General features: G+C 63.2%; 193 protein-coding genes, 2 pseudogenes, 2 riboswitches and 1 other annotated feature (1 of these 198 cut by a window edge). Of the genes and pseudogenes, 132 read left to right on the top strand and 63 right to left on the bottom strand.

The genetic code is table 11. The features are described from left to right. The first annotated feature begins 106 nt into the window (after positions 1 to 106). On the top strand, positions 107 to 1018 hold the full coding sequence (locus BPHYT_RS07070; protein ID WP_012432460.1) for a LysR family transcriptional regulator: 912 nt from the start codon (positions 107 to 109) through the stop codon (positions 1016 to 1018). 10 nt (positions 1019 to 1028) lie between these two features. On the opposite strand, the gene BPHYT_RS07075 is transcribed toward BPHYT_RS07070, so the two are convergent. Together BPHYT_RS07075 and BPHYT_RS07080 are read right to left on the bottom strand one after the other, a co-directional pair. Then, positions 1029 to 1478, bottom strand: a complete 450-nt coding sequence (locus BPHYT_RS07075; protein ID WP_012432461.1) for a VOC family protein — start codon at positions 1476 to 1478, stop codon at positions 1029 to 1031. 32 nt (positions 1479 to 1510) lie between these two features. After that, positions 1511 to 2521 carry a glutathione S-transferase family protein gene (locus BPHYT_RS07080; protein WP_012432462.1) on the bottom strand — a complete coding sequence of 337 codons (1011 nt, stop codon included), beginning with the start codon at positions 2519 to 2521 and terminating at the stop codon, positions 1511 to 1513. Between the two features lie 231 nt (positions 2522 to 2752). On the opposite strand from BPHYT_RS07080, the gene BPHYT_RS07085 reads away from it, so the two are divergent. Both BPHYT_RS07085 and BPHYT_RS07090 read left to right on the top strand, forming a co-directional pair. Next, positions 2753 to 3676 (top strand): LysR family transcriptional regulator, encoded by a 924-nt coding sequence (locus BPHYT_RS07085; protein WP_012432463.1) that lies wholly within the window; start codon positions 2753 to 2755, stop codon positions 3674 to 3676. A gap of 127 nt (positions 3677 to 3803) precedes the next feature. After that, positions 3804 to 4121: a single-stranded DNA-binding protein gene (locus BPHYT_RS07090; RefSeq protein WP_012432464.1), complete on the top strand. Its 318-nt coding sequence runs from the start codon at positions 3804 to 3806 to the stop codon at positions 4119 to 4121. Here the strand turns inward: BPHYT_RS07090 and BPHYT_RS07095 are convergent. Further along, entirely contained in the window at positions 4091 to 5017 is a 927-nt protein-coding gene (locus BPHYT_RS07095; protein WP_012432465.1) for a LysR family transcriptional regulator, read from the bottom strand. The two genes, BPHYT_RS07090 and BPHYT_RS07095, sit on opposite strands and share 31 nt — an antisense overlap. Before the next feature lie 132 nt (positions 5018 to 5149). Here BPHYT_RS07095 and BPHYT_RS07100 point away from each other — a divergent pair, with 132 nt between their 5' ends. The 4 genes from BPHYT_RS07100 (at position 5150) to uvrA (ending at position 15766) form a co-directional block, all read left to right on the top strand. After that, positions 5150 to 6916 carry an acyl-CoA dehydrogenase family protein gene (locus BPHYT_RS07100; RefSeq protein WP_012432466.1) on the top strand — a complete coding sequence of 589 codons (1767 nt, stop codon included), beginning with the start codon at positions 5150 to 5152 and terminating at the stop codon, positions 6914 to 6916. Further along, positions 6913 to 8118, top strand: a complete 1206-nt coding sequence (locus BPHYT_RS07105; protein ID WP_012432467.1) for a CaiB/BaiF CoA transferase family protein — start codon at positions 6913 to 6915, stop codon at positions 8116 to 8118. The genes BPHYT_RS07100 and BPHYT_RS07105 overlap by 4 nt, the downstream gene beginning before the upstream one ends. A gap of 71 nt (positions 8119 to 8189) precedes the next feature. Continuing rightward, on the top strand, positions 8190 to 9503 hold the full coding sequence (locus tag BPHYT_RS07110; RefSeq protein WP_012432468.1) for an MFS transporter: 1314 nt from the start codon (positions 8190 to 8192) through the stop codon (positions 9501 to 9503). 341 nt (positions 9504 to 9844) lie between these two features. Further along, entirely contained in the window at positions 9845 to 15766 is a 5922-nt protein-coding gene (uvrA, locus tag BPHYT_RS07115) for an excinuclease ABC subunit UvrA (RefSeq protein ID WP_049868964.1), read from the top strand. Positions 15767 to 15952: 186 nt separating this feature from the next. On the opposite strand, the gene BPHYT_RS38115 is transcribed toward uvrA, so the two are convergent. Beyond that, positions 15953 to 16276, bottom strand: a complete 324-nt coding sequence (locus tag BPHYT_RS38115; protein WP_148225073.1) for a hypothetical protein — start codon at positions 16274 to 16276, stop codon at positions 15953 to 15955. Between the two features lie 518 nt (positions 16277 to 16794). On the opposite strand from BPHYT_RS38115, the gene BPHYT_RS07120 reads away from it, so the two are divergent. From BPHYT_RS07120 to BPHYT_RS07195, 16 genes are all read left to right on the top strand, one after another. After that, positions 16795 to 17460 carry an energy transducer TonB gene (locus BPHYT_RS07120; RefSeq protein ID WP_167315754.1) on the top strand — a complete coding sequence of 222 codons (666 nt, stop codon included), beginning with the start codon at positions 16795 to 16797 and terminating at the stop codon, positions 17458 to 17460. A 76-nt stretch (positions 17461 to 17536) separates the two neighbouring features. Then, a complete protein-coding gene (locus tag BPHYT_RS07125; RefSeq protein WP_012432472.1) occupies positions 17537 to 18442 on the top strand; it encodes a MotA/TolQ/ExbB proton channel family protein in 906 nt (301 codons plus the stop codon). Positions 18443 to 18454: 12 nt separating this feature from the next. Next, on the top strand, positions 18455 to 18877 hold the full coding sequence (locus BPHYT_RS07130) for an ExbD/TolR family protein (protein ID WP_012432473.1): 423 nt from the start codon (positions 18455 to 18457) through the stop codon (positions 18875 to 18877). 24 nt (positions 18878 to 18901) lie between these two features. Continuing rightward, positions 18902 to 19330: an ExbD/TolR family protein gene (locus tag BPHYT_RS07135; RefSeq protein WP_011487696.1), complete on the top strand. Its 429-nt coding sequence runs from the start codon at positions 18902 to 18904 to the stop codon at positions 19328 to 19330. 9 nt (positions 19331 to 19339) lie between these two features. Beyond that, on the top strand, positions 19340 to 20524 hold the full coding sequence (locus BPHYT_RS07140; protein ID WP_012432474.1) for a tetratricopeptide repeat protein: 1185 nt from the start codon (positions 19340 to 19342) through the stop codon (positions 20522 to 20524). Between the two features lie 297 nt (positions 20525 to 20821). Further along, positions 20822 to 21397, top strand: a complete 576-nt coding sequence (locus BPHYT_RS07145; RefSeq protein WP_012432476.1) for a helix-turn-helix domain-containing protein — start codon at positions 20822 to 20824, stop codon at positions 21395 to 21397. Between the two features lie 304 nt (positions 21398 to 21701). Continuing rightward, positions 21702 to 24446, top strand: coding sequence for a TonB-dependent receptor plug domain-containing protein (locus tag BPHYT_RS07150; protein ID WP_012432477.1), 2745 nt, complete (start codon positions 21702 to 21704; stop codon positions 24444 to 24446). Positions 24447 to 24728: 282 nt separating this feature from the next. After that, positions 24729 to 26684, top strand: a complete 1956-nt coding sequence (locus tag BPHYT_RS07155) for an extracellular solute-binding protein (RefSeq protein WP_012432478.1) — start codon at positions 24729 to 24731, stop codon at positions 26682 to 26684. A gap of 8 nt (positions 26685 to 26692) precedes the next feature. After that, the gene (locus BPHYT_RS07160; RefSeq protein WP_012432479.1) at positions 26693 to 27745 is read left to right on the top strand and encodes a microcin C ABC transporter permease YejB; all 1053 of its coding nucleotides are present in this window, start codon (positions 26693 to 26695) and stop codon (positions 27743 to 27745) included. Then, complete coding sequence (locus tag BPHYT_RS07165; RefSeq protein WP_012432480.1) at positions 27699 to 28814, top strand: ABC transporter permease; 1116 nt, start codon at positions 27699 to 27701, stop codon at positions 28812 to 28814. Before BPHYT_RS07160 ends, BPHYT_RS07165 begins: the two co-directional genes overlap by 47 nt. Next, positions 28811 to 30478, top strand: coding sequence for an ABC transporter ATP-binding protein (locus BPHYT_RS07170; RefSeq protein ID WP_012432481.1), 1668 nt, complete (start codon positions 28811 to 28813; stop codon positions 30476 to 30478). The genes BPHYT_RS07165 and BPHYT_RS07170 overlap by 4 nt, the downstream gene beginning before the upstream one ends. Beyond that, the gene (locus BPHYT_RS07175) at positions 30471 to 31907 is read left to right on the top strand and encodes a TldD/PmbA family protein (protein WP_012432482.1); all 1437 of its coding nucleotides are present in this window, start codon (positions 30471 to 30473) and stop codon (positions 31905 to 31907) included. Before BPHYT_RS07170 ends, BPHYT_RS07175 begins: the two co-directional genes overlap by 8 nt. Next, a complete protein-coding gene (locus tag BPHYT_RS07180; RefSeq protein WP_012432483.1) occupies positions 31907 to 33268 on the top strand; it encodes a TldD/PmbA family protein in 1362 nt (453 codons plus the stop codon). Before BPHYT_RS07175 ends, BPHYT_RS07180 begins: the two co-directional genes overlap by 1 nt. A 4-nt stretch (positions 33269 to 33272) precedes the next feature. After that, a complete protein-coding gene (locus BPHYT_RS07185; RefSeq protein WP_012432484.1) occupies positions 33273 to 33854 on the top strand; it encodes a GNAT family N-acetyltransferase in 582 nt (193 codons plus the stop codon). A 4-nt stretch (positions 33855 to 33858) separates the two neighbouring features. After that, positions 33859 to 34407 (top strand): GNAT family N-acetyltransferase, encoded by a 549-nt coding sequence (locus tag BPHYT_RS07190; RefSeq protein ID WP_012432485.1) that lies wholly within the window; start codon positions 33859 to 33861, stop codon positions 34405 to 34407. Between the two features lie 13 nt (positions 34408 to 34420). Further along, positions 34421 to 37633 (top strand): multidrug efflux RND transporter permease subunit, encoded by a 3213-nt coding sequence (locus tag BPHYT_RS07195; RefSeq protein WP_012432486.1) that lies wholly within the window; start codon positions 34421 to 34423, stop codon positions 37631 to 37633. Between the two features lie 338 nt (positions 37634 to 37971). Here BPHYT_RS07195 and BPHYT_RS38120 read toward each other — a convergent pair whose 3' ends face one another. After that, the gene (locus tag BPHYT_RS38120; RefSeq protein ID WP_148225074.1) at positions 37972 to 38256 is read right to left on the bottom strand and encodes a hypothetical protein; all 285 of its coding nucleotides are present in this window, start codon (positions 38254 to 38256) and stop codon (positions 37972 to 37974) included. A gap of 64 nt (positions 38257 to 38320) precedes the next feature. Here BPHYT_RS38120 and BPHYT_RS07200 point away from each other — a divergent pair, with 64 nt between their 5' ends. Next, the gene (locus BPHYT_RS07200; protein ID WP_012432488.1) at positions 38321 to 39316 is read left to right on the top strand and encodes a GlxA family transcriptional regulator; all 996 of its coding nucleotides are present in this window, start codon (positions 38321 to 38323) and stop codon (positions 39314 to 39316) included. 111 nt (positions 39317 to 39427) lie between these two features. After that, complete coding sequence (gene rfbC / locus BPHYT_RS07205; RefSeq protein WP_012432489.1) at positions 39428 to 39979, top strand: dTDP-4-dehydrorhamnose 3,5-epimerase; 552 nt, start codon at positions 39428 to 39430, stop codon at positions 39977 to 39979. 51 nt (positions 39980 to 40030) lie between these two features. On the opposite strand, the gene BPHYT_RS07210 is transcribed toward rfbC, so the two are convergent. Next, positions 40031 to 40921: an EamA family transporter gene (locus tag BPHYT_RS07210; protein ID WP_012432490.1), complete on the bottom strand. Its 891-nt coding sequence runs from the start codon at positions 40919 to 40921 to the stop codon at positions 40031 to 40033. 107 nt (positions 40922 to 41028) lie between these two features. On the opposite strand from BPHYT_RS07210, the gene BPHYT_RS07215 reads away from it, so the two are divergent. Next, positions 41029 to 41934, top strand: coding sequence for a LysR substrate-binding domain-containing protein (locus tag BPHYT_RS07215; protein WP_012432491.1), 906 nt, complete (start codon positions 41029 to 41031; stop codon positions 41932 to 41934). 105 nt (positions 41935 to 42039) lie between these two features. Continuing rightward, the gene (locus BPHYT_RS07220; RefSeq protein WP_012432492.1) at positions 42040 to 42669 is read left to right on the top strand and encodes a GNAT family N-acetyltransferase; all 630 of its coding nucleotides are present in this window, start codon (positions 42040 to 42042) and stop codon (positions 42667 to 42669) included. 211 nt (positions 42670 to 42880) lie between these two features. On the opposite strand, the gene BPHYT_RS37155 is transcribed toward BPHYT_RS07220, so the two are convergent. Beyond that, positions 42881 to 43042, bottom strand: coding sequence for a DUF1328 domain-containing protein (locus BPHYT_RS37155; protein WP_007182451.1), 162 nt, complete (start codon positions 43040 to 43042; stop codon positions 42881 to 42883). A gap of 202 nt (positions 43043 to 43244) precedes the next feature. Between BPHYT_RS37155 and BPHYT_RS07230 the strand changes: the two genes are divergently transcribed. From BPHYT_RS07230 to BPHYT_RS07280, 11 genes are all read left to right on the top strand, one after another. Then, complete coding sequence (locus BPHYT_RS07230) at positions 43245 to 44222, top strand: LysR substrate-binding domain-containing protein (protein ID WP_012432493.1); 978 nt, start codon at positions 43245 to 43247, stop codon at positions 44220 to 44222. Between the two features lie 109 nt (positions 44223 to 44331). After that, positions 44332 to 45822, top strand: coding sequence for a 2-hydroxymuconic semialdehyde dehydrogenase (locus BPHYT_RS07235; protein WP_012432494.1), 1491 nt, complete (start codon positions 44332 to 44334; stop codon positions 45820 to 45822). Next, positions 45819 to 46640, top strand: coding sequence for a 2-keto-4-pentenoate hydratase (gene mhpD / locus BPHYT_RS07240; RefSeq protein ID WP_012432495.1), 822 nt, complete (start codon positions 45819 to 45821; stop codon positions 46638 to 46640). The genes BPHYT_RS07235 and mhpD overlap by 4 nt, the downstream gene beginning before the upstream one ends. Positions 46641 to 46651: 11 nt before the next feature. Continuing rightward, the gene (locus BPHYT_RS07245; protein ID WP_012432496.1) at positions 46652 to 47596 is read left to right on the top strand and encodes an acetaldehyde dehydrogenase (acetylating); all 945 of its coding nucleotides are present in this window, start codon (positions 46652 to 46654) and stop codon (positions 47594 to 47596) included. 13 nt (positions 47597 to 47609) lie between these two features. Next, positions 47610 to 48653, top strand: a complete 1044-nt coding sequence (gene dmpG, locus BPHYT_RS07250; protein ID WP_012432497.1) for a 4-hydroxy-2-oxovalerate aldolase — start codon at positions 47610 to 47612, stop codon at positions 48651 to 48653. Next, positions 48650 to 49423, top strand: a complete 774-nt coding sequence (locus tag BPHYT_RS07255) for a 2-keto-4-pentenoate hydratase (protein WP_012432498.1) — start codon at positions 48650 to 48652, stop codon at positions 49421 to 49423. The genes dmpG and BPHYT_RS07255 overlap by 4 nt, the downstream gene beginning before the upstream one ends. Further along, positions 49420 to 49851 carry a RidA family protein gene (locus BPHYT_RS07260; protein WP_012432499.1) on the top strand — a complete coding sequence of 144 codons (432 nt, stop codon included), beginning with the start codon at positions 49420 to 49422 and terminating at the stop codon, positions 49849 to 49851. Before BPHYT_RS07255 ends, BPHYT_RS07260 begins: the two co-directional genes overlap by 4 nt. A 30-nt stretch (positions 49852 to 49881) precedes the next feature. After that, complete coding sequence (locus tag BPHYT_RS07265) at positions 49882 to 50406, top strand: 3-hydroxyanthranilate 3,4-dioxygenase (RefSeq protein WP_012432500.1); 525 nt, start codon at positions 49882 to 49884, stop codon at positions 50404 to 50406. Between the two features lie 14 nt (positions 50407 to 50420). Next, positions 50421 to 51443 carry an amidohydrolase family protein gene (locus BPHYT_RS07270; protein ID WP_041758359.1) on the top strand — a complete coding sequence of 341 codons (1023 nt, stop codon included), beginning with the start codon at positions 50421 to 50423 and terminating at the stop codon, positions 51441 to 51443. Positions 51444 to 51510: 67 nt separating this feature from the next. Then, positions 51511 to 52740, top strand: a complete 1230-nt coding sequence (kynU, locus tag BPHYT_RS07275) for a kynureninase (protein ID WP_012432502.1) — start codon at positions 51511 to 51513, stop codon at positions 52738 to 52740. A gap of 115 nt (positions 52741 to 52855) precedes the next feature. Next, positions 52856 to 54256 carry an amino acid permease gene (locus BPHYT_RS07280; protein ID WP_012432503.1) on the top strand — a complete coding sequence of 467 codons (1401 nt, stop codon included), beginning with the start codon at positions 52856 to 52858 and terminating at the stop codon, positions 54254 to 54256. A gap of 297 nt (positions 54257 to 54553) precedes the next feature. Here the strand turns inward: BPHYT_RS07280 and BPHYT_RS07285 are convergent, their stop codons facing one another. The 6 genes from BPHYT_RS07285 to BPHYT_RS07310 form a co-directional block, all read right to left on the bottom strand. Continuing rightward, positions 54554 to 54889, bottom strand: a complete 336-nt coding sequence (locus tag BPHYT_RS07285) for a c-type cytochrome (RefSeq protein WP_012432504.1) — start codon at positions 54887 to 54889, stop codon at positions 54554 to 54556. Positions 54890 to 55009: 120 nt separating this feature from the next. Beyond that, positions 55010 to 56827: an LVIVD repeat-containing protein gene (locus BPHYT_RS07290; RefSeq protein WP_012432505.1), complete on the bottom strand. Its 1818-nt coding sequence runs from the start codon at positions 56825 to 56827 to the stop codon at positions 55010 to 55012. A gap of 19 nt (positions 56828 to 56846) precedes the next feature. Then, a complete protein-coding gene (locus BPHYT_RS07295; RefSeq protein ID WP_012432506.1) occupies positions 56847 to 57887 on the bottom strand; it encodes a porin in 1041 nt (346 codons plus the stop codon). 203 nt (positions 57888 to 58090) lie between these two features. After that, entirely contained in the window at positions 58091 to 59116 is a 1026-nt protein-coding gene (locus BPHYT_RS07300; RefSeq protein ID WP_012432507.1) for a porin, read from the bottom strand. 85 nt (positions 59117 to 59201) lie between these two features. Beyond that, the gene (locus BPHYT_RS07305) at positions 59202 to 60146 is read right to left on the bottom strand and encodes a 2-hydroxyacid dehydrogenase (protein WP_012432508.1); all 945 of its coding nucleotides are present in this window, start codon (positions 60144 to 60146) and stop codon (positions 59202 to 59204) included. Positions 60147 to 60154: 8 nt separating this feature from the next. Continuing rightward, positions 60155 to 60583, bottom strand: coding sequence for a VOC family protein (locus tag BPHYT_RS07310; protein WP_012432509.1), 429 nt, complete (start codon positions 60581 to 60583; stop codon positions 60155 to 60157). A 205-nt stretch (positions 60584 to 60788) separates the two neighbouring features. Between BPHYT_RS07310 and BPHYT_RS07315 the strand changes: the two genes are divergently transcribed. Together BPHYT_RS07315 and BPHYT_RS07320 are read left to right on the top strand one after the other, a co-directional pair. Next, positions 60789 to 61745 carry an alpha/beta hydrolase gene (locus tag BPHYT_RS07315; protein ID WP_012432510.1) on the top strand — a complete coding sequence of 319 codons (957 nt, stop codon included), beginning with the start codon at positions 60789 to 60791 and terminating at the stop codon, positions 61743 to 61745. A 50-nt stretch (positions 61746 to 61795) separates the two neighbouring features. Next, the gene (locus tag BPHYT_RS07320; RefSeq protein ID WP_012432511.1) at positions 61796 to 62743 is read left to right on the top strand and encodes a dihydrodipicolinate synthase family protein; all 948 of its coding nucleotides are present in this window, start codon (positions 61796 to 61798) and stop codon (positions 62741 to 62743) included. A 50-nt stretch (positions 62744 to 62793) separates the two neighbouring features. On the opposite strand, the gene BPHYT_RS07325 is transcribed toward BPHYT_RS07320, so the two are convergent. After that, positions 62794 to 63453: a GntR family transcriptional regulator gene (locus tag BPHYT_RS07325; RefSeq protein ID WP_012432512.1), complete on the bottom strand. Its 660-nt coding sequence runs from the start codon at positions 63451 to 63453 to the stop codon at positions 62794 to 62796. Between the two features lie 276 nt (positions 63454 to 63729). Between BPHYT_RS07325 and BPHYT_RS07330 the strand changes: the two genes are divergently transcribed. From BPHYT_RS07330 to BPHYT_RS07350, 5 genes are all read left to right on the top strand, one after another. Further along, the gene (locus BPHYT_RS07330) at positions 63730 to 64650 is read left to right on the top strand and encodes a fumarylacetoacetate hydrolase family protein (RefSeq protein ID WP_012432513.1); all 921 of its coding nucleotides are present in this window, start codon (positions 63730 to 63732) and stop codon (positions 64648 to 64650) included. A 74-nt stretch (positions 64651 to 64724) separates the two neighbouring features. Then, on the top strand, positions 64725 to 65756 hold the full coding sequence (locus tag BPHYT_RS07335; RefSeq protein ID WP_238535634.1) for an ABC transporter substrate-binding protein: 1032 nt from the start codon (positions 64725 to 64727) through the stop codon (positions 65754 to 65756). Positions 65757 to 65811: 55 nt separating this feature from the next. Further along, positions 65812 to 66417, top strand: coding sequence for a VOC family protein (locus BPHYT_RS07340; protein WP_012432515.1), 606 nt, complete (start codon positions 65812 to 65814; stop codon positions 66415 to 66417). A gap of 12 nt (positions 66418 to 66429) precedes the next feature. Continuing rightward, positions 66430 to 67173 (top strand): ABC transporter permease, encoded by a 744-nt coding sequence (locus BPHYT_RS07345; RefSeq protein WP_012432516.1) that lies wholly within the window; start codon positions 66430 to 66432, stop codon positions 67171 to 67173. Next, positions 67173 to 68024, top strand: a complete 852-nt coding sequence (locus BPHYT_RS07350) for an ABC transporter ATP-binding protein (RefSeq protein ID WP_012432517.1) — start codon at positions 67173 to 67175, stop codon at positions 68022 to 68024. The genes BPHYT_RS07345 and BPHYT_RS07350 overlap by 1 nt, the downstream gene beginning before the upstream one ends. Positions 68025 to 68110: 86 nt before the next feature. Here the strand turns inward: BPHYT_RS07350 and BPHYT_RS07355 are convergent, their stop codons facing one another. After that, positions 68111 to 68983: a spherulation-specific family 4 protein gene (locus BPHYT_RS07355; protein ID WP_012432518.1), complete on the bottom strand. Its 873-nt coding sequence runs from the start codon at positions 68981 to 68983 to the stop codon at positions 68111 to 68113. Positions 68984 to 69037: 54 nt separating this feature from the next. After that, positions 69038 to 69117: riboswitch (cyclic di-GMP riboswitch) on the bottom strand. A 639-nt stretch (positions 69118 to 69756) separates the two neighbouring features. On the opposite strand from BPHYT_RS07355, the gene BPHYT_RS07360 reads away from it, so the two are divergent. The 13 genes from BPHYT_RS07360 (at position 69757) to BPHYT_RS07420 (ending at position 88817) form a co-directional block, all read left to right on the top strand. Beyond that, positions 69757 to 72570 carry a polysaccharide deacetylase family protein gene (locus tag BPHYT_RS07360; RefSeq protein ID WP_041758835.1) on the top strand — a complete coding sequence of 938 codons (2814 nt, stop codon included), beginning with the start codon at positions 69757 to 69759 and terminating at the stop codon, positions 72568 to 72570. Further along, on the top strand, positions 72560 to 76543 hold the full coding sequence (locus BPHYT_RS07365; protein ID WP_012432520.1) for a tetratricopeptide repeat protein: 3984 nt from the start codon (positions 72560 to 72562) through the stop codon (positions 76541 to 76543). The genes BPHYT_RS07360 and BPHYT_RS07365 overlap by 11 nt, the downstream gene beginning before the upstream one ends. Before the next feature lie 37 nt (positions 76544 to 76580). Further along, positions 76581 to 77132 (top strand): hypothetical protein, encoded by a 552-nt coding sequence (locus BPHYT_RS07370; RefSeq protein ID WP_012432521.1) that lies wholly within the window; start codon positions 76581 to 76583, stop codon positions 77130 to 77132. A gap of 90 nt (positions 77133 to 77222) precedes the next feature. Further along, positions 77223 to 78635, top strand: coding sequence for a PelD GGDEF domain-containing protein (locus BPHYT_RS07375; RefSeq protein WP_012432522.1), 1413 nt, complete (start codon positions 77223 to 77225; stop codon positions 78633 to 78635). After that, positions 78628 to 79638: a tetratricopeptide repeat protein gene (locus tag BPHYT_RS07380; RefSeq protein ID WP_012432523.1), complete on the top strand. Its 1011-nt coding sequence runs from the start codon at positions 78628 to 78630 to the stop codon at positions 79636 to 79638. The genes BPHYT_RS07375 and BPHYT_RS07380 overlap by 8 nt, the downstream gene beginning before the upstream one ends. Further along, positions 79635 to 81287, top strand: a complete 1653-nt coding sequence (gene pelF, locus BPHYT_RS07385; RefSeq protein WP_012432524.1) for a GT4 family glycosyltransferase PelF — start codon at positions 79635 to 79637, stop codon at positions 81285 to 81287. Before BPHYT_RS07380 ends, pelF begins: the two co-directional genes overlap by 4 nt. Further along, a complete protein-coding gene (gene pelG, locus BPHYT_RS07390; RefSeq protein ID WP_012432525.1) occupies positions 81287 to 82660 on the top strand; it encodes an exopolysaccharide Pel transporter PelG in 1374 nt (457 codons plus the stop codon). Before pelF ends, pelG begins: the two co-directional genes overlap by 1 nt. 406 nt (positions 82661 to 83066) lie before the next feature. Beyond that, positions 83067 to 83972 (top strand): endo alpha-1,4 polygalactosaminidase, encoded by a 906-nt coding sequence (locus tag BPHYT_RS07395; protein WP_238535635.1) that lies wholly within the window; start codon positions 83067 to 83069, stop codon positions 83970 to 83972. 56 nt (positions 83973 to 84028) lie between these two features. Beyond that, on the top strand, positions 84029 to 84946 hold the full coding sequence (locus BPHYT_RS07400) for an endo alpha-1,4 polygalactosaminidase (RefSeq protein WP_012432527.1): 918 nt from the start codon (positions 84029 to 84031) through the stop codon (positions 84944 to 84946). Between the two features lie 34 nt (positions 84947 to 84980). Further along, positions 84981 to 86003 (top strand): UDP-glucose 4-epimerase GalE, encoded by a 1023-nt coding sequence (gene galE, locus BPHYT_RS07405; protein WP_012432528.1) that lies wholly within the window; start codon positions 84981 to 84983, stop codon positions 86001 to 86003. A 63-nt stretch (positions 86004 to 86066) separates the two neighbouring features. Further along, positions 86067 to 87884, top strand: a complete 1818-nt coding sequence (gene glmS, locus BPHYT_RS07410; protein WP_012432529.1) for a glutamine--fructose-6-phosphate transaminase (isomerizing) — start codon at positions 86067 to 86069, stop codon at positions 87882 to 87884. 391 nt (positions 87885 to 88275) lie between these two features. After that, the gene (locus BPHYT_RS07415) at positions 88276 to 88599 is read left to right on the top strand and encodes a hypothetical protein (protein WP_041758363.1); all 324 of its coding nucleotides are present in this window, start codon (positions 88276 to 88278) and stop codon (positions 88597 to 88599) included. Continuing rightward, the gene (locus tag BPHYT_RS07420) at positions 88599 to 88817 is read left to right on the top strand and encodes a hypothetical protein (RefSeq protein WP_012432531.1); all 219 of its coding nucleotides are present in this window, start codon (positions 88599 to 88601) and stop codon (positions 88815 to 88817) included. The genes BPHYT_RS07415 and BPHYT_RS07420 overlap by 1 nt, the downstream gene beginning before the upstream one ends. A gap of 294 nt (positions 88818 to 89111) precedes the next feature. Here the strand turns inward: BPHYT_RS07420 and BPHYT_RS07425 are convergent, their stop codons facing one another. Next, complete coding sequence (locus BPHYT_RS07425; RefSeq protein WP_012432532.1) at positions 89112 to 89903, bottom strand: alpha/beta fold hydrolase; 792 nt, start codon at positions 89901 to 89903, stop codon at positions 89112 to 89114. 149 nt (positions 89904 to 90052) lie between these two features. Here BPHYT_RS07425 and BPHYT_RS07430 point away from each other — a divergent pair, with 149 nt between their 5' ends. Beyond that, positions 90053 to 91528 (top strand): HD domain-containing phosphohydrolase, encoded by a 1476-nt coding sequence (locus tag BPHYT_RS07430; protein WP_041758837.1) that lies wholly within the window; start codon positions 90053 to 90055, stop codon positions 91526 to 91528. A gap of 105 nt (positions 91529 to 91633) precedes the next feature. Here the strand turns inward: BPHYT_RS07430 and BPHYT_RS07435 are convergent, their stop codons facing one another. Continuing rightward, positions 91634 to 92251 carry a LysE/ArgO family amino acid transporter gene (locus BPHYT_RS07435; RefSeq protein ID WP_012432534.1) on the bottom strand — a complete coding sequence of 206 codons (618 nt, stop codon included), beginning with the start codon at positions 92249 to 92251 and terminating at the stop codon, positions 91634 to 91636. Positions 92252 to 92348: 97 nt separating this feature from the next. On the opposite strand from BPHYT_RS07435, the gene BPHYT_RS07440 reads away from it, so the two are divergent. Beyond that, positions 92349 to 93242, top strand: a complete 894-nt coding sequence (locus tag BPHYT_RS07440) for a LysR family transcriptional regulator ArgP (protein WP_012432535.1) — start codon at positions 92349 to 92351, stop codon at positions 93240 to 93242. A 137-nt stretch (positions 93243 to 93379) separates the two neighbouring features. On the opposite strand, the gene BPHYT_RS07445 is transcribed toward BPHYT_RS07440, so the two are convergent. From BPHYT_RS07445 to BPHYT_RS07465, 5 genes are all read right to left on the bottom strand, one after another. After that, positions 93380 to 94006: a carbonic anhydrase gene (locus BPHYT_RS07445; RefSeq protein WP_012432536.1), complete on the bottom strand. Its 627-nt coding sequence runs from the start codon at positions 94004 to 94006 to the stop codon at positions 93380 to 93382. 282 nt (positions 94007 to 94288) lie between these two features. Then, complete coding sequence (locus BPHYT_RS07450; RefSeq protein WP_012432537.1) at positions 94289 to 95704, bottom strand: heavy metal sensor histidine kinase; 1416 nt, start codon at positions 95702 to 95704, stop codon at positions 94289 to 94291. Next, positions 95701 to 96384 (bottom strand): heavy metal response regulator transcription factor IrlR, encoded by a 684-nt coding sequence (gene irlR, locus BPHYT_RS07455; RefSeq protein WP_012432538.1) that lies wholly within the window; start codon positions 96382 to 96384, stop codon positions 95701 to 95703. The genes BPHYT_RS07450 and irlR overlap by 4 nt, the downstream gene beginning before the upstream one ends. A gap of 23 nt (positions 96385 to 96407) precedes the next feature. Continuing rightward, positions 96408 to 96761 (bottom strand): hypothetical protein, encoded by a 354-nt coding sequence (locus BPHYT_RS07460; protein WP_041758841.1) that lies wholly within the window; start codon positions 96759 to 96761, stop codon positions 96408 to 96410. 441 nt (positions 96762 to 97202) lie between these two features. Then, complete coding sequence (locus BPHYT_RS07465; RefSeq protein WP_012432540.1) at positions 97203 to 98540, bottom strand: NAD(P)/FAD-dependent oxidoreductase; 1338 nt, start codon at positions 98538 to 98540, stop codon at positions 97203 to 97205. 226 nt (positions 98541 to 98766) lie between these two features. Between BPHYT_RS07465 and BPHYT_RS07470 the strand changes: the two genes are divergently transcribed. The 3 genes from BPHYT_RS07470 to BPHYT_RS07480 all read left to right on the top strand — a co-directional run bounded on the left by BPHYT_RS07470 (position 98767) and on the right by BPHYT_RS07480 (position 103074). Continuing rightward, positions 98767 to 99747, top strand: a complete 981-nt coding sequence (locus BPHYT_RS07470) for a LysR family transcriptional regulator (RefSeq protein WP_012432541.1) — start codon at positions 98767 to 98769, stop codon at positions 99745 to 99747. A gap of 280 nt (positions 99748 to 100027) precedes the next feature. Next, complete coding sequence (locus BPHYT_RS07475) at positions 100028 to 101614, top strand: purine-cytosine permease family protein (RefSeq protein ID WP_012432542.1); 1587 nt, start codon at positions 100028 to 100030, stop codon at positions 101612 to 101614. 68 nt (positions 101615 to 101682) lie between these two features. After that, on the top strand, positions 101683 to 103074 hold the full coding sequence (locus tag BPHYT_RS07480; RefSeq protein WP_012432543.1) for an NAD(P)/FAD-dependent oxidoreductase: 1392 nt from the start codon (positions 101683 to 101685) through the stop codon (positions 103072 to 103074). 113 nt (positions 103075 to 103187) lie between these two features. On the opposite strand, the gene BPHYT_RS07485 is transcribed toward BPHYT_RS07480, so the two are convergent. Next, a complete protein-coding gene (locus BPHYT_RS07485; RefSeq protein WP_012432544.1) occupies positions 103188 to 103559 on the bottom strand; it encodes a cupin domain-containing protein in 372 nt (123 codons plus the stop codon). Between the two features lie 213 nt (positions 103560 to 103772). On the opposite strand from BPHYT_RS07485, the gene BPHYT_RS07490 reads away from it, so the two are divergent. Further along, positions 103773 to 105209, top strand: coding sequence for an aldehyde dehydrogenase family protein (locus BPHYT_RS07490; RefSeq protein WP_012432545.1), 1437 nt, complete (start codon positions 103773 to 103775; stop codon positions 105207 to 105209). A 22-nt stretch (positions 105210 to 105231) separates the two neighbouring features. On the opposite strand, the gene BPHYT_RS07495 is transcribed toward BPHYT_RS07490, so the two are convergent. After that, a complete protein-coding gene (locus BPHYT_RS07495) occupies positions 105232 to 106182 on the bottom strand; it encodes a LysR substrate-binding domain-containing protein (protein ID WP_012432546.1) in 951 nt (316 codons plus the stop codon). Between the two features lie 117 nt (positions 106183 to 106299). On the opposite strand from BPHYT_RS07495, the gene BPHYT_RS07500 reads away from it, so the two are divergent. Together BPHYT_RS07500 and BPHYT_RS07505 are read left to right on the top strand one after the other, a co-directional pair. Continuing rightward, a complete protein-coding gene (locus BPHYT_RS07500) occupies positions 106300 to 107472 on the top strand; it encodes a M20 aminoacylase family protein (RefSeq protein WP_012432547.1) in 1173 nt (390 codons plus the stop codon). Positions 107473 to 107539: 67 nt separating this feature from the next. Then, positions 107540 to 108901, top strand: a complete 1362-nt coding sequence (locus tag BPHYT_RS07505) for an MFS transporter (protein ID WP_012432548.1) — start codon at positions 107540 to 107542, stop codon at positions 108899 to 108901. An 826-nt stretch (positions 108902 to 109727) separates the two neighbouring features. Here the strand turns inward: BPHYT_RS07505 and BPHYT_RS07510 are convergent. Then, entirely contained in the window at positions 109728 to 110981 is a 1254-nt protein-coding gene (locus BPHYT_RS07510; protein ID WP_012432549.1) for an MFS transporter, read from the bottom strand. Then, the gene (locus BPHYT_RS07515) at positions 110978 to 111940 is read right to left on the bottom strand and encodes a PRC-barrel domain-containing protein (protein WP_012432550.1); all 963 of its coding nucleotides are present in this window, start codon (positions 111938 to 111940) and stop codon (positions 110978 to 110980) included. The genes BPHYT_RS07510 and BPHYT_RS07515 overlap by 4 nt, the downstream gene beginning before the upstream one ends. Before the next feature lie 453 nt (positions 111941 to 112393). Between BPHYT_RS07515 and BPHYT_RS07520 the strand changes: the two genes are divergently transcribed. The 4 genes from BPHYT_RS07520 (at position 112394) to BPHYT_RS07535 (ending at position 115601) form a co-directional block, all read left to right on the top strand. Further along, entirely contained in the window at positions 112394 to 113776 is a 1383-nt protein-coding gene (locus BPHYT_RS07520; protein ID WP_012432551.1) for an NCS2 family permease, read from the top strand. Positions 113777 to 113902: 126 nt separating this feature from the next. After that, entirely contained in the window at positions 113903 to 114481 is a 579-nt protein-coding gene (locus BPHYT_RS07525; RefSeq protein ID WP_322786744.1) for an ArsR/SmtB family transcription factor, read from the top strand. Then, on the top strand, positions 114478 to 114816 hold the full coding sequence (locus BPHYT_RS07530; RefSeq protein ID WP_238535636.1) for an SRPBCC family protein: 339 nt from the start codon (positions 114478 to 114480) through the stop codon (positions 114814 to 114816). The genes BPHYT_RS07525 and BPHYT_RS07530 overlap by 4 nt, the downstream gene beginning before the upstream one ends. Before the next feature lie 47 nt (positions 114817 to 114863). Further along, positions 114864 to 115601, top strand: a complete 738-nt coding sequence (locus BPHYT_RS07535) for a DUF899 domain-containing protein (protein WP_012432553.1) — start codon at positions 114864 to 114866, stop codon at positions 115599 to 115601. A gap of 100 nt (positions 115602 to 115701) precedes the next feature. On the opposite strand, the gene BPHYT_RS07540 is transcribed toward BPHYT_RS07535, so the two are convergent. Further along, complete coding sequence (locus BPHYT_RS07540; RefSeq protein WP_012432554.1) at positions 115702 to 115884, bottom strand: hypothetical protein; 183 nt, start codon at positions 115882 to 115884, stop codon at positions 115702 to 115704. A 192-nt stretch (positions 115885 to 116076) separates the two neighbouring features. Further along, positions 116077 to 117000, bottom strand: a complete 924-nt coding sequence (locus BPHYT_RS07545; RefSeq protein WP_041758845.1) for an NAD-dependent epimerase/dehydratase family protein — start codon at positions 116998 to 117000, stop codon at positions 116077 to 116079. A 106-nt stretch (positions 117001 to 117106) separates the two neighbouring features. On the opposite strand from BPHYT_RS07545, the gene BPHYT_RS07550 reads away from it, so the two are divergent. The 8 genes from BPHYT_RS07550 to hutG all read left to right on the top strand — a co-directional run bounded on the left by BPHYT_RS07550 (position 117107) and on the right by hutG (position 126642). Next, entirely contained in the window at positions 117107 to 118003 is an 897-nt protein-coding gene (locus BPHYT_RS07550; RefSeq protein ID WP_012432556.1) for a LysR family transcriptional regulator, read from the top strand. A gap of 383 nt (positions 118004 to 118386) precedes the next feature. Beyond that, positions 118387 to 119910: a histidine ammonia-lyase gene (hutH, locus tag BPHYT_RS07555; protein WP_012432557.1), complete on the top strand. Its 1524-nt coding sequence runs from the start codon at positions 118387 to 118389 to the stop codon at positions 119908 to 119910. A gap of 25 nt (positions 119911 to 119935) precedes the next feature. Continuing rightward, the gene (gene hutC / locus BPHYT_RS07560) at positions 119936 to 120631 is read left to right on the top strand and encodes a histidine utilization repressor (RefSeq protein WP_012432558.1); all 696 of its coding nucleotides are present in this window, start codon (positions 119936 to 119938) and stop codon (positions 120629 to 120631) included. Between the two features lie 62 nt (positions 120632 to 120693). Continuing rightward, on the top strand, positions 120694 to 122382 hold the full coding sequence (gene hutU / locus BPHYT_RS07565) for a urocanate hydratase (protein ID WP_012432559.1): 1689 nt from the start codon (positions 120694 to 120696) through the stop codon (positions 122380 to 122382). A gap of 17 nt (positions 122383 to 122399) precedes the next feature. Beyond that, the gene (locus BPHYT_RS07570) at positions 122400 to 123026 is read left to right on the top strand and encodes a HutD/Ves family protein (protein WP_012432560.1); all 627 of its coding nucleotides are present in this window, start codon (positions 122400 to 122402) and stop codon (positions 123024 to 123026) included. A gap of 85 nt (positions 123027 to 123111) precedes the next feature. Continuing rightward, a complete protein-coding gene (gene hutI / locus BPHYT_RS07575) occupies positions 123112 to 124335 on the top strand; it encodes an imidazolonepropionase (RefSeq protein ID WP_012432561.1) in 1224 nt (407 codons plus the stop codon). 8 nt (positions 124336 to 124343) lie between these two features. Continuing rightward, positions 124344 to 125750: a formimidoylglutamate deiminase gene (locus BPHYT_RS07580; protein ID WP_012432562.1), complete on the top strand. Its 1407-nt coding sequence runs from the start codon at positions 124344 to 124346 to the stop codon at positions 125748 to 125750. Positions 125751 to 125826: 76 nt separating this feature from the next. Next, entirely contained in the window at positions 125827 to 126642 is an 816-nt protein-coding gene (gene hutG, locus BPHYT_RS07585) for an N-formylglutamate deformylase (protein ID WP_012432563.1), read from the top strand. A gap of 259 nt (positions 126643 to 126901) precedes the next feature. Here the strand turns inward: hutG and BPHYT_RS38595 are convergent, their stop codons facing one another. Further along, positions 126902 to 127039 (bottom strand): hypothetical protein, encoded by a 138-nt coding sequence (locus BPHYT_RS38595; protein ID WP_166799235.1) that lies wholly within the window; start codon positions 127037 to 127039, stop codon positions 126902 to 126904. A 333-nt stretch (positions 127040 to 127372) separates the two neighbouring features. On the opposite strand from BPHYT_RS38595, the gene BPHYT_RS07590 reads away from it, so the two are divergent. After that, positions 127373 to 128038, top strand: a complete 666-nt coding sequence (locus BPHYT_RS07590) for a hypothetical protein (protein WP_012432564.1) — start codon at positions 127373 to 127375, stop codon at positions 128036 to 128038. 139 nt (positions 128039 to 128177) lie between these two features. After that, complete coding sequence (locus BPHYT_RS07595) at positions 128178 to 130091, top strand: DUF3857 domain-containing transglutaminase family protein (RefSeq protein WP_012432565.1); 1914 nt, start codon at positions 128178 to 128180, stop codon at positions 130089 to 130091. Between the two features lie 61 nt (positions 130092 to 130152). On the opposite strand, the gene BPHYT_RS07600 is transcribed toward BPHYT_RS07595, so the two are convergent. The 5 genes from BPHYT_RS07600 to glgC all read right to left on the bottom strand — a co-directional run bounded on the left by BPHYT_RS07600 (position 130153) and on the right by glgC (position 136505). Next, positions 130153 to 131304 carry a branched-chain amino acid ABC transporter substrate-binding protein gene (locus tag BPHYT_RS07600; RefSeq protein WP_012432566.1) on the bottom strand — a complete coding sequence of 384 codons (1152 nt, stop codon included), beginning with the start codon at positions 131302 to 131304 and terminating at the stop codon, positions 130153 to 130155. A 585-nt stretch (positions 131305 to 131889) separates the two neighbouring features. Then, complete coding sequence (locus tag BPHYT_RS07605) at positions 131890 to 132351, bottom strand: hypothetical protein (protein WP_012432567.1); 462 nt, start codon at positions 132349 to 132351, stop codon at positions 131890 to 131892. A 217-nt stretch (positions 132352 to 132568) separates the two neighbouring features. After that, the gene (gene pdxY, locus BPHYT_RS07610) at positions 132569 to 133435 is read right to left on the bottom strand and encodes a pyridoxal kinase PdxY (RefSeq protein WP_041758368.1); all 867 of its coding nucleotides are present in this window, start codon (positions 133433 to 133435) and stop codon (positions 132569 to 132571) included. Positions 133436 to 133718: 283 nt separating this feature from the next. After that, entirely contained in the window at positions 133719 to 135179 is a 1461-nt protein-coding gene (gene glgA / locus BPHYT_RS07615; RefSeq protein WP_012432569.1) for a glycogen synthase GlgA, read from the bottom strand. Between the two features lie 63 nt (positions 135180 to 135242). Then, the gene (gene glgC / locus BPHYT_RS07620; protein WP_012432570.1) at positions 135243 to 136505 is read right to left on the bottom strand and encodes a glucose-1-phosphate adenylyltransferase; all 1263 of its coding nucleotides are present in this window, start codon (positions 136503 to 136505) and stop codon (positions 135243 to 135245) included. Between the two features lie 406 nt (positions 136506 to 136911). Here glgC and BPHYT_RS07625 point away from each other — a divergent pair, with 406 nt between their 5' ends. Further along, positions 136912 to 138027, top strand: coding sequence for an alpha/beta fold hydrolase (locus tag BPHYT_RS07625; RefSeq protein WP_041758369.1), 1116 nt, complete (start codon positions 136912 to 136914; stop codon positions 138025 to 138027). Positions 138028 to 138115: 88 nt separating this feature from the next. Here BPHYT_RS07625 and BPHYT_RS07630 read toward each other — a convergent pair whose 3' ends face one another. Next, positions 138116 to 139111: an LLM class flavin-dependent oxidoreductase gene (locus BPHYT_RS07630; RefSeq protein ID WP_012432572.1), complete on the bottom strand. Its 996-nt coding sequence runs from the start codon at positions 139109 to 139111 to the stop codon at positions 138116 to 138118. 316 nt (positions 139112 to 139427) lie between these two features. Here BPHYT_RS07630 and BPHYT_RS07635 point away from each other — a divergent pair, with 316 nt between their 5' ends. The 4 genes from BPHYT_RS07635 to BPHYT_RS07650 all read left to right on the top strand — a co-directional run bounded on the left by BPHYT_RS07635 (position 139428) and on the right by BPHYT_RS07650 (position 143678). Continuing rightward, on the top strand, positions 139428 to 140507 hold the full coding sequence (locus BPHYT_RS07635) for an LLM class flavin-dependent oxidoreductase (RefSeq protein WP_012432573.1): 1080 nt from the start codon (positions 139428 to 139430) through the stop codon (positions 140505 to 140507). Positions 140508 to 140518: 11 nt separating this feature from the next. After that, a complete protein-coding gene (locus tag BPHYT_RS07640; RefSeq protein ID WP_012432574.1) occupies positions 140519 to 141343 on the top strand; it encodes a class II aldolase/adducin family protein in 825 nt (274 codons plus the stop codon). Positions 141344 to 141471: 128 nt separating this feature from the next. Beyond that, positions 141472 to 142080 carry a cysteine dioxygenase family protein gene (locus tag BPHYT_RS07645; RefSeq protein ID WP_012432575.1) on the top strand — a complete coding sequence of 203 codons (609 nt, stop codon included), beginning with the start codon at positions 141472 to 141474 and terminating at the stop codon, positions 142078 to 142080. After that, positions 142077 to 143678 (top strand): rhodanese-related sulfurtransferase, encoded by a 1602-nt coding sequence (locus BPHYT_RS07650; RefSeq protein WP_012432576.1) that lies wholly within the window; start codon positions 142077 to 142079, stop codon positions 143676 to 143678. The genes BPHYT_RS07645 and BPHYT_RS07650 overlap by 4 nt, the downstream gene beginning before the upstream one ends. A 5-nt stretch (positions 143679 to 143683) precedes the next feature. On the opposite strand, the gene BPHYT_RS07655 is transcribed toward BPHYT_RS07650, so the two are convergent. Then, on the bottom strand, positions 143684 to 144595 hold the full coding sequence (locus BPHYT_RS07655) for a LysR family transcriptional regulator (protein ID WP_012432577.1): 912 nt from the start codon (positions 144593 to 144595) through the stop codon (positions 143684 to 143686). Positions 144596 to 144780: 185 nt separating this feature from the next. Between BPHYT_RS07655 and BPHYT_RS07660 the strand changes: the two genes are divergently transcribed. From BPHYT_RS07660 to astE, 13 genes are all read left to right on the top strand, one after another. Continuing rightward, positions 144781 to 145767, top strand: a complete 987-nt coding sequence (locus BPHYT_RS07660; RefSeq protein WP_041758851.1) for an ABC transporter substrate-binding protein — start codon at positions 144781 to 144783, stop codon at positions 145765 to 145767. 560 nt (positions 145768 to 146327) lie between these two features. Further along, entirely contained in the window at positions 146328 to 146879 is a 552-nt protein-coding gene (locus BPHYT_RS07665) for a hypothetical protein (protein ID WP_012432579.1), read from the top strand. Positions 146880 to 146907: 28 nt separating this feature from the next. Further along, positions 146908 to 147861, top strand: coding sequence for a patatin-like phospholipase family protein (locus BPHYT_RS07670; protein WP_012432580.1), 954 nt, complete (start codon positions 146908 to 146910; stop codon positions 147859 to 147861). 269 nt (positions 147862 to 148130) lie between these two features. Next, a complete protein-coding gene (locus BPHYT_RS07675; RefSeq protein WP_012432581.1) occupies positions 148131 to 148820 on the top strand; it encodes an ABC transporter permease in 690 nt (229 codons plus the stop codon). A gap of 4 nt (positions 148821 to 148824) precedes the next feature. Then, entirely contained in the window at positions 148825 to 149538 is a 714-nt protein-coding gene (locus BPHYT_RS07680) for an ABC transporter permease (RefSeq protein ID WP_012432582.1), read from the top strand. Positions 149539 to 149619: 81 nt separating this feature from the next. Continuing rightward, positions 149620 to 150411, top strand: a complete 792-nt coding sequence (locus BPHYT_RS07685; protein ID WP_012432583.1) for an ABC transporter ATP-binding protein — start codon at positions 149620 to 149622, stop codon at positions 150409 to 150411. 25 nt (positions 150412 to 150436) lie between these two features. Next, a complete protein-coding gene (locus BPHYT_RS07690; protein ID WP_012432584.1) occupies positions 150437 to 151486 on the top strand; it encodes a GlxA family transcriptional regulator in 1050 nt (349 codons plus the stop codon). Between the two features lie 141 nt (positions 151487 to 151627). Next, the gene (locus BPHYT_RS07695; RefSeq protein WP_012432585.1) at positions 151628 to 152863 is read left to right on the top strand and encodes an aspartate aminotransferase family protein; all 1236 of its coding nucleotides are present in this window, start codon (positions 151628 to 151630) and stop codon (positions 152861 to 152863) included. A 41-nt stretch (positions 152864 to 152904) separates the two neighbouring features. Then, positions 152905 to 153963, top strand: a complete 1059-nt coding sequence (gene aruF / locus BPHYT_RS07700; protein WP_012432586.1) for an arginine/ornithine succinyltransferase subunit alpha — start codon at positions 152905 to 152907, stop codon at positions 153961 to 153963. After that, complete coding sequence (gene astA, locus BPHYT_RS07705; protein ID WP_012432587.1) at positions 153960 to 155000, top strand: arginine N-succinyltransferase; 1041 nt, start codon at positions 153960 to 153962, stop codon at positions 154998 to 155000. Before aruF ends, astA begins: the two co-directional genes overlap by 4 nt. A 2-nt stretch (positions 155001 to 155002) precedes the next feature. Further along, positions 155003 to 156466: a succinylglutamate-semialdehyde dehydrogenase gene (gene astD / locus BPHYT_RS07710; RefSeq protein WP_012432588.1), complete on the top strand. Its 1464-nt coding sequence runs from the start codon at positions 155003 to 155005 to the stop codon at positions 156464 to 156466. 9 nt (positions 156467 to 156475) lie between these two features. Next, positions 156476 to 157816: an N-succinylarginine dihydrolase gene (gene astB / locus BPHYT_RS07715; protein WP_012432589.1), complete on the top strand. Its 1341-nt coding sequence runs from the start codon at positions 156476 to 156478 to the stop codon at positions 157814 to 157816. Continuing rightward, positions 157800 to 158852 (top strand): succinylglutamate desuccinylase, encoded by a 1053-nt coding sequence (gene astE, locus BPHYT_RS07720; RefSeq protein ID WP_238535638.1) that lies wholly within the window; start codon positions 157800 to 157802, stop codon positions 158850 to 158852. Before astB ends, astE begins: the two co-directional genes overlap by 17 nt. Positions 158853 to 158919: 67 nt before the next feature. Here astE and gstA read toward each other — a convergent pair whose 3' ends face one another. Further along, on the bottom strand, positions 158920 to 159540 hold the full coding sequence (gstA, locus tag BPHYT_RS07725; protein ID WP_012432591.1) for a glutathione transferase GstA: 621 nt from the start codon (positions 159538 to 159540) through the stop codon (positions 158920 to 158922). A gap of 126 nt (positions 159541 to 159666) precedes the next feature. Here gstA and BPHYT_RS07730 point away from each other — a divergent pair, with 126 nt between their 5' ends. Together BPHYT_RS07730 and BPHYT_RS07735 are read left to right on the top strand one after the other, a co-directional pair. Continuing rightward, positions 159667 to 160575 (top strand): LysR family transcriptional regulator, encoded by a 909-nt coding sequence (locus BPHYT_RS07730; protein ID WP_012432592.1) that lies wholly within the window; start codon positions 159667 to 159669, stop codon positions 160573 to 160575. A gap of 246 nt (positions 160576 to 160821) precedes the next feature. After that, positions 160822 to 161616, top strand: a complete 795-nt coding sequence (locus tag BPHYT_RS07735; RefSeq protein WP_012432593.1) for an ABC transporter substrate-binding protein — start codon at positions 160822 to 160824, stop codon at positions 161614 to 161616. A gap of 94 nt (positions 161617 to 161710) precedes the next feature. On the opposite strand, the gene BPHYT_RS07740 is transcribed toward BPHYT_RS07735, so the two are convergent. Further along, on the bottom strand, positions 161711 to 162469 hold the full coding sequence (locus BPHYT_RS07740; RefSeq protein ID WP_012432594.1) for an acetoacetate decarboxylase: 759 nt from the start codon (positions 162467 to 162469) through the stop codon (positions 161711 to 161713). Positions 162470 to 162732: 263 nt separating this feature from the next. Between BPHYT_RS07740 and BPHYT_RS07745 the strand changes: the two genes are divergently transcribed. Beyond that, positions 162733 to 164115 (top strand): EAL and HDOD domain-containing protein, encoded by a 1383-nt coding sequence (locus BPHYT_RS07745; protein WP_012432595.1) that lies wholly within the window; start codon positions 162733 to 162735, stop codon positions 164113 to 164115. A gap of 136 nt (positions 164116 to 164251) precedes the next feature. On the opposite strand, the gene BPHYT_RS07750 is transcribed toward BPHYT_RS07745, so the two are convergent. Together BPHYT_RS07750 and BPHYT_RS07755 are read right to left on the bottom strand one after the other, a co-directional pair. Beyond that, entirely contained in the window at positions 164252 to 165709 is a 1458-nt protein-coding gene (locus tag BPHYT_RS07750) for an HDOD domain-containing protein (protein WP_012432596.1), read from the bottom strand. Between the two features lie 103 nt (positions 165710 to 165812). Next, positions 165813 to 167627 (bottom strand): putative bifunctional diguanylate cyclase/phosphodiesterase, encoded by a 1815-nt coding sequence (locus BPHYT_RS07755; RefSeq protein WP_012432597.1) that lies wholly within the window; start codon positions 167625 to 167627, stop codon positions 165813 to 165815. Here BPHYT_RS07755 and BPHYT_RS38600 point away from each other — a divergent pair. From BPHYT_RS38600 to BPHYT_RS07770, 4 genes are all read left to right on the top strand, one after another. Beyond that, a complete protein-coding gene (locus BPHYT_RS38600; protein ID WP_167315737.1) occupies positions 167575 to 167826 on the top strand; it encodes a hypothetical protein in 252 nt (83 codons plus the stop codon). The two genes, BPHYT_RS07755 and BPHYT_RS38600, sit on opposite strands and share 53 nt — an antisense overlap. 101 nt (positions 167827 to 167927) lie before the next feature. Further along, a complete protein-coding gene (locus BPHYT_RS07760) occupies positions 167928 to 169265 on the top strand; it encodes an EAL and HDOD domain-containing protein (protein WP_012432598.1) in 1338 nt (445 codons plus the stop codon). A gap of 199 nt (positions 169266 to 169464) precedes the next feature. Next, entirely contained in the window at positions 169465 to 170028 is a 564-nt protein-coding gene (locus BPHYT_RS07765; protein ID WP_012432599.1) for a peroxiredoxin, read from the top strand. A 118-nt stretch (positions 170029 to 170146) separates the two neighbouring features. After that, on the top strand, positions 170147 to 170611 hold the full coding sequence (locus BPHYT_RS07770; RefSeq protein ID WP_012432600.1) for a hypothetical protein: 465 nt from the start codon (positions 170147 to 170149) through the stop codon (positions 170609 to 170611). A 385-nt stretch (positions 170612 to 170996) separates the two neighbouring features. Here BPHYT_RS07770 and BPHYT_RS07775 read toward each other — a convergent pair whose 3' ends face one another. The 5 genes from BPHYT_RS07775 to BPHYT_RS07795 form a co-directional block, all read right to left on the bottom strand. Beyond that, the gene (locus BPHYT_RS07775; RefSeq protein WP_407669186.1) at positions 170997 to 172268 is read right to left on the bottom strand and encodes an IS256 family transposase; all 1272 of its coding nucleotides are present in this window, start codon (positions 172266 to 172268) and stop codon (positions 170997 to 170999) included. A gap of 82 nt (positions 172269 to 172350) precedes the next feature. Continuing rightward, positions 172351 to 175674, bottom strand: coding sequence for an efflux RND transporter permease subunit (locus BPHYT_RS07780; protein ID WP_012432601.1), 3324 nt, complete (start codon positions 175672 to 175674; stop codon positions 172351 to 172353). Positions 175675 to 175677: 3 nt separating this feature from the next. Beyond that, positions 175678 to 178812 carry an MdtB/MuxB family multidrug efflux RND transporter permease subunit gene (locus BPHYT_RS07785; RefSeq protein WP_012432602.1) on the bottom strand — a complete coding sequence of 1045 codons (3135 nt, stop codon included), beginning with the start codon at positions 178810 to 178812 and terminating at the stop codon, positions 175678 to 175680. An 18-nt stretch (positions 178813 to 178830) separates the two neighbouring features. Next, the gene (locus BPHYT_RS07790) at positions 178831 to 180240 is read right to left on the bottom strand and encodes an MdtA/MuxA family multidrug efflux RND transporter periplasmic adaptor subunit (RefSeq protein WP_041758854.1); all 1410 of its coding nucleotides are present in this window, start codon (positions 180238 to 180240) and stop codon (positions 178831 to 178833) included. A 367-nt stretch (positions 180241 to 180607) separates the two neighbouring features. Beyond that, entirely contained in the window at positions 180608 to 181444 is an 837-nt protein-coding gene (locus BPHYT_RS07795; protein ID WP_041758372.1) for an IclR family transcriptional regulator, read from the bottom strand. 525 nt (positions 181445 to 181969) lie between these two features. Between BPHYT_RS07795 and BPHYT_RS07805 the strand changes: the two genes are divergently transcribed. Continuing rightward, positions 181970 to 183105 (top strand): IS3 family transposase gene (locus BPHYT_RS07805; RefSeq protein ID WP_238535650.1). Its coding sequence is split into 2 segments (ribosomal slippage): positions 181970 to 182228 and positions 182228 to 183105, totalling 1137 coding nucleotides; the frame shifts between segments, so codons are not numbered across the junction. Between the two features lie 53 nt (positions 183106 to 183158). Next, positions 183159 to 183284: a sequence feature (AL1L pseudoknot), on the bottom strand. On the opposite strand, the pseudogene BPHYT_RS07810 reads toward BPHYT_RS07805, so the two are convergent. After that, positions 183196 to 183463, bottom strand: a pseudogene (locus BPHYT_RS07810) (IS3 family transposase); the annotation flags it as partial. (Overlaps the previous feature by 89 nt.) 408 nt (positions 183464 to 183871) lie before the next feature. Here BPHYT_RS07810 and BPHYT_RS07815 point away from each other — a divergent pair. The 5 genes and pseudogenes from BPHYT_RS07815 to BPHYT_RS07830 all read left to right on the top strand — a co-directional run bounded on the left by BPHYT_RS07815 (position 183872) and on the right by BPHYT_RS07830 (position 186961). Beyond that, the gene (locus tag BPHYT_RS07815; RefSeq protein WP_012432606.1) at positions 183872 to 184243 is read left to right on the top strand and encodes a phosphonate transporter; all 372 of its coding nucleotides are present in this window, start codon (positions 183872 to 183874) and stop codon (positions 184241 to 184243) included. 2 nt (positions 184244 to 184245) lie between these two features. Next, entirely contained in the window at positions 184246 to 185580 is a 1335-nt protein-coding gene (locus tag BPHYT_RS07820) for a sensor domain-containing diguanylate cyclase (RefSeq protein WP_012432607.1), read from the top strand. A 66-nt stretch (positions 185581 to 185646) separates the two neighbouring features. Beyond that, the gene (locus BPHYT_RS07825) at positions 185647 to 186438 is read left to right on the top strand and encodes an EAL domain-containing protein (protein ID WP_012432608.1); all 792 of its coding nucleotides are present in this window, start codon (positions 185647 to 185649) and stop codon (positions 186436 to 186438) included. An 83-nt stretch (positions 186439 to 186521) separates the two neighbouring features. Beyond that, positions 186522 to 186653: pseudogene (locus tag BPHYT_RS38920) on the top strand (IS5/IS1182 family transposase); the annotation flags it as partial. 35 nt (positions 186654 to 186688) lie between these two features. Then, positions 186689 to 186961 (top strand): hypothetical protein, encoded by a 273-nt coding sequence (locus BPHYT_RS07830; protein WP_012432609.1) that lies wholly within the window; start codon positions 186689 to 186691, stop codon positions 186959 to 186961. Between the two features lie 71 nt (positions 186962 to 187032). On the opposite strand, the gene catC is transcribed toward BPHYT_RS07830, so the two are convergent. From catC to BPHYT_RS07845, 3 genes are all read right to left on the bottom strand, one after another. After that, positions 187033 to 187335 carry a muconolactone Delta-isomerase gene (gene catC / locus BPHYT_RS07835; RefSeq protein ID WP_012432610.1) on the bottom strand — a complete coding sequence of 101 codons (303 nt, stop codon included), beginning with the start codon at positions 187333 to 187335 and terminating at the stop codon, positions 187033 to 187035. A gap of 93 nt (positions 187336 to 187428) precedes the next feature. Then, positions 187429 to 188556, bottom strand: coding sequence for a muconate/chloromuconate family cycloisomerase (locus BPHYT_RS07840; RefSeq protein WP_012432611.1), 1128 nt, complete (start codon positions 188554 to 188556; stop codon positions 187429 to 187431). A gap of 105 nt (positions 188557 to 188661) precedes the next feature. Next, a complete protein-coding gene (locus BPHYT_RS07845; protein WP_012432612.1) occupies positions 188662 to 189585 on the bottom strand; it encodes a LysR family transcriptional regulator in 924 nt (307 codons plus the stop codon). A 174-nt stretch (positions 189586 to 189759) separates the two neighbouring features. Between BPHYT_RS07845 and catA the strand changes: the two genes are divergently transcribed. The 5 genes from catA to benD all read left to right on the top strand — a co-directional run bounded on the left by catA (position 189760) and on the right by benD (position 194485). Continuing rightward, positions 189760 to 190695 carry a catechol 1,2-dioxygenase gene (catA, locus tag BPHYT_RS07850; RefSeq protein ID WP_012432613.1) on the top strand — a complete coding sequence of 312 codons (936 nt, stop codon included), beginning with the start codon at positions 189760 to 189762 and terminating at the stop codon, positions 190693 to 190695. Between the two features lie 112 nt (positions 190696 to 190807). Beyond that, entirely contained in the window at positions 190808 to 192166 is a 1359-nt protein-coding gene (locus BPHYT_RS07855; protein ID WP_012432614.1) for a Rieske 2Fe-2S domain-containing protein, read from the top strand. Continuing rightward, positions 192163 to 192651, top strand: coding sequence for a benzoate 1,2-dioxygenase small subunit (gene benB / locus BPHYT_RS07860; RefSeq protein ID WP_012432615.1), 489 nt, complete (start codon positions 192163 to 192165; stop codon positions 192649 to 192651). Before BPHYT_RS07855 ends, benB begins: the two co-directional genes overlap by 4 nt. Positions 192652 to 192689: 38 nt before the next feature. Then, entirely contained in the window at positions 192690 to 193712 is a 1023-nt protein-coding gene (gene benC / locus BPHYT_RS07865) for a benzoate 1,2-dioxygenase electron transfer component BenC (protein ID WP_012432616.1), read from the top strand. Next, positions 193709 to 194485 (top strand): benzoate diol dehydrogenase BenD, encoded by a 777-nt coding sequence (benD, locus tag BPHYT_RS07870; protein ID WP_012432617.1) that lies wholly within the window; start codon positions 193709 to 193711, stop codon positions 194483 to 194485. The genes benC and benD overlap by 4 nt, the downstream gene beginning before the upstream one ends. 96 nt (positions 194486 to 194581) lie before the next feature. On the opposite strand, the gene BPHYT_RS07875 is transcribed toward benD, so the two are convergent. Continuing rightward, positions 194582 to 196573 carry an acyl CoA:acetate/3-ketoacid CoA transferase gene (locus tag BPHYT_RS07875; RefSeq protein WP_012432618.1) on the bottom strand — a complete coding sequence of 664 codons (1992 nt, stop codon included), beginning with the start codon at positions 196571 to 196573 and terminating at the stop codon, positions 194582 to 194584. A 463-nt stretch (positions 196574 to 197036) separates the two neighbouring features. On the opposite strand from BPHYT_RS07875, the gene BPHYT_RS07880 reads away from it, so the two are divergent. After that, positions 197037 to 197363 carry a hypothetical protein gene (locus BPHYT_RS07880; RefSeq protein ID WP_238535639.1) on the top strand — a complete coding sequence of 109 codons (327 nt, stop codon included), beginning with the start codon at positions 197037 to 197039 and terminating at the stop codon, positions 197361 to 197363. Positions 197364 to 197564: 201 nt separating this feature from the next. On the opposite strand, the gene BPHYT_RS07885 is transcribed toward BPHYT_RS07880, so the two are convergent. Next, positions 197565 to 197849 (bottom strand): hypothetical protein, encoded by a 285-nt coding sequence (locus tag BPHYT_RS07885; protein WP_012432620.1) that lies wholly within the window; start codon positions 197847 to 197849, stop codon positions 197565 to 197567. Positions 197850 to 198761: 912 nt separating this feature from the next. Next, positions 198762 to 198980 carry a hypothetical protein gene (locus BPHYT_RS07890; RefSeq protein WP_012432621.1) on the bottom strand — a complete coding sequence of 73 codons (219 nt, stop codon included), beginning with the start codon at positions 198978 to 198980 and terminating at the stop codon, positions 198762 to 198764. A gap of 379 nt (positions 198981 to 199359) precedes the next feature. Here BPHYT_RS07890 and BPHYT_RS07895 point away from each other — a divergent pair, with 379 nt between their 5' ends. Both BPHYT_RS07895 and BPHYT_RS07900 read left to right on the top strand, forming a co-directional pair. After that, positions 199360 to 199641 carry a hypothetical protein gene (locus tag BPHYT_RS07895; RefSeq protein ID WP_041758376.1) on the top strand — a complete coding sequence of 94 codons (282 nt, stop codon included), beginning with the start codon at positions 199360 to 199362 and terminating at the stop codon, positions 199639 to 199641. Positions 199642 to 199794: 153 nt separating this feature from the next. Beyond that, complete coding sequence (locus BPHYT_RS07900; protein WP_012432622.1) at positions 199795 to 200439, top strand: lysozyme inhibitor LprI family protein; 645 nt, start codon at positions 199795 to 199797, stop codon at positions 200437 to 200439. A gap of 549 nt (positions 200440 to 200988) precedes the next feature. Here the strand turns inward: BPHYT_RS07900 and crcB are convergent. Together crcB and BPHYT_RS07910 are read right to left on the bottom strand one after the other, a co-directional pair. Continuing rightward, on the bottom strand, positions 200989 to 201369 hold the full coding sequence (gene crcB / locus BPHYT_RS07905) for a fluoride efflux transporter CrcB (RefSeq protein ID WP_012432623.1): 381 nt from the start codon (positions 201367 to 201369) through the stop codon (positions 200989 to 200991). Between the two features lie 78 nt (positions 201370 to 201447). Continuing rightward, positions 201448 to 201509: riboswitch (Fluoride riboswitch) on the bottom strand. Between the two features lie 257 nt (positions 201510 to 201766). After that, the gene (locus tag BPHYT_RS07910) at positions 201767 to 202954 is read right to left on the bottom strand and encodes an ammonium transporter (protein WP_012432624.1); all 1188 of its coding nucleotides are present in this window, start codon (positions 202952 to 202954) and stop codon (positions 201767 to 201769) included. Positions 202955 to 203357: 403 nt separating this feature from the next. On the opposite strand from BPHYT_RS07910, the gene BPHYT_RS07915 reads away from it, so the two are divergent. After that, positions 203358 to 205106 (top strand): sensor histidine kinase, encoded by a 1749-nt coding sequence (locus BPHYT_RS07915; RefSeq protein WP_012432625.1) that lies wholly within the window; start codon positions 203358 to 203360, stop codon positions 205104 to 205106. Positions 205107 to 205109: 3 nt separating this feature from the next. On the opposite strand, the gene BPHYT_RS07920 is transcribed toward BPHYT_RS07915, so the two are convergent. Continuing rightward, the gene (locus tag BPHYT_RS07920; RefSeq protein ID WP_012432626.1) at positions 205110 to 205433 is read right to left on the bottom strand and encodes a hypothetical protein; all 324 of its coding nucleotides are present in this window, start codon (positions 205431 to 205433) and stop codon (positions 205110 to 205112) included. Positions 205434 to 205575: 142 nt separating this feature from the next. Then, positions 205576 to 206157 carry a DJ-1/PfpI family protein gene (locus tag BPHYT_RS07925; RefSeq protein ID WP_012432627.1) on the bottom strand — a complete coding sequence of 194 codons (582 nt, stop codon included), beginning with the start codon at positions 206155 to 206157 and terminating at the stop codon, positions 205576 to 205578. Positions 206158 to 206460: 303 nt separating this feature from the next. Here BPHYT_RS07925 and BPHYT_RS07930 point away from each other — a divergent pair, with 303 nt between their 5' ends. The 4 genes from BPHYT_RS07930 to BPHYT_RS07945 all read left to right on the top strand — a co-directional run bounded on the left by BPHYT_RS07930 (position 206461) and on the right by BPHYT_RS07945 (position 211078). Then, positions 206461 to 206934, top strand: coding sequence for a hypothetical protein (locus BPHYT_RS07930; protein ID WP_012432628.1), 474 nt, complete (start codon positions 206461 to 206463; stop codon positions 206932 to 206934). 87 nt (positions 206935 to 207021) lie between these two features. Continuing rightward, positions 207022 to 207477, top strand: coding sequence for an Rrf2 family transcriptional regulator (locus BPHYT_RS07935; protein ID WP_012432629.1), 456 nt, complete (start codon positions 207022 to 207024; stop codon positions 207475 to 207477). A 144-nt stretch (positions 207478 to 207621) separates the two neighbouring features. Further along, entirely contained in the window at positions 207622 to 208269 is a 648-nt protein-coding gene (locus BPHYT_RS07940; protein WP_012432630.1) for an NAD(P)-dependent oxidoreductase, read from the top strand. Positions 208270 to 208447: 178 nt separating this feature from the next. Beyond that, positions 208448 to 211078, top strand: a complete 2631-nt coding sequence (locus BPHYT_RS07945) for a mechanosensitive ion channel family protein (protein WP_012432631.1) — start codon at positions 208448 to 208450, stop codon at positions 211076 to 211078. A 200-nt stretch (positions 211079 to 211278) separates the two neighbouring features. On the opposite strand, the gene BPHYT_RS07950 is transcribed toward BPHYT_RS07945, so the two are convergent. Continuing rightward, the gene (locus BPHYT_RS07950; RefSeq protein WP_148225119.1) at positions 211279 to 211848 is read right to left on the bottom strand and encodes a cysteine dioxygenase family protein; all 570 of its coding nucleotides are present in this window, start codon (positions 211846 to 211848) and stop codon (positions 211279 to 211281) included. 237 nt (positions 211849 to 212085) lie between these two features. Here BPHYT_RS07950 and BPHYT_RS07955 point away from each other — a divergent pair, with 237 nt between their 5' ends. Further along, positions 212086 to 212559 (top strand): Lrp/AsnC family transcriptional regulator, encoded by a 474-nt coding sequence (locus BPHYT_RS07955; protein WP_041758868.1) that lies wholly within the window; start codon positions 212086 to 212088, stop codon positions 212557 to 212559. 203 nt (positions 212560 to 212762) lie between these two features. Then, complete coding sequence (locus BPHYT_RS07960; RefSeq protein ID WP_012432634.1) at positions 212763 to 212972, top strand: hypothetical protein; 210 nt, start codon at positions 212763 to 212765, stop codon at positions 212970 to 212972. Positions 212973 to 212999: 27 nt separating this feature from the next. On the opposite strand, the gene BPHYT_RS07965 is transcribed toward BPHYT_RS07960, so the two are convergent. Continuing rightward, on the bottom strand, positions 213000 to 215555 hold the full coding sequence (locus BPHYT_RS07965) for an FUSC family protein (protein ID WP_012432635.1): 2556 nt from the start codon (positions 215553 to 215555) through the stop codon (positions 213000 to 213002). A 227-nt stretch (positions 215556 to 215782) separates the two neighbouring features. On the opposite strand from BPHYT_RS07965, the gene recC reads away from it, so the two are divergent. From recC to BPHYT_RS07980, 3 genes are read left to right on the top strand one after another with little or no spacing between them, the layout of a single operon-like run. After that, positions 215783 to 219157, top strand: coding sequence for an exodeoxyribonuclease V subunit gamma (gene recC, locus BPHYT_RS07970; protein WP_012432636.1), 3375 nt, complete (start codon positions 215783 to 215785; stop codon positions 219155 to 219157). Continuing rightward, positions 219154 to 222852: an exodeoxyribonuclease V subunit beta gene (gene recB / locus BPHYT_RS07975; protein WP_012432637.1), complete on the top strand. Its 3699-nt coding sequence runs from the start codon at positions 219154 to 219156 to the stop codon at positions 222850 to 222852. Before recC ends, recB begins: the two co-directional genes overlap by 4 nt. Next, the gene (locus tag BPHYT_RS07980) at positions 222849 to 224936 is read left to right on the top strand and encodes an AAA family ATPase (RefSeq protein ID WP_012432638.1); all 2088 of its coding nucleotides are present in this window, start codon (positions 222849 to 222851) and stop codon (positions 224934 to 224936) included. The genes recB and BPHYT_RS07980 overlap by 4 nt, the downstream gene beginning before the upstream one ends. Before the next feature lie 23 nt (positions 224937 to 224959). Here BPHYT_RS07980 and BPHYT_RS07985 read toward each other — a convergent pair whose 3' ends face one another. Beyond that, positions 224960 to 225601, bottom strand: coding sequence for a VC0807 family protein (locus BPHYT_RS07985; RefSeq protein WP_012432639.1), 642 nt, complete (start codon positions 225599 to 225601; stop codon positions 224960 to 224962). A 153-nt stretch (positions 225602 to 225754) separates the two neighbouring features. On the opposite strand from BPHYT_RS07985, the gene arfB reads away from it, so the two are divergent. Continuing rightward, positions 225755 to 226159, top strand: coding sequence for an alternative ribosome rescue aminoacyl-tRNA hydrolase ArfB (gene arfB, locus BPHYT_RS07990; RefSeq protein WP_012432640.1), 405 nt, complete (start codon positions 225755 to 225757; stop codon positions 226157 to 226159). Here arfB and BPHYT_RS07995 read toward each other — a convergent pair. Beyond that, on the bottom strand, positions 226156 to 227520 hold the full coding sequence (locus BPHYT_RS07995; RefSeq protein WP_148225075.1) for an EAL domain-containing protein: 1365 nt from the start codon (positions 227518 to 227520) through the stop codon (positions 226156 to 226158). The two genes, arfB and BPHYT_RS07995, sit on opposite strands and share 4 nt — an antisense overlap. Before the next feature lie 529 nt (positions 227521 to 228049). Here BPHYT_RS07995 and BPHYT_RS08000 point away from each other — a divergent pair. Beyond that, on the top strand, positions 228050 to 228340 hold the full coding sequence (locus BPHYT_RS08000) for a putative quinol monooxygenase (protein WP_012432642.1): 291 nt from the start codon (positions 228050 to 228052) through the stop codon (positions 228338 to 228340). An 83-nt stretch (positions 228341 to 228423) separates the two neighbouring features. Here the strand turns inward: BPHYT_RS08000 and BPHYT_RS08005 are convergent, their stop codons facing one another. The 3 genes from BPHYT_RS08005 to BPHYT_RS08015 all read right to left on the bottom strand — a co-directional run bounded on the left by BPHYT_RS08005 (position 228424) and on the right by BPHYT_RS08015 (position 230148). Further along, positions 228424 to 228681 carry a hypothetical protein gene (locus BPHYT_RS08005; RefSeq protein WP_007182306.1) on the bottom strand — a complete coding sequence of 86 codons (258 nt, stop codon included), beginning with the start codon at positions 228679 to 228681 and terminating at the stop codon, positions 228424 to 228426. A gap of 256 nt (positions 228682 to 228937) precedes the next feature. Then, positions 228938 to 229177, bottom strand: coding sequence for a hypothetical protein (locus BPHYT_RS08010; RefSeq protein WP_012432643.1), 240 nt, complete (start codon positions 229175 to 229177; stop codon positions 228938 to 228940). Between the two features lie 251 nt (positions 229178 to 229428). Continuing rightward, positions 229429 to 230148, bottom strand: coding sequence for a YdcF family protein (locus BPHYT_RS08015; protein ID WP_407669181.1), 720 nt, complete (start codon positions 230146 to 230148; stop codon positions 229429 to 229431). Between the two features lie 266 nt (positions 230149 to 230414). Here BPHYT_RS08015 and BPHYT_RS08020 point away from each other — a divergent pair, with 266 nt between their 5' ends. Continuing rightward, positions 230415 to 230686, top strand: the 5' portion of a protein-coding gene (locus tag BPHYT_RS08020; protein ID WP_012432645.1) for a hypothetical protein. It continues 52 nt past the right edge of the window; 272 of the gene's 324 nt are visible here — the first part of the coding sequence; its start codon is at positions 230415 to 230417; its stop codon lies beyond the right edge, outside the window.

Raw genomic sequence — 230686 nt, forward strand, 5'->3', positions numbered from 1 at the left:
GCCTTGATAATCGGGTTAGACTGGCCATCATCATTCCATTTGCTTTAACAATTGGCGCGTCGGCCGTCTGACCGGCATCACGGACAGCCAATGACAGGCCCCAACCATGGATCGTTTCGAGGAAATGCGGGTTTTCATCCGGATCGCGGAGCGGCAAAGCTTCACGCGCGCCTCGGACGATCTGCAGATTCCGCGCGCCACTGTCACCAATCTGATGAAGCGCATGGAGCAGCGGCTCGGCGCGCGGCTGCTCGAACGCACCACGCGCACGGTGCGTCTCACGCACGACGGCGAGGCGTACTACCGCCGCTGCGTGCGTCTCATCGCCGACATGGAAGAGGCCGAGGGCTCGTTTTCGAACCTCGCGCCGAAGGGTTTGTTGCGGGTGAATTTGCAGGGCACGCTGGCGCGGCACTTCGTGGTGCCCGCGCTGCCGGCGTTTCTCGCGCGCTTTCCGGGAATCGAGCTGACCATCGGCGAAGACGACCGGCTCGTCGATCTGGTGCGGGAGGGTGTCGACTGCGTGCTGCGCGCGGGCAATCTGCAGGATTCGTCGATGGTGGGGCGCCGCGTCGCGCAATTGCCGCAAGTGACCGTCGCGAGTCCGGCGTATCTCGCCGCATACGGCGAGCCGGCCGAGCCGTCGGCGCTGTCCACGCATCGGGCGGTCAATTACGTGTCGAGCGCGACGGCCAAGGCCGTGCCGCTCGAATTCAAGGTGGCGGGCCGCGAAGTAGCAATGGTTCTGCCCTCGGCGGTGTCGGTAACCGGCACCGAGCTTTATACCGGCTCGGCGCTTGCCGGACTCGGCATCGTGCAGGTGCCGCAATACCGTGTGGCGGCCGAACTGGCGACGGGGCGGCTAAAAATCATCCTCGCCGATTTTCCGCCGCCGCCCATGCCGGTGTCCGTGCTGTATCCGCAGAACCGTCAGTTGTCGTCGCGGGTGCGGGTGTTCGCGCAGTGGCTGCGCGATATTTTCGAGGCGGCTGCGGCCACGACAGGCGGCGCGCCGTGAAAGCGCTCGCTCAGGTGACCGCGCGGCGCGGCCCGAAGATGTTGATCAGATTGCCCTCGGGATCGCGCAACATGGTCGAACTGCGTTCGGCGTTCAGCGGCTGGTCGGCCCATAAAAATTCCACACCGTGTTGTCTGAGCGTGGCCGTCGCGGCGGCTAGGTCGTCGGTTTCGAACACGATGGCCTTGTAGCCGAGCACGTCCAGATGATGCGGCGGCGCCGTGCGATCCACGCGTTGATGCTCGGCATAAGGACGCGACACCAGTTCGATGCGCACGCCCGCCGCTTCGATCATCGCGAAGTCCGCGCCAACCGCGTCGAAGCGGCCGCGCTCGATTACCGTAAAGCCCAACACTGTTTCGTACCAGGCGATCGACGCATTCAGATCGCCGGTGGCAAGCGCCACGTTGTCGAGGCGCAGACCTGGAACGGGCGGCCGTGCGCCGGAACTGTCTTGCATGATGTCTTCTACTCCTGAACAGAATGCGGCTGCTAACTAACAGCGGGGTTTGACGAGCCGGATTTCCCGAAGCGAGCCCGATCGTGCGGCGCGGAGAAATCCTGAATTGGGCCGAGCGACACGATGCCGGTCGGATTGATGCCGCGATGGCTCTCGTAGTAATGCCGCTTGATGTGCGCGAAATCGACCGTCTGCGCAATGCCGGGCAACTGGTAAATGTCGCGCGTGTAGGCGGACAGATTCGGGTAATCGGCGATGCGGCGCAGATTGCACTTGAAGTGGCCGACGTACACGGCGTCGAAGCGGATCAGCGTAGTAAACAGCCGGATGTCGGCTTCGGTGAGTTGCGCGCCGGTCAGATAGCGCTGCGTCGCGAGTTGCGCGTCGAGCCAGTCGAGCGTTTCGAAGAGCGGCGTGACGGCTTCTTCGTAGGCTCGCTGCGTGGTGGAGAAGCCCGCCTTGTAGACGCCATTGTTCAGCGTGTCGTAGACCCGCGCATTGATCGCATCGATTTGCAGACGCAATGGCGCCGGATAAAAATCGCCGGACTTCGCGCCGATGCCGTCGAACGCCGAATTCAGCATGCGAATGATTTCCGACGATTCGTTACTGACGATCGTGGCCCGTTGCTTGTCCCACAGGATCGGCACCGTGACGCGGCCGCTGTAGTGAGGATCGGCGGCGGTGTAGACCTGGTGGAGCAGCTTCGCGTGATTGACGCTGTCGGGCACGACGCCGGGGCCGTCGGCGAAGGTCCAGCCGTTTTCCAGCATGAGCCAGTGCACGACCGAGACGTCGATCATCGCTTCGAGACCTTTGAGCGCCCGCACGATCAAGGTGCGATGCGCCCACGGGCAGGCGAGGCTCACGTACAGATGGTAGCGTCCCGCTTGCGCTTCGAAGCCGCCGCTGCCGCTCGGACCGGGCGAGCCATCGGCGGTGACCCAGTTGCGGAACGCCGCGTCCTTGCGTACGAAACGCCCGCCGGTCGACTTGGTGTCGTACCAGCGGTCCTGCCATTTCCCGTCCACTAAAAGTCCCATGTCGCTGCTCCTTGCGCGTGCGCGTTGCGGTGCCACGACCGTGCGCAATGCACGTTCCAGACGCGCGGCGCCGGCCGCGTCGGCGGTGATTCATCGGTAGCTCGTGCGGCTTTTGCGAAAGCCCAGCACCGTGCGCACTTGCCGTCACTGTGCCGCCATATCGCTATAGTGGACCAAAATCGATGCATTGCCGTACCATCGTTTCGTCGAACTCGTTCGAGGGTATGGAACATGTTGTCGGAAGACGAACTGGCTTTGCTCGACGCGATTCGCGAGACCGGCAGCCTGTCGCGTGCGGCGGCGCGCCTCGGCAAGGCGCCGTCTACGGTCTCGCACGCCGCCCGGCAACTTGAGACGCGCTTCGACGCGCTGCTGTTCGACCGGCGCCGTTACCGCTTGCAACTCACGCCCGCCGGCCAACTGCTCGCCGATGAAGCCGCGCGTCTGATGCTCGACATGTCGCGCATGACGCAGCGCGTGAAGCAGATCGCGAGCGGCTGGGAAGATCGTCTTTGGATCGTCACGGACGAGATCATCGAATTCGAACTGCTGATGCCGGTGGTGCGCACATTCGATGCGCTCGACTCCGGCGTCAAATTGCGCTTCACGCACGAAGTCTTGAGCGGCACCTGGGAGGCGCTGCGCGACGGCCGCGCGGACCTGATCGTGGGCGCGACCAACGAGCCGCCGGCGATTCCCGGCCTGCGCTGGTTCGAACTCGGCGTGATGGAATGGGTGTTCGCGGTGTCGCCGCGCCATCCGCTCGCGGCCGTCGAAGGGCCGCTCGGCCGCGAACGGATCCTTGAACATCGCGCGGTGGTAGTGGCGGATTCATCGCGTACGACGGCGGGGCGTGCTTATGGTTTGATCGGCGGACAGGCGTCGCTGGCCGTGCCATCGATGCGCGCGAAAATCCTCGCGCAGCGCGACGGCCTGGGCGTAGGCTGGTTGCCGCGTCAGCGCGTCGCGTCGCTGTTGAAGCAGGGCGAGTTGGTCGAAAAGGCGACGGCCGACCCGCGCGAGCCGAACGTGCTGTACGTCGCGTGGCGCGGCGATCATGAAGGGCGCGCCTTGCAGTGGTGGCTCGAACAGTTGCGGCAAGCGCGGCTGGCGAAGCGCCTCGTGCGCGGTGTCGATATGACGATCGGCGCGTGATGTTCGCGCCGTTGGTCCGCACCCGAGCGGCGTTTTTTATGCGGCCGCAGCCGGTTCTCATGGGATCATACGCGCCGTGCTGGGCGATTCTGCCTCGCGCACGGTACGAAACAAGAGGAGCAGGGCGATGATCGATGGACTAGTGGGCGGGCGGTTGTACGGCGAGGCGCAGATTCGCACGGGGCAGAACGGCAGGCGTTTCGTGACCTGCAAGGTGCGCGCGGCCACCAACGACGGCGACACGATTTTCGTCAACGTAATCGCCTTCGACGACGACGTGCAAACCGCATTGCTTGCATTGAGCGACGCGGACAGCGTCGCGCTGAGCGGCACCTTGACGCCGAAAGTCTGGACCGACAAGAACGGGCTCGTCAAACCGGCCTTGGACATGGTTGCCCACAAGCTATTGACGGCTTACGATGGCCGCCGCGAAGCGGATGAATGAGCGTTGCCTGGCGGCTTGCCGCCGGCGTCCCTGAGATACTCGACGAAGCGGTCCGCCACAGGTTCCGCGTCGCCGCTCCGGCGCAACAACAGCACTTGCGACATCAGCGTTTCGCTCATTAGTGGCAAGAAAGAGACGCGCGGGTCCTGCATCTGACGCAACGTGTATGGCACCAGCGCCACGCCCATTCCGAAGCCGACCATCGTCACGACGGTCTGCCACAAGCGCGCCTCGTGGCGAATCAACGGACTGAATCCCGCTCCCACGCACTGCGCGATGATCAGATCGTGGTAATGCGGCGACACGGTGCGCGGAAAAAGAATGAACGGCTCCTGCGCCAACGCGCGCAGATCGACCTTGCGTTTGCGCGCCAGCGGATGAACGGCGGGCAGGCAGCACAGAAACGGCTCGGAAAAGATCGGCGTGGAAATGACGTCGCTCGGGAAATTGCCCCAATGCGCGCAGCCCATGTCGATTTGCATGCGCTGGATCGCATGCACCTGTTCGCTGGTGTTCATTTCCTTCAGAACGATTTCGACGCCCGGGTAGTCGGCCTCGAAACGCTTCACCGCCTGCGGCATGCCGCGATACAGCATCGAATTCACGAAGCCGATGCGCAGGCGGCCGGCAAGGCCATGCGCCGAGCGAACCGTCATGCGTTCCGCCTCGTTCGCCTGCAGTAACAGGCGGCGCGCTTCACCGAGCAGCACCTGGCCGGCATTGGTCAGCGACACCGTTTTGTTGGTGCGCGCGAGTAACTGCACGCCGAGTTGCTCCTCGAACTTGCGGATGTCGAAACTGAGCGCCGGCTGCGAAATGAACAGCCGCTTGGCCGCGCGGCCGAAATGCAGCTCTTCGGCGACGGCCACGAAATAGCGCAATTGCTTCAGGTCCACGGCTGTCTCCTGATTCTTTATCGATAAGCTGTGTCTATCGTACCGGATATAAGTTGTATTAGACGATTATCGACGGCGCTCATATGCTCCTCTCACAAGCACTAACGTGCATAGCAGAGCAAGGAGACACGCATGAGCGAAATCACCGCGCAGCCGGCATACGGCTCGTCCAACATTCCCGACAGCCGGGGCATCAATTTCTTCACCAGCGATCCCGACTTCGCGCGCCTGCTGAAACTGCATCTCGGCGACACGCTATTCGACGAACTCGAAAGCCAGCTCGTCTCGCTGGGCCAGCGCGCTTCCAGCGAACTCGACATGTGGGCGCTATCCGCCGACAAGAATCCGCCGCAATTACACCATCGCACGCGGCGCGGCGAAGCGCTGCAAAGCATCGACAAGCATCCGGATTACGTCGCGCTGGAACGGGTGGCTTACGCGGAGTTGGGACTCGCCGCAATGAGTCACGAGACTCGCGACGGCAAAAAATCGCCGCCGCCGCTGGTGAAATACGCGCTGACCTTCCTGTTCGTGCAGGCGGAATTCGGCCTGTGCTGTCCCGTGAGCATGACCGATTCGCTCACGCGCACGCTGCGCAAATTCGGCGCGCCGGAACTGGTCGCGCGTTTTCTGCCGATGCTCGCCTCGCGCGATTTCGACACGCTGTTTCAGGGCGCGATGTTCATGACGGAGCAGGCGGCGGGCTCGGACGTCGCGCGCATTGCCACGCGCGCGTCGCTCGAAACCGATGCGAACGGTGACGAAACGTGGCGTCTCTATGGCGACAAATGGTTCTGCTCGAACGCCGACGCCGATCTCGCGATGGTGCTCGCGCGCCCCGACACGGCGCCCGCCGGCATCAACGGACTCGGACTGTTCCTGCTACCGAAGACGCTGCCGGACGGCTCGCGCAACAGCTACCGGATCGTGCGGCTGAAGGACAAGCTCGGCAGCCGTTCCATGGCGAGCGGCGAGATCGTGCTGGAAGGCGCGCTCGCGTATCTGATCGGCGAAGTGGGGCGCGGTTTTCATCAGATGGCCGACATGATCAACATGTCGCGTCTGTCGAACGGCGTGCGCGCCGCGGGTTTGATGCGCCGCGCGCTGACCGAGGCGCTGCACATCGCGCGTCATCGCGAAGCGTTCGGCCGCAAACTGATCGACATGCCGCTGATGCAGCGTCAGCTGCTCAAGATGATGCTGCCCGCCGAGCAGGCGCGCTCGATGTTCATGCGCATCGCGCTGTTGCTGGAGCAGGCCGATGCCGGCGACCGGCAAGCGGCAAAGTGCGTGCGCATCCTCACGCCGCTCATCAAGTTCCGCGCGTGCCGCGACGCGCGCCGCGTGACCGGCGATGCGATGGAAGTGCGTGGGGGCACAGGCTATATCGAAGAATGGAGCGACGCGCGGCTCGTGCGTGACGCGCATCTCGGCTCGATCTGGGAAGGCACCAGCAACATCGTCGCGCTCGACATCGCGCGAGCCGCGAAACGCGACGGCGCGTTGGAACCGTTGCGTACGTATCTGCAGGATCTGCTCGGCGCGGCGGGATTGCCGGCGGCCAGTCTCGCGTTGCTGCGCGCGACACTCGCGCGCGCGTGTGACGCGCTGGCGAGCGTCGCGGATTCAGGCCGCGACGAATGGGTCCGGCAAGCGGGCACCGCGTTGTATCACGCGAGCACCGCCGTGTTGATGGCGTGTGAGGGCATACGTCTCGCGCCGGACTACAGGCGTCTTGCGCTCGCTCATCTGGTGGTGCGTCACAAGCTGCTGCCGTCCGATCCGCTGGCATTGCATTCGGAGACGGATGAAAGCGAAGTGATCGACGCGTTGGTCGATGGCTGCGGCGTCACGCTCGACCAGGCGCTGCAACTTCTGCCGGCACGGAGCACGCAATGACCGCGCCGCTTCAAAATGATGGCGCGAAAGGCGCGTTGCAAGGCCTCAAGGTCATCGACCTGAGCCGCGTGCTCGGCGGCCCATACTGCACACAGGCGCTCGCCGATCACGGCGCGCAGGTGATCAAGCTCGAACCGCCCAACGGCGACGAAACGCGCGGCTGGGGGCCGCCGTTCTACGGCGACACCGCGTGGTACTTCGCGGGCGTGAATCGCAACAAGCAGGGTATCGCCGTCGACCTCTCGCGTGAAGAAGGCCGCGCGATCCTGTGGAAGCTGCTGGAAGATGCCGACGTGCTAGTCGAAAACTTCAAACCCGGCACGCTCGAACGCTGGGGCATGGACTACGAGCGCGATCTGCGCGAACGTTTCCCGAAGCTGATTCATTGTGCCGTGTCGGGCTTCGGTCCCGACGGTCCGCTCGGCGGCTTGCCCGGCTACGATGCCGCGATTCAGGCGATGACCGGGCTGATGAGCGTGAACGGCGAGCGCGACGGTCCTGCCACGCGCGTCGGCTTGCCGGTTGTCGACATGGTTACCGGACTGAACGCGCTCGCCGGCATTCTGCTCGCGCTCGCCGAGCGCGCGAAGAGCGGCCGCGGCCAGTCCATCGATATCGCTTTGTATGACTGCGGCGTCTCGCTGCTGCACCCGCATCTGCCCAACTATTTCGGCTCGGGCCGCACGCCGCAGCGTAGCGGCAACGCGCATCCCAACATCACGCCATACGACAGCTATCGCACCGCGACCGCGCCGATCTTTCTCGCGGTCGGCAACGACCGGCAGTTCGCAAAACTGTGCGCGCATCTCGGCGCGCCCGAACTCGCCGACGATCCGCGTTATGTCGACAACCGCAGCCGCTGCGCGCATCGCGAGCCGCTGAAGGCCGCGCTCGAAAGCCTGCTCACCGCGCACGAGTGCGAGCCGCTCGCGCATGCGCTCATCAATGCGGGCGTGCCATGCGGACCGGTGCAAACCGTCGATGTCGTGGCGCGCCATCCGCATACCTTGCATCGCGGGTTGGTGGTCGAGATGGGCGAGTATCGCGGCACCGCATCGCCGATCAAGTTGTCGCGCACGCCCGCCACCTATCGCAGCGCGCCGCCGTCGCTCGGCGCCGATACGCGCGACGTGCTCGATAAATTGGGCATCGACGCCGCGACCCAGCAGCGTTTGCTGGAATCGGGCGTGCTCAGAGCTTAGACCGCGCAGTTCCCGGCGACGGCACACAGAAGCCGCGCCACATCCAGAAGAAAGACCTTGGAGACAGAGACATGAATCGCGAGCAAGACGACCACGCCGCCGGCCGGCAACCGACACGCGCCGCAGCCGCCGCGTTTGTCGGCACCACGATCGAGTGGTACGACTTTTATATCTACGCCACGGCGTCCGCGTTGATATTCGGCAAGCTGTTCTTTCCCGGCAGCGATCCGTTTTTCGCCACGCTGGCTTCGTTCGGCACCTTCGCGGTCGGCTTCTTCGCTCGACCGTTCGGCGGGCTGGTGTTCGGCCACCTGGGCGACCGCATCGGCCGCAAGAAGGCGCTGGTGGCGACGCTGGCGATCATGGGCGTCGGCACCGTCGGCATCGGCTTCCTGCCAACTTATGCGAGCGCCGGCGTATGGGCGCCGGTGCTGCTCGTGCTGCTGCGGGTCGCGCAGGGCATTGCGATCGGCGGCGAGTGGGGCGGCGCGGTGCTGATGGCGAGCGAACATGCACCGCAAGGACGGCGCACGTTCTTCGCGTCGTTCGCGCAACTCGGCAGTCCCGCGGGTCTGATCCTGTCGCTGCTCGCGTTCCGCGCGGTGGCCTCGATGGACAAGGACGCGTTTCTCGGCTGGGGATGGCGCCTGCCGTTTCTCGCGAGCGCGGTGCTGCTGGTGGTCGGCCTGCTGATCCGCGCGGGCGTCGACGAATCGCCGGAATTCAAGGCGCTCAAGGCGCAACGTCGGGTGGCCGCGCTGCCGGTCGCCGAAGTCGTGCGCGACGCGTGGCGCACGCTGTTGCTGTGCCTCGGCGCGAACGTGATCGGCGTGGCCGGCGCATGGTTCGTCAACACCTTCATGCTCAATTACACGACGCAAACGCTCGGTCTCGATCGTTCGTTGATTCTCGATTGTCTGTTCGTGGTGGCGTTCATCCAGTTGTTCACGCAACTCGGCTCGGGATGGTTCGCGCAACGTATCGGCACAGGGCGGTTTCTGAAGGGCGCGGCCGCGTTGGCGATGCTGTCGCCTTATCCGATGTTCGCGCTCGTTTCGACCGGGAGGCCGGTGGCGATCGTGATCGGCATTGCGCTGGCGGTGATGTGCATGTCGAGTTCGTACGCGGTGATGGCCGGGTTCATGTCGACGGCGTTCCCGGTGCGCGTCAGGTATTCGGCGATTTCGCTGTCGTATCAGGTGTGTGCCGCGCTGGCCGGCGGTCTGACGCCGCTGATCGGGACGTTGCTCGCGCATCGTTATCCGGGCGCATGGTGGCCGCTGGCGGTGTTCTATAGCGTGCTGGCCGGGGTGTCGCTCGTGTGTATCGGTACGTTGGAGCGTCGCAAGCGCGGCGCGGCGCACGGTGTGGTCGAAGCTGCGTGAGCGTTGGCCGATGGGGGCGACGCGGGGAAACACGTTGAGATTGGTGACTCGTGGTCAACCCGACGTCATGTTGGCGCACATAATGTCACCGTAACAGTCGTCCCTATCGGTACATCGCTTGCTGCCGTACTCAGCGGCGCGCTTTTTCCGCCGCCATCCACCGCCTGACGCGTCTCCGGAGCACTGCCGTTTCGCGCCTTGGAAAACTGTATGAATATACAGTATAGTATCCCGTTGCGAGCAGGGCTCCGGCGTGCGTCTCCGCCAGCCAGCCGCACCGAACTTGCGCGGTCGCGAGGCGTCCGTGAGAGGTGGCCCACTCATTCAGACGGTCGGAAAAATTGGCATCCAACGGCAAAAACGGCAAAAACGGCTCGAGCAGTATTAACGGCACAATCAAAATTCGCGGCGCACGCCAGCACAACCTCAAGAACGTCGATCTCGACGTACGAACCGGCGAAATGACGGTGGTCACCGGCCCGTCCGGTTCCGGCAAGTCGAGCCTGGTGTTCGACACGCTGTATGCGGAAGGGCAGCGGCGCTACGTCGAAACATTCAGCGCTTACGCGCGGCAGTTTCTCGACCGCATGGACCGGCCGCAAGTCGACCGCGTCGACGGCGTGCCGCCGGCCATCGCGATCGACCAGACCAATCCGGTGCGCAGTTCGCGCTCCACCGTCGGCACCATGACGGAGCTCAACGATCACCTGAAGCTGCTCTACGCGCGTGCCGCCGAACTATTCGACCGCAAGACGGCTCATCAGGTGCGTCACGACACGCCGGAAACGATCTACGCCGAGTTGCTCGAACGCACCGCGCAGAACGAACCGCGGCTCGTCGTCACGTTCCCGGTCGAGTTGCCGGAATCCGCGTCGGAGCAGGAAGTGGAGCAATGGCTGTCGGCCAGCGGCTACACGCGCGTGCAGGCGCAGCGCGAAGTCGATTCACCCACCGGCAAGCGCAAGCTGCTCGACGTGGTGGCCGACCGCTTCCGGCTGCGCTCGGTGGACAAGCAACGGGTGGTCGAGGCAATCGAGGCTTCGCTCAAGCGCGGCGGCGGCCGCGTCAATATTTATGTGCTGCCGGCGTCGCCGGAAGGGCCGGAAAGCCAGGAAGCCGAGCCGCAAATCTGGCGTTTCTCCACCGGCTTGCACAGCCCGGAGAGCGACCTGCGCTACGCCGACCCGCAGCCCGCGCTGTTCTCGTTCAACTCAGCCTACGGCGCGTGCGAAGTCTGCCGCGGCTTCGGCCGCGTGATCGGCGTCGACCTCGGGCTGGTAATTCCGGACGCGCGCAAGACGCTGCGCGACGGCGCGATCAAGCCCATGCAAACGCCCGCATGGAAGGAGTGCCAGGACGATTTGATGCGCTACGCGGCGAAAGCCGATATCCGTCGCGGCACGCCTTGGGGCGAGTTGACGGACGCCGAGCGCGACTGGGTCATCAACGGCTCGCCAGATTGGAACGGCAAGTGGCAAAGCCACTGGTACGGCGTCAAACGCTTCTTCGAGTATCTCGAATCGAAAGCGTACAAGATGCATATTCGCGTGCTGCTGTCCAAGTATCGCAGCTATACGCCGTGCGAAACCTGCGGCGGCGCGCGCCTGAAAACGGAATCGCTGTTGTGGCGCCTGGGTAGCAAGGCGAATGCGGACGACGTGTTGCCGGCCGCAAAGCGCTTCCTGCCGCGCGGCGTCGACTGGACGCGCGGGCAACTCGAAGCGTTGCCGGGTTTGACCGTACACGATCTGATGCTGATGCCGATCGAGCGCATCCGGCACTTCTTCGACGAGATCAGCTTGCCGAGTGCCTTGCTCGACGACGCGCTCAAACTGCTGCTCGCCGAAGTGCGCACGCGCCTCAAGTATCTATGCGACGTCGGCCTCGGCTATCTGACGCTCGACCGGCAGAGCCGCACCTTGTCGGGCGGCGAGGTGCAACGGATCAACCTGACCACGGCGCTCGGCACCTCGCTCACCAAGACGCTGTTCGTGCTCGACGAGCCGAGTATCGGCTTGCATCCGCGCGATCTGAACCGCATCGTCGAAGCCATGCACCGTTTGCGCGATGCGGGCAACACGCTGGTGGTGGTCGAACACGATCCCTCTGTGATGCTCGCGGCGGATCGTCTGATCGATATGGGTCCGGGGCCGGGCGAGCGCGGCGGCTCGATCATTTACGACGGCGCGCCCGAGGCGATCCGTTCGTCAGGCACGCTCACTGGCGAGTACCTCGGCGGCCGGCGGCATGTGGCCGACGCGGCGCATTGGTCGCAGCGTCCGGTGGATGCCACCACGCCGCGCATCGTGCTCGAAGGCGCGACGGAACACAATCTGCTCGATGTCACGGTGGAGATTCCGTTGGAGCGGCTCGTCTGCGTGACGGGCGTGTCGGGTTCCGGTAAGTCCACGCTCCTGCAAGACGTGCTGTATCCGGCCATGGCGCGGCACTTCGGACTCGCCACGGAATCGCCGGGCGCATTCAGAAGCCTGAGCGGCGCCGATCAGGTCACCGACGTCGTGTTCGTTGACCAGTCGCCGATCGGCAAGACGGCGCGCTCGAATCCGGCGAGTTACGTCGGTGCGTTCGACGAGATCCGCAAACTGTTCGCCAAGGCGCCGCTCGCGCAGCAGCGCGGTTACGGCCCCGGCATGTTCAGTTTCAATTCGGGCGAAGGTCGCTGCCCGACTTGTGGCGGCTCGGGTTTCGAACATATCGAAATGCAGTTTCTGAGCGACGTATACCTGCGCTGCCCCGATTGCGACGGGCGCCGCTATCGCGCGGAACTGCTCGAAGTCAAGATCGAGCGCGGCGAACCGGCGCGCGCGCTGAGCATTGCCGACGTGCTGGAATTGACGGTGAGCGAAGCCACCACGTACTTCGCTAAAGACGCCGAAGTGTTGCGCGTACTGCAGCCGATCGTCGACGTGGGCCTCGAATACGTGAAGCTCGGCCAGCCGGTGCCTACGTTGTCGGGCGGTGAAGCGCAGCGGCTCAAGCTCGCCGGTTTCCTCGCGGAATCCGCGCAGGCGCGGACCGCGCGCAGTGCGAAGCAAGCGGTCGCGAAGCGTCTGTTCATGTTCGACGAGCCGACCACGGGTCTCCATTTCGACGACATCGCCAAGCTGATGCAGGCGTTCGGCAAGCTGCTCGCAAGCGGCCATTCGCTGATCGTGATCGAACACAATCTCGACGTGATCCGCGCGGCCGACTGGCTGATCGACCTCGGTCCCGAAGGCGGTGACGGCGGCGGCCGTGTGCTGTGCGCGGGCACGCCGGAAGACGTCAAAACGTGTTCGGAGTCGCATACTGGCGAAGCGCTGCTGCAATACGACCGCGCCATGGGCGCGGCGGCCGAACCGGCGTCGCAAGGCATTCCGTTGCAAAAAGCGCTGAGCGCGGCGCGCGCGCGCAGGGCGATCGAAGGCGAGGACGTGGTGCGTATCGTCAATGCGCGCGAGCACAACCTGAAATCGCTGGACGTGGACATTCCGCACGGCAAATTCAACGTGATTACCGGCGTGTCCGGTTCGGGCAAGTCCACGCTCGCTTTCGACATTCTGTTCCACGAAGGACAGCGCCGTTACCTCGAATCGCTGAACGCCTACGCGCGTTCCATCGTGCAGCCGGCGGGGCGTCCCGAGGTCGACGCGGTGTACGGCATTCCGCCGACCGTCGCGATCGAACAGCGGCTCTCGCGCGGCGGCCGCAAGAGTACGGTCGCGACCACGTCCGAGGTGTGGCACTTCCTGCGTCTGCTGTATGTGAAGCTCGGTCTGCAGCATTGCATTCACGACGGCACGCCGGTCACGTCGCAGAGCGTCGAATCGATCGCGGCGCAGTTGCTGCGCGATCACAAAGGGCAGCATGTCGGTTTTCTGGCGCCGCTGGTCGTGAATCGTAAAGGCGTCTACACGGATCTGGCGAAGTGGGCGAAGGCGCGTGGCAATACCCATCTGCGTGTGGATGGCGAATTCGTGCCGGTGGACCCGTGGCCGAAGCTCGACCGTTTCCGCGAACATACGATCGAGTTGCCGGTGGCCGATCTCGTCGTGTCGCCGGACAATGAAACCGAACTGCGTCGGGCGCTCGATCAGACGTTGGAAGTCGGCAAAGGCGTGATGCATCTGCTGGCGCCTTTAGACGGTTTGCACGACGCGATCAGCGGCGGCCGCGCCACGGCGAAACTCGGCGCGGTCAAGGTGCTGTCCACCAAGCGTGCGTGTCCGACGTGCGGCACGAGTTATCCGGAACTCGATCCGCGCATGTTCTCGTACAACAGCAAGCATGGCTGGTGTACCACCTGCGTCGGCACGGGTCTCGCGCTCACGCGCGAACAACGCGCGGTGTACGACGATACGATTGTCGTCGACGACAATCGTGGCCGCGAGCAAAGCCTGCCGTCGGAAGAGCAGGAGCCCGAAGGTCTCGTGGACGAACCGTGTCCGGATTGCGCCGGCACGCGTCTGAATCCCACGGCACGCGCGGTCACGTTCGACACGCAGGCGATTGTCGATGTCGCGCAATGGACCGTATCCGACACGCGCGCCTGGATCGACACGCTGGAAATGACCGGTCGCGATGCGGAAATCGCGCGTGACGTAGTGAGCGAAATCGGCAGCCGTCTGCAGTTTCTCGAAGAAGTGGGCCTCGGCTATTTGAGTCTCGATCGTGCGGCGCCGAGTCTGTCGGGCGGCGAAGCGCAGCGCATCCGGCTTGCCGCGCAGCTCGGCAGCAACCTGCAAGGCGTCTGCTATGTGCTCGACGAACCGACCATCGGTCTGCATCCGCGCGACAACCAGATTCTGCTGAACGCTTTGCGCAAGCTCGGTGAAAAGGGCAATACGCTGGTGGTCGTCGAGCACGACGAGGACACGATCCGGCGTGCCGATCACATCATCGACATCGGCCCGGGCGCTGGCAAACGCGGCGGCACGCTGGTCGCGCAAGGCAGTGTGGCGGATCTGTCGGCGCAGCCCGATTCGCTGACCGGACAGTTTCTCGCGCAGCCCATCGTGCACCCGCTGCAGCCGCGTCGCGAAGTGGTCGCGCCGGGCAAGCGCACGGCCGCGGTGCCGGAGAACTGGCTGACCGTGCATGGCGGCAAGTTGCATAACTTGCGCAACGTTACGGTCGGCATTCCTTTGTCGCGACTCGTCGCGGTCACTGGCGTCAGCGGTTCCGGCAAATCGACGCTCGCACGCGACGTGCTGATGAGCAACCTGCTGGATGCCGTCGGGCGTTCGGTGTTGTCATCGCCGGCCACGCGGCGCGCGCGCGCGGCGGCCGAAGAAAAACCGGCAGCGAACCGGCGTTCCAGCGTGCTGGCGCGTACGGCGCCGCGCGCGCCGCTAAACGTTACGCATGCGTGGCAAGGCTGCGATTCGATCACCGGCTGGGAAACCATCGACCGCGTACTCGAGGTCGATCAAACGCCGATCGGCAAGACACCGCGTTCGTGTCCGGCCACTTACATCGGCGTGTGGGACGCAATCCGCAAGCTGTTCGCCGGCACGCTCGAAGCGCGCGCGCGTGGCTATACGGCCTCGCGTTTCTCGTTTAACACCGGCGAAGGCCGTTGCCCGGCTTGCGAGGGGCAGGGCGTGCGTACCATCGGCATGAGCTTCCTGCCCGATGTGAAGGTGCCTTGCGACGTGTGTCACGGGCAGCGCTTCAATCCGGAAACGCTCGCGGTTACGTGGCGCGGCAAGAATATCGGCGACGTACTGACCATGGAAATCGACGAAGCCGTCGAGTTCTTTGCGCCCATCACGAATATTGCTCATCCATTGCAGTTGATGAAAGACGTAGGGCTTGGCTATCTCACGCTGGGTCAGCCGTCGCCCACGTTGTCCGGCGGCGAGGCGCAACGTATCAAGCTCGTTACCGAATTGAGCAAGGTGCGCGACGACATTACGCGGCGCGGGCAGAAGCCGCCGCATACGCTATATGTGCTGGACGAACCGACCGTGGGCCTGCATATGGCCGACGTCGCCAAGCTGATTCGCGTGCTGCATCGTCTCGCGGACGGCGGCCATAGCGTCGTTGTCATCGAGCACGATCTGGATGTGATCGCCGAGGCGGACTGGATCATCGACCTCGGTCCTGAAGGCGGCGTAGGCGGTGGGGCGATTGTCGCTGCTACGGATCCCGAAGGACTGTCGCGCGTTGCGGCGAGTCACACGGGCGCCGCGTTACGGCCGGTTCTCGCACGATCGCGTAACAACAGTGCTGTCGTGGCGGGCGAGGGTACGAACGGTTAATGCAGCAGAGCGGCGCGACCAACGTTGCGCTGCTCCTGCTTGCTCGTCTGTTCGACGCGCAGAAGTTTGCCGGTGCACGATTCACTTCACTCTGACCAAACCATTCGGTCCTCGCGAGAATTGCGCGGTACAGCCCGCCAACGTCGTACCGATGTCACTCCGCCCGTCATTACTGGCGTTGTTGGCTTAATGTAATTTATTGGAATTGTTTTGTAATTCAATTCGGCGTGTAATTGGGATGCGTAAATAAAGTGTCGTAAATACCGCTAAAAATATTTTTAAAGGCTTCTCGCCTTCTGCTATCGTCTCGCCTTCGGCGCGGTCACACTCCGGCGCCCGATCACCACGACAAACTTCCTGCCCGCGATCCACGCAAGCCATGCTGCGAGGGCGTCTAAACGCCTGCCCAATGGGCCTTTCGCGTTCCGGATCAGCCGTTCGGTCAGCAGCTTTTCGTGCATCGATGCACGCTAAACGTGCAGTGAATTCCCAATTGTCGGGCAGAAACATCTGAATGCTTATCTGCTCCACATACGCTTATTCTTTTAAAGCGCCGCGAATTCGGCATGAGTTAGAGTTACCTCTCTAAACTAAGTATGTTGTCATCAAAAAAAGTTTGACCGTACATTTTTTGTCCTGCTATTGTTGCCACCCATGAAACGCATGTGACACGCGCGCAAAAAGTTCCAGGCGCTACGAGTTATAGAGATCAGGTTGTCTCCGGCGTTCATGCAAGGCAGAAGCGAACGGCTCAAATTTATTCTATTAGTAGTTCTACTTAGATCGATTATTCGGCTTACATGAGGCATGGCGACCGTCTCCCGCAGGCGCGTCCGTGTCGTCAGATCGGAGCCGGGTAGTGTCACGTCCGTTTTGGACTCCGAATCAAAGACCGCTGGTCGCCAGCTGGTTGATGTGAATGCTTTTTGCGGCAAGTAAGCGCAGTGCAGTTACAGAAATGGACGATTCACGCCGGAGGAGTAAAGGTGGGTACGAAAGTCGAAGGGCATTTTCCGGCAGCAGCGGCCATGCAGAGGCCGGGGCGCCCGCGTGAGTTTGGGCGCAAGCAGCAAAACCCAGTACGCCGCTTTGGCGGCATCGCAGCTGTTCTGCTTTTGCACATCGTGCTGATTTACGCACTGATCAATGGCCTCGCCACCAAGGTCGTGCAGGTCATCCAGCATCCTATCGAAACGAAAATCATCGAACCGGTGAAGCCACCGCCTCCGCCGCCGTTGCCCACGGTGCAATTGCCGCCGCCGAAATTCGCGCCGCCGCCGCCGCCGTTCGTGCCGCCGCCGGAAGTGCAGGTGCAAACGCCCCCGCAGCCGACCATCACGCATCAGGCCGCGCCGGTCGTGTCGGCGCCTGCCGTAGCGCCGCCCGCACCGCCGGCGCCGCCCGCGCCGACGAAGCCCGTAAGTACCGAAGTCGGCGTGGTGTGTCCGAACTCGGATCAGATCCGTTCGTCGATCCGCTACCCGAAGGAAGCGCAGGAAAACAACGTGACGGGTGATGTTCTCATTGAATTCGTTGTCGACCCGCAGGGCCATATTACGAATGAACGCGTTGCCAAATCCTCGGACGACTCCTCACTGGATCGTGCGGCGTTCAACGCAGTCAAGCAGTTCACGTGCGTTTCCCAAGGCCAACCTGTCCGTGTGCAAGTTCCGTTCTCCTTTAATTTGAACTGAATTCACTGGCTGTTCGGTACCGGTAGCGATTTATCAGTCTTAGTTTAGAAGTTGTACTAATGAACTTGGAGCAGGCATGAAGAAGCGTACTCTCGCCGCACTGGCGGCAAGCATGTTGATCGCCGTGACCACGGTGGATTTTGTTGCGCCGCAAATGGCTCATGCGCAGGCTAGCGAAGCCACGGCGTCGGCTACCGCCGCACCGGCCACCGCCGCGCCGCAAACCGCGAGCGCAGCCGCCGACGAAGCGGTGCCGCCGCCGGCACCGGCTACGTCCGAGACTGTCAGCAACCCCTACGGCCTTAGCGCCCTCTGGAATAACGGCGACTTCGTCGCCCGCTTCGTGCTGATTCTGCTGGTGCTCATGTCGATGGGCAGCTGGTACATCATGATCACCAAGTTCGTCGAACAGTTCCGCGCGAACCGCCGCGCGAAGAGCGCCGACGAGCAGTTGTGGACTGCGCCGTCGCTGGTCGAAGGCGCGAAGCTGCTCGATGAAACGTCGCCGTTCCGCTTCATCGCCGAAACCGCTATCGAAGCGGGCGAGCATCATGACGAAGCGCTGCTCGAAGCCGTGGACCGCAACACGTGGATCGACACGTCGGTCGAGCGTGCGATCACCAACGTGTCGAATCGTCTGCAAGACGGTTTGGCTTTCCTCGGTACGGTGGGCTCGACGGCGCCGTTCGTCGGGCTGTTCGGTACGGTGTGGGGGATTTATCACGCGCTGACGGCCATCGGCATTGCCGGCCAGGCGTCGATCGACAAGGTCGCGGGTCCGGTGGGCGAGGCGCTGATCATGACGGCGATCGGCCTCGCGGTCGCGGTGCCCGCGGTGCTCGGCTACAACTTCCTGGTTCGTCGCAACAAGTCGGTGATGGAGCGCGTTCGTGCATTCGGCGCGCAGCTGCACACCGTGTTGCTGGCCGGCAGCCGCCGCCCGGCGCGCGCCGTGGCTCGCGAAGCGTCGCTGGTTCAATAAGCGGAGTCCGTCATGGCAATGAGCGTTGGGCAGGACGACAACGACGAGGTCATCTCCAGTATCAACACCACGCCGCTCGTCGACGTGATGCTGGTTCTGCTGATCATCTTTCTGATCACGATTCCGGTCGTGACGCATACGGTGCCGGTGCAATTGCCGAAGGAGACGATCCAGCCGCTGCAGACCACGCCCAAAAGTATCGTCATCGCGGTGAACCGCGACGGCGACTTCTTCTGGAACGAGAAGCAGGTCGATGCGCCGACGCTGCTGGCACGCCTGAAGACCGTGTCGGTCATGACGCCGCAACCGGAAGTGCATGTTCGCGGCGACCAGAGCGCGCGTTATGAGTTCATCGGCCGGGTCATTACCGAGTGCGAGCGCGCCGGTATCGCCAAGGTTTCGTTTATCACTGAGCCGCCCGCGCGCGGCGGCTGAGTTTGCGATCGACAGGAGCCGAAAATGGGAATGAACGTATCGTCGGGCGGCGGCAGCGAACCGGATGTGATGGTCGACATCAACACCACGCCGCTGATCGACGTGATGCTGGTGTTGCTGATCATGCTGATCATCACGATCCCGATTCAGACGCACGCCATCAAGATGAACCTGCCGGTCGGCAATCCGCCGCCGCCGATCACGCAGCCTGAAGTGGTGCAGATCGATATCGACTTCGACGGCACCACGACCTGGAACGGCCAGCCGGTGCCGAACCGCGCGGCGCTCGAATCCAGGCTCGCGCAAGTGGCCGCCGAACCGGTTCAAGCCGAAATCCATTTGCGGCCGAACAAGCTGGTGCCGTACAAGGATGTCGCGGAGGTCATGGCGTCCGCGCAACGACTGGGCGCGACCAAGATCGGCCTGATCGGCAATGAGCAGTACATGCAATAGGGAAGGGCAATGCAAACGATTCATCACCGGTTCAAGCGCGCCGTTATCGCGGCCGCTCTCGTGCTGCCGCTCGCCGCTCATGCCGCCGACACATTGCGGCCGGACGTGGCGAAGCCGCTGAATGCCGCACAGGATCTGTATCGCGCGCACAAGTACAAGGACGCGCTGACGAAGATCGATCAGGCGGCGGCTGTGCCCGGCAAGACGCCGTACGAGAGCACCATGATCGAGCAGATGCGTGGCGCCGCAGCCGTGGCGGCGGGTGAAACCGGCGTGGCTGCTCAGGCGTACGAAACGTTGCTGAGTTCGGGCAAGTTGAGCGGCGCTGACGAGCAACGCACGTCGGCGGCATTGGCCGGCATCTACTTCCAGCAGAAGAACTACGCGCAGGCGGCGAAGGTCGCGCAGCGTTATCTGAAGTCGGGTGGCAGCGATCCGGACATGCGCACGCTGCTGGTTCAGTCTTACTACCTGTCGAACGATTGCGCGAGCGTGGTGAGCCTGCTCAAGCCCGGCATCGACGCGCAGGTGCGTGCCGGTCACGCGCCTGACGAATCGCAACTGCAATTGCTCGGCACGTGTGCGCAACGTGTGAAGGATGATGCCACGTACCGCAGCACGCTCGAAAAGCTGGTTGCCTATCATCCGAAGCAGTCTTACTGGGACGATCTGTTCTCGGCGATCCGCAACAAGCCGGGCTATTCGTCGAAGCTCGATATCGACACGTATCGCTTGCGTCGCGCGACCGGCTCGCTGTCGACCGCCGACGACTACATGGAAATGACCCAGCTGGCGATCGTGGCCGGCACCACTGCGGAGGGCAAGCAGGTTATCGATCAGGGCTTTACAGCGGGCGTTCTGGGACGCGACGCGCAGGCGGATCGCGAGAAACGCCTGCAGGCGCTCGCGGCCAAACGCGCGCAAGCGCCCTCCGATCCGGCGAACCCCGTTGCTCCCGTCGATGTGGGTTTCAACCAGGTTTTTGCGGGGCAGGCGAAACAGGGTCTGGCGGCAATGGATGCCGCGATCGCCAAGGGCGGGCTCGACCATCCGGATCAGGCGCAGCTGCATCTCGGCGAGGCGTACTACATCGCGGGCGACAAGGCTCGCGCGGTGCAAACATTCCGTGCGGTGAAAGGCACCGACGGTTCGGCTGATCTCGCGCGTTTGTGGGTGCTGGTGGCGTCGAAATAAGAGCACTCCGTTCGCTTCAAGTTATCTCAGATGAGACGCGTACCCTCGCGGTGGACGCGAGGGAGTGCGCTCGTCCCAATGAATGCGGATCCGTCTTTCATGCGGATATGTGGACGCGGTAGCAACTATCAAAAAGGTTGTCGGAAGAAGAAAAGTCTTCTGGATAACAAATTGATGCGGTTGTCCACGGCGAACTATGAGCACGGCTATCACGGACGTTTCAGGGAGAACGTTACGCTCGACGAAACATAATTTGCATATATCAAACTATTTTTGACTACGGGATTCTGTCTTGCTATGGTCTTGCCACTCAATAACAAGGCACATGTTGCAATCTCTATAGGAAGCAAAATCCGCGCGCTGCGCCAACGGCTCAGTCGCACGCTGGATGAAGTGGCAACGACCGCAGGCATTTCCAAGCCGTTTTTGTCGCAGGTGGAACGGGGTCATGCAACACCTTCGATTACGTCGCTAGTCGGTATTGCGCGAGCTTTGGGTGTGACGGTGCAGTATTTCGTCGACACGCCGACAGAAGATAAGTCGGTGCGTCGAGGAAGCGAGTTGAAGTACTTCGGATTTGACGGAACCGCCAATCTGTTCGGAAGGCTGACGAACCTGTCGGTCGGCGGCAAGCTGGAAGTGATCCTCGTCAGGATGCCGGTGGGGCAGAACCCGTCGGAAGTCACAACGCACGCCGGTGAAGAATTCTTGTATGTGATGAGCGGCCAGATCTCGCTCACTCTGGAAGGCACGACGTTCGTATTGCAGGCAGGCGACACGGCGCATTACGAGTCTACCGTGCCGCACTCCTGGTCCAATACCGCGCGTGAAGAGGCGGTGGTCGTGTGGGTCGGGACGCCAAGACTGTTTTAGTGCCGCAGGCTGTGCTTTAGAAGAAAGCACTCGCTCGATATTTGTAAGCATTACTTAGGTGTATACCAGCGATTTGGAAATCTGGGCCGGTAGATGACGGAGTCCGCTCGCGTGGCAGTAGAAATGGCATCAATTGGAAAGCGCTGCGCATTCCGATTGCAATAAATTAGTAGTCCGACGCTGACTTATTTTGAAGTTGCTTTAACGGAACGCGGCGCAAGATCGCCGTATATCGAGTAGAGCGGTTCACGAGACCACTCTTCACATACTGCTGTGGCCTTACTGACGAGCGAGAAGGGGAAAAATGAAACAAAGGGCATTGGCGCTGGCCATTAGAAGAATAGTCTGGGCTGAACTGGCGTTGTCGGCCGTGATCGCCGTACCGGCGTTTGCGCAAAGCCAGCCGGCCACCACCGGCACCGCGGCAGGCGCGACGACAACGGAAAGCACCCCGGCAACGGGCGCGGCTGCCACACCGTCCGCGGATGGCAACACCGCCACGCCGACGGGCAAAGGGGTCCAGCAACTCAAGAAATTCGAGGTGACCGGGTCGCTGATCCGCACGTCGGACAAGGTCGGCAACACGGAAGTTCAGACCATCACGACCAAGGACATCCAGCAAAGCGGTTATACGACCGTGGCCGACTTCCTGCGCGGCACCTCCGCCAACTCGGGGAGCAGCTGGGGCCAAACGACAATGAATAGCTCCGCGCAAGGCGGCGGCGGTATTGCATTGCGCGGTCTGAGCGAGAAGTACACCCTGGTGCTGGTGGACGGGCAACGGGTGGCGAATTACGGCAAGGCGGTGAACTTCACCGACACGTTCTTCGACGTGAATTCGATCCCGCTCAACATGATCGACCACATCGACATCGTGAAGACCGGTGCGGTCTCGGTGTATGGTTCGGATGCAATCGCGGGCGTGGTCAACATCATCACCAAGAAAGACTTCCAGGGCTTGCAGATCGACGGCCAGCTCGGCAAGGCTCAGCATCCGGGCGACGCGCAGGGCAATTTCAGCGTGCTCGGCGGTATCGGCGATCTGAATGGCGACCGCTTCAACGTAACGGCCGCCGCGAGCTACTACCGCGACACCGGCTCGTCGCTCGGCGATCGCGACATGACCGCGGGTCAGGACTTCAGCCAGTTCCCGGGTGGTCTCGCGGGCCCGCTCGGCCCGAACCAGCAATCGTACTGGACTACGGCCGACGGCACTAACACGGCACTCAGCCCCTGTCCTCCAGGCAGCGTGTCGGCGAACGGCGCATCCACGTGTAAATCGAATCCGGCCAGCGCCACTTCGCTGGTGCCGGCAATCACGCGCCTGAACGCGAAAGTGCGCGGTACGTTCAAGATCAACGACGACGTGCAGGCCTACGCCGACTTCTGGGTGAGCCGCGACGAAACCGTGCAGAACGAAGGCCCGGCAGTGCTGAGCAGCCAGACCAACGCGTTCAACCCGGCCACCGGTTCCGCGTTGCCGCTGTCGCGCACGGTCTCGGGCACCAATCCGTACAACCCGTTCGGCGTACCCACGCAGATCAACTATACGTTCCCGAATACCGTGTCGGCGGATACGGTGTCGACGTTCTGGCGTGCATTGACCGGTGTGAAAGGCTCGTTCACCACCGCCAAATTCGGCGATTGGGATTGGTCCGCGGATTACGGCCACTCGCAGAGCACGGTCGACACGACCTACGGCAACGCGCTGAATGTTGCGGGCCTCGAGAACATTCTGCAGAACGGCGTGTTCAACTTTTCGAATCCGTCGGCCACGCCGAACGGTTTGAACGGCGTCTTCCAGAACGACTATGAACAGGCGATCTCGAAGCTCGACAGCGTCACGGCGAAGACCTCGACGAGCAACCTGTTCACTCTGCCGGGCGGCCCGGTCGGTGTCGGTTTCGGTACGGAATTCCGTCATGAAAGCAACATCATCAACTCGCGTACGTATAGCGCGCTCGGCATTACGGCGCCGGCCAACGTGCAAACGGTCGACGGTGAGCGCAATGTGGCGGCCGTCTACTATCAGGTGGATATTCCGATCATCCACAACCTGACGTTCACGCAGGCGGGCCGTTACGACCACTACAGCGACTTTGGTGGTGCGTTCTCGCCGAGCTTCGCGTTGCGCTTCCAGCCGGTGCGGGCTATCACGGCTTTCGCATCGTATAGCCGCGGCTTCCGCGCGCCGACGCTGGTCGAAAACTCGCAGGCAACCTATCTGGCTCACCAGAACCTGGTGGACCCGAACGACCCGAGCGGCACGCCGACCAAGCACTTCACGACGGAACAGGTCAACGGCAATCCGGCGCTGCAGCCTGAGCGCACCAAGAACTACAACATCGGCTTCCAGCTTTCGCCGGACTCGTCGACGGATATTGGTGCGGCGTTCTACAAGATCCACATTGACGGCGTAATCGGCACGCAGGATCCGAACGCGGTGATGGATGCGAATAACCCGTCGAACGTGATCCGCAATCCTGACGGCACGGTGGCTTACATCAAGGAACAGTTCGTCAACCTCGGCTCGCTCGACACCGACGGCTTCGACATGAACTTCCGCAAGTCGGTGGGTACGAAGTACGGTACGTTCACGCTGGCAGGCGATTGGGCCTACGTGTGGCACTTCAAGCTGAATAGCCCGGGTGCGCCGACGCAAGACTTCGCCGGCAACAACCTCGCGCTGTTGCAGCCGTTCGGTGCGTCCAATCCGCGCTGGAAGGGTAATACCAGCCTTTCCTGGGACTACCGCAAGCTGACCACCACGCTGACGTGGCAGTACACCGGCCCGTACACCAACGCGGTGGCGTCCGAGTTCGGCGACGGCGGTACGCTGTCGGTGGCGTCGTACAGCCAGTTCAACCTGATGGCCACGTATCGCGGCTTCAAGAACTGGACGATCTACGGCGGCATCAACAACATCTTCGATCGCAAGCCGCCGTTCGACGTCGAGTGGCAGGCCACGCCGGATATCACGGGCTACGACCAGTCGCTTTATACCAACATCGGCCGCTTCTTCCAGGTCGGCGCGTCGTATCGCTTCTGAAGTCCTCGATGTTTGTGATGCACCCGCAGTCTGTCTAGTCGGTCGGCCGCTCCGGCTTCCATCATCGGTACTGGAGCGGCGCAATTTTTTTAGCGATGTACGTTGGAGTGTCCGCGCGCACAATGCTCGTTTGGAGCCAGGGCGAGCAGAGGCGGCGAGTCAGCCGCAGCGCGGCGCTAGCGGGGAAAGCTACGCGAGCGACGCCGTCAGGCCGTCACTCGCGCCGATTCGATTTACCGCGCGCCGGCGAGAAGCCGGCGCGCGTTCTCACGCATTCCGAAGATGAGACTTGTGAAGTTTCACTGGCCGCGCCGCGTGCGGACTGCAGCGGCAACGCCCGCGGCTGCCGCAGAGCGGCGGCCTGGCACCGTCGCGCGAATCGCGCTGTGCGCAGGGGCGTGTCTCGCATTGAGCGCGGTCTGCGCGCAGGCGCGACCCTCGATTGCGCAATACGACGAGCCGAAATATCCCGTCGGCTTCACGCACTTCGACTATGCGGATCCCACCGCGCCGAGCGACGGCAAGCTCAGCTTCCAGAATTTCGACGAACTGCAGACTTACGATTCGCTGAACCCGTTTCTGGTACGCGGTGCGCCCGCGCCGGACATCCTGCATCTGATGTTCGATACGCTGATGCAGCGGAGCTGGGACGAACTTGCCTCCGAGTACCCGCTGATCGCCGACGATGTCGAAGTCGCGCCGGACCTCGGTTCGGCCACCTTCCACATCAATCCTGCCGCGCGCTTTTCAAACGGCGATCCGATCACCGCCGCCGACGTCAAATACTCGTTCGACACATTGACGAGCCCAAAGGCCTCGCCGCTTTTCAATGCACAGTTCTCGGTCATCAAGAGCGCGACCGTGATCGACAAAAACACGATCCGCTTCGAATTCAAGCACGCCGAACGCGACGCACCGCTGATCGCCGGCGATTTGCCGATCTTCTCACCGAAGTGGGGCATGCGCGCGGACGGCACACGTCTGCCGTTCGACCAGATCGCGAACGAGCCGCCGGTCGCGAGCGGTCCGTATCTGATCGAGTCGCGCAAGAACGACAAGCAGATCACCTATCGCCGCAACCCCGATTACTGGGCTGCGAATCTGCCGTCGCGGCGTGGCATGTTCCGTTTCGCGAGCATCACCTTCAAACTGTATCGCGACCATTACACGCAACTGGAAGCGTTCAAGGCCGGCGATGCCGACGCGCTTGTCGAATACAGCGCAACGCAATGGGCGCGCAAATACGTCGGCAAGAATTTCGACAACGGACTATTGAAGAAAGGCGAATTCGCCGACGGCCCCGCGCAGATGCAAGGCATGCTGATGAACCTGCGCAAGCCGATGTTTCAGGACCCGCGCGTGCGCCACGCGCTGACGATGGCCTTCGACTACGACTGGATGAACCGCATGATGTTCTACGGTCAATACCGGCGCACCAGCAGCTATTTCGCAGCGAGTCCGTTCGGCGCGACCGGCATGCCCGGCCCGAAGGAACTGGCCTTGCTTGAACCGTTGAGAGCGAGCGTGCCGCCGGAAGTGTTCGGCCCCATGCTCAAGCAACCCACGACGATCGCCCCGGATTCCTTGCGCGGCAACTTGCGCGTGGCGCGCGATCTGTTGGCGCAAGCCGGCTGGCACTATCGCGACGGCGCCTTGCGCGATGCCAACGGCACGCCGATGACCATCGAGATCATGGACGATCAGCCCGGCATGGACCGCCTGATCCTGCCGTATATGCAGGCGCTCGGCATGCTCGGCATTCAGGCGCATATGCGCGAGATCGACAGTGCGTTGTACCAGAAGCGGCTGGATAACTTCGAGTACGACATGACCACGTTCATCTATCCGCCGGTGACGATTCCGGGTGCGGAATTGACGCGCCGTTTCGGCAGCGCGGCGGCCTCGGAAGTCGGTTCGGAAAACTATCCGGGTATCCGCTCCAAAGCAGTCGACTCGCTGATTCACTCGGCGCTCTCCGCCGACAATCTCGACGATCTGGAAGCGGCGACCCGCGCGCTGGATCGCGTGCTGATCTACTCGTTCTACCTCGTGCCCGAGTATTACGCACCTGGCGCGCGAATCGGCTACAAGTCGACGCTAGGTCATCCGGACAAAGTGCCCATGTCGTATCTATACGAAGACTGGGTGATCGACTACTGGTACACGAAAGGGGACACGAAAACGGCGGCCGCCCCGACCACATCTTCCACCGCGGCTAAGGCCGCTACGGCTCACTGAGGCACAGCATGCTTGCCTATATTCTCAGACGCTTGTTATTGATGGTGCCGACGCTGCTCGGCGTGGTCACGCTGACCTTTGTCGTCACGCAGTTCGTGCCGGGTGGGCCGGTCGAGCAGGTGATGACGCAACTCCGCCACGGCGCTGGCCGTGGCGGAGAGGCGGGGGCGGGCGGCGGCGGTTATCACGGCAGCCAGGGCGTCGATCCGCAGCAGATCGAGCAGATCAAGAAACAGTTCGGCTTCGACAAGCCGCCGCTCGCACGCTATCTGCTGATGCTCAAGCACTACGCGACGTTCGATCTCGGCCAATCCTACTATCAGCACGACAGCGTGTGGGACGTCATCAAATCGAAGCTGCCGGTGTCGATCACACTCGGCTTATGGACGGTGCTGCTCACGTATCTGATATCGGTGCCGTTGGGGATCGCGAAAGCGGTGCGCAACGGCTCGCGCTTCGATACCGTCACGAGCGTGCTGGTGCTCGCCGGCTATGCCATTCCGGGTTTCGTGCTGGGCGTACTGCTGCTGATGTTATTCGGCGGCGGCACGTTCTGGCAGGTGTTTCCGATGCGCGGCCTCACGTCGGATAACTTCAACGATCTCAGTGCGTTCGGCAAAGTGCTCGACTATCTGTGGCACATCGTGCTGCCGGTCACGGCCTCGGTGGTGGGCAACTTCGCGATCGTCACGATTCTGACCAAGAACACGTTCCTCGAGGAAATCGGCCGGCAGTATGTGCTGACCGCGCGCGCGAAAGGCGCGCCGGAGCGCGACGTGCTGTGGAAACACGTGCTGCGCAATGCCGCGATTCCGCTGCTTACCGGTTTGCCGGCGGCCTTCGTCGGCGCGTTTCTGAACGGCAATCTGCTGATCGAAACGCTGTTCTCGCTCGACGGCATGGGCCAACTGTCGTACGACTCCGTGATTCGCCGTGACTATCCGGTCGTACTCGGTTCGCTGTTTCTGTTCACGCTGATTGCCCTCGTAACCAAACTCATTGCTGACGTCTGCTATGTCCTCGTCGACCCCCGCATCCAATTCAACCGCCAGGACCGCTGACGCGGCCGGCGCGGCGCACGCGGCGTCGCCGTCTCCGTGGCGGCGTACGTGGCTGCGTTTCAGGCGGCAGCGTCTGGGCTACTGGAGCCTCGTGATCTTCGTCTCGCTGTTCGCCATCAGCCTGCTCGGCGAGGTGTTGTCCAACGACCGTCCGCTACTCGTTCGTTACGACGGGCACTATTACTTCCCGATCGTGAAGGACTACCCGGAAACGCTATTCGGCGGCGATTTCCCGGCGCGTGCCAATTACCTCGACCCGTATATCCGCTCGCGGCTCGAATCGAACGGCAACTTCGCGATTTATCCGCCGAATCATTTTCACTACGACACGATCGACTATTTCGCCGCGCATCCGTATCCGGCGCCGCCCACCGCGAGCAACTGGCTCGGCACGGATCAATTCGGACGCGACGTGCTGGCGCGGCTTTTGTACGGCTTCCGCCTGTCGGTGCTGATGGCGCTGGCGCTCACGGTGTCCGGTGTCGTGGTCGGCGTGCTGACGGGCGCGGTGCAGGGATTTTACGGAGGACGAACCGATCTGATCGGCCAGCGCCTGATCGAAATCTGGAGTTCGATGCCCGACCTGTACCTGCTGATCATCTTCGCATCGATCTTCGAGCCCACGTTGTGGCTGCTCTTCATTCTGCTGTCGATGTTCGGCTGGCTCGTGCTGTCCGATTACGTGCGCGCCGAATTCCTGCGCAACCGTTCGCTCGATTACGTCAAGGCGGCGCGCACCATGGGCCTTACTAACTGGCAGATCATGTGGCGTCATGTTTTGCCGAATAGTTTGACGCCGGTGATTACCTTCCTGCCGTTCCGCATGAGCGCCGCGATTCTCTCACTGACCAGCCTCGACTTTCTCGGCCTGGGCGTGCCGCCGCCCACGCCGAGCCTCGGCGAACTGCTGCAGGAAGGCAAGAACAATCTCGACGCGTGGTGGATCTCGATGTCGGCATTTGCCGCGCTGGTGATCACTCTGCTGTTGTTAACCTTCATGGGCGACGCATTGCGCAACGCGCTGGATACGCGCTCACGTGGTTCGGCTTTCGGCGGAGGTCCGCGATGACCGCTACTCAGGCACCGATTGCCCGGCCGTTGCTGGAAATCGACCGTTTCTCCGTGCGTTTCGGCGCCAAGGTCGCCGTGCACGAACTCAGCCTTTCCATCGCACGCGGCGAGCGCGTGGCACTGGTCGGCGAATCGGGTTCGGGCAAGAGCGTCACCGCGCTGTCCATTCTGCGGCTTGTCGAGCATGCCGAATTGAGCGGCCGCATGTTGCTCGATGGTGAAGATCTGCTGCAGAAAACCGAGCAGCAGATGCGTGGCCTGCGTGGCGCCGACGTCGCGATGGTGTTCCAGGAACCGATGACGGCGCTCAATCCGCTCTTCACGATCGGCAAGCAGATTGCCGAGAGCCTGCGTCTGCACGAAGGCTTGCGGCCGAACGCGGCGCGCGAGCGCGGTATCGAGTTGCTCAGACGCACCGGCATTCCCGAGCCGGAACGGCGCATCGACAGTTTTCCGCATCAATTGTCCGGCGGCCAGCGGCAGCGTGCGATGATTGCCATGGCGCTTGCATGCCGTCCGCGATTGCTGCTCGCGGATGAGCCGACCACAGCGCTCGACGTGACCGTGCGCCAGCAGATCGTCGACCTGTTGATTTCGCTGCAGGAACAGGAAGCGGCCGCACGCGGCATGGCCGTGCTGTTGATCACGCACGATCTGAATCTGGTGAAGCGTTTTGCGCAGCGCGTCGCGGTGATGGAGAAGGGCGTGCTGGTCGAAACCAATACGACCGAGGCGCTGTTCGCGAGTCCGCAGCATCCGTACACGCGGCGGCTGCTCGACAGCGATCCGCAACGCGCGCTCGAGCCGGTCGAGGACGGCGCGCGCCGGTTGCTCGAAGTACAAGGATTGGCCGTCGATTACCGCACGTCGGCGAAAGGCTGGCGGTCCATGTTTGGGCGCTCCACGTTTCGCGCGGTGCATGACGTCGACCTGAGCGTGCGGCGCGGCGAAACGCTCGGCATTGTCGGTGAATCGGGTTCGGGGAAATCGACCTTGGCGGCCACCGTGCTCGGCTTGCAACAACCGGCCGCGGGACATATCCATATCGACGGCCTGCCGCTTTCCACGCTCAAGACGGCGAGTTCGCGCCGCGAGCTGTATTCGCGCATGCAAGTCGTGTTTCAGGACCCGTTCGGCTCGTTGTCGCCACGCATGACGGTCGAGCAGATCATCGGCGAGGGGTTGGCCGTGCATCGGCCGGAAGTGGATGCGAAGGCACGGCGCGCGCGTGTCGGCAGCCTGCTCGAAGAGGTCGGCATGCCCGCTGACGCGATGCTGCGCTATCCGCATGAGTTCTCCGGCGGCCAGCGTCAACGTATTGCGATTGCGCGCGCATTGGCCGTCCAGCCGGAACTGATCGTGCTCGATGAGCCGACCAGCGCGCTCGACGTGTCGATCCAGAAACAGGTGCTGAATCTGCTGACAAATCTGCAGAAAAAGTACAAGCTAAGCTATTTGTTCATTACGCACGATCTGGCGGTGATGCGAGCCATGGCGCATCGCGTGATCGTGATGAAGTCGGGACGCATCGTCGAAGCCGGTGACACACTCGATGTGCTGCATGCGCCGACGCATCCTTATACCCAATCGCTGCTGGCCTCGTCGCTCAACGTGCCGGAGCCGGGCGCCGGCACGATTCATACGGGACACGCCAATGATTGACGAACGTTGGGCGCAGGCTGCCCAAACGCTGAAGAGCCGCGCGGCGTTCTGGTCGCTGCGCATTGTCGACGAACAGATCGACGACCACGAGATCCGCAACGACATCGCACAACCGCTGCGTACGGTGCGCGATCGCGGCGCAATGTTGATCGCATGGGTGGGCGCCGGCGCGGGTTATGCCGCGACCGCGAACCTCTCGGCGGCCGGTTTGCAGGCGGCGCTCGATATGGCCACCGCACGCGCTGAGGCGAGCGCGGCCTTGTCGCTGATCGACCATCGCGAAGTCGCCCGTCCGGTTGCGAGCGGCCACTACGTGTCGCCGAATGCACAACGCGCGTTACCGAGCCGCGCCGAATGGCTCGAGCTTCTCGGCGCGGAATGCGCGGGAGCGAACCTCGACGCAAAAATTGTGGAACGTGTCGCGGCGGTGCAGATCACGCACACCGATCAACTCTACATCACCGGCGACGGCGTACGGATCGACCAGCAGTTCCGTTTCGTGATGCCGCAATTGAGCGTCGCCGCGCACGCAAACGGCGATACGCAAGTGCGCACCCTGGGCGGCAACTACGGCACGCTCGGCCAGGGCGGCATAGAAGTGCTGGCGCGCTTCGGCTTTGAAGGCTCGGGCGTACGCGTCGCCAATGAGGCGCTGCAATTGCTGGCCGCGCCGAATTGCCCATCCGGCAAGCGCGATCTGTTGCTGATGCCCGACCAGATGATGCTGCAGATTCACGAATCGATCGGACATCCGCTCGAACTGGATCGCATTCTCGGCGATGAGCGCAACTTCGCGGGCTGGAGCTTCGTCAAGCAGGACATGTTCGGTTCGTATCGCTACGGCTCTGAGTTGTTGAACGTTACCTTCGATCCGTCGCTGCGCGAAGAAGCCGCAGCCTACGCGTTCGACGACGACGGCACCGAAGCGCACAAGCAGTATCTGATTCGCAACGGCGTGCTGGAACGTCCGCTCGGCGGCGCATTGTCACAACAGCGTGCGCGCATGCCGGGTGTGGCGAATTCGCGCGCGTCGAACTGGAACCGCCCGCCGATCGACCGCATGGCGAATCTGAATATCGAACCCGGCGAGAGTTCGCTGGAGGAGATGATCGGCAATATCGAGCACGGCATTCTGATGCGCACCAACACCTCCTGGTCGATCGACGACCATCGCAACAAATTCCAGTTCGGCTGCGAGTTCGGCCAGTTGATCGAAAACGGCAAGCTCACACAAATCGTCAAACAGCCGAATTACCGCGGTATTTCCGCGAATTTCTGGCGCAGCCTCAGCGCGGTGGGCAACGCGGCCACGCGCGAAGTGTATGGCACGTCCATGTGCGGCAAGGGCGAACCGGCGCAGATCATTCGCGTCGGCCATGCGTCGCCGGCTTGCGTGTTCAGCGACGTCGACGTGTTCGGAGGCGCATGATGAGCCAGTTCATGTCTTCGCGCGCGGCTACCTCGGTGGATTGGGAGCGGCATTTCACTTTGCTCGCCGATGCGATCGAGCGCTTGCAGCAAGGAAGCGAAACCACACTCAGTTCATTTGCCGGCGAGCAGTCCGACTTCATCCGTTTCAATTCGGGCAAGGTGCGACAGAGCGGCAGCGTGTCGCAAGGCAAGCTGACCTTGCGTCTGATCGACGGCGCACGTCAGGCCTATTCCACGCTGACCGTATGCGGCGATCTGCAGCAGGATCTCGATGAAGTGAGCGCCGCGCTCGCCACTTTGCGCGAAGGTCTGCGCGATGCGGCGGACGATCCGCATCTACTGTTCGATACGTCGAAATGGGAGCGCACCACGCAGCGCTCCGGCAAGCTGCCGAATCCTGGCGGTCTCGCGCACATCGTCGCGGAATGCGCGCAAGGGCTCGACTTCGTGGGCTTCTACGCGGGCGGCACCATCGTGCGCGGTTTCGCATCGACGAGCGGCAGCCGCGGCTGGTATGAAGTGGACAACTTCAATTTCAGCTGGTCCTTGTACGACCCGAGCGGCCGCGCGATCAAAACCACCTACGCCGGCGACGACTGGAGCGATGCCGTGTTCGCGGCCAAAGTCGAGCAGGCCGCGACACGTCTTGCGGTGCTCGCGCGCACGCCGCGCACATTGGCGCCGGGACGTTACCGTTCCTATCTCGCGCCCGCCGCGCTCGCGGAACTGCTCAGCGTCACCGCATGGAGCGGCTTTTCCGCACGGGCTCAGGCGAGCTCGCGCAGCGAGCTGTACAAACTGCATGTGGGAGAAGTCGTAGTCGACCCGCGCGTGACGATCAGCGAAGATCTGAGTCTCGGCATCACGCCAGGCTTTAACGACGACGGCTATCTGCGTGACAGCGTCCCGTTGATCGAGGCCGGCCGCAGTGCCGAACGCCTGACCAACGCACGCAGCGCACGCGAATACGGTTTGACGCCGAACGGCGCGCTGGCCAGCGAGTCACCGGCCGCGCTCTCGATGCAAGCGGGCGACCTGCAGGACGAAGAGGTGCTCGCAAAGATCGGCACCGGGCTCTACATCGGCAACCTCTGGTACGTGAACTTCTCGGACCGCATGAATTGCCGCCTCACCGGCATGACGCGCTTCGCGACGTTCTGGGTCGAGAACGGAGAAATCGTCGCACCGCTCGAAGCCATGCGTTTCGACGACAGCCTGTACCGTTTGCTCGGCAGCGAACTCGAACAACTCGGCGCGCAAGCGGAACTGCTATTGAGCGATTCGACGTGGGGCGAGCGCGCCACGGGCGGCATGCAATTGCCGGGCATTCTGGTGAGGTCATTCGAATTGACGTTATGAGCCTATGGATCAACACGAAAAAACAAAATCAAAACCTGAGAGCTTGCCCGAGGGCCTGACGCTGCGCGCTTTGCGCGTGGCCGACGCGGAACAGTTTCACGCCATGCTGCAATTGCCCGTGGCGATGAACGGCAATCCGCAGATGCCGTTTCGGACCGTTGCCAGCACACGCGAGTACCTGGAAAAATTCGAGGCCCCTGGCATCGCGATCGCGGCGACGGTCGCCGACACGCTGGTCGGTCAGGCCAGCCTCAGTCCTTTCAAGGGACGCCGCGCGCATGCCGCCTCGCTCGGTATTGGCGTGCACGACGCTTGGCAGCGGCGCGGCATCGGTCGTGCCTTGATGGCCGAACTGCTCGATCTGGCCGACAACTGGCTCGGCCTGCGCCGCGTCGAGTTGCATGTCTACGCGGATAACCACGCGGCACTCGCGCTCTACCGCAAGTTCGGCTTCGAGATCGAAGCGCATCAGCGCGGTTCCGTATTGCGTCGCGGCGTGCTGATCGACTGTTACTTCATGGCGCGGTTGCGCGAGCCGGCGCCGTGGATGTCGCCGCCTTCGGCCGCCCATCTCGCAGCGGAATAAGACCATGAAAGAAACAAGGTTGCCGGACGACGCCGCACATTACAAATGTATTATGGTGCGCGCGCTCGAATCGTCGGACATGGATGCGTTCGCCGAGATCATGAGCTTGCCCGGTGTGCGGCGCGGCACGCTGTCAGTCGGCTATCGCAGTCCTGAACAACTCGCGGCCTGGTACGAGCGGCGCCTAAAAGGCGGCGTGAACGTGTGCGCGACTATCGACGGACGCGTGATCGGCCACGCCAGTCTCGAGGTCCACCGGTCGAGCCGCGCGCACAGCGCACACTTAGGCCTCGCCGTGCACGACGCGTATCATCGCCGCGGTGTCGGCGCCGCGCTTTTGCAAGGCTTGATCGATTGCGCGGACGCGTCGTTCGGTTTGCGCCGCATCGACCTCACGGTGTTTGCGGACAACGCGCCGGCCATCGCGCTGTATCGCAAGTTCGGCTTTGTCGAGGAAGGCCGTTCGCGCGGTTTTGCCGTGCGTGACGGTGTGCTGGCCGACGTGCTGCATATGGCCCGCCTCGTCGACGCACCGCGCCTCCAGACAATCTGAACGGATTCATTGAGTGCCATTTTTCTTCATCGACCGCCCGGTCTTCGCATGGATCGTCGCGCTCGCCATTGTCGTGGCGGGCGCGCTGGCTATTCCGCAACTGCCGGTGGCGCAGTATCCGCGCCTCGCGCCGCCGCGCATCGTGATATCCGCCATGTATCCGGGGGCGTCGACTGAAGTCGTGGACGAGAGCGTCGGCAGCATCATCGAGGAGAGTCTCGATGGCGCCGACAATATGCTGTACTACCAAACGACCAGCGACAACCTGGGCGAACTCGAAATCGACGCGACCTTCGCGCCCGGCACCAATCCGGATCTCGCGCTGGTCGACATCCAGAACCGGCTCAAGCAGGTCGAGCCGCGTTTGCCGCAGCAGGTCGTGCAGCAGGGCATCAGCGTATTCAAGGCGGCCAACACGTTTCTGATGCTCGTTGCGCTCGCGTCCACCGACGGCACGCGCGACTCCGTGCAATTGAGCGACTATTTGAGCCGCTACGTACTGCGCGAGTTGAAGCGCGCGCCTGGCGTCGGCTCGGCCCAACTCTGGGACGCCGACGAAGCGTTGCGCATCTGGCTCGATCCCATGAAGCTGCGCGAATATGGCCTCGGCGCGGCCGAGGTGAACGCCGCCATCGCCGCGCAGAACGCGACCGTGACGGCGGGCACGCTCGGCGACGCGCCGTTCGTGCCGGGCCAGCAATTGACAGCCTCGGTGAGCGTGAAAGGCCAGTTGATCTCGCCGGCCGAATTCGGCCAGATCGTGCTGAAGGCACGGCCGGACGGCTCCGCGGTGCGCCTGCGCGACGTCGCGCGTGTCGAACTCGGGCGTGACAACTACTCGTACTATTCGCGCCTGAACGGCAAGGCTGCGGCAACGGTCGGGATTCAACTCGGGCCGCGGGGCAACGCGCTCGAAACGTCGAACGCGATTCGCGCGCGGCTTGCCGAGTTGGCGAAAGGGTTGCCCTCGGGCGTCGCCATCGAAATCCCGTTCGACAACGCGCACTTCGTGAAGATCGCCATTCACGAGGTGCTCGTCACGCTCGCGGAAGCGGTGGTGCTGGTGTTCTTCGTGATGTGGCTGTTCCTGCGCGATCTGCGCTATACGCTGGTGCCCACCGTGGTGATTCCGGTCACGCTGATGGGCGCGTTTCTCGCCATGTATGCGTGCGGTCTGTCGATCAACGTGTTCACGATGTTCGGCCTCGTGCTCGCCATCGGCATTCTCGTCGACGACGCGATCGTGGTGGTGGAGAGCGTGCATCGCGTCATGGAAGAAGAGGGCTTGCCGCCACGCGAGGCCACACGCAAGGCGATGTCGCAGATCGGCGGCGCGATTGTCGGCGTGACAGCGGTGTTGACGGCGGTATTCGTGCCGATGGCGTTTTTTCCCGGCGGCGTCGGCGGGATTTACCGGCAATTCGCGGTGGCGATGATCGCGTCGATGCTGGTGTCGTCGTTCATGGCCTTGTCGTTGACGCCCGCGTTGTGCGCGAATCTGCTGAAGGCGCACACGCAATCGGTGCGTCAACGCGATGCGCGCCGCGGCGTTCTCGGTTTCGCGGCGCGTGCGGCGAGCCGCTTTACGTCCGGCTTCGATCGCGCCGCGCGCGGTTATCGCGGCTTGACCGCGTGCACGTTGCGCCGCATCGGCCCGATGCTGGCCGTCTATGCGGTGCTGGTCGGCGCGTGCGGCGTGCTCTACTGGCAGATGCCGGGCGGTTTCCTGCCAAGCGAGGACGAAGGCCAGTTGCAGGTCATGGTGCAATTGCCCGCGGGCGCCACCCAGGCCCGCACGCTGGCCGTGGTGCAACGCGCGGAGGAGATTCTCCATGCCGAGCCCGCTATCGCGAACGTGACGAGCGTGATCGGCTGGAGCTTTTCGGGCAGCGGTCAGAACGTCGCGATGGGATTCGTCGAACTCAAGGACTGGGGCAAGCGCGATATCGATGCACTGGCCCTGCGCGACCGGCTCAACGCAAAGTTCGACAAGATTCTGGACGGTAACGTCGAGGCGCAATTGCCGCCTTCGGTGCCGGGACTCGGACATTCCGACGGTTTCGTGTTCCGCCTCGAAGATCGCGGCGGAGTGGGGCTCGACGCGCTGAAGGCCGCGCGCGAGCAACTGTTCGAGCAAGCCAAGGCGAGCCCGGTGCTGGCCTCGGTGCATTCGGAAGATCTGCCTGACGCGCCGCGCGTCGAGCTTGTCGTCGATCGCGCGAAGGCGTACGCGCTCGGTGTGTCGTTCGACCGAATCGCGGACGTGCTGGGCAGCACCTTCGGCTCGACCTATATCGACGATTTCCCGGCCGGCGGCCGCATGCGCCGCGTGATGATCGCCGCCGACGCCGCCGCGCGCATGACCGAAGACGATCTGCTGGCGCTGTCCGTACCCAACTCGACGGGTGGCATGGTGCCGCTCTCGGCCATCGCAACGCGTCAGTGGACGATCGGCCCGGTGATGCTGACGCGCTATAACGGTTATCCGTCGCTCGACGTGAGCGGCCACGCGGCGCCCGGCTACAGCTCCGGCGCGGCCATGGCGGAGCTTGAGCGGCTGGCCGCTTCGTTGCCGGTCGGCGTGAGCTATGACTGGGTCGATGCGGCACGCGAGGAAACCGCGGCCGCGAAACTCACCCCGCTGTTGATCGGCCTCTCGTTGCTGGCGGTGTTCATGGCGCTGGCCGCGCTCTACGAAAGCTGGACGATTCCGCTTGCCGTGCTGATGGTCGTGCCGCTCGGCGTGATCGGCGCGGTTGCGGCGGTGCTGTTGCGTGGCATGCCTAACGATGTGTACTTCAAGGTCGGCATGATCACGGTGATCGGCCTCGCCGCGAAGAACGCGATTCTGATCGTGCAGTTCGCCCGCGATCTATACCAGCGCGGCATGCCGTTGACGCGTGCGGTGACCGAAGCCGCGGGCGCGCGCTTCCGGCCGATCGTGATGACCTCGGCGGCGTTTCTGCTGGGCGTCGTGCCGCTCGTGGTGTCGAGCGGCGCGGGTGCCGAAAGCCGCCGCTCGATCGGCACGGGCGTGTTCGGTGGGGTGCTGGCTGCCACGCTGTTCGGGCTGGTGTTCGCGCCGGTCGCGTTCCATGCCGTCGCATCGCTCACGCACGGACGGCGGCGGCTGGCGGAACTGCATCGCAAGCGCGCGGAGCGGCGGGCACGTGCTGCCGCGACCGCGATCGAACGCGAATCGTTCGACGAGTCGCCGACGGCCTGAGTGTCCTGACAACTGTGTTGTGACTGGCGGCCTGACTGTGCGCAGCATGGGCGCGGCAGGCCTTCAATCGTCGGACGTTTATTTCTATTGTGCACCGCACGAGCGAATTGTTCATACGTATAAAACCGCCAATGTTTCAATATAGAAACATTTTTAGACGTTCGAAAAATGCGTTTAAAAATAACTAATGGCGACCGATTCGTTAAATGCACACTGATTGCATCGGGTAGTCGATAAATTCCCAATTTGCGAATAAACCGGCTATTGAATGGTCATTATCTGCGAGGTTTTCGATTCAAGTTTGAAACACTTTTGGATGCCGCTTTGCCATACGCAGGTCATAAACGGAAGGCGATCCGGCACGCCAGGACGCCACCCATCGATGCCTGAAAAGCCTTTCTGGTAGCCACTCGGCGGCAACATGCCGAAATCGCCTCCGTATTCGTGACCGTGGCGCGCCGCTGTCCCTTCGTTCTCATATCAAACGCGAGATAACGGTTTTCTTCATACATTCTGTTTCTCGATAGTAATTTGTTTTTCAAATTTACTATAGCGATCCATTCCGTTACCATCACGCTTAATCCGTTAAGCGGGTTGCCGCGATTGCCGCTGGCAATAATCATTCCGCCCATACCGGCCGCTAACGGCGATCGGGGTCCACAATGTACGACAGTTTGGGGAAATATCATGCCGCACATGCACCTTGATACTGCGAGGATCACCTGGTTACATACGCCCACGCTGAACGTGCGTAGTGCAACGCGGCGAATCGGCGTGTTGCTGTTCGACGGCTTCTGGCTGCTCGGCCCAGGCACGGTGGTGGAAATGTTCCAGACCGCGAACGAACTCTCGGGTTCGCGCGCCGGAGAAGAGCAGCCTTACGAAGTGCAATTCCTTTCCATGGACGGCGGCAGCGTCGCCAGTTCTTCTTCCGCGCGCATCTGGACCGATCGTATCGACGCCCGCTTTGCCGGCGGTTTCGACGTGCTGTTCATCGCGGGCGGCTACGGCGCACATGTGGCCGCGCGCGACGAGCGGGTGCTCGGCTGGCTGCGCTCGGTGCAATCGCGCACGCGTGCGATCGAAACGATCGGTGAAGGGCGGCTCGTGCTGGAAGCGGCCGGCCCGACGGATAGCGACGGGCCGCAGGTGAACCGCTATCTCAGCAGCGTGACAGGCGAGTCCGCGCTCAACGCGTCCAACGACCGCAACGACTGCGCCCGCAGCGCGCTCATGTTCATCAAACGCGATCTCGGTGCCGAGCTTGCCCGCAGCGTCGCCGACCGTGTGATGCCCGGCATGGCCGCCACCTGGGTGCCGCTGCCGGTGGAAGGCGGCACGCTCAGCGTGGCCGAGAAGATCCGCGCTGCAGCGCGCTGGATGGAGGCCAATTGCGACCGTCCGGTTTCGGTGGCCGACGCCGCGCAGGTCGCGGCGATGAGCGAGCGCAATTTCTTGCGGCGTTTCAAGCATGAAATGCAGGTCACGCCATCGGACTATCTGTTGCAGGTTCGCCTGCGCATTGCCTGCAACTTCCTCACCGAAACCGAACTGCCGGTCGACAAGATCGCCCGGCGCAGCGGTACGGGCAACGGCGATCGTCTCGCGAAGATTTTCCGCAAGCGCATGGCGCTGTCTCCAACCGAATATCGCGCGCGCAGTCGCGTGGCGAGCGAGGCATAACAGTCATGCGGGCGCCCGAGCCGGCGGCAGGGCGCCTTACGACACATGGACGCGTCCTCCGTCGTGGCGGTCGCGTTTTCGCCGGTCAGGTTTCTTACGAGCGCAGCAGCAATGGGCAACAAGGTGATCGCAACGGCATTGCCGGAGGTGAAACTCATCGAGCCCGAGGTGTTTTGCGACGAGTTCGGCTTCTGCTTCGAGAGCTTTAGCGCGGACGAGTTTATCGACGACGTCTCGCAAGCTTTCCAATTGGTGCAGGACCGGCATTCGCGCGCGGTGCGTGGCGTGTTGCGCGGCTTGCACTATCAGGTGCAACGCCCTCAGGGCCGGCTCATGCGGGTCGTGGTGGGGGAAGTGTTCGCCGTCGCTGTCGACGTGCGGCTCAACTCGCCGAACTTCGGCAAGTGGTGCGGGGCGTATCTGAGCGCGGCCAATTACCGGCAGATCTGGGCGCCGCCGGGCTTCGCGCACGGTTTCGTGGTGCTGTCCAATTTCGCCGAGTGTTTGTGGAAAACCACCGAGTACTGGTTTCCCGAACTGGAGCGCTGCATTCTGTGGCGCGATCCGGACATCGGCATCGAGTGGCCGATCGATTTCGAGCCGACCCTTGGCGCGAAGGATGCCGCGGGCCGGCGTCTTTACGAAGCGGAGAACATCGCCTGAGCGAGGCGTGGGTTTTGCGCGCCGAGGTGCGCAAAACCGTGCCGCAGATTTTCAGCGCGCCACCATCACGGCGCCGACGCTTGCGGTCACCACCAGCAGCGTGCCCATGATTTGCAGAATCCCCATCGGCTGATGCAGTACGACGAAGCCGGCCAACGCGCCGATCGCCGGCTCGACGCTCATCAGGATTCCGAATGAGGCGGCCGGCATGTGCCGCAACGCTACCATTTCCAACGCATACGGCAGCAGCGGGACCAGCAGCGCGAGGCCCGCCGTCGCCGCGACCTGGCCCGCCGTGACATGCAGACCGCTTTGTGCCAATCCGAATGGCGTGGCCACGAGCGCCGCCGCGATCAGCGACACCGACAGTCCCTCGAGTCCCGCGAACAGGGTGCCGGTCTTCTTCATCAGCACGATATAGGTGCCCCATCCGAGCGCCGCGCCGCAGGCGAGCAGCACGCCGAGCGGTTCACCGATCCAGCCGGCCCGATCGCGCGAGAGCAGGATCACGCCGGCGATCGCCAGCACGGGCCAGAGCAATGCGCGGGCGCGACGCACCGCGAAGGTCGCCACGGCGAGCGGTCCGAGAAAGTCGATCGCGACAGCGAGTCCCAACGGAATGCGCTGAAGCGCCGCGAAAAAGCACAGTGTCATGCCCGCCATCGCGGCGCCGAGCACACCCGCGGCAGTCCAGTGAGCGCGCGAGTAACTCAGAAAACGTGGACGCACCAGCAAGGCGAGCACCAATGCAGCCCAGCACAGGCGCAGCCAGGTGGTGCTGAGTGAACCGTACATGGCCATTGTCGGCGCGGAAAGTGCGGCGCCGAACTGCACGCAGGACATCGACAGCACGCACAGCAATGCCGCTCCGGCCGCGCCGCGGGCGGGTTTCACGCTGGTTTGCGCGGAGTTCAGCGCGGGTTGGAGAGTGGTGTCCTGCATGGTCGTCTGGTGAGTGGGCGTTCGATCGGAATTCGTCATCGCTATCTTATCGGTGCTGGCGGCATTAAGATAAGTTGATATTTCTTATGCCGACTTCAAGAACCTTTATGACTCGAGATCTCGATAGCAGCCTGCTGCGCGCCTTCGTCACCGTGGCGGAGACGGGCGCGGTGGGCGCGGCGGCGACGCGCCTCGCGCGTACCCAGGCGGCGGTGAGCATGCAATTGCGCCGGCTCGAAGACGAACTCGGGCAGCGTTTGCTCGATCGCTCGCCGCGCGGCGTGCAACTCACCGAAGCGGGACATCTGCTACTGCCCTATGCCCACACGATACTCGGCGCGGGCGCCGATGCGCGCCGCGCGTTGAGCGCGGGGCAGGTGTCCGGCACCGTGCGGCTCGGCATGCTGGAGGACATTGCGGTCGGCCGGTTGCCGCGGGCGTTGCGGCGCTTTTCGATCGCTTATCCGCAAGTGGCGCTGGAGATCGTCGTCGACAGCAGTGCGGCGTTGTCGAACCGGCTCGCGGACGGCAGCCTCGACGTGGTGGTCGGCGACCCCGCGCTGGTCGACGCCGCATCGCATCTCATATGGAAGCAGCCGCTCTTCTGGGTCGGCGCGCGCGGCTTCAGCCGCGACACGCAGACGGCGCTACCGGTGGTGGCATTCGGCGACGCGTGCCTGTGGCAGCAGCAGGTGTTGACGGCGCTGCGCCGCGCGGGGATCGCGTGGCGCATCGTGTGCACCAGCACCAGTCTGCCGGCCGTGCAATCCGCGGTTGAAGCGGGGCTCGGCGTGTCCGTGCTGCTCGACGGCAACATCCGTTCGGAGTCGATGCGCGTGCTCGGCCAGGCCGATGGTTTGCCCGATGCGCCCACCGCCGACTTCGGTCTCTTCATGCGCGAGGTTTCAGGCGCGCAGGCGGCCGCCGTGCAAACCTTGCAAACGTTCCTCTGCGAGGAATTGCATCTCGGTCTGCGCGAAGGCGAGCCGCAGCTTGCGCCCGCCTTGGCCTAATGCGCCGGCGGTCGCTCCCATGTGAGTTTTTACGACATTTTTTCTTGAGACGCGTCGACGCGAAATCTACACTTCGGGCATCTTGATACCGCCAAGGTGCTCAACGTGAAGCGACGTGCAACGAAGCAACAACCCGTTCGTATCGACTATGTGTGTCACGGCGTGGGCCGTGTCGAATTGCGCCGCTTCGATCCTGCGCGCGATTCGTTCGTCGCGCTGACGGCGTTGCTGCATCGGGCGTTCACGCCGCTCGGCGAGATGGGCCTCAATTGCACGTGCGTCGATCAGACCGTCGAGACCACACGGCTGCGGGCAACGCGCGGCGATTGCTATGTCGCGGTGTGCGACGGGCGCATCGTCGGCACGATGACCCTTTACGCAACGGATCGTGAATCGGCGTGTGAGCTATACCGGCGCGACGATATCGCTAGCTTGCGCCAGTTCGCGGTCGAGCCGGCGTGGCAGGCGCGTGGTATCGGTACGTTGCTGATTGCGTTCGCCGACCATTGGGCCGCGACGCGCGGTTATGCGGAGCTTGCACTCGATACGCCGCAACCGGCCGCGCGTCTGATCGCGTTTTATCGTGGACAGGGGTTTCGTATCGTCGATCTCGTGCGCTTCGACGGCAAGCGCTATGACAGCGCGATCTTGAGCAAGCCGCCGGTGGCGACGCGTAGGCTCGCTAACTGGTCGCATCGGTTGAGTGTGCGTGCGCCGATTGCGCGCGCGGCGTGAAGACCGGGAAGCGGCAACGAAGAGATAAAGAAGACTGAGAAGTGCTGCAGTGCAATGCGCAGTAGAAAACGTCTTGATGCAGGTCTAGCCCGAAGTGAAAACCCCAGCGCGGTCAGCAACAATTGCAATACGGTACGGCAAGTATTGCAACCGGTTGCCGGTTTTCGCGCCGGGGCAGGTGTGATTCAACCTGAAACAAGCGACGCGTTCATCAGCGGCGCATCACGCCCATCAGCAAGGTGACGAGGAAAATCACCACGAAGATGAAGAACAGGACCTTGGCGATTTCAGTCGCGCCTGCGGCAATGCCGCCAAAGCCGAATACCGCGGCGATGATCGCGATGATGAAGAAGATTGCAGCGTATCGAAGCATGGGGCCTCCCACCGATGGATTGCTGGATTAAATAGAAACGGCGACTCGTTGTGGGCACTGCGTGCTTTGACGGGTTATTTGCCGGCGAGCGGAATAGAGCAATAGGTGTGCCCAGACCTCGGCGCACCAAGGGGAGCCCCTGACCGGCCCGCTGCTTTTCTGCTGTTACCATCGCGGATCGTCGATTTCCGCACACCCCGCCATGCAAGCCAATCCGCTCAGCGAGATTTCCCTGATCCGCAAGCTGAAGCTCAATCAGCTCATGATCTTCGAACGCGTACTGGAAACGCGCTCGGTGGTGCGCGCCGCCAACGAGATGCGCCTCACGCAGCCGGCCGTCACCAAAGTCATCCACGAACTCGAATCCTGCTTCGACGGCGCATTGTTCGCGCGCTCGAATCGCGGCGTCGTGCCCACGGAACTGGGGCTGCTGCTCGGACGGCGCGTCAAATCGCTGATGGCGGAGTTGCGCTATATGACCGACGAGCTCAACGATTTCAGGCTCGGCACCAGCGGACATGTGATCGTCGGCACGCTCATCTCGGCATCGGCGCGGCTGTTGCCCGCGGCGATTGCCATGCTGAAGGCGCGCACGCCGAATGTCCTCGTGACGGTTCGTGAAGGCACCACGGCGCATCTGTTCCCGGCGCTCGCCACCGGCGACCTCGATATCGTCGTGGGACGGTTGCCTGAACGCGAGTTGCCGATTGCCAGTGCTTTTCCGCTGACGCACGAGGCGCTCTTCGACGAATCGCTGTGCGTGGTGGTCGGCAAAGGCTATGGTCCCGCGCCGGCGGGCGTGACGCATCTGGCGGAGCTGGTCGGCTCGCCGTGGATTCTGCCGACGCCTGACTCGCCCGCGCGGCTCTCGGCGGAACACCTGTTTCGCGCGGCGGGCTTGCCGATGCCGACGGATATTGTCGAGTCGCTCTCGCTGCTGACGAACATCGGCTTGCTGCTCGATACACCGAGGATCGCGCTGATGCCGCGCGTCGCCGCGCAGCAGTTCGCCGAGGCGGGCTTGCTGCGGATTCTCGATTTGCCCGAGAGCGGCGCGTTCGGCACCGTCGGTTTTTCGGTGCGTTCGCACAAGGAGCAGAGCGCGGCGTGCCAGGCGTTTGTCGAATGTCTGCGTGAGGCCGTCAAGGTCGCCACGCCGGAGCTCGATATGCCCGCATGAGGCGCTCTGGTATTCCGCTTTAGCATATCCAGCGCTCAATCTTTGATTACCGCCGCGTGAGGCGCCAACCGTAGACTCCTGCCAATACTTCAATCGAGCAGGAGACGTTGTGACCTTTACCCCGGCCGCCGCGCAGCGCGCTCAACCGTTACTTCGCCATTACGTCGACGGCGAATTCATCGCGACCGCGACCACGTTCCCCAATCTCAGCCCGGTCGACGGCAGCGTGCTCGCCCAAGTTTGCGAGGCCGACGCCGAAACGGTCGACGCCGCCGTGCGTGCCGCGGCCGCCGCGCAGCGCGCCGGCTGGCGCAATACCACGCCGGCGCAACGCGCCGACTGGCTGCACAAGATCGCCGACGGCATTCAGGCGCGCTTCGACGAGTTCGTCGCCGCCGAAGTCGCCGATACCGGCCGTCCGCTCGAGCAGGCCCGCAAACTCGATATCGCGCGCGGCATCGCCAACTTCCGCACATTCGGCGATCTGATCCGCACCGCGAACAGCGAGTTCTTCGAAACGCACGCCGCCGACGGCAGCGAATTGATCAACTACGTGACGCGCAAGCCGCTCGGTGTGATCGGCATCATCTCGCCGTGGAATCTGCCCTTGCTGCTGTTCACGTGGAAGGTCGCGCCGGCGCTCGCCATGGGCAATTGCGTCGTCGCCAAGCCTTCGGAAGAGACGCCTGGTTCGGCTACGCTGCTGGCCGAAGTCATGCACGACATCGGCTTGCCGCCCGGTGTATTCAATCTTGTGCACGGTCACGGTCCGAATGCGGCCGGCGAGTTTCTCACGCGTCATCCCGACATCAGCGCGATTACGTTCACCGGCGAATCGCGCACCGGCAGCACGATCATGAAGACCGTCGCCGATGGCGTGAAGGAAATCTCGTTCGAACTCGGCGGCAAAAATGCGGCGGTCGTATTCGCCGATGCGGACTTCGACGCGGCGGTGGCGGGCGTACTGAAGTCGAGCTTCACGAATGCGGGGCAGGTGTGTCTGTGCAGCGAACGTGTGTACGTGGAGCGGTCGATTTTCGAGCGCTTCGTCGCCGCGTTGAAAGAGAAGACCGAAGCGTTGCGCGTGGGCGCGCCGCACGATCCCGAGACGACGATGGGGCCGCTCATTTCGCGCGGACATCGCGAGAAGGTGCTGTCGTATTTCCGTCTCGCAGTCGAAGAAGGCGCCACGGTCGTAACGGGCGGCCACGTTCCGCAATTCGGCGACGAGCGCGACCAGGGGGCATTCGTGATGCCGACCATCTGGACCGGCCTCGCCGACGACGCCCGCTGCGTCAAGGAAGAAATCTTCGGACCTGTATGCCACATTGCGCCGTTCGATACGGAGGACGAAGTGATCGGCCGCGTGAACGACAGCGCTTACGGTCTTGCCGCGAGCATCTGGACCACGCAGCTCGCACGCGGGCACCGGGTCGCGCGGCGGATCGAAACCGGCATCGTGTGGGTCAATGCGTGGTTCGTGCGCGATCTGCGTACGCCGTTCGGCGGCGCGAAACTCTCGGGCATCGGCCGCGAAGGTGGACGTCACTCGCTCGACTTCTATTCGGAACTGACCAACATTTGCGTGAGGATCGCATGAGCGGATTGGACCTGAACGCCGTGCAACGAATCGCCGACGCGCTGTGGCGGGCGCAGCAAACCGGCGTGCCCGTCGCACCGGTTCGCAACGCGATCGCGGAACTCGGCGGCGATGCGCTCGACGCGGCCTACGCGGTGCAGCGCGTGAATACCGAGCGCCAGTTGGCCGCCGGCCGCCGCCTGGTGGGCCGCAAGATCGGCCTCACGTCAAAGGCCGTGCAGACGCAACTCGGCGTCGATCAACCGGACTTCGGCATGTTGTTCGACGACATGTCGATTGCGGACGGCGAGGAGATCGCGCTGTCGCGCACGCAGCAGCCGAAGGTGGAGGCGGAGATCGCGCTGGTGCTCGCGCGCGATTTGCCGCACGAACGCAACACGATCGCCGATCTGATCGGCGCGACGGCTTACGCGTTGCCCGCCATCGAAATCGTCGGCAGCCGCATTGCCAACTGGGATATCCGCCTGACCGATACGGTGGCCGATAACGCATCCAGCGGTCTCTTCGTGCTCGGCAACCGGCCCGTCAAACTCGGCGCGTTCGACATCGTCCACTGCGGTATGGCGATGGAGCGTCGCGGCGATCCGGTGAGCGTGGGCGTGGGCGCGGCATGCCTGGGCAATCCGCTGTATGCGGCAGTGTGGCTTGCCAACACGATGACGCGTGTCGGCGCGCCGCTCAAAGCAGGCGACATCGTGCTCACGGGCGCGCTCGGACCCATGGCGGCCGTGCAGGCCGGCGACGTCTTTACCGCCCATATCGAAGGACTCGGCTCCGTAAGCGCGAGCTTCGCTCATCACTCTGAATCCACGTCGTGAACGGGAGCGCCATGTACGACAAACAGGACAAGCAGGCCGTGGCCATCATCGGCTCCGGCAATATCGGCACCGATTTAATGATCAAGGTGTTGCGCGACGCAAAGCACCTCGAAATGGGCGCGATGGTCGGCATCGACCCGGCTTCGGACGGTCTCGCGCGCGCCAAACGGCTCGGTGTGGCGACGACCGCGCACGGCATCGAAGGCCTCGTCACCATGCCGAATTTCGGCGCGATTCGCATCGCGTTCGATGCAACCTCGGCGGGCGCGCATCATCGGCATGCCGCCGTGCTGCGCGAACACGGCGTGACCGTGATCGATCTGACGCCGGCCGCGATCGGGCCGTTCGTCGTGCCGGTCGTGAATCTGTTCGCGCATCTCGACGCGCCGAACCTGAACATGGTGACGTGCGGTGGCCAGGCGACCATCCCGATCGTGCACGCGGTCTCGCGCGTCGCGCCGGTGCGGTACGCGGAAATCGTCGCCTCGATCGCAAGCCGTTCGGCGGGGCCGGGCACGCGCGCCAATATCGACGAGTTCACCGAAACGACCTCGAAGGCGATCGAAACCGTAGGCGGCGCGGCGCGCGGCAAGGCCATCATCGTGTTGAACCCGGCCGAGCCGCCGTTGATGATGCGCGACACCGTCTACTGTCTGACCGAAGAAGAGGCGGACACCGACGAAATCGAAAGCTCCATTCGCGCGATGGTCTCGGCTGTTGCCAGTTATGTGCCGGGCTACCGATTGAAGCAAGCGGTGCAGTTCGACCGCTACACGGCCGCGAATCCGCTCGCATTGCATGCAAACGAGCGCCGCGCGGGTTTGAAAGTGAGCGTGTTTCTCGAAGTGGAGGGCGCCGCGCACTACCTGCCTTCGTATGCGGGAAATCTGGACATCATGACATCGGCCGCGCTGGCCGCCGCCGAGCAGATCGCGGCGAGCCGCGTGGCGGCATGAGAGGAACGACGCAATGACCGATAGCAACAAAAAAATCTACGTGTCCGACGTGACGCTGCGTGACGGCATGCATGCGATCCGCCATCAGTACTCTTTGCAAAGCGCGGTTGCGATAGCGCAGGCGCTGGACGAAGCGGGCGTCGACAGTATCGAAGTGGCGCATGGCGACGGCCTCGCGGGCTCCAGCTTCAATTACGGATTCGGCGCGCACACCGACCTGGAATGGATCGAAGCCGTTGCGGCGACGGTGAAGCGTGCGCAAGTGGCCACGCTGTTGCTGCCCGGCATCGGCACCGTCCACGATCTGCGCGCGGCCTACGACGCCGGCGCGCGCGTCGTGCGGATCGCTACGCACTGCACGGAAGCGGATATCTCGAAGCAGCATATCGAGTACGCGCGCTCGCTCGGCATGGACACGGTCGGCTTTCTGATGATGTCGCATATGACGTCGCCCGAGGCATTGGCGAAGCAGGCCAAGCTGATGGAAAGCTACGGCGCGCAATGCGTGTATGTGGTCGATTCGGGCGTCGCGCTGAACATGCGCGACGTCGCCGAGCGGTTCGACGCGTTCAAAGCCGTGCTCGATCCGGCCACGCAGACCGGCATGCACGCGCATCACAATCTCTCGCTGGGCGTGGCAAATTCCATCGTCGCGCTCGAGCACGGCTGCGACCGGGTCGATGCGTCGCTCACAGGCATGGGCGCGGGCGCGGGCAACGCGCCGCTTGAAGTATTCATCGCCGCAGTGGATCGCATGAAGTTGAAGCACGGTTGCGACGTGAAGCAACTGATCGACGCCGCGGAAGATATCGTGCGCCCGTTGCAGGAACGCCCGGTGCGCGTGGATCGCGAAACGCTCGCGCTCGGTTACGCCGGCGTGTATTCGAGCTTTTTGCGCCACACCGAAGCGGCCGCGGCGAAATACGGTCTGTCCGCATTCGACATCATGGTCGAGTTGGGCAAGCGTCGCATGGTGGGCGGGCAGGAAGACATGATCGTCGACGTCGCGCTGGATATGCTCAAGGCACGCGAGCTGGCGAATCAGGAGGCCGCATGATCGACCTCGACGGCATCGCCGCACGTCTCGACGAGGCGGCCCGCCAGGCCGAGCCAATTGCGCAGATCACCGCAGCCGCGCCGTTTTCACTCGACGACGCCTACGTAATCCAGCGCGCGTCGATCGAGCGGCGCATTCATCGCGGCGAGAGCATGGTCGGCGTGAAGCTCGGTTTTACGAGCCGCGCGAAGATGATACAGATGGGTGTCGATAGCCTGATCTGGGGCTGGCTGACCGACGCGATGCTCGACGAAGACGGCGGGCGCATCGCGCTCGATCGCTTTATTCATCCGCGGGTGGAGCCCGAAGTCTGCTTTCTGACGAGCCGCGAGATCGATCGGCCGTTGACGCTGCTCGAAGCCTCGCGTTATCTGGAAGCGGTGGCCCCGGCAATGGAGATCATCGATTCGCGCTACCGCGATTTCAGGTTCACGCTCGAGGACGTGGTTGCCGATAACTGTTCGTCGGCGGGCCTTGTCATCGGACCGTGGACGCGAAAGTTCGACGGCTTGCGCAATGCAGGTGTGACGATGCGCATCGACGGCCGGCTGGTTCAGGCCGGCTCGACCGCGGCGATTCTCGGCGACCCGTTGCGTTCGATCGTGCAGGCTTCGCGCCTGCTTACGCAAAGCGGGCTGGCGTTGCCGGCCGGTTCGCTGATCATGGCAGGCGCCGCGACCGCCGCTCATCCGTTAACCGCGAATGCGCACGTGCATTGCGCCGTCAACGGGCTCGGCAGCACTGAATTCACTACCTATCGAATCTCATGACCAACGACTCGACCATTCAAGGGCGCATCGTGCCCGGCAAAGCCAAACCGCGCGGCCGTTTTCCTCATGTGACGCGGGCGGGCGACTTCCTGTTCGTCTCCGGCACCAGCTCGCGCCGTCCCGACAATTCGATTGCGGGCGCGTCCGCCGACGAACTCGGCACCGTGCAGCTCGACATCCGCGAGCAAACGCGCGTGGTGATCGAGAACATTCGCGATATTCTGCAGAGTGAAGGCGCGGATCTGTCCAACCTCGTCGAGATCTCGTCGTTCCTCGTCAACATGAACGACTTTGGCGGCTACAACGCCGTGTACGGCGAGTACTTCGACGAAACGGGTCCGACGCGCACCACGGTCGCCGTGCATCAGTTGCCGCATCCGCATCTGTTGATCGAGATGAAGGCGATTGCGTACGCGCCGCAAAAATAGACACGCGCACAAACGACAAAGAGACAGCCAATGCTCACATACGGCAAACCGTTCAATTTCCAGCGCTGGATCGACGATCACGCTCATCTGCTGAAGCCGCCGGTCGGCAATCAGCAGGTGTGGCAGGACAGCGATTTCATCGTTACGGTGGTGGGTGGCCCGAATCATCGCACCGATTATCACGACGACCCGCTCGAGGAATTCTTCTATCAGTTGCGCGGCAATGCGTATTTGCATCTGTGGATAGACGGCAAGCGTGAGCGCGTCGATCTGAAAGAAGGCGACGTGTTTCTGCTGCCGCCGCATGTGCGCCATTCGCCGCAGCGGCCCGAGGCCGGCAGCGTATGCCTCGTGATCGAACGGCAACGCCCGGCAGGCGTCGTGGATGGCTTCGAATGGTATTGCGATGCTTGCGGGCATCTCGTGTATCGCGTCGAGGTGCAATTGAAAAGCATCGTCAGCGATTTGCCGCCGCTGTTCAACGCGTTTTATGCGTCGGAGGAAAAGCGACGTTGCGGGCATTGCGGCCATGTCCACCCCGGCAAAGCCGTCTAAACCACAGAATAACAATGACACTTCGAATCGACATGCATTCCCACTTCTTTCCGCCGATCGCGCGGGAAGAGGCCGCACGTCTCGACGCGCAACACGCGCCGTGGCTGCAGATCGACGCGGACGGCGAACGCGGCATGATCATGACTGGCGAGAAGCGTTTTCGCCCGGTGTATCGCGCGCTGTGGGACCCGGCGGCGCGGATTGCCGAAATGGACGCGCTCGGCGTCGACATTCAATTGATGTGCGCGACACCCGTGATGTTCGGCTATGGCTATGGAGCGGCCGCCGCGCACGATTGGGCGGCGCGCATGAACGACCACGCGCTAGAACTCTGCGCACACGCACCGCAGCGCTTGATGGCGCTGGCCCAGGTGCCGCTGCAGGATGTCGAGCTGGCTTGCCGCGAAGCGACGCGCGCGCATCGCGCCGGCCATCGCGGCGTGCAGATCGGCAATCACCTCGGCCCGCGCGATCTCGACGACGAACATCTCGTGACCTTCCTCACGCACTGCGCGAACGAAGGCATTCCCGTACTCGTGCATCCGTGGGACATGATGACCGACGGCCGCATGAAGAAATGGATGCTGCCGTGGCTGGTCGCCATGCCGGCGGAAACGCAATTGAGCATGGTGTCGCTGATTCTGTCGGGCGCGTTCGAGCGGATTCCGAAGTCGCTCAAGTTGTGCTTCGCGCATGGCGGCGGCAGCTTTGCGTTTCTGCTCGGCCGTGTGCAGAACGCGTGGGAGCAGCGCGACATCGTGCGTGAAGATTGCCCCAATCCACCAGTGTCGTACCTCGAACGCTTTCACGTGGACAGCGCCGTGTTCGACGAAGGCGCGTTGCGTCTGCTCGTCGAAACGATGGGCGAGGACCATGTGCTGCTCGGTTCCGACTATCCGTTCCCGCTCGGCGAACTGAAGATCGGCGACCTCGTCGCGCATCATCCGCAACTGAGCGAGACGGCCAAGGCCAAGATCCTCGGCGCTAACGCACAGCGATTCTTCGGCCTGCCGGTGAACATCGCGCACGCTTCTTAAAAGACGAACTCAGGCGGCGCTTCATAGCGTTTGTCATTGCAATGAGAAATAACAGGAAATTAGCCAGATGATTACCCGGGAACACTGCGCCGCGCTCGACGCTGCCGACACCTTGGCCCATTGCCGCGCGCGCTTCGATCTGCCCGCAGACACGATTTACCTCGACGGCAACTCGCTGGGCGCGATGCCCGCCAATGTGCCCGCGCGCATCGAACAGGCATTGAAGCACGAATGGGCGCACGGTCTGATCCGTTCATGGAACGACGCCGGCTGGTATCCGGCACCGCAGCGCACCGGCAACAAGATCGCCAGGCTGATCGGCGCGGGCCAGGACGAAGTGATCGTCGCCGATTCGACCTCGGTGAATCTGTTCAAGGTGCTGGTGGCGGCCACGCGCATGCGCCCCGGCCGCAATGTGATTCTGGCCGAACGCACCAACTTTCCTACTGACGTGTATATCGCGTCGAGCGTCGCGGAGATGACCGGGTGCGACCTGCGCTGCGTCGATCCCGATGAGATCGTTTCGGCTATAGACGACACCGTGGCAATCGTGTCGCTCACGCACGTCAATTACAAAACCGGCAAACGCTACGACATGGAAGCGGTGACGCGTCAGGCGCAAGAGGCCGGTGCGTTGATCGTGTGGGACCTGTGTCATTCGGCGGGCGCCATGCCCGTGAATCTGAATCGTTGCGATGCCGACTTTGCGGTCGGATGCGGCTACAAGTATCTGAATGGCGGGCCTGGCGCGCCGGCTTTCGTGTTCGTCGCGTCGCGCCATATCGAGGCCGTGCGTCAGCCGCTGACCGGCTGGCATGGGCATTCCAGACCGTTCGAATTCGCGCATGACTATGCGCCGCATCCTGGCATCGACCGGATGTTGACGGGCACCGCGCCGCAACTCGGCGTAATCGCACTGGAGAGCGCGCTGGAGGCCTTCGACGGTGTCGATCTCGACGTGCTGCGCGACAAGAGCGTGGCGCTGGGCAACCTGTTTATCGAATTGACCGATCAGGAACTGACGGGGCTGGGTTGCACGCTGGCTTCGCCGCGCGACGCCGAAATGCGGGGCAGTCAGGTTTCACTCGGCCACGCGCAAGGCTACGCGATCATGCAGGCACTGATCGCACGCAATGTGATCGGCGACTTTCGTGCGCCGGATATTTTGCGCTTCGGCTTCGCGCCGCTCTATGTGCGCTATGTGGATATCTGGGACACGATAGCGCAACTCAAGGACATCATCGCGACCGATGCGTGGAATACCGACGAGTTCAAAGCTCGCAAGTCGGTCACGTAAAGCGTTTGCAGGGTCGATAGTGAAGCATACGCCGCGCTTCGAATAGCGAAGCCGCACGACGGCGCGGCACCGGCGCTTGTGTCCACACGCAAGCGCATCCAGGAGGAGACACAAGATGACGCAAGAGCAGCGAGGCTTCGACACGATTGTCGAACGTGAGAAGGGATTGCAGCGCGGATTGTCGACCGGGCAGTTGTCGATGATCGCGATTGGCGGCGCGATTGGTACCGGGCTTTTCCTCGGCAGCGGTTTTGCGATCGGGTTTGCCGGGCCGAGCGTGCTGGTGAGTTATGCGATCGGCGCGCTGATCGCATTGCTGCTGATGGGATGTCTCGCGGAGATGACCGTCGCGCATCCCACTTCGGGTTCGTTCGGCGCGTATGCCGAGCACTATATCGCGCCGTGGGCGGGCTTTCTGGTGCGCTACGCGTATTGGTCGTCGATCGTGTTCGCGGTCGGCACCGAGGTGACGGCCATTGCCGTCTATATGAAGTATTGGTTTCCCGCCGTGCCTGGCTGGTACTGGATCGTCGGATTTTCGGCGGCGCTGATCGGCATCAATTCGGTCAGCGTGAAAGTGTTCGGCGCGGTGGAGTATGTGTTTTCGATGCTGAAGATCGTCGCGATCGTCGGCTTCATTCTGCTCGGCGCTTATGTGGTGTTCGGCGCACCGGCGGATTCGACGATCGGCTTTGCCAATTACACGTCGCACGGCGGCTTCTTTCCGAAGGGCGTATGGGGTATGTGGGTCGCGGTGATCGTTTCGATCTTCAGTTATCTGAGCATCGAGATGATCGCGGTCGCGGCGGGCGAGGCGCGCGATCCACAGAAGGCGATCACGCGAGCTTTTCGCGCGACGATGTTCCGCCTGGTGTTCTTCTATCTGCTGACCTTGGCGCTCATGCTGGCGATCGTGCCGTGGAATGCGGCCGGAACGGACGAGAGTCCGTTCGTGCGGGTGATGGCCGCGACTCACGTGCCGGGTGCGGCCGGCGTCATCAACTTTGTGATTCTGGTGGCGGCATTGTCGGCGATGAACAGCCAGCTCTATATCACGACGCGGATGATGTTCAGCTTGTCGCGGGCCGGCTATGCACCGCGAAAGTTGGGGGCATTGAACGGTAAAGGCGTGCCTGTCGCCGCGCTGTGGTTATCGACGATCGGGATCGCGCTGGCTACCGTGTTGAACGTGGTTTATCCGGACGCTTCGTTTGTGTTGATGATGTCGGTTTCCATGTTCGGGGCGATGTTTACCTGGCTGATGATCTTCGTGACGCATTTCTTCTTTCGTCATCGGCATCAGGGCGCGCCGTTGGCGTTCAGGATGTGGGGTTATCCGGGGACGTCCGCGTTGGGAGCCGGGTTGATGGTGAGTGCACTGGTTACCACGTGGTTCACCAGGGAGTTCCGAATGACGCTCGTGATTGGCGTGCCGTTTATTGTTTCCCTGCTGGTCGTTTATTTCGTCTGGTATCGCAAGCGAGCGGTTGAGGGTGCGGCGGCCGAGCTTGCATGAACGTTTGAAAACTCCGGTGTGAGTCCGTCCGGGCGCTTGTCAGGAAGATCGAAATATTCCCGGATTCAATGCAGATCGTATGTCTTGTGCGCGCCCCCGGCGCGCTTTTTTTTGTTTGAGCATCGTAGCCGCGCAATCGGGCGAGACTGATTTGCTTATGGACGCCTATTCGAGCTGAATACGGCGTTTCTGGTGGGCACTCAACTGGCGGGTGCGGTCATCGGCGTACGCGGTACTGTTCCGTCAGTCGCGTTTCAGATGACCGCACAAGTGCAAGGCGAAAGCACCGGACGCGGTCTACCGAACCTCCAAAACCCACTTTGCAAACCGCTCAGCCTCCTCGGCGGAAATGGCATTAGGCGGCATCTGCGCCCCGGTATTCCACTTCCCCGAACTACCTTCGAGCATGCTCTTCTTCAGTTTGGCAACAGCATCGGAGTCGCCGCGATACCGTTCGGAGATAGCCCGAAAAGACGGGCCGACCTTGGTCGTATCCATTGAATGACAAGCGCGGCAAGTCTGCTCGCTGGCGGAAATAGACCGGCCTGTAGTAACGCCACCGGCGGGTGCCGCCGCAAAAGTACTCCCACAAATCAAATACAACCAGGCAGCACTCAGAATACGTAAATTCATACCCATACCCCATAACAACTACAAAAACAAGAAACGCAAAAAACCCCACCGACGAAAACCGCCGGCAGGGCAAAGCGCTCACCAAAAAAACGCATCAATAGAGAAAGATGAAGAACCAACTCACCGAGCTGGCCAGGGCTTGGCCGGCGCACCGATCACAGGCTTGCCCAGCAACGGCGTAGACAACGCATAGGCCCCGTTCTCCGTGAAAGCCCAGATGATATTCCGGTCGTACTCCGTATAAATCGCCAGCACGCCCTTGCCCAGGGTGTAACTCGGCAACTCGCTCTCATCAGCCAGCGCCGGCACGAAATACCCGGCAATGGTCGGCTTGGCCGGATCGCGCACATCGAAAATCTGCACACCGGCGTTATAGAACGAATACGGAATCACACCTTGCCGCCAGCCGCCCGGCTGCCCCGTCGCATTCGACCGTTTCGGACCGAAGTTGCCGCCGCGCTGGCAGAAACTCGTGAACGGCGCGCCTTCGGGCGGCGTCGGCTGCGGCAGCTTCGCCGCGACCTTCAGATGCGAAGGATCGCGTGCGTCCACTACAAAGATGTCTTTGTACGGTTCGTAGCAGTCACGGTTCATTGGATAGCCGCTCGTCAGCACATAACCGGTGCGGTCGTATTGGCTGACATCGGCGTTGTCGTATTCGGTGCCCGCGAAACTCGGCGCCGTGTTCACGTTGCCGAGCACCTTCGGTTTGGCAGGATTCGACAGATCGAAGGAATAGAGCCCGAGTCCGCCCATCGCGCCGAAGCCGATCTTGCCGCCTTGCTCCAGCGGCTTCGGCAGGAAGATAGGAATACGCGAACCCATCCACGAAGTACGATTGCCCGCGCGCGGATTCGTCATATACGCCTGTTCGTGCGCCTCATTGCCGAGAATCTGTCCCGGCACGGAGATCTGCGAGACGAACTTCGGATCGGCCGGATCGGACATGTCCCACACCTGATAGCCCGGCGAATACAGATAGTTTGGGTACTCGGTCAAACCATAACTGTCGTCCGGCGCGGCGGACAGGATCATGTACTTGCCACCGTAGTATTCCGGCGCGTCGAGCGAACCTGAACCCTGTTGCTGACCGATCGGCGCATCGGGATGCTTGTAGTCGGTCGTGCGCGTCGCGATCAACTTCCATTGGCTCGGCAGCGGGCCGTCCATTTCGAAGACCTTGAAACCCTTGAGCGAGTTGTAGTGACGCTGTGCCTCGACCTTGTCCGGTTGCTCACTCTTGTCGCTTAGCAGACCGTAGCGGCCAATTTCGAACGACGCGACCAGCACCGGCTTGCCGAGCTTCTTGCTCCACACGATGGTGGCGCCGCCCAGGTAGTCATGCGCATTGTTCGGATCGAAGCGTTCAGTCGGCCCTTTGGGCCCCCACGTGGCGCCCTTTGAAAACACCACTTTGCCATTGGCCGGATCGGTGACGTCCATGATGCGCAGATAGTCGCGGTCATGAATGTAGAGGTAACGGTGCCCATCGAAGTCGGCGATATTGTTCCAGGCGTGGAAGGGCGAACCGACTTGCGGATAGAAGGCCAGCACCTTCACGTCCTTGGTATAGCTCTTTTTGTCCCATGTGGTCATCTCGCCGGGGAAGTGCTGGCCTTGATGCACTTCGGGCGTCGCCTTCGGCCATACGAACTGCCCGGTTGCCGGATCCATGCCGTAATCGACGCCAGGCTTGAGCGGAACGGGGCGACGATCGGGCGTCAGACGTAGCCACGCGGCCAGATAGGGATCCTTGACATTCGGCGTGCCGGGCGTCGCCTGCGTGCCGGACGCCGGCGTCGCCGCGGCCGCCGTCGCGCCAGAAGCCGCAGCCGCAGCCTGTTGAGCAGCGTCGCCGCTTGCGCACGCCGCGGCCGACATGAATGCCAGCATTGCGCCTGTTGCGAGAGATGATTTCAGATTGCCTGTGCGAAGCATGAGCTTCCTCCTTTTTATATTAGAACGCGTGTCGAATACCGAACTGGAAGCCGCTCGGATTCTGTCCACTGTTCGGATAAACCTGGAACGTCACCGGATAAGGCACGGGCACGTCGTGCTGATGTTTGACGTGCGCGAAAGTGGCATACAGGTCGGTCCGTTTCGACAAACCGTAGATGTAGCCGATCACGCCGCCGGTGGCGCTGGAAATACTGGTGTTGTTGTCGTCGTGGCGATGCACCACGCTCAGGTACACACGGTTGCGTCCGTCGATGTTCCAGCGCGCGCCGATCTGCGCATCCCAACCCTGCGAATTGAACGCGACGTAGGGCGGAAACGCGTAATAGCCGTTGTACGTGTGATAGATCACCGTCGGCTCGAAGCCGCCGAACTTGTAGACGGCGGAGAAATAGTTGTCGCGCGACGAGTGGATCTGCGAGGACCTGAAGATATCCCGCGTGTACTGCAACTCGCTGACGGCGCCGATGAAGATCGGCCCATGCCGGTAGTCGATGCTGGTGCTGAGGAAGCGTCCCGCGCGCGTGCTGTCGCCGACACCGGTGGTCGCCATGATCCGGCCGGTGAAGCCGTAGAAGGTCGGCGTCTTATACTGGATCGCGTTGTCCACGCGGTACGACGCGTAAAAGAACTCCATGTTGTTGACCATACTGAAGTCCGCTGCCCAGCTCGGATCGGCGTAACCCGCGATCCAGTACGAGGGCGTGAACTGGCGGCCCATCGTGATTTCACCCCAGTTGCCTTTCAGGCCGACGAACGACTGGCGAAATTGCGCGGACTGCACACCGGTGTTCGCGGAGAACATCGGCTCGATGGTGAACACGGCCTTGTTGCCGCCGCCCAGGTCTTCGACACCGCTCAGGTTGAAGCGCGAGTTGTTCAGGCCGCCGCTCGACATGCGCGTCACGTTGCCGCCAGAACCGGAAGAGATCAGATGTTCGATGTTCAGGTCGACATAGCCGGACAGCCAGATCTTCGACTGGGCATGTGCCCCGGCGCATGCGAGCATCAAGGCGCCTGACACGAGAGTCTTCGTTTTCATTCCATCTCCAAACTAATTGTCGTTCTTTTCGTGTTGTGAAGACGGCTGTCGGCGCGCTCGACAGCCGCGGTTACGGCCTTTCTGTTCGTGTATACACAAACTGGTAAAAATTATACCCACGGCAAAATTTGGATTCCGAGCTTTATTTTTTTATACAAAACAACGTTTTGGTTATAGCGGGTTGACCCGAATGGCATCGCGCGTCAAAACCGATGCCGGATTCCTGCTGCATAAGTCATCGCGGTGCCATAGCCGGAAAGCCGGTCGTAGACGGTGAGCAGGTAGAGGTCGGTGCGTTTGGACAAGAAATAGTCGAGACCCGCGGAGCCCGTATTGCGGCCTGTGACGATGTTTTTCGGCGCGCTGCGTCGCGTGTACGCCCATTCGGCGAGGGCGGTGAGCTGTGAGGTCAGCGGCACGGACAGGCCGGTTTCGAAGGTGTGCGCGCCGACGTCGGTCGAGTCGGTGCGCAGTCCTTGCAATGCGCCATACAGCTTGAAAAGCGAAAAGTCGTACGCGGCGCCGACGATGTACGCGTTCTGTGTCGGCGCCGCGACACCCGCAACCACGCGCGTGCGTTGTACCGTCGCGACAGCGGTGAGCGAACCGCCGGCGTAGAGCGCGGAGAACGCGGCGTTGTAGATCCCGTTCGCGCCCGCGACGCCGCCGGGCGCATACACGGCCGTGGCGGTCAGGCCGTTCAGATTCGGGCTGGTGTACTGAATGCCGTTATTCCAGACGGTGTCGCCCGCAATCGCGCCGCCGTAGGGCGCGGTGAAAGTCTGCATGACGAGCGGCGAAAACAGGATCGACGCCTGAAACGGATTGGCGACCTGCTCGGCAAGGTAGAGCAGATTGGTGTGCCGGCCGAACGTCACGCGTCCAAATGGCCCGGCGATGCCGACATACGAGTTGCGTCCCCAGAAGGGGTCGGCGGCGGTGCGGCCAAGGCCGCCGTTGGTCGGCTGAAAGAAGCTCTCGAGCACGGCGATCGCGTGATAACCGGCACCCAGTTCTTCGTTGATGCGGATGCCCCAGTACGGCGCCGTTAGCCCGGGGCTCTGTTCGGCGAGTGCGGCGGGTGGTCCGTTGCTGCGTTTGCTGCTGGCGATATCCAGCCCGACGAGCCCATACAGCGTGACGGACGTCTGCGCCTGCACGGCTTGTGAAGCGATACACCATGCGGAGGCGCAAACGAGCGCGAGCGCGCTTAACGATCGAACGTTCATAGCGAGTCCTTGTGAGCGGTTGGGAACAACGAAAACAGCAAAGACAGCGGGTCGGCGGCGCGGCGGTCCGCCGCGCCGCCGCGTGTCAAACAGTGCGCACTGCGAATTCGACGGGTGTGTGCGTGAAGTGCTGGGTCAGGCTGGCGATCAACGCGTCGCGTTGTGCGATCAGCGAGGCAGGCGAGCGTCCCGCGATATGCGGTGTGACGAGCACATCGGGATGGTCGAGCAACTCGAACGGCACCTCCGGTTCGTGCTCGATCACGTCGAGCCCCGCGCCTGCAATCGCGCGCTCCGCCAGCGCGTCGAGCAAGGCTCGCGTGTCGAGTACCGAACCGCGCGAAACATTCACCACGTAGCCGTGCGGCCCGAGCGCGTACAAGACCTCGCGATCGACCAGATGCTTTGTCGCCGGACCGCCGTTGCAGGCGATCACGAGAAAGTCGCTGGCGGCGGCGAGTTCCGTGAGCCGGCTGTAGTAGCGGCCGGGTGCGTCGGCATGCGGACCGCGCGTGTGATAACCGAGCGTCATGTCGAAGCCCCGTGCGCGCGCCGCGATCAATCTGCCGATGCGGCCCATGCCGACTATCCCGAGCCGCGCGCCCGTCAGCGTGGCACGCTCGCCGCGCGACGTGCGCCAGTTGCCGCCGCGCACCGCCTCGGTGAGCGGCGCATAGCCGCGCGCGAGCGCGAGCAGCAGACCGATGGCGTGATCGGCGACGGTTGCCGCATTCGCGCCGGGCGCATGCGTGACCACGATGCCGCGTCGCGCGGCCGCGGCGACATCGACGTTTTCGTAGCCCGCCCCGAACGCGCTGACGATCTCGAGCGCCGGCAGCGCAGCCATCCGCGCTTCGGACAAACCGGTCGAGCCGTTGGTCACGACCGCGCGCACCCTGGTCAGGTCGACGCCGGCGGGCCACGTTTCAGGCCAGCCATCCGGCAGGTAATGCAGCGCGTAAGCGCGCCGCAGCGCATCGAGCGTCGCGTCGGGCAGCGGGATCAGCGCGAGCACATAGGTGGCGCTCATGCGGCCGCTCACGGTTGCGGATCGGCCGATTGCGCGGCCGGTGCCACTTCCTTCACCGCGCCTTTCCAGCCGTTTTCGGTGATGTCGAACACGGTGCCGTCGGGCATGCGGTATTTCACTTCGTAGAACACGTTCGGGTCTTTCTCGTGGCGTCCCGTCAGATAGGTGCCGCCCGCCGCCACCACGCGCGCGGCGGTGGCTTCCACGTTATCCACCCACATGCCGAAGTGGATCACGCCGCGCACGTCTTTCAGGCCGGCGTAGCCCGGCACGGTCTCGTCCTTGAAGTCGAGCAGCGCCACGTTCATCGTGCCGTCTGTCATGTAGATGCCACGCATCGCGTTGCCCGCGCGGCGCATGCCGAATGCCTGCTCGAAGAATCGCGCGGCCGCTTCCGGATCTTCAACCGAAAGCGCGATATGACGGAGCTTGTCCATGTGATGTCCTTGCATTGTCCTGAAGGTGATTCGCCCGCGGGCGAGGAGAGGGTTGCCGTGACTGTGAATCAAGAGTGTCCGCAACTTCACCAGGTATACTACGTACAATAAATGTATACACAAAATCTTTTAGATATACCAGAATGGTCTTTATGCGCCGGCCGGGACGGCCGGGATGAATCGCTGCAATGCATGAGGACCACCGATGCACACCTTGCAGGAACCGTTGGGCAGTCTCTCCGCCGCGCTCAGGCAGCGTTTTGCACAGATCGGGCCGGTGTGGGGGCGCGACATCAACCGCCATCGCGATCTGGTGATCGACGCGTATTCGCCGTTGGTGACGGCGGCGCGCGATGCCGGCGAATCGTTCGAAGTCGCGCGCGAACTGGCTTACGGCGGCCACGAGCGGCAGCGTCTGGACGTGTTCGCGTCTGAAGAAACGCGGCGCAAGGGCAATGCCGATGTGGTGCTGTTTGTCCACGGCGGTGCGTTTCTGCGCGGCAGCAAGAGCTTTAACGGACTCATCTACGACAACGTGTCGCGCTGGTTCGCCCGGCAAGGCTGCGTCGCGCTGAATGTGGAATACCGGCTTGCGCCGGACGCGCCGTATCCCGCGGGCGCCGATGATGTGGCCGCCGCGTTGGCCTGGGCGCAGAGACACGTGGGCGAATTCGGCGGCAATCCGCAAAGAATCTTTCTGATCGGCCACTCGGCGGGCGGCGCGCATGTCGCCACGTATCTGTGCGACCCGCTCTTCAGCGAATTGCGCGACAGCATGCCGCGCGTGGCGGGCGCCGTGCTGATCAGCGCGCGGCTCGTCGCGGATGTGCATGCCGACAATCCCAATGCCGTCGGCGTGCGAGCCTATTTCGGCGCCGACCCAACACGCTACGCCGCACGTTCGCCGCTGACTCACGCGGCGCATTTCGACACGCCACTCATGGTGGTCGTCGCCGAATACGAAAACCCATATCTGGATGCTTACGGCGCGGCGTTCTTCGAGCGCGTGCTGACGGCGCGCCGCAGTGCCGGCGAAGCAGCCGCGCAACGCGCACCACGTTTCGTGCAGATGCTGCGGCACAACCATACCTCGGTGGTCGCGCATTTCGATTCGGGCGAGACGCTGTTAGGCGACGCCATGCTCGATTTTTTCGGCGCGTGAGCGCGCAGGTTCAAGCGCTTTCGTTCGCATCCCATATCAAGGAGTTTCGTATGGTCGCCCACAGGCACCCCGCTTTTGCGACACCGCGCGTGTTCGCACCGGTTATCACGCCGTTCACCAAAGACCTGCGCATCGACGCGCCGCGTTTCGTCGCGTTCTGCCGCTGGCTGGTCGGGCAGGGCGCGGGCCTCGCGCTATTCGGCACCAATAGCGAGGCCAACTCGCTGGGTCTGACCGAGCGTCATGCATTGCTGGATGACGTGATCAAGGCCGGCGTCGATCCCGCGCACCTGTTGCCGGGCACGGGCTCGTGCGCGCTGCCCGACGCGATCGCCTTGACGCGTCATGCGTGCGAGGCCGGTTGCGCGGGCGCGCTGATGCTGCCGCCGTTCTTCTACAAGGGCGTCAGCGACGACGGTCTGTTCGCGTACTACTCCGACGTGATCCAGGCAATCGGTTCGGATCAGTTGCGGGTGCTGCTGTATCACATCCCGCAGTTCACCGGCGTGCCGATCACGCACACGCTGATCGAGCGGCTGATCACGGCGTATCCGCGCACGGTGGTGGGCATCAAGGATAGTTCGGGCGACTGGGCCAACACCGAGGCGATGCTGCGCAAGTTTCCCGGCTTCGCGGTGTTTCCCGCGTCCGAGGCGTTGCTCGGCAAGGCGCTGCCGCTCGGCGCCGCCGGCTGCATTTCAGCGACCGCGAATATTCAGCCGCAGGCGATCGCAAGTCTGCTTAACGCGACGACATTGGAAGAACGGGCAGTGTGGGAAGGCAAAGTGGCGACCGTGCGGCTGGCCGTCCAGGCGCAACCGATGATCCCGGCGTTGAAGCATATCGTCGCGCACTTCGCGAACGACGAGTCCTGGACCCGCGTGCGTCCGCCGCTGACGCCGATGAACCCCGCGCAATCGGGCGCGCTCCTGCAGCAGCTTCAGGCGTTGGATTTTTCGATGCCCGCGATGGCGACACTTGCGACGGTGGCCGCATGAACACGCAGCGCCTACCGGCGCGTGTCGCGACGCCGGCAAACGCCGCGAACTCAGGCGTTCTCGCGCTCCGTGCGCTGGCGCTTGAGCCGGCCGAGCACGACGATCGACAGCCGCGCGGTGTGGTCGCGCATGGCGTTGTACGCGCGTTCCGGTTCGGAGTCGAGGATGGCGGACACGATCTCGCGATGCTCGTCGGTCGCCGCTTCAAAGCGCGACGGCGAAGCCGGCTGCGCAGCGCGAAAGCCCGCCAGGCGCTGACGTTGCACCGCCATGATCTGCGCCAGCGACTTGCTTTGCGCACCCTTGCAGATCAGTTCGTGGAATTCGCGATTGAGTGCGAAGTACTCCGTCTCGTCGCCGCGCGCGATCGCGGCGTTCATTTCGGTCTGCAGTTCTTCGAGCTGCTTCTTCTCGACAAGGCTCATGCGCTGCGCGCTCAAACGGCAGCACAGCGCTTCGAGTTCGCACATGGCCTCGAGCATGTCGGCGAGTTCGTCGATGCTGAACTGCGCGACCACCACGCCTTTGCGCGGTGTCAGCTCGACCAGGCCGCGCGCGGCCAGCTCGCGCAGCGCTTCGCGGATGGGCGTGCGCGACGCGTTGAAGCGCTCGGCGAGCGCTGCTTCTTCGAGCTTCTGGCCCGGTTCGAGCGCGCCGTCGATGATCTCGTCGCACAGCAGGCGGTAAATCTTGGAGGAGAGCGTGGTCATCGTGATGGTCGTGGGTTGAGCGAAACCGTGGGCAGGCGGCCCTCATTATGCGCCAGCGGCCCAACCGCCTCAATCGCCACCGCGCATATCCGGCCTTTGCAAGCTCATGCAGTGTACGCGTGAACATGTTCACGCCCCGATAAGTGTATACGAGGATTTTAATAAAAATACACTGATGACTGAATGTATACGATCATGAATGTATACGAATGTATCAGTCCAGTTATTGAGTCCTCGGCAGTCGAAAATTCACCCCTACAGAAAGCGAGGCAAGACGTGACCTGGTTTGGTATCGCAACCTACGAATTGAATGGCCGCAGCGGCATGGGCCTGGCTGTCGGCAGCAAGCTGTACGACGCGCACGCCGCGTTGAATCAGATCGCCCCGGAGGCACCGCTCGCCGATGTCGGCACGCTGATCGCCGGCTGGGAGACGGACGGCGCCGCCGCTGTCGAACGGTTCGAACGGGCGGCGCGCGCGATCGAGGCGGGCACGCTGGAGATTGCGGCGCTACAAGGGCATGCGCTATGCGTGCCGTTCCAGCCGCGGCGTATTTTTGCGGCCGCTTCGAACTATTACGAGCACGCTCGGGAGATGGGCACCGAACTCGCGCCGCGCGAGGAAAGCACGCCGTACATGTTCATGAAAGCCGAAACGAGCGTCGTGCCTACGCTCGCCGAGGTAGTAATTCCGCCGCACGCCGAGCGGGTCGACTGGGAGGTGGAACTGGCCGTGGTGATCGGCAAAACTGGCCGTCACATCGCCCAGCAGGATGCCTACGACTACATTGCCGGCTACACGATTCTGAACGACGTCAGCGCGCGCGACCTGAATCGCCGTACCGACTATCCGTTCAAACACGACTGGTTTCGCGGCAAGAGTTTCGATACCTTTGGTCCGCTCGGGCCGTGGTTCGTGCCGCGCGCGTGCATCGCCGAGCCGCAGAATCTGCGCATGCGTCTTTCGGTGAACGGCGAAATGATGCAGGACGGCAATACGTCCGGGATGATCTTCAACATCGCCGAGCAGATCGAATATTTATCGACGATCCTCACGCTGCAACCGGGCGATCTGATCGCCACGGGCACGCCGACCGGCGTCGGCATGGGGCGCGGCGTCTATCTGAAGGCGGGCGACGTGATGGTCGCTTCCATCGACGGCATCGGTTCGATCGAGAATCCATTGGTCGCGGGCTGAGCGCCATCCATTGACTCTACTCATTGACGGGACACGACATGTTGCAGCGGATACGACGCGCAGTGGCGCGGAGAGTGTCGGAACTCACACGGCGCACGGCGTTGAGCGCTGCCGCGCTCGCCGCCGCGACGCTCTTTACCGGCGTCCACGCGGCCGCTCAAACGACGGATAAGCCCGCCGCGCGGGTTGCGGACAAGGTGCGCGTGAATCTGGCGTGGCTGCCGCAGGGCAGCACGGGCGGCATTCTGCTCGCTCACGCCAAGGGCTACTACCGCGAGGCAGGGCTCGATGTCAGCGTGATGCGCGGCTATGGCGGCCAACGCACCGTCAATGAAGTGGATGGCGGTCTGTTCGAGTTCGGCTACGGCGATCCCGTGAGCGTGATGCTGAATCGCGCGCACGGCGGCCATGCCGTGATGGTCGGCGCGATCAACACGCGCTGGCCCGGTGCGATGTGTTATCTGGAACGGCCCGGTTTCAAGGTGAGCTCGCTGAAGGATCTCGCCGGTATGACGCTGGGTGGCGGCGGCGCGTCGCCGGTGCAGAACATCATGCCGGCCTGGCTGAAGCAGAACGGCATGGCACCCGATGCGATCAAGACGGTTCGGCTCGATCCGGCGGTGATCAACACCGCGTTATTGCAAAAGCGCATCGACCTGTCCGAGTGCTGGGAAGGCGCGAGCCTGCCGGTGCAGGCCGCGCTGGTGAAGCGGGCAGGGCAGCAACTCGGCAAGGTGTATTACCGCGATTTCGGTCTGGACATGATGGGCAACGGTATCGTCACCACGGACAGTTTCGTGGCCCAACATCCGGACGTGGTCAAGCGCTTTGTGGCCGCCACCTATCGCGGCTATGCGCTGATGCGCGAGCATCCGCAGGAAGCCGCCGACGCGATCGCGGCGCAATATCCCGTGCTCGACAAGACGATTCTGTTGCAGCAGATCGTCGAGACCAACGGCCTGATCACCGACGACCCCGCGCAACACAAGACCGGCTGGTTGCGCCCGGCACGCATGGACGCCACCGCGGCGTTCGTGTCGCAAGCGTTCGGCACCGGCGCGAAGGTGAAGGCGGCCGACCTTTATACGAACCGGTTTGTGGAATGAAGCGCGCTTTAAACCGCATTCAGACCGCAGCCCGTGCATGACAAAGGAGAAGGTAATGAACAGTTTGCGTCCTAAGCGGCTTGGACACATGGTGCTGATGGTGCGCGACATCCAGAAGTCCGCGCGCTTTTACACGGAAGTGCTGGGCCTCAAAGTATCCGACTGGATTGGCGATCAGATGGTGTTTCTGCGCGCCGGCAGCGATCACCACGATCTCGCGCTCGCGCAATTGCCGGAAGATTCCGCCGATTTCAACGACCTGCCGCGTTATTCGCGACCCGGACTCGAACACTTCTCGTATCTGATCGACAGCTATGAGGAAATGGAGCGCTCGGTCAAGGTATTGCAGGAGCATGGCGTGGAGATCGTACGCGGCATCGGCCGGCATGGTCCAGGTAATAACCTGTTCCTCGTGTTCAAGGATCCGGACGGCAACAACGTCGAGGTGTACTGCGAGATGACGCAGATCGGCGAGCGCGACGAACATGAGCCGCAGGTGTGGGAGCGCACCATCGAATCGTTCGATCAGTATCGCTTCGAGCGCTTCGTGGTTCCGCCGCCGCCGCATCTGGCCGCGCAGAAGTCGGTGCAAACAGCGCAAGGCGACGCCCACACCACCGCTGACGAAGCGAAGAAATCCGATCCTTCCGCCCAGACATAATTTGGAACCCTTATGAAGCGATTGATCGAAACTGTCTCGTTCTGGATCGTGATCGGCCTGGTCTGGGAGTTCGGCGTGCGCTGGACGGGCACGCGTGAGTACGTGTTGCCGGCGCTCTCGCAGGTGTTTGCCGCCGGTTGGGAGATGCGCGGCCAGTTGCTCGCGGATACGCTCGCGACCGCCTGGGAAGTGTTCGCCGGTTTTGCGCTGGCGCTTGTCGGCGGGCTTGCGATCGGCCTGCTCGCGAGTATGTCGAGCATCGCGCGACGCACCTTGTTCCCGCTCGTCACCGCGTTGCAGAGCATGCCGAAGATCGCGCTCGCGCCCTTGCTGATCGTATGGTTCGGCTATGGATTCGCCTCGAAGCTGGCCGCTGCCGTGCTGTTCGCGTTCTTCCCGATCGTGATCGCGACGATGGGCGGTCTGGCCGGCGTGCCGCGTAATCTGGACGAGCATTTCCGCGCGCTTGGCGCGTCGCCGGCCAGGACCTTCTGGCATTTGCGCTTGCCCGCCGCGTTGCCCGCGCTGATCGACGGCTTGAAGATCGCCATGCCGCTCGCGGTGATCGGCGCGATTGTCGGCGAGTTCATCGGTTCGGAGTCCGGCCTCGGGCACCTGATCGTCTTCGCGACCTCGAACGCGCAGACAGCGCTTTCGTTCGCGGCGATCCTGATGGTGACCGCGCTGGCCATGCTGTTTTACTGGGCCGTCGAACTGGTTTCGCGCGGCGTATGGTGGAGAGGAGTGACGGTCTGATGGCACTGGTCGACAAGTTGCGTATCGTGCAGCGCGCCGCGGCAAACGGCGCGGCAATTCATCCACTGAACAAGGACGAGACAGCGCCCGCGCTGATCTCGGTCGAGCAGGCGGGCAAGCGTTTTGCCGCGCGCGGCGGCGCGCAAGCGTTCAGCGCGCTCGAAGGCGTCTCGATGCAGATTCGCGAGAGCGAATTCGTTTCGATTCTCGGGCCGAGCGGTTGCGGCAAGAGCACCTTGCTGCGCATGGTCGCGGGGCTCGTGCCCTGCGACGAAGGCCGTATTCTCCTCGGCGCCGAACCGATCGGCGCGCCGGTGCCGGACATCGGCGTGGTGTTTCAGACCAGCAATCTGCTGCCGTGGCTGAGCGTCGGCGCCAATATCCGGCTCGGTGCGAAATTGCGCAATCTGCCGCGCGCGCAGGTGGATCAGCGGCTTCCCGCCTTGCTCGAAACCTTGGGTCTGACGGCATTCGCCGATCGCTATCCGCATGAGTTGTCGGGCGGCATGCGGCAGCGCGCCGCGATCGGGCAGATTCTGTTGCTCGAGCCACGCGTGATGCTGATGGACGAACCCTTCGGCGCGCTGGACGCGCTCACGCGCGACCGCCTGAATGTCGAGTTGCTGAGAATCTGGCAGCAGAGCACGCTCACCGTGTTGCTGGTCACGCATAGCATCCACGAGGCGGTGTTTCTGTCGGATAGGGTGCTGGTGATGTCCGAACGCCCCGGCCGCGTGATTCACGACGTCAAGATCGATCTGCCGCGGCCGAGACAACCCGATCAGGTGAAAAGCGATCCGCTATACGGCGAGTACGTTTCGCAGTTGTCGAAACTGATGGGGGTGTTCTAGTCGCGCTCGCGATGCAGCGGCCGGCGTCGCCGGCCGCTGCAAAGATCATGTCGATATCGATATCGACATCGATATGAGTAGGCTCATCAACGCGCGGCGGCGTCCGTGACTTCATCGTTCCAATAGGGCGGCAGCGCCTTATACGGATTGCCGCCGGCGAGCGACGTGACATACACACCGCCCGCGCCATGAGTCTTCGCGTATTGCACGACACCCGGCAACTGCGCGGCGGTCGCGCCGTACACCATGTGCACGAAGCGGCTCTTCGGATAGGCGGCCTGCCAGCTCATCGGCTGGTATTTCGCATAACTCTTCGCGGTGCTTTCGAATACGACGAACTGGTCCGCCGTCGGCAAGCTCGCGTAAAGCTCGGGAATGTTGGTGCCCGGATTGGCCGTCACCGAGTAGGTGGCGTTCAATCCTTTGATGTAGTTGTAGATCGACTGATAGAACTGGATGTGCGACATCTGGCTGTCGGACGTCATTTCGTCGATGAAGAAGCCGTCCACCTTATACATCGCCACGTAGGCGTTGATGTCGGTCACGACCGCGGAAAGCGAGCGCTTGCCGTACGAGGTGGAGATATAGCCCAGCACCTTGCCGCCGGCGGCGCGAAGCCTGGCGGCGGCCGCCGCGTAGTTGGGATCTTCCTTGGCGCCAGGGCCGCTGTTGGGATTCAGGATGGCCGTGGTCGGCACCTTGCGCGCCGAGGTCACGAGACTGTTCCAGTTCGCGACGCTGCTGGTGGCATTGAAGTAGGAGGGGACGACGAGACTCGTGGTTGTCGTGGTCGCCGCGCTCGCCGCGAAGGCAGTGCCGTTCAGGCATCCCACAACCAGCAGGCCCGCGATCAGCCCGGCCCGTTTCAGACTTCTACCCGTGCGGCTCAAAAGACGGACTGCTTCCGCCGATTCCGAAGCCACAAACGCAACTGCACCCATTCCCCGATTGTCTTGCATGTAGCCTCCTGACGCGGTGTGGTCACCGCTGTCGATTGGCCCGCCGTGGATACGGCGGGCAACTGGCAAACTCCCGCAAGGGAGTCCCTGTAGCTTTGCGTCGCCGGATCGCTCCGGGTTTGCCCAAACTGCGCTTACGGCATCTCCTGAATTTTCTTTAGGGTGCCGATTTATTTATTCGCAGCGTTTGAATCGAATGCCCGTGAAGGATATCGGAAAATTAATTCCTGTCTATGCGTTTCGGTACTTATTGCTGGGTGCGGTGCCCGAGCCGAGAAGGCGAGCAGTCAAATGCGCGTGTTAGACATGCCTTAAAAAGATTTGGCGATTTCGACGAAGTACTGCAGCGCATCCTGATTTAATGATCAGAAGAATTAAGCGTCGCGGGCGTGATCGGCACTCTCTGAGGTGATTTTCCAACACACCGTCGATTCTCTTGACGAATTGGTTTCAGGCAGTGCCGCCTTTACTATCCGGCTTTTAGAGGCGCGCAATCGTTTGCCTTTGAATTCAAGCGGATGCATTTGCCGTTATTTAACTATTGGGATTCAGGCAACGGCATAAGCGAGCTTGAGACACCCCATGTCATGTGATATCTTCCTCGGCCTTACCAGTAACCAGACAAAAAGTCGGTATTGCATCCACCGCAATGTTAGTTTTGCGCGATGTAAATAATGCCGACGGGCCGGCTCGAAAATCCGCAAGCGGAAACTTTCTCCCCCACAGGGAGAACGCCGCTCGCGTTCAGACTGAACGGGGAAAAGATTTTGGCGATGAAGAAGCGGACCCGGGCATGCGCCGGCGGGGACTCTTGCGGGGTTGTCGAACGCGCGGGCGAAAGATTTCTGACGCGAACCTTGATTGCGGTAGTGCTTGGCGCGGCCGGGATTGCACCGCTTGCAGCACACGCAGCGACTCACGCAGCGACTCAAGCAACGACGCAGGCCGAAGCCGCACCGTCGCAGTCCGCCGCTGTGGCGGCTCACTCCGCCGTGTCCGAACCCAACCTTGCTTTCTTCTACGCAGCCAATCCGCCTGTCGGCGAATTGCAAGCATTCGACGCCGTCGTGGTCGACCCCGCTACCGGTTTCGACCCGGCGGCTCATCCGCTGGCGCATACCACGTGGATCGCGCGCACTAGCGGCGCCGAGTCCGCCGGCTCGGCCGACGTGTTCCTCTCCGGTCAGATCGAGCCGCTGTGGCAGCGCGGCTATCGTGGCTTCCTGCTCGACACGCCCGCAGCCGTGGCCGCAGCGAGCCGCATTCATCAAGCTCATCCGGATGCGCGCCTCGTAGCGGGTGGCGCCGACGTGATGCGCAACGCGCTGCCGGTGGCGAAGTCGCTCTACGCGGTAGTCGGCGATTCGCTAGTGCGCGGTATCGACGACAGCGGCCAGCTTCTGGACGTCCCCGAAGCATTGCGCGCACAGCGCGTTGCGGACGCACGCGCGTTCACGCAGCAAAGCGGCGTGCCGGTGGTGTCCGTGGAATATTGCGCGCGCAACGATCGGCAATGCGCTCGCGACACCGCCGCGCGAGTCGTGTCGACCGGCATGCTGCCTTATGTGACGAGCAAGGCACGCGACGTGGTCGGCATCGGCAAGATCGAGGTTCTGCCGCGCAAGATTCTCGTCGTGCAGGACCGCGATACCAAAGACCCGCTCGACCTGAGCGCCGGCGTGCGCGATCTGGCCACGCCGCTCAACTATATGGGTTACGACGTCGAGTACGCCGACTTCTCGTCGCGTCTGCCCGACGGCATTACGCCGGACCGTTACGCGGGCGTCGTCGCGTGGATCCAGCGCGGCGCGGTGCCGGATCCGGAGGCGTGGCAACGCTGGATCGCGGCTCGCATGGCGGATCATGTGCCTGTTGCTTTCCTCGGCGCGTTCGGCTTCGACGCGGCCGGGTCGGCGGGCGCGGCGCTCGATCTGCAAGCCGTGGGCGGCACACTGGCCGCGCCGGTCACGGTGGTCAAGAGCGACCCGATGGTCGGCTTCGAAATCAGCCCGAAACCCGAACCGCGCGATCTGCAAGGCGTGCGCGTGGGCTCGCGCAGCCAGTCGCTGCTGCGTGTTTCGGCCAACGGCGTGCTGCTCGATCAGGTTGCGCTCACGCCGTGGGGCGGCTACGCGCTCAGCCCGTACACCGTGACGTCGCTCGACAGCATCGAGCAGGAACGCTGGGCGATCCAGCCCATGGCGTTCATGAAAGCCGCACTGCATTTGCAGGACATGCCGTCGCCGAGCGTCACGACTGAAAACGGCCGGCGTCTGTTCATGTCCCACGTGGACGGCGACGGTTTCGCCTCGCGCGCCGAATTCCCCGGTCCTGACTATTCCGGCGAAGCGCTATACGAGCAGATCTTCACCCGCTATCAGGTGCCGATGACGCTTTCGGTGATCGAAGGTGAAGTGGGTCCCAAGGGTCTGCATCCGGATATCTCGCCGCGTCTCGAAGAGATCGCCCGCAAGATGTTCGCGCTGCCGCACGTCGAGATCGGCACGCACACCTACTCGCATCCGTTCCAGTGGGAGCAGGTGGACAGCAAGACCGGCGCGCAGGTGGATCGCGGAGGCGGCGACGCGGCGTTCTCGCTGAACATTCCGGGGTATCACTTCAATATCGACCGCGAGATCACCGGTTCGATCGACTACATCAACACGCGCCTCGCGCCCCCCGGAAAGAAGACCGTGCTGCTGCAATGGTCGGGCGACTGCCGCCCGCCGGGTTTCGTCGTGCGCAAGGTGTACGAAGCCGGCGTCTACAACTTCAACGGCGGCGACACGGTCATCACCCGATCGGCCAATAGCTGGACCAATATCGCGCCGATCGGCGTGGACAAGGGGCCGGGCGCTTATCAGGTGTACGCGCCGAATCAGGACGAGAACGTCTACACGAACGACTGGCAAGGCCCGTTCTACGGCTTCCAGCGCGTGCTCGAAACTTTCTCGATGACCGACAAGCCGCTGCGCTTCAAGCCGATCGACATCTACTACCACATGTACAGCGGCACCAAGGTGGCCTCGCTGCGCGCGCTCGACCAGATCTTCTCGGCGGTGCTCAAGCAGCCGGTCATGCCGGTCTACGTGAGCGAGTACATCCGCAAGGTGCTCGACTGGCACACGTTCGCGGTGGCGAAAGAGGTGGGTCCCCAGGCGAACGACTGGCTCGTGCGCGGCAACGGCGAGGTGCGCGAATTGCACTGGCCGCAGGCGGCCAGACCGTCGCTGGCCGATGCTTCCGGCGTGACGGGTTTCTCGAACGGTCCGGACGGCACGTATATCCATATCGACGGCGGCAGCGCGCGCTTTGCGATCGGCAACGCCACGGACGCGGCGCCGTATATCGGCGAAGCCAACGGTTTCGTGCGCAATTTCCAGCGCACGGCGCAGGGCGTGCGTTTCGAGTTCGCCGGGCACTATCAGCCGTTCGTCAAGCTGGCCAACGCGCAGCAGTGCAAGGTCAGCGTCAACAAGCAGCCGGTCGCCACGCGCCGCGACGGCGAATTCCTGCGTTTCGATACGCCGGCCGACGTCGGACACAAATTGAACTATCAGTCAATCGAGGTCGCTTGTGGTCGATAACCGCCCTCGCATCGCGCCCACGTGGCTCGTCCTGCTGCTCGCGGGCGTCGTGTTGATCACGCTCTATCTCGTGCATCCGCGCGGCGGTCTGCGCAGCCGGATGACCTCGACCGACGCGCCGAGCGATCTCAGCATCGCGTATCTGGAAGCATGGCTGCGCGTGCAGCCCGATAACTCGGAAATCCTCTCGGTGCTCGGCACGCAGTACGTGCGTCTGGGCCGCAACGAGGACGCGCGCCGTATTGCCGCCCGCATGGAGGCGATGCCGGACGAGCACCTGCGCCGCGCGGCGCAATTGCTGCGTCTGAGCGTCGACACGCGCGAGACGTTCGCGCTGCCCGCCAACGATCCGGGCCGCGAGGCCGCGCTTGACCGTTTGCGCACGCAGCTCACGAATGCGGCTGCGCTGACGTGGTCGAATGCCGATCTGCAGATGCTGGCCGAGGCCGCGGCGTCGGTGAATGCGCAGCAGCTCGCCGGGCAACTCTACGCGCGCCTCGCGGTACAGGACCCCGCGCAGCAAACGCGCTGGAACCGCGAAGTGGTGCGCTTTGCCATGTATGGCGGCGACTATCGTGGCGCGGCGAACGGCTGGTTCCGTTTGCAAGCCAGCGCGGCGACGGTCGATGCGAGACGTCAGTGCTTTATCGAAGGCATCAAGGCCTTGCAGTCGGGCAATCTGCTCGACGAAGCGCTCGCTGCCGCCGATCAACACGGCGCCGAATTCAGGCACGATCACGAAACGCTCGTGGTGCTGCTGAATCTGGCGCGCGCGGCGCATCGTCCGGATCTCGTGGACCGTTACGCGAAGGCGCTGGCCGGTTACGCGCAGGCTCAGCCAGAAGAAGACGGCGCGCTGCGCCTCGTCGACTTTATCCGCGAGCGTGCAAGCGAAGCGGGCACGCAGGGGCAGTACGCCTATATGGATGGTCCGCAAGTACGGCCCGGTCTTGCCGTGCGCGCGAGTACCCATGGTTCGCGCGAGGTGCATGTCGTGCGCGTCGCGGCGTCCAGCGCTGCGCCTGCGTCCGTGAAACCCGCTGCTGCCGCGCCCGCCGCAACGGCATCAGCCGCCGCGGCTGCGCCGGCCGCCGCCGCTGCCAACGACGTGCCGGGCCTCCTCTATCAGTCGTTCCTCGAATCGAGCGATCTGCCCAACGCTCAGCGCGTGGCGGCCGAGCAGGTCAGCAAGAACCCAGGTTCGCCGGTCTGGACCAAGCGCCTCGCTCAGGTCGCCGAATGGAATCACGCGTCGCCGCTCGCTTTACAGATGTGGCTCGCCTACGCGCAAGCCACGCACGATCCGGAAGGCTGGAAAAACGTGATGCGCCTCGCGCCGATGCTCAACGACGACAACGCCTATCTGGCCGCGTTGATCCAGGCATCGAATGCTTCGCCCGGCGACCTGAAGCTGGTCGACTCCGTAGTCGCGGCTTACGAACGCCTCGGCCGTCCTGACGACGCGCTGGCGTTCCTGCGCGGCCGCCAGCGCAATTCGCCGGCGGAAGCGATCGACGCGCGTCTGGGTCAGCTCGCCGAGCGCTCGGGTCACGACGACGAAGCGCTGAGTTATTACCGCAAGCTGAACCAGCTTTATCCGTCGAACACGCAATACGCGCTGCGCACGGCGAGCCTTCTGTATCGTCACGGCGACTACAAGGGCGCGCTCGACACGCTGCTCGCCGCGCGCCGCGGCGCCAAGGACGACGATGTGCTGTTCTGGCGCAACGCCGCGCAGCTCGCGCGCCTGCTGCAGCGTGACGATATCGCGAACGACGCCTACAAGCATCTGCTGGCAAGCGGCCAGGCGGCGCCTGAGGACCTGAGCGCGATGACGTACTTCTACGACGCGTATCCGATCGACGCAGCGCGCACGTCCGAATTGCAGTTCCGCCGTGACCATTCGCAACGCGCGTTGCAAAGCGCGATTCACTATTACACCGATGCCGAGCAATACGATCGCGTCGATGAATTGCTGAAGAGCCTCACGCCCGAGCAGCTGGCCGCGGGCGAAGCCGACCCGGCATTCCTGCGCGTGCGGGCCGAGTACTATCGCCAGATCGATCGTCCGCTCGATGCGTTGCGCGATTTGCAGCACGCGGTGTCGCTGCCCGGCGCGACACTCGATTTGCGCGCCGCGCTGCTCTGGACGCTGGTGGACTACGGCAGCGAAGCGCAATTGCGCGAAGCAGTCGCCGAATGGCGCGATGCGCCCGCTCAGGCACCGGCTTTGTGGGGTCCGCTGGCCGCCGCGCAGATGCGTTTGAACCGGCCGGAAGCGGCGCTCAAGTATCTGCGCCTGCAGTCGGCGTCGATGTCGCGCGATCCGCTGTGGCAACTCGCCTACGCCGAAGCGCAGGAAATGGCGGGGCGCAGCGATCTCGCCTGGTCGATCCGCCGCAACGTCTGGCGTCAGATGCAGCAGGAAGAGGCCGAGATTCGCGCCAACAGCGCGCAAGGCCAGATCGTGCTGCGCACGCGCGCCTCGCAGGGCGGCGAAGTGCGTGAGCAGATGCTCGGCCGTCGCGTCACGCTTGCGTCGATCTTCGAAAACGCGGACGTGTCGAAGGCTTTCCTGATCGATCTGCTCGCGAGCGACGCGGGCCGCAACGACAACGCCGATGCGCGCCGCACGTTGCTCGGCGACGCGGCCGGCCTGCCGCCCGCGCAACCGGTGAAGGCACCCGCCGCGGCGAAGTCGCCGGATCAGGCGCTGTTGAGTTCGTCGGTGGCGCGCGACGTGGCGCTCGCCTGGGCGATGTCGCATGAAGCGAGTCCGCTGGCGAAGCGCTGGCTGGCCCGCCAGTACGCCAACGTGCTGGTGCAGCCGTCCGAGCAGCTGATCGCGATCGCGCTCGCCGAAAACGACAAGCCCGCCATGGAGCGTCTGCTCGACCAGCAAGGCGCACGCTTGCCGCTCTACAACCGCATCGATGCTTCGATCGCGGTGGATCGTCCGGGCGCGGCGGAAAACCTCGCGTTCCAGGGCCTGGAAGGCGCGCCCTACGATTCGGAACTGCACAGCCGGCTGGAGCAAACCGCGCTGACATGGCCGCAATCGCTCGACGCGACCGTGACCAGCTTCGTCGAACATCCGCTCGACTATGTGGAGCAGACGCTGGCGGGCAGCATCAAGGTCGCCGATCTCTACATGATCGGCGTGAACGGTGTCCAACGCTTTCAGCACTCGACGGACGAGTCGCAACTGACCAACGTGCCTTCGGTGGATCGTTCGGTGGAGTTTTACGCGCGCCGTCAAACCTACGACACCGCCTTCATGGTGACCGCCGGCCGCCGCGAAGCGCTCGACAGTTTCTATAGCGTGTCGGTGGGCGCGGAGTGGGGCAGGAACTCGCCGCTGTCGATCGCGCTGAAAGCGGGCCGCAATCAGACGGCGCGGGAATCGCAGGCATTGCTGGTCGGCGGCATGAAGGACAACGTGGTCGGCACGATCACGTACCGCGCGACGCAGCATCTGTATGCGACGGGCACCGTCGAAGCCGATCGTTTCTATAGCCAGGCGCGCAATTACCTCGGCAGCGGCGTGCTCTCGACGGGTGAGATCGGCTATCGGATCCGCACGAACTATCCGGACTACACGGTGCGCCTGATCGGCGCGCATGGCGACTACGGCGCGAGCGGCTCCGCGGACGGCCTGATTTCGCGGCTGATTCCGGCGAGCGCCGGGCCGGCCGACGCATCGACCTTCGTTCCGCAAACCTATTCGCAATACGGGCTGTTCTTCGGTTTCGGCAACGATCTGATCGACCAGTACACGCGCGCATGGCGCCCGTTCCTCGACGTGGGCGTGCTGCACGACTCGTTCCAGGGCTGGGGGCCGTCGATCAGTCTGGGCCTCGCGGGCACGGTGTTCGGCGGCGATCACGCGGCACTCTTTTTCTCGCATCAGCGCGTCTCGCGTCTCGGCACGCCAGTGACCCAGATCGGCGCGCGCTATAGCTGGTTTTATTGAACCGGATTTCGCATAGTTATCCCAAGGAGAATTCTTCATGTACGGCATTAAACGATTGGCTCGTACGAGCGCCTGGTGTGTCGCGGCAGCCGCGCTGGCCCTGATGGTGAGCGCATGCGGCACGGTACGCCAGACCTCGGGCCCCGCGCTCGCGCGCGGCGACAAGGTGGCGGTGGTGTCGATCGCCAACTACACTGAAACGCCGGATGCCGGTCACAGCGCGGAATCGATCGCGGCCAACACGCTGCGCGCGGGCGGGATCGCCGATGTGCGCATCGCGCCGGCCGATTCGAACCGCAACTCGCTGTTCGACACGACGCAGCGCGCCGACAGCGACAAAGCGCTGGAATGGGCGCGTTCGCAGAACGCCCGCTATGTGCTGTCGGGCGCGGTTGAAGAATGGCGCTACAAAACGGGCGTGGACGGCGAGCCGGTGGTCGGCGTGACGTTCGAACTGATCGACGTGTCGAACGGCGCCGTGGTGTGGAGCGCGACGGGCACGCGTACGGGCTGGAGCCGCTCGGGTCTGTCGAGCGTGGCGACCTCGCTGATCGCCAAGGTTCTGTCGCCGTTGCAAGCGCGTCAGTAAAAGCATCAATAAGCATATCCCCAAGGTTGCGTGTTTGCGCCCGAAGTGCGGGCCGCCGGCCGCAACCCGACATGTGAAAAGGAAATGGCCGTGAATACCGCAGCCGTGGAAAACAACCCAGGCGCCTCGAAGCCGCGCCATGCGCATCCGTTCGGCAATCTCGGACGCGTGCGCCGCCTGCTGGCGCCCGCGGTGGCGCGGCCGTTCGCGATCGTGGAGACCGTCGTGCTCGTGCTGGTCGTACTGGCCGTGGCGCACTGGCTCCATCCTGAAGACCCGTTGCTGCTGCACAATGGTTTTCCGTGGCTCTGGCTGGCGTCGCTGCTGGTGGCCTTGCGCTACGGCAGCCTGCTCGGTCTGCTGAGCGGAGCGTTGATGCTCGGCGCGTGGGCGCTCTTTTATCCGCACGGCGGCCCGTTCCCCACGCTGTATTTCGCGGGCGGTCTGATCCAGACGATTCTCGCCGGGCACTTCGGCGATACGTGGGGCAGCCGCGCCGAGCGCGCGTCGTCGTTGAACGATTACCTGAACGACCGTCTCGTCGCGTTGACCAACAGTCACTATCTGATGCGGCTCTCGCACGAGCGGCTCGAAAAGGATTTGTTGTCGCGTCCGACTACGTTGCGCGATTCGATTACCGAGCTGCGCCGTCTGTCGGTCGCCACCGATACCGCGCTCGCCGCGCCGGCAACGGGCAAGGAAAACGATCCACTTGGCGGCGCGAGCGGTCTGCTCGAATTTGTCGCGCAAGCCTGCCAGATCGAAGTCGCGGCGCTGTATCCGGTGCATCACGGTAAGCTCGGCACGCAGGCCATCGCGCAGATCGGCGACCCGTTCGAATTCGCCGCGCACGACGAACTCGTCACGCATGCATTGAACACGCTGAGCGTCGCGCATCTGAAGAACGAAGACACCGTCGTGCCGGTCAGCCAATACCTGGTGTGCGCGCCGCTCGTATCGGCGGACGGCGAACTGCGCGCGCTGCTGGTCGTCAAGCGCATGCCGTTCCTGTCGCTCAACTTCGACAACCTGCAATTGCTGCTGGTGCTGCTCGGCTATTACGCGGACGGCGTCGAGCATTCCGCATTCGTACAGCGCATTCTCGACCGCGTGCCGAACTGCCCGTATGAATTCGCACTCGATCTGAGCCGCCTCACGCGTCTCCAGCAGAAGGCCGGTGTGGCGTCGTCGCTCGTCGCGCTGGCGTTTCCGCGCGATGAAGAGGGCGACTCGCTGTTCGAGCACGTCATGCGCCGCCGCCGTTCGCTGGACGTGATGTGGCCGGTGCAAACCGCGAAACAGTCGGTGCTGGTGAACCTGATGCCGGCCACCGACACGACCGGTATCGACGGTTATCTCGCGCGGATCGAAGCCAGCCTGACGGCCCAGTTCAACACCGATCTGGAACGCGCGCGCGTCGGCGTTCATACGCTCCACCTCGAAGGCGACGAGCCGGGTGCGGCGCTGATGCGTCTTCTCAAACGAAGCGGCCTCGATGTCTAAGACCCTTTCTCTCATCGTCGGCGCGCTCGCGGCCGTGGTGGCCGTGATCGTGCAATATCTGGCGATCGCGAGCCTGCTGCAACCGCCCGGCGCGCTCGATCCGCTGCTGCGCTTTTTCGCGTGGCAGGCGTTGGCGGGACTCGCCGAGGCAATCGCGTTCCGCTCATGGCTGCCGCTGAATTACCGCGAGCCGCGCGCGGTTTCGCTGCTGTTCCTGTGGCTCGCCTGTACCTTCGTGCCGCTGTTCGGCGGCCTCGTCGTGCTGATCAGCTGCATCTGGGCGGCGCTCTTTCCGGGAGCCAAGGAAAGCGATCAACTCGCCGATGTGCCGCGCCCGGAATTCGTCACCTACCTGGTGTCGCGCGTGTCGCACGGCGGCGGCGCGCGTTTGCAGGCGCGCCTAGCCAACACTCAGGTGTCGCCCACTGACCGGCTGTCCGCGCTGGTGGCGATCCAGAGCATGCCTACCCGCACCACGGGCACGTTGCTGCGCGAGTTGCTTGCCGATCCGCTCGAAGACATTCGCCTGATCGCTTACGGCACGCTGGATCACGCCGAAAACGAGATCATGCAGAAGATCTTCCGCACCAGCAAAGCGCTGGAAACGACGGACAACGACGTTGAGCGTCATGCGCTGAACCGCCTGCTCGCCGAGCTGTACTTCGAACTCGTGTACCAGAACCTGGTGCAGGGCGCGGTATACCGCCATACGCTGCAACAGGCCGACCGCTACGCCCAGGCGGCGCTCGAAACCGACCCGGGCGACGCCGCGCTGTGGCTGATTCGCGGCCGTCTCGCGCTGGCGAACGGCTTGCCCAATGCCGCGCATGAATACATCGGCCAGGCGCTCGCACTCGGTTTCCCGCGCGAACGGCTGGTGCCGTGGCTGGCGGAAGCCGACTTTCTGCGCGGCGACTACGCTCGCGTCAAGCAGCTTCTCGCATCGCTGGGCAATGCCGCCGCGTTGCCCACACTCAAACCGGTTGTGAAGTACTGGTCATGATGAAAGAACTCCCGATCCGCCGTGCCGCCGATGCCGATGTCTGCCTGTTGCTCGAAGGCACGTTCCCGTTTGTGCGTGGCGGCGTGTCGAGCTGGGTCAATGAAATGATCCGCTCCTACCCGGAGACCCGCTTCGCGATTGTGTTCATCGGCAGCCGGGAACAGGACTACAACGGCGCCGCGTATGTGTTGCCGGATAACGTGGTGCATATCGAAACGCACTTCCTGTACGAACAGGCCGTGGCGGATTTCCAGCCGCGCGCCGTTGCCGGCGACGCCGCGGCGTTCGCGCGCTCGCAGAAATTGCACGACGCCTTGCGCGATCCGCGCAGCGGGCTGGATGTCGGCGGTCTGATGGCGAGCATGATTCCGATGCTTGGGGCGAATGGCGCATTGAACGAGCAACAGTTCCTGTCGAGCCGCGCGGCGTGGGACACGATCGTCGATCAGTATCAGAAGTACTGTACCGATCCGTCGTTCACCGATTATTTCTGGACCGTGCGCATCATGCACAAGCCGCTGTGGCAACTCGCGCGTGTCGCGGAGAAGCTATTGCCGGCGAAGGTCTATCACACCGTATCGACGGGATACGGCGGCTTTCTCGGCGCGTTGATGCATTACCGCACGGGTCGTCCGCTGCTCATCTCCGAGCACGGCATCTACACGAAAGAGCGCAAGATCGACCTGCTGCAAAGCCAGTGGATTCGCGACAACCGCGGCGTGTTCGAGCGCGATATCTCGCGCGTAAGCTATTTCCGCGAACTGTGGGTGCGTTTCTTCGAAGCGATCGGCAAGCTCGCCTACGACGCCGCTGACGATATCGTCGCGTTGTACGAGGCGAACCGCCAGCGTCAGATCACGGACGGCGCGCGCGCCGAGCGTACGCAATGCATTCCGAACGGCATCGACGTCGACGCGCTCGGGCCGCTGGTGGCGCAACGCAAGCCGCGTTCGCACCGCGTGGTCGCGCTGATTGGCCGCGTGGTGCCGATCAAGGACATCAAGACCTTTATTCGCGCGATCTTCATTGCGTCGCGCACCATGCCGGATCTCGAAGGCTGGATCATCGGACCGGAAGAGGAAGATCCCGCTTACGCGCTCGAATGCCGCGCGCTCGTGGAGAGTCTCGGCCTGAGCCGCAATGTGAAGTTCCTTGGCTTCCAGCGCATCGACGACATGATGCCGCAAATCGACGTGATCGCGCTGACCTCGATCAGCGAGGCGCTGCCGCTGGTGGTGCTGGAAGGTTTCGCGGCCGGCGTGCCGGCCATCACGACCGACGTGGGCTCGTGCCGTCAACTGATCGAAGGCGTGGATGCGGAAGATCGCGCGCTCGGCTCCGCGGGCGCGGTGGTTCAGCTCGCCGACCCGGCGGCCTTCGCACAGGCGGTTTTGGCGCTGCTCGCCGACGAAACCCGCTGGCAGGCCGCGCAGCAGGCCGGACTCGCGCGCGTGCGCCGCTACTACACCAAGAAGCAGATGATCGACCGCTATCGCGCGCTGTATGAGCGTCTCGCCGCGATGCCGGATCGCGAGCGCAACTATTCGGCCGCCGATGCGGCGCGCTGCCCGATGCATCACGGCACTCAATCAAAAGCGGAGCCGCACGCGAGTCCGGCACATCCCGTTCAATCGCAGGAGACACGCTGATGGCGGGTATCGGCTTCGAATTACGCAAGATCATGCGCCGCGACACGCTGACCGGCGTGGCGCGCGCCTATGCTTACGCGGGCCTGATCAGTTCCGGTCCGCTGATCCTGTCGATCTTCGGCATCCTGATCATCGGCCTGATCAGTCTCACTTCGGTGATTCCGACGTTCGCGATCGTGCAGTTCCAGGTGTCGGTCACGTATCTGATCGCGCTCAGTCTGATTCTGACCGGGCCGCTGCAACTGTCGTTCACGCGCTTCATCTCCGACCGGCTGTTCGAAAAGCGCGACGACCTCGTGCTGTCGAACTACAACGGCGTGGTGCTGGTGTCGTCGATGTTGGCCAGCGTGGTCGCGGTGGTCGCGATGCTGGTGGGCTTTCGCGAGGAGCCGCTGATCTACCGCTTGCTGATGATTACGGGCTTCGTGGTGGTCAGCAACATCTGGATCGCCGTGATCTTCCTGTCGAGCGTCAAGCAGTACCGGCAGATCCTGATGGTGTTCGCCGTCGGCTATGCGTGCGTGGTGTGTCTCGCACTCGCGTTGAACGGCTATGGACTGGTCGGTCTGCTTGGCGGCTTCGTGGCCGGGCACATCGTGCTGCTCGCCGGTCTGTCGGGTCTGATTTACCGTAACTACCGCAGCGAGCGTTTCGTGTCGTTCGAAGTGTTCGAGCGGCGCTTCGCCTATCCGAGCCTCGCGCTGGTCGGCCTGCTGTTCAATATCGGCGTGTGGCTCGACAAGTTCATGTTCTGGTATGCGCCGGGTACGGGCACGCGCGTGATCGGGCCGCTGCATGCATCGGTGATTTACGACATTCCGATTTTTATCGCCTACGTGTGCGTGATGCCCGGCATGGCGACGTTCCTCGTGCGCATCGAGGCGGATTTCGTCGAATACTACGACGCCTTTTACGACGCGGTGCGCAGCGGCGCGACGCTGCGCCATATCAACGAAATGCGCGACATGATGGTGGGCAGCGTGCGAGCCGGGCTGTATGAAATCATCAAGGTGCAGGCGGTCGTGCTGCTGCTGATCGTCGCCTTCGGCGAGCGCGTGCTGGGCTCGCTCGGCATTTCGCCGTTGTATATGCCGCTGCTTGTGGTCGACGTGGTGTCGGCGAGTCTGCAGGTGTTGCTGCTCGGTCTGCTCAACGTGTTCTTCTATCTCGACGGGCGGCGCATGGTGCTGCGGCTCACCGGCGCATTCGTCGTGCTGAATGGACTCTTCACCGGCATCACGCTCAGGCTCGGGCCGGATTTCTATGGCTATGGATTTGCGCTGGCGTTGCTGGTCGTGGTGGTGGCAGCCGTGAAGGTGCTCGATCGCAAATTCATGTCTTTGGAATACGAAACGTATATGTTGCGGGGTTGATCCAGGGCGTCGCCGTTCCGGCTCGAGATCGTGTTCATGCTGCCGCTCCGGAAGCGGTGAGGGCAGGGCGCGCTCGACGAGACGAACCGGCGCGCCGGCACCTTTGGCCTCACACCGCTCGACTTCGGATTCCACCATGCATCAAGCTGATTTTGGCCCGCTTCGGCGGGCCGCTCGCGCGCGCCTTGCCGCCGATGTTCATGCCGGCCGCCGAGCCGTCCAATCGTGGCTAAGTGCAGCCGTGATTGTCGCGGCGTGCAGTCTGCTGGCCGGCTGCGGAGGTGGTGGCAGCGGCACGGGCGGTTCGAATGGATCGACGGCGGCTGTGGCGACTCCGGCGAGTACAAGCGCCGGTAACTCTAGTAAGTCAACTGGTTCGACGAACTCAACCGGTTCGGGCAATTCGTTGAACAACACCAATTCCGGCTCGACTACCACGCCTACGATCTCGACGGCCCGCGCCTTGCCGGCGTCGCCGGTGTGGACGGCTTATTACGGCCGGGGCAGTGCGCTCGACCTCACTCAGACGGCGGCCACGTTCAACGTCATCGTGATCGACGCGGATCCGGGCAACGGCACGCCTGCCTTCTCGAGCGCGCAGATCGCCGCGTTGAAGGCGAACGGCGCGAAAGTGCTCAGCTACCTGAATTTCGGCGCCTGCGAAAAATGGCGAACTTACTGGAACACGGTGCCGTCCGGCTTCGTGTCGTGCGGCGCGAATACTGCGGCGCAAATCAGCAGATATTCGGGCTTTCAGGAATACTGGATGAATCCCGCCAACGCCGACTATCAGAACCTGATTGTCAACTACATCGCGCCGCGTCTCGCGGCAACCGGTGTCGACGGCTTCATGCTGGATAACTTCGAAATCGTCGGACACGGCGCCAATGCGTCGAGTGCGCCGTGCAATGCAAGCTGCGCCCAGGGCGGTCTCGATCTCGTCAAGCAATTGCGCGACCGCTTTCCGGATCTGGCGATGGTGCCGAACGCCGCGCCGGTATCGGCCATTGGCGCAACGACGGGCGGTGTATCGTTTCCGTGGCTGATCGACGGCGTGATCGCGGAACAGGTCTTCTTGCCGTCTACGAGCACGTCGCTCGTGCAGCAACTGAAGTCGTGGCAAAGCACGGAGCAGAATCTCGGCCGCGGCGCTTTCCTCGTCGGCTCGCTCGACTACACGTCGTCATGCACGGCGAGTTCGGCCGCGCAAACCGCATGGACGGCGGCGCAACAGGCGGGCTTCAGTCCGTCGATCTCGACGGTATCGCTCGATAGTATTTGCTGGTGGCCGTTCCTGCCCACGGGTATCTAGAAACGACGGCGTCAAACGGGCGGCGTTGCCCGAACAACATGAGAGAGGAGCCGGATTTGTCCGAGCACGATCACGATCAGGACCGACGCTTGAGCTTGCGCGCGCTGCTGCGTCGTGTCGGCCGGTTCGCGCGTATGGCCGCGCTCGGCGCGCTGGCTTCGGTCGCGCACGCGCAGGGCGCGGAGAGCGCGACGGCGGGACCGTCGGTGGCGTTGTACTACGGCATGAATCCGCCTGTCGATGAATTGGCCGGATTCGATGTCGTGGTGGTCGATCCCGATGCGCACTTCGATCCACGCGCTCACCGGCAGACCCATCCGGCGTGGTTCGCGTATGTGAGCGTGGGCGAGGTGAACCCGCATCGCGCGTATTACAGCGCGATGCCGCGCGAGTGGCTGCCGGGCGTCAACGAGGCGTGGGCCTCGCATGTGATCGATCAGACGGCCGCTGAATGGCCGGCGTTTTTCGTCGACAAGGTGATCGCGCCGTTATGGAAAAAAGGCTATCGCGGCTTCTTTCTCGACACGCTCGATTCCTACCACCTGATCGCCAAAACCGACGCCGCGCGCGCCGCGCAGGAAGCGGGACTGGTGCGGGTCATCCGTGCGATCAAGAGGCGTTATCCGAACGCCAGGCTGATCTTTAACCGCGGTTTCGAGGTCTTGCCGCAGGTCCATGATCTTGCCTACATGGTGGCGTTCGAATCGCTGTACCGCGGTTGGGATGCCGGCAAGCAGCGTTACACGGAAGTGCCGCAAGCCGATCGCGACTGGCTGCTGATGCAGGCAGCGACGATCCGCGATCAATACAGGTTGCCGGTGCTGTCCATCGACTATTGCCCGCCCGCCGACGACACATGCGCGGCCGCCACCGCAGCGCGGATCACTGAAGCCGGCTTCGTGCCTTACGTCACCGACGGTGGACTCGCGACCGTCGGCGTGGGCGCGGCTGGAACCGGCAATGCACGGCCGTGACGAGCGGATTGAATCAATACCAAAGGAATTTCGCATGGACTTGAAAGGCACGATTCTGGTCACCGGCGGTGCGGGCTTTATCGGCTCGCATACCTGTGTCGAATTGCTGAACGGTGGCTACGACGTGGTCGTGGTCGATAACCTCGTCAACAGCAACCGCGAGTCGCTCAAACGCGTCGAGCAGATCACGGGCAAGCGCGTCGCGTTCCATGAAACGGATTCGCGCGATGAATCCGCGCTGCAGCGCATTTTCGACGCGCATCCAGTGAGCGGCGCGATTCACTTCGCGGCGCTCAAGGCGGTGGGCGAATCGGTCTCGAAGCCGATCGAGTACTACGACAACAATCTCGGCAGTCTGCTCACGCTGCTTTCGGTGATGCGCGCGCGCGATGTGAAGCAGTTCGTGTTCAGTTCGTCGGCCACGGTGTACGGCGTGCCGAAGACTTCGCCGATCGACGAATCGTTTCCGCTCTCCGCCACCAATCCGTACGGGCAGACCAAGCTGATCGCCGAACAGATTCTGCGCGATCTGGAAGTGTCGGATCCGTCGTGGCGTATCGCCACGCTGCGTTATTTCAATCCGGTCGGCGCGCACGAAAGCGGTCTGATCGGCGAAGACCCGGGCGGCGTGCCGAACAACCTCATGCCGTATGTCGCGCAAGTCGCGGTCGGCAAGCTGGAGAAACTGCGCGTGTTCGGCGGCGACTACGACACGCCGGACGGCACCGGCGTGCGCGACTACATCCACGTGGTCGATCTGGCGCGCGGACACCTGGCCGCGCTCGACGCGCTGGTCGCGCGCGATGCCAGCTTCGTGGTGAATCTCGGCACCGGGCAGGGCTATAGCGTGCTGGACGTGGTGCGCTCGTTCGAAAAGGCTTCGGGCAAGCCGGTGCCTTATGAAATCGTGGCGCGCCGTCCGGGCGACGTCGCGTCCTGTTTCGCCGATCCGGCCGCGGCGGAAAAGCTGCTTGGCTGGCGTGCGCAGTACGGCATCGAGCGCATGTGCGCGGACCATTGGCGCTGGCAGTCGACCAATCCGGCCGGCTACGCATAAGGCTCGATTCGATTCGGGGCGGCTCGCCCCATCCGATACAACATCACGTGGGAAAGCAAATTTATGTGTGGCATTGTCGGCGCGGTAGCGCAACGTAACATCGTCCCGGTTCTGATCGAAGGACTGCGGCGTCTCGAGTATCGCGGCTACGACTCGTGCGGCGTCGCCGTGCTCGCCGCCGCCGGTCCGCGCCGCGCGCGCAGCACGGCGCGCGTCGCCGATCTCGACGCGCAGACGCGCGAGACGCATCTGGAAGGCGGCACGGGCGTCGCGCACACGCGTTGGGCGACGCATGGCGCGCCGGTCACGGACAACGCGCATCCGATCTTTTCGAAGGACGAGTTGGCGCTGGTGCATAACGGCATCATCGAAAACTACGAGCCGTTGCGCGAGATGCTGCGCGCGAAGGGCTATGTGTTCGTTTCGCAAACCGACACGGAAGTGGTCGCGCACCTGGTGCACAGCCTGTATCGCGGCGATCTGTTCGAGGCGGTTCGCGAGGCGGTGAAGCAACTGGACGGCGCATACGCGATCGCGGTCGAACATAAGGCTCATCCGCATCTCGTGGTGGGCGCGCGGCAGGGTTCGCCGCTCGTCGTCGGGATCGGCGAAGGCGAGAATTTCCTCGCGTCCGATGCGCTCGCTTTGGCCGGTGAGACCGAACGCTTCATCTTTCTGGAAGAGGGCGACGTGTGCGAGTTGACGCTCGAGCGCGTGCGCGTGGTGAGCCGCGACGGCATCGACGTAGAGCGCGAAGTGCGCACGGTCGCCGCGTATGGCGGCGGCGTGGAGCTCGGTCCGTACCGGCATTTCATGCAGAAGGAAATCTTCGAGCAACCGCGCGCGATCGCCGATACGGTGCCGCAAGGCGAATCGCTCGATGCGTCGTTGTTCGGTGAAGAGGCTGCGGCCGTGTTTGCCGATATCGACAGTCTGTTGATTCTCGCGTGCGGCACCAGCTATTACTCGGGACTGACGGCCAAGTACTGGCTCGAATCGATTGCGAAGATTCCGACGCAGGTCGAAATCGCCAGCGAGTACCGTTATCGCGATTCGGTGCCGAATCCGAAAGCGCTGGTGGTCGTGATTTCCCAATCGGGCGAAACGGCCGACACGCTCGCTGCGTTGAAGCATGCGCAGTCGCTCGGACACAAGCACACGCTGTCGGTCTGCAACGTGGCGACGAGCGCGATGGTGCGCTTGACGTCACTCTCGTTTCACACGCACGCGGGACGCGAGATTGGCGTGGCGTCGACCAAGGCGTTCACCACGCAGCTGGTCGGACTGTTCGTGCTTGCCGCGACGCTCGGCAAAATTCGCGGCACGGTGAGCCCAGAACAGGAGGCCGACTATGTGCGCCAGTTGCGCCATCTGCCGGCCGCGTTGAACGCGGTGCTGGCGCTGGAGCCGCAGATCATCGCGTGGTCGGAGAAGTTTTCGGGCAAGGAAAGCGCGCTGTTTCTCGGACGCGGCTCGCACTATCCGATCGCACTCGAAGGCGCGCTCAAGCTCAAGGAGATTTCCTATATTCATGCGGAGGCGTATCCCGCCGGTGAATTGAAGCATGGCCCGCTGGCGCTCGTCACCGACGCGATGCCTGTCGTCACAATCGCGCCGAACGACGCGTTGCTCGAGAAGCTGAAGTCGAATCTTCAGGAAGTGAAGGCGCGTGGCGGCGAGCTGTATGTGTTTGCCGATACGGATACGCGGATCGGGAGTGAGCCAGGCATTCATGTGATCAGAATGCCTGAGCACTATGGGCCGTTGTCGCCGCTTCTGCATGTGGTGCCGTTGCAGTTGCTGGCTTATCACACGGCGTGCGCGCGCGGGACCGATGTGGATAAGCCGAGAAATCTGGCGAAGTCCGTGACGGTGGAGTAAGGGGGTAGCGGCGGTTTCGCCGCACTTGATGTTGATGGTTGCGGATTCAGGTTCTTGACCGTGCAGCGAAGATCCGCAACCAACCATGTGGGTGTTTTCTAGTTCGACTGCTGCTCCCGACAATCCGCGTCGGCCTTCCTTCCTGCCCGCCGAAGCTCATTCAAAGTTTCGGTCATCGCTCGCAAACCGCGCGGCGGCTATGTTCTCATCCTCGTTACGCATTGGCGTCATGCCCGAAGCGCAAGCTGCTCGGCGACGATCATTGGATTGCGCAAAGACCTGTATGGATGTACAGTATCCTGCATGGAATCTTGCGGCGCTGCTGTAGCTGCGGCGGTGCGAGCGACGGAGCATAGGAGAGAACATGTTTCGATTGTTGGGCTTGGGCATCATGCTGTTCGCATCGGCTTCGACGGCAATGGCCGGCGAGCACTATGTCGAGGTCTGGAACCCGCCGGAAGCGCGACTCGGCAAGCCGCATTGCGCGGTCGTTGCCCGTCGGCCGGCCGGAAGCCGGCACATCGTTCCCCATGCCGTGAAAGCTCGCGCGCGGCCTGCACCGGCACCGGTTGCAAGGCTCGTCGCGAAATCGGATAGGCGGGAAAGCGTGCCTGCACACGCACCGGACATGTCCGAAATTCCGCGGCAGATCACGCCTGAGGGCAATGTGTTGCGGGTGGATTTTCGCGGCGTCACGCCCGGGGTGACACGCTGATGGAGTCCCAGACTTATCACGGCTACACGGTCTGGGGTCACGCCATCTTGCAGCAGGAGGACATCTTGCAGCCCGAGCGGTACGGCGCTAGCGGGACCATCACGCTTGCCGGCAAGCTGGTCGAAGCGTCGGGCATTCTCGCCTGCTTCGATACTGAGGACGAAGCGCAACGAGCGGGTCTCGAGTGGGCGCGTGCCTGGATCGACAGTCACGGGTGAGCGGCGCAAAACGGCTGCGTGGACGCCTGACTCATTGCGCGCGGCTCGCGATGTCAGGCTGACCGGCAAAAAAAAGCCGGCGATGCCGGCTTGAAAGGTTCTGGTTTTCCGAGGCTTCCAGAACCTGAGAGACGATGAGCGCTGCGTCTAACGTTCACGGAGAAGAGACCCCCCACTGCACGACGCACGCTCAGGCCAACATCCTACGGCTGCCGGCTTAACAGATCCTTAAGCATGAGTGCAGCAACTGTCTGCACGTTGATTTGCCTGGAACAGTCCGGCAGCCGCCAACCCTCACTTCGCCGCGCGTGCCGCCGTGATGATTGCTGCCGCGACTTCGGTCGGCTGCGACATCATCGCAACGTGGCTCGTATTGACCTTGACCACCGTCGCGCCGATCTGTTGCGCCATTGCGGCCTGCAAGGGCGGCGGGATCATGCGGTCCTTCTGCGCCATCACATACCACGACGGCTTGCTGTGCCACGCGGCGGTGGCGACCTTGTCGTCCGCGCAGCCGGCAAACCACGGGCCTTGCGTCGCGGCTACGACACGAGCTTCGGCCGGCGGCAGGTCTTGCGCGAAGTCCTTCATGATCGCATCGGTCGAGAGTGTCAGATAGCCGGCCGAGTCCTTCTGCAATGCCGCCATCCAGGCAGGCGCGGGCTTGCCTTTGAAGAGGTCGTTGATCGACTGGCCGTTATCCGGTGCAAACGCCGCGACGTAGACGAGGGCCTTGACCTTGTCGTTGTTGCCTGCCTGAGAGATCACGGCGCCACCCCACGAGTGGCCGACCAGAACGACGGGCCCGTTCTGTTGTTCGATGACGCGTTGCGTTGCCGCGGCATCGTCGTCGAGCGACTTGAGCGAGTTTTGCACCGCGACCACGTGCAGGCCTTTTGCTTCCAGCAGCGGAATCACCTTGTTCCAGCCCGAACCGTCGGCGAATGCGCCGTGCACCAGCACGACGTTCTTTCCCTTGAGACCGTCGTTCGGCGCGGCGGCGCTCGCCTGGGTGAAGGCGGCCTGCGACACCACGCCGCCCACCATCAACGTCGCAGCCAGACACTTTTTCAACAGGGTATTCATAATGTTCATCCTCTTCGTCAACTTGGTTGGGTAAGAAACAGTTCGAGGATTGGAGAATGCGCTGTCTGGCCGGTTTGCTGTATCGGTCGAATGACCGAGCCTATCCGGTTGCGCTGGACAAGCGGGTGCTGACAACAAGGTCGAAAGCTATGCATGACGTTTCTGCAATCCGGGTACTGGACGCCGTCAAGGCTCTGGCGTTCATTGGCGACCTCAGCATGGGGCAGCCCACCGATCATTCGCCGCGCACAGGCCGGCTGGCGGCGCGGCTCGCGACAGAGGCCGGCCTTGACGACGCTCAGTGCGACGTCGTCAAAGAGGTGTCCCTTCTGCGGTGGTCGGGCTGCACGGCCAACGCAACCAGTTTTTCCGACTGGTTCGGCGACGATGTCGGCGGCCGCGCGGCCATGCTCGCCATGCAACCGGACTGGACCGGGACCGGCAAATCGCCGGCGCAAGTGGGCGCGGCGATCACCTCGCTCGCCCAGATACACTGCGAGGTCTCGGGCGAGGTGGCGCATATGCTGGGCCTCACCCAGGCGACGCAGGAAGCGCTTAGACGCGTTTTCGACAGTTGGGACGGCGCCGGTTTGCCGGACCACCGGCTGGGCCGCGATGTGCCCGCCGCGGTGTTCATCGTCGGCGTGGCCGGGGATCTCGAGATTCTGAGCCGGGTCTACGGTCTGGAGCGCGCGCAGATGCTGATCGCCCAGAAGGCCGGCCGGCAGTATCCGCGGGAACTCGCGCAACTCGCCTCGGCGCGTGCTGCTGCGTGGCTCGATGAACTCGACGATCCAGCCGCGCAGCGCCATGCCGAGCCCGCCTGCACGGCTGCGATGCAGCTTGCCAGCGCGCCAGAGATCGTCGCCGACGTGATCGACCTGAAGCTGCCGTGGATGACCGGCTATTCGCGTCAGGTAGCCGAGACGGCCGGCACCTGCTGCGCGCATCTGGGCATGGACGATGAGGCGCGGCGGCGCACCTACACGGCGGGGCTGCTTCATGGCATGGGACGCATGGCGGTCCCGAATGCCATCTGGAACACACCCGGCGAGCTTTCTCCGGCCGCATGGGAAAAGGTGCGGCTCGTGCCTTACTGGACCGCGCGTGCAGGCAAGCAGATCGAGGGCCTCGCTCGCGAGTCGGAGATCGCTTCGTTCGCGTATGAACGTCTCGACGGTTCAGGCTATTTCCGCGGCAGCGGCGGCGATGCAATAGGACGTGAAGCGCGTGTACTCGCGGTTGCCGCCGCGTGGGTGGCGTTGCGTTCGGCGCGTCCCTGGCGGCCGGCATTTTCACCGGAACAGGCCGCGGCTCTGCTCGACGAGCAGGCACGGGCGGGGCGTTTCGATGCAGAAGCGGTCGAAGCAATCGTCTCTTCTGAACTCGGCGACTTGCCGGCGTCCGGCGAGCGTGGGCGGACGCCGAAAGCAGGCTTGCTGTCGCCGCGAGAGGCTGAGGTGCTAAAACACATCAGCCTGGGCGCGAGCAACAAAGAGGTCGCCCGCATTCTCGAACTGAGCCCGAGTACCGTGCGCACGCATGTGGAAAGCGTGTTTCGCAAGCTCGAATGTTCTACCCGTGCGGCGGCCACGTTGAAGGCGTCCGCGCTCGGCTGCATCTAGGTACGGCGCTGCGTACGCGGGCGCCATGGTGCGGGCGCCCGTGTTTTCTGAAAATCGCGGCTTGCTGTTGCCAACCGCGTCCAATTACAACCGCGCTGGCGGCGCTCACCGCAACTGCGTCACCGCGAGCAGCAGCACCATGCTGCCGATCGCGCCATCCAGCACGCGCCACGCCGTGGCCCGCTTGAAGAGCGGCGCGAGGGCGCGCGCACCGTAACCCAGACCGATAAACCAGATCCCGCTGACCGCCATCGCGCCCAGCGCGAAGGCGACCCGCGCGCCTTCGGGTTCGCGCGCGCCGGCCGTGCCGATCAGCAGGAATGTGTCGAGGTACACGTGCGGATTGAGCCACGTGAAGGCGAGTGTCATCAGAATGATCGGCACGGCGCGCTGCTCGGGCGCCGCGCTGACGTTCTCGCCATCCATAACCGCATGCTCCGGCCGCACCGCGCGGCGCAACGCATTGATCCCGAACCACGCCAGATAGGCGAGTCCGACGTACAGCATCGCGTGGACGAACACGGGATAGCGCTCGACCAGCACCGCTGCGCCGCCGACGCCCGCCCCGATCAGAATGAAGTCCGACAACGCGCACAGCGCAACGATCTTGCCGACATGCGAGCGCGTGATGCCCTGACGCAGCACGAAGGCGTTTTGCGCGCCGATCGTTACGATCAGGGATGCGCACAAGGCGGCGCCGTCGGAAAAAGATAGCCAATTCATAATCGATCCAGTAGACGGGAGCAGCGAACGAGGCTAGTCTGCGGGTTTGCCGATCATAAGAGAAGCTAATTCACTTAACGCCGATTAAGGAACGCTAATGCTCGACTATGCGTTGCTCGATGCACTGGCCGCCGTGGTGCGCCATGGCTCGTTCGACCGTGCCGCCGGCGAACTGAATGTGACGCCGTCCGCCGTGTCGCAACGGGTCAAACTGCTGGAAGAGCGCGTGGGCAGCGTGCTGGTCAAGCGCGGCCAGCCGTGCGTCGCGACCACCTCGGGCGCGCTGCTGTGCCGCCACACCGAACGCGTGCAATTGCTCGAAGCAGAGCTGACCGGCTGCCTGCCGGCGCTGCCCGGCACGCTGGTCGAACCGTGGCCGGCGCTGCGCATCGCGGTCAACGACGACAGCGTGGGCACCTGGTTCATCGACGCGGTCGCGCAGTTTTGCGTCGAGCGGGAGATGCTGCTCGATCTGGTGATCGACGATCAGGACCACACCGCGCAGCGAATTCGCGACGGCAGCGTGCAAGGCGCGGTCACCACCCAGGCCGAGCCGGTTCAGGGTTGCCGCTCCACGCGTCTCGGGCGCATGCGTTATCTGGCGGTCTGTTCACCAGAGTTTCTCGCGCGTCACTTTGCCGGCGGTGTGACGCGTGAAAGTTTGCGGCGCACGCCGTGCGTCGACTTCAATCCTAAGGACCAGTTGCAAAAGCGTTTCATGCGCCGCATCACGCGCGCGGACCTCGATCCGCCGTTGCACTGGATTCCGCACGTCGCCGGCTTTTTGCGTGCCTGCGTCACGGGGCTCGGCTGGGGCATGTGTCCGGAGCGCATGATCGCGTCGCATCTGGCCAGCGGCGAGCTGGTGGAGATCGCGCCCGGCAAGCATATCGACGTCGATCTCTACTGGCAGAGCTGGCGTTTGTCGATCGGCTGGCTCGACGACTTCGGCGCGGTGCTGCGCAAGCGGGCGACGGAGTTTCTGGACTGACCGATAGTCCGCAACGCGTCGTCAGCTTGCCGGCCGGTGCGGGTACTCCCATTCGCACAACACCGCGACGAGCGGCACTGTCGATCAGGGCGAGTTGGTCTCCTCGCAGCGATGCCGACAGGTTCGCGCAGAGGCAATCAACCGGCTGCGGCCTCGGCGGTCGTGTCGTAGTCCGCCGTGCACGGCGCGCCGGTCAATGTCTTCAAACGCCCTTCATGCATGGAGAAAATCCAGCCGTGAATCTGCACCGGGCGCTGTGCGCGCTGAATCAACGGCATGGCTTGCAGCGCCTGCACCTGAGCCAGCACATTGAGCTCGGCGAGTCGATCCGCGCGCGCCTCGAAGCTCGGCAACTCGCGCAGTTCGGCACTGTGCAGCGCACTTAGCCGGCGAATTCCTCCAATGCGGCGATTGACGTTCGGCAACTCGGGCGCGGGCGGCCGCAACGCCGCCTGTACGCCGCCGCAGCAGTGATGCCCGCAGACGATCACATGTTCCACCTGCAGTACCGTGACCGCGTATTCGAGCACGCTCGACAGGCTCTCGTCGTTATCGGCGACGAGATTCGCGATATTGCGATGCACGAAGACCTCGCCGGGCATCGCACGCGTAATGGCTTCCGGCACACGGCTGTCGGAGCAGCCGATCCACAGCACGTTCGGTTGCTGATTGCTGGCGAGGCGCCGGAAATAGGCGGGATCGCGGGTGTTGATTTCGTCGGACCAGGCGAGGTTTTCGACGAGCATGCGTTTCGGGTATGTCATGAACGGTCTTCCGTTGATGCGATGATCGCGTTGGTAAGTGCCGCGGTGTATGTTGCCGAACGGGCGTCAGGGGTTCTCGCTGTCGCTTGCCATGGCCGCATTGGCGAGTGTCTCGGGAGTCGGGGCGGCGAGTGCGGTTGCGTCGTGATTCATCGAGTCCTCTGCAGGTTGATCTGGATGACTGAACAATATCGATCAGGCAGGGACATTGTGCGGGGCAGCGGATGAGGCCGTGGTGATCACCGCATGATAGTTTTGTCATCGTGCGGGCGCGTGCTTCGCCTAGCTGATCGGCGGATGCTTCGGAAAGCGCAGGCTGAAGGTGGTGCGCACGTGCGGCACGCTTTCCACGCTGCATTCGCCGTGATGTTCTTCCATGATCGACTTGACGATGGCAAGTCCGAGGCCCGTACCGCTCGCCGAGTTATGCCGCGATGGATCGACCCGGTAGAAGCGGTCGAAGATCCGCTCCAGATGCGGTCTCGCGATGCCGGCACCCGTGTCCGACACCGATACGTGCGCGTGGCGCCGGTGTTCCGCGCACCGCACGTCGACGACGCTGCCGCGCGGCGCGTGGGTCAACGCGTTCGAGATCAGGTTGCTGAGTGCCCGCTGCACCATCAGCACATCGCCGTCGAAGCGCGCGCTGCCCGAAACGACGATCTCCACGCCGGCATCGGCGGCCATGATTTCGTAGTAGCCGGCAATGCGCAGCGCCTCAATGCGCGCGTCGACACACTGCAGCGTCAGCCGGTGGCGAATGCTGTCCGCGCGCGCGAGAAACAGCATGCTGTCGATCAGACGCGCGAGACGCTGGCATTCATCCACGCTCGATTCGATCACGCTGCGATATTCATCGGCGGAACGCGGTTGCGAGAGCGCCACCTGCGCTTCCGCCAGCAGATTGGTGAGCGGAGTGCGCATGTCGTGCGCGAGGTCGGACGAAAATTGCGTGAGACGCGTGAACGAGTCGTGCAGGCGCGCGAGCATCCGGTTGAAGGCACGGCTCAGTTCCTTCAGTTCGCCGGGCATGTCGTGCTCGGGCAACGGTTCCGCAAGATGGCGGCTGGAGATCTGCTCGGCGCGCGCCGTCAAACGGGCCAGCGGCCGCAATCCGAAACGGCCGATCGACCATGCGAGCAGCGCATTCACCAGCGTCCCCGTTACGATGACGACCAGAACATTGAGCGCATACGCGCGCAGCAGCGCGCGCTCGCCGCTCGCGTCGTATTGGACGACCACGCGCACCTGGCTGCCGGCGAGATCGCCGAGCGGCGCCATCGCCACCAGAAAGCGCAACGGCAGTGTGTCGAGCGACACGCGCACCGGCGCGAGGGCGGTGGGAACGGCCATCGTCTCGGCATTCGGCCGGTAGCCGTTGGTGCGAACGAGCGGTGCGCCGTGCGCGTCGAACAGCGCAATGTCGAGGTTCTGATGACCGTATAGCTGGTTGTACCACGTCTCACGATCCGCGCTGATCGCCTGAATACTGGGCATGGTGTGCAGGCGCAGTTGCAGCGCGGCGAGGGTCGTGCTCATCTCGCGGGCGGACGCCGCTTCGATGCGCGTTTTCAGGCCGTGGTACAGCAGTACTCCGTTGAATATGAGTAGCAGCGAGGTCGAAAGCGCGAACAGGATCGACAGCCTCGCGCGCAAAGTGCGCGGCACGAGCAGCGCCGCGAGCAGACGTCGAATCATGGCTGCGATGGGCCGCGCTCTTCCAATACATAGCCCATGCCGCGCACGGTATGGATCAGCTTGGGTTCGTAGTTGTCGTCGACCTTCGCGCGCAAGCGGCGGATCGCGGCGTCGACGACATTCGTGTCGCTGTCGAAGTTCATGTCCCACACTTGAGAAGCAATCGTCGAACGCGGCAGGATTTCGCCCTGGCGGCGCATCAGCAGCCATAGCAAGGCGAATTCCTTGGCGGTGAGCAGGATCATGTCGCCGTGCCGCGTGGCCTTGCGGCGCGTCAGGTCGAGCACCAGATTCGCTACTTGAAGCGAGGCGGCGTCGCGGGTCTGGCCGCGTCGCAGAATCGAGCGCACACGGGCCAGCAGTTCGGCGAAGTCGAACGGCTTGACGAGATAGTCGTCGCCGCCCATGTTGAGGCCGCGCACCTTGTCGTCCACTTCGTCGCGCGCGGTGAGCAGCAGGACCGACGTCGAGTGGGTGCGGCGCAGGTTTTTCAGCACCGTCCAGCCATCCTGGCCGGGCAGCATGACGTCGAGCACGATCAGATCGTAGTCCTCCGTCAAGGCGCGATGCTGGCCGGTCAGGCCGTCTTCCACCCAGTCGACGATAAAGCCCGCTTCGGTCAGGCCTTTGCGAAGATATGTGCCGGTTTTGATCTCGTCCTCGACGATCAGGATGCGCATGATTTTTCTCTCACTGCTGTGGGTCAGCGGCCGATGCGTGCGGGCGCGCATGACGCCGACGCATGGGATGCATCGAGGTCGTGATGGGCTGCGGACGGCGAACCGGAGGGCTGCGACATGGTGCGAGTCATCGCGGAAAACACTTCGAGCGAAAGCAGGCCTCGCTCGAAGAACGGCTCGTGCTGGACGCGCGGCTTCCCATATGCGGAGGAACAGGATGGGTCGCCGCCGTTGAACAGCCCGTCAGGTTGATTCCACCAGAATGCCAACGAACTGAGTGCGATGACGAGCAGCGCGGCCCCGAGTGAAACGGGATGATGAATACGGAGCTGCGCCCAGCGCACTGGGACGTTTGCGCCGAAATGCGTGATGCGCATCGTCAGGCTTCGCATTCGTTGAAAGTGAAGCATACGGTTCAATGTGAGGATGGGACGCGACCATCGTACAGATACCATAGTTGTCCGATGCGGGCATGAGAGCGAGATGACAATTCCGTCATAAATCTCGTGCGCATCTTTTGTTGCGGTGCATCCTTTGGATGACGGAATCTGTCATTACTCGCTCACGTTCAGCGAGCCTCTCCGGTATGGCATGAGGACTCGATCAAACGCAAACGGATAATAGAGCGTGCGGAAGGCGAGGTGGTTTGCGGGAGTCGTCGCAAGGAGAAACCAGCGAGGACGTCAAGCGTGAGCGCGCGAGTCAAGGCTGCATGCACGTGGCGAACGCGTTGCAAATGCGGCAGATTGAAGCAGCCAGCAGGCCGCTCACTTGCCGACACGATCGCGTGCGTCGGCAAGTGAGCGGCAAGGTTTTATCTAGTGCAGACGGATCACCGGATGCACGCGTCTGCGCAGCCAGTGGCTAGCCGAATCGAGCGCCATGCGCGCGAAGCCGGTCAGCGTCATCACGTGCCGCCGATAGATCAGCTTGTAGACTGCGGTGGCCAGCCATCCGTCGACGAACACGGGCTGGGTCAGCAAGCTGCTGCTGAGGCTCCCAATGGTGCCTTCACGCCCGAAGCCGACCAGCGTGCCCGCGTCGCGATACACGAACTCGGGCAGCGCTTCGCCCGCTATGCGGCACTTCAGGGTGCGCGCAAGAAACAGCGCCTGCTGATGCGCGACCTGCGCGCGCGGCGCGAGGAACGCGCCAGCGTCGTCGGCGGGACAGGCCGCGCAATCGCCGAGGCCGAATACGTTTGCGTCGTTCGTGCACTGCAAGGTGCGATTCACCTGAATCTGCGCGTTGCGATTCACCGCGATACCGTCAAGCGTGCGCAAGACAGGCGGTCCCGAGATGCCCGCCGTCCAGATTGCGATGTCACTCGCGAGCGGAGCGCCGCCGTCGGTCAACACGGCGTCGGTGCGCACTTCGGTGACGCGTGTCGAGCTCAATACATCCACGCCGAGATTGGCGAGCATCCGCTGCGCACGCGCTGAAATCGTTTCGGACAATGCGGGCAGCACGCGCCCGCTGCTTTCGATCAAACGAATGCGAAAGTCACGCACCGGATCGAGCGAGAACGGCGTGTAGCGATTCAGCAAACGTACTGTGTCGCGCACCGCGGCGGCGAGTTCGACACCCGTCGCGCCCGCACCGATGATGTTGATCGACACCGGCGTGTCCGCCTGCGCGGTCCGCGCCCGGCGTGCGTGATTCGCACGCAGACAGGCATCGAGCAGCTTGCGGCGGAATGCTTCCGCATGCGCGACCGATTCGAGCGGCAACGCATGTTCGGCGGCACCTGGCACGCCGAAATATTGCGTCACGCTGCCCATGGCCAGTACCAGCGTATCGAAAGCGACCTGCCGGGACGGCAGAATTTCGCGGCCGTCGGCGTCGTGCAATGCGCTCAAGGTGATATGCCGCTCCGCGCGATCGAGCGCGGTGAGTTCGCCCTGTTCGAATTCGAAGCCATGGCGCTGGGCCTGCACCGCATATTGCAGTTGATGGGTCGCGGGATCGAGTTGGCCTGAAGCGGCTTCGTGCAGCAGCGGCTTCCAGAAGTGCGTGGGCCAGCGGTCGATCAGCACGATCTGCGCGAGACCCGCACGTCCGAGCGATTCGGACAGACGCGTGGCCAGCCCGAGTCCACCCACGCCGCCACCGACGATCACGACCCGATGCGCCGCCGTATTGTCCGTGTGTTGCATGGATTGCGCGGATTGCGCGTGGTGCGCCCGTTGCGTTGTCGGGCCTGTCTGCTGATCGATTGCGGCCATGATCGCTATCCTCCTGAGGTTGTTCGTGCCGGGCCGGTGCTGGCGCCGCGCTAAGCGCGATTCCAGGCATTCGCCGGCCTATCTGTCAGGCCAGTATAAAATCGGCTAAAACCGCAGCACAATTTAATGTTTATACGGAACATATAGGTTTGAACTTATGCTAAAAGCCGCGACGTTTCGTCAGTTGAAGACCTTGCATACGATTGCGAAGCTCGGCAGCGTGTCACGCGCGGCCGAGGAATTGCGACTCACGCAACCGGCTGTGTCGCTACAGGTGCGTCTGCTGGAAGAGGCTGCGGGCGCGCCGCTCCTGCAACGCGTGGGCCGTGGCGTGCAGTTGACCGCGGCCGGCGAGATTCTCGCCCGCTATGCGCTGGAGATCCTCGACCTGTGGAACGGCGCGGCCGACGATCTGGCCGCGTTGCATGGCGAGCAGGGCGGCACGCTGCGTATCGGCGCGATCACCACGGCCGAGTATCTGATCCCGCCGTTTCTGGTGCGTTTCACGGAATCGCGTCCGCAAGTGAAGGTGCAATTCAAGGTCGGCAATCGCGCTGACATCATCCGTATGCTGGCAACGCATGAAATCGATCTCGCGGTGATGGGCAGCGCGCCGCGCGAATTGCGCACGGCGGCAACGGCGTTCGCCAAACATCCGATGGCGTTCGTTGCCTCGCCCGCACATGCGCTGATGAAGAAAAAGCGTTTGTCGCTCGACGATCTGCAAAGCGCGAATCTGTTCGTGCGCGAACGCGGTTCGGGCACGCGTTCTACCGTCGAGAATCTGTTTCGCCTTGCGGGCCTCAAGCTTCACATCGGCTCTGAACTGTCGAGCAATGAGGCGATCAAGCAACTGGTCGAAGCGGGGTTGGGTATCGCGTTCCTGTCGCTGCACGCCTGTTCGCTCGAGTTTCAGGCGGGCCTGCTCGCGCTGTTGCCCATGCCCGCCAACCCGATCGAGCGCGACTGGTATGTGATGCATGTGTCGGATAAACGCCTGCCGCATGTGGCCGGGTTGTTCCGCGATTTTCTGATCGAGCACGGCATGTCGGGCGCGGTGCCGGTGCCGCTGCCTGCCGTCGCTGCCGCCAAAAAACGCCGCCAGACGCGCCACGCGGGCGGCGCGGGCGCGGCGTAGGGGCAGCAAAAAGGCGTTGGGATTCTCGCGATTCGCTTCGACGTTTGCGCTTCGTGAGCGCTGCGGGAAGTCCCTATACGGCCTTTCAGTTGGTCACCGAGCCTTGCCGGACGGGACTTGCGGGTTACATCGCCGGAGATCGAAGTAAAGGTTGGGCAGACGATATTTTTGCCCGCGCCGATTGTCTTTACAGTGGCGTCCAGACATCTGAGAAAAGTGGACGCCGCATCCCCGTGGCGAGCCATTGTGATTGACCTGGCCGTTACAGGAGTCGGAGACAATGAGCAGCAACAGCATCACTCAAGTCGAAACATTCGGTTTCGAACGCATTCCGGATCGCTCGCGCTATGCACGGCCGATCGATCTGTTCCGCTTGCTGTTCGGCGGGTGCAATACCTTTTCCACGTCCGTGCTCGGCAGTTTTCCGGTGCTGCTCGGTTTGTCGTTCAAGGCGGGTGTCTGGTCGATCGTGCTCGGCGTGCTGATCGGCTCGTGCATTCTCGCGCCGATGAGCCTGTTCGGTCCGCGTAACGGCACCAGCGACCCGGTCTCATCGGGCGCGCATTTCGGTATTCACGGGCGGATCGTCGGCTCGTTTCTGGCGGTGCTGACAGCAGTCGCGTTTTTCTCGCTGGCGGTGTGGAGTTCGGGCGATGCGCTCGTGGGCGGCGCGAATCATCTGCTCGGTTTGCCGGTCAACTGGATGACGCTCAGCTTCGCCTACGGTCTGTTCGCGGTGCTGGTGCTGACCGTGTGCGTGTACGGTTTCCGCTTCATGCTGTGGGTCAACAAGATCGCGGTGTGGGCGGCGAGCATTCTGTTCGTGGTCGGTCTGTTCGCGTTCACCAAGTCGTTCGACGGCGCATACGCCGGCAAGGTCGCACTCGGCTCGGTGGGTTTCTGGCCCGCGTTCGTGAGCGCGGTGCTGGTCGCGATGAGCAATCCCGTCTCGTTCGCCTGCACGCTCGGCGATTGGGCCCGCTATATTCCGGAGAACACGCCGAGAAAGCGCACAATCCTCGCGGTGATGCTCGCGCAACTGGCCACGTTCGTGCCGTTCTTCTTCGGCCTCGCCACGGCGACGATCATCGCCAGCAAGGCGCCGGATTTCATCGCGTCGAATAACTACGTGGGCGGTTTGCTGGCCATCTCGCCGAACTGGTTCTTCCTGCCGGTGTGCCTGATCGCGATCATCGGCGGCATGTCGACCGGCACGACCGCGTTGTACGGCACCGGCCTCGATATGTCGAGCATGTTTCCGAAGTTCCTGAATCGCGTGCGCGCCACGTTGCTGATCGGCAGCCTTGCCATCGGCTTCATTTTCCTCGGACGCTTCGCGTTCAACCTGGTCGAAAGCGTGTCGACGTTCTCGGTGCTGATCAACGTCTGCAGTTGCCCGTGGATGGTGATCATGATCATCGGCTTCGTCACGCGGCGCGGTTTCTACCTATCCGACGACTTGCAGGTGTTCAATCGCGGCGGCCGAGGCGGTCACTACTGGTTCACGCACGGCTGGAACTGGCGCGCGATGGGCGCATGGATTCCGAGCGCGGCGATCAGCCTGTGCTTCGTCAATCTGCCGGATCAGTTCGTCGGTCCGCTCGGCCAGCTCGCCGGCGGTCTCGACATCAGCATGCCGGTTTCGCTGACGCTGGCGGCCGCACTGTATATCGCTTTGTTGCAGTGCTTTCCGGAACCGGACGGCGTGTATGGACCGCAAGGCCGGCGTTGGCTGCGTGGCGGTTCGCAACACAATGTGACCGTGCATCCCGTGGTGCCGGCGACTAAGCTTAAGGTAGCCGCGCCGCCGCGAGTGCGTGCGGAACGCGAGCGTGAGGCGGAGTTGGATACGCAGGACGCGGGTTGAAGCGCAGGCCAATGTGCACGGCTTCGCGCAGTACAAGCAATGGCATTTAAATTGAGTAGGCAAACAGCATGAGCGAGTCAGTAAAGCGCGCGTTTGAAGGGGTAAAACTGTTTCCGTTCTGGCTGGACAATCCGCGCGCGCCGGTTGTCGAACGGGAATTGATCGGTCCGACCACCGCCGATCTGGTCGTGGTGGGCGGCGGCTTCACCGGTCTGTGGGCCGCGATTCAGGCGAAAGAAGCCGATCCGTCGCTCGACGTCGTGCTGGTCGAAGCGGGCAAGGTGGCGTACGGCGCCTCGGGCCGTCCAGGCGGCATCATCTCGACTTCGGTGATGCACGGTCTGCCGAACGCGACGCGCGTTTTTCCGCAAGACCTCGACGTGCTCGAAAAGCTCGGGCAGGAGAATCTCGACGGCTTCAAGGAATCGTTGACGCGCTACGGCATCGAGGCGGACGTCGAATGGAACGGAGAGATGACAGTCGCGGTCGATCCGGGCCATCTCGGTCATCTGAAGGGCGACTACGAGCTGCATGTCGCCCACGGACACGACGTGGTCTTGCTCGACAGCAAGGGCGCACGCGAGCAACTCGATTCACCTCTTTTTGCCGGGGCAATGTGGTCGCGTAATCGCAGCGGCACGATTCATCCGGCGAAACTCGCGTGGGGTTTGAAGGCCGCCGCGCTGAAACTCGGCGTGCGTCTGCATGAACATTCACCGATCACGCGTCTCGAAGATTGCGGCGCGAAGATGATCGTGCACACGCAGGCGGGCCGCATCGAAACGCCGCGCGTGCTGCTAGGCACGGGCACCGCTGACGTCGGCGTGACCGATATCAAGCGCCGCGTGATGCAGGTGCGCGATCACATCATCGCGACGGCGCCGTTGAGCGACGAGCAGATGGCGCGGATCGGCTGGAAGAATCGCCAGGGCATTTACGACACTCGCACGCAGCTCAATTATTTCCGGCTGACCAAGGACAACCGGATCATCTTCGGCGGACGGGTGAGCTATCACTTCGGCGGCAATCCGAATCCCGCGGAAGATCGCGACGAGCGTACCTATTACAAGCTTGCCGAAGCGTTCTATCGCACCTTCCCGCAACTCGACGACGTGCGTTTCACGCATGCATGGGGCGGCCCGATCGATTACTGCTCGCGCGGCGCAGTGTTCGCGCGCCGCTATCACGGTGGCAAGAGCGTGTTCGTCGCCGGCTATACGGGCTTCGGCGTGGCGGGCAGCCGCTTCGGCGCGAAGATGGGCCTCGACATGCTGTGGCATCGCGATACGGTGATCACGTCGCTCGATATTTCGCGCAAGGGGCCGTCGTATATTCCGCCGGAACCGGTGCGCTGGATCGCCGCGAAGATCACCTTCAACGCGTTCGACGGCGCGGATGATCGCGGCGGCTGGCGTCGTCTGTGGATCAATTCGATCAAGGCGCTGGGTTTTCCGATGTAACGAGAAGGCGTCCGCGCAATGTGCGCGGACGCGGCTTTTTTCTCCGGCATAAAAAAACCGCACCTTGAAAGATGCGGTTTCCAGTGAAGCAGCAGTGCAATGCAGTACTTGAATCAACCGCAGTACACGATGCTGTACTTCTTGGTGGCTACCGGCATATGCCACGTGCCCGAGAAGCCTTTGTGCAGGATGAAGGCGTCGCCGGCGGCATAGCGTTCGCTGCGGCCGTCGTCGCTGGTGATCACGACTTCGCCTTCAATCAGCACGCACACTTCGTGAATCGGCAGATCGGCCAGCTTCAGTGTGCCCGCATCGCATTGCCATACGCCGGCGGACAACATGTTGGTGGCGTCGGAGTAAGCGTTGAGGGCGTGCGGTGCCTTGGCGCCGTCGAGAATGACGTCGGCCGGATCGTGCAGTGCCGGGTTCAGACCGGAAGCGCCAGGGCCTTTAGCGTCGATGCGGGTGAAAGTGATGTTGCTCATGTGTCTCTCCTGGTTGATCGGATCGAAGTCGCACTCGTTGAGTCGAGGCGAAAAATGGATTCGAAGCCGGAGTCTGAGCCAAAGCTGCGTAGCGATGAATTTCGATTTGAAGACATTCAGATTGAGCGGCGTCGATGTAAAGCAGGCGACGCCGCCGCGGGTGCGATTTGCCCCGCGTCTGACCTGAAAACTTTCATATAGAGGACAAGCCTCATGCAACACGCCAAACAGTTTTATATCGACGGTCAATGGGTCGACCCGGTGGACCAGACCAACGCGGCCACACTCGATGTAATCGATCCGTCCACCGCTGCCGCATTCGCGCAGATTTCGCTTGGTAGCGCGGCGGATGTCGATCGCGCCGTCGCCGCCGCGAAGCGCGCGTTTCCCGCCTACAGCGAGACGACGATCGCGCAACGCATCGACTTGCTGCAAGCGATCCTCGACGTCTATCGCAAGCGCTATGACGACATGGTGCATGCAATCAGCCGCGAGATGGGCGCGCCGCTGCAGTACGCGAACGATGCGCAGGCATGGACCGGTGTCGCGCATCTGGAGACCATGATCCGCACGCTCGATACCTTCGAGTTCGAGTACGTGAAGAGCGGCATTCTGATCCGCAAGGAAGCGGTCGGCGTGTGCGGGCTGATTACGCCGTGGAACTGGCCAGCCTTGCAGATCACCACCAAGGTCGCGCCCGCGCTCGCGGCCGGCTGCACGATGGTGCTCAAGCCTTCGGAACTGGCGCCGTTGTCCGCCATCGTCTTCGCCGAGATTCTCGACGAAGCAGGCGTGCCGGCCGGCGTATTCAACCTCGTGAACGGCGAAGGCCGCACGGTGGGCGAAGCGATGTCGTCGCATCCGGACATCGACATGATGTCGTTCACCGGCTCGACGCGCGCGGGCGTGCAGGTCGCGAAGGCCGCGGCGGATACGGTCAAGCGCGTACATCAGGAACTCGGCGGCAAATCGGCCAACCTGATTCTCGAAGACGCCGATTTGAAACAAGCCGTGATGCGCGGCGCGCGTGCCTGTTTCGACAACAGCGGCCAGTCGTGCGATGCGCCCACGCGCATGTTCGTGCCGCGTGCGCGCGAAGCCGAAGCGCTGGCGTACGCGAAAGAAGCCGCGCAAGCATTGAACGTCGGTCCCGCGGATGCGAAGGGCACGGACCTAGGCCCCGTGATCAGCGAACAGCAGTTCGACAAGATCCAGCGGCTGATCGCCGTGGGCATCGAAGAGGGCGCGACGCTGGTGGCCGGCGGCGCGGGCCGCCCCGAAGGATTGAAGGACGGCTACTTCGTGCGGCCGACGGTATTCGGCAAGGTCACGCCGGACATGACGATCGCGCGCGAAGAAATCTTCGGGCCGGTCCTGTCGATTCTCGCCTACGACTCCGAAGACGAAGCGATTGCGATGGCCAACGACAGCCTCTACGGTCTCGCGGGCTACATCCAGTCCGGTTCGATCGAGCACGCGCGCGCGGTGGCGAAGCGCCTGCGCACCGGCACGATCTATTTGAACTACGCGGACTACAACCCCGAGGCGCCGTTCGGCGGCTTCAAGCAATCGGGCAATGGACGCGAGTACGGTGAGTTCGGTCTGGAGGACTTTCTGGAGATCAAGGGCGTGGTCGGTTACGAGGGTTGAATCTCTACCGCGCGGCGAATAACTAAAGCAGCAACTCGATCGAATGAAACAGCCGGCGCTGCTCGGGATCTTGCGAGCGCGCCCCTTCGTCGATCACTTCACGCAGGCATTCGAGAAAGCACGCGGCCGCCGGACTCGTCGGCGCGCCGCGGCGTGAGGTGATGCTGACGATGGTTTCATCGACTGTCTCGCGCAGCGGCAGCGCCCACAACTGCTCCTTCGCGAGCGTCACTTCCACGAGCGGCCACGGAAAAATGCTGAGCATGTCCGTGTGTGCGAGCAAGCCCAGCACAACCGCCAGCGAATGCGCGAGAAGGATGGTGTGCGGCACCTGCATGCCACGCTTGCGGAACACATTGTCCGAGATCGACTCCCGGCTCGCCGGGTCCCAGTTCAAGATCCACTCCGCGTCTTCCAGTTCGAGCAGCGTGCGGCAGCCGGCCTTAGGATGATCGCGCCGCGCGACCACGGCCGAATGCGTGGAAAACAGCGGCACGTTGTGAAACTCCGATTGCGGCGAAGCGGGCGGCGGGCGGCCGATCGAAAAATCGAGGCTGCCGTCGCGCAAACGCGGCTGCACGACCGCGAGCAAGCCTTCGAAGAACTCCAGTTGCACTTCCGGCATGCGCTGCCGGAAGCGCTGCACGGTGGGCGGCAGAAACGTCAACGCGACCCAGGGCGTGACGCCGATCGACAGCTTGCCGGCCGCCGCGCCGCGGAGTGCTTCGATCTCGGCTTGCGCTCGCTGCAGTTGCCCCAACACCAGGCGCGCATGCACGACCAGCGCGCGGCCGAACTCGGTGAACGCGACGCCGCTCGCGCTGCGCACCACCAGGGGCGCTTGCAGATCGGCTTCCAGTTCGCGCATCGCCTTGGTCACGGCGGCCGGCGACAGGTCCAGCGAACGGGCTGCGGCCCGGATACTTCCAGTATCGGCGATCGCCGCTAAGGTGCTGAGCTGATGCAGTTTCATCTGACAGGATGGGAAGAGGGTGGCAACCGTGGGTTGCTGCCGCAACGATTTTACGCCTGCCGCTGGAAAATCGGCGTCGTTATGCTGGGTTCACGCTTTCAATGACGGAGACACGACGTGAACACCATGGCCATTCCGGCGGGCATCGCCGAACTCGAAGACGAAATGATCGCGCTGCGCCGCCAGATCCACGCGCATCCCGAGCTGGCTTATGAAGAGTTCGCTACCGGCGACCTGGTCGCCGAACGCCTGCAGGAGTGGGGCTACACCGTGCATCGCGGGCTGGGTCAGACGGGCGTTGTCGGTCAATTGAAAGTGGGCAACGGCACACGCAAGCTCGGGCTGCGCGCCGACATGGACGCGCTGCCGATTCATGAAACCACCGGCCTGCCGTACGCGAGCAAACTGCCCGGCAAGATGCACGCATGCGGTCACGACGGGCACACGGCCATGCTGCTCGCCGCCGCCAAACATCTGGCGCAGGAAAAATGCTTCGACGGCACGTTGAATCTGATTTTCCAGCCTGCCGAAGAGGGCCTGGCCGGCGCGAAAAAAATGCTCGAGGACGGCCTGTTCGACAAGTTTCCGTGCGACGCGGTGTTCGCGATGCATAACATGCCGGGCTATCCGGCCGGCAAGTTCGGCTTCCTGCCTGGCTCGTTCATGGCTTCGTCGGATACGGTGATCATCAAGGTGACCGGGCGCGGTGGTCATGGCGCGGTGCCGCACAAGGCCGTCGATCCGGTGGTGGTGTGCGCGCAGATCGTGCTGGCCTTGCAGTCCATCGTGTCGCGCAATATCGCGCCGCTCGACATGGCGATCATCACCGTCGGCGCCATTCACGCGGGCGAAGCGCCGAACGTGATTCCCGAGACCGCCGAGATGCGCCTCTCGGTGCGCGCATTGAAACCTGAGGTTCGCGATTATTTGCAGGAACGCATCACGGCGGTGGCGTGCGGGCAAGCGGCCGTGTTCGGCGCGCGTGCGGACGTGGACTATCAGCGTCGCTATCCGGTGCTCGTCAACGATCCGGCCATGACCGGGCTCGCGCGGCAAGTCGCGCTCGACTGGCTCGGCGACGATGGCCTGATTGCCGACATGCAACCGCTCACCGGCAGCGAAGACTTCGCGTTCCTGCTCGAGCGTTGCGCTGGCAGTTACCTGATCATCGGCAATGGCGACGGCGAGGGCGGCTGCATGGTTCACAACCCTGGCTACGATTTCAACGACGATTGCCTCGCCACCGGCGCCGCCTACTGGGTGAGACTCGCGCAGACGTTTCTGGCCTGACGCCACAGCGTTTGCATAAGCGGGCGAAACCGCCGCGCATTAGCAGGAAGACATCACGGAGACACAGATGGACTATTCCGCCACACCGCAACCCGCAGGCACCGAGGCATTGAGCATGCAGAGCACGCCGGCCGCGCAGCCTGTCGAACGCACGAGCCACGTCAAGGCGATTGCCGCGATCACGCTGGGCAACGGCCTCGAGTTTTTCGACTTCACGATCTACAGCTTCTTCGCGACGATCATCGGCAAGCTGTATTTCCCGGTGGAGGGGCAACTTGCGCAACTGATGCTGGCGGTCGGCACGTTCGGCGTCGGCTTCATCATGCGACCGGTGGGCGGCATCGTGCTTGGCGCGTATGCGGACCGCGCGGGTCGCAAGGCCGCGATGAGCCTCACGCTGTGGCTGATGACGCTGGGCTCCGCGATCATCGCGTTTGCGCCGACGTATGCGGCGATCGGGGTCGCCGCGCCGTTGCTCGTGATTCTCGCGCGCCTGATTCAGGGTTTTGCTTTGGGTGGTGAGGTCGGCGCGTCGACGTCGTTGTTGCTGGAGTATGGAAGCAATAAGACGCGTGGGTTCTACGGCAGTTGGCAATTCGTGAGCCAAGGGTTGAATACCGTGTGCGGGTCGTTGCTGGGTGTCGCGCTGGCGGCGGCGCTCTCGACTGCGGCGCTGGAGAGTTGGGGGTGGCGCGTGCCGTTTGTGATCGGCATGGCGATGGGGCCGATTGGGATTTATATTCGGCGGCATCTGAATGAGACGCTGCCTGGTGTGGAAGATGGCGCGGCGGGTTCGCAGCCGGGTTCGCAGCCTGTCTCGCAGCCGGTGCGCAAGTTGTTTCGCGAGCATTCGCGTGTGATCACGACGGGTGTGTTGACGACGATCGGTGGGACGGCGGCGAACTACATCGTGCTGTTTTATCTGTCGACTTATGCGATCAGGATTTTGCATTTGCCGATGTCGTCGGCGCTCTGGGCTGCATGGACTGCTGCCGTGGTGACGGTAATCTGTTCGCCGTTTGCCGGCGCGTTGTCCGATCGCGTTGGACGTAAGCGTGTGTTGTGGGTTTCGCGCGTGTTGCTGATTGCGGCGGTGTATCCGGCGTTCATGATGATCAATGCTTCGCCGACGGTGCCGGTTTTGTTGGCAGTGGTCGCTGGTTTGGCCGTGCTTGTGGCGTTTACCGCTGTGCCTAATATCGTCATGTTGCCGGAGATGTTTCCTCGCGAGATTCGTGCTACCGGGATGTCGATTGTTTATTGTCTCGGGGTTTCTATCTTTGGTGGGTTTGCGCAGTTTTTCGCTACGTGGTTGATTCAGGTTTCTGGTAGCAACCTCGCGCCTGCGTGGTATCTGATTGGGTGTGGGGTCGTTTCTTTGTTGCCGTTGCCGTTTATGCGGGAGACTGCGGGGCGGGATATTGGGTAGGGTTTTTTGCCGGCGTGGCGGGTGGGGGTGTGTTCTCGTGGTTGTTGGCCTTTCCTTGATTTGTTAGTGGTCTATTAGCGTTGCCCCTGTGCGGGGCGGCACTTACTTCTCTTTGCCGGCCGCAAAGAGAAGTAAGCAAGAGAAAGCGGCTCACACCGCTAGCTCATAAGCGGGGCTCTCGCACAGCCCCTGTAGTGGTGCATCTGGAATCTGTGTTCTCGCACACTCCGCGTTTGTGACACAGCAGTCATTCTTCCGGCGGCGCTGCGCGCGCCGTCGCGGTCGTTCAGTATCGGTGACGGCTTTGCTGTTGAGCGTCTCCTCGAGACGTTGGCAGTTTTCTCGCGAGCGGACTGTCTATTTGTGCGTGACCGAACCGAACCTGTCCGCATTTTTGCTGCCTCATCTACTTTTTCAACGTGGCACCGGCAGCGCGTGGGCGGACAATGCAGGAATCCATACAAACCGATCACGCGTCATCGGATGCAAACACCGCGCCCGAAAAATAGTCGACCAACCGCAAGCGGCTCGCAGCTGAAGCACCGCGACGGCGCGCGTAGCGCCGCCGGAAGAATGACTGCTGTGTCACTCACGCGCAGTGTGCGAGAACACAGATTCCAGATGCACCACTACCGGGGCTGTGCGAGAGCCCCGCTTATGAGCTAGCGGTGTGAGCCGCTTTCTCTTGCTTACTTCTCTTTGCGGCCGGCAAAGAGAAGTAAGTGCCGCCCCGCACAGGGGCAACGCTAATAGACCACTAACAAAGCAAGGAAAGGCCAACAACCACGAGAACACCCCCACCCCGCCACGCCGGCAAAAACCCAAATCACCGCACCGCCGACTCCCCCCCATCCGCCACCGGCGCCTCATCCTCAGCCGCCGCATCGCGCGTTTCGGGCATCGCCGCCCACACCAGCAAAACAGCCAACGCCCCCGCCGCAGCCAACCCAAAAAAGCTAACCGCATTGCCAAACCGATCGGCGACAAACCCAGCAGCGGTAGTACTCAACGTAGCCCCAATCCCAGCCGCCAACCCAAACAAGCCAATACAAAGGTTATAGCGCCCCTTACCGCCAGCCACATCGGCGGCAATCAACGGTAGCATCACCCCGAACACCGCGGCACTCAACCCGTCGAGCATCTGCACCGGCACCAGCAAATAAGGGCTGCTGATCCCAGCAAACAACAACGCCCGTATCGGCAAAGCCGAAAACCCAAGCAGCAGAATCGGCCGACGCCCCCATCGCTCGGCCGAGCGTCCGACCCACGGCGACATCATCGCCACGATCGCCTGCGGCACGATGATGCACGCCGCGATCACAAGCTGCACGTTATCGCCCATGCCGGCGGTCACTTCGCCGGCAGCGAGATTCAGCATCGCCGCATTCGACAAATGGAACAGCACGATGCACGCCGCGAACAACAGCATCCGCTTGTCGCGCAGCAACTCGCGCAGACTTTCGCGCCGCTCGATCTGCTGCGGCGTCGGTCCGGCTTTGGGAAGCTCGATGGTGTCGGTGCGCTGGATCATCGTCAGCGCGAACAGCGCGGGCACGGCGAGCGCGGCGGTCAGCCAGAACACCGCGCGCGGCGAATAGTACTCGCCGAATACGCCCATCAGCCCAGCCGCGACCGCGCTGCCAATCGAGGCCCAGCGCGCGTTGCGCCCCAGCCGGTCACCGAGATTCGCGCGTCCCACCAGCGCGAACGAGATCGCGGCGAGCGCCGGCGTCAGCATGCAACTCGCGAAGCCGTGAAAGACCTCGGCGGCGATCACCGGCAGCACCGTAGGACTCACGGCCAGCAGCACCGCGCTCAGGATGATCGCGAAGATCGCCCAGGCCGCAGCGCCTTTCTTGTTGCGCAAAGCATCGACGGCGGCGCCGCCGGGCACCTGGCTCACCATCGCGCTGATGGTGCCCACGGAGAGCGCCATGCCGATCTCGCCCTGCGTCCATTTATGCGAGGCCAGATAGGACGCGATGAACGGTCCAAAACCCGTTTGCACGTTGGCGACGAAAAAATTCAGCCAATCGAGCGCGCGCAGGCTGCGCGCCGTTACCAGAGTGCGGCCTGTCATCGGGCCGCCCGTGCGTTGGATACCGCCGTGGACGTGGCCGCGGCGGCGGGCGCGGAAGCAGGAGCGGGCGCCGGTGGCGGCGCCGGCGACACCGCGCGTATCGGTTTGTCGCTTGCGTAAGGCGGCGTCGCGTTGATCTGCGCATCGCTCAGATCGATGAGCGGATGCAACTCCTTATCTTTCGTGACGAAGCGCAGCGCCGACCAGTTGGCGGCAATCGTGCGCCGTTCGGTGCTGACCATGCCGTTGACGTCGAGTACGACCGCCTGCGGCTGCGCATTGGCATCGATCAGTACGTCGATCACACGGCCGACCTTGGCGCCGTTCGAACGCTCGACAGTGGCGTCGATCAGCGGCAATTGCACGCCAGCCGCGGCGGTCTTGGCCGCGTTCGCCGGAATCGCGGCGGCATTGAGCGTGATAGGCGCGGTTTTCGCCGCCGGCGTGAAGCGGAACGCGCTCCACGGGAAGTTCACCTTGCGGTCGCCCACGCCCAGGAAGCCCTGCAAATTCACGACCATCTCACGCGGCTTGCCGCCGGCGTCGGCGATCAGATCGACCGCGCGTCCGACCACCTTGCCGTCGGGCTTCTGCACTTCGCTATCGAGCAGCGCGTGCGCCTCCTTGCGCTCGATGGTGCGCAGCACGATCAGCGGCGGGGGCGGCGGCGGGGGCGGCGGAGGCGCCGTGACAACAGGCGGCGGAGGCTCGACCTTGTGCGGCTTGACGACCGGCTTCTTCGGCTTCTTCGATTGCTCGGGTTCGGCCGCTTCGGTCTCGACCGGTTCGGGCGCGGAGGCGGCCACGGGCGCGCTGGCCGGCTCGACGGGCATCACCGTGGCTTCGACGATCGGTGCCTGCTGCGGCCCCCACAGCAGACTGCAACCGGACAGCGCGAACAGCGCGAACACAGCAAGAATCAAGAGACGCCAGGCAGGACGCGAAAAACCGCCGCTCATCAAGAAAGACTCCATGGGCCGGTGCGGACGGGCGCAGTGGGCCGCCGCGGTTAAGACAGGTACGGGCCAGAGTGTAACCCGCGACGTCGGGCGGCCCCGGTTTTGCAGGCGATCTGACAGGCTGGCCATAGCACGGTTCATGCCGCGCCCGGCCGATCCAGTAGATCGTCGAACTCCGTTTTCAACCGTGAAAGCCCTCAAAACCCTTTCATATGTATGTGACAAACCGTAGGTGTAAACGCGCGGGCGGCAAAGCTACTTTGGCTTCCCCTAAAGGATATAAGCATCGCGACATGTCAGGCATGCCATCCATGCGATGGGAGATATATTTGTGTTGCCCTACATTTCGAGACAGCAAAAAGACCCACCCACATTAAACCAACGCAACGAGACGACCCTGATGGCGACCGCACCGGCGGCCGCTTCAGCACGCTGATAAAGGAGGCACTCATCATGATGGAACCCCACGCCCAACCGATTTCTGAAGTCGGCGCCGAATCATTCGACGGAAAGGGCTTTCTCGACCGCTACTTTGAAATCTCCTCGCGCGGCAGTTCGCAGCGGCAGGAAATCGTCGCAGGTGTCACGACCTTCCTTGCGATGGTCTATTCCGTGTTCGTCGTGCCGGGCATGTTCGGCAAAGCGGGCTTCGACACCAGCGCGGTCTTCGTCGCCGTGTGTCTGACCACGGCGTTCGGCTCGCTGCTGATGGGCGTGTGGGCGCGCCTGCCGATCGCGATCGGCTGTGCGATTTCGCTGACGGCGTTCACCGCGTTCGGCCTCGTGCTCGGCAAAGGTCTGCATCCGAACGTCGCGCTCGGCGCGGTATTTCTGATGGGCGTGGTCTTCACCGCGATTTCGGTGACGGGCGTGCGTTCGTGGATTCTGCGCAATCTGCCGACGGGCATCGCGCACGGCACGGGCATCGGCATCGGCCTGTTCCTGCTGCTGATCGCGGCCAACGACGTGGGCCTCGTCGTGAAGAATCCGGGCGCGGGTCTGCCGGTCGCGCTCGGCAACATCACGGCGTTGCCGGCCATTATGTCGGTGGCGGGTCTCGCGGCCATCTTCGGTCTGGTGCGCCGCCGCGTGCCGGGCTCGATCCTGATCGTGATCGTGGCGATTTCGGCGATTGCGTTCGTGATCGATCCGGCCATGTCGTTCCACGGCGTGTTCGCGGTGCCGTCGCTCAGCGCGCCGGGTCACGCTTCGCTGATCGGTGCGATGGACATCAAGGGCGCGTTGTCGATGGCGGTGCTGCCTAGCGTGCTGGCTCTGGTGATGACCGCGGTGTTCGACGCGACCGGTACGATCCGCGCCGTCGCGGGACAAGCGGGCCAACTCGATGAAAACGGCCGCATCATCAACGGTGGCCGCGCCTTGACGGCCGACTCGCTGAGCTCGATTTTCTCGGGCCTGCTCGGCGGCGCGCCGGCTGCCGCGTATATCGAATCGACGGTCGGCGTGGCGGCAGGCGCAAAGACCGGCATGGCCGCGGCGGTGGTCGGTCTGCTGTTCCTCGTGGTGATGTTCTTCTCGCCGCTCGCGGCCCTCGTGCCTTCATATGCAACGGCGCCCGCGTTGATGTACGTAGGTCTGCTGATGCTCTCGAACGTCAGCAAGCTGCATATGGACGACATGGTCGACGCGATGTCGGGCCTGATGTGCGCGGTGTTCATCGTGCTGACCGCCAACATCGTGACGGGCATCATGCTCGGCTTCGCGACGCTGGTGATCGGGCGCGTGGTCAGCGGCGAATATCGCAAGCTGAACGTGGGCACGGTTGTCATCGCGATCGTGCTGGTCGGTTTCTACCTCGGCGGCTGGGCGATCTGATCGTTAGGTCATGAACTCGGGCGCTGCCTGGGTCTTGCCGGTTGCAGTATCGGACTGTTGAATCTGTGCTGGAAAGCGAGAGCAGGGCAGTGCGTTTCTGGCTGCTTTGCTTGAGCCTGTAGTCGTTTGTTCTCCACCTTTGACGCGGCGCGTTGCAGGCTTGATCTGCGGCTCGCCGCGTATCTTTTTTGCCCTGCGTTCCCACTTTACGTTTCGCGCGCTTTACGAAAACGCGTACCTGTCCTTGACTTTAGTTGCTTCGTTTCTATACTTAACCTCATGGTTAAGTTTAACGAAGCACTACTCGATCGCACCTTTGCGGCGCTCTCCGACCCGACACGGCGTGCGCTGCTCGCGCGTCTATCGTCGAAAGATCTGTCGGTCAGCGAACTTGCCGAGCCGTTTGCGATGTCCTTGCCTGCTGTGATGAAACACCTCGACGTGTTGAGCGAGGCGGGTCTCATCACGCGCAGCAAAACCGGCCGCACGGTGGCGTGCCGCCTGTCCGCCGGGCCGATGGAAGAGGCCATGGAATGGCTTGGCCGCTATCAGCGCTTCTGGTCCGAATCACTCGATCGTCTTGCCGCTTTCGTCGAAGAGGAACAAGCTCCATGTCCACCCAGCCCAGCCTCACCCTCCAGCGGCGTCTCAACGCCGCGCCCGCCAAAGTCTTCCGCGCCTGGACGGAACCGGCGCAATTCATGACGTGGATGCATCCGGGCGGCGCGGACGTGGTGCGCGTGGAAATGGATGTGCGCGTCGACGGACGTTACGTGATCGTCTATCGCGAGCCGGACGGCAACGAGGTCGAGGTGGGCGGTCAGTATCTGGAGGTGGTGCCCGACCGCAAGCTCGTCTTCACATGGGTGTGGCGCTACAGCCCCGAGCATGAATCGCAGGTCACGCTGCTGCTGGAACCGGACGGCGACGCCACATGGCTCACGCTCACGCACGAACGTCTCGCCGATGAAGCGCAGTGCGAGGATCATCGCCGCGGCTGGACGGATGGGATCGATTCGCTGGAACGCTACGTGGCGTGAGTTCGTTTGTTTTCGTTAGTCTGCTAGATGCAGGGAAGGAGACGCATATGGAACCGCAACACCGTACGGGATCGAGAGAGGAGTGGCTCGCCGCCAGCAAGGCATTGCTAGCCGAAGAGAAAGCGCACATGCGCGCCGGCGACGAACTCGCGCGCAAACGTCGCGCGCTGCCTTGGGTCAGGGTGGATAAGACTTATACCTTCGATACACCGCAGGGCCGCAAGACGCTGGCCGATCTGTTCGATGGACGCAGCCAGTTGATCGTCTATCACTTCATGTTTGGCGCGGATTGGGAAGAAGGTTGCGTCGGCTGCTCGTTCCTGTCGGATCATATGACGGGGATTGTCACGCATCTCGAGCATCACGATGTATCGTACGTGACGGTGTCGCACGCGCCGCTCGCTAAGATCGACGGTTTCAAGAAACGCATGGGCTGGACCTTTCCGTGGGTGTCGTCAGCCGGCAGCGATTTCAATTTTGATTACCACGTGTCGTTCACGCCTGAACAATTGGAGAGCAAGAAGGCGTTCTATAACTTCACCGAGCAGGACGTCGGCATCGACGAGCAACACGGCCATAGCGTGTTCTACAAGGACGAGCAGGGCGACGTGTATCACACGTACTCCGTCTACGGACGCGGCGACGAACGCTTCATCAATACCTACGCGCATCTGGATGTCACGCCGAAGGGCCGCAATGAAGACCGCAGTCTGACCGATTGGGTCAGACATCACGACCGCTATGAAGAGAAGCCGCAAGGCGGCTGCGCCGCTTGTGGTTCTTGATGGTACGCAACGCTAGCCCGGATCTGCGCGGTTAGAGAGGGACGTCATGCATTCTGGCGTCCCGCTTCGTAAAACAGCGTCAAGATCAACGCGCTCGTGTTCAGAGCGACATGTCGAAGGCGGGCCTGAGGAACAGTTCGATCGCCATCACGACGAGTCCCATCGCGGCCGCTGACAGCGTCAGCGTGCCGTATTCGTCGTAGCGTGCATCGTAGAGACACGCCACGACGAAGAGAATCGCCAGCAGATTAGTCAGCCAATCGAAATTCAGCGCCAAAGTCATCGATTAAATCCGGGCTCATGTGCGGCTCGGATTGTCGAATCGCACGATCAGGTGAGCGCGATTCTATCGAGCCGAGCTTACGGATTCGCAACGACAACGCTTACACTAATTACGCTTTGGCATACGCCATCGGCGCCCGGAAGAAGCCTCTTGCGCGGCACTTCCGGACGCCTGAACGGACATCCCCCTGGCTTACGCCGCGGACGACGTATGCTCCGGAGACATCATGTCGTGCTCGATCCAGTCGATCACCGACGTGCGCTTCGGTTGCCATCCAAGCAGCTTGCGGGCGCGTTCACCGCGCACGCGGCTATTCGAGCCGAGGCCGTACGAGGCCATTTCGTAGCCCCATTCCTTTTGCGCGTCTTCGAGCGGCCAGTCTTGCGGCTCGCCGAGCTTCATCGCGCGCGCAATCGCGGCGCTCATGTCGCTAAACGACGCCTCGCCGCTTTCGACGAAGTAGAAGGTGCCCGCCGGCGTCTTGTCCAACGCGAGGCGATACAGTTCGGCGACATCGTCGATATACACGTTCGACCAGATGTTGCCGCCACTGCCCACATGACGCACCACGCCGCTCTTTAGCGCCTGACGCACGAGGCGCGGCAGTTGCACGCTCGCGCTGCCCGGCACCGCGCCGTGGCCGTAGATCAGCGTGTTGCACAACACGGCCGAGCGGATATTCAGCTTGGCCGAATTGAGCACTAGCAGGTCGATCGCGACGCGCGCCACTTTGTCGGGAGTCGGCTCGGGCAGCGCGTCCTCGTGATAGATGCGCGCCTGACCTGCTTCGCCGCCCGACGCATCGCCGACGATGCTCGAACCGCTCGTATGCAGAAACGTTTTGCCGGAGCCGGCGAGTCCGTCGATCAGCGCCTTCACCGCGCCTTCATGATCGCTGCTCGCGGCGTTGATGACGGCGTCGGCGGCTTGCGCTTCGGCGATCAGCAACGCGCGGTCGTCGAGCGTGCCGATCACGGGTTCGATACCGAGGCGTTGCAGCTCGGCGCTATGTTCGGGGTTGCGGATCAAACCGCGCACGGTGTGGCCGGCGCGCGCCAGATGTGCTGCGATCGAGCCGCCGATGAAACCGCTTGCCCCTGTGATGAAAATCTTCAAGACGTTCTCCTTGATGAGAAACACGATGACATGCACGCAGTATCCGCCGACTTGATTCTCGCAAAAACCGTGTTAGTCTCAAATCAATCTTGATTTGAAATCAACAATGAAAACTTCCACCGACGAGTTGCTGGTGTTCGTCACGGTGATCGACAGCGGTTCGATTACCGCGGCCGCAGAGAAACTGAATCAGACCGTTTCCGGCGTGAGCCGCGCGCTCACGCGCCTCGAAAAGAAACTCGACACCGCGTTGGTGAGGCGCACAACGCGCCGTCTGCAACTCACCGAAGAGGGCGAAACCTTCCTGCAGCGCGCGCGAGCGATCCTCGACGCGATGGAAGAGGCCGAGGAATCCGTCACGCGCGGACGCGAGCGGCCCTCGGGGCGTCTGCGCGTCGATGCCGCGTCGCCCTTCATGCTGCATTGCGTAGCGCCGCATATGACGGCGTTTTCGGCGCTGTATCCGGAGATCAGGCTTGAGCTGACCAGCAATGAACGGATCGTGGATTTGCTGGAGCAGAAGGTGGACATCGCGATCCGCATCGGCGAATTGCAGGATTCGACTTTGCATGCGCGCGCCCTCGGCACCAGCAAACTGCGTGTGCTCGCGAGCCCGGCGTATCTGGCCGAATACGGCGAGCCGAAATCGGTCGAAGCGTTGCGCGAGCATCGGCTGATCGGCTTTACGGCGCCGGAGCATCTGAACCGCTGGCCGTTGCGGGAAGGGCGCAAGGGCGGCGCGGAATCGCTGAAGATCGAGCCGGCGATCACCGCATCGAGCGGCGAGACATTGCGGCAACTGGTGCTGTCGGGATGGGGCATCGCCTGTCTCGCCGATTTCATGAGCGCGGCCGACGTGCGCGAAAAGCGTCTCGTGCCGATTCTCGGCAACGTGCTGGCGGACGAGCGGCAGCGGGTGAGCGCGGTGTACTACCAGAGCGCATCGCTGGCGGGGCGCGTGCAGTGTTTTCTGGATTTCATCGCGGCGCGCGTGAAGCTTTAGCGGCGCTGTCTCATCACTAGTCGAATCAGCGGAAGCCCGCGGCTCGCCTGAGCGCGCGGGCTTTTTGCGTTGTCTCGAGTCGTCTCTTCTATAACGCTTTTATAGGCCGCAAAACAGGCCGTAAAGCGCGCAGGTCTACGCGCCAAATATTTTTTACGCCTCGCGCTGGCCATTTTGAGCGTGTATATACAAGTTGAGATCCGAGGCGCTCAGAAGCCAGCCCGCCACGCGGAGCCGCAGGAAATTCCGGCAGAGGCAAGATCCAAGCCAAGCTTACGTTTCACCCTAATGGAAACCCCTAGGCCAAAACCCCGAAAAACAAGTTGTATATACAAGCAGACGCCGCTAGACTTCTCTCAAATTGTATAGACAGGACGACAACCATGATGACTCTGAAGCCCGGCTACCTGACCCTCCCGCAACTGCGCCAGATCGCACGCGAACACGTCGCGTTGCAACTCGATCCCGCCAGCCACGCCGCGATCGACGCCTGCGCGCAAGCCGTGGCCGATATCGCCGCGAAGGGCGAACCGGCCTACGGCATCAACACGGGCTTTGGGCGCCTCGCCAGCACGCATATCCCGCACGACCAGCTCGAACTGCTGCAACGCAATCTGGTGCTCTCGCATGCAGTCGGCGTGGGTGAGCCGATGTCGCGTCCGGTGGTGCGCCTGTTGATCGCGCTGAAGCTATCGAGCCTCGGCCGTGGTCACTCTGGCATCCGCCGCGAAGTGATGGAAGCGCTGATCACGCTGTACAACGCCGACGTGCTGCCGGTCATTCCGGTGAAGGGTTCGGTCGGCGCATCCGGCGACCTCGCGCCGCTCGCGCATATGTCGGCAACGCTGCTCGGCGTCGGCGAAGTGTTCGCCAAGGGCGAGCGCATGCCGGCCACCGAAGGCCTCGCGCTCGTCGGCCTCAAGCCGCTCACGCTGCAAGCCAAGGAAGGTCTGGCGCTGCTGAACGGCACGCAGGCTTCGACCGCGCTCGCGCTCTACAACATGTTCGCCATCGAAGACCTGTACCGCACCGCGTTGGTGTCGGGCGCGTTGTCGGTGGACGCGGCCATGGGTTCGGTCAAGCCGTTCGACGCACGCATTCACGAACTGCGTGGTCATCAAGGCCAGATCGATGCGGCCGGTGCATACCGCTCACTGCTGCAAGGCTCGGGCATCAACGTCTCGCACGCCGATTGCGACAAGGTGCAGGATCCGTACAGCCTGCGCTGCCAGCCGCAAGTGATGGGCGCGTGTCTGGATCAGATGCGCCACGCCGCCAACGTGCTGCTGCTCGAAGCGAACGCGGTCTCCGACAATCCGCTGATTTTCCCGGACACCGGCGAAGTGCTGTCGGGCGGTAATTTCCACGCGGAGCCGGTGGCCTTCGCCGCCGACAACCTCGCGCTCGCCGCCGCCGAAATCGGCGCACTGGCCGAACGCCGCATCGCGCTGCTGATCGACGCGACGCTGTCGGGTCTGCCGCCGTTCCTCGTGCGCGACGGTGGCGTGAATTCGGGCTTCATGATCGCTCACGTCACGGCCGCCGCGCTCGCTTCGGAGAACAAGACGCTCGCGCATCCGGCTTCGGTCGATTCGCTGCCCACGTCGGCGAACCAGGAAGACCACGTGTCGATGGCGACCTTCGCCGCGCGCAAGCTCGGCGACATTGCTGAAAACACCGCGAACATTCTGTCGATCGAACTGCTCGCCGCCGCGCAAGGCGTCGATCTGCGCGCGCCGCACAAGACCAGCCCGAGCCTGCAAAAAGTGATGGACGCCGTGCGCAAGGACGTCGCGCATTACGAACTCGATCACTACTTCGCACCGGATATCGCGGCGGTCACGCGTCTCGTGCAGGACGGCACGATCGCGAAGCTGAGCCCGCTCTCCTTCGCGTCCGAACAGTAAGCAGTCAGCGAGGCACAGCAAGCCAATGAACGCACCGGCCTATCAGGGCATCAAGGACTTCATCCTCGCGCGCATTCATGCGGGCGAATGGGGCGAAGGCGACCAGGTGCCCTCCGAAAACGAGCTGGCGCGCGAATTCAACGTGGCGCGCATGACGGTCAACCGCGCGTTGCGCGAGCTGACTTCGGAGCAGGTGCTCACGCGTGTGCAAGGGTCGGGCACCTTCGTGGCCCGCCCCAAGTACGAATCCACGCTGGTGGCGATCCGCAGCATCTCCGACGAAATCGTCGCGCGCGGTCATCGCTATCAGGCGAACGTGCTGCACATCGGCGCGAGCATCGCCGACGAAGCGCTCGCCGAGGAAATGCAGGTGAGCGCGGGCAGTCCGGTGTTTCATTCGCGTGTGCTGCACTTCGAAAACGACGAGCCGGTGCAACTCGAAGAGCGCTGGGTCAATCCCGCGGTCGCGCCCGAGTACGCGCTGCAGGACTTCACGAATACCACGCCGAATCAGTATCTCGTGCGTGTCGCGCCGTTGCAGCGGGTCGAGTACCGCATCGAGGCATTGGCTGCCGACGGCGATACACGCGAGTTGCTGACCATGGACGAACTCGAACCATGCCTCGTGCTCCATCGGCGCACGTGGTCGCAAAGCCAGGTGGCATCGATCGCCAATCTCTGGCACCCCGGCAGCCGTTATCGCTTCACCGGACATTTCTGACATCGCCGTTTTTGCCGTACCCGAATCTTTTTCGACCATTTTCAAGCATTCCGAGGGCCACCATGAACAACCCGAAACACATCGACCCGCGTCTCGATCCTACCCGCACGATCCGCGCACCGCGCGGCGCGGAAAAGACCTGCAAGACCTGGATTGCGGAAGCCGCGTACCGGATGATCCAGAACAATCTGGATCCGGAAGTCGCCGAGCATCCGCATGCGCTGGTCGTGTACGGCGGCATCGGCCGTGCCGCGCGTAACTGGGATTGCTTCGATCAGATCCTCAAGTCGCTGAAAGACCTCGAAGAAAACGAAACGCTGCTGATCCAATCGGGCAAGCCGGTCGGCGTGTTCCGCACGCATGCCGACGCGCCTCGCGTGCTGCTGGCGAATTCGAATCTGGTGCCGCATTGGGCGACGTGGGAACACTTCCACGAACTCGATCGCAAGGGCTTGATGATGTACGGCCAGATGACGGCGGGCAGCTGGATCTACATCGGCAGCCAAGGGATCGTGCAGGGCACCTACGAGACGTTCTTCTCGGTGGCGAACCAGCATTTCAACGGCGATCCGTCGGGCCGCTGGATTCTGACGGGCGGCCTGGGCGGCATGGGCGGCGCGCAACCGTTGGCGGCGACCATGGCCGGCTTTTCGATGATCGCGGTGGAATGCGACGAGACGCGTATCGACTTCCGTCTGAAGACGCGTTACGTCGACAAGAAAGCAGCCACCCTCGACGAGGCGCTCGCCATGCTCGAGGAAGCGAAGAAAGCCGGCAAGCCGGTGTCGATCGGCCTGCTCGGTAACGCGGCGGATGTGTTCGCTGAATGCGTGACGCGCGGCATCACGCCGGATTGCGTGACCGACCAGACCAGCGCGCACGACCCGATTCACGGCTACCTGCCGCAAGGCTGGAATGTCGAAGACTGGCGCGAGCGCCAGAAGACCGTGCCGGACAGCATTGTGCTGCCTGCCAAGCAATCGATGGCCAAGCAGGTCCAGGCCATGCTGACGCTGCAGGAACGCGGCGCGGCCACGCTTGACTACGGCAACAACATCCGCCAGATGGCGCTGGAAATGGGCGTGGAAAACGCGTTCGATTTCCCGGGTTTCGTGCCGGCGTATATCCGTCCGCTGTTCTGCGAAGGCAAGGGCCCGTTCCGCTGGGTCGCGCTGTCGGGCGATCCTGAGGATATCTACAAGACCGATGCCAAGGTCAAGGAACTGATCCCCGACGATCCGCATCTGCACAACTGGCTCGACATGGCGCGCGAACGTATCGCGTTCCAGGGCTTACCGGCGCGGATCTGCTGGGTCGGCGTGAAGGATCGCTATCGTCTGGGCCAGGCGTTCAACGAAATGGTGAAGAACGGCGAACTGAAAGCGCCGATCGTGATCGGCCGCGATCACCTCGACACTGGTTCGGTGGCGAGCCCGAATCGCGAAACCGAATCGATGAAGGACGGCTCCGACGCGGTCAGCGACTGGCCGCTGCTCAACGCACTGCTGAATACGGCGGGCGGCGCTTCGTGGGTTTCGCTGCATCATGGCGGCGGTGTCGGCATGGGCTTCAGCCAGCACTCGGGTGTCGTGATCGTCGCGGACGGCACGGATGCCGCGAAGGAGCGTCTCGGCCGCGTGCTGTTCAACGATCCGGCAACCGGCGTGATGCGTCACGCGGATGCGGGCTATGAACTCGCGCAGGAAACGGCGCGCGAGGCGGGTCTCAATCTGCCGATGCTGGGCCGTTGAGCGTGGCGCTGCAAGGCATGCCTCACAGCGCGCCTGTGGGCAACGGCGCAAGCCTCACGCTGATTCGCGGCGCCGACCTCGTGGTGGCGCCGTGGAAGAACGGCGGCGGCGTCACGCGTGAAGTGGCGGCGTTTCCCGAAGGCGCGGGGCTCGATGCCTTCGTGTGGCGGGTGAGCGTGGCCGATGTCGCGCGAGCCGGGCCGTTCTCGCGCTTTGCCGGCATCGATCGCACGCTTGTGCTGTTGTCCGGCGCGGGCATGTTGCTCGATGAAGCGGAGAGCGCGCACGGCGTAAAGACGCATGCATTGACGCAAGCGCTCGACATGGCTCGCTTCGCCGGCGAGGCGCAAATCGACGCGCGTCTGGTCGACGGCGCGACTCGCGACTTCAACCTGATGGTGCGGCGTGACGCTGCGCATGGCGAAGTGGAAGTATGGCGCGGCGCAACGCAACGCACGCTTTCCGCCGACGCGGTCCTGCTGTATTGCGCGGAAGGTTCGGTGTCGGTTACGCCGGGCGACGCGCAAGCACTGCCGCTTGCCACCGGCGACACGCTGCGCATCGACACGCCGAGCGCGCTGTCATGCACGATCGAGGGCGCGGGCGCCTTGCTCGCAATCAGCGTCCGTTACAAGCAACGATGACGACGATTCGCGTGCACGTCTGCTTCCTTGACGGCGTTTGCACGCGAACCACCACAGACACGCAACGAGCTGCAAAGAGCACGCGATGAAGCAAACCGTCTGGCATCACCTTAAACTTTGCCCGCAGGGCGATCCCCAAAACACGCTGCCCGATGCCGCGATCGCCGTTGAAAACGGCACGATCGTATGGCTCGGTGCGGCTTCTTCATTACCCGCCGACTACGCCGCATGGCCGCGCGAAGATCTGCACGGCGCGTGGGTGACGCCGGGTCTGGTCGATTGCCACACACATCTCGTGTACGGCGGACAGCGCGCGGACGAATTCGCGCAGCGTCTCGCCGGCGTCAGCTACGAAGAAATCGCGCGGCAGGGCGGCGGCATCGTCTCCACGGTGCGCGCCACGCGTGCCGCGGACGAAGCCTCGCTGTTCCGCCAATCGGCCGCGCGTCTCGAACCCTTGCTCGCCGAAGGCGTGACCACGGTCGAGATCAAATCCGGCTACGGGCTTGATCTTGCCAGCGAGCGCAAGATGCTGCGCGTCGCGCGTCAATTGGGCGAGCGCTATCCCGTGACTGTCTATACGACGTTTCTCGGCGCGCACGCGCTGCCGCCCGAGTTCGCCGGCCGTGCCGACGCGTATATCGACGAAGTCTGCAACACCATGCTGCCCGCGCTCGCCGACGAAGGCCTCGTCGATGCGGTCGACGTGTTCTGCGAGCGCATCGGTTTTTCGCTGGAACAAAGCGAGCGCGTTTTTAACGCGGCGGAACGTTACAAACTGCCAGTGAAAATGCACGCCGAGCAGTTGTCGAACGGCGGCGGCACGGCACTCGCCGCGCGTCATCGTGCGCTGTCCGCCGACCACCTCGAATTTCTCGACGAAGCCGGCGTCGCCGCGATGAAGGAAGCCGGCACGGTGGCCGTGCTGCTGCCGGGCGCGTACTACTTCATCCGCGAGACGCAGTTGCCGCCTTTGGAATTGCTGCGGCGCTACCAGGTGCCGGTCGCGATTTCGACCGACAGCAACCCCGGCACATCACCCGCCACGTCGCTGCTGCTGATGATGAACATGGCCACCACGCTGTTCCGCATGACCGTGCCCGAAGTGCTGCAAGGCGTGACGTCGCACGCGGCACGCGCGCTCGGCAAGGCGGATCGCCATGGCTCGCTGGAAGCGGGACGCGCGGCGGATTTCGCGGTGTGGTCGGTCGATTCGCTAGCCGAGCTGGCTTACTGGATTGGACGTCCGCTGTGCGCCCGAGTCGTGCGTGCGGGCGAGACCGTTTATACGCGGCGTGAATTGAGCTAGGGCCTGAGATGACTGAACCGCACAAGCAATCGAATCAATCGCTATTCGCCGAGTACGCATACCTGCGGGATGGCTGGCGCCGCAACGTGCTGCTGGAGTGGGACACGAACGGCACGCTCACCGCCGTCACGCCCGATACGTCGACGCCGCCTATTGGCGTGCAGAAAGCTGCTGGTCCGATACTGCCTGGCATGCCGAATCTTCATTCGCATGCATTTCAGCGCGCGATGGCCGGCCTCACCGAATATCGCGCATCCGGCGCGGGCGCTACGGATAACTTCTGGAGCTGGCGCGACCTGATGTATCGCTTCGCCGCGCGCATCACGCCGGAAGGCCTGGCGAGCGTCGCGCAATGGCTGTACATCGAAATGCTGAAAGCGGGTTATACGTCGGTGTGCGAGTTCCATTATGTGCATCACACGCCTGACGGCAGCCGCTACGCCAATCAGGCGGAACTCGCGCAACGCGTGGTGGATGCGGCGTCGGCGAGCGGCATCGGCATGACGATGCTGCCGGTGCTCTATCAGTACAGCGGCTTTGGTTCGCGCGCGCCGCGTGAAGATCAGCAGCGTTTCATCAACACGCCGGAGAGTCTGCTCGATCTGCTTGGCACATTGCGCGCGGCGCGCCCTGAAACTGCCGCGTTGCGTTACGGTGTGGCGCCGCATTCGCTGCGCGCCGTCTCCGCGGAGTCGTTGCGTACGCTGCTCGGCGGCATCGATAACACGGCGCCCGTTCATATCCATATCGCCGAGCAGACCGCCGAAGTCGATGCGTGCGTCGAAACCGAAGGCGCGCGTCCGGTACAGTGGCTGCTGGATCGTTTCGATATCGACAGCCGCTGGTGCCTCGTGCACGCCACGCACGTCGATGCGAACGAAACGCTGGCGCTCGCGAAAAGCGGTGCGGTCGCCGGTTTGTGTTTAACCACCGAAGCCAATCTCGGCGACGGCATTTTTCCGGCGCAGGAATATCTCGACGCGCAAGGGCGCATCGGCGTGGGCTCGGATAGCCATATCGGCGTCGACTGGCGCGCGGAGTTGCGTTTGCTCGAATACGGCCAGCGTCTCGCGCGCCGGCAGCGCAACGTGCTGGCGTCGGCGCAGGCCACGCATGTCGCCGATCGTCTGTTCGCCGCCTCGCTCGAAGGCGGCGCGCACGCCACGGGTCGCGCGGTCGGCGCGCTGCAGACGGGCCGCCGCGCCGATTGGCTCGTGCTCGACGCGAATCATTCGAGCATTGCCGAGCATGCGCCGAACGCCTGGCTCTCGGGCGTTGTATTCTGCGAGCATGGCGAAACGCCGATTCGCGACGTCTACGCGGGCGGCGACAAGGTCGTCGATAACCGCAGGCATCGCGATGAAGAGGGCGCATACGCGCGCTATCGCATGGCGCTCGCGGACCTGCTCAAGTGAACGACGCGCCAACTTGCCGGCGCCTGTCGCATGAGTTGCTGAACTGATTCTTCGATCCTATCGATTCCGGACTGACATGACTGCTTCGAACACTCCGCCGGTTTTCTCGCTGCATCGAGGAAGCCTGCCGCTGCTCATTTCGATTCCGCATCTGGGTACGCAAATCCCGGCCGACATCGCCGCGACGATGACGCCCGCCGCGCAGCGCACCGACGATTGCGACTGGCATCTGGACCGTCTTTATGCGTTCGCAAAACGCATGGGCGCCTCGATTCTCGCGCCCACCTACGCGCGTTATGTGATCGACCTGAACCGTCCGCCCGATGGCGCGAATCTGTACCCGGGCCAGGACACGACCGGTCTGCTGCCGGTCGACACATTCGACAAGGAGCCGTTGTATCTGGACGGCCAACTGCCGGACGAGGCTGAAACCACGCGCCGTCGCGACGCTTACTGGAAGCCTTATCACGAGGCGCTGCAAGGCGAACTCGCGGCGCTGAAAGCGAAACACGGCAAGGTGCTGCTGTGGGAAGCGCATTCGATCCGTTCGCACGTGCCGCGTTTTTTTGAGGGACGTCTGCCCGATTTCAACTTCGGCACCTCGAACGGCGCGAGCGCGGTGGCGGGATTGGCCGAGGAGATGGCCGCTACGGTCGAGCAATACGACGGCGGCTATACGGCTGTGGCCAACGGCCGGTTCAAGGGCGGCTATATCACGCGCGAGTATGGCCAGCCGTCGCAAGGCGTGCATGCGTTGCAACTCGAACTCTCGCAGATCACGTATATGGAAGAGCACATGCCGTATGCGTATGACGAAACGTTGGCCGCGAAAGTCGAGCCTCTGCTGGAAGCGCTCGTCGTGAAAGCATTGGAGCGCGTCAAGACGGCGTGACATGCCGCTCGTCTTCTCTTCTTTTTCCACGCGCTTTCATCGTGCCGCGCAAACCGCGCCGCAAGACGAAAGCGCGTCGGCTGACACCGCAAAGGTGTAACAGCATGTGTCCGTGATTGCATGCTGCCGTTTTCGCGCAGAACGTATAGAGCGCGTTGAAGAAATCAGCCTGTTCTGCTTCGACCTGATGCCGAAAAAAAAGCCCCGCATATAGCGAGGCTTTACGACGTGCCGTGCCGGTCAGGGCGTGGCACCGCCATTAGTGGCAGCGTTTTTCCCAGTGATGATGAACACGCACCTTGTGGCATACAGGGTGATGATGTTCATAAGCTTGCGCGGGAGCGATGGCGCTCAGGGCTGCAGCGGCTGCGGCGATGGCGAGGACGATCTTCTTCATTACAAAATCCTTAAATCAGTGTTGGGGTACTAACGGAGCAGCACGGGGCGTGCCGCGACCGCCTGCAAGCATGCCACATCATGCGCACGGAACGGAGGAACGCTGAGCGAACCCAGGTGTCAATTCACAGCGACGCTGGTGGTGAGCCGCCACCGGCAATGGATAGCGAGCAATGGTGCGTAGTCGCGCAGTGGCGTGTATTTACGACAGTTCGACGCTCACACAGTGGCATTCCGGGATTGCGCGCCATGCGGTGAAGCGTCTACCCTTTCAAAACGATAACGCGCGACGCGCGTGATCACTACATCGGGCAAAAAGATGGAAGACCCAGCGATGGAAGATTCCGACGAATTGCTGCTCCCGGTCTGGCGAGCAAACCTGGTGCTGTTGACCCGCGAGGTCGGCGCGGCGACGCGACTCGCGCGCATGATGACCTTCTCCGCGAGTTATCTGAAACTGATGTTGTCCGGCCAGCGCGAATTCAGTGAGGAGTTCGTGCGCGGCATCGAGGCGGTCACGGGTTTGCCGGGCGGCTGGATGAACGCGCCGCACACCGAGCAGGACATCCCGCCCAACGCGCGTGAAGCGATCGACAACGAACAACCGCTCGCGCGGTTTCGCGGCACGGCGCATCCGGTGAGAAAGAAGTCGGTGCTGCGGCCGCCCGAACCGATTTTCGGCCAGCCGGGGCCGGCCAAGCGCGTCGAGGAAGAAATCCTCGACGCGGAAGCGCATCGGCGTCAGGCGCACTTTCGCAAGGTCCGCGACGTGGCGATCCAGGACGTGCGGCGTTTCGAGCGGCATTTGACTCACGCGCCGGTCGAACTGGCGACAATGCGCGCCAAGGTGGAGGACGTGATCGCCGCCGCCGATCTCGACGACCCGATCCAGGCCGATCTCGCGGGACGGCTCGAGCAGATCGAAAAGCATCGGCATCTGCTGCTCAGGCACGTCGAGCGATTGCAGGCACTGCTCGGGCAACTCGGAGAGACGGAGTGAGGCAGTGAGCGGCCGGTTAGCGTGCTAAAACCACGATAAGAACTCAACCGAGGTGCATCTTGGGGAAAATTGCCGTCACGCTGCAGCAGGCGCTTGCCCGTTGTCGACAGGATGGCGCGCGGGGCAGGGCGCGGCGCACATGACGCGGGGCGTGGCGTTTCTTCTCAGGCTGGCCTGCGGGTCGGCGCTGGGCGCGTGCGTCGCGCTCAGCGCGTTCGCCGACGACAGTACGTCCACCGCATCCGGTGAGGACCGCGCACCTTCCACGATCGAGCGCGACGTCCATCTCTTCACGATCCAGAAAGACGGCTCCGTCGAGGAACACGACGACACCGTCCTGCGCGCCAACACGACGAGCGGCGTCGACGATATCGCGCAACGCTACGTGTGGTTCAACAAGGACATCGAGCAGGTGCAACTGCTGGCCGCCGAAACGATCGACGTGGATGGCGTCGCGCATCCGGTCGGTCCCGAGGCGATCCGCGACGTGCAGGAGCCGCGCTCGGCAGGCGCGCCGAGTTTCGAGGACGGCGTGTTGCGCACGGTGATCTTCCCAGGCGTGGAGCCGGGCTCGCGCGTGCATCTGGCGTTTCGCAAGACGCGCACGAAGCCCTTGCAGGCGGGCACCTTCGCGTACCTCGTCGAGCCGACGCGCGACCCGGTCGAACTGCAGCGCCTGATCTTCGATCTGCCCGCCGACGTGCCGCTTTATGCCGACGCGCGCGGCTACGTCGCCGTGCCGCCGGTCACGGCAAACGGCCGTACCCGCTACGAGTTCGACTACCAGCACGGGCCGTATGCGCCGCTCGAAGCGGGCTCGGTTGGCTACGCGAACTGGGGCGATCGCCTGATGGTATCGACGGTGCCGGACTTCGCGAATTTTGCCTCTCGCTATCGTGGCCCCGCAACCGACGCGACGACTGGCGATCCGGCGATTGTCCGCCTGGCGCAAACGCTCGCCGCCGGCACCGACGATCCGCGCGTGAAGGCGCAACGGCTCTACGACTGGATGCGTCTGAATATCCGCTACGTCGCGTTGTTTCTCGGCGAAACGGCGGCGATTCCGCACAAGGCGGCCGACATCCTGCGCAACCGTTACGGCGACTGCAAGGACCACGTCGCGCTCTACGGTGCATTGCTGGCCGCGCTCGGCATCCGCAGCGAGGCGGTGCTGCTCAATCTCGGGCCGTACTACAGTTTGCCGGACGTGCCCGGCTACGGATCGAGCGCGATCAATCACGCGATTATCTGGATTCCTGACTTGTCGTTGTATGCGGATACGACGGCGGGCGGCACGGCGTTCGGCTATCTGCCGCCGAGCGTGATGGACCGGCCGGTCTTGCTGGTCGGCGAGGGTGTGTTGTCGCGCACGCCGGCCACGCAGTTGCGCGAACGCAGCGCGCGCGTGCAGATCGACATCGATGAAAGCGGGGCGGCGAATTACGCTTACCGCGCGGAGGACGCGGGTTTTACCGCCGAGATCGAGCGCAATACCTTTCGGCGCTCGACGCGGCAGCGCACGCAGCAGATCGCCGCGAACCGTCTGTTGCAGACAGGCTTGCACGGCACGGCACAATTGCGCACGGCGGATCTCAGCGCCACGACCGGACCGTTTGCCACGTCGATGCAAGGGAAGGTCGAGCACTTCGTCTGGACCGATGGCACCACGGCGGTGCCGGCCTTGACGAGTTTCTCGGGCGGCATGGGCTCGCAGGTGCAGGCGTGGCTCGCGGAGCCATCGAGGACTCAGCCCTGGACGTGCATCGGCGGGGAGTTCGACGAGACTCTGGAAATGACGCTGCCGCGCTTTGTACGCGTGACGGATTTGCCGTCCGACACGGCGGTGCAAAACCGCTTTCTGACCTTTTCATCCCGCTACGTCTACGATCCTGGCGCGCGAGTCTTGCAGGTCAGGCGGCACTTGCGTGCCGCCTTTGGTCATCAGATGTGCTCCGCGAGCGAGTTCGCCGAAATGCACGACGATCTCGTTCGAATCGAGCGCGACCTCGATGCCGAACTGGTGGTCAAAGCCGCCAAGTCGAAGAACCCATAGCGATAACCGATACCCCGGCACGAGCGTCAGGCATCGACACCCGTGCCGGGGTCACACGCGCTTAACTCCCGCTCTTGGTCACGATGGGCACCCACGCGCCATTCTTGACCTGATAAAGCGTCGATGCGCCGCTCTTCAACGCGCCGTTGTTGTCGAAGGAAATCTTGCCGGTCACGCCTTCGAAATCAATCGCCTTGAGCGCCGACCGGTAGTCGTTCGGCGAGCTGGACTTGGCCTTTTGCATGGCCTTGATCGCAGCCCAGGCGCCGTCATAACCGAACGGCGCGTACGACAGGATATCCACCCCGAAGCGCTTCTTGAACTTCGCGGAGAAATCCTTGCCGCCCGGCAACTGCGCGAGTGGCCGTCCATATTCCCAGGCCATCACGCCTTCGGCGGAATCGCCCGCAAGCTTGATGAAGTCCTGATCCATCACGCCGCCGCCGCCCACCAGTTGCGCGTTCATGCCCAGCTGCTTCATGCGCTTGGCAAAGCCCGCCGCCTGCGTGTCCAGTCCGCCGAAGAAGATCAGATCGGCGTTGGTCGATTTGATCTTGGTGATCTGCGTGCTGAAGTCGACCGCTTTGTTGTCGGTGTACTCACGCGCCACGAGGTTGCCGCCGTGCGCTTTCACCGCTTTCTCGAACTCGTCCGCCTCGCCCTGGCCGAACGCGGTGCGGTCGTCGATGATCGCGATGCGCTTGGCCTTGGTCACTTCCACGGCATAGACGCCTGCATTGCCGGCGTTCTGCGCGTCGGTGGAAATCACCATGAAGGTGTTCGCGAAGCCGCGTCCGGTGATGATCGGATTGGTGGCGGCCGGGTCGATCACCGGAATGCCGGCCTGCTCGTAGACCTGCGAGGCGGGGATCGTCGTGCCCGAGTTGAAGTGGCCCACCACGGCCGACACGCCCGCGTCGACCAGCTTCTGCGCGGCTTGCACGCCGATGCGCGGGTCGGCCTGATCGTCTTCGGAGACGATCTGGAATTGGGCCACCTTATCGCCGATCTTGATCTTTTGCGCGTTGGCTTCTTCCAGCGCGAGCCGGACGCCGTTCTCCAGATCTTTGCCGTAGCCGGCGTTGGCGCCGGTCAGCGGGGCAGCGAAGCCGATCTTCACCGGCAGGTCGTCGGCGAAGCTGGCCGGCGGCGCGATGGCGAAGATAGCGCCAACGAACAGGGCAAGCGGTTTCAGCGTGTAGCGAAGACTCATGGTCTCTCCTTCCATCGACAGTTTCAGGTTGTGAAAGCGGCAAGGCAGTAACGCTGGATCGACGCGCGCGCATGGACTTCGCATGGCGCGCATCGAGAGACTACGAATGATCGGTCGCTTTGAACAATGCGGGAATGCGCGCACTTGCGCGGATTTGCGTTCAAGCGGCGATCAATCTGGCGCGAATATAGAAAGCCAAATTGGCACCGTCTTGGCATTTCAAGGCGCTTTGAATGAGCATTTCGGCATAGCCCGCGCAGGGCGTACGCTGGCGGCGTCCCGGCGCGGGTGCGAGGGTGCCGATTGCGGCATATGCTTAAGAGCGCGGCGCGAGCGCGCCGACTGGGTGATGTGGCTGTAGCTGGTGCGGAGCCGTCGGACGTGCGGCTCATGCGCTAGCGGGACTAAAGCCGTGGTCGGTGCGGCCTTGGCACCGAAGCGGGATTCAACCCGCTAGCCGTGTGACCCCACGCGCCGAGGCGTGAGTGAATGTGCGGGCAGCGTGACCACCGCGCTACAGCGGAGTGATTCGGCGCCGACAACGCGTCAAAGCAGAAGCGCGCCCCGGCCTCAAACTCCAACCGCTCAATGCTCGCCTTGCTGCCGCAACAACTCTTCACGCAGACGCAGAAGCGGCGCCTTGGTGTCCTCGTCGGCCCACGTGTCGAGATCGTCCAAGGCACGCTGGCAGCCGTCGAGCACGAGGTCGAGATCCACCGGTATGCCGTTGTTCAGCGCGAACTCGATAGTCTCGGCAAACTGCTGGCATTCGTCCTCGCCGTACGAGATGTCGAGGTTGTCGGCAATGACTTCGGCGATATTGCTGCGCGCCTTGTCGTCCGGCGTCACCATGTCGACGATGCCGCGCGCCACCGCCGGCGAGTAGTACAAAGCGATGTCGAGCCACTGGGCCGGATCGAAATCGGCCTGGTCGAACTGGCTCTCGAAGAACTCGATCGCTTCCTGTTCGTGTGCCTCGTCGGCGTCGACGCTGATGCACAACTGCTCAAAAAATTCTTCCCGCTCGCTGCGGATATAACCGTCCATCGATGCCTCGTTTGCTGAATGCCGGATGCCTGAAAAAGGCGGCGTGGGCGGGCAGGTGCTTTGTCCACGCGGCACGCATTATAGGACGGCCGGCTGACAGTCGAGCGACGCCGCGCGGATCGGCGCACACATGGCGCACATTACGACTTGCTTGGTTGCCCGGATCGGCGCCTGGCCAGCGCTGAGTATTGGCTGAAGCGTCTCGTGGAGCCACCGCTTACGCCGTGTCCGCCACCCATGCATCGAACCACTCGCGCGGCTGCGCGATTTCATTCTGTGCGGCCACCAGTTCGAGCTCATAGCGCCCAGCCTGCCAGGTCGTCTTGACCACCGCATTCACGGCGGCCAGCGTGTGTTCGAAGGCCGCGCGAATCGAATCGCCGAGCAGCGTACGCGCGACGAACACCGCGCTCGTCAGATCGCCCACGCCCACCGGTTGCCGCGCGAACGGATAGAGTGGGCGTTGCCCCATCCACGATTCGCGTTCGGTGACGACCAGCATGTTGAAGCGGTCGGCGGGACTGTTGCGATCGAGCAGATGCTTGACCAGCACCAGCTTCGGCCCACGCGCGATGAGTTCGCGGCATGCAGTCACGGCTTCTTCCAGCGTTTCGATCTCGCGGCCCACCAGACGCTGCAATTCGGTGTGGTTCGGCGCCATGGCGTCGGCCATCTCGGGCATGGTGCGCACGAGAAACTCCTGAATGCCCGGCTCGACCTTGCAGCCGCTTGCCGCGCCCATCACCGGATCGCAGAAGTACCAGGCGCGCGGATTGGCGGCCTTCACGGCCTTGACGATCTCCAGTACCGACTCCGCCTGTTCGGGCGTGCCCAGATAGCCGGATAGCACGGCGTCGCAGCGCGGCAGCATGCCGATCGCACCGATGCCGTCGACCAGATCTTCCATTTGCGATCCGTCGATCGCGCTGCCGGTCCAATGGCCGTATTGCGTGTGGTTCGAGAACTGCACGGTATTGAGCGGCCAGACATTGACGCCGAGCCGACGCATCGGAAACACCGCCGCGCTGTTGCCGGCGTGACCGAAGACGACATGTGACTGGATGCTCAGAACGTTTTTCGTCATGGTGTGGCCCGCGCAACGGGTCTGCGCGATCAATGAAAACGGCAAGGGTGCACCGCGGCGGCGATCCGGCAAGCACCGGACGCCTCATGCGGCAGGATTGCTTCAGATGGTGCGGGAAATCGGCACGCGCTGCATCGTCAGGCAACAATACATGAGTTTGCCGCGCGCGAGTCGATCCGTCCCCGAGTTGTTGCGCCGAACCATCAGACGCGCACGCGGCGCATGACGGCTGCGGAGCCGCCCGCCGCGTGCGAAATGCTGCGCGGTCCGCAGCCGTTCGAACTCAGGCGAGCTCGCGATACAACGCCAGATAACGCTCTGCCGAGGCGCCCCAGCCGAAGTCCTGGCGCATCGCGCGCCGTTGCGTCGCTTTCCATTCGGTGCGGCGCCCATAGAGCGCGAACGCGCGGCGGATGGCCGCGCCGATCCCCTTCGGCTCGAATCGTTCGAACACGAAACCGGTGGCGAGGTCGTCGGCGAGATTTTCGAGCGACGCGTCCACTACCGTGTCCGCAAGGCCGCCCACGCAATGCACCAGCGGCAGCGATCCATAGGCCAGCGCATACAGTTGCGTGAGACCGCATGGCTCGAAACGCGAGGGCACCGCGATCACGTCGCTGCCCGCGACGATCGTATGCGCGAGCGTTTCATCGAAGCCCAGCTCCACCGCCACGGACTCGGGATGCGTATGCGCGACGCGTTCCAAACCGTTCTCCAGCGCCGGGTCGCCGGTGCCGAACACGACCAGCTGCCCGCCGTGTTTGATGATTTCCGGCACGGCTTCGAGCAGCAGGTCGAGGCCTTTCTGCTCGGTCAGCCGGCTTACCACGCCGAACAGCAGCGCGTCGCTTTTCTGCGCGAGACCGAAGCGTTTTTGCAGCGCTTCCTTGCACGCAAGCTTGCCCGCGAGCCGCGTCGCGGTGTAGTGATTTTCGAGCAGCGTATCGGTGCCGGGACACCAGACCGTGTAGTCGACGCCGTTCAGAATGCCGCTCAGATCGTGCGCGCGATGGCGCAGCAAACCGTCGAGGCCGCCACCCTGGGCGAGCGTCTGGATTTCGCGTGCATAGGTTGGGCTGACGGTGGTGATGCGGTCGCTGTAGTAGAGCCCCGCCTTGAGAAACGACATCTGTCCATAGAACTCGACGCCGTGCACGCTGAAAAAATCGTCCGGCAGGCCGAGCTGACCGAACTGGTGCGCGGGAAACACGCCCTGATACGCGAGGTTGTGCACCGTGAAGACGCTGCGCGCGAAGCGCTTGCCATGCTGGCGCTCAGCCGCCTTCAGATAGGCCGGCGCAAGCCCCGCGTGCCAGTCGTGCGCGTGAATGATTTGCGGCGACCACGCCGGGTCCAGTTGCTGCGCGAGTTGCGCGGCGACCCAGCCGAGCAGCGCGAAGCGCTGAGCGTTGTCGCCGTAAGGCACGTGCTCGTCGTTCAGATACGGATTGCCGGGCCGGTCGTACAGCGTGGCCGCGCGGATCACATAGACGACCAGGCCGTTCGATGCCAGCGTGCCCCGTTCGAGCGTGACGCCCGGCGCGTCGAAGCGGCGGCCGAGTTGCGCGACCGGCGTCAGGTCGGTCAGGCCGGCGACCACCGCCGGAAAGCCGGGCAATAGCACGCGCACATCGGCGCCGCGCTCGATCAGCGCGGGCGGCAATGCGCCCGCGACGTCGGCGAGACCGCCCGTTTTGAGAAGGGGATACAGCTCGCTTGCGACGTGCAGGGCGCGAATCGTCATAGGCTCCGTCTCTGTCCTGTTGGTTCGGGTTGGGCGCGGCTGAGCCGCCGGCAGCCGGCCTGGCTAGACCTTCTGCCGCAGCGCTTCAGGCGTGACCAGCACGACGCCGTCGTCGGTACGGTAGAAGCGCTCGGCGTCGCTCACCGGATCTTCGCCGATCACCGTGCCCTCCGGTATCGCGCAGCCGCGGTCTATCACCACTTTCTGCAGCCGGCAGCTCGCGCCGACGGTGACCTGCGGCAACAAGACTGCCTCATTGATGTTACAGAACGAACTCACTTTCACATTCGACGAGAGCACCGAGCGCGAAATCTGCGAGCCCGAGATCACGCAGCCGCCGCACACGATCAGATTATTGCCCGAGCCTTGCAAGCCCTTCATGTCGCGCACGAACTTGGCGGGCGGCAACTGCTCCTGGTACGTCCAGATCGGCCAGTTGCGGTCGTAGAGATCGAGCGTCGGGATGGTGGAGGCGAGGTCGAGATTGGCGGCCCAGTAGGCGTCGATCGTGCCGACATCGCGCCAGTACGGCTCCACGTTCGGATCCGACGACACGCACGACATGCTGAACGGATGCGCGATCGCCGTGCCTTGCGTGACCACGCGCGGCAGGATGTCCTTGCCGAAGTCGTGATCGGTGTCGATGGTGGAGATGTTCTCTTCCAGCAGCGAATACAGATAATCCGCGCTGAACACGTAGATGCCCATGCTGGCCAGCGCCGTATCCGGGCGGCCCGGAATGCAGGGCGGATCGGCGGGCTTTTCCAGGAAGTCGGTCACGCGGCGGTTTGCATCGACGTGCATCACGCCGAAGGCCACCGCCTCCATGCGCGGCACCTCGATACAGCCGACCGTGCAATCCGCGCCGCTTTCGGCGTGGTCGGCGATCATGCGCGTGTAGTCCATCTTGTAGATGTGGTCGCCCGCCAGCACCACCACGTATTTCGGCCGGATCGAACGGATGATGTCGAGGTTCTGGAAGACGGCGTCCGCCGTGCCGCGATACCAGTGCGCGCCTTCCACGCGCTGCTGCGCGGGCCACAAGTCGATGAATTCGCCCATCTCGCCGCGCAGGAAACTCCAGCCGCGCTGCAAGTGGCGCAAGAGCGAGTGCGCCTTGTATTGCGTGACGACCGCGATGCGGCGGATGCCGGAGTTCAGACAGTTGGAGAGGGCGAAATCGATGATCCGGTATTTGCCGCCGAAGTGCACCGCCGGCTTGACGCGTTTGTTGGTAAGCGGCCCGAGCCGCGTGCCCCGTCCGCCCGCAAGGACGATGGCGAGGGTAGTGCGTTGCAGATCGTTCAGCCGTGCCGGAGTGTCCATGTCTGTCTCCTGATTAGTATGCCCCGGATGGGTGGTTCGCTTGCTCTCCACTGATGAATCGTGCTGCGCGCCGGCACCGTCTTCGCGGGCCCGTCTGCTAGTTCTAGCACTGATTTGCCGCGCACGCGTAGTCAGAATTGTGCGGGTGCCGCTCGTGCGCCCCCATTGCGCACGATCAACCCTTGCACCGCTACGATCCGTGCGCCACGACACACATAGAGCGTGAGGCGATGCACCGCAATATGCGTGCCACACGCGTCGTGGCGCTGTCGGCTTGTGTCGGCGGGAGCAGAGGCGGGCCATGCATCGTAGAATCGTGCGCTTCCGGCCGGAGGTGTTGGGCGCTGGTCTCACCGTGCGTTTGCCGCGCATGCCTCTCCGCGTTTTCCTTTTAGAAAAAACCTCAATGAGTTTTCGCCGCCTGTCTTTGCTCGCCACGTTGAGCGCTTGCGCGCTAGCCGCGACCTCCATGCCCGCTGTTTTTGCGGCTTCCGCCGCCACGCCTGCGAGCGTCGAAGCGCAGAGTCCGGCCGACCAGGCCGCTTCCGCCACCACGAGCGTCACGGGCGATACCGGCCCGGCGTACGGCGCCGAGTTGCAGGGCTTCAACTACCCGGCGCCAGTCAGCCAGTACGACTTCACTTCGCAAGGGGTGGCGCTGCATATGGCGTACATGGATATCAAACCGGTCAAGGCGAATGGCCGCACGGCGGTGCTGCTGCACGGCAAGAACTTCTGCGCGGCGACGTGGGACGCGACCATTCATCGGCTGAGCGATGCCGGCTATCGCGTGATCGCGCCGGACCAGATCGGCTTTTGCAAGTCGAGCAAGCCTGAGCACTATCAGTACAGTTTTCAACAGCTCGCGCGCAATACGCATGCGTTGCTGCAATCGCTCGGCGTGACCGACGCGACCGTGATCGGGCATTCCACCGGCGGCATGCTGGCGATCCGCTACGCGCTGATGTATCCGCGCGAGACGCAGCAACTGGTGCTGGTCAACCCGATCGGTCTGGAGGACTGGAAGGCGAAGGGTGTGCCCTCGCTGTCCGTGGACCAGTGGTATGCGCGCGAGTTGAAGACGACCGCCGAAAGCATTCGCCGCTACGAGCAGTCCACCTACTACGCGGGACAATGGCGCGCGAGCTACGAACCGTGGGTGCAGATGCTGGCGGGCATGTATCGCGGTCCGGGCAAACAGATCGTCGCGTGGAATTCCGCGCTGCTGTACGACATGATTTACACGCAACCGGTGGTGTACGAACTGGGGCAATTGAGCATGCCGACGCTGCTGCTGATCGGCCAGAAAGACACCACGGCGATCGCCAAGGACGCTGCGCCGGCCGAAGTGCGCGCAAAACTCGGCCATTATCCGGAGCTCGGCAAGGCCGCCGCAAAGGCGATCCCGCACGCGACGCTCGTCGAATTCGCGGAGTTGGGGCACGCACCGCAGATGCAGGATCCGCAGGCGTTTCATAAAGCGTTGCTGGCCGGTCTCGCGGCGGTGCCGGCCAACCATTGAATCGACGGGCGCGACCGGGTCACCCACATCGACAAAAAAGGGCAGCCACGGGCTGCCCTTTTTACATTCTCCGACGGAGTTACCTGTCTTATTTGCCGCCCGCCAACTCCTCACGCACTTGCGCGCCGATCTCGAATGAGCGCAGCCGCGCCTTGTGATCGTAGATCTGCGCGGTCAGCATCAATTCATCGGCGCCGGTTTGCTCGATGACCGACTTCAAGCCTTCGCGCACGGTATCGCGATCGCCCATCACAGTGCACGCGAGCGAGTGCGCCACACCATTCAATTCCATCTCCGAAGCCTCGAGCCGTTCGACCGGCGGTTGCAACTGACCCGGCGTGCCGCGTCGCAGATTGATGAACTGCTGCTGCAACGAGGTGAAAAGGCGTTTTGCTTCGTCGTTCGTATCCGCGGCGAACAGATTCACGCCGACCATCGCATGCGGTTTATCGAGCGTGGCCGACGGACGGAATTGCGACCGATACACCTGCAACGCCGTGAGCATATAGTCCGGCGCGAAATGCGATGCGAAGGCGAACGGCAGGCCGAGCGCCGCCGCGAGTTGCGCGCTGAAGAGCGAGGAGCCGAGCAGCCACAGCGGAACGTTCAGCCCCGCGCCGGGCACCGCGCGAATGCGCTGGCCCGGCACGGGGTCGGCGAAATAGCGCTGCAATTCGACCACGTCGTCAGGGAACGAGTCCGCGCTATTTTGCAGGTCGCGGCGCAACGCGCGCGCGGTGCTCTGATCGGTGCCGGGCGCGCGGCCGAGGCCCAGGTCGATACGGCCGGGATAAAGCGACGCGAGCGTGCCGAACTGTTCGGCGATGACGAGCGGCGCATGGTTCGGCAGCATGATGCCGCCCGAGCCGACGCGGATCGTTTTCGTGCCGCCCGCGACATAGCCGATCACCACCGAAGTCGCGGCGCTGGCAATGCCCGTCATGTTGTGATGTTCCGCGAGCCAGAAGCGGCGGTAGTTCCATTTTTCCGCGTGCTGCGCGAGGTCGAGCGTATTCCTGAACGCGTCGGCCGGTGTGGCGCCCGCGGTGACCGGCGAGAGGTCGAGGACCGAGAAGGGGATCATTGTCTGTTCACTTGTTGTTTCCGGCGCTGTCGCGCGATGGGGCATTCTCGCAAAGGTTGTGCTTTTCTGCTGACGGCGCCGCGATGTCCACGTTCGCGAAAGGGGGTTTGCTCACGCAGGGCGTTGAAAAGGCAAACAGGCAAAACGCCGAGCGGGAGACGCTTAAGCGTTACATGCAAACCCGATATAGATATGGCCGATCAATATTTAACAAGCGCATGTCGCGCTGCTACCTTAACCCCTCGCACGAAAGCCATGCATCCAGCCAGTTACGTCACCGCCCCGCCGGGCAGAAACCATTCAGGGAGACACGAACGTGTCCATCGAATTCATCGGCATGATCCAAACCCGCAAGGTGTCCGAAACCCACGCGGCGCAAGGTCCCGTCATCGACATCGATTACGTCGGGCAGTTTGCGCGCGCGCATGAAGAAGCGGGCTTCGACCGTATTCTCGTGCCGCATCATGCCACCAGCCCCGATGCGCTGTTAACCGTCGCGCACGCGGCGAGTGTGACCAGCAAGGTGCACTTCATGCTCGCGCATCGGCCGGGTTTTGTCGCGCCGACGCTCGCCGCCCGTCAGCTGGCAACGCTCGATCATTATTCGGGCGGCCGCCTAGCAGTACACATCATTTCCGGCGGTGACGACACCGATCAGCGCCGCGACGGCGACTTCCTCACGCACGACGAACGCTACGCCCGCACCGACGAATACCTGCATATCCTGCGGCGCATCTGGACCGAAACCCAACCGTTCGATCACAACGGCCAGTACTACCGGTTCGAACAGGGCTTCTCGGAAGTGAAGCCCGTGCAGCAGCCGCATATTCCGGTGTATTTCGGTGGGGCGTCGGCGCCCGCGCTCGAAATCGCCGGCCGTCATGCGGACGTGTACGCGCTATGGGGCGAGTCGAAGGCGCAGGTGCGCGGGCAGGTCGCCCGCGTGCGCGCGGAAGCCGCGAAGCACGGCCGCAGCGTGCGTTTCTCGGTGTCGTTCCGGCCGATTCTCGCGGCCACGGAAGCGGCGGCCTGGGCGCGCGCGGAGCACATTCTCGAAGAGACGAAGCGGCTGCGCGCGGCGCAAGGCATCGGCGTGGGCGGCCCGGCGCAGAGCGAAGGTGCACGACGCCTGCTCGCGGCATCGGGCGAATCGGATCGTGCGGACGAGCGTTTGTGGACCGGCGTCGCAAAGGAAATCGGCGGACGCTCGAATTCGACCGCGCTGGTCGGCACGCCGGAACAGGTGGCCGACACACTCGCCGAGTATTACGCGCTCGGCGTCTCGACGTTCCTCATCCGCGGCTTCGACCCGCTGGAAGATGCCATCGACTACGGTCGCGAACTGATTCCCGCCACACGCGAACGCATCGCGCGCGTCGAGCGCGTGGCGGCGTGAACGGAGGCGCGATGACCGATCTTTCTCTCACCGCATTCGCGAAGGAACCGCCGGCGATCCAGCGTCACGCGCCGGTGCGCAAATTCTGGTTCGACGACATTGCGCCGCGCGAGAGCATCGCGGCGGAACGCCGCTACCGGCAGGAGCGGCTCGCGGTGGCGTTTCGTCTGTTCGCGCGCTACGGTTTCGATCAGGGGCTCGCCGGCCACATCACCGCGCGCGATCCGGAGTGGCCCGATCACTTCTGGGTCAATCCGTTCGGCAAGCATTTCAGCCGCATCCGCGTGTCCGATCTGTTGCTGGTGAATGCCGAGGGCGAGATCGTGGTCGGCGAGGGGCCGGTCAATCAGGCGGCCTTCGCGATTCACGCGGCGATTCACGAAGCGCGTCCCGATGTGATCGCGGCGGCGCACACGCATTCGCTGTATGGCAAGGCATGGTCGACGCTGGGCCGCACGCTCGATCCGCTCACCCAGGACTCCTGCGCGTTCTATCAGGACCACGCGTTATTCGACGATTTTCGCGGCGTCGTGCTCGATACCGGCGAAGGTGCACGCATTGCCGCGGCGCTCGGCGAGCGCCGCGCCGTGATCCTGAAGAACCACGGCATTCTCACCGCTGGCCCGAGCGTGGAAGCGGCGGCGTGGTGGTACATCGCGCTCGACAACGCATGCCACGCGCAATTGCTCGCTGAAGCCGCGGGCACGCCGCAAGCGATTCCACACGATATGGCCGCGCTCACGCATGAGCAGGTCGGCCGCGCGAGCGGCGCGCTGTTCGCGTTCCAGAGCCTGCTGGAAGGGCTGGTCGAAGCCGAGCCCGACGTCCTCACCTGAACGCTCCACACGACGACTCAAGATTCGAATCCTTCGCGCGTGCCGCCGTGATCGAACGGCGCCTCGCTGTCGCAACGTGCGTGAGTGCCGTCAATCAGCGCCATCCAAACCTATCTTTTGAACTATCGATGACCCAAGCCCTGAGGCCGGAGCGCCTGCGCGCGTTCGCCGGCCGGATTGCGTCGCTTGTCGACGAAGCGGCGCCCGAAGCGCATCTGCTGGAACACGGCGGCGCCGCGCTGCGCGAGCTGATCGCGCATGACGACTGGCTGCCCGACGCCTTCGCGCAGCCCGATCCCGAGCGATATCAGCAATACCTGCTGTACGCGGATGCGCGGCAGCGTTTTTCAATCGTCAGTTTTGTGTGGGGACCCGGTCAGGCGACGCCGGTGCACGATCACACCGTGTGGGGTTTGATCGGCGTGCTGCGTGGCGCGGAAATTGCACAGGGTTACCGTATTGCCGACGACGGCACGCTGCAACATAACGACGCGCCCAGGCGGCTCGACGCCGGCGCAGTGGATGCGGTGTCGCCGCGCATCGGCGATGTTCATCGTGTGAGCAACGCATTTAGTGACCGTACGTCGATCAGCATTCACGTGTACGGTGCAAATATCGGTGCGGTGAAGCGGTTCGTCTATCCGGACGGCCCCACCCGCAAGCCGTTTATCTCCGGCTACGCGAACGACGTGTTGCCGAATATATGCAATGTTGCGAAGGAGTCCCCGATCTCATGAGTTTCGTTCAGGCATTTCGTACCCGATCATTCGAAGACGTGCGCCGCGCGCTGCTCGATCGCGAGGAAATCGCGCTCGTCGACGTGCGCGAGGAAGATCCGCATGCCCGCAGTCATCCGCTGTTCGCCGCCAATCTGCCGCTGTCGCGGCTCGAACTCGACGCGCCCGTGCGCTTGCCGCGCCAGGCGGTGCCGATTGTAGTGTTCGATTCCGGCGAAGGGCTCGCCGAACGCGCCGCGCACCGTCTCACCGAGCTGGGCTATACCGACGTCGCCTTGCTCGAAGGCGGTCTGCAAGGTTGGCGCGAGGCCGGCGGCGAACTGTTCCAGGACGTCAACGTGCCGAGCAAGGCATTCGGCGAACTGGTGGAAAGCGTGCGTCATACGCCGTCGCTGGCCGCACCGCAAGTGCAGGCGCTGCTCGATCATGAAGCCGACGCGGTGGTGCTCGACGTGCGCCGCTTCGACGAATATCAAACCATGAACGTTCCCGGCAGCATCAGCGTGCCGGGCGCGGAGCTGGTGCTGCGCGCGCGTCAGCTTGCGCCGAATCCGGCGACGCGAATCATCGTCAATTGCGCGGGGCGCACGCGCAGCATCATCGGCGCGCAGTCGCTGATCAATGCCGGCGTGCCGAATCCGGTCGCGGCGCTGCGCAATGGCACGATCGGCTGGACGCTGGCCGGGCAGGCGCTCGCGCACGGCAGTTCGCGCCGCTTCGAGCCGATCACCGACGATCAGTTGCGCCTCGCCGCCGCCGACTCGGCGCGCGCCGTGGCGGATCGTGCGAGGGTGGGCCGCACGTCACGCGACGAAGCACGCCGCTGGGCCGGCGAAGCGGTACGCACCGTCTATCGCTTCGACGTGCGCACGCCGGAAGAATACGAAGCGGGCCACGTGCCCGGGTTTCGCAGCGCGCCGGGCGGCCAGCTCGTGCAGGAAACCGACATGTTCGCGCCGGTGCGCGGCGCGCGCGTGATCCTCGCGGACAACGACGGCGTGCGCGCGAACATGACCGCGTCATGGCTCGCGCAGATGAACGTCGAGGTGTATGTCGTCGATGGTTTGATGGCGGCCGACTTCGGCGAGAAGGGCGCGGCGCCCGCGGTCCGCCACGCGCCCACGCCGCCCGACGCCGATGAAATCACGCCGGCCGGCCTGGTCACGCTGCTGCAATCGCGCGGCACCGCCGTGCTCGATTTCACCAGCAGCGCGAACTATGTGAAGCGCCATATTCCCGGCGCGTGGTTCGTGATTCGCGGCGAACTCGAAAAGGCGTTGCACAAGCTGCCGGATGCGCAGCGTTATGTGGTGACCTGCGGCAGCAGTCAACTGGCGCGCTTCGCCGCGCCCGACGTTGCGGCGCTGACTGGCAAACCGGTGCAGGTGCTGAGCGGCGGCACGGCGGCGTGGATCGAAGCGGGCTTGCCAGTGGAGAGCGGCGAGACACGCATGGCTTCGGCGCGCATCGATCGTTACCGCCGTCCTTATGAAGGCACCGACAACGCCCGCGAAGCAATGAACGCGTATCTGGAATGGGAGTACGGTCTCGTCGCGCAACTTGGGCGCGATGGCACGCACGGGTTTCGCGTGATCTGAGCGCCTCAGGCCGCGCGCTGCGCGCGTGCCTCCTTGAACTGCCGCTCGACAGCCGCGCCGAAGCGCTCGACCGGCTGTTGCAGTTTGCCAAGCACGCGCGGTTGCACGAGCCAGATATCGATGAGCGGCTTGAAGTCGCTGATCGGAATGATATCGAGCGCGTCCGCGTGGGTGCTCGCCTGGAGTAAAGGCAGCGGCACGAGGCCAAGACCGTTGCCATCCGCGACGAGCTGCAATTGCAATTCGGTGCCGAGCGTTTCGAGGTTCAACTTGAGGGCGAGCCCGAGCCCGGTGAGCGCGCGTTGCAGGCCGTCGCGGAAACCGCAGCCGTCCGGGTTCAACACCCAGCCGATCGACTGGCATTCCGCCAGCGTATGCGCGCGCTTTTTCAGCAGGCCTTTCTGCGCGACCACCGCCAGTTTGATGCGGCCGAGTGAACGGGCCGAGAGCGCGTCGTCGAAGGTCTTGTTGCTGGGCAGCAGGATCGCGGCGGCGTCGAGCTCGCCCTGTTCCACGCGTTGCAGCAACTGGCTGCCCCAGCCGGTCGACGCGCGCGCCTGCAGATCCGGATAGTCCGTCTTCAAACCGCGCATCGCCTCGCTCAACGCGATATCCGCGATGGTCTGCGCGACGCCGAGACGCAGCGTGCCGACCGGCGGTGTATCCGTGGCGACCATTTCGCGCAGTACGTCGAGTTCGCGCTGGATCACGCGGCATTGTTCGTAGACGATGCGTCCCGTGGCCGTCGCCTTGAGCGGACGCGTATTGCGGTCGAGCAGTTCGACGCCGAGCGCCTCTTCGAAATTCTGCAGACGGCGGGTGATCGCCGGTTGCGTGAGGCCGAGCGCGAGCGCTGCCTGCTGCAGCGATTGACAGCGAATCACGCTGACGTAGGCGTCGATTTCGTCGATCTTCATGATGAGCGGTAACGGATGGAAGCACGAGAATCCGCCCGATGATACCCGCGCCGGCGCGTGATCGCGTCGAGTCGCGCAAGAAAATTTCGCATATTTGCTTAGCAGAATAATGCGTTTGTCTTATACAAAGGCCTGCCTTATCGTCGATGGCAAATCAACTCGTTGCCACGACGTACGCGCTGCCCATGACGACCTCCCGTTTTTCTTTCGCAATCCGATCTTTTGTGAAACGCGCGTTGTCCACAGCGCCTCGCGTCGCCGCGCTCGCGGCGTCGGCCGTGCTGTGCGCTGCGCCTTCATACGGAGCCGATGTGCCGGTGCTCAAGGTTGGCGACCAATCCTTGCAAACGCGCGGCATTCTCGAAGCGTCCGGCCAGTTGAAAGACCTGCCGTACAAGATCGAATGGTTCAACTTCCCGGCGGCGCAACCGCTCGGCGAAGCATTGAATGCGGGCGCGGTCGACGTAGGCGGTCTCGGCGATGCGCCGCTCGTCTTCGCGCTGGCCGCCGGTGCGCGGGTGAGGGCGGTCGCGGCGACGCGCTCGAATCCGCTGGATCTGGCGATCGTCGTCGGCGCGCAGTCGCCGCTCCACGACGCGGCGAGTCTGAAGGGCAAACGCATTGCCACGACGCGCGGCTCGATCGGCCACTACCTCGCGCTCGCCGCATTGAAAAAGGCCAACGTGCCGCTCACCGACGTGACCTTCGTATTCCTCGCGCCCGCCGATGCAAAAGCCGCGCTCGCCTCGGGCAGCGTCGATGCATGGTCGGTCTGGGATCCGTACACCGCGCTTGGCGAAGCGCGCGATCACGACCGCATCATCGCTAACGGTGTCGGTCTCTCCGAAGGGCTCAGCTATCAGGTCGCGACTGAACGCGCGATCACCGACAAGCGTGCGCAACTCGCCGACTTCCTGCGGCGCGTGGCGATCGGCCAGCGTTGGGCGCTCTCGCATCCGGACGAAGTCGCGACGATGCAGTCGCGTGTCACGGGCCTGCCGACCGATGTGCTGAAGACCGTCTATCAGCGCGGCCAGGTGCATCCGGTGGCGATCGACGACAGCGTCGTGGCCGCCCAGCAGCGCACGGCGGATACCTACGAAGCCGCCAACGTGATCCGCGCGCACCTGGACGTGCGCACGAGCTTCGACCGCAGCTTCCCTCTGCCTTGACACGGCCGCGCCTCGACTCGCCCGAAGCGTCTCGTCGCAAGACGCTAACAACCTCGCCGCACAACGCAAATCATCTGCCGATTCGGTGTAAACGCGCTCTCGTCTAAACCCGCCAATCCGTTTAGATTAACTGCACTTGGAAGGCTTATCGAGGGACCAGGGCGGCCAATCAAGCAGCGGTTTGCCATTCCGGCGATGGCGCAAGGTGAGCAGCCAAGGTTGCTCACCGCTTCGTCCGGAACCAGACCGCTGCGCGTCGTCCGCGGTGCTTCGTTTTCAGGTGGCCCCAAGGGCCGCTTCCATTTTCCGGTTGACCGTAATCGACCGACCCAGCGACGCTTTGCACAGCGTCGCCTTTTTGCTTGTGGCGACGGTTTTCAACGTGCCTTGCCACGCGCGCTCCCGCCATCGCCCCCGCTTGCCTGCGCCATCGTGTACGACTGCGCACACCGCCTTGCCGCGCCCGCTCGCGGTTTTCCTCGTGCGCGGTTATCCTGTAGCAGACACTACACAACGGGATGCGGCCCTCGCGGCCTGCGTCCGTACAGGAAAAACTCGCTGTGAGCTTCAAACTGCTGACTGTCGCCATGCTGGCCGCGTGCGTCGCGCTGGCCGGTTGCGACGACCAATCGAGCGACCGCGCCGTGCAAAAACTCAAGGAATTCTTCAACGCCGTCAAACCGGATGCGTTGCTGCTCAAGGACATGACGCCGGGCGTCACGACCGAAGCGCAAATCCGCGACCAGTGGGGCAAGCCGGAAACCGAGCGCACCTTCACCGACGGTTCCAAACGCTTTGAATATCCGCGCGGCCCGCAAGGCCTGAATACGTACATGGTCGACATCGATCGCGACGGCAAATTGCAGGCGATCACCCAGGTGCTCACGGCGGCCAACTTCGCGAAGATCCGTATCGGCATGAGCGAGGACGAAGTGCGCCGCCTGCTCGGCAAACCCGGTCAGGTCGCGGTGTTTCCGCTCAAACCGGAAACCGTGTGGAGCTGGAAGTGGCGCGAAGGCGGCGTGACCGAAGAGGGTATCTTCAACGTGCATTTCGACCAGTTTCAGAAGGTGTACACGACATCGCGCTCGGACGTGATCCGTGGGCGATAGCAGGTAGAAGACAGAAGCGGGGAAGAAGATGATTCGTCGACGTCGATACAGCCGGATCGGGCTGGTGTTAGGGGGCGGCGCCGCGCGCGGCTGGGCGCATATCGGTGCGATTCGCGCGCTGCACGATGCGGGCATCAAGCCCGATGTGATCTGCGGCACGTCGATCGGGGCGCTGGTGGGCGCGGTGTACGCGAACGGCGATCTCGACTGGCTCGAGGAATGGGTCTCGCGGCTCACGTGGCAGACGGTGGTGCGCCTGCTGGATCTGCGGCTCTCGGGCGGCCTGCTCGGCGGGCGCAAAGTGATCCAGCTGTTCGCCGACAAATTCAACGGCCGCTCGATCGCGCAGTTGAACATGCCGTTCGCGGCCGTCGCCACCGAACTCGATTCGGGCCGCGAGAGCTGGTTGCAGGACGGCAGCGTGGTCGACGCGGTGCGCGCCTCGATTGCGATCCCCGGGATTTTCACGCCGGTGTGGCACAACGGCGTCTGGCTGGTGGACGGCGGCCTGAGCAACCCGGTGCCGGTTTCGGTGGCGCGCGGCATGCGCGCGGACTGCGTGATCGCCGTCGATCTGAACAACGACATTCTGAATGGCCGCGATTTCGGCGGCGCGGTGGTCGACACGCCCGCCATCGATCCGACGGCGCCGCCGCCGCTCGCGCTGCGCCGCAACGGCAAGCCCTGGCCGAAGTGGCTCGCGCCCGCCGACGCACGCGTCACCGACGACGTGCGCGTGCCGCCCGCACCGAGCGCACGCGTGCCATCCATGCTGAGTTCGATTGCGCAGAGCATCGACATCATGCAGGTGCGGATTACGCGCAGCCGCCTCGCGGGCGAGCCGGCGGATATCCTGATTCAGCCGCGCCTGGGCGGCATGGGGATTTTCGACTTTCATCGCGCGGCGCCGGCCATCGAGGAAGGGCGCGCGGCGGTGGAATATATGCTGCCGGCGATCCGCGCAAGGCTGGGGATCGATTAGCGTCTATCGAAAAAGCGACCCGAAACTTGCTAAATCGCGGCGGCGCCCCGCACGCGCTTTCCGCCTTACAAACGCCAATGCCCTGCAAAACCAAGCCCTGCAAGCCGCGCAGCGCGCCAAAGCACGTCTTGTTGCATCGCAACAAAGCCTGCGCGCGCCTTTGAGAAATTAATTTTCGCTTGCGAGACTGCGCGCCATGCTGGACGAGTGGGGCAGACACAAGCCGACACCATCCGGTACATCCTCAAACAACCTGGATGGAGACACGCGTGTTCCTATACGGCTTTGGTCCGGTGTTGCTGGCCGGCACGATCCAGACGATCGAGCTGTCCGTCCTGTCGCTGGCGGCCGCCGTGCTGCTCGGTCTCGCGGGCGCAGCGGCGAAACTCTCGTTCAACCGCCCGCTGCGGGCAATCGCGACCGGCTATACGACGCTGATCCGCTCAGTGCCCGACCTCGTGCTGATGCTGCTGCTGTTCTACAGCATCCAGATCGCGGTCAACAATCTCACCGACGCGCTGAACCTCCCGCAGTTCGATATCGACCCGTTCGTGGCCGGCGTGCTGACGCTCGGCTTCATCTACGGCGCGTACTTCACCGAGACCTTTCGCGGCGCGTTTCTGGCGGTGCCGCGCGGCCAGCTCGAAGCGGGCAGCGCGTACGGCATGAGCGGCGCGCGCGTGTTCACGCGCATCCTGTTCCCGCAGATGATGCGTTTCGCGCTGCCGGGCATCGGCAACAACTGGCAGGTGCTGGTGAAAGCGACGGCGCTGGTGTCGATCATCGGTCTCGCCGACGTGGTCAAAGCCGCGCAGGACGCCGGCAAAAGCACCTTCAACATGTTCTTCTTCATCCTGGTCGCCGCGCTGATCTATCTGGCGATCACCACCGCGTCGAATCTTGTGCTGATCTGGCTGGAAAAGCGCTATTCGATCGGCGTGCGGCACGCGGAGCTCTGAGACCATGATCGACATCCTCAATCAATTCTGGCGCGCGTTCCTGTACTGGGACGGCCAGCGCATGTCCGGACTCGCGGTCACGCTGTGGCTGCTGGTGGCATCGGTCGGGATCGGTTTTTGTGCGGCGATTCCGCTGGCGGTGGCGCGCGTGTCGAAGAAGCGCTGGCTCTCCACGCCGGTGCGTCTTTACACTTACGTGTTTCGCGGCACGCCGCTGTACGTGCAATTGCTGCTGATCTATACCGGCATGTACAGCCTCGAATTCGTGCGCTCGCATCAACTGCTGGACGCATTTTTCCGCAGCGGTTTTCACTGCGCGATTCTCGCCTTCGCACTGAACACCTGCGCGTACACCACGGAGATTTTCGCCGGCGCGATCCGCTCGACCTCGCACGGCGAAGTGGAAGCGGCGCGCGCCTACGGCATGAGCTGGTTCACGATGTACCGGCGCATTGTGATACCGTCCGCGCTGCGCCGGGCCTTGCCGTTGTACAGTAACGAAGTGATCCTGATGTTGCACGCCACCACGGTCGCCTTTACGGCCACGGTGCCGGACATCCTGAAGGTGGCGCGCGACGCGAACTCGGCCACTTACCAATCGTTCGATGCGTTCGGCCTCGCGGCGCTGATTTACCTCGTGGTGTCGTTCGTGCTGGTGGCTTTGTTCCGTCGCGCCGAGCGTCATTGGCTGGGTTACCTGGCGGTGCGCACGCATTGAATCGCGCCGTGTTTGCAGTGGGCGGCGCGTTATTCTCGCGCGGTCACCTAGATTGATCCGTATTTTCAAAGGGAGAGCATCTTGCTCCACACGACTCAAACCGAAGCTTGCAAGCTCGCCGTACAGGACATCCACAAGCGCTACGGCGACAACGAAGTGCTCAAGGGCGTGTCGCTCAATGCGAACAAGGGCGACGTGATCAGCATCATCGGCGCGAGCGGGTCGGGCAAGAGCACCTTCCTGCGCTGCATCAATTTCCTCGAGCGGCCGAACGCCGGGCAGATCGTCGTCGACGGCGAGATGGTGAAGACGAAAACCGATCGCGCCGGCAATCTCGAAGTCGCCGATCACAAGCAGTTGCAGCGAATCCGCACGAAGCTCGCCATGGTGTTCCAGCACTTCAACTTGTGGGCGCACATGAATGTGCTCGAGAACATCGTCGAGGCGCCGATTCACGTGCTGGGTCTGAAGCGCAAGGAAGCCGAAGACCGCGCGCGCGAATATCTGGAGAAGGTCGGTCTCGCGCCGCGCCTCGAAAAGCAGTATCCGTCGCATCTGTCGGGCGGGCAGCAGCAGCGTGTGGCGATTGCCCGCGCGCTGGCCATGAACCCCGACGTGATGCTGTTCGACGAGCCGACTTCCGCGCTCGATCCCGAACTGGTCGGTGAAGTGCTGAAGGTCATGCAGAAGCTCGCCGAAGAAGGCCGCACGATGATCGTCGTTACGCACGAAATGGGTTTCGCGCGCAACGTGTCGAACCATGTGATGTTCCTGCATCAAGGCCGCACCGAAGAAGAAGGCCTGCCCGCTGAAGTGCTCAGCGCGCCGCGTAGCGAACGGCTCAAGCAGTTCCTGTCCGGCAGCCTGAAGTAACGCGCGGTTCGCGCGGATTCACTCGATGGCTCGCACGTCCAACCCGGCTCGCACCACGCAGGTTGCCATCGTCGCCTTGCCGCCCGTGTCGATGTCGGGCGTCGGGCCGATTGTCGACGCGCTCAATCTCGCCAACGAAATCGACGGCCGCGCGCTGTACCGCGTGCAGGTGTGCTCGTGGGACGGCCGCGCGGTGCCGCTCGCGGGCGGCGCGCACTGGCCCGCCGACGCCGCGTTCGGCGACGCGATTGCATGCGACTGGCTGATCATCGTCAGCGAGCGCTTTCAGCAATTCGCCGACTATCGCCTCTTTCTCGCCAGCCTCTCACGCGTCGGGCAGCGCACGCCGCTCGTCACCGGCATTCATCACGGCGTGTGGTGGCTTGCCATGGCAGGGCAGTTGTCCGGCTATCGTGTGAGCGTCAACTGGGAAACCTATCAGCAGTTCTCCGAGCAGTTCGAACGCTCCATCGTCACGCAACAGATCTTCGAAATCGACCGCGATCGCGCAACCTGCGCGGGCGGCCAGGCGACTGTCGACTTCATGCTGGCGATGATCGGCCGCGAGCACGGCCCCGAACTCGCGGACCGGATTGCCGACACGCTCGGCGTCGGCGTATTGCGCGCGGGCGAGGAACGTCAGCGCATTCCGTTCGTGACCGCGCCGGGCGAGCGTCATCCGCGCCTGAACGACGCGTTGCTGCTGATGGAAGCGAATATCGAAGACCCGCTCACCACCGACGAGATCGCCGGTCTGATCGGCGTGTCGCGGCGGCAATTGGAACGCCTGTTTCGCCAGTATCTCGGCTCGATGCCGTCCAAATACTATCTGGGGCTGCGGCTTTCGAAAGCGCGCACGCAATTGCAGCGCACCAGCAAGTCGGTGGTGCAGATCAGCCTGGCTTGCGGGTTTTCGTCGGCGGCGCACTTTTCGAATGCGTACCGTGAACGCTTTGGTGTCACACCGCGCGAGGATCGTCGTAACTGGATCGACAAGCAGACTGGCGCAAGCGGCGCCGCGGCCAGCGAGCCGCGGCCCGGCGCGCTGATCGAGCGGCCGGATCAGGCGGATTGAAGCGAGCGGGTGCGCGGCCCGGGCCAAACTGTGGCGCGATTCGCGTGGAACCTCATAGAAAGCGTCGCGTATGCGCAAGACGTATCGCGTGCGGTTTCCTACACTACCTGTATTACCTCTCACCTGTAACGAGGATTTGCCATGAACGACCTGACAGTGACACGCCAGACCTTCGACGAAGTCATGGTGCCGGTGTTTTCGCCCGCCGCCTTCGTACCGGATCGCGGTCTCGGCTCACGCGTCTGGGATACGCAAGGCCGCGACTATATCGACTTCGCCGGCGGCATCGCCGTCACCGCTCTGGGCCATGCACATCCTGAGTTGCTGAACGTGCTGCACGAACAGGGCGGCAAGTTGTGGCATATCGGCAATGGTTACACCAACGAGCCGGTGTTGCGCCTCGCCAAACGCCTCGAAGACCTGACGTTCGCCGACCGCGCGTTCTTCGCCAACTCGGGCGCGGAAGCGAACGAGGCCGCGTTGAAGCTGGCGCGCCGCGTCGCGTTCGACCGCCACGGCGCGGATAAATACGAAATCATCTCGTTCACGCAGTCGTTCCATGGCCGCACGTTCTTCACGGTCAGCGTAGGCGGCCAGCCGAAGTACTCGGAAGGCTTCGGCCCGGTGCCTGCCGGCATCACACATCTGCCGTACAACGACATCGAAGCCGTGAAGAAAGCCATCGGCGCGCAAACCTGCGCGGTGATCGTCGAGCCGATTCAGGGCGAAGGCGGCGTGATCCCGGCTGATCCGGCGTTCCTGAAGGCGTTGCGCGAAGCCTGCGATCAGCACGGCGCACTGCTGATTTTTGACGAGGTACAAACGGGTGTGGGCCGCAGCGGCTATTTCTACGCGTACCAGGAAACGGGCGTGACGCCGGACATTCTCACCACGGCGAAAGCGCTCGGCAACGGTTTCCCGATCGGCGCGATGCTGACCACCAACGAACTGGCCGCGTATTTCAAGGTCGGCGTGCATGGCACAACATACGGCGGCAATCCGTTGGGCGCGGCGATCGCTGAGAAGGTGGTCGAGTTGGTCAGCGATCCGAAGCTGCTCGAAGGCGTGCGCTCGCGCAGTGAAGCGCTGAAAGGCCACCTCGCGAAGCTGAACGAACGCTTCGGCCTGTTCACGGAAGTGCGCGGCCGGGGTCTTCTGATCGGCGCGGAATTGAACGAGGCGTTCAAGGGCCGCGCGAAAGATTTCGTCACGGCAGCAGGCCAGCACGGCGTGATCATGCTGATGGCCGGTCCCGACGTGCTGCGTTTCGTGCCGTCGCTGATCATGCCGCTCGACGACATGAACGAAGGCTTCGAGCGACTCGCCAAGGCCATCGAAAGCATTGTCGGCGCGAAGGCCGAAGCCGCGTCGAACTGATCCACGGCATTGATCATGCGTCACATTCAACAGGAACGATGATGCTCTTCGTACGCCCAGGCCGCCTCGCCGATCTCGACGCGCTCGAACATATGGCGCGCACCGCGCAACCGGTGCTGCATTCCCTGCCGCACGACCGGCGTGCGCTCGAAGCGCGCGTCGCGTTATCGGAAGACTCGTTTCGCGCGGAAGTCGATTTTCCGGGCGAGGAGTTCTATTTGTTCGTGCTCGAAGATTCGGAGAGCGGCAAGCTGATGGGCACGGCGAGCATTGTCGCCGCGGCCGGTTATTCGGACCCGTTCTACGCGTTTCGCAATGACGCGCTGATTCATGCGTCGCGCGAACTGCATGTGAACCGCAAGATTCACGCGCTGACCATGTCGCATGAGTTGACCGGCAAGAGCCGCCTCGCGGGCTACTACATCGATCCGTCGCTGCGTGGCGACGCCGCCGCGCATCTGATGTCGCGCGCGCGGATGATGTATATCGCCGCCAATCGCAAACGCTTCACGCCGGAGGTGTTTTCGCTGCTGCTCGGCGTCACTGACGAGAACGGCGTATCGCCGTTCTGGGAAGCAGTGGGGCGCAAGTTCTTCGGCCGCAACTTCGCCGACATCGAGATCGAATCGGGTGGCCGCAGCCGCACGTTCATCGCCGAAGTGATGCCCACGTATCCGATCTATGTGCCGCTGCTGCCCGAGGCGGCGCAGCGCGTGCTCGGCGAGCCGGATTCGAAGGCTTTGCTCGCGTATGACATCCACCTTGAAGAAGGCTTCGAGACGGATCGCTATATCGACATTTTCGACGCGGGCCCGGTGTTGACCGCGCAGGTGGATCGCAGCGCTTGCGTGACGCGCAACGAAACGCGTGTGGTGCACGAGAACAATGCGTCTGCCGACGGTTCGACGTATCTGATCGCACATAACGGCGCCGATGGCGAGTTCCGCTGCGTGCTCGGCGAATTGGCAGCGGGTAAAGAAGCCGGCGCGTCGTTGCCGCACGCGGCGGGCGCGGCGCTCGGCGTCGAAGAAGGCGATACGGTGCGCTGCGTGCGGCTGCACCAGCCGCATCGGGATGAACAATCGGGAGAGGCACAATGATCGTCGTTCGCGTTGTGCAACGAGGCGATGTGGACGCGCTCATGCGGCTCGCGCAGGAAACCGGTCCGGGACTGACCACCTTCAAGCCGGATCGCGACGCACTCGCGGCACGCGTGGAACGCGCGCGCCGCACGATGGAAGACAAGGCCGAGGCGCATGAAGCCGGCTACTTCTTCGTGATGGAAGACACCGACACGGGCGACGTCGCCGGTGTGTGCGGGATCGAAACCGCGGTCGGGCTGCAACAGCCGTTCTACAACTATCGCGTGAGCACGGTGGTGCACGCGAGCCAGGACCTGGGCATCTGGACGCGCATGCGCGCGCTGAACATCTCGCACGACCTGACGGGCTACGCCGAAGTGTGCTCGCTGTTCCTCAGCCCGCGTTATCGCACGAGCGGCGTGGGCGGTTTGCTCTCGCGTTCGCGCTTCATGTTTCTCGCGCAGTTTCGCGAGCGTTTTCCGCAGCGTCTGTGCGCGGAATTGCGCGGCCATTTCGACGCCGAAGGCACCTCGCCGTTCTGGCGCGCAGTCGGCTCGCATTTCTACCAGATCGATTTCAACGCGGCGGACTATCTGAGTTCGCATGGCCGCAAGGCGTTTCTCGCCGAGTTGATGCCGCGCTATCCGGTGTATGTCGAGTTGTTGCCGGAAGAGGCGCAGCAATGCGTCGGCCTCACGCATAACGACACGATTCCCGCGCGCCGCATGCTCGAATCCGAAGGGCTGCGTTACGAGAATCACGTCGATATCTTCGATGCCGGTCCGGTGCTCGAATGCCATATCGCCGACTTGCGCACGGTGCGCGAGAGCGTGGTGGTGCCGGTTGAAATCGCGCCGTCGAGCGCCTCGGGCGCGCCGCAGGATGGACCGAAATCGATGGTGTCGAACACCTCGCTTGGCGATTTTCGGGTCGGCGTGGTGGCGGGTGTGCCGCAGGACGGCGTGTTCCGCCTGAGCGCGACCGAAGCCGCGGCACTCGACGTCAAGGCAGGCGACCTCGTGCGCGTGCTGCCGCAGAAACACAAACAGGGATGATCATGAGCGAGCTTTTCATCGACGGCGAATGGGCCGCCGGCACAGGACCCGCATTCGCGTCGCACAACCCGGGCACGGGCGCGGCGGTATGGGAAGGCAACAGCGCCTCGGCGGACGACGTCGACCGTGCGGTGCGCAGCGCACGCCGCGCCTTCCCCGCGTGGTCGGCGTTGAGCCTCGACGAGCGTTGCGGCGTGGTGCGCCGCTTCGCCGCGCTCGTGACGGAGCGCAAAGAGGCGCTGGCGGAAGCGATCGGCCGCGAAACCGGCAAGCCGTTGTGGGAAGCGCGCACCGAAGCGGCTTCGATGGCGGCCAAGGTCGAGATCTCGATCCAGGCCTATAACGAACGCACCGGCGAAAAGCGTTCGGCGATGGCGGACGGCACAGCCGTGCTTCGGCATCGTCCGCATGGCGTGGTGGCGGTGTTTGGGCCGTACAACTTTCCGGGCCACTTGCCGAACGGGCATATCGTGCCGGCGCTGATCGCGGGCAATGCGGTCGTGTTCAAGCCGTCGGAACTCGCGCCCGGCGTGGCCGCGCTCACCGTGCAGATCTGGCGCGATGCAGGTTTGCCCACGGGCGTGCTGAACCTCGTGCAAGGCGAGAAGGATACCGGCATTGCGCTGGCGAATCATCGGCAGATCGACGGGTTGTTTTTCACGGGTAGTTCGGATACCGGAACATTGCTGCACAAGCAATTCGGCGGCCGCCCGGAAATCGTGCTGGCGCTGGAAATGGGCGGCAACAATCCGCTCGTGATCGGACCAGTGGCTGATGTCGATGCCGCCGTGCATCACACGATTCAGTCGGCGTTTCTCTCGGCGGGGCAGCGCTGCACGTGCGCGCGCCGTATTTTCGTGCCGAACGACGCGGGCGGCGATCGTTTCATGGAGCGCTTCACCGAAGTCACGTCGCGCATCACAGTTGGTGAATACAACGCCGATCCGCAGCCGTTCATGGGCGCCGTGATTTCGGCGCGTGCCGCGTCGCGACTTGTCGCCGCGCAAGAACGCCTGCTGGCCGACGGCGCCAAGGCGTTGCTCAAGATGGAGCAGCGCGATCCGAAACTCGGTTTCGTCACACCCGCAATTCTCGACGTGACGAATGTCAAGAATCTGCCGGACGAAGAACACTTCGGTCCTTTGGCGCAAATCATCCGCTACGGTAGCTTCAACGAAGCGCTGGAGCAAGCCAACGACACCGAATTCGGCCTCTCCGCCGGCCTGCTTGCCGACGACGAAGCGCTCTGGACGCACTTCCAGCGCACCATCCGCGCCGGCATCGTCAACTGGAACCGGCCGACCAACGGCGCATCGTCGGGCGCGCCGTTCGGTGGGCCGGGCCGCTCGGGCAATCACCGGCCGAGCGCGTATTACGCTGCCGACTACTGCGCGTTCCCGATGGCGTCCGTCGAAAGCGCGCAACTGCAAATGCCCGCGAGCGTCTCGCCGGGCCTTCAATTCTAAGGATCGACGATGCAAGCCACTGAAGCCAATTTCGACGGTCTGGTCGGCCCGACCCACAACTACGCGGGGCTCTCGTTCGGCAACGTCGCCTCGCAGAACAACGAGAAGTCGATTGCGAATCCGAAGGCGGCGGCGCGTCAGGGCCTGCGCAAGATGAAGCAATTGGCCGATCTCGGCTTTCATCAGGGCGTGTTGCCGCCGCAGGAGCGTCCGTCGATGCGTCTGTTGCGCGAGCTCGGTTTCTCCGGCGACGACGCCACCGTAATCGCGCGTGTGGCCAAAGACGCGCCCGAGTTGCTGGCCGCCGCGAGTTCGGCGTCGGCGATGTGGACCGCGAATGCGGCGACCGTGAGCCCATCCGCGGATACGCACGACGGCCGCGTGCATTTCACGCCGGCCAATCTGTGCAGCAAGCTGCATCGCGCGATCGAACACGAGTCGACGCGCCGCACGCTGCGCGCGATCTTCAACGACGCCGACCGCTTCGTGGTGCACGAGGCGCTGCCCGGCACGCCCGCGCTCGGCGACGAAGGCGCGGCGAATCACACGCGCTTCTGCGCGGACTATGCGGCACGTGGCGTCGAATTCTTCGTGTATGGCCGTAGCGAGTACCGTCGCGGTCCGGAGCCGAAGCGCTTCCCGGCGCGTCAAACTTTTGAGGCGAGCCGTGCGGTCGCGCATCGTCATGGCCTCGCCGAAGCGGCGACGGTGTACGCGCAGCAGAACCCCGACGTGATCGACGCGGGCGTGTTCCATAACGACGTGATCGCGGTGGGCAATCGCAACACGCTGTTCTGTCATCAACTGGCGTTCGTCGAACAGAACGCGGTGTACGACGAATTGCGCTCGAAGCTCACCGAGCTGAAAGCCGACTTCAATGTGATCGAAGTGCCGGACGCGCAGGTGAGCGTGGCCGACGCCGTCACCTCGTATCTGTTCAACAGCCAACTGCTGACGCGCCCCGACGGCAAGCAGGTGCTGGTGGTGCCGCAGGAATGCCGCGAGAATCCGCGCGTGGCCGCGTATCTCGACGGTCTGACGTCGCATGCGGGCCCGATCGACGACGTGCTGGTGTTCGATCTGCGTGAAAGCATGAAGAACGGCGGCGGCCCGGCGTGTCTGCGTCTGCGTGTCGTCCTCGACGACGCGGAGCGCGCGGCGGTGACTCAAGGCGTGTGGATCAACGACACGTTGTTCGGCCGACTGGATACGTGGATCGAAAAACATTATCGTGACCGCCTCGCGCCGGCCGATCTGACCGACCCGCAATTGCTCGCCGAATCGCGCACCGCGCTCGACGAACTCACGCAGATTCTCGGTTTGGGTTCGCTGTATGACTTCCAGCGCTGAGCGCGGTATGCCGGTGCCGCTGCTCGACGATTTCCTCGCCTACACGCTGGCGGGCACGCGACCGGCCGCGAGTGAAACACAGGGTACGTGTGCAGGCGGCGTGCGCTGGTCGTGGCTGGACGACGGCGTGCTGTTGATGGAGCCCGCAGCGCAGGACGAGAGCGTGCGCAGCGTGCTCGTCTCCGCCGGCGTGCACGGCGACGAGACCGCGCCGATCGAACTGCTGGGTTTTCTGGTGCGTGACATCGCGCAAGGCACGGCCGCGCTGACTTGCCGCCTGCTGGTGATTCTCGGCAACGTCGACGCCATGCGCGACGCGTGCCGTTATCGTGACGACGATCTGAATCGCCTCTTCAGCGGCCGTCATCTGCAAGTACCGCAGAGTTACGAAGCACCGCGTGCCGCCGCGCTCGAACAGGCAGCGACGCAGTTCTTCGCGGCAGCGTCGAACAAGTCTGGCGCGCGTTGGCATATCGACATGCACACGGCGATCCGCGCGTCCGCCTTCGAACAATTCGCGTTGCTGCCGCATACCGGCAAGCCGTTTTCGCGCGCCATGTTCGAATGGCTCGGCGAGGCGCGTATCAGCGCGGTGCTGTTGCACACCACGAAGGGCAATACGTATTCGCATTTCACCGCGCAGGTATGCGGCGCCGAGGCGTGCACGCTGGAGCTCGGCAAGGTGCGTCCGTTCGGTCAGAACGATCTGACGCGTTTCGCTGGCGCCGACCACGCGGTGCGGCACCTGCTGGCGGGCATGCGTGGCCACGTTCGTGCGGACCTGCCGCGCGCTTTCACGGTGATCGATCAGATCACCAAGCAAAGCGACGCGTTCGAATTGCTGGTTGCCGCCGATGTCGCGAATTTCACGCCGTTCGCGAAAGGCACCGTGCTTGCGCGCGACGGCGAGTACCGCTATGTCGTGCAGCACGACGAGGAACGGCTCGTGTTTCCGAACGCGACCGTCAAGCCCGGGTTGCGCGCCGGCTTGATGGTCGTCGAGACGACGCAGGACACACTCTCAAAGCTCGTGTAGTTCACTACTGTGCAAGACCCGAACGTTGCGCGCCGGGGCGCGCAACGTTTCTCACTCGCGTGGCTGGTTAAGCCGCGTTCGCGCGGATCAAACCTTCCGCCACCATCGCTTGCCGCACCTTCGGCCGTGCCGCAACGCGCTCCAGATACGCTTTCAGCTTCGGATAAGCACCGAGGTCGATCGACAGCATGCGCGCCCAGCTCAGCACGGTGAACGCATATGCATCGGCGACGGAGAACTGTCCCGTCAGATAGTCGCGTGCCGCGAGCACTTTTTCGAGTTCGCTAAAACGGGTGGCGAGTTTGGCGCGGCATTCGGCCTTCGTCGATTCTGCCGTCTCCTGATGCCAGAGCCACGGGCTGAACGTCTTGTGCAATTCCGTGCTGATGTACGTGAGCCAGCCGAGCGCTTCGAGCCGTTGTGGCGAACCCGCACGCGGCAGCAAATTCGACTCGGGCGCAAGATCGGCGACGTATTGCAATAAGGCAGCGCCTTCGGTGTGGCGAGAGCCGTCGGCGAATTCGAGCAGGGGCACATAGCCGCGCGGCGAGATCGCGTAATAGTCTTCGCCGTTGGCGAGCTTGTGCGTTTGCAGATTGACCTTGATGCCTTCGAAGTCGAGATCCGCTTCGCGCAGTGCAATGTGAACCGCTAACGAACAGGCGCCCGGCGAGTAATAGAGTTTCATGTTTTCACCGCCATAGATGAGGTTGAAGTCCCGGCAGGTGCCGGTGGCAAAGCTCGTCGGCCGACAAGTCCGTGTGGTAAAAGTAGCCCGAATCGCGTTTCGAATAAACAGGCGGCTTGCCAAACCATGCGTGCAAAAACGCAATACGAACTGACTTCGGCGGATACGCAGACCATTCTCGCGCTGGTGCGCGCCGGCACGCTGGCGGAAGCCGCGCTGCGTCTGGGTATCGACGCCTCGACCATCTTTCGCTCGGTGCAGCGGATCGAACGCGGGTTGGGACAGCGTTTGTTCGAGCGCTCGCGCAGCGGCTATCGCGCCACGCCGCTCGGCGCGCAACTGGCGCGTCACGCCGAGCGCATTGAGAGCGAACTGGCGGCGGCGCGCTCCACGGTGCAGGCGAGCAGCGACCGCGTGTCCGGCAGCGTTCATGTGACGACCACCGATACCGTGCTCTACGGTCTGCTGTTACCCGCGCTGCGCGATTTCGCGGCGCTGCATCCGGCGTTGTCGTTCGAGCTGACGGCGACCAACAGTCTCGCGAGCCTCACCAAACGCGACGCCGATATCGCCGTGCGCGCCACGCGCCGCGCGCCGGATCATCTGGTCGGCAAGCACGTGGGTCCGCTGCGTATCGCGGTATTCGCCGCGAAAAGCAGCGGCATTCACGCGACCGATGTCGATGCGCTGGCGCGTTGCGACTGGGCGGCCCCGGACGCCTCGCTCGGCGATCACCCTTCGGTGCTGTGGCGCAAGCGTCATTGCCCGATAGTCGAGCCGCGCTACAAGACCAACAGCGTGATGGCGGTGTTCGAACTCGTGGTGCGCGGTTTTGGCGTCGGCATCTTTCCGACCTTTCTCGCGCGCGGCCGCGACGATCTCGTGCAATTGACGCCGCCGCTCGACGAAGCCGAGTCGCAGGTGTGGGTGCTCGCGCATCCGGAGTCGCGTCATTTGCCGCATGTGGCTGCCGTCTATACGCATCTGTCGCAGCAGCTCAGCGGCGATTATGCAGCGGGCGACGGCGCACGCTAACGCGTTCCGCTTTGCCTGAGCGCGACAGCTATTTACACCTTTACGCGTGAGCCCAAAGCGCGTGCCCACCGACGACGCCCGCGGCGCGCCCGCAGGCGCGGCAAACGCAGCCTGTACAATCGCCGCCTCGCGGCTGTTGCGCTGCACCACACCGGCCGCACGAGTTTGAATCGCAATTTTGGCGCGGCAATCATGCTTGCGCGGATTCGGCTCCGTCTTATTCAATACCGTAGAGGAACACCCGTAATGAAGATGAATTGGCGAAACATAGCTGCGCTCGCGCTGTTCGCGGCGGCATCGGCAACGGCCGGCACCGCTGCGGCGGCCGATATCAAGGAAGTGCATTTCGGCGTCGAGGCGTCGTATGCGCCGTTCGAATCGAAGTCGCCGTCGGGCGAGCTGCAGGGTTTCGACATCGACGTCGGCAATGCCGTATGCGCGAAGCTGAAGGCCAAATGCGTGTGGGTCGAGAATTCGTTCGACGGTCTGATCCCGGCCTTGCAGGCGCGCAAGTTCAACGCCATCAACTCGGACATGACGATCACGGATCAGCGCCGTCAGGCGGTCGACTTCACGGATCCGATCTACACCATCCCGAATCAGATGATCGCGAAGAAGGGCAGCGGTCTGCTGCCGACGCCGGCCTCGCTCAAGGGTAAGCATGTCGGCGTGCTGCAAGGCACGATTCAGGAAACTTACGCGAAAGCGCGTTGGGCGCCGGCCGGCGTCGACGTCGTGCCGTATCAGACGCAGGATCAGATTTACGCCGACCTCGCTTCGGGGCGTCTCGACGCTGCCTTCCAGGACGCGGAAGCCGCGTCGAAGGGCTTCCTGAAGAAGCCGCAAGGCGCGGGCTTCGAGTTCGCCGGTCCGGCCGTCACCGATGAGAAACTGCTCGGCGCGGGCGTCGGCTTCGGCGTCCGCAAGGGCGACAAGGCCTTGAAGGACGCGCTGAACCAGGCGCTCAAGGAACTGAAAGCGGACGGCACGATCGACCGTTTCGCAGCGAAGTACTTCGACGTGAAGGTGGTGTTGAAGTAACGCACGTCTTACGCGACTCGTTGTAGCTGATGCAAACGGCCGCTGAGAGCGGCCGTTTGCATTCGAGGCGGCGCCAGAGGCGAGCGCTATCCGGTCAACGCGCGTTCGCTTCCGGCTGATCGAGATAATCGAATACCACTTCGCCGAGACCGAGCGTTAGATCGGCAAGCAGATGGCGCGCCTCGACGATCTCCAGCACCGGCAATTCCGCAACCGGCGCGAGCGCGTGATGCGCCAGTTCGAGCGCGGCCGGCCCGGTCCATGCGCCTTTCAGATCGATGTCCTGCAGGTAGTAGCGCACCAGTTCGCAGATGCGCGGCGTGCCGTCCACATGCGGAATCACCTTGAGCAAAAAGTTGGGCGTTTCGAGGCGCTTTTTCTGCTGCGCCAGATCGAGCTGCCGATGCTTGTAGCCCATCGTGCCGGTGGCGATGCGCACCGGACCGTAGTCGAGCGTGCCGACGAGCGTGTCGGTATGAACCGCAAGCACCGGATTCGCGAGCTTCTTCGGAAAGCCCCACAGTTCGCGGCCGCCGGCGATGGGCGGATGGTCGTCTAGATACATAGCCAGCGTGTAGCCGCCCGCCACGCCCTTGTACGACACCGGGATCACCTGGCCGCTTTCCGTGTAGTCGCCGAAACCCGTCGAGTCCGGCATGCGGATGAACTCGTAGTGCACCAGCGGCTCGCCGATTTCGAGTGGTTCGGGCACCACGGCGCGCAGTTTGTCCGGATCGGTGCGGTAGGTGATGATCAGAAATTCGCGGTTGATGAACCGGTACGGGCCCATGGGGAATGCCGGGCTCGTGATCGGCATGGCGAAGGCATTTGACAGCACGCTTTTGACGTCCATGTTTTTCCTTGGTGGTTAAACGCGATTGGAACGCTTCTGCACTGCACAAGAGTATCGTCGATTCCGCGTTGCCTTGCGCTCAGACTGCTCTCCAATTATTTCCAGATATTGCTTCACGGACGTGTCCGTGCATGGCGGCCTGCGCTAAAATCGGCGAGCGCACCGCAGACGTCACGGCTTCACGCGAAGGCCGGGCGCTGACGGCGCAGCGAAAACCAAAATACAGCAGTAGGCGCCGGGGCGGCGCTTAGCGGGGGAGTGCAATGACCACCATCGCAATCGAGAATCCGGGCCACACGGGTGCAGCGGACGATGCGCAATTGAATGCCAGCTTCGCGCGGCAGCCTATTCTGAACCGCGACGGCATGCTGTGCGGCTACGAGATCAAGGTGCGCGCACCGGAATGTGCCGCGCAGACGGCGGACGCCGCGCATGCCGCCGTGCATGCCGCCGTGCATGAGAACAGCGACGCCGACGCGGCATCGCCCCGCGCGCCCGATCCGGCGCAACGCGTGGCGCGAGCCATCCTTCACGGCCTGCTGCAGGGCAATGTGCGCGGCGCGCTGACCGGGCATCCGGCCTACGTCGACGTCAGCCGCGAGATGCTCTTCGACGAGGCGATCCTGCGGCTGCCCGCCGAGCGCTTCATGCTCGAACTGGCGCCCACCATCGAGGTCGACGAGGCGCTGGTGGCGCGCATCGTCCAGTTGCATGGGCGGCGCTATCGTTTCGTGCTCGACGAGGTGACCCAGCCCAACGAAGCCTTCGCCAAACTGTTGCCCTACGCCGAAGTCGTCAAGATCGATTTCATGCACGCGCCGCGCGCGCTGCTGCCGAAACTGGCGAGCGTGCTCAAGTCGGCGGGCAAACTGCTGGTCGCCTCGGGCATCGACGCGCAGGCCGATTTCGAAACGGCGCATGGACTCGGGTTCGATCGCTTTCAGGGTTACTTCTTCGCGCGCGCGCAGACCTCGACGACGCGCCGCGTCAGCGCGCCGCGCCATGCGTTGCTGAACCTGCTGCAACTCCTCTCGGGCGATCCGACCGTCGCACAGCTCGAAGCCGAACTCAAGCTGAACCCGGTGCTGGTGATGCACCTGATGAAGCTCGCCAATTCGAGCGGCCTCGCCGTCGGCCACAAGGTCACGACGCTGCGCGAGGCGATCAACGCGACCGGCACCAACCGCATCGCGCGCTGGACGCAGCTGCTGCTCTACGCCGACGGCCGCAAGGTCGCCCTCGAAGACGATCCCCTGCTGCAACTTGCCGCGACGCGCGCGCGCTTCATGGAACTGGCGATCGAGCGCCTGCCCGAAGCCGGTCGCGACGAAGCCGATGCGGCGTTTCTGACCGGCGTATTTTCATTCGTCGACGCGGTGTTCGGCGGCTCGCTCGAAAGCACCTTGAACCTGCTGACGTTGTCGCGTCCGATCCAGGCGGGCATCCTGCATCGGCAGGGCGTGCTGGGCTTGCTGCTGAGCGCGGTCGAAGCGCTCGAACGCGGCGCGTGGGATGAGATCGGCACGCTGTGCGAACGCCTGCAGCCGTTGACGGTGGAGGAGGTCGCGGAACTGGGTCTGGCGGCCGGCGCGTGGGCCGGCGTCGCCGACCGCAGCGCGGAAGGGCTGGAAAGAATCGAGGACTGAGATTAGCGCTTCAGCCGGAGACCGCGGCATGCGAGGCATGGCGGTCCCGGCGCAACTGACTCAAGTGCAACCTGGCGTCGGGCAAACACAGAACAGGTGAGAGTGAAGCGGAGTGATCAACGATCACGCCAGGTCTTCACATCGTCTCCATTTCCCGCATCTGCCCCAGGCCGAAAAAACGGCCTAACTCCTTGGCCAGTTCATTCAACACGCTCATCTCTTTCTGTGAGATGCGCCGTGGCTCCTGACTATGCGACCAGTCGCCGTAGAGCAGCGCGACAGTTGTCTCGCTTTCATCGACGACAGGCAGCAGCACGAAGGCGCGGGCGTCGTCGAAGGAGCGGCGGAACCATTCGGGCAGCCGCGCGACCATCTTCGGATCGCGCGCATTCTCGATGAAGATGCCCACCGAGTTCGCGATCGCCAGATGAAACACGTCGGGCTCGAAAGCCGTGTTAAAGGTTAGCTTGGGCAACGCCGCGTCGATCTTCGGTCCGAGACCGAGGCGCGCCTTGAAGGTGCCGTTGCTGTGCTTGACGAACACCACCGTGCGCGCAAAGCCCAGGCCGGCGAGCAGTGTTTCCGCGGCCAGCGCCAGTGCCGGCGCCAACGGGCTGCTTTCCGGCAGGCCGCGTAGATCCTGCACGCCCACCGCGATGCGCGCTTCGGGGCTGAGCGCCTCGCGCGCGATCGCGTCCGCGTTGGCGCGCAGCTCGACGATTTCGCGCATCACGCCGTCGCCGCCTTCTTCGCGGGCGAGCGCCACGCTCATCTGGAGCAGCACCTCGGGATCAGTGTTGAGCGCGCCGCTATATTCCTGCGCCAGTTCGGCGATGCGTTCCTCGCGCTCCCAGTCCGGCATGTTCTGCTGGGTGAGCACGTCGGCGACCGCCGTGGAGTAATTGGTGATGGCGCGCAGCCATTGCACCTGGCGCGGCTGCGTGACGTCTTGCGGATCGAACTCGCCCATGCCGGAGCGGATCATGTCGGGCAGGCGCCAGCGCACGGCGGCTTCGGCGCCGATTTCGTCGAACGTGACGCCGAGCACCAGCACGCAGGCATCGGCTTCGAGCGCGCCGTCGTCGATATGGCGGCGAATCTGATCCCATTCGGCGTCGAGATAGAACACCACCAGCAGCTTGCCGATCTGCCGCATCAGCGTGCAGACCACGGCTTCCTCGCCGGCGCGCAGATCGCCGCGCTCGGTCAGCTTGCGCGCGACGCAGCCCGACAGCAGCGTGCGGTTCAGTTCGAGTTTCGCGTCGATGCGGCGCGGTGCGCTGTGATGGAAGTGATCGACTATTTTCAGGCCGACCACCAGATGGCCGACCGCGTCCATGCCGAGCACCATCAACGCGCGCGACACGGTGGTGATGTTGCCGCCGAACGCCATGTACATGGCCGAGTTGGCAAGCCGCAACACTTTTTGCGTGAGCGCGAAGTCGGACAGCACCACCTGCACGAGGCCAGTGAAGTCGAGGTCGTCATTGTTCATCGCCGCCATGGTTGAGCGCAGCGACTGCGACAGCATGGGGAAATCGCCGCGCTCGCTCATTCGCGTCCAGAGCCGGTCGAGCACCGCCGCCTTTACCATGTGAGTCCCGCCAAAGCCATACATGTTCCAATGAGTGCCACGCCGGCCAGAGGCCGGCTTGTTCCGCTGCATGATTCACGACATGAGCGCCTTGCCTGCATGGCTAGGCGCTGTGCAAATGAAGCGTGCGCGCTTCGAAACGCTGCGCGAGTTCGTCGGAGGGCAGCGCCTTGCAGACGAGCCACCCCTGGATATGATCGCATCCCATCTCGGTGAGCAGGGCGCGCTGCGCTTCCGTTTCGACGCCCTCGGCCACCAGTTCGAGATCCAGTGTCTGAGCGAGGCCCACGACGGCGCTAACGATTGCCTGATCGTTCCGGGAGGTTAGCAGATTCTCGACAAAACTCCTGTCGATCTTGAGCTTGGCCAGCGGGAAGCGTTGCAGGTAAGCCAGGCTCGAATAACCGGTGCCGAAGTCGTCGACCGCGAAGCGGATGCCCATGGCGGTCAGGTCTTCGAGCAGACCCTTGGCGTGCGCCGGGTCGTGCATCAGCAGGCTTTCGGTGATCTCGAACACGAGCCGGCGCGGATCGATGCCGGTCAATTCGATCGCCTCGCGCACGGAGTCCTTGAAGCGCGGGTCGCGGAACTGCTGCGGCGACACGTTCACGGCCACGTATTGCAGGGAGATGCCTTTCGCATCCCACTGGATCAACTGCATGCAGGCCACCTTCAACACCCAGTTGCCGAGGAAGTTGATCAGGCCGATCGACTCGGCAAGCGGGATGAACATGGACGGCGGCACCAGTCCGTGCACCGGATGCAACCAGCGGATCAGCGCTTCCACGCCGACCACGCCGTGCGTGCGGCTGCTCGTGATCGGCTGGAAGTGTAGCGAGAACTCGCCGTTGCGCACTCCGTCGTAGAGATCGGCCTCCAGCTTCAGGCGCTCGGCGTCGGCGGGGTTGTCGTCGGGGACGTAGAAGGCGAGCGTGTTGCCGCCGGCGGCTTTGGCCTGCAGGAGGGCGTGATCGGCCCAGCGCAGCAGATGGGTGTCGTGGCCGGCCGTGTCGTTGGCGTGGCGCACGTCGGGATAGAGCGCGATGCCGATGCTCGCCGACAGATGCACCTGCTGGCCGTTGAACACATACGGCTGCTGGATCGCGGTCAGGAGGCGCCGCGCCAGCGTTTCGGCGGCGGCCGCCGCGTCGGTGCGGCTGGCGGCGGGCTTCACGAGGATCGCGAACTCATCGCTGGCCACGCGCGCTACGGTCTCGCTCGGGCTCGTCATGTTCAGGATGCGGCGCGAGGTGTCGCGCAGCATGTCGTCGCCGGCATCGTAGCCGAGCGCGCGGTTCACGCGCTGATAGTCGTCGAGGTCGAGCAGCAGCAGCGCGGCCGGTGTGCCGTGCGCGTCGGCCTGCTGCTGGGCGTCGAGGAGCGCGGGAATCAGCGCCGACTGGTTGGCCAGATTGGTCAGGCGGTCCAGATGCAGCGCCTGGGTCAAACGTTCCTCGGTGGCGCGCCAGGCCGACACGTCGAAGCCGGCGATCGCATAGCCCGCGGTGCCGTCGTGGCTGCTGCGCACCACGCGCAGCTCGACCGTGATCGGATAAGTCAGCGACTTGATGAGGCTCAGCGTGGCCTTCTCGACGTTGCCCGAGACGGCGGCGCGCGTCAGCAGCGTGTCGAGGCGCGGCACGTCGGCCGGCGCCACGAGGTCGTGCAGCGTGATGGTCTCGAGATACTCGCGGTGATAGCCGATGAAGCGCAGGCTGGCTTCGGACACATAGATGAAGCGCAGTTCGTCGTCGACGTGCGCCAGCAGGTCGACGGCGCCGACCACCTGTTCCAGTTGCGCAGCGCGGCTTGCGGCCGCCTGCGGTTTGCCGTCCACGCGCCGGCCGAACGCACGAAGCCGGTCCATGACCGTGCGCAAGGAGCCCCGGCGGGGCGCGGTGATCCTGTTCGCTTCCATGTTTATCGCTGGCAACCTGTATTCGTCTGCAGGCGGGGCGGCTTGCTTGCCCGCCAATCAGGGCGGCAAGAGGTATCAGGCCGCCCCATCAGAACAAGATAACGACCCTTGCGGCGAAATCTTTAGTGCCCGCGGCAAAAAACATCCGGTAAGGAAACGCTTGCGCGGCGTGGCCGCGACCGGGGAACGATTCGGTTAAAGTGCGGCTGTGCGACGTCCGTTAATAGGACAAACGTGTTGTGCAGTACCGGCCGAGACGTCGTTGCTGCGTAGCTTACCGAATACTTCCCCCGATGCTCCATGTCTGAACGCCATCACGCCAAGGCCGCTGCCCGGCATAACGAGGTGCTCGACGCAGCTGCCGACGGCGCCGAATCGTGGCGCGCCACGCAGTTCGTGTATCTGGGCCGTCAACCGATCCTCGATCGCGACGGCGCGCTCAACGCTTACGAATTGTTGTTTCGAGCCGGCGCGCATAACTACGCCGAAGTCACCGACGACGCCCAGGCGACCGCGCAGGTGGTGGCGCGCGCGATCGGCGGAATCGGCGTGCCGACCGTGCTGGGCCAGCATCGCGGGTTCGTCAACATCGACCGCGCGCTGCTCTTTAACGACATCGTCCATCTGATGCCGCCCGAGCGCTTCGTGCTCGAGATCCTCGAGACTGTGAAATTCGACGCGCAGCTGGTGCGCCGTCTGGGCGAATTGCGCCGCGCCGGTTTTCAGGTGGCGCTCGATGACGTCAGCGAACTGTCCGACGAGCTGAACGGCGCGCTGCCGCATGCCGACATCGTCAAGATCGACTTTCTGCAAACTGACCGTGCCGTGCTGCCGAAGCTGGCGTCGCTGGTGCGCGGGCAGGGCAAGACGCTGATCGCCGAGAAGGTCGAGACGCGCGAGGATTTTGCGCTAGCGCGCGACCTCGGCTTCGATCTGTTCCAGGGGTACTTTTTCGCGCGGCCGCAGGTGCTGGCCGCGCCGCGCAACCGCTCGCCGCGGCCGGGGTTGCTGCGCCTCCTGGCGTTGCTGTCGCGCGATGCCGGCATCGTCGAACTCGAAGCGGAGCTCAAGCTGAACCCGAGCGTGGTGGTGCAGCTGCTGCGCCTCGTCAATTCGAGTGCGTTCGGGCTGGGGCGCAATATCGCGTCGTTGCGCGAGGCGATCATTGCCACCGGCACACGGCAGATCGCGCGCTGGGCGCAACTGCTGCTGTATGCCGATAGCGGCGAGCTGCCATGGCGCGCCGATCCGCTGGTGCAACTGGCGGGCACGCGTTCGCGATTCATGGAGCTGGCGGCCGCCTGGCTGCGTCCCGCCGACGACGATTTCGCCGATGCGGCCTTCATGACCGGGATTTTTTCGCTGATCCACGTGGTGCTCGGCAGCACGCCGGGCGCGGCGCTGGAGAAACTCGGCCTCGCGCCGCAGATTCGTGAAGCGATCGTGTCGCGGCGCGGCGAGCTCGGCACCTTGCTGCGTCTCGCCGAGGCGGCGGGCGAGGGCCTCGACGCGGCATCGATCGCGCTGGGCCCCGATGCGCCGACCGGCTTCGTAGCCTTTACGCCCGAGGTGCTGGCCGAGCTGAACCTGTCGGCCGCGGCCTGGTTCGGCGCGCATATCGAGGTAGCGATCGCCTGATGGGCGGTCGGCGCCGTCGCGCGCTTTGGTGTGCTTGCCTTGGCGGTGTTCACGGCAACGACTTCTGCATCCTTCAGGCTGGTTCTTACGTACCTTGTGAGTACGTGGTCCAATAGCGAAGTTGGCCGGCGTTCTCCCGAACGCGGCGGCCTCGGCTTCATGGGACGAACCGCGTGCATCCACGCCTGGAGAAAAGCAGATGAAGAAGAAATTCATATCGGTTGCACTGGTTGCCGCCGTGTCGGTGGGGTTCGCCATGCATTCGCTGACGGCCTCGGCCACCCTCAAGCCGGGCGATGCCGCGCCGGACTTTACCGCGCAAGCTTCGTTGGGCGGCAAGACTTATACATATTCGCTGGCCGACGAGCTGAAGAAAGGTCCGGTGGTGGTCTATTTCTATCCGGCGGCCTTTACCAAGGGTTGCACGATCGAAGCCCATGAGTTCGCTGAAGCTGTCGACGAATACAAGAAGTATGGCGCGACGGTGATCGGCGTGTCGCACGACAACATCGACACGCTCACGAAGTTTTCGGTGAGCGAGTGCCGCAGCAAATTCCCGGTCGCCGCCGATGCCGATTCGAAAGTGATCGGCGCGTACGATGCGGGCTTACCGATGCATGCGTCGATGGCCAATCGCGTGTCGTACGTGATCGCGCCGGATGGCAAGATCATTTACGAGTACACGAGCCTCTCGCCGGAGAAGCATGTCGAGAATACGCTGAAGGCGGTGAAGGATTGGGCAGCGGCGCATAAGCAGCCGTAATGGTCGGGCTGGATGCCTGTGCATTTATTGCAATGGTTTTCTGGTCGTGCTTTGCGGTGCTCTTGCGGTGAGACGGGGGCATCGCTCGTGCCAGGCTGATTTTTTTTGTGAGCTCGCGATGCCGATTCTCGTTGCGTTGATTGCGCTGATCGCGCTGGGGTATGGCGCCGTGCAGGCGTTTGATGCCTTGCAGGCGGCTTTTGGGCGGGGTGTTGCTGTTGGCGTTGGTGTGCTGGTGGCTTTGCTGCTGATGGCCGCGGTGGGTTATTGGTGGCGACGCCGCAAGGAAGTGGCTTCCAACGTTCGTGATGGAGATTGGACTCACAAACTCAAGGGCAGTTGGGGGATGGTGCGGCTGGCTGCCGGCAAGCGGTTATGTGAGATCCGTCTCGGTGAAGAGCAGGGGGCTTATATTTTCGCTGATTTGCTCGGGGCGGAGGTGCAGGGCCATGATGCTCAATGGCAGGTTGCTTTGAAGGTCAAAGATGCCAGGCATCAAACTTGGGTCTTGCCTATGCGGAATGAGCGGCAGGCTAAACAATGGGCGCGGATTTTGGTGCTCGCTGTGGAACAGAAGCTTTAGGGGTTGGTTTTGGGAATTGGTCTTTCCGTGACTTCTTCGTGGTCTATTAGCGTTGCCGTACGGGGCCGCATCTCCTTTCTTTGCGCGGTAACCATGCTGCAAAAAATCCTGTTGTGGTCACGCAGTCTCATCGACTGATTATCCTCGCATATCGCCTTGTGCCCATTGCATAAGCAGAAGCTATAGAAGCGCACGCGCTGAAGTTCTTCTCCGTTGATTTTTCCGCATAACCACAAAAATGCTAATGAAGAAATGCGGATTTTGGTAAGCCCGTTTTAGGCGATTGCCGCCCGTGCGGGCGGCGCCAGGTATGGTCCGTTCATGTTGTACCACCACACTAAAACCGAACCTGTCCGCATTTTTGTGTGCGAGGCGGTTAGCGGATTTAGCCGCGTGCGTTGGTGAAGCGCTCGCCAAACAGGATGGCAAACTGGTTCATGGCTGATTTCCAGTCGAAGGTGGTGCGTACGGACTTTGCCAGCACGTTGCGAAGCGCCAGCCACAGCAGCTTGATGGCCGCCTCGTCATTCGGGAAGTGACCACGGGTCTTGATGATCTTGCGCAGTTGCATGTTCAGACTCTCAATGGCATTTGTGGTGTAAATGACCCGGCGTATCTCCGGCGGAAACACAAAAAATGGCGTGACGTTTTCCCACGCCCGCCGCCAGGATTGCACGATAGTCGGATACTTCGTTCCCCATTGTCCTTCGGCAAAGGCCTCCAGCGCCTGCCGCGCGGCCAGCTCGTTCACAGCGGTATAGATGGGCCTGAGCGCGGCAGCGACGGCCTTGCGATCCTTGTAGCTCGCGTACTCCAGGCTATTGCGCATCAGGTGCACGATGCAGGTCTGCACGGCCGTACGCGGGTACGCCGTGCCGATCGCTTCGGCCAGTCCCTTCAGGCCGTCGACCACGGCGATCAGGATGTCCTGGCAGCCGCGCGTTTTGAGCTCGTTGAACACCTTGAGCCAGAACTTTGCGCCCTCGGTCTGTTCGATCCACAGGCCGAGCACGTCGCGCTGGCCGTCAGCCTGGATACCCAGCGCCAGATAGACGGCCTTGTTGCTGACCACGCCCTCGTCACGGATCTTCACGCGCAGCGCATCGAAGAACACGACCGGGTACATCGGCTCGAGCGGACGGTTCTGCCAGGCGAGCGTTTCGGCCATCACCTCGTCGGTAACCGAGCTGATGAAATCGGGCGACACCTCGGTGCCATAGGTTTCGGCCAGAAACGCCTGGATCTCGCGCACACTCATGCCGCGCGCGTACATGGCGATGATGCGCTCATCGAAACCGGTGAAACGGCGCTCGTGTCTGGGGATCAGGATGGGCTCGAAACTGCCGTCACGATCGCGCGGCAGATCGACCCGCAGCGGGCCATAATCGGTGAGGAGCGTCTTGCCGCTGGCACCGTTACGTTCGTTGCCCTGGCCGTCGGGTTTGGGCTGACCCGCCGGGTAGCCCAGATGCATCTTCATCTCGGCGCCCATCGCGCGCTCGATGAGTGCCTTGTTGAATGCCAGCATCAGGTCCTGAACCTCGTTGGGCGTCATCGGGCCTTTGACCAGGTCATCAAGCAGACCTTCCGGCAGGGCAGGCAGCGGCCCTCGGGCCGCTGCCTGAGAAGCGACGGTGCGTTTCTTCTTCATCGGCATATCCATGACTTTTACCTCTCATGATATCCCTCGCCCACAAAATTACGGATAGGTCCCTAAAACCAGGCACACGGCAAAACCATCAAGTAGCCGCCGCCCCAGCACGCCGCCCCTTCCTCGCCTCCCACCTGACCCGAATCCGATCCATATAAAGATACACAACCGGCGTCGTATAAAGCGTGAGCATCTGACTCACAATCAGCCCGCCCACAATCGCAATCCCCAGCGGCGCCCGAAGCTCCGCCCCTTCACCCCGCCCGAACGCCAACGGCAAAGCCCCCAGCAACGCGGCAAAAGTCGTCATCATGATCGGCCGGAACCGCAGCAAGCAAGCCTGGTGAATTGCATCGCGCGACGACAATCCCTGCCGTGACGCTTCAATAGCAAAGTCCACCATCATGATCGCGTTCTTCTTCACAATGCCGATCAGCAAAATCACCCCAATCAGCGCGATGATGCTGAACTCCGTCTTGAACAGCAGCAATGCCAGCAACGCGCCGACACCCGCCGAAGGCAGCGTCGACAGAATCGTCAGCGGATGGATATAGCTCTCATACAGCATTCCCAGCACGATATACACGGCGGCCAGCGCGGCCAGAATCAGAATCGGCTGATCGGACATCGACTGCTGGAAGGCCTGCGCCGTCCCCTGGAAACTGCCGTGAATCGTCCCCGGCATGCCGATCTGCGCCATCGTGTCGTAGATCGCCTGGGTCGCCGTCGATAACGAAACACCCGGCGGCAAATTGAACGAAATCGTCGAGGCCACGAACTGGCTCTGGTGATTCACGGAGAGCGGCGTGCTGCCCGGCCCGAAGCTCGCGATCGCCGACAGCGGCACCATGGTTTCCTTCGCGGTCGACACCGCCGCACCCGACGAAGCGCTCGACTTGCCGCTCGCCGCAATCGAATTGATCGCCTGATTGCGCGCGGAGTCGGCGGCAATGCTCGCCGCGCTCGAAGCAGTCGTGCCCGCGGTGCCACCGGTCGTCGCGCTGGTTGAAGTGGCGGTTGCAGTGGCCGCCGCAGCCTTCGTCACCGTGCCCGCCGGCGCATTGGTGGTCTGCGCGCCGCTCGCGCTGCCACCCGACGTGCTGATGTAAATCTGCTTCAGCATGTCGGGGCTCTGCCAGTACTTCGGCGCGACTTCCATCACGACGTGATACTGATTCAGCGGGTTATAGATCGTCGACACCTGGCGCTGGCCGAACGCGTCGTACAAGGTGTTGTCGATCTGCGCCGGCTTGATGCCGAGGCGCGCGGCGGTGGCCCGGTCGATCGTCACCATCGCTTCGAGACCGCCTTGCTGCTGGTCGGAATTCACGTCCGCGAGTTCTGGCCGTGCCTGCAGCGCCTCGGTGAGCTTCGGTCCCCACAGGTACAGGTCGGGCGTCGAATCGGCCAGCAGCGTGAACTGGTACTGCGCGTTCGACTGCCGTCCGCCGACGCGAATGTCCTGCACCGCCTGCAGGAAAGTCCGCGCGCCGGCTACGTCGCCGAGCGGCGCGCGCAGTTGCTGGATCACCTGATCGGCGGAGGCCTTGCGCTCGGACTTCGATTTCAGCGTCACGAACATGAAGCCGGAATTGGTCTGCCGCCCGCCTGTGAAACCGGCCACGCTTTCCACCGCCGGATTCTTGCCGACGATCTCCATCATCTGCGCGAACTTGCCTTTCATGGACTGGAACGAGGTGGCCTGGTCGGCCTGAATGCCGCCCACCAGCCGCCCCGTATCCTGCTGCGGAAAGAAACCCTTCGGCACGATGATGTACAGCCACACGTTCAGGCCGATGGTCAGCAGCAGGATCGTCACGATCAGGCGCGGATGCAGCAGCGCCCAACCGAGCGTGCGTTCATAACCGCGCTGCATCGACGCGAAGCCGCGTTCCAGCCAGCGGCCGAAACGTCCTTCTTCCTTCTGTTCGTGCGGCTCGCGCAGGAGGCGCGAGCACATCATCGGCGTGAGCGTGAGCGAGACGATCAGCGACACGCCGATCGCGAGCGAGAGCGTCAGCGCGAATTCACGGAACAGGCGCCCGACGATGCCGCCCATCAGCAGAATCGGCAGGAATACGGCGACCAGCGAGATGCTGATCGACAGCACGGTGAAGCCAACTTCGCGCGCGCCGAGGAAGGCCGCCTTCATGCGCGGCACGCCGTTCTCGATATGTCTTGAGATGTTCTCCAGCACCACGATCGCGTCGTCGACCACGAAGCCGGTCGCGATGGTCAGCGCCATCAGCGAGAGGTTGTCGATCGAAAAACCGAGCAGATACATCGCGCCGAACGTGCCGATGATCGAGATCGGCACGGCCACGCTCGGAATCAGCGTGGCGCGCCAGTTGCGCAGGAACAGGAACACCACCATCACCACCAGCGCCACCGCGACCACCAGCGTGCGCTCGGTATCTTTCAGCGAGGCGCGGATGGTGGTGGAGCGGTCGGCGGCCGGCGCGATGTCGACGTCGGCGGGCAGCGACGCGTGCAGTTGCGGCAGCATCGCCGTCACGCGGTCGATGGTGTCGATAATGTTCGCGCCCGGCTGGCGGTACAGAATCACCAGCACTGAACGCTTGCCATTGAAGAGGCCGAGGTTGCGCAGATCTTCGACCGAATCGACCACCTCGGCCACGTCGGAGAGCTTCACCGCCGAGCCGTTGCGATAGGCGATGACCAGATCCTTATATTGCGACGCCTTGCTGGCCTGGTCGTTGGTATAGATCTGCACGCGGTTCGGACCGAATTCGATCGAGCCTTTCGGGCTGTTCGCGTTGGCGGCGGCAAGCGCCGCGCGCACGTCTTCGAGACCGATGCCGTAGTGCGAGAGCGCATTCGGTTCCAGTTCGACACGTACGGCCGGGTTGGCCGAACCGCTCACATCCACTTCGCCGACACCGTCCACCTGCGACAGCGACTGTTGCAGCACGGTGGCCGCGGAGTCGTACAACTGTCCGGCCGTGAGCGTTTTCGAGGTGAGCGCCAGAATCAGGATCGGGGCGTCGGCCGGATTGACCTTGTGGTACGTCGGATTACTGCGCAAGCTCGCCGGCAGATCGGCGCGCGCCGCGTTGATGGCAGCCTGCACGTCGCGCGCGGCGCCGTCGATGTCGCGGTTCAGGCCGAACTGCATGGTGATGCGCGTCGAGCCGACCGAACTCTGCGAGGTCATTTCGGTGACGTCGGCAATCGACCCGAGATGCCGTTCGAGCGGACTGGCGACGCTGGTCGCTACGGTATTCGGACTCGCGCCCGGCAAACTGGCCTGCACCGAAATGGTCGGGAAATCGACCTGCGGCAGCGGCGCCACCGGCAATTTCGTGAACGCGAAAATACCGGCCAGCGCGATGCCGATCGCCAGCAGCGTGGTGGCGACCGGGCGGGAGATAAACGGACGCGACAGATTCATCGCTCAGTTCCCGGCATCGGTGACGGGCGGCGTGGCGCCTTTGGACGGCCCACCGCGATTGAAGCGCTCACGCGCGCGGCGGCCGAGCGAGTCGAACGCGAGGTAGATCACCGGCGTGGTGAAGAGCGTCAGTAACTGGCTGACGATCAACCCGCCCGCAATCGCGATGCCGAGCGGACGGCGCAATTCGGAGCCGGCGCCCGTGCCGAGCATCAGCGGCAGTGCGCCGAGCAGGGCGGCGAGCGTGGTCATCAGAATGGGCCGGAAGCGTAACAGACACGCCTGGTAGATCGCTTCGCGCGGCGGCTTGCCTTCCTCGCGTTCGGCGTAGAGCGCGAAGTCGATCATCATGATCGCGTTCTTCTTCACGATACCGATCAGCAGCACGATCCCGATGATGCCGATGATGTCGAGATCATGCCCAGTGATCAGCAGCGCCAGCAACGCGCCGACACCGGCCGAGGGCAGCGTCGAGAGAATCGTGATCGGATGGATGAAGCTCTCGTACAGCACGCCCAGCACGATATACATCGTGACGATCGCCGCGAGAATCAGGAACAGCTCGTTCGACAGCGACGCCTGGAACGCCAGCGCCGCACCCTGGTAGCGCGTCTGGAACGACGCGGGCAAGCCGATATCCTTCTCCGCCTGATCGATCGCCTTGACCGCCGCGCCGAGCGACGAACCCGGCGCGAGGTTGAACGACACCGTGGTGGCGGGGAACTGGCTCAGGTGCGTGACCAGCAGCGGCGCGGGCTTCTCGATGAACTTCGCAATCGACGACAGCGGCACCTGTCCGCCCGTGGAGGTGGAAGAGGGCAAATAGATGGACTTCAGCGATTCGGTGTAGTGCTGCATCTCCGGCTGCGCTTCCAGAATCACGCGGTACTGGTTCGACTGCGTGAAGATGGTGGAGATGATGCGTTGACCGAACGCGTCGTACAGCGCGCTATCCACAGTGGCCGGCGTGATGCCGTAACGCGACGCGGTGGCGCGGTCGATTTCGATGTAGACCGACTGGCCGTTGTCCTGCAGGTCGGTGGCCACGTCGGCGAGCTCGGGCGACTGCTTCAGACGTTCGACCAGCTTGGGCACCCACGTCGTGAATTCGCTGATATTCGGATCGGTCAGCATGAACTGGTACTGCGTCGGGCTCACCGTCGAGTCGATTGTCAGATCCTGCACCGGCTGCATGTACAGCGATGCGCCGGGAATATGCGCCACGTCACGCTGCAACTGACGGATCACTTCGCTCGCAGTGTTGCTGCGGTCGTCGCGCGGCTTCAGGTTGATCAGCATGCGACCGCTGTTCAGCGTGATATTGCTGCCGTCCACGCCGATGAACGAGGTCAGGCTCTCCACGTCGGGATTTTTCAGGATCTGCGCGGCGAGTTCCTGCTGGCGCTCGGCCATCGACGCATACGAAACCGACTGCGGCGCCTGCGTGATCGCCTGGATCACGCCGGTGTCCTGCACCGGGAAGAAGCCCTTTGGAATGAACACATAAAGCACGCCGGTCAGCACCAGCGTCAGCACTGCGACAACCAGTGTGGAGCGTTGCCGGTTCAGCACCCACGTGAGCGCGACCGCGTAACGCGCGATCACCCAGTCGATCGCGCGGTGCGCCTTGGCTTCGAAACGGTGGCTCTCGTGCGGCGGCGTGTGGCGCAGTAGTTTGGCGCACATCATCGGCACGAGCGTGAGCGACACGACCGCCGAGATCACGATCGTCACGGCGAGCGTAATGGCGAATTCGTGAAACAGCCGGCCAACCACGTCGCCCATGAAGAGCAGCGGAATCAGCACGGCGATCAGCGAGACCGTCAGCGAAATGATCGTGAAGCCGATCTGTTTCGAGCCCTTCAACGCGGCTTCGAGCGGCGCTTCACCTTCCTCCACGTAACGCGCGATGTTCTCGATCATCACGATCGCGTCGTCCACCACGAAGCCGGTCGCGATGGTCAGCGCCATCAACGACAGGTTGTCGAGCGAGAAGCCGCACAGGTACATCACGGCGAGCGTGCCGATCAGCGAGAGCGGCACCGAGAGGCTTGGAATGATGGTCGCGTAGACGTTGGCGAGGAACAGATACATGACCAGCACGACCAGTACGACCGACATCGCCAGTTCGAACTGCACGTCGCGCACGGAGGCGCGGATCGTGGTGGTGCGGTCGGTGACGACTTCGACGTCGAGCGCGGCGGGCAGCGCCTGCTGCAACTGCGGCAGCAGCTTCTTGATGCTGTCCACCACCTGGATCACGTTCGCACCCGGCTGGCGCTGCACGTTCAGGATGATCGCGGGCGTGCCGTCGACCCACGCGCCGAGCTTGGTGTTTTCCGCGCCCTGCACGATAGTGGCGACGTCGGTCAGCATCACCGCGCGGCCGTTCTTGTACGCGACCACGGCGCTCTTGTAGGCGTCGGCGTCGGTCAACTGGTCGTTCGCGTTGATCGTGTAGTTGCGCGTGGGGCCGTCGAAGTTACCCTTCGGCGTGTTGACGTTCAGGTTGGAGATGGTGGTGCGCAAGTCGTCCAGATTCAGACCGTACGCGGCGAGCGCGCGCGGGTTCGCCTGAATCCGCACGGCTGGACGCTGACCGCCCGACAGGCCCACCAGACCCACGCCTGCCACCTGCGAAATCTTCTGCGCGAGACGCGTGTCGGCCATGTCCTGCACCTGCGTGAGCGGCAGCGTCTTCGAGGTGATCGCGAGCGTGATGATCGGCGCGTCGGCCGGATTGACCTTCGCGTAGATCGGCGGCGCGGGCAGGTCGGACGGCAGCAGATTGCCGGCCGCGTTGATGGCGGCCTGGACTTCCTGCTCGGCGATATCGAGCGGCAGATCGAGACTGAACTGAAGCGTGATGATCGACGAGCCGGCCGAGCTTTGCGACGACATCTGATTCAACGACGGCATCTGCCCGAACTGACGCTCGAGCGGCGCGGTGACCGACGAGGTCATCACGTCCGGGCTCGCACCCGGATAGAAGGTCTGCACCTGGATCGTCGGGTAGTCGACCTCGGGCAGCGCCGAGAGCGGCAGGAAGCGCAGCGCGACGAGACCGACCAGCATGATCGCCGCCATCAGCAGCGCGGTGCCGACGGGACGCAGAATAAAGGCGCGAGATGGATTCATGCGGTAAGTGCCGTGCCTTTATTGCGAGGCTTGCGCCGCGTGTTTGCCATGATGCGCGTGGGCGCCAGATGCGCCCGATGAAGCGGCCGCGCCGCTTGCCCCACGGGCACCCGATGCGCCGCGCGGCTTGTCGGCCGGAATCGTGATTTTCGCGCCTTCCTTCAGGCGGTCCGAACCGTCGATCACGACGCGCTCGCCCACCGCCAGGCCGGACTTGATGCTGGTGCGTTCGCCATCCACGGGGCCGATCTTGACCGGTCGCACGGTCACCGTGTTATCCGCCTTCACGACGTACACGAACTGTCCCATCGAGCCGTTCAGCACGGCCGGCGTCGGCACGATCACGGCGTCCTTGATCGTATCGACCAGCAGGCGCGTATTCACGAACTGATTGGGGAACAGCAGGTTCTTGCTGTTCTGGAAGATCGCGCGCAGCTTGACCGTGCCGGTGGTGGTGTCGATCTGGTTGTCCAGCGTTTCGAGCATGCCGCCTTCGAGCGACGTGGTATTGCTGCGGTCATACGCCGTGACCGAGAGCTTCGCGCCCGACTGGGTCTGCTGGATGATCTGTTGCAGGTTGTCCTCAGAGGTCGTGAAGATCACGCTAATCGGCTGCAATTGCGTAATCACCACGATGCCGTTAGTGAGGCTCGGCGTCACGTAGTTGCCCGGGTCGACCTGGCGCAAACCGACGCGCCCCGACACTGGGGCCGTAATGCGCGCGTAGACGAGGTCGAGCTTGTAGGTGTCGACGTTGGCCTTGTCGGACTTCACCGTGCCTTCGTATTGACGCACCAGCGAGGCCTGCGTATCCACCTGCTGGCTGGCGATGGAGTCTTGCGAGAGCAGCGTCTGGTAGCGCTTCAGGTCGAGGCGGGCGGTTTGCAGCAGGGCCTCGTCGCGGGCGAGCGTGCCTTGCGCGTTGTCGAGCGAGATCTGATACGGGCGCGGGTCGATCTGGGCCAGCACGTCGCCCTTCTTGACCATCTGGCCTTCCTTGAAATACACCTCCTGCAACACGCCGCTCAACTGCGGCAGCACGGTGACGTTGGCCAGCGGCGTGACCGTGCCGAGGGCGGTTAGCACCACCGGCATCTCGCCCTGCGTCGCGGCAGCCACGTGAACCGGCTGCGGCATATTGCCCATCGCGCCACCTCGGCCAGCGCGCCCGGCGCGGGCGCCGCTCGCATCGCTGGCGCCGGCCGCGCCGCTCGCGCCGCCGCCGGGACCGCCCCATGGATGCCAGCGCCACAGCACCACGCCGAGGATGACCAGTGCGGCGATGATCAACGCGATATTACGGCCGCGGTGCCGCTTCACCATGCCTGGCGGCGGAGTCGATGTGCCGGCGGGGCCGCCGTGCGAGGACGGTTGGGAAGCCGGAGGAACAGGGCGTGTGGTTTCCGAATGCTTTTGTTGTTCGTCCATCGGTTCGGTCAGGTGACTGGCTTGGATGTGAGCCGCTCGCGCGTTCGTGCCGTTCTTTGACAGTTCGGCGGACCGGCACGCGAATGGCATGACAGGCAGTTTCGACAGCGGGTGCACCGCGCATGTTCAGCGCGATCCTACCGGAGGCGCGGGACAGAGATGTTAACGCAATGCGGCATCGAAACAGGCGGCCGGAACGTTATCGAAGGAGAAAACGGCAAGCCGGGCGCGCGCGTCCCGCGACAGGAAGGCATGATCCTACGTCGCGGGCTCTGTAACAGTCCACCCGCGTATTTTTCTTTTGATTACGAAGGTTACAGGATTGCTTGCAAACCCTTCGCCGCACGTCGGCGAACTTGCGTTCGCTTCAGGTATCGAGGCGGCGCCCCGGCGTGCCGCCGATCTCCAGCACGATTCTGGCGACGCACTCGAGCAGCGCCGGCGCCGCGCGCGAGATCAGCCAGTCGCGCGGGCACTGGTCGGCTGAGCCGCCGCAATTGACCGCGTAGCGTTCGCCCGACGGTCCCGTGAAACCGAGTGCGATTGCGTTGAGTCCGTCGTACCATTCGCCCGTGGCGATCGCGAAGCCGCGCTCGATGGTTTCCTGTAATGCGTTGTCGAGCCGGCTGCCGACATGGCCCCAGTCGTCGCCTTCAGCCGCCTGCAAGCCGATCAGCAATTTTTCCCGCTCCGGCTCTTCGAGCGCGGCAAGATAGGCGCGGCCGATGGCGGTGCGGCTCAGATTCATACGCGAGCCGATCTCGAGACGGGACACCAGCACCGCCGAACGCGGGCGGATCGCGTCGATCACCACCATGTCGAGGCGGTCGCGCACGGCGAGATGGACGGACAACGCCGTGCGTTCGGCCAGTTCGATCAGGAATGGCCGCGCGCGAGCACGGATGTCGAAGTTGCGCAGGAAGCCGTTGCTCAGCTCCAGCACCGACGAGGTCAGCACGAACCGCTCGCTGTCGGGCAGGCGAAACAGGAAACCCGCGCTGACCAGCGTGGCAGTGATTCGCGAGACGGTGGGTTTGGGAATGCCGGTCAGCTCGGTCAGTTCGCGGTTGCTGAGCGGCGCGTCGGCGGCGGCGACCGAGCGCAGTACGGTCAGGCCGCGCGCGAGGGCGGTCACTTCGTCGCCGGAGCCGTCTTTGTCTCTTGCCGGGTCTGCCGCGGTTCGGGAGGGCATGGATCGGTTCATATGTTTTTTGGAACTTTATTTCAATTTCTTTCTTCGCGGCCCCGCCGACGACCGTCTCTCAAGCGCCGGTCGCGGTCCCAAAATGGGGCATCAAAAGTGATTTTTCATCAGAAGATTCATTGTATCGGAATATTTTTCCGCCACGAATGAAGCTTCTTTAGATTTTGCTTGACTTAGTCAGCATAACCATAAAAAATGGAATCTCATTTCGAAAGACGGTTTCAGGTTCCGCATTTTGAAGTTTCGAACCTGCCGTGGCCCGCACGAATGTCTGTGTCGAGTGTCTTCTCATAGTCCACCGCAACAGTCCATGTCGCGCTTCTTACAAGCGTCGCATCGCAGGCCAAACTTTCGAATACCGTCTCTCAGGTTCTAGCACGGCCCTCGGAATGGCTAGAACTTTTTAAGGCGTCACGGCAACGTGACGCCTTTTTTTTTTGCGCGTATGAGCGCACCACAAAGTGTAGTGGTCCAATGGTCCTGGACATCTCTAAAGGGGATAATTCTCCAACTGAGGTGAGAGACATGGGCAGACGGAACCTGACAGACGAGTTCAAGGCTGAGGCAGTGCAACTGGTGGTTGCGCAGGGCTATCCAATCACCAAGGCCTGCGAGGCGTTGGGCGTGGGCGACTCGGCTTTGCGGCGCTGGGTGGCGCAGTGGCGTGCGCAGCAGGCTGAGCCGCCACGCAGCGACGTGCAGATCCAGCGCGACCAGCGACGCATCCGTGAGCTGGAAGCGCGCGTGATGGAGCTTGAGCGGGAGCGCGAGATACTAAAAAAGTCTACGGCCTTCTTCGTCAAGGAAATGGATCGCTCCTCGAAGTGATCCGTTCGCTGAAGAAGGCCTGGCCGGTGAGTCTGATGTGCCGTTTGCTGAAGGTGCCGCGAAGCAGCTATTACGCCTTTGCTGCGCGGCCGCCCAAACCGGGCGCATCGCCTCCACTGCTGAAGGCCGTGCGTCAGATTCATAGCGAAAGCCGCAGCAGTTACGGCAGTCGCCGGATGGCGCAGGCACTGCAGCAGCAGGGTTATGCAATCGGACGCTACCGGGCGCGTTCACTGATGCGCGAGGCGCAACTGGCTGTGGCCAGGCGGCGAACGCACCGGTATCGCAAGGCCGAGGGTGAAGCCCTGATTGCACCTAACCTGCTTGAGCGGCAATTCGAGCCGGGCGCGATCAACCGGGTATGGGCAGGCGATATCACGTATGTGAGAACGCGTCAGGGGTGGTCCTATCTGGCCATCGTGATGGATCTGCACTCGCGCCGCATCGTAGGCTGGGCGTTCGCCTTGCAGGCGGATACGGAACTGGTCATCCAGGCCCTACAGCAGGCCCGGCAGAAGCGGCGCCCGGCAGCCGGGCTGATGTTCCACTCCGATCAGGGCTGCCAGTACACCAGCGAGCGCTTCGTGGGCGATCTGAAGGCGAACGGGATCGTCCAGAGCATGAGCAGAAAGGGGAATTGTTGGGACAACGCGGTGGTCGAGCGCTTCTTCAGAAGCCTGAAGAGTGAATGGATTGGCGAACAGGAATACGGCAACCACGAACTCGCCCGCCGCGATATCGCGGGCTACATCGCAGACTTCTACAACTACCGGCGCATTCATTCGGCGGCAAACAATCTGCCGCCAGTGCGGTACGAAACTTCGATTTATTGAAAAAACCCTTTGTGGGTGTCCAAAGAGGCTTGACCACTACAAAGTGTGCTTCAACGGGCAACGGTCGTTTCGCGCACCACAAAGTATGCTCGGCTCGACCCAGAAGGTGTCGCGATGCTGATCGATGAAGCCTTCAGGACTTGAAACGGCGGTCGAGTTCCGCCTGGGTGAAAAACGCGCTCGCGACTTTAGGAATCTCGTTGGCACGACGCAACTCCTCGACTTCGCGCTCCAGGGCCTTGAGGCGCCCCCACTCGTCTTTGGTCACGCCATCGCGCTCACTGTGGTCGCGCTTGACGCACTCGTGCAGTGTCCGCGGTGTACAGCCGATCATCGGCGCAATCGATTTGACCGCAGCCCGCGCGAAGACCCATCCGCGTGAACCATCGCGAGGTTCGGGCATGGCAGACAGCATGACTTTCGGCACGTGGGCGAATGCAGGCTGGCATGTTATGCGCCGGCATAGCTCAGCGCCATCCATTTCAGGCATCTGCCAATCGGTATCGATAAGCGTGGGCAATTCATGGTGAAAGGCATCGCAGCGCGATAAGGTGCCGGGGTATCTGCCCGGATGTCCAAGCCCCGCTTACGGCATTCTGAAACGTATCAATCGCTCCGCTGCTAAAGTTTTACAGTAATCGGACGATAACTGCCTTATCGCGCAAAATCATCACGATTGAAGGTCTCGCTCCATTTACAGGAGCTGGTGCAACAGGATGGTTGGGTAGAGTAGTTTTGTGCGGAAAAACCGGGTATAGGACAGAGCGTGGACAACGAATTCGAAAGTGTGCGGATAGCAGAACTGGCCATGCTGGACGCGGACCGGTTAGACGGGGTGCCATTTGGCGTCATCGGATTTACCTCGGATGCACTTGTCACGGTCTATAACGCTACTGAATCGAAGAACGCCGGATTGCGGCCAAAGATGGTGTTAGGGAAGCATTTCTTCGGAGAGGTCGCACCGTGCATGAACAATTTCATGGTGGCGCAGCGCTTCGAAGATGAGGACGTACTTGACGACATCGTTCCCTACGTTTTGACCTTGCGCATGCGTCCGACGCCGGTGCGGCTCAGGCTCCTGAAAGCCACGGATTGCGCGACACGGTTTGTCCTGATTGAGCGAAGGGCGACAAATTGAGCATGGTGAATCCAGATACGAGCGACCTTGAGTCCGAGTACGAGGCGTTGCTCTCTTTCATGTATCTGTCCCCCGTCGGGATTATCCGCAGCGACCTTGCGGGCTTTGTGGACATGTTGAATCCACTTGCCGCGCAGCTTCTCATGCCTCTTGTCAAAGACGGCGGTATCGAGAATATCTTCGACAGCCTCGCGTCAGTGGCGCCAGAGCTTCGCAATCTGGTGGCTAGCTTTGAGGGCGAGCGGGGGGCAGTGTGTGAAAACCACCGGGTGTTTGTGACACCAGCGAGGGATGGAGCGGTCGTCCTCGCATGTTCCATCATTAAGGTCGGTGCAAATCTGTTGATGACAGTGCTAACAGACATTTCCCGACAGGTCGCCGCTGAGCGTCGCGCACGGCAGACAGAGTCATGGCTCGCCGGAATCTACACGAGTGTCAACGACTTTGCTTTCTTTTCGCTTGATGCTGAAGGGCGCATCGAAAGCTGGAATCCATCCGTTGAACGCTTGACCGGTTTTGACGAGACAGATGTCGTTGGGCACACGCTCTCTCGTTTTTATGCCCGCGACGAGATTGTCTTGCACCGTTCACCTGAGCATATCGCGCTAACACGTGACGAAGGTTGGCATGTGGAGGAGTTCTGGTGTGATACGAAGACCGGTCGGCGTTACTGGGGGCAAGTTCTCATCGCAGTGCTCCGCGAGGAGGGAGATGACATTTCAGGCTATTCGGTGGTCCTGAGAGACGTGACGGAGCGCAAGGTAAGCAGCGATAACCTCGCGCGTCTACTTACGACCGACCATCTGACTGGCGTATCGAGCCGAGCCCACTTTTTTGAAATTGCGGAGGCCGAGGTGGCACGTGCCGAACGGCACGGCCGTGCATTGTCGGTCGTTATGCTGGACGCGGATTACTTCAAGCGTATCAACGACACGGCCGGGCACCAAGCGGGTGACGAGGTTTTGAAACGCATCGCTGGCGAAGCAAAGGGACTGTTACGAACGTCCGACACGGTGGCGAGGCTCGGCGGCGAGGAATTCATTCTGATGCTGCCGTCTACGACGACCAGCGAGGCGGTGGCGGTCGCCGAGCGATTGCGCGTTGCGGTCGAGCGGGCACGAATCGACACTGCGGTCGGGACATTGAAAGCGACAGTGAGTCTTGGCGTCGCAACCGTAAGCACCGCAAACCCGACGCTGCAGAGCTTGCTAGCCGCTGCTGACCGCGCACTTTATGACGCGAAAAGAGCAGGGCGAAACTGCGTGCGCGGAGAGATGTTGAATTCAATGGACGTTTCCTGTTCTCCCTGCGAAGAAGGTAGTATGGGTCAAAACTGACCGCTGCCCGCGACGGGGTCAATGGTCGCAATCCCAAACAGCAAACATTGGGGGCGTTAGACAGAGATGGATTCAGTGAAGATTCATAGCCACGACGGAAGTAACGGACAATCGCAAAAATGTTCCGGGTGCAGCGACGCAACGCCACTGCCTGTCGAGATTGATTTTGCATTTCAGCCCATCGTCGATGTGAGCGCCAAGGCCGTGTTTGCATGCGAGGCGCTCGTGCGTGGTGCGCACGGGGAATCCGCGCATTCGGTGCTGTCGCAAATCGATGACGCGAAGAAGTATCAGTTCGACCAGCATTGCCGGCAGGTTGCTATTGCCAGCGCCGCCGCGCTGGGTCTTGACGCGTTTCTCTCCATCAATTTCATGCCCAACGCGGTCTACAGGCCGGAGGTGTGCATAAGGAGCACCCTGGACGCTGCGCAAAAGCATGGCTTCCCGATTGAAAAAATCATATTCGAGACGGTCGAGGGAGAACATCTGGCGGACCGCTCACATCTCGTCGAGATTTTCAGGGTATACAAGAAATTTGGTTTTCTGACAGCAATCGATGATTTCGGAGCTGGTTACTCGGGACTCGCGCTCCTCGTGGACTTCCAGCCCGACATTATCAAGCTCGACATGGAACTCCTCCGAGGCATTGACCATGACTCGGTGCGTCAGCGCATCGTACGAGGTGTGATTTCAATATGTGACGACCTCGGCATCCGCGTGGTCGCGGAGGGCATCGAAACCAAAGGGGAGCGTGACTTCTTCGTTGCACATGGCGTTAGCCTGATGCAAGGCTATTTCTTCGCGAAACCCGGTTTCAAATCGATTCCGCAAATCGATACGGCCGCGTATTTTCCGTAACGGTGAATACGGCCACGTTGCGGCGCGCGTAAGAATACTTTGACGCGGCTTCGTGGTGAGGCAAGCACTCTTGCCGAGCGCGTGTCCTGCGCGGCCAGGACACGGATGTGTACGCTGACGCTGGCTATCAGGGTATCGAAAAGCGCCGCCAGGCGAACCCGGTTCGCTGGCATGTCGCGATGCGACCAGGCAGCCGTCGACAACTGGACTTGAACGCTAAACTGGTCCGAGCAACCAGAAGGAGACTCGGATGATACGCAAGACGCTCAATGCCTCGCAGCTTCAGCAGGAAGTCAACCGGCGAATTCATCGGCTGCAGGAAATCGTCGAGGACGGCGTGAAGATTCGTGTGCCGCGGCCGCAGTTGCAAGAGCCTGACAAGACAGGCTGCAACTGGAACATGACCCACTTCGGCAACGCGGTCGGCTTCGAGCGCGACATCGAAGGCGTGCTCAAGGCCGTGCGTGCGGAATACAACCTTAATACCGAAGTGAAAGACACCGGCAACCCGTTTGGGGACTAACCGCGAAAGACATCGGTTCGTTGCTGGTTTTCGATAGCGCTGCCACTCGTGACGCTTGCCATTGCCCGCTTTTACTTTTCGGTGCCGGCGCACTGCCGTTCAATAGACGACGGGTGGCGCGCGAGCGCGGTCACCTTCATCGTCATATATGGAAACAGCGGCAGGCCTGCAAGGATGGTGTGCAGTTCGTCGTGCGAATCGACATCGAAAACGCTGTAGTTCGCATACTCGCCGACAACGCGATGGAGTTGCTGCCACTTGCCCTGGCGCTGAAGCTCTTGCGAGTACGCTTTTTCTCGCGCCTTGATTTCGTCAGCCTGGGCTACGGGCATGTCGTGTGGCAGGTGTACGTCCATTCTTACGAGATATAGCATGTGTTTCTCATTCGAAAAAGTAAGGATCTCTCAGGTTCGCCGGCGCACTAATTGGAATGGGTTGTCGTGTCCGGTGCTGGATTGACTCTGCGCTCAGCTATTTTTGTCGCGTCGATAGAAAGCGAGCTTGTCTTCGTCGATATGCAAGCCCAGACCAGGCCCTTCCGTCAGATGAAGATCGAAGTCCCGATACTGCGGGCGCGCAGTGACGATGTCGTCCTTCAACAGGAGCGGTCCAAACAGTTCGGTGCCCCAGGCAAGTTGCGGCAGAGCGCTGAATCCGTGTGCCGATGCAATCGATCCGATGCTGCCCTCGAGCATCGTGCCGCCATACAGGGACACGCCGGCTGCATCCGCAATGGCCGCCGTACGCATCATTCCGTAGATTCCGCCGGACTTCGCGATCTTCAGCGCAAACACATCCGCACAGGCACCGCGCACAAGTTCGAGGGCATCCTCCGGGCCTGTCACCGCTTCGTCGGCCATGATGGGTACGATGAAACGCGATGCCAGTCTCGCCAGCGCGCCGCGCTGCTCTCGCGGAGTAGGCTGCTCGATGAGGTCGATACCGGCAGCTTCGAGCGCTGCAATGCCTAGCGCCGCGTCAGCCTCGTTCCACGCCTGATTGACGTCGACAGTGACTTTGGCGCGCTCGCCGAGCGCCGCTTTGATTTTCGACACGTGGGCCACGTCATCACGAACGCTACGCCTGCCGATCTTCAGCTTGAACGTATTGTGGCGACGTTCGGCGAGCAGCGTTTCCGCTTCATCTATATCGCGTTGGGTATCGCCGCTTGCGAGCGTCCACAGGACCGGAAGCGTCTTGCGGACAGCGCCGCCAAGAAGCGTCGAAACGGGAACGCCCAGGCGCTTGCCCTGAGCATCCAGCAAAGCCGTCTCGATTGCGCACTTGGCAAACCGGTTCCCTCGGGCGACCTTGTTCAGCTTGAGCATTGCGTCGTTGATGTTGGTCGCGTCCAGCCCAACGATCGCCGGTGCGAGATAGGTGTCGATGGTCAGCTTGATGCCTTCGGGACTCTCGTCGCCGTACGACAGGCCGCCAATCGTAGTCGCTTCGCCAATACCCTCGACGCCATCGCTCGAGCGTAGCCGGACGATCACCAGGGTTTGTTGCTGCATCGTCGCCATGGCAAGCTGGTGCGCGCGGATGGTTGGGAGATCAACCAGAATCGCTTCGACAGAGGTGATTTGGACGTTCATACCGGGAATGTTGGAGTGGAGAGGTTGCTGAAGTATTGCGTGTGCAATGACCGCCTGTCCAACACCGTCGACGTCTAGTGCCATACCTCCGGGGTATGGCGGATATCACGGCCCCGAATCGTTACGGGGTGCAAAGCTTATTTTTTCCTCCTCGTACAGCCGATAGATGAGTTCGAGCATTTCCCGAATGTCGCGCGACTCGTCGAGCGCACGCATGCTCATGATGATGGGCGAAACCAGAGTAGGGTCGTCCAGTTCCTTGTAGCTCACATCGTCTCGCTTCAGGCCGTACACGCTGCTCGGGACCACTGAAATTCCTTCGCCCGCCGCCACGAGGCCTAGCGCAATTTGCAATTCCCGTACTTCATAGATCCGGCGAGGCTTGAGACCGCGGTCTTCGAATGCCGACAGCACCTGGTCTGCGTAACTGGGGCGCGGCGCCTTGGGGAAAATGATCAGCGTTTCGTTGACCAGGTCGCTGAGAGCGAGGACGGGCTTGGCCAGTGAGAGTGGATGGCCCTCCGGGAACGCAACGATCATCTTCTCCTCGCGAAGAATCACCCGGCGGATGTTGGGGTCCTCGTGCCGAATGCGACCGAACCCGACATCGATCTGACCGTCCTTGAGTGCTCGAATCTGATCCATCGTCGACATCTCGTGAAGGCTGAGTTCGACGGTGGTGTTCTCGTCGCGGAAGCGCCGGATGATTTTGGGCAGCATTCCATACAACGTCGAGCCGACAAAACCGACGGAAAGACTGCGCTCGATGTTGCCCACTCGGCGCGTCATGGATTCGAGTTCGGACGTCTGAGCCAGTAACTGGACGGCGTGAGCATAGAAGAACTTGCCCGTCTCGGTGAGCTTCAACGGACGCGAATCACGCTGGAATAGCTGCACCTCGAGAATCTCTTCAAGCTGCTGGATCTGACGGCTCAAAGGCGGTTGCGCCATGTTCAGCCGCTGGGCCGCGCGCGTGAAATTGCGTTCCTCGGCCACGGCGACGAAATAACGAAGATGCCGCAGTTCCATTTCAATACCTCGTGGATATAGGCCGATACTAAATCAGTGTTGGACGAGGCCTTCTGACGTCCATTATTCTGCATTCACACTCTGTTTCAGCACCCATTATACCTCTCAGGCATACTCAAACGGGCGCTAAACCAAGGGTTTACCCCATCAGAAAATAGAGATTCAGGAGCAGACATGAGCGTCAAAGTGTTCGATACGAAGGAAGTGCAAGACCTGCTGAAAGCTGCTGCCAACGTGGGCAGCCAGGACGGCGGGGCTCGCGCAAAGCAGATCGTCAATCGCCTGCTCGGCGACCTGTTCAAGGCCATCGACGACCTCGACATGACGCCCGACGAAATCTGGGCCGGCGTCCACTACTTCAACAAGCTCGGACAGGACGGCGAAGCTGCGCTCTTGGCTGCCGGTCTCGGTCTGGAGAAATACCTCGACATCCGCATGGACGCGGAAGACAAGGCGGCTGAAATTACCGGCGGCACGCCGCGTACCATCGAAGGTCCGCTGTATGTCGCCGGTGCGCCCGTGCGCGAAGGCGTGTCGAGAATCGATATCGATCCGGACGAGGACGCCGGCCCGCTGGTGATCCGCGGCACGGTGACCGGCCCGGATGGCAAGCCCGTCGCGGGCGCGCTGGTCGAATGCTGGCACGCTAATTCGAAAGGCTTCTATTCGCACTTCGACCCGACCAGCAAGCAGAGCGAATTCAATCTGCGCGGCGCGGTTAGCACCGGCGCCGACGGCAAGTACGAGTTCCGCACGCTCATGCCGGTAGGCTACGGTTGCCCGCCGCATGGCGCGACCCAGCAACTGCTGGACGTGCTCGGCCGCCATGGCAACCGTCCGGCGCACGTGCACTTTTTCGTCACGGCCGACAAGTCCCGCAAGCTGACGACGCAGATCAATATCGAGGGCGACCCGTTGATCTGGGACGACTTTGCTTACGCCACTCGCGAGGATCTGATTCCTCACGTGGTTGAAAAGACCGGCGGCACCGCGCTGGGAATGAAGACCGATGCGTATAAGGAAATCCAGTTCGACATCGAGTTGACTCCGCTGATTCAGGGCAAGGATAACCAGCTGGTGCATCGTCCGCGTGTGTCTGTCAGCGCCTGAGCGCTGAACGCGGCCGCTACGTCGTACCACCGCTGCCGCTCAATCCTTAGCAAGAATCTTTCGATACTGATGCGCATGCTCCATGACCCGGAGCACGCGTAGGAGAGCACTCATGTCCGCAACTTTCGACAAAGCCTCGCAACTCGATGAACTGCTGCACACCGCGGTTCAGGACGACAAGCAGAACGGTGTATTCCGTTGCCGCCGCGACATCTTCACGAACGCTGAATTGTTCGAACTCGAAATGAAGCACATCTTCGAGAGCAACTGGGTCTATCTCGCACATGAAAGCCAGATTCCCAATAACAACGACTACTACACCACCTGGATCGGCCGCCAGCCTGTCGTGGTCACTCGCGACAAAAGCGGTGAACTGCACGCGGTCATCAATGCCTGCGCACACAAAGGCGCGATGCTGTGCCGCAAAAAGCACGGCAACAAAGGCACTTTCACGTGTCCTTTCCACGGCTGGAGCTTCGCCAACACCGGCAAGTTGCTGAAAGTCAAAGACGTGAAGACCACCGAATATCCGATTCAATTCAATACCAATGGCTCGCATGACCTGAAAAAAGTCGCACGTTTCCAGAGCTATCGCGGCTTCCTGTTCGGCACGCTCAACGCGGATGCGATTCCACTCGAGGACTACCTCGGCGAGACGAGAGTCATCATCGACCAGATCGTCGACCAGGCCCCGGACGGGCTGGAAGTGTTGCGCGGCAATTCATCGTATATCTACGACGGCAACTGGAAGGTGCAGATGGAGAACGGTTGCGACGGTTACCACGTCAGCACTGTGCACTGGAATTACGCCGCGACGATGGACCGGCGCAAGGTCGAGGGCACCAAGGCCGTTGACGCGAATAGCTGGAGCAAGTCGGTAGCCGGCGTGTACGGCTTCGAGCACGGCCACATCCTGCTGTGGACCAAGACGATGAACCCGGAAGTGCGACCCGTCTATCAATACCGCGACGAAATCAAGGCACGTGTGGGCGAGGTGAAGGCGGACTTCATCGTCAACCAGACCCGCAATCTTTGTCTGTATCCGAACGTGTTCCTGATGGACCAGTTCAGCACGCAGATTCGCGTCGTACGTCCGATCAGCGTGGACAAGACCGAAGTCAGCATCTTCTGTTTCGCGCCGAAGGGGGAGAGCGCATCCGACCGGGCTACGCGCATCCGCCAATACGAAGACTTCTTCAACGTCTCCGGCATGGGCACCGCGGATGACCTCGAAGAATTCCGAGCCTGCCAGGCAGGCTATGCCGGCACTACTGCAATGTGGAACGACCTGTCGCGCGGCGCGCCGCTGTGGGTCGAAGGCGCCGACGCGAATGCAAAAAATATGGGGCTGAAGCCGGTCATTTCAGGTGAGCGCAGTGAAGACGAGGGCCTGTTCGTCTGTCAGCACGAGTACTGGGTCCATGTGATGCGCGACGCACTCAGAAAAGAACAAGGGGAGGCCGTGGCATGAGCTTCGATCACCAGACAATTTGCGCGGTGCTGTTCCGCGAAGCGCGCCTGCTGGACGACCGTCAATGGGACGAATGGCTCGCCTGCTATACCGAGGATGTCACGTACTGGATGCCGGCGTGGGATGACGATGACCAGCTCACCGACGACCACGAGAGTCAGATTTCGCTGATGTATTACCCGGACCGTGGCGGCCTTGAAGACCGTGTGTTCCGCATCAAGACCGAGCGCAGCAGTGCCTCGATGCCTGAACCGCGAACCAGTCACAACGTCACCAATGTGGAAGTGCTGGCCGAGCGCGAGAACGAAGTGGACGTGCGCTACAACTTCAACACACTCAGCCACCGTTACAGAACCACCGACCAGTTTTTCGGCACGATGTTCGTCACTCTGCGCAAGGTCAACGATGAGCTGTTGATTTGCTACAAGCGCATCGTGTTGAAGGACGATTACATCCGCCAGGTACTCGACGTCTATCACGTTTGAGCGCAAACACCGCGGAATAGAGAAGTACAGGAGGCAAGATGTCCAGCTACAACATTGCACTGAATTTTGAAGACGGCGTGACCCGCTTTGTCACATGCAAGGCGGGCGAGAAAGTACTCGATGCCGCCTTTCGCGCCAAAATCAATCTGCCGATGGATTGCTCGGATGGCGTGTGCGGCACCTGCAAGTGCCGCGCCGAGAGCGGAAGCTACGACCTGGGCGACGATTACATCGAAGATGCGCTGAGCGAGGATGAGAAGGAAAGCGGTCTCGTTCTTACCTGCCAGATGGTGCCGGAAAGCGATTGTGTCATTGCGGTGCCGGCGTCTTCCACTGCATGCAAGACCGAGCAAAGCAAGTTCGCCGCGACCGTAACCAAGGTCGAAGCGCACAACGATGCGGCCATCGTGCTCGAACTGGACGTGGAGGCGGCCGCGCCGGTGTTCCTGCCGGGCCAGTATGTCAACATCGACGTTCCTGGCAGCGGTCAGCACCGTTCATATTCTTTTTCGTCGGCACCGGGCGAATCGAAAATCAGTTTTCTGATCAAGAAAATTTCTGGCGGCGTGATGAGCACCTGGCTCGAATCCGCGCAGGCAGGCAACAAGGTGGAACTGACCGGACCGCTCGGCAGCTTCTATCTGCGCGCGGTCGAACGGCCGTTGTTGTTCCTCGCCGGCGGCACGGGCCTGGCGCCGTTCCTGTCGATGCTTGAAGTGCTGGCTCGCACGAATTCGCAGCAGAAAGTTCATCTGATTTACGGCGTGACGCGCGACCTCGACCTCGTGCAGGTCGATGCAATCGAAGCCTACGTGGCGAAGCTGCCGAATTTCACATACAGCACGGTAGTGGCCGATACGGAATCGACTCACCCTCGCAAGGGTTGGGTGACGCAGCACATGCCGGCAGAGGCCGTCAACGATGGCGACGTGGACGTGTACCTGTGCGGCCCGCCGCCGATGGTCGATGCCGTGCGCAAGCATTTCGACGACAACGGCGTGAAGCCTAACAGCTTCCACTACGAGAAGTTCACTCCCAACGCAGCGCCGAGGACCGCATGAGCACGCAACGATTCGCTGGCAAGGTCATGGTGGTTACCGGCGCCGCGCAGGGCATCGGTCGTGCGGTAGCGCTTCGCGCAGCCGCCGAAGGCGGCAAGGTGCTGTTCGTGGACCGCGCCGACTTCGTGTCGGAAGTCGCCGCCGAAGCGCGCGGCGCCGAGACAGCGGGGTTTGTCGCCGACCTTGAAACTTACGAAGGCGCCGCGTCGGCGATGGCCTTCGCCGCGCGCACTTTTGGCGGCATCGACATTCTGGTCAATGGCGTGGGTGGCGCGATTCGCATGCGTCCCTTCGCCGAGTTCGAGCCTGCGCAGATCGATGCCGAAATCCGGCGCTCGCTCATGCCGACGCTGTACGCGTGCCATGCAGTCCTGCCGTATCTGCTACAGCGCGGACGCGGGACGATCGTCAACGTGTCCTCGAATGCCACGCGCGGGATCCGCCGCGTTCCGTATTCGGCGGCGAAGGGCGGCGTGAACGCGATGACGCAGTCGCTGGCGATGGAATACGCGGAGCACGACATCCGCGTGGTCGCCACCGCGCCGGGCGGCACCGATGCGCCTGCGCGACGTGTCCCGCGCAACGCGGCCGGCGATAGCGAGCAGGAAAAAATCTGGATGGGTGAAGCGGTGAAGCAGGTCACCGAATCGACCTTCCTGAAGCGCTACGGCAGCATCGACGAGCAGGCTGCGCCGATTCTGTTCCTCGCTTCGGACGAGGCGGGTTACATCACTGGAACGGTGTTGCCAGTGGCAGGCGGCGACACGGGCTGATTAGTCACGCTCGCCGGCCAACCGGCTCGCACGACCAGGAGGACCGGCACGCGGCCTCGGCCCCCGCAGGATCAGATGCGATGCGCGTCCCTCGGCCTAACGCGCCTCGTGTGACGATGCCTCCTCGGGGCTCTCATAAATATACGTAGCGACACTGCGCCGCTGCAGCGCGTCCCCCAGTTTCATGCGCAGGAAGCTGCTTGTCGTGTAACGCGTGACGTCGGAATAATATCGGGCGACGAGGCCATTCACCATTTCAGAATAAGCATCGATGACTTCGGGCGCGATCGAGAAATTGTCGTAGTTGACGATTGCGTGGGGCCGCACATCGAGGCCGGACAGGACCCGCTCGACCTCGGCTCTGACTGCTTCAACGTCGTCGACAGTCATGACCTTGTGGCCTTCGAAATTGATGAACAACATATTTTTGTCGGCGTCGTAGCTGAACCGCTCGCTGAGCGTCAGCCTCAACAGCATGGCTCGCAAACCCATCGGCTTGTTGTCGAAAATACGAGCGTCCATCAGCCGCGGCGGCGATTTGATGACGGGCGCAAAGCCCATCTGCGAAAGAATGTCTCGCTGAAGATCGACCCCCGGTGCAATCTCGACGAGTTCGAGTCCGTCGGGCGTGAGGGTAAAGACGCATCGCTCGGTAATGTAGAGCACGGGCTGCTGCCGTTCGCTGGCGTAACGGCCGCCGAAGGTTCGGTGTTCCACCGCCTCGACGAACTTCTGGCAGACGCCATCCTGCAGAATCTGCAGGCGCCCGTCCTTGATATTGACGTCTAGCTTGCCGGCGTTGAAGGTTCCGACAAACACCACTTTCTTCGCCGCCTGCGAGATGTTGATGAAGCCACCCGCGCCCGCGAGCTTGGGCCCGAACTTGCTGACGTTGAGGTTGCCTTCCCGGTCCACTTGCGCGAGCCCGAGAAATGCAATGTCAAGGCCGCCGCCGTCGTAGAAGTCGAACTGGTAGGGCTGGTCGATGATGGCGTCGGTATTGGTTGCCGCGCCGAAATTCAAACCCCCGGCCGGAATACCGCCAATGACGCCCGGCTCGGTTGTCATCGTGAAAAGGTCGCACACCTTCTCTTCGTTCGCGACGCTGGCAATCCCTTCCGGCATGCCGATTCCAAGATTGACGACGCTATTGGCCATCAGCTCGAACGAAGCGCGCCGTGCGATGACTTTCCGCTCTGTCAGTGCCATGCCCGGAATCGAACTCGTCGCAATGCGAAGCTCGCTCGCAAAACCGGGGCTGTACGACTCAGCGAAGGTTTGCCAGTGGTTTTCCTGTTTCGCGACGACAACGCAGTCGACCAGAATCCCGGGTATTTTGACCTGTCGCGGATTCAGGGTCCCCGCTTCGGCAATGCGCTCGACCTGAACGATCACGATGCCGCCGGAGTTGCGCGCGGCCATTGCGATGGCAAGGGACTCAAGAGTCAGCGCTTCCTTTTCCATCGTCACATTGCCGTTTGCATCGGCAGTGGTGCCCCGCACGATGGCGACGTCGACCGGAAATGTCTTGTACAGGAGGCAGTCGGCGCCGTTGACCGATATCAGGCTAACGAGGTCCTCCGTGGTGCGGGCGTTGAGCTTGCCGCCGCCGTTGCGCGGGTCGACGAAGGTATCGAGTCCGACCGTGGACAAATGACCGGGCCGATGCGCCGCGATATCGCGAAACAGCTGGGAAATGACGCCTTGAGGCAGGTTATACGCTTCGATATGGCCTTCGACGGCCAGGCGTTGAAGCCCCGGCACGAGCCCCCAATGACCACCGATAACCCGTCGAACCAGACCTTGATGGGCAAAGTGATTCAGGCCCTTGCGAGCGCCGTCGCCCTGACCGCCCGCGTAGACCAGCGTCAGATTGCGCGGGGCGTCGCTATCGTCAGGGGCCGAGTCGAGGAACAGTTGTTCCAGTGCGACGGCGATTTCTTCCGCAAAGCCAATGCCGACGAAGCCACCCGTGGCCACCGTGTTACCCGGACGGATCAGTCTGACCGCTTGCTGGGCGCTGACGATTTTGCCTCGCCCAATGTTGTTTGCGGTGGCGAGGAACGGGTGTTGAAAGCCTGCGCTCATTGATGTCTCCAAACCGCACCGTGGAGCCGGGCTCCGGCGCTATGTAGTTGTTCGGACCTGCCGCAGCGCGACTACGGTTTCCGTGCGTTGGCTGGTGTATTGGCATTCGTCGTCGGCGGGGAGCCGGCTTTGCGAATGAAGTCGCGGCTCACTCGTAAGAGTACACGTCTCGCGCGGTCGCTTTTCGAACATCGATGCAGTGGATTCGGGGATGAGCGGGGACTTTGGATTGCATTTCCGCGGCGCGCGGATCAGCACAGAACGGGTGCCTCGCCGTTCACTTGCGTGCATCCGACAAACGTTATTGCTCCCGAACCAGGCAGACCATAGATGCAAAACGGGCAAAAGATCGGTTATTGAGCGTTTGCTCCGGTCGGCACGCAACTTGCGTATTGGCACGCAGCGTCATCAAAAACCTTGGTCTTTGTCGTTGACTCGGCGGGTGAATGCAAACGTCCCGGCTATGTTCGTTTTCTTCGGGAGAGCCGGTTCACGACCATTCGCTTTTAGCAGCGAGAAATTGCAGGGGGGCTTTATGCTTCGGTCCACGCCAGTCATCGCCAGCAAAACCGTCGGCGGCGAAGAAATTCACGCTGAGTTCCTCAGCGATACGGGACGGCTGCGAATCATCGGCGGCGTGACAGTGCGGGCGGAATGGTTTCCGCCGTACTCCTGGTTCGCTATTGCATCTGTTGCGGGATACAGCCGATGGGGTACGCGGCCGGATGAAACGGACTTGCTGCGGCTCATTGAAAACTTCATGCGCTTGCCAGTGCAGTTGGCGATATGAACAGAAGGGTGCGCGCAACCGGCGAGGACGCCTTCCGGTTGGCCCCAAGCAACGTTCTTCTGGCCCGGAAGTGTCACGGAATGTCGGTATACGAAGCCGACCGCGGGAAGCTGAATCCCCACCCGAGCTAGCGAGTCATCGCAAACAAGTTGCCGGGCGCGCAGACGATGAACCTTCTCGCGCCGGCACACTTGCAGGCATTCATTGCATGGTTTTATTGGGCGCAGTGTCGTAGTCGGGAGTCATGCCGGGCATATCCTTATGCGCCGTGTCCGCGCTCCTGCTCATGTCGCCGGGAACGCGGTTCCAGGGGCTCGAGACGGGCTCGCTGTGGTACGTCATGCCCGCGGTCGCGGCACCGTGCGCACCGCCGCCGCCAGACCCGCCGTTGCCGTTCCCGCCGGCCTGTGCAAGCGTCGCGGCGCACGCGCAGAGTGACACGACAGCAATACGCGCGAACAGAAGTTTCGTCGCCAACTTTTCCATGGTGTTTCTCCTTTGATGCAGGCGCGTGCGTCAGCCACGCCGAAGTCTCGTATGCCGCTCAAAGATGACTGGTTGCGCAGCGGCGAATCGCAAGCAGCTACTCCAGCGCAATCAGGGCAGATTGTGTGTCCCGATGCGAGGCATGCAGGTGAGTCGTGGCCCGGCGCCGAAAATGACAGCGTTACGCCGAATTCGAACGCCTGACGCCGATTGCGTGTTCTGTTACTTCAGCATCGGCAGAGAGCGTGACAGCGTGTCAGCGATGAACACAGTCCTGTATTTCATGGCGTATTCCTCCAGAGTCGCCACGCTTCATTGTGTGGGCCTGACTGTATATACGAGGAATATTCGTGATTGGATTCGAACAGAGGTGTGCGCCTGTTCACGTCGCGTTACGGCGTGCCATTCTTCCGAACGGTTAACGCGCCGCGCGGCGCCGCTACGCTGGCGCGAGCCGCGTCGAATCGTTGGCGGGACAACGCGATGTATTGTCACATTCAGTTGCTATACAGGATGGGCAATCCGCGAAGGAGGTTGATTTGGACGTCCGAAAGTCAGCGTTAAACGTCGAGAGCATAACGAAGCATCCGTTTGAGAGTTGCTTCGTCGACCTTGGTGGGCACTCCGCAGAACGAGCGCTCACTGTGCTTACGGCAGCGGTGCATGCCGCTCAACGTGAAATGAATGCCTGTGACTGGATTACTCACGCGCTTCCCGGTGCGACTCTCAAGCCGGCCCTGGCATTCGGCACAGTTGGCGAACTGTACCGCTCATACACGAGACCCGCTGAGCTGGGGCGCTTGAAAGGCGTATTGCGCTCCTGACCGCTGACTGGGAGCGACGTCGCGATAGCTTGCACGCAGACGAGCAGTGCATGGCTGCGGCGTTCTCGCCTGTTGTACGGCTGGCGCTTCAATACTCGCTGGCGACCCGCTTCACATAAGCGTCGACCTGCATATCGATCAACGGAGTCGCGGTCACCGCCACGGCAACGTCATCCGACTCGGGCAGCAGTCCAACGAATGCTGCGATGCCGGCGCCGCAGAGCACCGCAATAGAGATAGCCGCGGCGGCGACGAGTGAAGACGCACGCAGCGGAATGGAATTAACGAAACCCTGCAAAACGCACATGATGGCAACCTCCGTTGAGGCAGCCATAATTGCAACGATCGTGCCGACCGCGAGCTAATTTGCGCGCTGCCATTCGAGCCGGGCTTCACGCCTTGTCGATGCCGGTTTGAGCGGGCGAACGTACGACCCGATGTCGGGTTCAGACGAACATTTCAGCGTATCTGCTGCCGCCCGAGCCAACACTTGCGCGAAGCGCGGGGTTGGGGCAGGTCGCCAATCGTCAGTCCAGAGGTGAATGGATACGCTCTGGACGGACCACGAACGTATACGATGCAGCGGGCCGCGAACGCCTCGTCACGCCACCGCTGTCGGCAGCGTTGGAAAGTCTTGCGTTAAACTCTTCGAACAATCGACCACGGTGATTCATGGGGCAAGTGTCATGGACCGTACTGAATTCCTCCAGGCCACGCGACAACTGGTTGCAGCCGCCGAGATTCTAGCCACGGCGGGTCCAAAGGATTCGCGTTTGGATGCGTCGCAAATGCTCGAATTCTTTCGCCGATTCGACCGTCCCGGTCCCGAGCTGAATGCCGTCGCGACATCTGACGACGATCTGTTCGCGCGCACAGGTCAAGCGGCGCTGACAATGGCGGGACGCAATGAGTTTGCAGCGTCACACGCTCTCCTTGAACAGGCGAGGTCTCTTTTGACCAGTGCATGAAATCAGCGGCTGCGAGCCAGATTCGGTAAGCTGCTCCGAGCGCCGCTTCTTGCGGCGGCACTGTCGGCATCTCGCGACCCTGTCACAGGCATAGAGAATTTCGCCTATAAGCGACCGCACTTTTAGCAACGCAACGATACTCAAGGAGAGCAGGTGCATCTAAAGCGATTTTGGCCAGTGCTGCTGTCAATGGCGGCTTTGGGTCCAACCGGAGCATGGGCAAGCGATATTCAATGCGCAACCACGCGACAACCGGCCGAGCGCGTCATATGCGACCACGCCATTCTGAACAATGAATACGACGATATCTCCGCGCAACAACAGGCTCTGTTGAGCAGCGGCAAGCTTTCGCCCGAACAGGTCGCTCAGTGGCGGCAATCGCGCAACGCTTGCACCGACGTTCACTGCATCGATACGGTATTCGCAAAGTGGAAGGCGCTGGCCAGGTCTGCCGAGGCGAGCTCTAACGTTGCGCGGGCTCCCGCCATGGCTTCGTCCACTGACATGGCTCCTGTCGGTCCGATTTCGGACGCCGTTGCCTCCACCGCTTCTCAGGCCTCCCCGACGTCGGAGGCCTCTCTCGTGCGCCAGGGGAGTGCCGCTGGCGTAGCGCTTCCTATGCCGGTCGAAACGCAGAGCTCCGCACCCGCCGTCGCCTCCGCCGCTTCCGGTCCGGATGACAGGCGCGGCACGACGGGCATGAGCGCGGGTCTGATAGTGGCCTTGCTGGTCGCGCTGGGATTCGGTGTGCTCTTCAGGCGCCGAGCGAAGGGTGGCGGGACACCGAAGGACCGCTAAGGAAAATTCGCCGATATGCGAGTTCCGAGCGGCCTCGATGGTACGCAAGGAGCGCTTCGGCTCGAATATTTGATGATCGGGACCGGCGTTGCCAGGAGCATCGATGGGTCGCCGGAGCGCTTGCAATTCTCCGCGAATGGTGACTGGACCTCTGGATTCAGCCCTCCGTCCGACGATGTCGCCGCTCCTCCCAGTACACGTAACGACTTCCATTGTCGTGTGCGTCGAGTATCTTTTGCCGCTCGGCTGCTTTCTCCGGCGTCCCGATGGTAAAGACCATCGCGCGATCAAAGCCGTCGCTGTGTCGGCGCCGGTCTTGATCGCGCGTGATTGTGCGAACCCGTGCAGGGGTTCGTCCGAGGTTTGTGGTGGATCTGGAAGCGAACGGACGCTAGCGTCGGCCAGCACTTGCAACGGTCAGCGCTTGTCGGCGGGATCGCGTTTATAGCCGGTCAGCATCGCGCGGATCAGGTTGTCGCGTGTCCAGATGCTCATGGCGAGGCGGAAGCGCCAGCGCACACGTTCCGAGCGCTTCAGCTCGCCGCGACTTCAGCGCGATAGCAGCGACACCGTCGCGATGCCCAGCATGGTCATCAGAAGCGAGGCGCCTACGTGAATCACGATTTCGCCCGCCGCCCAGCCGAGCCGGCCGTCCTGCAGGCGCTGCACCACTTCCGCTGAAAACGTCGAGAAAGTCGACAGGCCGCCCATCAGACCGGTAATGACGAAGAGCCGCCATTCGGGCGCGATCTGCGGCGCCCGCGCGAAGCCTGCGACCGCTACGCCGATGACGTAGCCGGCAATGACATTGGCGGCGAAAGTGCCGAGCGGCAAGCCGCTGAAGACGCCGTTCAGGCGAATGCCCAGAAACCAGCGGAATAACGAACCGAGCGCGCCGCCGATGCCGACAGCGAGAATAGACCAATACATGGGAGGAGGCCTGGCAAAACTGGAGTGTCGACAAACCGGGCAGAGCGAGGAGCGCGATGCCACCTCCGCGTTCAGCCGGACGAAGCAGGCATCATCAGCCACGAGGGCGGTTAAGGGAGAATGCCATCTCCAGCGCGCAAGTCTAACATCCGCGCATGCATGTGGGGACAGGTCGGGGCGCTCACCGGCGGGGTGCTGGCACGCGCCGTCCGATGGAGGGACGCATATTCATCCGGCGCCGGCGAGATTCACGCGATCGATCTTCGCGCGCCGCCGGCGCGACGCTCACGCGACGAGCGTGCCAGGGACGCTCCGGCCCGGCCCCAACCTGAACGGCACGCCGCCCGCGCGACCCGTTCACGCACCGAAAACGCCGACCTGCGCTCGCGGTCGGACCTTACTCCGAGGTCGCCGAAATCTTATGGATCGACAGATCGGCGCCGTTGTACTCGTCTTCCTGATCGAGCCTCAGGCCCACCGTCAGCCGGATCGCGCCGTACACGAGCGTGCCGCCGAGCGTCGCCACCGCGATTCCGCCCAGCGTGCCCACCAGTTGCGCACCGAACGACACGCCGCCCAGACCGCCGAGCGCGCGCAAGCCGAAGATGCCTGCCGCGATGCCGCCCCACGCGCCGCACAAACCGTGCAGCGGCCACACGCCCAGCACATCGTCGATTCGCCAGCGGTTCTGCACGCAGGTGAACATATAAACGAACAGCACCCCGGCGATGCCGCCCGTTACCAGCGCGCCGAGCGGATGCATCACGTCGGAGCCCGCGCAGACCGCCACCAGTCCGGCCAGCGGCCCGTTGTACGTGAAGCCGGGGTCGTTGCGGCCCGCGAGCCACGCGGTCAACGTGCCGCCGACCATCGCCATCAGCGAATTGACGGCGACGAGGCCGCTGATCTTGTCGATGGTCTGTGCGCTCATCACGTTAAAGCCGAACCAGCCGACCGCCAGCACCCAGGCGCCGAGCGCGAGGAACGGAATATTCGAGGGCGGATGCGCGGCGATACCGCCGTCGCGGTGATAGCGGCCGTGACGGGCGCCCAGCAGCAGCACGGCCGGCAACGCGACCCAGCCGCCGAAAGCATGCACGACGACCGAGCCGGCGAAGTCGTGGAACGGCACGCCGAACACGTGGGCGAGCCCGTCCTGAATGCCGAACCGGTTGCTCCACGCAATCCCTTCAAAGAACGGATAGATGAAGCCGACCAGCACGAACGTCGCGAAGAGTTGCGGGTTGAACTTTGAGCGTTCGGCGATGCCGCCGGACACGATCGCGGGAATCGCGGCGGCGAACGTCAGCAGGAAGAAGAAGCGCACCAGCGCATAGCCGTTGTGCGCTGCCAGCGACTCGGCGCTGCCGAAGAACTGGACGCCGTACGCGATGGTGTAGCCGATAAAGAAATACGCGATCGTCGAGACCGAGAAATCCACCAGAATCTTGACCAGCGCATTGACCTGATTCTTTTTGCGCACCGTCCCGAGTTCGAGAAAGGCGAATCCCGCATGCATGGCGAGCACCATCGCGGCGCCTAGCAAAAGAAAGAGGGTGTCGGTGCCGGTTTTCAGACTTTCCATCGATGTGTCCCGCGTATGCCAAAAAAGCGGGCACTGAACGCAAGAAGTGGGCCAAACTTGTGCGCAAGCGGCGCCGACAAGGTGCAAATCAGCACCGGGATGGGATTGAGCGTGCATTTCGATCGACGCACTGGCCGTTGCGCATGCACCTGAATTTGCACGAAAACGCACAGTTAATGTGCATGCGCCTGTCGCAGTGGCAAACACGACTCAAATCGGGGCAAATTATTCGATTTTGGTTACGTTTAATTCAAAAACCTGACGTATTGCCTACGTCACGTGCGCACGCTGGCGGCGCATGCCTGGTCAATGGCGTGCACGCTTTGTTTTCCTGCACAATCGCCGACATAATGTGCCGTCCCCGAGCACGATCTGCAGGGCCACCGAACTCCAATGCGCACGCATGAGACTGACCACTAAAGGCCTGTTGCTGATCGCGATTCCGGCCCTCTTCGAGTTGGCGCTATTGTCCGGACTGGTCAAGGCGCAATCCGATGCGGCACAGGCCGAGCGCTGGGCCGTCCATAGCCAGGACGTGCTGCGCCAGACCACCGCGATTCTCGATCCGGTGCTGGGCGAGTCGGTCGCGCTGCGCGGCGCGGTGCTAGCCAACGACGCCCGTTTTTCCACGCCCGTGTCGGTGTGGGTGGACGTCGACCGGCGCATCGATCAACTGGCCGAACTGGTCGCCGACAATCCGGCGCAAGTCGAGCGCGTGGTCCAGGTCCGTCAGTCGGTGCAGGCTTACCGGCAATGGTCGGATCGCATCCAGGACATGCTGCATTCGGGCCGGCGGCGCGACGTGCTCGCGCGCTTCCGCGAACTCGCGCCAGCGGATGTGCTCGACCGTTTTCGTCAGCAGGTCGCGGCGTTCCAGGCGGAAGAGCGGCGTCTCGACACACTGCGTTCGAATGCCGCCGACGCCGCCCGCGAGCGGCAGCAAACGCTGGTGCTCGCGGCCGTGTTGGGCTCCTTGCTGTTCGTCGCGCTGGCGGTCTGGTTATTCACCCGCGGCGTGCGCGGCCGGCTCGCGGTCCTCGCCGACAACGCCGGGCGCCTCGCGGGCAATGAACCGTTGGCGCCGATCGGCCCCGGCCACGACGAGATCGCGCGCCTCGATCTGACCTTGCACGAGACCAGCCGGCGCCTGCTCGAAGCCGAGCGTATCCAGGCGCGCTTCCGGGCCGATCTTGCGCGCCGCACCGGCGAACTGGCGCGCATCAACGAGAACTTGCGTCAGCAGACCCAGGAAAACGAAATGTTCATCTACAGCGTGTCGCACGATCTGCGTGCGCCGCTGGTGAACCTGCAAGGCTTCTCGAAGGAACTGATTCGCTCGTGCGACGAACTGCGCGCCGCCGTGCGCGAGTCGTCGCTCGCGGCGCAGACGCGGCAGCGCATCGAGCGGGTGGTCGACGAGGACATCGGCGAAGCATTGCACTATCTGCAGACGGCGGTGCTGCGCGCTTCGCACATCATCGACGCGCTGTTGCACCTCTCGCGCGTCGGCCGGGTGGAGTACCGGCAGCAGAAGGTCGAGGTGCGCGATATCGTGCCGCGCGTCATCGACGCAATGCAAGGCTCGATCCGCGCGCGCCGCGCTCTGGTCAGCGTGGACGAGTTGCCCGCCGTGTGGGGCGACCCCACCGCGCTGGAACAGGTGTTCGCGAACCTGATCGGCAACGCGGTGAATTATCTGGATCCGTCGCGGGAAGGCCGGATCGAGATCGGCACGACGCCGGCGCCGCCGGGCGTGCACTCGCTGCGGATCTTTTATGTGCGGGACAACGGTCTGGGGATTCCGGCGGTCGCCTTGCCGCGGCTATTCAACGCGTTTCAGCGCTTGCACGGCAATGTGGCGGCGGGTGAGGGCATCGGCCTCGCGCTCGTGCGCCGCGTGGTGGAGCGGCACGGCGGACGTGTGTGGGCGGAGTCGAAAGAAGGCGTGGGCACGACGTTCTATCTGTCGCTGCCTGAGGCTGGGGCACGGATCGCGCAGCAGGCTGCCGGCACGTCGGCGCGACTGGCGGTGACGAGTGTTCAAGCCGTTCGCGATGCCGGCACCGGCCTGGAAGATCGCGATCGAAGGAGTGGAAGTGATGGCGACGCCGCGCAGGCGGCGGACACGCGGCCCGGCGTCAGTGCGCCGTAGCCGTTACGCGGTAAAGAGACGGCGTGGCTTGAGCAGTCTGCTGCCGCGAATCGACCAGTAGCAGCCGCAGGCTATCAGGATCGCAACGCCCGTCAGGGCTTGCAGCGGCGCCGGGCGCAGGCCGAGCAGCCCGTCCAGCGCAAAGAGGCCGCGCGCGGCGATCAGCAGCGCAGCCCATACCGAACACGCGGCCTGAACCAGCATGCGCGTGCCCGCCAGACGGCGCGCACGGTTTTCGCACGACCAGTTGGCCGGCGTGCGTCCGCAAAAAAAGGCAATTGCCATCAACACGACGGCGAGCGTGACGATCCAGTCGGTCAGTTCCATTGAAAAAGCTCTCCTAAGTCAGCCGGCGACTATAGGAAAGCCTTCCACTACGAACTATCGGACTACTCTCAATTCGGGCGAATTTTAGCGAGCGCGCGTTGCCGCAAGGACAAGGCGCTCGCCGATGGATCAGGCAGACAGATCAGAGTTCGATGCGCGTGCCGAGCAGCACGAGGAACTGACGCAGCCACTCGGGATGCGCGGGCCACGCAGGCGCGGTGACGAAATTGCCGTCGGTGATCGCGGCGTCGACGGGAATGTCGGCGTATTCACCGCCCGCGAGCTTCACTTCGGGTGCACAGGCCGGGTAGGCGGAAATGCGTTTGCCGCGGATCACGTCGGCGGCGGCCAGCAGTTGCGCGGCGTGGCAAACGGCCGCGATCGGCTTGCCGGCTTCGGCGAATTGCCGTACGAGCTCGATCACCTTGTGATTGAGCCGCAGATACTCCGGCGCGCGGCCGCCGGCGATCGCAAGCGCGTCGTATTGGCGCGCGTCGATGTCGTCGAAGGTGGCGTTGAGCGTGAATTGATGGCCGGGTTTTTCGGTGTACGTCTGATCGCCTTCGAAATCGTGAATCGCGGTCTTGATCCGGTCGCCTGCCTTCTTGTTCGGGCAGACCGCGTCGACCACATGGCCGACTGCCTGCAGCGCCTGAAACGGCACCATCGTTTCGTAATCCTCGGCGAAGTCGCCGGTCAGAAACAGAATCTTCTTTGCCGCCATCGTATGCCTCCAATTGATCAACGGAACACAGCGAATGCTCTTTGATGGTCACGTCATCGACGTTCATAAGCTCAGGCAGTCTACTCCACTACGTTTGACAGAACCGCGACGAATCATGCAATGGACACGATCGAATGCGTGCCTCGTCGCGGCGGAACTCAGTGCCGGCAAAAGGCTGAGCGCGTGCCGCGGTCGAGAGCGAACGGGCTTCCGGATGCCCGTTAAGACGCACGCGCAGCGCAACGGCGTATCATTGGCGCGTTTTCGCATGCGGAAGCCGCTCGACGCGGCTCATACACAAACATGATTTTATCCATACGTTCATCCTTGCTGCGCCGTGCGGCGTTCGTTGCCGTCGTGTTCGGCGGTCTCGCCGCCTGTCAGAAGAACGACGCGTCCGCCGGGCAGGTTGCCGGCAAGCTCAACGACGCAGCCCAGGTCGCTGGTCAGAAGCTCGATCAGGCGGCCAGCTATGTCGGCCAACAGGTCGACGCGACCAAGTCCGCCGCGCAGCAGAACCTCGACTCGGCCTCGGCGCCCACGATCAATATCGATCCCAACGCGTTGGCTTCGACCGCGCAAGCGAATCTGCAGAGCGCGGCGAGCGCCACCAATGCGCAACTCGGCAAGGCTGCGGCGCTGACCGGGCAGGGGCTCGAATCTGCGGGGCGCAAGCTGCAGGAATGGTCGGTGCAAAGCTCGGCGTCGTCGACGAATGCCGCGGCTTCGTCGTCATCGGGCGAGTCGGGCGATGCGCAAAAGCAGATGGACAAGTGACATGCCGGCTGGATCGCCACATCGTTTGACAGCCGGATTAAATGTAATTACTATGGTTACACATTGTCGTCGCCGGGCGGGTTTGTTGTGAACACGAGTAGCCGGTTTGCATTCGCGGTGCATGTGCTCGCGCTGCTGTCGTTGCAGGAAGGCGCGCCGTTATCGTCGGAGATGATTGCTGGCAGCGTGAATACGAATCCCGCGCTGATCCGGCGGCTTTTGAGCATGCTGGCGGAAGCGGGCCTCACCACCTCGCAGCTCGGCGCGGGCGGTGGCGCGTTGCTGGCGCGGGCGCCGGAGCAGATCACGCTGCTTGAGGTGTATCGCGCGGTAGACGACGCGCAGTTATTTGCGTTGCATCGCGAGGAGCCGAATCCCGCGTGCATGGTCGGACGCAATATCCAGGGCGTACTGCGCGGCATCATCGACGAAGCGCAGCAAGCCATGGAAGCCGCGCTCGACGCGCGCACGCTGGCCGATGCCACGGCCGACGTGGTGCGTGCGGAGAAGCAGCGCGAACGCAAGAAGCGCTCGCACGGGTGACATAGCAAAAAAGCAGTACGGAAGGGCGCGTGGCGGTCGATGGCAACACGCGCCTCTCAACGAACGGGGGCTCAAGCCCCTCTTTTTTCCTCGTTATATGTAATCAATATGGTTACATATAATTCAATGACAGGAGCAGTGAAAATGAGCAAACAGTTGAAGATCGCGTTGTTCGGCGCCACCGGCACGATCGGTTCGCGTATCGCCGCCGAAGCCGCCCGCCGCGGGCATCAGGTGACGGCGCTGGTGCGCAATCCGGCACGTGTGCCCACCGACGTGGCGAACCTGAAAGCGGCACAAGCCGATCTGCTCGACGCCGCGAGCGTCGGCGCGGCGGTGCGCGGTCACGACGTGGTGGCGAGCGCCTACGCGCCGCCGCAAGACGATCTCGCGGCGCTCGACAAAGCGACTCACGCGCTTATCGAAGGCGTGCGCGCGGCGGGCCTGAAGCGCCTCGTCGTGGTGGGCGGCGCGGGTTCGCTCGAAGTGGCGCCGGGCAAGCAACTGGTCGATTCGGAAGGCTTTCCCGACGCCTACAAGGCGATCGCGCTCGCGCATCGGAAGGCACTCGACGACTACCGCCGCGCTGCCGACCTCGACTGGACCTTTTTCGCGCCGGCCGCGATCATCGCGCCGGGCGAGCGCACCGGCAAGTTCCGCACGGGCGCGAACACGCTGCTGGCCGACGCCGAGGGCAATAGCCGCATTTCCGCGGAAGATTACGCCGTTGCTTTCGTCGATGAACTGGAGCAGGGCCGTTTCATCCGTCAGATCGCAACGGTCGCTTATTGAGGCTGAAACGAGGTTGAACGGGCCGTGCGCGGGAGCCGCGAACGCGACGTTAGGACTCGCGCGCGGTCCTCACAACGCTTGAGCGCACGCAAGCGTCCTAACATTCGGTTACGCAAGTCCGGTTGCTCCCGATAAAACTGCGGATACACTGGCGTCTCCCGTTTTCTCACGGATTGCCATGCAGTCATGCCCGTCGCGGCGTGAGTCCGAGGCTGCGCCATCCAACGGCGGGCAGCCGGCGACCCACGCCGCCTTTCATTTTTCTTCTGACCGTAGCGCATGCGGCGCTCGCCACGGCGCGCGCCCGCCACTCGCCGCGCGGTTCGCCGCGTGGGCGGCCGCAGTTTTTGTCGCGCTGATCCTGTGCGTGGGCTTATTGCCCGCGAACGCGTTTGCCGCCGGCGCCGCCACCAGCACGCCCGTCATTCCGGCCTTGCAGAGCCTGATCAACAGCGCGACGGTGTCGGCGACGCCCGCGTCCTCCGCTTCAGGCGCTTCGGCGGCGGAGGCAGCGTCCGCGCCGTCGCCGGCGAGTCAGGCGGAATTGGCGCACTCCCTCGACAGCGTGATCTCCACGCTTGACAACGACCGTCAGCGCACGGCACTCGTCGCCCAGCTCAAAAAATTGCGCGACGTCTCGAAAAACGTCGCGCCGCCGGCGCCCGCGCAACCGAGCCCTGGCCTGCTCGGCGCGATCGCGTCGGGCATCGCGTCGTTCGAATCCGACGTGCATCAGGGCCGCACGCCGGTCCGCTATTGGGGCGGCCGCTTCAACGCGGCCGGCAACGAGCTCTACACGATCATTTCGGGGCAGGGGCACGAGAGCTTCGGCCGGATTCTGTTTTCGATGGCGGCAATGTTGGCCGGCTGGGGCGCGTGTGCCGGCGCGCTGATCTATGTGCAGCACCGCCTGTACCGGCGCTTCGGCATCGTCATGGGACTGCAGCCGAATCCCACCACGCGCGAACTGCTGATCTTCGCGCTGCGCCGCGTCGGACCCTGGATCATCGCCTTCGTGGCCGCGTTGCTGTTCGTGCGCGCCATGCCGGACGCGCTCGGCCGTACGCTCGGCATGGTGGTCGCGTATGCGATCGTCGCGGGCGCGGTGTTTTCGGCGATCTGTCTGATCATGTTTTCGCTGTTCGGCTCGGGGCACCGGCGGATCGCGGTGCGCCTGCTGATCGATCATGCGCGGCGCGTGCTGTTCGTGGTCGGCGTGTGCGGCGCGCTCGGCGACGCCGCCGTCAATTACGACGTCGCGCATCAACTCGGCTCGAACCTCGCCGCGCTGATTTCGACGGCGGCCAACATGACGGCCGCCGTGCTCACCGGCTATTTCGCGCTCGCGTTTCGCCGGCCGGTCGCGCATCTGATCCGCAATCGCCCTTACGAGCAGCGCACCAATCACAAGGCCGCCACCGACGCCTTCGACGTGCTCGCCGCACTGTGGCACGTGCCCGTGCTGGTGCTGGCCACCGCCTCGGTGGTCGCCACGCTCGGCGGTTCGGGTTCCAGCGAAAACGTGCTGCAGATTTCAGTGGTAACCGCGGCCTTGCTGGTGCTGGCGTTTTTCCTGTCGGCCGTCGTGTTGCGTCTGACGCGTCCGCGCAGCGCGCGCACGCGGCGCCGCTCGCCGTATCTGACACGCTTGCTGCGCTTTTTCGGCACGCTGCTGACGCTCTTCATCTGGCTGTTCTTCTTCGAACTCGCGGCGCGTTTGTGGGGCGTTTCGCTCGCCGCGGTGGTCGAGGAAAGCGTCGCCGCGCGCGGTATCGCGCACGCGGTAACGGCGATCGTCGCCACTGTGTTCATTGCCTGGCTGCTGTGGATTCTGGTCGACACGGCGATCACCGAAGCGCTCAATCCAGCCGGGCCGCGCAACAAGGCGCGCGCGCCGAGCATGCGCGCCCGCACGATGCTGCCGCTGGTGCGCAACGTGCTGCTGGTCTCGATCATGACGATCGCCGGCATCGTCACTGCGGCGAATCTCGGCATCAATGTCACGCCGCTGCTGGCGGGCGCCGGCGTGATCGGCCTCGCGATCGGCTTCGGCGCACAGTCGCTCGTGACCGACCTGATCACGGGGCTGTTCATCATCATCGAGGATACGATTTCGGTGGGCGACTGGATCGACGTGGACGGCGGCCATGCCGGCACGGTCGAGCATCTGTCGATCCGCACCGTGCGGCTGCGCGACGGTCAGGGCGCGATTCACGCGATCCCGTTTTCGCAGATCAAGATCGTCAAGAATCTGTCACGCGACTTCGCTTATGCGGTGTTCGAAGTGCGCATGTCGTTCACCACCGACGTCGATCAGATCACACAGCTGATTCGCGAAGTCGGCGCCGATCTGATGGCCGACTTCCGTTACCGGCGCGAGATGCTTGGACCGATCGAGGTATGGGGGCTGGACCGTTTCGATCCGAACTGGATGGTCGTGAAAGGGCAGATCAAGACGCGGCCGTTGCAGCAATGGAGCGTGGCGCGCGCCTTCAATCTGCGGCTGAAGCGCAAGATGGACGAGGCGGGCATCGAAATTCCGGTGCCGCAGATGCGCGTGTATACGTCGTCGAAAGATAGCGAAGGGCAGCCTTTGCAGGACGACGAAGTGTCGGGAATCGCTCTCCATCCGCATGAGCATGAGCATGCGCAGGTCGGAGCGGCATCGGCGGCGCGGGCGGTGCATGCGCCGCTCGCCGTAGCACGCGATGTATCGCATGAACCGCGTCCGGCGCCGCCGCCGACCGGGCAAACCGCGCCGATTCCGCCGCAGATTCCGACGGCGGGCGAGGCGGGTGGGAAGAGTTGATGGCTGCCGGGAGCGGGAAGTAGGTCTTTCGTGCCGGCGTCGTGTGCGTGCGAGCGCGTCGAGGTCACACGCTACATCTGGATGTCCGGCTTGCTACGAGGCTTCGCGGCTCACGCTATACGTGAGTTTCAGCGGGCGCGCGAGGCGTGCCGTTTTGCGTATTACAAAGTTCGCCGGGAGCGGCCGCGAAGCGTGTCGTTTCAGGCCAGCGCCGGCATATTCGCCGTGCGCACGATGTCGTTGACGTGCGTCGCGATCTGCGCGCCCGCGACGCCGTAAATATGCAGCGAAACGGCTGGTGCCTCGCTGCCATTACCCAATTGATGAATCCCGCCGCGGCCACCGCGCACGAACGACACCGCGCCCGGCTTGCGCGCCTGCGTACGCGTGGCGCTCGCGCAATGCTGCGCGCCGTTCCATTCGAAAACCGTTTCGCTCAGCGTGCCATCCACCACCGCGTAGCCGCACCACGTGTGATGCGCATGGACGGGGCTCGCCTGTTGCGGCAGCCACACCAGCGCGGCGATCGCATAGCGGCCGTGCGGATCGGCAGCCAGCAGATGACGCCGGTACTTCTCGACCGAGCCCTCACGCTGCGCCGCCGTGAGCAAATCGGGGTTGGCCGCGGCGTCGGCGAGCGCGATACGCATGCTGCGCGCGAAGAACGTCGAAGCGGACGGTTCGGGGAAATGGGCGCAGGCGTCGAATATCGCATCCAGGGCATCGCAGAGGCGCGCGAGCGGCGCGCTGCGCCCGGCGCGCAATAGCACGTCCACCTGTTCCCGCGAGCCCGCCTGAGCCGTTTTGACGGGTTGCGAGCGTTGGGCGGGAAGGCGTTCGAGGGATGCGGAGCGGAGGTCTTGGCTCATGTTGATCAGGCAGCGGCTGGGCTGCTCATCGGTTATTTTCGGATAGCGATATTTATACCGGTTTGCCTGGAGAAAGAGTTTCCATATAATTCCCCCTGGAGTCTGAAAAGTAGAATAATTTCCTATAGGGGTGTCATGATGGGAATGGATATTATCGACCGGAAGCTGTTGGAGTTGCTGCAGGAGGACGCGACCATGCCGATCGCCGAACTGGCGCAACGCGTAAATCTGTCGCAAACGCCTTGCTGGAAGCGGCTGCAGCGTTTGAAAGAAGCCGGCGTGATCCGCGCGCAGGTCGCCCTTTGCGACGCGCGCAAACTCGGCGTGGGGACGACGGTGTTCGTCGCGGTACGTACCAACCAGCACACGGAGGAGTGGGCGCGAACCTTCACGCATGCGGTGCAGGAGATTCCGGAAGTGGTGGAGGTCTACCGGATGAGCGGCGAAACCGATTACCTGCTGCGCGTGGTGGTGTCCGATATCGACGACTACGACCGTGTCTACAAACAACTGATCGCTGCAGTGCCGCTGTACGACGTGAGTTCGAGTTTTGCGATGGAGCAGATCAAGTATTCGACGGCGCTACCGGTGCGGCCCGCCGTGGTGAGGTAGATGGAAGGCAGCGGGTGCGTCGTTTGCTGCTCTTCAAACAGCGAACCGTACGGCACGCCTGGGAGCAGTTGAAAGCGTCCCCGCAAGCTCGCAAGTCCACGTCACTGCGCGCGCCCACTGCAAGCCGTGTGCAAGCTCAGTGGGCGTAGAATGCCGCCTTCCCAGACACCATCCGCGACTGCCTCGCGAACCGAGCCCGCCTCATGAACAAACCGCCGCGCAAGAAGAACCCGACCTTTGGCATTGCTGTCTTCATCGTGGTCGCGGTGTTGCTGGTGATCGCCACGCTCTTCTATAACGCCATCAAGGAAAAGCACGATTTCGACGCCCAGAATGCGGCGGCGCCGTCGATTTCATCGGATGCGGCCGCAGCGGCCACTGCCGCCAAACCGGCGAGCGGCGCGGCCCAGTAGGGCGACGCGCACACATTCACGCGCCATTCACTCGTCCGGCAGACGAATCACGCTCGCATCCTTGCGAATCTGCGCCGCCGCCGACAGCATCTGCTTGCACTGATGCGCGAGCAATTTCATGTCATGCACGGCGTCCGCCGTATAGTCCGGCGACTTCTCCGTTTCCACCACCATCGCATCGAGTTCGCGGCCGAGCAGCTTGATCTGCTCGCTTTGATCGGCGGCCGGCGCGGTGCCGGTTTCAGCCTCGGTGAGATTGTCGCGCACGACGCTCAGCGCGCGTTGCAGCGGCTGTAGCGACACGCCGTCCACCTGCTGTTGCGCCGAAGTGCGCAAGAGCGGCGCGGCCGCCGTGATCTGCGAGGCGAGCACGTGGCTGCGCACCAGCAGCCCATTGAGCTCCGGCACGAACTTCTGCGCGGACTTCGGTTCGAGCATCATGCGCTGAAATGCCTGGCCCAAATTGGCGAACGCCACGTGAACGTTCTTGCGGGCGAGCCGGTAGCGGTAATCGCGATCGAGCGCGATCGCCGCCGCTGCGGCGGCCGCGGAGGCGCCGGAGACGGGCTTCGCGGTCGGATTGCTGACGGTGGTCGTGCCCGCGCTGGCGCCGGCGTCGGCAAACGGTTTTGTTGTTGCGTCGACGGACGCGCTAGCCGCGGCACTAACGGCACCGTTTGCGTCACCGTTCGCGCTGCCACCTGCGCCGGCACCGGCGTGACCGCTCGCAACGCTGTCGCTGCCACCGCGTGCCCCTCCACTAGCCGCCAACACCGGCTTGCCAAAGTCGATCGCGGGATCGGCCATCGCCGCAGCCGGCGCACGCGCCCCGGCTTCGGTCACGGTCGCCACCACCGCGGCGGCCGGCTTGCCGCTCCACCACCAGCTCGCTTCCAGATACTGGCGCGTCGCGTTGATCATGTTGTTGACGAGCTTGCCCATCAAACGATATTCCCAGTACGGGAACAGGTGGCTCGCCGCGATCGCGATCGCGCAGCCCACCACGGTATCGATCGCGCGCTCGCCGATGATGCGCATGCTGCCCGGCGCGAGCAGATGGAACATGAGCAGCACGTACGACGAGGTGAACACCACGCTCGCCGTGTAATTGAACAGCAGCAGGCTGTAGCTCATGACCATCGACGCGAACATTACCACCAGCAGGATATGCGGTTCCTTGACGAAGATCATCAGCGCGATACTCGCCGCGCAGCCGATCAGCGTGCCGACGATCCGTTGCCCGTTGCGCTGTTTGGTCAGCGAATAGCCGGGCTTCAGAATGATGACGGTGGTCATCACGATCCAGTAGGCGTTGGTGAGCGGCAGCAGGCGGCCGAGCCAGAAGCCCACGGCGACTGCGATCGTCACGCGCAACGCGTGACGGAAGCTCGGCGAGGCCATGGTCAGGTTCGAGAAGATCTGCCCGAACGGCACGCGCCGGCTCGATACGAAACGCGTGAGCGCCTGGTCGAGCCGCAGTTCGGTCTCGCTCGTGCTGGGCTCGCTCGAGAGACTCTTGCGCATCTTGTCGATCAGTCGCGTGGCGCTCCAGACGCGCCGGAAAGTCGACGAGATCGCCGAATAAGCTTCGTGGTTTTTTGCCGGCAGATCCTGCTTGCGCATCAGCTCGATTTCGAACTCGATGGCGCGCAATTCCGCCTTCACGTTCACGCGCCCACGCGGCGCATGGTTCTGCAGCACCGCGAGGCCGATCTCTTCGAGATCGGCAGCCGCTTTGCGAATCAGATCGCGGTAGAACACCAGCAGATCGGAGCCGCCGAACGTGGTGCGCACCAACGGGTAGTCGGTATGCGCACCCACAAACAGTTCGTGCAGGTCGACCGTGTTGATGAATAGATTGAACAGCATGGCGCGGCGCGGTTCGAGCTTGCCGCTCTTGAACCTGGGCAGATTGCGCAGCACGATGTCGCGCGCGGCGTCCTGGCGCTCCACCGCGGTGATCTGCTTGTCGACGAGGTTGCGATAACACTCGTCGAGATCGTTATCCAAATCGTAAAACTCGGCGCGCGCCAGCAGATAGTCGGCGCACGCGAACACGCTTTCGGCCAGAGCCTGCTGTTCGATGCGATGCATCATCCAGCGGCTCACGAAGGTCGACCAGTAGGTGTACCAGAGGCCGCCCACCAGAATCCACGACGCATTGACGAGCGCCTGCATGGGCGTGAAGTGCTCTTCCAGCGTCATGATCATCATGAATAGCGTGGCAAAGCTGATCTGCGGCCAGCGGTTGCCGTACACGACGATCAGGGACAGCAGGAAGGTGAGCGGCACGACCGTGCACCACAGCGCCACCGCATTCACCGTGGCGAGCCCGGTGGCGAGCGCGGACAGGAAACCGATCACCGTGCACGCCAGCATCTCGTTGTGCTTGTACTTGAGCGGACCCGGCATATCCACCACGCACGCGCCGAGCGCGCCGGTCGCGATCGTGAAGCCGAGCTCGCGGTTGTGAAACACGATCAGGCACAGTACGGCCGGTAACGACACGCCAACTGCGATGCGCAGGCCGCCATAAAAGTACTGGCTGTAGAGGAATTTTTTTATTTCAACCGAATAGCGCATCGACTGCCTGGATTCCGTTCACTGAGAAAACCGCGGTTGATGGGACAAACCCCGGGCAGCCCCCGGGGCAGCCCCGAACTGCCGTCGAGTCTAACTGATTTCATGGCTGATCTGACCTCGTCCGTTTGGCCAGGTTCTGCCCTGGGGATGCGTTTGTTATGCTGTCGCTTCAATGTCTGTCGCGGCTCGTGGCGCTCCGCCCGTGCCGCCCGCAAGCCTCAGGATCCATGCTCCAGCTCTTCTACTCGAATCGCTACGAAACCCTTGTCGGCGCGCTGCTCGACGACCTGGCGCAAGCGCCGTCCGATCCCTGGACCGCGCAGCCCGTGATCGTCCCGAGCGCGGCGGTGCGGCGCCGGCTCGAACTGGATATCGCCGCGCGCCAGGGCATCTGCGCGAATGTCAACTTTGGTTACCTCGCGCAATGGCTATGGGCGCAGATCGGCGGCGTGATCGAGGTGCCAAAGCATTCGCCGTTCGCACCGGACCGGCTCGTGTGGCGCTGCTACCGGCTGCTAAGCGACGCTGACGAGGCGCTGCCCTGGAATGCGTCGCCGCGTTTGCGCACGTATCTCGATGCGGCGGACGCGTCGATGCGCTACGAACTTGCGCGGCGCGTGGCCACCGTGCTCGACCACTATCTGACCTATCGCCCGGAGTGGCTGTTGCAATGGCAGAAGGGCGGCTCGATCTTCGCGAGCGGCGCGGCTGACGACACCGGCCCGCGCCTCGCCGGCGCGAGTGAAGCGGCGCGCGAGGATGAGCGCTGGCAAGCGGCGTTGTGGCGCGCGGTGCTCACGGAACTCTCGGGCGACGCGCAAACGCCCGCGGCCGCCTTGCCGCCCGCTTATCGTTTTCTCGACGAAATCGGCACGCTCGACCTCGAGGCGATTTCGAATGCGCAGTGGCCCGAAGCGGTCAGCGTGTTCGCGCTGCCGACCATGCCGCCGTTGCATGTGGCGTTGCTGCGCGCGCTTTCGCGTTGGGTCGACGTGCGGCTGTACGTGATGAATCCGTGCCGCGAGTTCTGGTTCGACGTCGTCAGCGCGGGGCGCGTCGAAGCGCTCGACGCCGCCGGCCAGCTCGACTATCAGGAAGTCGGCCATCCACTGCTCGCCGAGTGGGGCCGCCAGACCCAGGCGCAATTGCACATGCTGCACGAGTTGACCGAGAGCGCTGCTTCAGGCGAAGTCGGAGATTTCACGGAGAATCCGGAGCCGAGTTGGCTTGCCGCTGTGCAGAACGGCATCCTCAATTTGCAGGACGAGATTGAGGCCGACGAATTGCCGATCGAGAGCGGCATCGAAGTTCACGTCTGCCACAGCCTGTCGCGCCAACTCGAAGTGCTGCACGATCGTCTGCTCGGCTGGTTCGACGAGTTCGACGACCTGCAGCCGTCCGACGTGCTGGTTGCCGTGTCCGACCTCGCGGCGGCCGGTCCCTTGATCGACGCCGTGTTCGGCACCACGCCGCCCGGCGACACGCGCCGCATTCCGTATCGGATTACCGGCTTGCCGCCGTCGCAGGCCAATCCGGTTGCGCGTTTGCTGCTCGATTGGCTGGCCTTGCCCGAGCGCAGCGTGGGTGCGCCGGATCTGATCGAATGGCTGCGGGTCGATGCGATTGCCGTGCGTTACGGCATCGACGCCAGCTCGCTCGAAGCCGCGCAGGAATGGCTGGCCACGGCAGGCGCGCGTCGCGGGCTCGCGCCGGTCGAGCCGGCCGGCGAACACGTGCCGATCGCGCGTCACACGTTCGCGGATGCGCTCACGCGTCTTTATCTCGGCTACGCAATGCCGGACGGCGGCGAACCGGTCGATGCGTGGTTGCCGGTCGAAGGCGCCGACGGTTCGGATGCGGAACTGCTCGGCCGCCTGTCGCGTTTCGTCGACGACATCGACAGCTTCGCGGCGAATTGCGCGATCGAGCGCACGCCCTCCGAATGGACGCAACTGCTGCTCGAAACGCTTGCGCAGTGCTTCGACGGCGGCGTCGAGTTCGCCGATTCGCTCGCCGCCGTGCGCGATGCGATCGACAAAATGGGCGACGCGATGCAAGCCGGCGCGCAAGAAGTTGCGATGCCCGCCGCAGTGGTGCGCGGCGCGCTAACCGAAGCGCTTGACGACCCCGCGCGCGGCGGCGTGCCTTGGGGCAGCGTGACGTTTTCCTCGTTGACGAGTTTGCGCGGCTTGCCGTATCGCGTCGTCTGCCTGCTCGGCATGGACGACGGCGTGTTGCCGAGTCTCGCGCGCGCCGACGAGTTCGACCTGATGGCCGCGTTCGGCAAAGCCGGCGACCGTCAGCGGCGCGACGACGAGCGCAATCTGTTCCTCGATCTTCTGCTCGCCGCGCGCGATCGTCTCTTCATCGCTTATACGGGCCGCAGCATTCGCGACAACGCGCCGCTGCCGCCGGCCGCGCTGGTCGACGAATTGCTCGACTATCTCGCGCAGGCGTCGGCGGGCGAGGGCGCGAGTCCGGCGGAAGTCGAGCGCGCGCGGCATGCGTTCATTGTCGATCATCCATTGCAGGCGTTCGCGTCGGACTATTTCTCGTCGCAATCTGGGCTGTTCAGCTACGACGCGGACCGCGCCGAGCTGGCCACGTTGCTGGCCTCGCCCACGCACGCCGCTGCGGCGCCGTTCTTCGATCAACCGTTGCCTCCGGAGGAACCTGCGCCGATTGCCTTCGACGAATTCGTGCGGTTCTGGCGTCATCCGGCACGGGCGTTATTGCGCGACCGTCTGGGCATCGTGTTGTCGGACGCACAAGGCGAACTACTCGACACCGAGCCGTTCGATCTGGACTACGCGGGGCGGGATGCATTGGCGGACCGTCTATTGCCCGTGCTGCTCGACGTCGATACGGATGACGACGTCGTGTTCGAACGCGTGCGCCGCGTGGCGGCGGCGAGCCCGGAATTGCCGGGCGGCGCGACCGGCGCGGTGTGGCGCGCGCGTGAGCTAGGCGCGTTGCGTCAGCTCGCCGACAGCGTGCGCCGCGAGGTGGCTTCGGGTGTCGAGCGTTTGCCGTTCGTGCTCGACATCGCGCCGCGCTGGCCTGAGAGCGAGGAGCTTGCCGGCGCGCTGTTCGGCCCGCATGACGCGCTGCTCCGGCAAGCCGCCGAAACGCCGCTGCAATTGCACGGCAGTCTGAACCTGCTCACCGAAACAGGACAAGTGATTTTCCGCTACGCCAAACCTACCGCACGCGACTACCTGTCGGCATGGCTCGCACATCTGGTCTATTGCGCCGCGCGGCCGGACGGTCCACGCCGCACCGTATGGCATGGCAGCGGCGAGAGCTTCGAACTCGCGCCGGTCGCCGCGCCGCTCGACGAACTGGCGCCGCTCGCCGCGCTGTTTAGGGCAGGGCGCATGCTGCCGCTGCGCTTCTTTCCGAAGAGCGCGTGGACCAAAGTCAGCGAGAGCGATTCCGCGGCGCAGGGCGTCTGGATCAACGACCGAGTGCGTGGCGAATCCGACGACCCTGCTCTGCGCATCGCCTTGCGCGGCACCCCGCTCACGATCGACGAGCCGTTCGGCAGTCTCGCCGCGATCGTGTTCAAGCCGCTCCTGCAACATCTGCGGAGCGCATCATGAGCGGCGCCATGAAGCATCACGCGCTGGTCGCCGAGGAGCTCGACGTCTTCGCCTGTTCGCTCGACGGCGTGAATCAGATCGAGGCGTCGGCGGGCACCGGCAAGACCTGGAATATCTGCGCGCTGTACGTACGGCTGCTGCTGGAAAAGAACCTGAACGCCGATCAGATTCTCGTCGTGACCTTCACGAAGGCGGCGACCGCGGAGTTGCACGAGCGCATTCGCGGCCGTCTCGCGGAATTGGATCGCGCTATCGATATGGATGACGACGGCGGCGATCCGTTCATCCGCCGGCTCTTTGAAACGACGCTGGCGCCGGAGCGGGGCATCGCGCGCGAAGACGCGTTGAAAGTGGTGCGGCGCGCGCTGCGCACTTTCGACCAGGCGGCGATCCACACCATCCACGCGTTCTGTCAGCGCGCGTTGCAGGAAGCGCCGTTCGCCGCGGCCATGCCGTTCGCCTTCGAAATGGAAGCCGACGACGCGGCCTTGCGCTTCGAAATGGCGGCCGACTTCTGGCGTGAGCAGGTGGAACCGGTGGCGCATGCGCATCCGGCGTTCGCCGCGTGGCTGGTGGCCAAACGCGCCGGTCCCGCGTCACTCGACGAGCAACTCGCGCGTCGGTTGAAAAAGCCGCTGGCGCAGTTGCGCTGGGGCAAGCTGGACGCAAACGGCACGGGCGCCGATCCGCAAGCCGGCTTCGACGCCGCGTGCGAGGTATGGCATGCGGAGCGCGATGCGATCGTCCGTTTGTTGGCCGAGGCGCAAGACCGTCTCAGCAAGACGTCGCACAAGCCCGACCATGTGAGCGCCGCGATCGCCGCATGGACCGAGTACTTCGCGCAGGGCGATTGTCATGCGCCGCCGCCGAAGGCCGCGTTGAAGCTCACGGCTTCGGCGTTGAAGAAGGCCACCAAGGTCAAGTTCGAGCCGCCCGAACATGCATTCTTCGAGCATGCCGAAGCGCTGGCGGCAGCCGTGGTCGCAGCCGAAGCCGCGCAACGCGCGCGCTGGCTCTCGCTTGTGCAGACCTGGCTCGACTACGCGCCCGCCGAACTGGTAGCGCGCAAACGCACGCGCCGCGTGGTGTCGTTCGACGATCTGCTGTCCAACCTGTATCGTGCGCTCGCGGCGCATCCCTGGCTTGCCGATGCGTTGCGCACGCGTTATCCCGCCGCGCTGATCGACGAGTTCCAGGACACCGATCCGCTGCAGTTCGCGATCTTCAGCCGCATCTTCGCGCCGGCCGGCCCGCTGTTTCTGGTCGGCGATCCGAAGCAGGCGATCTACAGTTTTCGCGCGGCGGATCTGCATACCTATCTGGCGGCGCGTGAGGCGGCTTCCGCGTGCTACACGCTGGCCGTCAATCAGCGCTCGACCGCGCCCATCGTCGAGGCGTGCAACCGGCTTTTCGAAGCCAACCAACAAGCGTTCGTGCTGGAAGGTCTCGACTATCAGCCGGTGCGCGCGGGCGAACGGCGCAGGCCGCCGTTTTCCGACCCGGACGCGAGCGCTGGCGACTTCCGTATCTGGACCTTGCCTCAAGGCGAGGCCGCGTTGACCAAGCGCGAGGCCCAGCGTGAAGCGAGCGAAGCGTGTGCCGCCGAAATCGTGCGTCTGCTGCGCGGCGCGCGCGAAGGCACGGTGACGATCGGCGATGAGCCGCTCGCGCCGGGCAACATCGCGGTGCTGGTGCAAACGCATAAGCAGGGCAGTCTGATCAAACGCGTGCTGGCCGCCTGGGGTGTCGGCAGCGTGGAGTTGGCGCAGGCGTCCGTGTTCGCTACGCTCGACGCCGAGCAGATCGAGCGCGTGCTGGCCGCCGTCGATACACCCGGCGACCTGCGCCGTCTGCGCGCGGCGCTCGCCACCGATTGGCTGGGCCTCGACGCCGCCGCGTTGTGGCGTCTCGAGCAGGTCGCCGACGCGCCATCGGTTGCCGACGATCCCGCGCACGCCGCCGACGCGATGGGCTGGGTCGAACGTTTTTCGCGCTATCGCACGTTGTGGCATGAGCGCGGCTTCGCGGTGATGTGGCGCACGCTGATGCGTGAACTGCGCGTCGCGCAACGCCTGGTTGCGGCAGCGGATGGCGAACGTCGTCTGACGAACGTGAATCACCTGGCCGAACTCGTGCAGGCGCGCGCCGCCACGCAGCCGGGCATCGCGCCGACCTTGCGCTGGCTCGCCGCGCAACGCACGCAGGGCGGTGGCGAAGACGCGCAGTTGCGGCTCGAGTCGGACCGCAACCTCGTGCAGATCGTCACGGTCCACAAATCGAAAGGGCTCGAATATGCGGTGGTGTTCTGTCCGTTCCTGAACGACGGCGGGTTGCGCGAGCCGCCGTCGTCCGGTCTGCCGGATGCGCGCGAGTATCACGACGAAACCGGCGACGCGGTGCTGCACTACGGTTGCGACGACGAAGAAGCCGAGCACGCATCGCGCTACGCAGTGCGCGAACAGGCGGCGGAACGGGCGCGGCTCGTCTACGTGGCGTTGACGCGCGCGGTGTACCGCTGCTATCTGGTGGCTGGTACGTATCAGTCCTCGCGCTCCACGAAAGAGTCGCGCCGCAGCGTGTTGAACTGGCTGGTGGCCGGCGAGGGTCACGACTTCGGCGACTGGCTTGCCGAGCCGCCCGACGAAGCCGCCTTGTCGGCGCGTTGGCAGGCACTGGCGGGCGGGCCGGTCACCCTCGCCGCGCTGCCGAAGCCGGCGCGCCGCGTGCCGCTCGAAAGCCTTCTGGACCGCAGTGCGCGGATGCAGGCGCGGGCCAATCGCAGGCCGTTGCGCGACCAGTGGCGCATGGCGAGTTTCAGCGGGCTGATCGCCGCCGGCAGTAAGAGCGAGGAGACGCACGCGCCGGTGGAAGAAGTGCGTCCCGATCACGACGAGATAGCCGATGCGCTCGCTGTCACGTCCACGCTCGCGCCCGCGCCGCAGGCGCCGGTCTACGCCGAGGACGACATTCTCGCGTTTCCGCGCGGCGCCGCTGCGGGCGACTGTCTGCACCGCATGTTCGAACTCGCTGATTTTTCGGAGCCGCATACATGGACCGACGCCATTCGCGGCGCGTTGCGCGAGCGTCCGGCGCCGGCTGTGTCTGAACTCGCCGCACACCTGCCGGCGATGATGCACAACCTGCTCAGAGACGTGGTCACCGCCGAACTGCAGCCCGGCATGACGCTCGCCCGGCTGAATCCGCGCCGGCGCCTGAACGAACTCGAGTTTCTGTTCGCCGCACCGTCGCTGGATTTCCCTGCGTTGCGCGAACTGTTGATCGAGCATGGCTATCCCGACGTCGCACTGGAACCCGGCGTGCTGCGTGGGTTCGTCAAAGGATTTATCGACATGATCGTCGAGTACGACGGACGTTTCTGGATCGTCGACTGGAAGTCGAACCATCTGGGCGACACCGCTGCCGACTACGCCGCCGCGCCTCTCGAAGCGGCCATGGCGAGTCACGCGTATCACCTGCAGGCGCTGCTTTATACGGTCGCGCTGCATCGCTATCTGAGAACGCGGGTGCGCGATTATTCGTACGACACGCATATCGGCGGTTATCTGTATCTGTTCGTGCGCGGCGTGCGTCCGCATTGGCGCGACGCCGACGGACCGGCGGGCGTGCACATGCGGCGGCCCGCATTCGAACTGGTTGCGTTGCTCGATGCGGCCATGATCGGGGGTGTTGCATGAGCACGTTCGAACAGAGCGCATCGGCGCCGCCTGAGCTCGACGACATCGGCGTGAGCCTGCCCGCGCCAGCGGATTTCAGTATCGCGCTCGCCGAAGGTTTCGCACGGCGCATCGGTGCGCTGGCGCGGCGCGGCGGCGCGTCGGCCGAGGCGGTCAAGTGGGCGGCGCGCAGCGCGTTCGCCGCGAGCCGCGCGACGGCCGAAGGCCACGTGTGCGTGCCGCTCGCCATACTGGCGCGACGCTTCGAGGCGTCGAGCGCCGAAGTGCGCACCGCGCTGTTCGCGAGCGGCATGGCGAGCGATGGTTCGCAAAGCTCGGCGGCGTTGCGGCCGCTGGTGGTCGATGGGCAAGGGCGGCTGTATCTGGCTCGCTATTACGACTACGAGCGGCGGCTTGCGCGCGCGTTGGTGGCGCATGCGCGCGCGGATGAGGGTGTCGAGCGATTGGCCAATGCCCAGACCCTCCACGAGCGTCTCCTGCGCTACTTCGGTCCGCCGAAGGACAACGAAGTCGACTGGCAACGCGTCGCGGCGGTCATGGCGCTGTCCGGGCAACTCACCATCGTCAGCGGTGGACCGGGCACCGGCAAGACCACCACCGTGGTCGGCGTGCTTGCCTGCCTGCTCGATGCACGCACGGATCTGCGCATCGCACTCGCGGCTCCCACCGGCAAAGCCGCGCAGCGCATGCAGGAGGCCCTGCTCGCGCGCGCTGGCGATTTGCCGCCTGAACTCGCCGCGCGTTTGCCGCAGACGTCGTACACCTTGCATCGTTTGCTCGGCTCCGGGCCGGGAGGGCGCTTCCGGCATCATCGGGACAATCCGCTGCCTTACGACGTCGTCGTGATCGACGAGGCGTCGATGATCGACGTCGCCATGGCCGCGCATCTGCTCGACGCCATCGCGCCGCAGACTCGTCTCGTGATGCTCGGCGACAAGGACCAGCTCGCCGCCGTCGAGGCCGGCGCGGTGTTCGCCGAACTCAGCGCGCGCCCCACTTTTACGCAAGGTGGTTTGCAGCGGATCGCCGACGCGCTCGGCATCGACGAAAAGCAGCTCACGCAGGCGTTGCCGGGCGCGTCGCGGGGCTTGGGCGAGGAGCCTACGGATTTCTCCGCGCAGTCATACGTGCCTAACGACGATCTGTTTGCATACGCGGACTCACCTGGTGGGTTCGACGAACCACCCGGCGGTGACCTTTTCGAAAGCGCCGCGCCGCCACCTTCGCACATAGCCACGGCGTCGCCCATGCAGAACCCGCTCGCCGATTGCGTCGTCTGGCTCGAGCGCAACTATCGGTTCGGTCTGGAGTCGCCCATCGGCCGCCTATCGCTCGCGATTCGCAACGGGTCGGCTAGCGCCGCGCTCGATGTCTTGCGTACCGATCCCACTGAAACATGCGCGGCGGCGCTTTACGAAGACACGCACGCAACGCTTACCGAGCGCACCGTCGCACGACTCGCCGCAGGTTTCGCGCCGTATGCCGACGCGCTTGCCACAGCGCTAGCCGCCGAAGCACCCGACCCGTTGCCGCTTTTCGACGCGTTGAACCGTTTTCGCATTTTGTGCGCGACCCGTTCCGGACCGCGCGGCGTCGATCAGGTGAATGCGGCGATGGCGGCGCAGGTGCGGCGCGCGGCGGGTGTGACGCTGGCAGTGGGCGCGCAGTGGTTCGCCGGGCGTCCTGTGATGGTGACGCGCAACGACTACGCGCTCGGTCTCTTTAACGGCGACATCGGTATTGCGCTGCCGGGCGCGAACGGCGCGTTGCGCGTGTATTTCCGGACCGGCGATGGCGGCTTGCGAGCGGTATCGCCGGCGGCGCTGCCGCCCCACGACACTGCGTTCGCGCTCACGGTTCACAAATCGCAGGGTTCGGAATTCGAGCACGCGGTGCTGATGCTGCCGTCGGTATTCAGCCGGGTGTTGTCCCGCGAACTGGTGTACACGGCGATCACCCGCGCGCGCGAACGGGTCGAAGTGATCGGCGCGCGCGCCGTGCTGGCGCAGGCCATTGCGACGCCTACACAGCGCGACTCCGGGTTAGCCGCGCGGATAGCGGAGGTGTGGCGCGGCGTTGAATAGTGCCCATTTCACAGCAAACCCGCTCAACCAGCTGCGCCGCCCGACTGCACGCCAACGTCGACGCGGCCACGCATGGTCTTCCGATACCAGAACGTCCACAACGTGAGCCCGCCGTAAATGCCGTAGCCGATAAACGGCGAAACGACCAGGAAGCGCTCGATCGGCCACGTGAGCGCCATCCACGCACGCAGCGCCGTCTCGCCGGTCAGGCCGACGCCCCACACCAGCGTCATCAACCGCATCGCGCTGACGAGAGCCGGCCGCTCCTGCCACAGAGCCTCGAAGCGCGCCGCGCCGCCTTCCATTTCGCGCGCGACCGTGGCGCGCGCGAGGTAGAAGATCAGCGGGCGGCGCATCGGCAGCGAGAGCAGGAACACCACGCCGATCGCACCGGATATCAGCGACTCGCGCAGCAGCAGCATGCGCGGACTGCCGCCGAGCGCCATCGCCGCGACTGAGAGCACGATGCCGGCTACGACTATCACGCTGAGCGCGTCGATGCGGCGGAAACGCGCGAGTTCGATCAGACTCCAGACGATCGGCGGCACGGCGGACGCGATCAACGCGCCGGTCTCGCCCAGACGCGGCAGCGCAAGCCGGTAGGCGAGCCACGGCAACAGAAAGTTGACAGCCAGTTCCAGCGCAAACCCTGGACGGAGCTTCATGTGAATTTACGCTGTAAGCGAAAAACGCAGTATCGATGAACCAGCCGCGTCGATGCAAATACTTTTTCGCATCGGCAGACGCGCTCGATAGTCCGTAGTCGGTGATCGGTCGCGCGCTGTGTACACTCATGTTTCCCGGTTCAAGCTCGCGTCATGACATCCCGCTATCCCATCCCGCCGAACGAAATCGAACTGACCGCAGTGCGCGCGCAAGGAGCGGGCGGCCAGAACGTCAACAAGGTGTCGAGCGCCATTCATCTGCGCTTCGACGTGCAGGCATCTTCGTTGCCAGAAGTGTTGAAGATGCGCCTGCTCGCGCTATCCGATCACCGGCTCACGCGCGACGGCGTGGTGATCATCAAGGCGCAGGAGCATCGGACTCAGGAGATGAACCGGGCGGCGGCGCTGGCGCGGCTCGATGAACTGATCGAAAGCGTCAGCGTGACGCGCAAGCCGCGCGTCGCAACCCGGCCGACGCGCGCGTCGAACCTGCGGCGCCTCGACGGCAAAGCCAAGCGCAGTGAGATCAAATCCGGCCGCGGCCGGGTGGACGATTAACGCTTGCTGCCGCGTGCCGAAGGACCGGGTCCCGAAGGACCGGGTCTCGAAGGACCGCGTGCCGAAGGACGCGCAACCGCGGTCGTGGCGCTCGGCACGAAGTCGACGCACAACACATGCGTGCCGTCACGCTCGAAAGCCAGGGCCGCGGTGTAGCAGTCCTGCCCGTCGGCGAGCGAATAATGCGGACCCATCATCGCGACGCGCCCCGGTGCGGCGAGCGCGTGCTTGAAATAGGCGCGCCGCGACCAGTTGCTGCGCGTATCGGTATAGAGCGGCGCGAGCCGTAGCGGAGGCGGCGGCACCGAGGCGGCCGTCACTGAAGGCAGGGTCTGCTCACCTTGCCCGTCGGTGATGAACACGCGGCGTGCTTCGCGCAGATGCCAGACCTTTTGCGCCGCCTGACGCAGATCGCCGGTGGCCTTATAGGTCTCGGCGGCGCTCAGCACCGCTTCCGCGAAACCTTCGAAACCGAGCCGCTGGTGGCCGGCATGCTCGCGTTCGTAGTCGGCGAACTTGCTCCACATCGATTCGATCAGCGCCGGCACCTTGGCGCAGGCTGCCTGCACGGAACTCTTCGGCTGACCGAGCCAGAAACCCTGCACGAAATCCACATCGGCTTCCATCAGGATCATCAGCTCTTCATCGGTTTCGACGCCTTCGGCCAGCACCAGCGTGCCGGACTGATGCAGCATGGAGACCAGATGGCCGATCATCGAGTCGTCGCCTTCGCGCCTGCCTGCGCGCGCGACCAGCGAACGGTCGAGTTTGACGATGTCCGGGCGGAAGCGCCACACGCGGTCGAAGTTCGAGAAGCCGGTGCCGAAGTCGTCTATCGCGATCAGGAAGTCGCGCGGCTGCGAGGCGGCGAGCATGCTGGCGACCGCGGATTCGTCGTCGGCAGGCTGCTCTAGCACTTCGATCACGATGCGCTCCTGCGGCAGGCCGAAGTGCGCCGACAGTTCATCGATAAACGCGCGTTGCGGCCAGCCGGTTTCGAACACCTGCGGGCGCGTGTTCAAAAACAGCCAGCCGGTGCTGATGCCTTGCTCCATGAAATTCGCCACATGCAGGCAGCGCGCGATGCGATCGAGCTCGCGGGCGTCGGCGGCCGAGCGGGTGCCGGAAAACAGCACGTCGGGCGAGACCGGCAAACCGACTGGATCGAAGGCGCGCAGCAAGCCCTCATAGCCGACCACGCGCTGGTGCGTCACCGACAGCACCGGCTGGAACACGCTATGCAAAGTCAGCGCGCGCCACGTCGCGGTCCAGCCGGACTCGTCCCGGACCAGATGCGGGAGCAGGCCGCTCAGGGTCAATTCGCTGACTGATGGCATAAAGGCAGGTAGGAGAGCGGACATGGCGACATCGCGGCAAGCGGGTGACGGGACGCGCCAGGCAATTCGGCACGCAACGGATGCACGGCCCGCGCGTGCGCAGGGCAGCTCGGATAAAGCCCGGGAACGCGGAGAGCGATGCCACCCATGCTGGACTCCGGCGAATTAGTCAAAACCAGTCTAACAGCTTGCAATTCGCGTGAATGTGCGGGTTATCACAGAGGCGGGGTCATATCCGCGGTGCTGCCGATCCCCACGCCAATTGGCCGTCCGGCTTGAGTTTGGCGCCTGTTTGGCGCTTGTTTGCCGCGCGCCGAACCGGGTGCGCCCTGGCGCAATCAATCGCCTGTATGAAAACCGAGCGTATCAGGGCGGCGAGCGGACACCCGCCAAACTCCAGGCGAGGACGGAACTCGGACGGATCGATGCTTGAGCGGGTTATTGGTCGGCGCAGACGACGGCAGTACAGGCACGCCGCTGGTCTGCGCGGGCCGCCTGCAGCTTTGGCGGACGCCGGGTATGCTGCTGCTTTTCGTGAAAAGGGAGGTCAGGCATGTCGGAAATCGCGGTGGTCGCAATCTCGGTGGCGAAGCCGGGCTATGAAGAGCAACTGCGGCAGGCGCTCGAAGGGCTGGTCGGGCCGACACGCAAGGAGCAGGGAGCGCTTCAGTACGATCTGCACCGCGACCTGCAGGAGCCGCGCCGGTTCGTATTTGTCGAGCGTTGGGAAAGTCAGGAAGCGCTGGCGGTGCATGCGAAATCGGCACACATCGAGGCGTATAAGAAAGCGGTAGCGGACTGGGTGGAACACGCGGAGATTCGCGTCGTGTCGAAAATCGCCTGAACCGGCAGGCGAATTACACAGCTTTACAGCGGCGAGCGCACTGCTGGGCACGATCAGCCCGGCACCGCGCTCGCCGTTTGTTTTCAATGCGTGGCTTGCGGCACGTCGAGAATCAGGATGATGGTCCAGTCGGCGTCGCCGTCATGGTGATACTGGCGTTCCGCGACGATGAACGGCTGCTGCTTGCCGTCCGGGCCGAGAAACAGCACGTCGCCTTCCATCGGCAGGCATTCGACGGGCGGCAGCGCCAGAAACGCTTCCTGACCGCCGCGCGGCATCAGTTTTTCAATTTTGCGAGATGCTGCTTCAGTCCATTCGATATCAAGCTGGATGTTGCTCATGCTGTCCTCCGCACCAAGGTGCGCACGGGTTAGGGGATTCCGGCCAGGCGCCGGTCGGTGCGCGACTTTAGCACACCGCCAGCCGGGCGCCGCGAGGCCTCGGGCCACCGGCGGGGGCCAGCCCGGCGCGCCGCGCTGCTCGACGACTGGCTAGTCTTTCGCCAACCCATTAAACAACAAAAAAGCCGAAGCCGGCGGTGCCGGCTTCGGCTTTTCACCTTCGCGGCGCGGCCGCAGGTGAGTCGGATAATTGCGCTCAGGAGCCGGCGTCGGCCTTGGGAGCTTTCTTGTGATGCATGCCTCCCTTGTGGTGTTTCATCGGCGCAGCCGGTGCGCTGTCCATTGCTTGCTGCCGGTTTTGCAAATCTTGCGCACGCTGCTCGACGTCGGCGGCCTTGGCCGGATCGGTGCTCATCATGACGCCGTTGTCCTGCGCATAGGCCGCGCCCGTTACGGCACTGAGGGAAACCAGGATCGCCAGGGACACTTTCTTCATTGCTACCTCCGCAGAGTGGTTGTGGACCCGAGTATTTGCCTGTCCAAACGGAAAGACAATGCATTCTAGTCAGCAATATCCGCTCCAACAGAGGGTTTTGTAACTGCAATGACAATTCGTTACATCTGGTTACGCGCGGGGCGCCAGTTCCGATGCGCGGTGACTTGGCGCGGAAGAGTCACGATGACGTATCGCCGCCCGAGCGCATGATTGGCATCTCTAAATAATCGTTCTGTAATGCGGCTTGAATTTCAGAACCAGCCGATCGCGCGATAGACATGAAATTGCGCGATGCCAATTAATTCATGCAGCGCGATTTCCGCACTCGCCAGATTGTCATATCGCGGTAGTACACCGAGACGTGCGCCGATCGCGTTCGAGATCATAGGCTGCGGCGTGAGGCCGAAGCGGTGGAAGTCGAGCAAGGCGCGCGGCATCTGATAAGCGGAGGTGATGAGGATCAGCGAATCGTAACGCGAGCCGTGCACAATGCCGGACACGTTGCGCGCGTTTTCATAGGTCGTGAGGCTTCTGTTTTCCAGCACGATGTCAGCGCGCGGCACCTGTCGGCGCAGCAGGTAAGGCAGATACGTGTCGGCTTCGGTCGCGCGATGCCGCTGCGGATTGCCGCCGCTCACGATCACATGGCAGATGTCCGCCGCGCGTTTGCAGGCGGCGTAGTACTCGGCGCTCGCCGCAATGCGCGCAAGCACGTCGCGCGGGGGCATGAGGACCTGGCCGGCGCCGTAGATTGTGCCGCCGCCCAGCATGATGATCGCGGTGCGCGGCGCGAACGTGGCGGGCGCCTCCGTCCGCCAGTGCGGCTGCGCCAACCGCAGCAAGGGTGCGGTGAGCCAGCCGGCGGCGAGGAGCCAGAAGAAGGCGACCGTGAAGATGGCGAGAGGGCGGCGGGCGCCTTTCCATAGCACGATTGCTGCAAAAAAAAGCGCTAATAAAGTGAATAGAATCAATTTAAATGGGGTAACGTATGTCTTTCGGGACAAATCCACGGGCTTGGTATCGCGCCGCAGCGGTTGCATCGCCGGCTCTTGGACAGAACGCTAACATGCCGTTCAGACGGGGGTTCCGAAAACGAGACCAGGCAGCACCTGGCGGAATTCGACTGCATACGTTGCAGTCAGCTTCCAGCCAAGGGCGGGTGCTACGCGCGTCACTGGTGGCGCGGTGACGTGTTGGGCATAAATGTGTCATAGCTGCACTTTAAGAAAGAAGTGAGATGACCACGTATTCCAACGAAGCGGTACTTGAAGCGCTGCGGCGGGCGCAATATCGCCAGGTCCCATGGGCTAGAAGGCCGGGTGTTTTCCAATATCTTCGCTCACTAGGCTTGATGGACACCGTTCGGCAGCGCACTGTCGCGCCGGCTCCGGGCTTCCACGCCCCTGTGGATATCGCCGTGCTCACGGAGCGCGGCAGAGCCGAGTTCGCGCGGCTTGCCCATGACGAACGTCTGCTCACCTGGACAGCGCAGCGCATGAACGACTACGT

The sequence above is a fragment of the Paraburkholderia phytofirmans PsJN genome, assembly GCF_000020125.1.
Classification (GTDB): domain Bacteria; phylum Pseudomonadota; class Gammaproteobacteria; order Burkholderiales; family Burkholderiaceae; genus Paraburkholderia; species Paraburkholderia phytofirmans.

What these genes read in the sequence shown, in the direction of transcription:
- BPHYT_RS07070 (WP_012432460.1), top strand. Translation starts at nt 107, where the DNA reads ATGGATCGTTTCGAGGAAATGCGGGTTTTCATCCGGATCGCGGAGCGG.
- BPHYT_RS07075 (WP_012432461.1), bottom strand. Translation starts at nt 1,478, where the DNA reads ATGCAAGACAGTTCCGGCGCACGGCCGCCCGTTCCAGGTCTGCGCCTC.
- BPHYT_RS07080 (WP_012432462.1), bottom strand. Translation starts at nt 2,521, where the DNA reads ATGGGACTTTTAGTGGACGGGAAATGGCAGGACCGCTGGTACGACACC.
- BPHYT_RS07085 (WP_012432463.1), top strand. Translation starts at nt 2,753, where the DNA reads ATGTTGTCGGAAGACGAACTGGCTTTGCTCGACGCGATTCGCGAGACC.
- BPHYT_RS07090 (WP_012432464.1), top strand. Translation starts at nt 3,804, where the DNA reads ATGATCGATGGACTAGTGGGCGGGCGGTTGTACGGCGAGGCGCAGATT.
- BPHYT_RS07100 (WP_012432466.1), top strand. Translation starts at nt 5,150, where the DNA reads ATGAGCGAAATCACCGCGCAGCCGGCATACGGCTCGTCCAACATTCCC.
- BPHYT_RS07105 (WP_012432467.1), top strand. Translation starts at nt 6,913, where the DNA reads ATGACCGCGCCGCTTCAAAATGATGGCGCGAAAGGCGCGTTGCAAGGC.
- BPHYT_RS07110 (WP_012432468.1), top strand. Translation starts at nt 8,190, where the DNA reads ATGAATCGCGAGCAAGACGACCACGCCGCCGGCCGGCAACCGACACGC.
- BPHYT_RS38115 (WP_148225073.1), bottom strand. Translation starts at nt 16,276, where the DNA reads ATGTTTCTGCCCGACAATTGGGAATTCACTGCACGTTTAGCGTGCATC.
- BPHYT_RS07120 (WP_167315754.1), top strand. Translation starts at nt 16,795, where the DNA reads ATGCAGAGGCCGGGGCGCCCGCGTGAGTTTGGGCGCAAGCAGCAAAAC.
- BPHYT_RS07125 (WP_012432472.1), top strand. Translation starts at nt 17,537, where the DNA reads ATGAAGAAGCGTACTCTCGCCGCACTGGCGGCAAGCATGTTGATCGCC.
- BPHYT_RS07130 (WP_012432473.1), top strand. Translation starts at nt 18,455, where the DNA reads ATGGCAATGAGCGTTGGGCAGGACGACAACGACGAGGTCATCTCCAGT.
- BPHYT_RS07135 (WP_011487696.1), top strand. Translation starts at nt 18,902, where the DNA reads ATGGGAATGAACGTATCGTCGGGCGGCGGCAGCGAACCGGATGTGATG.
- BPHYT_RS07140 (WP_012432474.1), top strand. Translation starts at nt 19,340, where the DNA reads ATGCAAACGATTCATCACCGGTTCAAGCGCGCCGTTATCGCGGCCGCT.
- BPHYT_RS07145 (WP_012432476.1), top strand. Translation starts at nt 20,822, where the DNA reads ATGGTCTTGCCACTCAATAACAAGGCACATGTTGCAATCTCTATAGGA.
- BPHYT_RS07150 (WP_012432477.1), top strand. Translation starts at nt 21,702, where the DNA reads ATGAAACAAAGGGCATTGGCGCTGGCCATTAGAAGAATAGTCTGGGCT.
- BPHYT_RS07155 (WP_012432478.1), top strand. Translation starts at nt 24,729, where the DNA reads ATGAGACTTGTGAAGTTTCACTGGCCGCGCCGCGTGCGGACTGCAGCG.
- BPHYT_RS07160 (WP_012432479.1), top strand. Translation starts at nt 26,693, where the DNA reads ATGCTTGCCTATATTCTCAGACGCTTGTTATTGATGGTGCCGACGCTG.
- BPHYT_RS07165 (WP_012432480.1), top strand. Translation starts at nt 27,699, where the DNA reads ATGTCCTCGTCGACCCCCGCATCCAATTCAACCGCCAGGACCGCTGAC.
- BPHYT_RS07170 (WP_012432481.1), top strand. Translation starts at nt 28,811, where the DNA reads ATGACCGCTACTCAGGCACCGATTGCCCGGCCGTTGCTGGAAATCGAC.
- BPHYT_RS07175 (WP_012432482.1), top strand. Translation starts at nt 30,471, where the DNA reads ATGATTGACGAACGTTGGGCGCAGGCTGCCCAAACGCTGAAGAGCCGC.
- BPHYT_RS07180 (WP_012432483.1), top strand. Translation starts at nt 31,907, where the DNA reads ATGAGCCAGTTCATGTCTTCGCGCGCGGCTACCTCGGTGGATTGGGAG.
- BPHYT_RS07185 (WP_012432484.1), top strand. Translation starts at nt 33,273, where the DNA reads ATGGATCAACACGAAAAAACAAAATCAAAACCTGAGAGCTTGCCCGAG.
- BPHYT_RS07190 (WP_012432485.1), top strand. Translation starts at nt 33,859, where the DNA reads ATGAAAGAAACAAGGTTGCCGGACGACGCCGCACATTACAAATGTATT.
- BPHYT_RS38120 (WP_148225074.1), bottom strand. Translation starts at nt 38,256, where the DNA reads ATGATTATTGCCAGCGGCAATCGCGGCAACCCGCTTAACGGATTAAGC.
- BPHYT_RS07200 (WP_012432488.1), top strand. Translation starts at nt 38,321, where the DNA reads ATGCCGCACATGCACCTTGATACTGCGAGGATCACCTGGTTACATACG.
- rfbC (WP_012432489.1), top strand. Translation starts at nt 39,428, where the DNA reads ATGGGCAACAAGGTGATCGCAACGGCATTGCCGGAGGTGAAACTCATC.
- BPHYT_RS07210 (WP_012432490.1), bottom strand. Translation starts at nt 40,921, where the DNA reads ATGCAGGACACCACTCTCCAACCCGCGCTGAACTCCGCGCAAACCAGC.
- BPHYT_RS07215 (WP_012432491.1), top strand. Translation starts at nt 41,029, where the DNA reads ATGACTCGAGATCTCGATAGCAGCCTGCTGCGCGCCTTCGTCACCGTG.
- BPHYT_RS37155 (WP_007182451.1), bottom strand. Translation starts at nt 43,042, where the DNA reads ATGCTTCGATACGCTGCAATCTTCTTCATCATCGCGATCATCGCCGCG.
- BPHYT_RS07230 (WP_012432493.1), top strand. Translation starts at nt 43,245, where the DNA reads ATGCAAGCCAATCCGCTCAGCGAGATTTCCCTGATCCGCAAGCTGAAG.
- mhpD (WP_012432495.1), top strand. Translation starts at nt 45,819, where the DNA reads ATGAGCGGATTGGACCTGAACGCCGTGCAACGAATCGCCGACGCGCTG.
- BPHYT_RS07245 (WP_012432496.1), top strand. Translation starts at nt 46,652, where the DNA reads ATGTACGACAAACAGGACAAGCAGGCCGTGGCCATCATCGGCTCCGGC.
- dmpG (WP_012432497.1), top strand. Translation starts at nt 47,610, where the DNA reads ATGACCGATAGCAACAAAAAAATCTACGTGTCCGACGTGACGCTGCGT.
- BPHYT_RS07255 (WP_012432498.1), top strand. Translation starts at nt 48,650, where the DNA reads ATGATCGACCTCGACGGCATCGCCGCACGTCTCGACGAGGCGGCCCGC.
- BPHYT_RS07260 (WP_012432499.1), top strand. Translation starts at nt 49,420, where the DNA reads ATGACCAACGACTCGACCATTCAAGGGCGCATCGTGCCCGGCAAAGCC.
- BPHYT_RS07265 (WP_012432500.1), top strand. Translation starts at nt 49,882, where the DNA reads ATGCTCACATACGGCAAACCGTTCAATTTCCAGCGCTGGATCGACGAT.
- BPHYT_RS07270 (WP_041758359.1), top strand. Translation starts at nt 50,421, where the DNA reads ATGACACTTCGAATCGACATGCATTCCCACTTCTTTCCGCCGATCGCG.
- kynU (WP_012432502.1), top strand. Translation starts at nt 51,511, where the DNA reads ATGATTACCCGGGAACACTGCGCCGCGCTCGACGCTGCCGACACCTTG.
- BPHYT_RS07280 (WP_012432503.1), top strand. Translation starts at nt 52,856, where the DNA reads ATGACGCAAGAGCAGCGAGGCTTCGACACGATTGTCGAACGTGAGAAG.
- BPHYT_RS07285 (WP_012432504.1), bottom strand. Translation starts at nt 54,889, where the DNA reads ATGAATTTACGTATTCTGAGTGCTGCCTGGTTGTATTTGATTTGTGGG.
- BPHYT_RS07290 (WP_012432505.1), bottom strand. Translation starts at nt 56,827, where the DNA reads ATGCTTCGCACAGGCAATCTGAAATCATCTCTCGCAACAGGCGCAATG.
- BPHYT_RS07295 (WP_012432506.1), bottom strand. Translation starts at nt 57,887, where the DNA reads ATGAAAACGAAGACTCTCGTGTCAGGCGCCTTGATGCTCGCATGCGCC.
- BPHYT_RS07300 (WP_012432507.1), bottom strand. Translation starts at nt 59,116, where the DNA reads ATGAACGTTCGATCGTTAAGCGCGCTCGCGCTCGTTTGCGCCTCCGCA.
- BPHYT_RS07305 (WP_012432508.1), bottom strand. Translation starts at nt 60,146, where the DNA reads ATGAGCGCCACCTATGTGCTCGCGCTGATCCCGCTGCCCGACGCGACG.
- BPHYT_RS07310 (WP_012432509.1), bottom strand. Translation starts at nt 60,583, where the DNA reads ATGGACAAGCTCCGTCATATCGCGCTTTCGGTTGAAGATCCGGAAGCG.
- BPHYT_RS07315 (WP_012432510.1), top strand. Translation starts at nt 60,789, where the DNA reads ATGCACACCTTGCAGGAACCGTTGGGCAGTCTCTCCGCCGCGCTCAGG.
- BPHYT_RS07320 (WP_012432511.1), top strand. Translation starts at nt 61,796, where the DNA reads ATGGTCGCCCACAGGCACCCCGCTTTTGCGACACCGCGCGTGTTCGCA.
- BPHYT_RS07325 (WP_012432512.1), bottom strand. Translation starts at nt 63,453, where the DNA reads ATGACCACGCTCTCCTCCAAGATTTACCGCCTGCTGTGCGACGAGATC.
- BPHYT_RS07340 (WP_012432515.1), top strand. Translation starts at nt 65,812, where the DNA reads ATGAACAGTTTGCGTCCTAAGCGGCTTGGACACATGGTGCTGATGGTG.
- BPHYT_RS07345 (WP_012432516.1), top strand. Translation starts at nt 66,430, where the DNA reads ATGAAGCGATTGATCGAAACTGTCTCGTTCTGGATCGTGATCGGCCTG.
- BPHYT_RS07350 (WP_012432517.1), top strand. Translation starts at nt 67,173, where the DNA reads ATGGCACTGGTCGACAAGTTGCGTATCGTGCAGCGCGCCGCGGCAAAC.
- BPHYT_RS07355 (WP_012432518.1), bottom strand. Translation starts at nt 68,983, where the DNA reads ATGCAAGACAATCGGGGAATGGGTGCAGTTGCGTTTGTGGCTTCGGAA.
- BPHYT_RS07360 (WP_041758835.1), top strand. Translation starts at nt 69,757, where the DNA reads ATGAAGAAGCGGACCCGGGCATGCGCCGGCGGGGACTCTTGCGGGGTT.
- BPHYT_RS07370 (WP_012432521.1), top strand. Translation starts at nt 76,581, where the DNA reads ATGTACGGCATTAAACGATTGGCTCGTACGAGCGCCTGGTGTGTCGCG.
- BPHYT_RS07380 (WP_012432523.1), top strand. Translation starts at nt 78,628, where the DNA reads ATGTCTAAGACCCTTTCTCTCATCGTCGGCGCGCTCGCGGCCGTGGTG.
- pelF (WP_012432524.1), top strand. Translation starts at nt 79,635, where the DNA reads ATGATGAAAGAACTCCCGATCCGCCGTGCCGCCGATGCCGATGTCTGC.
- pelG (WP_012432525.1), top strand. Translation starts at nt 81,287, where the DNA reads ATGGCGGGTATCGGCTTCGAATTACGCAAGATCATGCGCCGCGACACG.
- galE (WP_012432528.1), top strand. Translation starts at nt 84,981, where the DNA reads ATGGACTTGAAAGGCACGATTCTGGTCACCGGCGGTGCGGGCTTTATC.
- glmS (WP_012432529.1), top strand. Translation starts at nt 86,067, where the DNA reads ATGTGTGGCATTGTCGGCGCGGTAGCGCAACGTAACATCGTCCCGGTT.
- BPHYT_RS07415 (WP_041758363.1), top strand. Translation starts at nt 88,276, where the DNA reads ATGCTGTTCGCATCGGCTTCGACGGCAATGGCCGGCGAGCACTATGTC.
- BPHYT_RS07420 (WP_012432531.1), top strand. Translation starts at nt 88,599, where the DNA reads ATGGAGTCCCAGACTTATCACGGCTACACGGTCTGGGGTCACGCCATC.
- BPHYT_RS07425 (WP_012432532.1), bottom strand. Translation starts at nt 89,903, where the DNA reads ATGAATACCCTGTTGAAAAAGTGTCTGGCTGCGACGTTGATGGTGGGC.
- BPHYT_RS07430 (WP_041758837.1), top strand. Translation starts at nt 90,053, where the DNA reads ATGCATGACGTTTCTGCAATCCGGGTACTGGACGCCGTCAAGGCTCTG.
- BPHYT_RS07435 (WP_012432534.1), bottom strand. Translation starts at nt 92,251, where the DNA reads ATGAATTGGCTATCTTTTTCCGACGGCGCCGCCTTGTGCGCATCCCTG.
- BPHYT_RS07440 (WP_012432535.1), top strand. Translation starts at nt 92,349, where the DNA reads ATGCTCGACTATGCGTTGCTCGATGCACTGGCCGCCGTGGTGCGCCAT.
- BPHYT_RS07445 (WP_012432536.1), bottom strand. Translation starts at nt 94,006, where the DNA reads ATGACATACCCGAAACGCATGCTCGTCGAAAACCTCGCCTGGTCCGAC.
- BPHYT_RS07450 (WP_012432537.1), bottom strand. Translation starts at nt 95,704, where the DNA reads ATGATTCGACGTCTGCTCGCGGCGCTGCTCGTGCCGCGCACTTTGCGC.
- irlR (WP_012432538.1), bottom strand. Translation starts at nt 96,384, where the DNA reads ATGCGCATCCTGATCGTCGAGGACGAGATCAAAACCGGCACATATCTT.
- BPHYT_RS07460 (WP_041758841.1), bottom strand. Translation starts at nt 96,761, where the DNA reads ATGCGCATCACGCATTTCGGCGCAAACGTCCCAGTGCGCTGGGCGCAG.
- BPHYT_RS07465 (WP_012432540.1), bottom strand. Translation starts at nt 98,540, where the DNA reads ATGCAACACACGGACAATACGGCGGCGCATCGGGTCGTGATCGTCGGT.
- BPHYT_RS07470 (WP_012432541.1), top strand. Translation starts at nt 98,767, where the DNA reads ATGCTAAAAGCCGCGACGTTTCGTCAGTTGAAGACCTTGCATACGATT.
- BPHYT_RS07475 (WP_012432542.1), top strand. Translation starts at nt 100,028, where the DNA reads ATGAGCAGCAACAGCATCACTCAAGTCGAAACATTCGGTTTCGAACGC.
- BPHYT_RS07480 (WP_012432543.1), top strand. Translation starts at nt 101,683, where the DNA reads ATGAGCGAGTCAGTAAAGCGCGCGTTTGAAGGGGTAAAACTGTTTCCG.
- BPHYT_RS07485 (WP_012432544.1), bottom strand. Translation starts at nt 103,559, where the DNA reads ATGAGCAACATCACTTTCACCCGCATCGACGCTAAAGGCCCTGGCGCT.
- BPHYT_RS07490 (WP_012432545.1), top strand. Translation starts at nt 103,773, where the DNA reads ATGCAACACGCCAAACAGTTTTATATCGACGGTCAATGGGTCGACCCG.
- BPHYT_RS07495 (WP_012432546.1), bottom strand. Translation starts at nt 106,182, where the DNA reads ATGAAACTGCATCAGCTCAGCACCTTAGCGGCGATCGCCGATACTGGA.
- BPHYT_RS07505 (WP_012432548.1), top strand. Translation starts at nt 107,540, where the DNA reads ATGGACTATTCCGCCACACCGCAACCCGCAGGCACCGAGGCATTGAGC.
- BPHYT_RS07510 (WP_012432549.1), bottom strand. Translation starts at nt 110,981, where the DNA reads ATGACAGGCCGCACTCTGGTAACGGCGCGCAGCCTGCGCGCGCTCGAT.
- BPHYT_RS07515 (WP_012432550.1), bottom strand. Translation starts at nt 111,940, where the DNA reads ATGAGCGGCGGTTTTTCGCGTCCTGCCTGGCGTCTCTTGATTCTTGCT.
- BPHYT_RS07520 (WP_012432551.1), top strand. Translation starts at nt 112,394, where the DNA reads ATGATGGAACCCCACGCCCAACCGATTTCTGAAGTCGGCGCCGAATCA.
- BPHYT_RS07530 (WP_238535636.1), top strand. Translation starts at nt 114,478, where the DNA reads ATGACGTGGATGCATCCGGGCGGCGCGGACGTGGTGCGCGTGGAAATG.
- BPHYT_RS07535 (WP_012432553.1), top strand. Translation starts at nt 114,864, where the DNA reads ATGGAACCGCAACACCGTACGGGATCGAGAGAGGAGTGGCTCGCCGCC.
- BPHYT_RS07540 (WP_012432554.1), bottom strand. Translation starts at nt 115,884, where the DNA reads ATGACTTTGGCGCTGAATTTCGATTGGCTGACTAATCTGCTGGCGATT.
- BPHYT_RS07550 (WP_012432556.1), top strand. Translation starts at nt 117,107, where the DNA reads ATGAAAACTTCCACCGACGAGTTGCTGGTGTTCGTCACGGTGATCGAC.
- hutH (WP_012432557.1), top strand. Translation starts at nt 118,387, where the DNA reads ATGATGACTCTGAAGCCCGGCTACCTGACCCTCCCGCAACTGCGCCAG.
- hutC (WP_012432558.1), top strand. Translation starts at nt 119,936, where the DNA reads ATGAACGCACCGGCCTATCAGGGCATCAAGGACTTCATCCTCGCGCGC.
- hutU (WP_012432559.1), top strand. Translation starts at nt 120,694, where the DNA reads ATGAACAACCCGAAACACATCGACCCGCGTCTCGATCCTACCCGCACG.
- BPHYT_RS07570 (WP_012432560.1), top strand. Translation starts at nt 122,400, where the DNA reads ATGCCTCACAGCGCGCCTGTGGGCAACGGCGCAAGCCTCACGCTGATT.
- hutI (WP_012432561.1), top strand. Translation starts at nt 123,112, where the DNA reads ATGAAGCAAACCGTCTGGCATCACCTTAAACTTTGCCCGCAGGGCGAT.
- BPHYT_RS07580 (WP_012432562.1), top strand. Translation starts at nt 124,344, where the DNA reads ATGACTGAACCGCACAAGCAATCGAATCAATCGCTATTCGCCGAGTAC.
- hutG (WP_012432563.1), top strand. Translation starts at nt 125,827, where the DNA reads ATGACTGCTTCGAACACTCCGCCGGTTTTCTCGCTGCATCGAGGAAGC.
- BPHYT_RS38595 (WP_166799235.1), bottom strand. Translation starts at nt 127,039, where the DNA reads ATGAAGAAGATCGTCCTCGCCATCGCCGCAGCCGCTGCAGCCCTGAGC.
- BPHYT_RS07590 (WP_012432564.1), top strand. Translation starts at nt 127,373, where the DNA reads ATGGAAGATTCCGACGAATTGCTGCTCCCGGTCTGGCGAGCAAACCTG.
- BPHYT_RS07595 (WP_012432565.1), top strand. Translation starts at nt 128,178, where the DNA reads ATGACGCGGGGCGTGGCGTTTCTTCTCAGGCTGGCCTGCGGGTCGGCG.
- BPHYT_RS07600 (WP_012432566.1), bottom strand. Translation starts at nt 131,304, where the DNA reads ATGAGTCTTCGCTACACGCTGAAACCGCTTGCCCTGTTCGTTGGCGCT.
- BPHYT_RS07605 (WP_012432567.1), bottom strand. Translation starts at nt 132,351, where the DNA reads ATGGACGGTTATATCCGCAGCGAGCGGGAAGAATTTTTTGAGCAGTTG.
- pdxY (WP_041758368.1), bottom strand. Translation starts at nt 133,435, where the DNA reads ATGACGAAAAACGTTCTGAGCATCCAGTCACATGTCGTCTTCGGTCAC.
- glgA (WP_012432569.1), bottom strand. Translation starts at nt 135,179, where the DNA reads ATGACGATTCGCGCCCTGCACGTCGCAAGCGAGCTGTATCCCCTTCTC.
- glgC (WP_012432570.1), bottom strand. Translation starts at nt 136,505, where the DNA reads ATGGACACTCCGGCACGGCTGAACGATCTGCAACGCACTACCCTCGCC.
- BPHYT_RS07625 (WP_041758369.1), top strand. Translation starts at nt 136,912, where the DNA reads ATGAGTTTTCGCCGCCTGTCTTTGCTCGCCACGTTGAGCGCTTGCGCG.
- BPHYT_RS07630 (WP_012432572.1), bottom strand. Translation starts at nt 139,111, where the DNA reads ATGATCCCCTTCTCGGTCCTCGACCTCTCGCCGGTCACCGCGGGCGCC.
- BPHYT_RS07640 (WP_012432574.1), top strand. Translation starts at nt 140,519, where the DNA reads ATGACCGATCTTTCTCTCACCGCATTCGCGAAGGAACCGCCGGCGATC.
- BPHYT_RS07645 (WP_012432575.1), top strand. Translation starts at nt 141,472, where the DNA reads ATGACCCAAGCCCTGAGGCCGGAGCGCCTGCGCGCGTTCGCCGGCCGG.
- BPHYT_RS07650 (WP_012432576.1), top strand. Translation starts at nt 142,077, where the DNA reads ATGAGTTTCGTTCAGGCATTTCGTACCCGATCATTCGAAGACGTGCGC.
- BPHYT_RS07655 (WP_012432577.1), bottom strand. Translation starts at nt 144,595, where the DNA reads ATGAAGATCGACGAAATCGACGCCTACGTCAGCGTGATTCGCTGTCAA.
- BPHYT_RS07660 (WP_041758851.1), top strand. Translation starts at nt 144,781, where the DNA reads ATGACGACCTCCCGTTTTTCTTTCGCAATCCGATCTTTTGTGAAACGC.
- BPHYT_RS07670 (WP_012432580.1), top strand. Translation starts at nt 146,908, where the DNA reads ATGATTCGTCGACGTCGATACAGCCGGATCGGGCTGGTGTTAGGGGGC.
- BPHYT_RS07680 (WP_012432582.1), top strand. Translation starts at nt 148,825, where the DNA reads ATGATCGACATCCTCAATCAATTCTGGCGCGCGTTCCTGTACTGGGAC.
- BPHYT_RS07690 (WP_012432584.1), top strand. Translation starts at nt 150,437, where the DNA reads ATGGCTCGCACGTCCAACCCGGCTCGCACCACGCAGGTTGCCATCGTC.
- BPHYT_RS07695 (WP_012432585.1), top strand. Translation starts at nt 151,628, where the DNA reads ATGAACGACCTGACAGTGACACGCCAGACCTTCGACGAAGTCATGGTG.
- aruF (WP_012432586.1), top strand. Translation starts at nt 152,905, where the DNA reads ATGCTCTTCGTACGCCCAGGCCGCCTCGCCGATCTCGACGCGCTCGAA.
- astA (WP_012432587.1), top strand. Translation starts at nt 153,960, where the DNA reads ATGATCGTCGTTCGCGTTGTGCAACGAGGCGATGTGGACGCGCTCATG.
- astD (WP_012432588.1), top strand. Translation starts at nt 155,003, where the DNA reads ATGAGCGAGCTTTTCATCGACGGCGAATGGGCCGCCGGCACAGGACCC.
- astB (WP_012432589.1), top strand. Translation starts at nt 156,476, where the DNA reads ATGCAAGCCACTGAAGCCAATTTCGACGGTCTGGTCGGCCCGACCCAC.
- astE (WP_238535638.1), top strand. Translation starts at nt 157,800, where the DNA reads ATGACTTCCAGCGCTGAGCGCGGTATGCCGGTGCCGCTGCTCGACGAT.
- gstA (WP_012432591.1), bottom strand. Translation starts at nt 159,540, where the DNA reads ATGAAACTCTATTACTCGCCGGGCGCCTGTTCGTTAGCGGTTCACATT.
- BPHYT_RS07730 (WP_012432592.1), top strand. Translation starts at nt 159,667, where the DNA reads ATGCGTGCAAAAACGCAATACGAACTGACTTCGGCGGATACGCAGACC.
- BPHYT_RS07735 (WP_012432593.1), top strand. Translation starts at nt 160,822, where the DNA reads ATGAAGATGAATTGGCGAAACATAGCTGCGCTCGCGCTGTTCGCGGCG.
- BPHYT_RS07740 (WP_012432594.1), bottom strand. Translation starts at nt 162,469, where the DNA reads ATGGACGTCAAAAGCGTGCTGTCAAATGCCTTCGCCATGCCGATCACG.
- BPHYT_RS07745 (WP_012432595.1), top strand. Translation starts at nt 162,733, where the DNA reads ATGACCACCATCGCAATCGAGAATCCGGGCCACACGGGTGCAGCGGAC.
- BPHYT_RS07750 (WP_012432596.1), bottom strand. Translation starts at nt 165,709, where the DNA reads ATGGTAAAGGCGGCGGTGCTCGACCGGCTCTGGACGCGAATGAGCGAG.
- BPHYT_RS38600 (WP_167315737.1), top strand. Translation starts at nt 167,575, where the DNA reads ATGACCGTGCGCAAGGAGCCCCGGCGGGGCGCGGTGATCCTGTTCGCT.
- BPHYT_RS07755 (WP_012432597.1), bottom strand. Translation starts at nt 167,627, where the DNA reads ATGGAAGCGAACAGGATCACCGCGCCCCGCCGGGGCTCCTTGCGCACG.
- BPHYT_RS07760 (WP_012432598.1), top strand. Translation starts at nt 167,928, where the DNA reads ATGTCTGAACGCCATCACGCCAAGGCCGCTGCCCGGCATAACGAGGTG.
- BPHYT_RS07765 (WP_012432599.1), top strand. Translation starts at nt 169,465, where the DNA reads ATGAAGAAGAAATTCATATCGGTTGCACTGGTTGCCGCCGTGTCGGTG.
- BPHYT_RS07770 (WP_012432600.1), top strand. Translation starts at nt 170,147, where the DNA reads ATGCCGATTCTCGTTGCGTTGATTGCGCTGATCGCGCTGGGGTATGGC.
- BPHYT_RS07775 (WP_407669186.1), bottom strand. Translation starts at nt 172,268, where the DNA reads ATGCCGATGAAGAAGAAACGCACCGTCGCTTCTCAGGCAGCGGCCCGA.
- BPHYT_RS07780 (WP_012432601.1), bottom strand. Translation starts at nt 175,674, where the DNA reads ATGAATCTGTCGCGTCCGTTTATCTCCCGCCCGGTCGCCACCACGCTG.
- BPHYT_RS07785 (WP_012432602.1), bottom strand. Translation starts at nt 178,812, where the DNA reads ATGAATCCATCTCGCGCCTTTATTCTGCGTCCCGTCGGCACCGCGCTG.
- BPHYT_RS07790 (WP_041758854.1), bottom strand. Translation starts at nt 180,240, where the DNA reads ATGGACGAACAACAAAAGCATTCGGAAACCACACGCCCTGTTCCTCCG.
- BPHYT_RS07795 (WP_041758372.1), bottom strand. Translation starts at nt 181,444, where the DNA reads ATGAACCGATCCATGCCCTCCCGAACCGCGGCAGACCCGGCAAGAGAC.
- BPHYT_RS07820 (WP_012432607.1), top strand. Translation starts at nt 184,246, where the DNA reads ATGGTGAATCCAGATACGAGCGACCTTGAGTCCGAGTACGAGGCGTTG.
- BPHYT_RS07825 (WP_012432608.1), top strand. Translation starts at nt 185,647, where the DNA reads ATGGATTCAGTGAAGATTCATAGCCACGACGGAAGTAACGGACAATCG.
- BPHYT_RS07830 (WP_012432609.1), top strand. Translation starts at nt 186,689, where the DNA reads ATGATACGCAAGACGCTCAATGCCTCGCAGCTTCAGCAGGAAGTCAAC.
- catC (WP_012432610.1), bottom strand. Translation starts at nt 187,335, where the DNA reads ATGCTATATCTCGTAAGAATGGACGTACACCTGCCACACGACATGCCC.
- BPHYT_RS07840 (WP_012432611.1), bottom strand. Translation starts at nt 188,556, where the DNA reads ATGAACGTCCAAATCACCTCTGTCGAAGCGATTCTGGTTGATCTCCCA.
- BPHYT_RS07845 (WP_012432612.1), bottom strand. Translation starts at nt 189,585, where the DNA reads ATGGAACTGCGGCATCTTCGTTATTTCGTCGCCGTGGCCGAGGAACGC.
- catA (WP_012432613.1), top strand. Translation starts at nt 189,760, where the DNA reads ATGAGCGTCAAAGTGTTCGATACGAAGGAAGTGCAAGACCTGCTGAAA.
- BPHYT_RS07855 (WP_012432614.1), top strand. Translation starts at nt 190,808, where the DNA reads ATGTCCGCAACTTTCGACAAAGCCTCGCAACTCGATGAACTGCTGCAC.
- benB (WP_012432615.1), top strand. Translation starts at nt 192,163, where the DNA reads ATGAGCTTCGATCACCAGACAATTTGCGCGGTGCTGTTCCGCGAAGCG.
- benC (WP_012432616.1), top strand. Translation starts at nt 192,690, where the DNA reads ATGTCCAGCTACAACATTGCACTGAATTTTGAAGACGGCGTGACCCGC.
- benD (WP_012432617.1), top strand. Translation starts at nt 193,709, where the DNA reads ATGAGCACGCAACGATTCGCTGGCAAGGTCATGGTGGTTACCGGCGCC.
- BPHYT_RS07875 (WP_012432618.1), bottom strand. Translation starts at nt 196,573, where the DNA reads ATGAGCGCAGGCTTTCAACACCCGTTCCTCGCCACCGCAAACAACATT.
- BPHYT_RS07880 (WP_238535639.1), top strand. Translation starts at nt 197,037, where the DNA reads ATGTTCGTTTTCTTCGGGAGAGCCGGTTCACGACCATTCGCTTTTAGC.
- BPHYT_RS07885 (WP_012432620.1), bottom strand. Translation starts at nt 197,849, where the DNA reads ATGGAAAAGTTGGCGACGAAACTTCTGTTCGCGCGTATTGCTGTCGTG.
- BPHYT_RS07890 (WP_012432621.1), bottom strand. Translation starts at nt 198,980, where the DNA reads ATGTGCGTTTTGCAGGGTTTCGTTAATTCCATTCCGCTGCGTGCGTCT.
- BPHYT_RS07895 (WP_041758376.1), top strand. Translation starts at nt 199,360, where the DNA reads ATGGACCGTACTGAATTCCTCCAGGCCACGCGACAACTGGTTGCAGCC.
- crcB (WP_012432623.1), bottom strand. Translation starts at nt 201,369, where the DNA reads ATGTATTGGTCTATTCTCGCTGTCGGCATCGGCGGCGCGCTCGGTTCG.
- BPHYT_RS07910 (WP_012432624.1), bottom strand. Translation starts at nt 202,954, where the DNA reads ATGGAAAGTCTGAAAACCGGCACCGACACCCTCTTTCTTTTGCTAGGC.
- BPHYT_RS07915 (WP_012432625.1), top strand. Translation starts at nt 203,358, where the DNA reads ATGAGACTGACCACTAAAGGCCTGTTGCTGATCGCGATTCCGGCCCTC.
- BPHYT_RS07920 (WP_012432626.1), bottom strand. Translation starts at nt 205,433, where the DNA reads ATGGAACTGACCGACTGGATCGTCACGCTCGCCGTCGTGTTGATGGCA.
- BPHYT_RS07925 (WP_012432627.1), bottom strand. Translation starts at nt 206,157, where the DNA reads ATGGCGGCAAAGAAGATTCTGTTTCTGACCGGCGACTTCGCCGAGGAT.
- BPHYT_RS07930 (WP_012432628.1), top strand. Translation starts at nt 206,461, where the DNA reads ATGATTTTATCCATACGTTCATCCTTGCTGCGCCGTGCGGCGTTCGTT.
- BPHYT_RS07940 (WP_012432630.1), top strand. Translation starts at nt 207,622, where the DNA reads ATGAGCAAACAGTTGAAGATCGCGTTGTTCGGCGCCACCGGCACGATC.
- BPHYT_RS07945 (WP_012432631.1), top strand. Translation starts at nt 208,448, where the DNA reads ATGCAGTCATGCCCGTCGCGGCGTGAGTCCGAGGCTGCGCCATCCAAC.
- BPHYT_RS07955 (WP_041758868.1), top strand. Translation starts at nt 212,086, where the DNA reads ATGGGAATGGATATTATCGACCGGAAGCTGTTGGAGTTGCTGCAGGAG.
- BPHYT_RS07960 (WP_012432634.1), top strand. Translation starts at nt 212,763, where the DNA reads ATGAACAAACCGCCGCGCAAGAAGAACCCGACCTTTGGCATTGCTGTC.
- BPHYT_RS07965 (WP_012432635.1), bottom strand. Translation starts at nt 215,555, where the DNA reads ATGCGCTATTCGGTTGAAATAAAAAAATTCCTCTACAGCCAGTACTTT.
- recC (WP_012432636.1), top strand. Translation starts at nt 215,783, where the DNA reads ATGCTCCAGCTCTTCTACTCGAATCGCTACGAAACCCTTGTCGGCGCG.
- recB (WP_012432637.1), top strand. Translation starts at nt 219,154, where the DNA reads ATGAGCGGCGCCATGAAGCATCACGCGCTGGTCGCCGAGGAGCTCGAC.
- BPHYT_RS07980 (WP_012432638.1), top strand. Translation starts at nt 222,849, where the DNA reads ATGAGCACGTTCGAACAGAGCGCATCGGCGCCGCCTGAGCTCGACGAC.
- BPHYT_RS07985 (WP_012432639.1), bottom strand. Translation starts at nt 225,601, where the DNA reads ATGAAGCTCCGTCCAGGGTTTGCGCTGGAACTGGCTGTCAACTTTCTG.
- arfB (WP_012432640.1), top strand. Translation starts at nt 225,755, where the DNA reads ATGACATCCCGCTATCCCATCCCGCCGAACGAAATCGAACTGACCGCA.
- BPHYT_RS07995 (WP_148225075.1), bottom strand. Translation starts at nt 227,520, where the DNA reads ATGTCCGCTCTCCTACCTGCCTTTATGCCATCAGTCAGCGAATTGACC.
- BPHYT_RS08000 (WP_012432642.1), top strand. Translation starts at nt 228,050, where the DNA reads ATGTCGGAAATCGCGGTGGTCGCAATCTCGGTGGCGAAGCCGGGCTAT.
- BPHYT_RS08005 (WP_007182306.1), bottom strand. Translation starts at nt 228,681, where the DNA reads ATGAGCAACATCCAGCTTGATATCGAATGGACTGAAGCAGCATCTCGC.
- BPHYT_RS08010 (WP_012432643.1), bottom strand. Translation starts at nt 229,177, where the DNA reads ATGAAGAAAGTGTCCCTGGCGATCCTGGTTTCCCTCAGTGCCGTAACG.